Source organism: Stenotrophomonas sp. YJH_SMC_17 (genome assembly GCF_059371655.1).
Map to the genome: position 1 here is coordinate 441929 of NZ_JCAFUU010000001.1, position 228586 is coordinate 670514.

General features: G+C 67.0%; 197 protein-coding genes, 3 tRNA genes and 1 pseudogene (2 of these 201 cut by a window edge). 105 read left to right on the forward strand and 96 right to left on the reverse strand.

The features are described from left to right. The 9 genes from AC5P8Z_RS02150 to grxD form a co-directional block, all read right to left on the reverse strand. A protein-coding gene (locus AC5P8Z_RS02150) for a pilus assembly protein (RefSeq protein WP_495227953.1) crosses the window boundary here: on the reverse strand, window positions 1–2954 show its 5' portion. The gene continues 817 nt to the left of window position 1, outside the view; 2954 of the gene's 3771 nt are visible here — the first part of the coding sequence; its start codon is at window positions 2952–2954; its stop codon lies beyond the left edge, outside the window. A gap of 13 nt (window positions 2955–2967) precedes the next feature. After that, on the reverse strand, window positions 2968–3489 hold the full coding sequence (locus AC5P8Z_RS02155; protein WP_286071528.1) for a pilus assembly PilX family protein: 522 nt from the start codon (window positions 3487–3489) through the stop codon (window positions 2968–2970). Window positions 3490–3494: 5 nt separating this feature from the next. Further along, window positions 3495–4652 (reverse strand): PilW family protein, encoded by a 1158-nt coding sequence (locus AC5P8Z_RS02160; RefSeq protein ID WP_286071527.1) that lies wholly within the window; start codon window positions 4650–4652, stop codon window positions 3495–3497. 8 nt (window positions 4653–4660) lie between these two features. Beyond that, a complete protein-coding gene (pilV, locus tag AC5P8Z_RS02165; protein ID WP_286071526.1) occupies window positions 4661–5158 on the reverse strand; it encodes a type IV pilus modification protein PilV in 498 nt (165 codons plus the stop codon). Next, a complete protein-coding gene (locus AC5P8Z_RS02170; protein ID WP_286071525.1) occupies window positions 5155–5670 on the reverse strand; it encodes a GspH/FimT family pseudopilin in 516 nt (171 codons plus the stop codon). The genes pilV and AC5P8Z_RS02170 overlap by 4 nt, the downstream gene beginning before the upstream one ends. 172 nt (window positions 5671–5842) lie before the next feature. Then, a complete protein-coding gene (gene ppnN, locus AC5P8Z_RS02175) occupies window positions 5843–7231 on the reverse strand; it encodes a nucleotide 5'-monophosphate nucleosidase PpnN (RefSeq protein WP_495227955.1) in 1389 nt (462 codons plus the stop codon). Between the two features lie 252 nt (window positions 7232–7483). Beyond that, on the reverse strand, window positions 7484–10705 hold the full coding sequence (locus AC5P8Z_RS02180; protein ID WP_295565708.1) for a TonB-dependent receptor: 3222 nt from the start codon (window positions 10703–10705) through the stop codon (window positions 7484–7486). A gap of 232 nt (window positions 10706–10937) precedes the next feature. Beyond that, window positions 10938–11714, reverse strand: a complete 777-nt coding sequence (locus AC5P8Z_RS02185; protein ID WP_286071522.1) for an SDR family NAD(P)-dependent oxidoreductase — start codon at window positions 11712–11714, stop codon at window positions 10938–10940. Beyond that, window positions 11711–12031 (reverse strand): Grx4 family monothiol glutaredoxin, encoded by a 321-nt coding sequence (gene grxD, locus AC5P8Z_RS02190; protein WP_005408852.1) that lies wholly within the window; start codon window positions 12029–12031, stop codon window positions 11711–11713. The genes AC5P8Z_RS02185 and grxD overlap by 4 nt, the downstream gene beginning before the upstream one ends. Before the next feature lie 121 nt (window positions 12032–12152). On the opposite strand from grxD, the gene AC5P8Z_RS02195 reads away from it, so the two are divergent. Then, on the forward strand, window positions 12153–12731 hold the full coding sequence (locus tag AC5P8Z_RS02195; RefSeq protein ID WP_495227957.1) for a superoxide dismutase: 579 nt from the start codon (window positions 12153–12155) through the stop codon (window positions 12729–12731). A gap of 75 nt (window positions 12732–12806) precedes the next feature. Here the strand turns inward: AC5P8Z_RS02195 and AC5P8Z_RS02200 are convergent, their stop codons facing one another. The 3 genes from AC5P8Z_RS02200 to purE all read right to left on the reverse strand — a co-directional run bounded on the left by AC5P8Z_RS02200 (window position 12807) and on the right by purE (window position 14921). Then, window positions 12807–13148 carry a carboxymuconolactone decarboxylase family protein gene (locus AC5P8Z_RS02200; protein WP_008268125.1) on the reverse strand — a complete coding sequence of 114 codons (342 nt, stop codon included), beginning with the start codon at window positions 13146–13148 and terminating at the stop codon, window positions 12807–12809. Between the two features lie 124 nt (window positions 13149–13272). Beyond that, on the reverse strand, window positions 13273–14421 hold the full coding sequence (locus AC5P8Z_RS02205) for a 5-(carboxyamino)imidazole ribonucleotide synthase (RefSeq protein WP_286071520.1): 1149 nt from the start codon (window positions 14419–14421) through the stop codon (window positions 13273–13275). Then, complete coding sequence (purE, locus tag AC5P8Z_RS02210; protein WP_005412808.1) at window positions 14418–14921, reverse strand: 5-(carboxyamino)imidazole ribonucleotide mutase; 504 nt, start codon at window positions 14919–14921, stop codon at window positions 14418–14420. The genes AC5P8Z_RS02205 and purE overlap by 4 nt, the downstream gene beginning before the upstream one ends. A 58-nt stretch (window positions 14922–14979) precedes the next feature. Between purE and AC5P8Z_RS02215 the strand changes: the two genes are divergently transcribed. The 4 genes from AC5P8Z_RS02215 (at window position 14980) to AC5P8Z_RS02230 (ending at window position 17697) form a co-directional block, all read left to right on the forward strand. Further along, window positions 14980–15249 (forward strand): Trm112 family protein, encoded by a 270-nt coding sequence (locus AC5P8Z_RS02215; protein WP_005408847.1) that lies wholly within the window; start codon window positions 14980–14982, stop codon window positions 15247–15249. Next, on the forward strand, window positions 15246–16097 hold the full coding sequence (gene nadC, locus AC5P8Z_RS02220) for a carboxylating nicotinate-nucleotide diphosphorylase (protein WP_286071519.1): 852 nt from the start codon (window positions 15246–15248) through the stop codon (window positions 16095–16097). Before AC5P8Z_RS02215 ends, nadC begins: the two co-directional genes overlap by 4 nt. A 180-nt stretch (window positions 16098–16277) precedes the next feature. Continuing rightward, complete coding sequence (locus tag AC5P8Z_RS02225) at window positions 16278–17279, forward strand: DUF2272 domain-containing protein (RefSeq protein ID WP_495227958.1); 1002 nt, start codon at window positions 16278–16280, stop codon at window positions 17277–17279. Between the two features lie 67 nt (window positions 17280–17346). Next, entirely contained in the window at window positions 17347–17697 is a 351-nt protein-coding gene (locus tag AC5P8Z_RS02230) for a DUF3301 domain-containing protein (protein ID WP_295565704.1), read from the forward strand. A 102-nt stretch (window positions 17698–17799) separates the two neighbouring features. On the opposite strand, the gene AC5P8Z_RS02235 is transcribed toward AC5P8Z_RS02230, so the two are convergent. From AC5P8Z_RS02235 to AC5P8Z_RS02265, 7 genes are all read right to left on the reverse strand, one after another. Further along, a complete protein-coding gene (locus AC5P8Z_RS02235; protein WP_014646584.1) occupies window positions 17800–18252 on the reverse strand; it encodes a ClpXP protease specificity-enhancing factor in 453 nt (150 codons plus the stop codon). 84 nt (window positions 18253–18336) lie between these two features. Further along, on the reverse strand, window positions 18337–18972 hold the full coding sequence (locus AC5P8Z_RS02240) for a glutathione S-transferase N-terminal domain-containing protein (RefSeq protein WP_005408842.1): 636 nt from the start codon (window positions 18970–18972) through the stop codon (window positions 18337–18339). A 134-nt stretch (window positions 18973–19106) separates the two neighbouring features. Next, window positions 19107–19856, reverse strand: a complete 750-nt coding sequence (locus AC5P8Z_RS02245) for a cytochrome c1 (RefSeq protein WP_495227959.1) — start codon at window positions 19854–19856, stop codon at window positions 19107–19109. After that, on the reverse strand, window positions 19849–21108 hold the full coding sequence (locus tag AC5P8Z_RS02250; RefSeq protein WP_180865500.1) for a cytochrome b: 1260 nt from the start codon (window positions 21106–21108) through the stop codon (window positions 19849–19851). The genes AC5P8Z_RS02245 and AC5P8Z_RS02250 overlap by 8 nt, the downstream gene beginning before the upstream one ends. Continuing rightward, window positions 21108–21728, reverse strand: a complete 621-nt coding sequence (gene petA, locus AC5P8Z_RS02255; protein ID WP_004151998.1) for a ubiquinol-cytochrome c reductase iron-sulfur subunit — start codon at window positions 21726–21728, stop codon at window positions 21108–21110. The genes AC5P8Z_RS02250 and petA overlap by 1 nt, the downstream gene beginning before the upstream one ends. Before the next feature lie 191 nt (window positions 21729–21919). After that, window positions 21920–22840, reverse strand: coding sequence for a lytic transglycosylase domain-containing protein (locus AC5P8Z_RS02260; protein WP_295565702.1), 921 nt, complete (start codon window positions 22838–22840; stop codon window positions 21920–21922). Window positions 22841–22886: 46 nt separating this feature from the next. Beyond that, window positions 22887–23855, reverse strand: coding sequence for a helix-turn-helix transcriptional regulator (locus tag AC5P8Z_RS02265; RefSeq protein WP_495227961.1), 969 nt, complete (start codon window positions 23853–23855; stop codon window positions 22887–22889). Between the two features lie 80 nt (window positions 23856–23935). Here AC5P8Z_RS02265 and AC5P8Z_RS02270 point away from each other — a divergent pair, with 80 nt between their 5' ends. Both AC5P8Z_RS02270 and miaB read left to right on the forward strand, forming a co-directional pair. After that, window positions 23936–24556: a glutathione S-transferase family protein gene (locus AC5P8Z_RS02270; protein ID WP_495227963.1), complete on the forward strand. Its 621-nt coding sequence runs from the start codon at window positions 23936–23938 to the stop codon at window positions 24554–24556. 197 nt (window positions 24557–24753) lie between these two features. After that, window positions 24754–26169 carry a tRNA (N6-isopentenyl adenosine(37)-C2)-methylthiotransferase MiaB gene (miaB, locus tag AC5P8Z_RS02275; RefSeq protein ID WP_286071511.1) on the forward strand — a complete coding sequence of 472 codons (1416 nt, stop codon included), beginning with the start codon at window positions 24754–24756 and terminating at the stop codon, window positions 26167–26169. 88 nt (window positions 26170–26257) lie between these two features. Here miaB and AC5P8Z_RS02280 read toward each other — a convergent pair whose 3' ends face one another. The 3 genes from AC5P8Z_RS02280 to AC5P8Z_RS02290 are packed head-to-tail and all read right to left on the reverse strand — an operon-like array spanning window position 26258 to window position 29267. Further along, entirely contained in the window at window positions 26258–27370 is a 1113-nt protein-coding gene (locus AC5P8Z_RS02280) for an ABC transporter permease (protein WP_295565699.1), read from the reverse strand. Further along, entirely contained in the window at window positions 27367–28290 is a 924-nt protein-coding gene (locus AC5P8Z_RS02285; RefSeq protein WP_495227965.1) for an ABC transporter ATP-binding protein, read from the reverse strand. Before AC5P8Z_RS02285 ends, AC5P8Z_RS02280 begins: the two co-directional genes overlap by 4 nt. A gap of 20 nt (window positions 28291–28310) precedes the next feature. Beyond that, window positions 28311–29267 (reverse strand): HlyD family secretion protein, encoded by a 957-nt coding sequence (locus AC5P8Z_RS02290; protein ID WP_495227966.1) that lies wholly within the window; start codon window positions 29265–29267, stop codon window positions 28311–28313. Between the two features lie 441 nt (window positions 29268–29708). Between AC5P8Z_RS02290 and AC5P8Z_RS02295 the strand changes: the two genes are divergently transcribed. From AC5P8Z_RS02295 to AC5P8Z_RS02330, 8 genes are all read left to right on the forward strand, one after another. Next, window positions 29709–30695: a PhoH family protein gene (locus AC5P8Z_RS02295; protein ID WP_295565697.1), complete on the forward strand. Its 987-nt coding sequence runs from the start codon at window positions 29709–29711 to the stop codon at window positions 30693–30695. After that, a complete protein-coding gene (gene ybeY, locus AC5P8Z_RS02300; protein ID WP_295565696.1) occupies window positions 30692–31177 on the forward strand; it encodes an rRNA maturation RNase YbeY in 486 nt (161 codons plus the stop codon). Before AC5P8Z_RS02295 ends, ybeY begins: the two co-directional genes overlap by 4 nt. A 48-nt stretch (window positions 31178–31225) precedes the next feature. Then, window positions 31226–31834, forward strand: a complete 609-nt coding sequence (locus tag AC5P8Z_RS02305) for a hypothetical protein (protein ID WP_495227968.1) — start codon at window positions 31226–31228, stop codon at window positions 31832–31834. Window positions 31835–31873: 39 nt separating this feature from the next. After that, window positions 31874–32524 carry a hypothetical protein gene (locus AC5P8Z_RS02310; protein ID WP_286071504.1) on the forward strand — a complete coding sequence of 217 codons (651 nt, stop codon included), beginning with the start codon at window positions 31874–31876 and terminating at the stop codon, window positions 32522–32524. 27 nt (window positions 32525–32551) lie between these two features. Beyond that, window positions 32552–33109 (forward strand): hypothetical protein, encoded by a 558-nt coding sequence (locus AC5P8Z_RS02315; RefSeq protein WP_286071503.1) that lies wholly within the window; start codon window positions 32552–32554, stop codon window positions 33107–33109. 64 nt (window positions 33110–33173) lie between these two features. Continuing rightward, window positions 33174–34055 carry a CorC family transporter gene (locus AC5P8Z_RS02320; RefSeq protein WP_005408827.1) on the forward strand — a complete coding sequence of 294 codons (882 nt, stop codon included), beginning with the start codon at window positions 33174–33176 and terminating at the stop codon, window positions 34053–34055. After that, entirely contained in the window at window positions 34052–35302 is a 1251-nt protein-coding gene (locus AC5P8Z_RS02325; RefSeq protein WP_495227970.1) for a lipoprotein N-acyltransferase Lnb domain-containing protein, read from the forward strand. Before AC5P8Z_RS02320 ends, AC5P8Z_RS02325 begins: the two co-directional genes overlap by 4 nt. A 6-nt stretch (window positions 35303–35308) precedes the next feature. Then, complete coding sequence (locus AC5P8Z_RS02330) at window positions 35309–36331, forward strand: magnesium and cobalt transport protein CorA (protein WP_286071501.1); 1023 nt, start codon at window positions 35309–35311, stop codon at window positions 36329–36331. Between the two features lie 173 nt (window positions 36332–36504). Here the strand turns inward: AC5P8Z_RS02330 and AC5P8Z_RS02335 are convergent, their stop codons facing one another. From AC5P8Z_RS02335 to AC5P8Z_RS02380, 10 genes are all read right to left on the reverse strand, one after another. Next, window positions 36505–37869, reverse strand: a complete 1365-nt coding sequence (locus tag AC5P8Z_RS02335; protein ID WP_295565690.1) for an NAD-dependent succinate-semialdehyde dehydrogenase — start codon at window positions 37867–37869, stop codon at window positions 36505–36507. Window positions 37870–37935: 66 nt separating this feature from the next. Then, entirely contained in the window at window positions 37936–38778 is an 843-nt protein-coding gene (locus AC5P8Z_RS02340) for an ABC transporter permease subunit (protein WP_295565689.1), read from the reverse strand. Further along, on the reverse strand, window positions 38775–39707 hold the full coding sequence (locus AC5P8Z_RS02345; protein WP_010486161.1) for an ABC transporter permease subunit: 933 nt from the start codon (window positions 39705–39707) through the stop codon (window positions 38775–38777). The genes AC5P8Z_RS02340 and AC5P8Z_RS02345 overlap by 4 nt, the downstream gene beginning before the upstream one ends. Next, a complete protein-coding gene (locus AC5P8Z_RS02350) occupies window positions 39704–40840 on the reverse strand; it encodes an ABC transporter ATP-binding protein (RefSeq protein WP_053505166.1) in 1137 nt (378 codons plus the stop codon). The genes AC5P8Z_RS02345 and AC5P8Z_RS02350 overlap by 4 nt, the downstream gene beginning before the upstream one ends. A 169-nt stretch (window positions 40841–41009) precedes the next feature. Then, entirely contained in the window at window positions 41010–42542 is a 1533-nt protein-coding gene (locus AC5P8Z_RS02355; RefSeq protein ID WP_495228310.1) for an efflux transporter outer membrane subunit, read from the reverse strand. 8 nt (window positions 42543–42550) lie between these two features. Further along, window positions 42551–44107, reverse strand: a complete 1557-nt coding sequence (locus AC5P8Z_RS02360) for a DHA2 family efflux MFS transporter permease subunit (protein ID WP_286071498.1) — start codon at window positions 44105–44107, stop codon at window positions 42551–42553. Further along, on the reverse strand, window positions 44104–45270 hold the full coding sequence (locus tag AC5P8Z_RS02365) for an HlyD family secretion protein (protein ID WP_495227972.1): 1167 nt from the start codon (window positions 45268–45270) through the stop codon (window positions 44104–44106). Before AC5P8Z_RS02365 ends, AC5P8Z_RS02360 begins: the two co-directional genes overlap by 4 nt. Before the next feature lie 149 nt (window positions 45271–45419). Beyond that, complete coding sequence (locus AC5P8Z_RS02370) at window positions 45420–46529, reverse strand: polyamine ABC transporter substrate-binding protein (RefSeq protein ID WP_286071496.1); 1110 nt, start codon at window positions 46527–46529, stop codon at window positions 45420–45422. A 91-nt stretch (window positions 46530–46620) separates the two neighbouring features. Next, complete coding sequence (locus tag AC5P8Z_RS02375; RefSeq protein WP_286071495.1) at window positions 46621–48018, reverse strand: glutamine synthetase family protein; 1398 nt, start codon at window positions 48016–48018, stop codon at window positions 46621–46623. Next, window positions 48015–48776, reverse strand: coding sequence for a gamma-glutamyl-gamma-aminobutyrate hydrolase family protein (locus AC5P8Z_RS02380; RefSeq protein WP_495227973.1), 762 nt, complete (start codon window positions 48774–48776; stop codon window positions 48015–48017). The genes AC5P8Z_RS02375 and AC5P8Z_RS02380 overlap by 4 nt, the downstream gene beginning before the upstream one ends. 160 nt (window positions 48777–48936) lie before the next feature. Between AC5P8Z_RS02380 and AC5P8Z_RS02385 the strand changes: the two genes are divergently transcribed. Next, window positions 48937–50214 carry an NAD(P)/FAD-dependent oxidoreductase gene (locus AC5P8Z_RS02385; RefSeq protein ID WP_495227975.1) on the forward strand — a complete coding sequence of 426 codons (1278 nt, stop codon included), beginning with the start codon at window positions 48937–48939 and terminating at the stop codon, window positions 50212–50214. A gap of 213 nt (window positions 50215–50427) precedes the next feature. Then, window positions 50428–52038 carry an MASE1 domain-containing protein gene (locus AC5P8Z_RS02390; RefSeq protein ID WP_258306689.1) on the forward strand — a complete coding sequence of 537 codons (1611 nt, stop codon included), beginning with the start codon at window positions 50428–50430 and terminating at the stop codon, window positions 52036–52038. A gap of 111 nt (window positions 52039–52149) precedes the next feature. Here the strand turns inward: AC5P8Z_RS02390 and AC5P8Z_RS02395 are convergent, their stop codons facing one another. After that, window positions 52150–52536: a hypothetical protein gene (locus tag AC5P8Z_RS02395; RefSeq protein ID WP_224329155.1), complete on the reverse strand. Its 387-nt coding sequence runs from the start codon at window positions 52534–52536 to the stop codon at window positions 52150–52152. A 202-nt stretch (window positions 52537–52738) separates the two neighbouring features. Here AC5P8Z_RS02395 and AC5P8Z_RS02400 point away from each other — a divergent pair, with 202 nt between their 5' ends. After that, window positions 52739–54082: a diguanylate cyclase gene (locus AC5P8Z_RS02400; RefSeq protein ID WP_286071492.1), complete on the forward strand. Its 1344-nt coding sequence runs from the start codon at window positions 52739–52741 to the stop codon at window positions 54080–54082. An 85-nt stretch (window positions 54083–54167) separates the two neighbouring features. Then, a complete protein-coding gene (locus AC5P8Z_RS02405; RefSeq protein WP_004151683.1) occupies window positions 54168–54629 on the forward strand; it encodes a bacteriohemerythrin in 462 nt (153 codons plus the stop codon). On the opposite strand, the gene AC5P8Z_RS02410 is transcribed toward AC5P8Z_RS02405, so the two are convergent. Then, window positions 54610–55902 (reverse strand): MFS transporter, encoded by a 1293-nt coding sequence (locus AC5P8Z_RS02410; RefSeq protein WP_286072002.1) that lies wholly within the window; start codon window positions 55900–55902, stop codon window positions 54610–54612. The two genes, AC5P8Z_RS02405 and AC5P8Z_RS02410, sit on opposite strands and share 20 nt — an antisense overlap. A 156-nt stretch (window positions 55903–56058) precedes the next feature. Here AC5P8Z_RS02410 and AC5P8Z_RS02415 point away from each other — a divergent pair, with 156 nt between their 5' ends. Then, window positions 56059–56700 (forward strand): hypothetical protein, encoded by a 642-nt coding sequence (locus AC5P8Z_RS02415; RefSeq protein ID WP_495227977.1) that lies wholly within the window; start codon window positions 56059–56061, stop codon window positions 56698–56700. A 115-nt stretch (window positions 56701–56815) separates the two neighbouring features. On the opposite strand, the gene AC5P8Z_RS02420 is transcribed toward AC5P8Z_RS02415, so the two are convergent. Further along, window positions 56816–58312: an aldehyde dehydrogenase gene (locus AC5P8Z_RS02420; protein WP_495227979.1), complete on the reverse strand. Its 1497-nt coding sequence runs from the start codon at window positions 58310–58312 to the stop codon at window positions 56816–56818. A 103-nt stretch (window positions 58313–58415) separates the two neighbouring features. On the opposite strand from AC5P8Z_RS02420, the gene aptA reads away from it, so the two are divergent. From aptA to AC5P8Z_RS02460, 8 genes are all read left to right on the forward strand, one after another. Then, window positions 58416–59768, forward strand: coding sequence for an omega-aminotransferase AptA (gene aptA / locus AC5P8Z_RS02425; RefSeq protein WP_495227980.1), 1353 nt, complete (start codon window positions 58416–58418; stop codon window positions 59766–59768). 63 nt (window positions 59769–59831) lie between these two features. After that, the gene (locus AC5P8Z_RS02430) at window positions 59832–60710 is read left to right on the forward strand and encodes a ParB N-terminal domain-containing protein (RefSeq protein ID WP_286071487.1); all 879 of its coding nucleotides are present in this window, start codon (window positions 59832–59834) and stop codon (window positions 60708–60710) included. A gap of 123 nt (window positions 60711–60833) precedes the next feature. Further along, window positions 60834–62120, forward strand: coding sequence for a DUF445 domain-containing protein (locus tag AC5P8Z_RS02435; RefSeq protein ID WP_495227981.1), 1287 nt, complete (start codon window positions 60834–60836; stop codon window positions 62118–62120). Window positions 62121–62405: 285 nt separating this feature from the next. After that, on the forward strand, window positions 62406–64604 hold the full coding sequence (locus AC5P8Z_RS02440; protein ID WP_495227982.1) for a TonB-dependent siderophore receptor: 2199 nt from the start codon (window positions 62406–62408) through the stop codon (window positions 64602–64604). Between the two features lie 106 nt (window positions 64605–64710). Next, window positions 64711–65025: a DUF3649 domain-containing protein gene (locus AC5P8Z_RS02445; protein ID WP_495227983.1), complete on the forward strand. Its 315-nt coding sequence runs from the start codon at window positions 64711–64713 to the stop codon at window positions 65023–65025. Next, window positions 65022–66659 (forward strand): PepSY-associated TM helix domain-containing protein, encoded by a 1638-nt coding sequence (locus AC5P8Z_RS02450; RefSeq protein ID WP_495227984.1) that lies wholly within the window; start codon window positions 65022–65024, stop codon window positions 66657–66659. Before AC5P8Z_RS02445 ends, AC5P8Z_RS02450 begins: the two co-directional genes overlap by 4 nt. Continuing rightward, on the forward strand, window positions 66656–66985 hold the full coding sequence (locus AC5P8Z_RS02455) for a DUF3325 domain-containing protein (RefSeq protein WP_286071481.1): 330 nt from the start codon (window positions 66656–66658) through the stop codon (window positions 66983–66985). The genes AC5P8Z_RS02450 and AC5P8Z_RS02455 overlap by 4 nt, the downstream gene beginning before the upstream one ends. A gap of 29 nt (window positions 66986–67014) precedes the next feature. Beyond that, window positions 67015–67488, forward strand: coding sequence for a hypothetical protein (locus tag AC5P8Z_RS02460; protein ID WP_286071480.1), 474 nt, complete (start codon window positions 67015–67017; stop codon window positions 67486–67488). A 120-nt stretch (window positions 67489–67608) separates the two neighbouring features. Here AC5P8Z_RS02460 and rlmKL read toward each other — a convergent pair whose 3' ends face one another. Both rlmKL and AC5P8Z_RS02470 read right to left on the reverse strand, forming a co-directional pair. Beyond that, window positions 67609–69747: a bifunctional 23S rRNA (guanine(2069)-N(7))-methyltransferase RlmK/23S rRNA (guanine(2445)-N(2))-methyltransferase RlmL gene (gene rlmKL / locus AC5P8Z_RS02465; protein ID WP_286071478.1), complete on the reverse strand. Its 2139-nt coding sequence runs from the start codon at window positions 69745–69747 to the stop codon at window positions 67609–67611. A gap of 145 nt (window positions 69748–69892) precedes the next feature. Then, entirely contained in the window at window positions 69893–70420 is a 528-nt protein-coding gene (locus AC5P8Z_RS02470) for an alpha/beta hydrolase (protein ID WP_295565672.1), read from the reverse strand. A gap of 72 nt (window positions 70421–70492) precedes the next feature. Between AC5P8Z_RS02470 and AC5P8Z_RS02475 the strand changes: the two genes are divergently transcribed. Next, window positions 70493–71059, forward strand: coding sequence for an N-acetylmuramoyl-L-alanine amidase (locus tag AC5P8Z_RS02475; protein ID WP_495227987.1), 567 nt, complete (start codon window positions 70493–70495; stop codon window positions 71057–71059). 383 nt (window positions 71060–71442) lie between these two features. Here the strand turns inward: AC5P8Z_RS02475 and AC5P8Z_RS02480 are convergent, their stop codons facing one another. From AC5P8Z_RS02480 to AC5P8Z_RS02490, 3 genes are all read right to left on the reverse strand, one after another. Next, a complete protein-coding gene (locus AC5P8Z_RS02480; protein ID WP_495227988.1) occupies window positions 71443–72345 on the reverse strand; it encodes a sulfurtransferase in 903 nt (300 codons plus the stop codon). Then, on the reverse strand, window positions 72342–73145 hold the full coding sequence (locus AC5P8Z_RS02485; protein WP_286071474.1) for a CoA pyrophosphatase: 804 nt from the start codon (window positions 73143–73145) through the stop codon (window positions 72342–72344). Before AC5P8Z_RS02485 ends, AC5P8Z_RS02480 begins: the two co-directional genes overlap by 4 nt. Before the next feature lie 217 nt (window positions 73146–73362). Next, on the reverse strand, window positions 73363–74064 hold the full coding sequence (locus AC5P8Z_RS02490) for an FKBP-type peptidyl-prolyl cis-trans isomerase (protein ID WP_005408797.1): 702 nt from the start codon (window positions 74062–74064) through the stop codon (window positions 73363–73365). Between the two features lie 166 nt (window positions 74065–74230). Between AC5P8Z_RS02490 and AC5P8Z_RS02495 the strand changes: the two genes are divergently transcribed. From AC5P8Z_RS02495 to nth, 3 genes are read left to right on the forward strand one after another with little or no spacing between them, the layout of a single operon-like run. Continuing rightward, the gene (locus AC5P8Z_RS02495; protein WP_495227990.1) at window positions 74231–75013 is read left to right on the forward strand and encodes an enoyl-CoA hydratase/isomerase family protein; all 783 of its coding nucleotides are present in this window, start codon (window positions 74231–74233) and stop codon (window positions 75011–75013) included. A 4-nt stretch (window positions 75014–75017) separates the two neighbouring features. Continuing rightward, window positions 75018–75371 carry a hypothetical protein gene (locus AC5P8Z_RS02500; RefSeq protein WP_286071472.1) on the forward strand — a complete coding sequence of 118 codons (354 nt, stop codon included), beginning with the start codon at window positions 75018–75020 and terminating at the stop codon, window positions 75369–75371. Further along, window positions 75371–76063: an endonuclease III gene (nth, locus tag AC5P8Z_RS02505; protein ID WP_286071471.1), complete on the forward strand. Its 693-nt coding sequence runs from the start codon at window positions 75371–75373 to the stop codon at window positions 76061–76063. The genes AC5P8Z_RS02500 and nth overlap by 1 nt, the downstream gene beginning before the upstream one ends. A gap of 81 nt (window positions 76064–76144) precedes the next feature. Here the strand turns inward: nth and AC5P8Z_RS02510 are convergent, their stop codons facing one another. Further along, entirely contained in the window at window positions 76145–77377 is a 1233-nt protein-coding gene (locus AC5P8Z_RS02510) for a porin (protein ID WP_014036551.1), read from the reverse strand. A 506-nt stretch (window positions 77378–77883) separates the two neighbouring features. Between AC5P8Z_RS02510 and pstS (AC5P8Z_RS02515) the strand changes: the two genes are divergently transcribed. From pstS (AC5P8Z_RS02515) to rnt, 11 genes are all read left to right on the forward strand, one after another. Next, window positions 77884–78900 (forward strand): phosphate ABC transporter substrate-binding protein PstS, encoded by a 1017-nt coding sequence (pstS, locus tag AC5P8Z_RS02515; protein WP_014036550.1) that lies wholly within the window; start codon window positions 77884–77886, stop codon window positions 78898–78900. A gap of 451 nt (window positions 78901–79351) precedes the next feature. Continuing rightward, complete coding sequence (pstS, locus tag AC5P8Z_RS02520) at window positions 79352–80440, forward strand: phosphate ABC transporter substrate-binding protein PstS (RefSeq protein WP_286071469.1); 1089 nt, start codon at window positions 79352–79354, stop codon at window positions 80438–80440. An 82-nt stretch (window positions 80441–80522) separates the two neighbouring features. Continuing rightward, the gene (gene pstC / locus AC5P8Z_RS02525; protein WP_111112559.1) at window positions 80523–81491 is read left to right on the forward strand and encodes a phosphate ABC transporter permease subunit PstC; all 969 of its coding nucleotides are present in this window, start codon (window positions 80523–80525) and stop codon (window positions 81489–81491) included. Continuing rightward, window positions 81491–82354, forward strand: coding sequence for a phosphate ABC transporter permease PstA (pstA, locus tag AC5P8Z_RS02530; protein ID WP_286071468.1), 864 nt, complete (start codon window positions 81491–81493; stop codon window positions 82352–82354). Before pstC ends, pstA begins: the two co-directional genes overlap by 1 nt. 19 nt (window positions 82355–82373) lie before the next feature. Beyond that, complete coding sequence (gene pstB / locus AC5P8Z_RS02535) at window positions 82374–83204, forward strand: phosphate ABC transporter ATP-binding protein PstB (protein ID WP_005408788.1); 831 nt, start codon at window positions 82374–82376, stop codon at window positions 83202–83204. Window positions 83205–83269: 65 nt separating this feature from the next. Further along, window positions 83270–83977: a phosphate signaling complex protein PhoU gene (gene phoU, locus AC5P8Z_RS02540; protein WP_049444209.1), complete on the forward strand. Its 708-nt coding sequence runs from the start codon at window positions 83270–83272 to the stop codon at window positions 83975–83977. A 257-nt stretch (window positions 83978–84234) separates the two neighbouring features. Continuing rightward, on the forward strand, window positions 84235–84591 hold the full coding sequence (locus AC5P8Z_RS02545; protein WP_286071466.1) for an HvfA family oxazolone/thioamide-modified RiPP metallophore: 357 nt from the start codon (window positions 84235–84237) through the stop codon (window positions 84589–84591). Continuing rightward, complete coding sequence (locus AC5P8Z_RS02550; protein ID WP_495227991.1) at window positions 84578–85453, forward strand: HvfB family MNIO-type RiPP peptide maturase; 876 nt, start codon at window positions 84578–84580, stop codon at window positions 85451–85453. Before AC5P8Z_RS02545 ends, AC5P8Z_RS02550 begins: the two co-directional genes overlap by 14 nt. Further along, window positions 85446–86201 (forward strand): HvfC family RiPP maturation protein, encoded by a 756-nt coding sequence (locus tag AC5P8Z_RS02555; RefSeq protein ID WP_495227992.1) that lies wholly within the window; start codon window positions 85446–85448, stop codon window positions 86199–86201. Before AC5P8Z_RS02550 ends, AC5P8Z_RS02555 begins: the two co-directional genes overlap by 8 nt. A 28-nt stretch (window positions 86202–86229) precedes the next feature. Then, complete coding sequence (locus tag AC5P8Z_RS02560; protein ID WP_286071463.1) at window positions 86230–86751, forward strand: HvfX family Cu-binding RiPP maturation protein; 522 nt, start codon at window positions 86230–86232, stop codon at window positions 86749–86751. Between the two features lie 90 nt (window positions 86752–86841). Continuing rightward, a complete protein-coding gene (rnt, locus tag AC5P8Z_RS02565; RefSeq protein WP_495227994.1) occupies window positions 86842–87492 on the forward strand; it encodes a ribonuclease T in 651 nt (216 codons plus the stop codon). Window positions 87493–87835: 343 nt separating this feature from the next. Here the strand turns inward: rnt and AC5P8Z_RS02570 are convergent, their stop codons facing one another. From AC5P8Z_RS02570 to AC5P8Z_RS02580, 3 genes are all read right to left on the reverse strand, one after another. Further along, window positions 87836–90862, reverse strand: a complete 3027-nt coding sequence (locus AC5P8Z_RS02570) for a two-component regulator propeller domain-containing protein (protein ID WP_495227995.1) — start codon at window positions 90860–90862, stop codon at window positions 87836–87838. A 177-nt stretch (window positions 90863–91039) separates the two neighbouring features. Next, window positions 91040–92449 (reverse strand): ATP-binding protein, encoded by a 1410-nt coding sequence (locus AC5P8Z_RS02575; protein ID WP_286071461.1) that lies wholly within the window; start codon window positions 92447–92449, stop codon window positions 91040–91042. 6 nt (window positions 92450–92455) lie between these two features. Next, window positions 92456–93184 (reverse strand): response regulator, encoded by a 729-nt coding sequence (locus AC5P8Z_RS02580; protein ID WP_005408779.1) that lies wholly within the window; start codon window positions 93182–93184, stop codon window positions 92456–92458. Window positions 93185–93388: 204 nt separating this feature from the next. On the opposite strand from AC5P8Z_RS02580, the gene AC5P8Z_RS02585 reads away from it, so the two are divergent. From AC5P8Z_RS02585 to AC5P8Z_RS02595, 3 genes are read left to right on the forward strand one after another with little or no spacing between them, the layout of a single operon-like run. Continuing rightward, window positions 93389–94633, forward strand: coding sequence for an efflux RND transporter periplasmic adaptor subunit (locus AC5P8Z_RS02585; protein ID WP_286071460.1), 1245 nt, complete (start codon window positions 93389–93391; stop codon window positions 94631–94633). Then, window positions 94630–96588, forward strand: coding sequence for a MacB family efflux pump subunit (locus AC5P8Z_RS02590; protein ID WP_286071459.1), 1959 nt, complete (start codon window positions 94630–94632; stop codon window positions 96586–96588). Before AC5P8Z_RS02585 ends, AC5P8Z_RS02590 begins: the two co-directional genes overlap by 4 nt. Beyond that, window positions 96585–98024, forward strand: a complete 1440-nt coding sequence (locus tag AC5P8Z_RS02595) for a TolC family protein (RefSeq protein WP_295565663.1) — start codon at window positions 96585–96587, stop codon at window positions 98022–98024. The genes AC5P8Z_RS02590 and AC5P8Z_RS02595 overlap by 4 nt, the downstream gene beginning before the upstream one ends. A 66-nt stretch (window positions 98025–98090) precedes the next feature. Here the strand turns inward: AC5P8Z_RS02595 and rlmB are convergent, their stop codons facing one another. The 3 genes and pseudogenes from rlmB to rnr form a co-directional block, all read right to left on the reverse strand. Next, the gene (rlmB, locus tag AC5P8Z_RS02600; protein WP_005408775.1) at window positions 98091–98834 is read right to left on the reverse strand and encodes a 23S rRNA (guanosine(2251)-2'-O)-methyltransferase RlmB; all 744 of its coding nucleotides are present in this window, start codon (window positions 98832–98834) and stop codon (window positions 98091–98093) included. 155 nt (window positions 98835–98989) lie between these two features. Next, window positions 98990–99472: a GFA family protein gene (locus tag AC5P8Z_RS02605; RefSeq protein WP_495227996.1), complete on the reverse strand. Its 483-nt coding sequence runs from the start codon at window positions 99470–99472 to the stop codon at window positions 98990–98992. Window positions 99473–99604: 132 nt separating this feature from the next. After that, window positions 99605–101833, reverse strand: a pseudogene (gene rnr / locus AC5P8Z_RS02610) (ribonuclease R); the annotation flags it as partial. 359 nt (window positions 101834–102192) lie between these two features. Between rnr and AC5P8Z_RS02615 the strand changes: the two are divergent. Beyond that, window positions 102193–102277: transfer RNA gene (locus tag AC5P8Z_RS02615), tRNA-Leu, on the forward strand. A gap of 131 nt (window positions 102278–102408) precedes the next feature. On the opposite strand, the gene AC5P8Z_RS02620 is transcribed toward AC5P8Z_RS02615, so the two are convergent. From AC5P8Z_RS02620 to AC5P8Z_RS02630, 3 genes are read right to left on the reverse strand one after another with little or no spacing between them, the layout of a single operon-like run. Then, window positions 102409–103515: an SPFH domain-containing protein gene (locus AC5P8Z_RS02620; RefSeq protein WP_495227997.1), complete on the reverse strand. Its 1107-nt coding sequence runs from the start codon at window positions 103513–103515 to the stop codon at window positions 102409–102411. Between the two features lie 4 nt (window positions 103516–103519). Continuing rightward, the gene (locus tag AC5P8Z_RS02625; protein ID WP_414495046.1) at window positions 103520–104359 is read right to left on the reverse strand and encodes a CFI-box-CTERM domain-containing protein; all 840 of its coding nucleotides are present in this window, start codon (window positions 104357–104359) and stop codon (window positions 103520–103522) included. Next, the gene (locus AC5P8Z_RS02630; RefSeq protein WP_414495047.1) at window positions 104360–104638 is read right to left on the reverse strand and encodes a zinc ribbon domain-containing protein; all 279 of its coding nucleotides are present in this window, start codon (window positions 104636–104638) and stop codon (window positions 104360–104362) included. Between the two features lie 230 nt (window positions 104639–104868). On the opposite strand from AC5P8Z_RS02630, the gene AC5P8Z_RS02635 reads away from it, so the two are divergent. Continuing rightward, a tRNA-Leu gene (locus AC5P8Z_RS02635) sits at window positions 104869–104953 on the forward strand. Window positions 104954–105009: 56 nt separating this feature from the next. Here the strand turns inward: AC5P8Z_RS02635 and AC5P8Z_RS02640 are convergent. After that, window positions 105010–105756, reverse strand: a complete 747-nt coding sequence (locus tag AC5P8Z_RS02640) for a sulfite exporter TauE/SafE family protein (RefSeq protein ID WP_495227999.1) — start codon at window positions 105754–105756, stop codon at window positions 105010–105012. A 99-nt stretch (window positions 105757–105855) separates the two neighbouring features. Between AC5P8Z_RS02640 and AC5P8Z_RS02645 the strand changes: the two genes are divergently transcribed. From AC5P8Z_RS02645 to AC5P8Z_RS02655, 3 genes are all read left to right on the forward strand, one after another. Next, complete coding sequence (locus AC5P8Z_RS02645) at window positions 105856–106755, forward strand: LysR family transcriptional regulator (RefSeq protein ID WP_495228000.1); 900 nt, start codon at window positions 105856–105858, stop codon at window positions 106753–106755. A 50-nt stretch (window positions 106756–106805) separates the two neighbouring features. Then, window positions 106806–106890 (forward strand) — tRNA-Leu (locus tag AC5P8Z_RS02650). Between the two features lie 323 nt (window positions 106891–107213). Continuing rightward, the gene (locus tag AC5P8Z_RS02655; protein ID WP_495228001.1) at window positions 107214–107492 is read left to right on the forward strand and encodes a hypothetical protein; all 279 of its coding nucleotides are present in this window, start codon (window positions 107214–107216) and stop codon (window positions 107490–107492) included. Window positions 107493–107601: 109 nt separating this feature from the next. Here AC5P8Z_RS02655 and emrB read toward each other — a convergent pair whose 3' ends face one another. From emrB to emrR, 4 genes are read right to left on the reverse strand one after another with little or no spacing between them, the layout of a single operon-like run. Then, window positions 107602–109188, reverse strand: coding sequence for a multidrug efflux MFS transporter permease subunit EmrB (emrB, locus tag AC5P8Z_RS02660; protein WP_295565656.1), 1587 nt, complete (start codon window positions 109186–109188; stop codon window positions 107602–107604). Window positions 109189–109195: 7 nt separating this feature from the next. Continuing rightward, window positions 109196–110377 carry a multidrug efflux MFS transporter periplasmic adaptor subunit EmrA gene (emrA, locus tag AC5P8Z_RS02665; protein WP_286071448.1) on the reverse strand — a complete coding sequence of 394 codons (1182 nt, stop codon included), beginning with the start codon at window positions 110375–110377 and terminating at the stop codon, window positions 109196–109198. Between the two features lie 11 nt (window positions 110378–110388). Then, window positions 110389–111882 carry a multidrug efflux transporter outer membrane subunit EmrC gene (gene emrC, locus AC5P8Z_RS02670; RefSeq protein ID WP_495228003.1) on the reverse strand — a complete coding sequence of 498 codons (1494 nt, stop codon included), beginning with the start codon at window positions 111880–111882 and terminating at the stop codon, window positions 110389–110391. Further along, window positions 111879–112322 carry a multidrug efflux system transcriptional regulator EmrR gene (gene emrR, locus AC5P8Z_RS02675; RefSeq protein ID WP_049429561.1) on the reverse strand — a complete coding sequence of 148 codons (444 nt, stop codon included), beginning with the start codon at window positions 112320–112322 and terminating at the stop codon, window positions 111879–111881. The genes emrC and emrR overlap by 4 nt, the downstream gene beginning before the upstream one ends. A gap of 172 nt (window positions 112323–112494) precedes the next feature. Here emrR and AC5P8Z_RS02680 point away from each other — a divergent pair, with 172 nt between their 5' ends. After that, window positions 112495–113376: a helix-turn-helix domain-containing protein gene (locus AC5P8Z_RS02680; protein WP_049399506.1), complete on the forward strand. Its 882-nt coding sequence runs from the start codon at window positions 112495–112497 to the stop codon at window positions 113374–113376. A gap of 60 nt (window positions 113377–113436) precedes the next feature. After that, on the forward strand, window positions 113437–115680 hold the full coding sequence (gene parC / locus AC5P8Z_RS02685) for a DNA topoisomerase IV subunit A (RefSeq protein WP_286071446.1): 2244 nt from the start codon (window positions 113437–113439) through the stop codon (window positions 115678–115680). 331 nt (window positions 115681–116011) lie between these two features. Here the strand turns inward: parC and bfr are convergent, their stop codons facing one another. Further along, window positions 116012–116500, reverse strand: coding sequence for a bacterioferritin (bfr, locus tag AC5P8Z_RS02690; RefSeq protein WP_005415872.1), 489 nt, complete (start codon window positions 116498–116500; stop codon window positions 116012–116014). Between the two features lie 126 nt (window positions 116501–116626). On the opposite strand from bfr, the gene AC5P8Z_RS02695 reads away from it, so the two are divergent. Both AC5P8Z_RS02695 and AC5P8Z_RS02700 read left to right on the forward strand, forming a co-directional pair. Beyond that, on the forward strand, window positions 116627–118966 hold the full coding sequence (locus tag AC5P8Z_RS02695; RefSeq protein ID WP_495228006.1) for a penicillin acylase family protein: 2340 nt from the start codon (window positions 116627–116629) through the stop codon (window positions 118964–118966). A gap of 99 nt (window positions 118967–119065) precedes the next feature. After that, a complete protein-coding gene (locus AC5P8Z_RS02700; RefSeq protein WP_495228008.1) occupies window positions 119066–120157 on the forward strand; it encodes a hypothetical protein in 1092 nt (363 codons plus the stop codon). A gap of 54 nt (window positions 120158–120211) precedes the next feature. On the opposite strand, the gene asnB is transcribed toward AC5P8Z_RS02700, so the two are convergent. Next, window positions 120212–121903 (reverse strand): asparagine synthase B, encoded by a 1692-nt coding sequence (asnB, locus tag AC5P8Z_RS02705; protein WP_286071443.1) that lies wholly within the window; start codon window positions 121901–121903, stop codon window positions 120212–120214. A 335-nt stretch (window positions 121904–122238) separates the two neighbouring features. Here asnB and AC5P8Z_RS02710 point away from each other — a divergent pair, with 335 nt between their 5' ends. Next, window positions 122239–123117 (forward strand): tetratricopeptide repeat protein, encoded by an 879-nt coding sequence (locus tag AC5P8Z_RS02710; protein ID WP_495228009.1) that lies wholly within the window; start codon window positions 122239–122241, stop codon window positions 123115–123117. Window positions 123118–123251: 134 nt separating this feature from the next. Here the strand turns inward: AC5P8Z_RS02710 and dapE are convergent, their stop codons facing one another. Genes dapE through map form a run of 6 tightly spaced genes read right to left on the reverse strand, consistent with a single transcriptional unit; the run spans window position 123252 to window position 130181 of the window. Next, window positions 123252–124379 carry a succinyl-diaminopimelate desuccinylase gene (dapE, locus tag AC5P8Z_RS02715; protein WP_286071441.1) on the reverse strand — a complete coding sequence of 376 codons (1128 nt, stop codon included), beginning with the start codon at window positions 124377–124379 and terminating at the stop codon, window positions 123252–123254. Beyond that, complete coding sequence (locus AC5P8Z_RS02720; protein ID WP_286071440.1) at window positions 124376–124747, reverse strand: arsenate reductase; 372 nt, start codon at window positions 124745–124747, stop codon at window positions 124376–124378. Before AC5P8Z_RS02720 ends, dapE begins: the two co-directional genes overlap by 4 nt. Before the next feature lie 31 nt (window positions 124748–124778). Next, a complete protein-coding gene (locus AC5P8Z_RS02725; RefSeq protein ID WP_286071439.1) occupies window positions 124779–125645 on the reverse strand; it encodes a hypothetical protein in 867 nt (288 codons plus the stop codon). 2 nt (window positions 125646–125647) lie between these two features. Next, window positions 125648–126709, reverse strand: a complete 1062-nt coding sequence (dapD, locus tag AC5P8Z_RS02730) for a 2,3,4,5-tetrahydropyridine-2,6-dicarboxylate N-succinyltransferase (protein ID WP_295565652.1) — start codon at window positions 126707–126709, stop codon at window positions 125648–125650. Next, window positions 126709–129318, reverse strand: a complete 2610-nt coding sequence (locus AC5P8Z_RS02735; protein WP_495228312.1) for a [protein-PII] uridylyltransferase — start codon at window positions 129316–129318, stop codon at window positions 126709–126711. Before AC5P8Z_RS02735 ends, dapD begins: the two co-directional genes overlap by 1 nt. A 20-nt stretch (window positions 129319–129338) precedes the next feature. Beyond that, window positions 129339–130181, reverse strand: a complete 843-nt coding sequence (map, locus tag AC5P8Z_RS02740) for a type I methionyl aminopeptidase (RefSeq protein WP_005408754.1) — start codon at window positions 130179–130181, stop codon at window positions 129339–129341. A 174-nt stretch (window positions 130182–130355) separates the two neighbouring features. Here map and AC5P8Z_RS02745 point away from each other — a divergent pair, with 174 nt between their 5' ends. The 23 genes from AC5P8Z_RS02745 to AC5P8Z_RS02855 all read left to right on the forward strand — a co-directional run bounded on the left by AC5P8Z_RS02745 (window position 130356) and on the right by AC5P8Z_RS02855 (window position 158622). After that, window positions 130356–130886: a Csu type fimbrial protein gene (locus tag AC5P8Z_RS02745; RefSeq protein ID WP_286071436.1), complete on the forward strand. Its 531-nt coding sequence runs from the start codon at window positions 130356–130358 to the stop codon at window positions 130884–130886. Then, entirely contained in the window at window positions 130886–131635 is a 750-nt protein-coding gene (locus AC5P8Z_RS02750; RefSeq protein WP_495228012.1) for a fimbrial biogenesis chaperone, read from the forward strand. Before AC5P8Z_RS02745 ends, AC5P8Z_RS02750 begins: the two co-directional genes overlap by 1 nt. A gap of 7 nt (window positions 131636–131642) precedes the next feature. Beyond that, entirely contained in the window at window positions 131643–134021 is a 2379-nt protein-coding gene (locus AC5P8Z_RS02755; RefSeq protein WP_495228014.1) for a fimbria/pilus outer membrane usher protein, read from the forward strand. Next, window positions 134018–135055: a Csu type fimbrial protein gene (locus tag AC5P8Z_RS02760; RefSeq protein WP_495228015.1), complete on the forward strand. Its 1038-nt coding sequence runs from the start codon at window positions 134018–134020 to the stop codon at window positions 135053–135055. Before AC5P8Z_RS02755 ends, AC5P8Z_RS02760 begins: the two co-directional genes overlap by 4 nt. A gap of 418 nt (window positions 135056–135473) precedes the next feature. After that, window positions 135474–136172 carry a fimbrial biogenesis chaperone gene (locus tag AC5P8Z_RS02765; RefSeq protein ID WP_286071432.1) on the forward strand — a complete coding sequence of 233 codons (699 nt, stop codon included), beginning with the start codon at window positions 135474–135476 and terminating at the stop codon, window positions 136170–136172. Window positions 136173–136390: 218 nt separating this feature from the next. Beyond that, window positions 136391–137197 (forward strand): 30S ribosomal protein S2, encoded by an 807-nt coding sequence (gene rpsB, locus AC5P8Z_RS02770; protein ID WP_005408748.1) that lies wholly within the window; start codon window positions 136391–136393, stop codon window positions 137195–137197. A gap of 126 nt (window positions 137198–137323) precedes the next feature. Next, window positions 137324–138199, forward strand: a complete 876-nt coding sequence (gene tsf / locus AC5P8Z_RS02775) for a translation elongation factor Ts (RefSeq protein ID WP_099551341.1) — start codon at window positions 137324–137326, stop codon at window positions 138197–138199. A 275-nt stretch (window positions 138200–138474) separates the two neighbouring features. Then, window positions 138475–140013, forward strand: coding sequence for a sensor domain-containing diguanylate cyclase (locus AC5P8Z_RS02780; protein WP_286071431.1), 1539 nt, complete (start codon window positions 138475–138477; stop codon window positions 140011–140013). A 121-nt stretch (window positions 140014–140134) separates the two neighbouring features. Beyond that, the gene (gene pyrH, locus AC5P8Z_RS02785; RefSeq protein WP_495228016.1) at window positions 140135–140863 is read left to right on the forward strand and encodes a UMP kinase; all 729 of its coding nucleotides are present in this window, start codon (window positions 140135–140137) and stop codon (window positions 140861–140863) included. A gap of 96 nt (window positions 140864–140959) precedes the next feature. Further along, on the forward strand, window positions 140960–141514 hold the full coding sequence (gene frr, locus AC5P8Z_RS02790) for a ribosome recycling factor (RefSeq protein ID WP_057497699.1): 555 nt from the start codon (window positions 140960–140962) through the stop codon (window positions 141512–141514). A 5-nt stretch (window positions 141515–141519) separates the two neighbouring features. After that, the gene (uppS, locus tag AC5P8Z_RS02795; protein WP_286071430.1) at window positions 141520–142287 is read left to right on the forward strand and encodes a polyprenyl diphosphate synthase; all 768 of its coding nucleotides are present in this window, start codon (window positions 141520–141522) and stop codon (window positions 142285–142287) included. After that, window positions 142284–143120 (forward strand): phosphatidate cytidylyltransferase, encoded by an 837-nt coding sequence (locus tag AC5P8Z_RS02800; protein WP_295565649.1) that lies wholly within the window; start codon window positions 142284–142286, stop codon window positions 143118–143120. The genes uppS and AC5P8Z_RS02800 overlap by 4 nt, the downstream gene beginning before the upstream one ends. 2 nt (window positions 143121–143122) lie before the next feature. Next, on the forward strand, window positions 143123–144313 hold the full coding sequence (locus tag AC5P8Z_RS02805; protein WP_286071428.1) for a 1-deoxy-D-xylulose-5-phosphate reductoisomerase: 1191 nt from the start codon (window positions 143123–143125) through the stop codon (window positions 144311–144313). Between the two features lie 56 nt (window positions 144314–144369). Then, the gene (gene rseP / locus AC5P8Z_RS02810; RefSeq protein ID WP_295565648.1) at window positions 144370–145728 is read left to right on the forward strand and encodes an RIP metalloprotease RseP; all 1359 of its coding nucleotides are present in this window, start codon (window positions 144370–144372) and stop codon (window positions 145726–145728) included. 74 nt (window positions 145729–145802) lie between these two features. After that, complete coding sequence (gene bamA / locus AC5P8Z_RS02815; RefSeq protein ID WP_286071426.1) at window positions 145803–148166, forward strand: outer membrane protein assembly factor BamA; 2364 nt, start codon at window positions 145803–145805, stop codon at window positions 148164–148166. 421 nt (window positions 148167–148587) lie between these two features. Further along, window positions 148588–149610: a UDP-3-O-(3-hydroxymyristoyl)glucosamine N-acyltransferase gene (lpxD, locus tag AC5P8Z_RS02820; protein WP_495228019.1), complete on the forward strand. Its 1023-nt coding sequence runs from the start codon at window positions 148588–148590 to the stop codon at window positions 149608–149610. After that, window positions 149607–150065 carry a 3-hydroxyacyl-ACP dehydratase FabZ gene (fabZ, locus tag AC5P8Z_RS02825; RefSeq protein WP_032128326.1) on the forward strand — a complete coding sequence of 153 codons (459 nt, stop codon included), beginning with the start codon at window positions 149607–149609 and terminating at the stop codon, window positions 150063–150065. The genes lpxD and fabZ overlap by 4 nt, the downstream gene beginning before the upstream one ends. 15 nt (window positions 150066–150080) lie before the next feature. Next, a complete protein-coding gene (lpxA, locus tag AC5P8Z_RS02830) occupies window positions 150081–150872 on the forward strand; it encodes an acyl-ACP--UDP-N-acetylglucosamine O-acyltransferase (RefSeq protein WP_495228020.1) in 792 nt (263 codons plus the stop codon). A 53-nt stretch (window positions 150873–150925) separates the two neighbouring features. Further along, window positions 150926–152128: a lipid-A-disaccharide synthase gene (gene lpxB, locus AC5P8Z_RS02835; RefSeq protein ID WP_495228314.1), complete on the forward strand. Its 1203-nt coding sequence runs from the start codon at window positions 150926–150928 to the stop codon at window positions 152126–152128. Then, entirely contained in the window at window positions 152125–152787 is a 663-nt protein-coding gene (gene rnhB / locus AC5P8Z_RS02840; RefSeq protein ID WP_286071423.1) for a ribonuclease HII, read from the forward strand. The genes lpxB and rnhB overlap by 4 nt, the downstream gene beginning before the upstream one ends. 238 nt (window positions 152788–153025) lie before the next feature. Next, window positions 153026–156616 (forward strand): DNA polymerase III subunit alpha, encoded by a 3591-nt coding sequence (dnaE, locus tag AC5P8Z_RS02845; protein ID WP_286071422.1) that lies wholly within the window; start codon window positions 153026–153028, stop codon window positions 156614–156616. Between the two features lie 63 nt (window positions 156617–156679). Further along, a complete protein-coding gene (locus tag AC5P8Z_RS02850; protein ID WP_286071421.1) occupies window positions 156680–157549 on the forward strand; it encodes a hypothetical protein in 870 nt (289 codons plus the stop codon). Window positions 157550–157662: 113 nt separating this feature from the next. Beyond that, complete coding sequence (locus AC5P8Z_RS02855; protein WP_495228021.1) at window positions 157663–158622, forward strand: acetyl-CoA carboxylase carboxyltransferase subunit alpha; 960 nt, start codon at window positions 157663–157665, stop codon at window positions 158620–158622. 313 nt (window positions 158623–158935) lie between these two features. Here AC5P8Z_RS02855 and AC5P8Z_RS02860 read toward each other — a convergent pair whose 3' ends face one another. Then, a complete protein-coding gene (locus AC5P8Z_RS02860; protein WP_286072000.1) occupies window positions 158936–159391 on the reverse strand; it encodes a CopD family protein in 456 nt (151 codons plus the stop codon). 148 nt (window positions 159392–159539) lie between these two features. Here AC5P8Z_RS02860 and AC5P8Z_RS02865 point away from each other — a divergent pair, with 148 nt between their 5' ends. After that, a complete protein-coding gene (locus AC5P8Z_RS02865; protein WP_495228022.1) occupies window positions 159540–160130 on the forward strand; it encodes a class I SAM-dependent DNA methyltransferase in 591 nt (196 codons plus the stop codon). Between the two features lie 93 nt (window positions 160131–160223). Next, on the forward strand, window positions 160224–161531 hold the full coding sequence (locus AC5P8Z_RS02870) for a polyhydroxyalkanoate depolymerase (RefSeq protein ID WP_286071418.1): 1308 nt from the start codon (window positions 160224–160226) through the stop codon (window positions 161529–161531). Window positions 161532–161611: 80 nt separating this feature from the next. On the opposite strand, the gene AC5P8Z_RS02875 is transcribed toward AC5P8Z_RS02870, so the two are convergent. Together AC5P8Z_RS02875 and AC5P8Z_RS02880 are read right to left on the reverse strand one after the other, a co-directional pair. Beyond that, window positions 161612–162601 carry a sensor domain-containing protein gene (locus tag AC5P8Z_RS02875; protein WP_286071417.1) on the reverse strand — a complete coding sequence of 330 codons (990 nt, stop codon included), beginning with the start codon at window positions 162599–162601 and terminating at the stop codon, window positions 161612–161614. Further along, window positions 162598–162963, reverse strand: coding sequence for a PadR family transcriptional regulator (locus tag AC5P8Z_RS02880; RefSeq protein ID WP_021203665.1), 366 nt, complete (start codon window positions 162961–162963; stop codon window positions 162598–162600). Before AC5P8Z_RS02880 ends, AC5P8Z_RS02875 begins: the two co-directional genes overlap by 4 nt. 136 nt (window positions 162964–163099) lie before the next feature. Between AC5P8Z_RS02880 and AC5P8Z_RS02885 the strand changes: the two genes are divergently transcribed. Next, window positions 163100–164002: a peptidylprolyl isomerase gene (locus AC5P8Z_RS02885; RefSeq protein ID WP_495228023.1), complete on the forward strand. Its 903-nt coding sequence runs from the start codon at window positions 163100–163102 to the stop codon at window positions 164000–164002. Between the two features lie 584 nt (window positions 164003–164586). On the opposite strand, the gene AC5P8Z_RS02890 is transcribed toward AC5P8Z_RS02885, so the two are convergent. Then, window positions 164587–165459, reverse strand: coding sequence for a DMT family transporter (locus AC5P8Z_RS02890; RefSeq protein ID WP_495228024.1), 873 nt, complete (start codon window positions 165457–165459; stop codon window positions 164587–164589). A gap of 115 nt (window positions 165460–165574) precedes the next feature. Here AC5P8Z_RS02890 and AC5P8Z_RS02895 point away from each other — a divergent pair, with 115 nt between their 5' ends. After that, window positions 165575–166519, forward strand: a complete 945-nt coding sequence (locus AC5P8Z_RS02895; protein ID WP_295565640.1) for a LysR substrate-binding domain-containing protein — start codon at window positions 165575–165577, stop codon at window positions 166517–166519. A 68-nt stretch (window positions 166520–166587) separates the two neighbouring features. Beyond that, window positions 166588–166881 (forward strand): hypothetical protein, encoded by a 294-nt coding sequence (locus tag AC5P8Z_RS02900; protein WP_005408721.1) that lies wholly within the window; start codon window positions 166588–166590, stop codon window positions 166879–166881. Window positions 166882–166960: 79 nt separating this feature from the next. On the opposite strand, the gene AC5P8Z_RS02905 is transcribed toward AC5P8Z_RS02900, so the two are convergent. Further along, complete coding sequence (locus tag AC5P8Z_RS02905; RefSeq protein ID WP_495228026.1) at window positions 166961–167725, reverse strand: DUF4349 domain-containing protein; 765 nt, start codon at window positions 167723–167725, stop codon at window positions 166961–166963. Between the two features lie 32 nt (window positions 167726–167757). Beyond that, the gene (locus AC5P8Z_RS02910; protein ID WP_286071412.1) at window positions 167758–168114 is read right to left on the reverse strand and encodes a GFA family protein; all 357 of its coding nucleotides are present in this window, start codon (window positions 168112–168114) and stop codon (window positions 167758–167760) included. A gap of 112 nt (window positions 168115–168226) precedes the next feature. On the opposite strand from AC5P8Z_RS02910, the gene AC5P8Z_RS02915 reads away from it, so the two are divergent. Both AC5P8Z_RS02915 and AC5P8Z_RS02920 read left to right on the forward strand, forming a co-directional pair. Then, window positions 168227–170035 (forward strand): DUF885 domain-containing protein, encoded by a 1809-nt coding sequence (locus tag AC5P8Z_RS02915; RefSeq protein ID WP_495228028.1) that lies wholly within the window; start codon window positions 168227–168229, stop codon window positions 170033–170035. Window positions 170036–170178: 143 nt separating this feature from the next. After that, window positions 170179–171177 carry a polysaccharide lyase gene (locus AC5P8Z_RS02920; protein WP_495228029.1) on the forward strand — a complete coding sequence of 333 codons (999 nt, stop codon included), beginning with the start codon at window positions 170179–170181 and terminating at the stop codon, window positions 171175–171177. A gap of 9 nt (window positions 171178–171186) precedes the next feature. Here AC5P8Z_RS02920 and agp read toward each other — a convergent pair whose 3' ends face one another. The 3 genes from agp to AC5P8Z_RS02935 form a co-directional block, all read right to left on the reverse strand. After that, window positions 171187–172401, reverse strand: a complete 1215-nt coding sequence (gene agp / locus AC5P8Z_RS02925; RefSeq protein ID WP_495228030.1) for a bifunctional glucose-1-phosphatase/inositol phosphatase — start codon at window positions 172399–172401, stop codon at window positions 171187–171189. A gap of 119 nt (window positions 172402–172520) precedes the next feature. After that, the gene (gene smrA, locus AC5P8Z_RS02930) at window positions 172521–174353 is read right to left on the reverse strand and encodes a multidrug efflux ABC transporter SmrA (protein ID WP_295565636.1); all 1833 of its coding nucleotides are present in this window, start codon (window positions 174351–174353) and stop codon (window positions 172521–172523) included. Between the two features lie 156 nt (window positions 174354–174509). Next, window positions 174510–176069, reverse strand: a complete 1560-nt coding sequence (locus tag AC5P8Z_RS02935) for a serine hydrolase (protein WP_286071407.1) — start codon at window positions 176067–176069, stop codon at window positions 174510–174512. Between the two features lie 110 nt (window positions 176070–176179). Between AC5P8Z_RS02935 and AC5P8Z_RS02940 the strand changes: the two genes are divergently transcribed. Genes AC5P8Z_RS02940 through AC5P8Z_RS02950 form a run of 3 tightly spaced genes read left to right on the forward strand, consistent with a single transcriptional unit; the run spans window position 176180 to window position 178420 of the window. After that, window positions 176180–176623, forward strand: coding sequence for a VOC family protein (locus AC5P8Z_RS02940; RefSeq protein WP_495228032.1), 444 nt, complete (start codon window positions 176180–176182; stop codon window positions 176621–176623). Continuing rightward, window positions 176620–177438, forward strand: a complete 819-nt coding sequence (locus AC5P8Z_RS02945; protein WP_495228034.1) for a DUF72 domain-containing protein — start codon at window positions 176620–176622, stop codon at window positions 177436–177438. Before AC5P8Z_RS02940 ends, AC5P8Z_RS02945 begins: the two co-directional genes overlap by 4 nt. A 34-nt stretch (window positions 177439–177472) precedes the next feature. Beyond that, entirely contained in the window at window positions 177473–178420 is a 948-nt protein-coding gene (locus AC5P8Z_RS02950) for a DMT family transporter (protein ID WP_495228035.1), read from the forward strand. A 45-nt stretch (window positions 178421–178465) separates the two neighbouring features. On the opposite strand, the gene AC5P8Z_RS02955 is transcribed toward AC5P8Z_RS02950, so the two are convergent. From AC5P8Z_RS02955 to AC5P8Z_RS02980, 6 genes are all read right to left on the reverse strand, one after another. Then, window positions 178466–179626 (reverse strand): AAA family ATPase, encoded by a 1161-nt coding sequence (locus AC5P8Z_RS02955; RefSeq protein WP_495228036.1) that lies wholly within the window; start codon window positions 179624–179626, stop codon window positions 178466–178468. Between the two features lie 120 nt (window positions 179627–179746). Then, the gene (locus tag AC5P8Z_RS02960) at window positions 179747–180811 is read right to left on the reverse strand and encodes a sensor domain-containing diguanylate cyclase (RefSeq protein WP_495228038.1); all 1065 of its coding nucleotides are present in this window, start codon (window positions 180809–180811) and stop codon (window positions 179747–179749) included. Window positions 180812–180926: 115 nt separating this feature from the next. Next, the gene (locus AC5P8Z_RS02965; protein WP_295565635.1) at window positions 180927–181649 is read right to left on the reverse strand and encodes a pseudouridine synthase; all 723 of its coding nucleotides are present in this window, start codon (window positions 181647–181649) and stop codon (window positions 180927–180929) included. A gap of 34 nt (window positions 181650–181683) precedes the next feature. Then, window positions 181684–183348: a sensor domain-containing diguanylate cyclase gene (locus AC5P8Z_RS02970; RefSeq protein ID WP_495228039.1), complete on the reverse strand. Its 1665-nt coding sequence runs from the start codon at window positions 183346–183348 to the stop codon at window positions 181684–181686. 110 nt (window positions 183349–183458) lie between these two features. Continuing rightward, window positions 183459–185882 (reverse strand): putative bifunctional diguanylate cyclase/phosphodiesterase, encoded by a 2424-nt coding sequence (locus tag AC5P8Z_RS02975; RefSeq protein ID WP_286071400.1) that lies wholly within the window; start codon window positions 185880–185882, stop codon window positions 183459–183461. A gap of 230 nt (window positions 185883–186112) precedes the next feature. Further along, a complete protein-coding gene (locus tag AC5P8Z_RS02980) occupies window positions 186113–188059 on the reverse strand; it encodes a DEAD/DEAH box helicase (protein ID WP_286071399.1) in 1947 nt (648 codons plus the stop codon). 267 nt (window positions 188060–188326) lie between these two features. Between AC5P8Z_RS02980 and AC5P8Z_RS02985 the strand changes: the two genes are divergently transcribed. Next, entirely contained in the window at window positions 188327–188548 is a 222-nt protein-coding gene (locus AC5P8Z_RS02985; RefSeq protein WP_495228041.1) for an RNA-binding S4 domain-containing protein, read from the forward strand. 13 nt (window positions 188549–188561) lie between these two features. On the opposite strand, the gene ubiM is transcribed toward AC5P8Z_RS02985, so the two are convergent. The 4 genes from ubiM to AC5P8Z_RS03005 all read right to left on the reverse strand — a co-directional run bounded on the left by ubiM (window position 188562) and on the right by AC5P8Z_RS03005 (window position 191989). Beyond that, window positions 188562–189740 (reverse strand): 5-demethoxyubiquinol-8 5-hydroxylase UbiM, encoded by a 1179-nt coding sequence (ubiM, locus tag AC5P8Z_RS02990; protein WP_495228042.1) that lies wholly within the window; start codon window positions 189738–189740, stop codon window positions 188562–188564. A gap of 80 nt (window positions 189741–189820) precedes the next feature. Next, window positions 189821–190210, reverse strand: coding sequence for an MAPEG family protein (locus AC5P8Z_RS02995; protein ID WP_295565633.1), 390 nt, complete (start codon window positions 190208–190210; stop codon window positions 189821–189823). 11 nt (window positions 190211–190221) lie between these two features. Further along, window positions 190222–190767 (reverse strand): DUF4019 domain-containing protein, encoded by a 546-nt coding sequence (locus tag AC5P8Z_RS03000; RefSeq protein ID WP_295565632.1) that lies wholly within the window; start codon window positions 190765–190767, stop codon window positions 190222–190224. A 58-nt stretch (window positions 190768–190825) separates the two neighbouring features. Then, a complete protein-coding gene (locus AC5P8Z_RS03005; RefSeq protein WP_286071394.1) occupies window positions 190826–191989 on the reverse strand; it encodes a COG3904 family protein in 1164 nt (387 codons plus the stop codon). Between the two features lie 560 nt (window positions 191990–192549). Here AC5P8Z_RS03005 and AC5P8Z_RS03010 point away from each other — a divergent pair. The 3 genes from AC5P8Z_RS03010 to AC5P8Z_RS03020 all read left to right on the forward strand — a co-directional run bounded on the left by AC5P8Z_RS03010 (window position 192550) and on the right by AC5P8Z_RS03020 (window position 196040). Next, window positions 192550–194028: a DNA-3-methyladenine glycosylase 2 gene (locus AC5P8Z_RS03010; RefSeq protein WP_286071393.1), complete on the forward strand. Its 1479-nt coding sequence runs from the start codon at window positions 192550–192552 to the stop codon at window positions 194026–194028. Next, window positions 194025–194516 carry a methylated-DNA--[protein]-cysteine S-methyltransferase gene (locus tag AC5P8Z_RS03015; protein WP_495228044.1) on the forward strand — a complete coding sequence of 164 codons (492 nt, stop codon included), beginning with the start codon at window positions 194025–194027 and terminating at the stop codon, window positions 194514–194516. Before AC5P8Z_RS03010 ends, AC5P8Z_RS03015 begins: the two co-directional genes overlap by 4 nt. Window positions 194517–194789: 273 nt before the next feature. Next, complete coding sequence (locus tag AC5P8Z_RS03020) at window positions 194790–196040, forward strand: alkaline phosphatase family protein (protein ID WP_495228045.1); 1251 nt, start codon at window positions 194790–194792, stop codon at window positions 196038–196040. Between the two features lie 109 nt (window positions 196041–196149). Here AC5P8Z_RS03020 and AC5P8Z_RS03025 read toward each other — a convergent pair whose 3' ends face one another. Both AC5P8Z_RS03025 and AC5P8Z_RS03030 read right to left on the reverse strand, forming a co-directional pair. Next, complete coding sequence (locus AC5P8Z_RS03025) at window positions 196150–196329, reverse strand: 30S ribosomal protein THX (protein WP_004150462.1); 180 nt, start codon at window positions 196327–196329, stop codon at window positions 196150–196152. A gap of 110 nt (window positions 196330–196439) precedes the next feature. Beyond that, window positions 196440–196853, reverse strand: a complete 414-nt coding sequence (locus AC5P8Z_RS03030) for a MerC domain-containing protein (RefSeq protein ID WP_495228046.1) — start codon at window positions 196851–196853, stop codon at window positions 196440–196442. Window positions 196854–196988: 135 nt separating this feature from the next. Between AC5P8Z_RS03030 and AC5P8Z_RS03035 the strand changes: the two genes are divergently transcribed. The 4 genes from AC5P8Z_RS03035 (at window position 196989) to AC5P8Z_RS03050 (ending at window position 202823) form a co-directional block, all read left to right on the forward strand. After that, a complete protein-coding gene (locus AC5P8Z_RS03035) occupies window positions 196989–199190 on the forward strand; it encodes a TonB-dependent receptor (protein ID WP_495228047.1) in 2202 nt (733 codons plus the stop codon). 231 nt (window positions 199191–199421) lie between these two features. Continuing rightward, complete coding sequence (locus AC5P8Z_RS03040) at window positions 199422–199988, forward strand: TetR/AcrR family transcriptional regulator (protein WP_286071389.1); 567 nt, start codon at window positions 199422–199424, stop codon at window positions 199986–199988. Beyond that, the gene (locus AC5P8Z_RS03045) at window positions 199988–201661 is read left to right on the forward strand and encodes an MFS transporter (protein ID WP_495228048.1); all 1674 of its coding nucleotides are present in this window, start codon (window positions 199988–199990) and stop codon (window positions 201659–201661) included. The genes AC5P8Z_RS03040 and AC5P8Z_RS03045 overlap by 1 nt, the downstream gene beginning before the upstream one ends. Window positions 201662–201671: 10 nt before the next feature. Then, complete coding sequence (locus AC5P8Z_RS03050) at window positions 201672–202823, forward strand: HlyD family secretion protein (protein WP_286071387.1); 1152 nt, start codon at window positions 201672–201674, stop codon at window positions 202821–202823. Window positions 202824–202994: 171 nt separating this feature from the next. On the opposite strand, the gene AC5P8Z_RS03055 is transcribed toward AC5P8Z_RS03050, so the two are convergent. The 7 genes from AC5P8Z_RS03055 to creB all read right to left on the reverse strand — a co-directional run bounded on the left by AC5P8Z_RS03055 (window position 202995) and on the right by creB (window position 210752). Further along, window positions 202995–203486 (reverse strand): Fur family transcriptional regulator, encoded by a 492-nt coding sequence (locus AC5P8Z_RS03055; protein WP_004150412.1) that lies wholly within the window; start codon window positions 203484–203486, stop codon window positions 202995–202997. A gap of 34 nt (window positions 203487–203520) precedes the next feature. After that, a complete protein-coding gene (gltX, locus tag AC5P8Z_RS03060; protein WP_286071386.1) occupies window positions 203521–204924 on the reverse strand; it encodes a glutamate--tRNA ligase in 1404 nt (467 codons plus the stop codon). Window positions 204925–205017: 93 nt separating this feature from the next. Then, complete coding sequence (locus AC5P8Z_RS03065) at window positions 205018–206616, reverse strand: M28 family metallopeptidase (protein ID WP_286071384.1); 1599 nt, start codon at window positions 206614–206616, stop codon at window positions 205018–205020. 124 nt (window positions 206617–206740) lie between these two features. Beyond that, a complete protein-coding gene (locus tag AC5P8Z_RS03070; RefSeq protein ID WP_049482784.1) occupies window positions 206741–207151 on the reverse strand; it encodes a hypothetical protein in 411 nt (136 codons plus the stop codon). 10 nt (window positions 207152–207161) lie between these two features. Next, window positions 207162–208481 (reverse strand): cell envelope integrity protein CreD, encoded by a 1320-nt coding sequence (gene creD / locus AC5P8Z_RS03075; protein WP_286071383.1) that lies wholly within the window; start codon window positions 208479–208481, stop codon window positions 207162–207164. 81 nt (window positions 208482–208562) lie between these two features. Next, window positions 208563–210023, reverse strand: a complete 1461-nt coding sequence (gene creC / locus AC5P8Z_RS03080; RefSeq protein WP_295565625.1) for a two-component system sensor histidine kinase CreC — start codon at window positions 210021–210023, stop codon at window positions 208563–208565. Window positions 210024–210026: 3 nt separating this feature from the next. Next, window positions 210027–210752, reverse strand: a complete 726-nt coding sequence (gene creB, locus AC5P8Z_RS03085) for a two-component system response regulator CreB (protein ID WP_286071381.1) — start codon at window positions 210750–210752, stop codon at window positions 210027–210029. A gap of 35 nt (window positions 210753–210787) precedes the next feature. Here creB and AC5P8Z_RS03090 point away from each other — a divergent pair, with 35 nt between their 5' ends. From AC5P8Z_RS03090 to AC5P8Z_RS03105, 4 genes are all read left to right on the forward strand, one after another. Next, window positions 210788–211645 (forward strand): 23S rRNA (adenine(2030)-N(6))-methyltransferase RlmJ, encoded by an 858-nt coding sequence (locus AC5P8Z_RS03090; RefSeq protein ID WP_109814381.1) that lies wholly within the window; start codon window positions 210788–210790, stop codon window positions 211643–211645. Window positions 211646–211740: 95 nt separating this feature from the next. Continuing rightward, window positions 211741–212286, forward strand: a complete 546-nt coding sequence (locus tag AC5P8Z_RS03095; RefSeq protein WP_004150340.1) for a GNAT family N-acetyltransferase — start codon at window positions 211741–211743, stop codon at window positions 212284–212286. Window positions 212287–212412: 126 nt separating this feature from the next. Continuing rightward, complete coding sequence (mfd, locus tag AC5P8Z_RS03100; protein ID WP_286071380.1) at window positions 212413–215877, forward strand: transcription-repair coupling factor; 3465 nt, start codon at window positions 212413–212415, stop codon at window positions 215875–215877. 43 nt (window positions 215878–215920) lie between these two features. Continuing rightward, complete coding sequence (locus AC5P8Z_RS03105) at window positions 215921–216538, forward strand: HD-GYP domain-containing protein (RefSeq protein ID WP_295565622.1); 618 nt, start codon at window positions 215921–215923, stop codon at window positions 216536–216538. 349 nt (window positions 216539–216887) lie between these two features. Here AC5P8Z_RS03105 and AC5P8Z_RS03110 read toward each other — a convergent pair whose 3' ends face one another. Continuing rightward, window positions 216888–218981 carry a M13 family metallopeptidase gene (locus AC5P8Z_RS03110; protein WP_286071378.1) on the reverse strand — a complete coding sequence of 698 codons (2094 nt, stop codon included), beginning with the start codon at window positions 218979–218981 and terminating at the stop codon, window positions 216888–216890. 145 nt (window positions 218982–219126) lie between these two features. Next, on the reverse strand, window positions 219127–219876 hold the full coding sequence (gene gpmA, locus AC5P8Z_RS03115; RefSeq protein ID WP_005408679.1) for a 2,3-diphosphoglycerate-dependent phosphoglycerate mutase: 750 nt from the start codon (window positions 219874–219876) through the stop codon (window positions 219127–219129). Between the two features lie 94 nt (window positions 219877–219970). On the opposite strand from gpmA, the gene nfi reads away from it, so the two are divergent. Next, window positions 219971–220645 (forward strand): deoxyribonuclease V, encoded by a 675-nt coding sequence (gene nfi / locus AC5P8Z_RS03120; protein ID WP_495228049.1) that lies wholly within the window; start codon window positions 219971–219973, stop codon window positions 220643–220645. Window positions 220646–220881: 236 nt separating this feature from the next. On the opposite strand, the gene AC5P8Z_RS03125 is transcribed toward nfi, so the two are convergent. Both AC5P8Z_RS03125 and AC5P8Z_RS03130 read right to left on the reverse strand, forming a co-directional pair. Continuing rightward, window positions 220882–221862 (reverse strand): cation diffusion facilitator family transporter, encoded by a 981-nt coding sequence (locus AC5P8Z_RS03125; RefSeq protein ID WP_495228051.1) that lies wholly within the window; start codon window positions 221860–221862, stop codon window positions 220882–220884. A gap of 140 nt (window positions 221863–222002) precedes the next feature. Further along, complete coding sequence (locus tag AC5P8Z_RS03130; RefSeq protein ID WP_495228052.1) at window positions 222003–224252, reverse strand: TonB-dependent siderophore receptor; 2250 nt, start codon at window positions 224250–224252, stop codon at window positions 222003–222005. Between the two features lie 287 nt (window positions 224253–224539). Between AC5P8Z_RS03130 and AC5P8Z_RS03135 the strand changes: the two genes are divergently transcribed. Continuing rightward, window positions 224540–225955, forward strand: a complete 1416-nt coding sequence (locus tag AC5P8Z_RS03135; RefSeq protein WP_495228053.1) for a GGDEF domain-containing protein — start codon at window positions 224540–224542, stop codon at window positions 225953–225955. Between the two features lie 143 nt (window positions 225956–226098). On the opposite strand, the gene AC5P8Z_RS03140 is transcribed toward AC5P8Z_RS03135, so the two are convergent. Further along, window positions 226099–227316, reverse strand: a complete 1218-nt coding sequence (locus AC5P8Z_RS03140) for an MFS transporter (RefSeq protein ID WP_295565618.1) — start codon at window positions 227314–227316, stop codon at window positions 226099–226101. Window positions 227317–227395: 79 nt separating this feature from the next. On the opposite strand from AC5P8Z_RS03140, the gene AC5P8Z_RS03145 reads away from it, so the two are divergent. After that, window positions 227396–227845 carry a winged helix-turn-helix transcriptional regulator gene (locus AC5P8Z_RS03145; protein ID WP_295565617.1) on the forward strand — a complete coding sequence of 150 codons (450 nt, stop codon included), beginning with the start codon at window positions 227396–227398 and terminating at the stop codon, window positions 227843–227845. Between the two features lie 73 nt (window positions 227846–227918). Beyond that, window positions 227919–228586: the 5' portion of a metallophosphoesterase gene (locus tag AC5P8Z_RS03150; protein ID WP_495228056.1), read on the forward strand. Its footprint extends 460 nt past the window's final position; 668 of the gene's 1128 nt are visible here — the first part of the coding sequence; the start codon lies at window positions 227919–227921; the stop codon falls past the right edge of the window.

Consider the following 228586-nt stretch of genomic DNA (forward strand, 5'->3'; position numbering starts at 1 on the left):
GCCAGGCCATCACGCCCCCTGACATCCTGCTTGTCGCCCTGCCAACGGTCCACCACCACCACGTTGCCAAGGCCGTTGTCGCCACTGATTGCACTTGCCGAGCTACCCTCGGCGGCCTGGATCGTACGCACTCGGCCACTTGCCATGTCCACCACAAACAGGACCGCCTTGCGATTGAGGCTGTTGTAGCCATTGCCGAAGATGGCCTTCCACGCGATACCGTTGCCCTCCCTCACCGGCACGATTACCGGCTTGCCAAGGACAAAGCCAATGTTGTTTCGCACGTCTTCGGACAGCGACGGATTGATGTCGTTGATTTCCCACAGCACTTGGGCGGTTCCGAAGCTATCCGGTGTACTGACATCCAGCGCGAACACCGAGCGACCGCCTGCACCGGCAGTACCCACCAGACCGGTCTGCCAGGTACTGCCATTCAACATGTCCGAAACAGTGATCGGTCCGTCCACGTAGTAACGATGCCGGAACGTCTGATCCTTGCTGTCTGACTTGTAGGGGAACAACAGGTTGGCCATGTGACCGAGCGCGGTTGCCGGGATGTAGGCGAAGCTCTCGCGACCACCCGAACTGTCCATCTCGCCGGATGCGCCCATTCCGCCGTCGAAGGCGTGGAGCATGCCGTCGTTGGCACCGACGTAGACCATGTAGCGACGCCCCTTCGCCTTGGTTTCAAGATACTTGGCGTAGCTGACCGCGTAGTCACCACCGAGCTGGCGGTAGCCATAGTCGTCCACGGGCGAACTCACCACGGGAGCGGATGTGACAATGTCGCCCAGCGGTGTCGTGCGGTCACGGTACTTGCCACCGTTACGCTTTTCGGTCAACACGTCGGCCTTGAGGTAGCGAATGGCGGAACTCAGATCGGCGTCAATTGCCTTCAGCTTTGCATCTGAACACACCAGCATCGTGGCGTACTTGCCATCGGGCTTGTTGCACAGGTCGGCCAGACTGATATTGGCCTCACCGAAGTCGACGACCGCGCCTGCCTTGTTGGCAACGATGCGGCGACCCGTCGAGGACAGCTTCGCAGACGCCTCCCAGGCCTCACTGAACACCGCCACCTGGTCGCTGTTGACCTTCACCGTCGAGGCCTTCAGCGTGCTCGACCAGTCCGTCGCGCCATTGCGGATGTCATAGCTGGGCGTCACCGACAAGGAACCCGCACCGATACGCGCACCGGTCATGCCAAGCGTTCCCGATGGCGACTTGCCACTGGTGATCGACTCCAGTACGCGACGCATGGCGACCGTTACATCATTGGGCGTCTGTGCATTGATGAACTCGCCGCGGCTATTCAACGCAGCGTGCCAGATCTCGTCGACAACCGTGCCATCGTCAACCTTCGACGGATCCGGATTGCTGTTCCAGTTCGGCGGATTGTTAAACGGATCGGCCGTTGCAGCGGCATTGACGCCATAGATGCGCCCCTGCGCGCCGAGCGTGACGCCGTAGAAGTTCATGTGCAGATCGGTCTGGCAATCGAGTCGCTTCCATTCCGCGGTACTCTTGTCCAGCGTCGCGCACTTCTCATCCACCGGCACCTGCCCCTTGGCGAAGCCCGTGTCCGAACGCAGCGGTGTTTTGCTGCCCGCATAGTAGGCAGCCGTGACGTCGGCCATCGTGTTGCTATAGGCGTCCGCGAAGGGAATGGTTGGAAGATGGGTCGAGTTGACCCCGTCAGCATTGTTGAACGAGCCATTGGGCGTATTGCCCGAATTGGTGTAACCATCGGTAAACAACATGCCACCATTGCGCTGGCAAGCGCGGATCACCGGTGCGCCGTCGTCGGTGCGACGGAACTGTTCGGCCAGATACTCCACGGCACGACGGTTGGGCGTGCCGCTGATCGGATTCAACGCATAGATCTGCGTATACAGATCGGCACGATTGGTGACCAGGTCGTGCATTTTCACGTTCTTCAGGTCGTTGATCGTGAAGTAGCCCACGCGCATGTTGTCGACGCCATACAGAGCCTCCACCGACGCACCAACGATGGCCAGCGTGCGGTTGCGGTGGTACTGGAACCAGTTGGCGAAGTTCTGGATCGCCAAGCCATAGGCGCCGACAATGCTGTAGTTCTCGCTCTTGATCTGGTAGCGGCGGAGATTACAGTTGGGCCCGCAGGCACCGGTGATCACCGGACGACTAGTGTCATCACTCTTGTAACCATAGGGCGCAGGCGCATTCTCTGGCAGATAGAACGTTGCAGGGTAGTACTCCACACCGTACTTGACCGAGGACGTAATGTTGCGCGCCGCCGTCTGCCAGCTGCCATTGCGGTAATAACGGTTGTCGGTGTCCTTCAGATCCGGGATCCGCATGCCGTTGACGAACTGGAACCCTTCACCTGAGCGCGAGCGGACGCTCGTCACGTCATACGAAATCTTGTTCCCAGGGAAGCCAGAGCGAGGATCAACAAATGCAGCGGTCGGCTTGGCGTCGTCCCAGCGTGTTCCGTCCGCCTTGATCCAGGGACGGTAGGTAACCGCTGGATTGAAGTAGCTCGCGTTGTAGACGTGTGAGCGGGCAAACCCGAAGATGTCCAACGGCGGAATCGCCTGGCCCGCACTGTAGTTGGAATTGAAGTCACTATGCGGATAAAGGTAGAGGTAGCAATCCGCGTATGCATTATTGTTCCTGTCATAGCAGTTCGACCCGATGTCGCTGAATCGCCCGGCTGCGCTGAAGAAGCTCCCAGTCGAGCTGTTCCAGATCATGCGACCATCGCCGCCCGGGAACATGCGCTCGAACATCATCGAATTGGAGTCATCCACCGCCATGATGAAGGCCGGTGGCGTCTGCACCTGCACATTCATCGGTTCCTGCGCAAGAACACCCTGCGCCTGTGCGGCCATGAGCGTATGCACAAGGTAGCCGCCGGCGGCAAGAACGGCGAACCCAACGCCCGCCAGAATTCTACGATTTCGCGTGTTCATGGGCTCCCCACCCTCACAGCTTGAATACGGTATCGATCGCCGAGCGCGAGGTCGCGTCTGAGGTCGTATCGCTGGCGTAAGTCGTTATCTGGTAGACCGGCGTAGCGGTTTCCAGCGGTTTGCCCATGTCCAATGCACCCTCCCCCTGGATGCACCCCTGGATCTGCCGGACCTTTATCGCCGGCTTGCTACCCAACGTGGTTTTGGCGACCCAATCGGACGGATCGAAGCCGTCGTCGCAGCGCTGATCGATGTCTGCGGAACTCAACACCGGGCTGTCGCCCGCAGACTGCCGGTTGGCGATTCTTTCCACCGCATTCTCGGCACCTCGGGCCGCCCCCTCGGCATTCTGGAAAGCAAGGCTGCCGGCACGGTAGCCCGAGGCCATGCGCTCCTGCATGCCAGCGACCTGCATGCCGATCACCCCGAGCAGGGCCAGCAATATCAGCAGGATCAGCGCGACATAGAGTACGGCACCGCGCTGGCGGGCAGGGCGGGAAAAGGAACTGCGCAGGGATCGAGTGGATGCACGCATGGTCGTCAGTTCCCGAACAGGCGGTTGCGGAGCGCAACGGAGACTTCATAGACGCCGCGATGGCGCTGGTCATAGGGAGCGCCCGGAGCAATGGTCACCCCAAGCACCCCCAGATATGTATCGGCAGTACCCGGCGCTTCGGCCGAAGCACGTTGCGGGCTCCTGGCCAGCAGACCCACCTGCACCATGCCAACGCGACGCCACGCTGCCGTTGCCGTTGCATCCCTCGCTGTACTGACACTGCTGGCCACAAACTGATCGACAATGCGCCCGGTCGGCGGCGTCGCCAGAGCGATGTCCGTCGTTGCGTCCAGACCATACAGCAACTGCATGTTCTCGATGCCCTCGACCAGTTCCTCACCTGCCGCATAGCCACCGGCGCCATTCGCGCGCGCCCTGTAAAGTGCCGGTTCGTTGTTGACGTTGGCTGCGATGTAGTACACCAGACCATCGGCCCGGTAAAGCATGGTCATCGCGTTGTTCACCGAATAGCTGGTCAGGTCAACCTTGTCGACCTTCACGGTGGTCTCGGTCGAGGAGCCGGTGAACACGTCGGCACGTGTGCAATCAGCCAATGCGAACACGGTTGGGGTCCCTGCAGCATTGGCCTTCAGGCGCGCCATGCCCTCCTTGGATACGCTCAACGTGGTCGTCGCTCCATCCACGCTGGCCCCGGTCACGACAGCGCCCTCGGCGCTGAGCAGACGCAGCACCAGGATGTCGCTGCCGGGCAGCGGCTTTGGTGTCAGGTCGGCGATGCTCTTGGGTACGGAGCCTGCCCCGCTCCACGCTCTCCCGAGAGTCAAGGTATCGGTCGGCGCCGTCCCTGCCGCCTCATAGCCCTGGATCGGCACCGAGAAGTCCAGCGGATCACCGCTACCCGAGGCGATACCCAGGTTGTAGCGCACATCACCGGTATTCTTGATCAGATGCGCCTGATCGTTCACGCAACCAAAATGCCCCGCCATGCGTAGATCACGCTGCAGGAAGTCCAAGGCAAATCGCGCGTTCTCCTGGGTCCTGGCGGCACCTTCGGAAAGTCGCGAAGCAGCGCGCGATGCAATGAAGATCTGGGTGATGCCCAGCATCAGCACCAAACCGATGACCATGGCGATCATCAGTTCAATCAGCGACAGACCGCGGGCGCGCAAGGACGGACTCATGGAAGCGTTCACAGGAAGGTGGTCAGGCCAAAGGTGGTGAGGCTGTCGGGATTCTCAGGATCCCACCGCTGGTCTCCCCATGTGATCGCGACACTGACCTGACCGGTGCTCTGTGTGAAAGTCACCTGCGCACTGGCCTTCTCGCCAAGGGTCTTGACGACTTCACACTGCCAACGGGCAACATTGGTTTTCGGCGTCACCGCTGCTCCGGTCGGCCAGGCACAGGCGCCGCGGGCTGTGACCGACCCGGCCGCGAACGAAGCGCCCGAATAGGCACCGCCAGCCAAGGTATCGGTGCGCTGCGCACGCATCATTTCAATCAGATCGTTGGCCAGGTTGGTGGCCTGCGTACGGTAATTCGCGCTCTGTACGAAGCGGACATTGGTGGTCTGGAGCAACGCAAAGCCCAGCAGGCCGAACGCCAGGATCAGTACCGCGACCATCACTTCGATCAGACTGAAACCGCCCTGCGAAGAACGCGGGCGGGCAAGATTGCGACGGCTCATGTGCAGGTCCCCTTGGTCACCCGGACCTGGCCGGACTGGTTGACGATCAGCGTACTTTTGCCTTCGCCGGTCTTGCAGGCATCCGGTGACAGCACCAGCGACTGGTCTGCAGCGGCCTTGCGGCGGCCGCGACCGTCGAACGCAATGACCGCTCCCGTCGGCCCCACCACGCTCAGCTGCGGGTTGCCCTGTGAAAACCGAAGCACGGGGTCGCTGCCCCCCAACTGGCCATCACCATCAAGATCCGACCATGCCAGCACTCCCTTGGACCAGCTGCCATCGCAAGCGGTGCCGTCAGCGCTTCCACAAACGCCGCCACCACGGTTGTTCCGGATACCTTCGCTTCGCGCCAGATTGGTCAGAGCCATCAGCTCATTGCTGGTGGTCGCTACGCGGTTCGAACGCATCATGCTGCGGAAGCTGGGATAAGCGATCGACGCCAGGATCACGAAGACGGTCAACGTGACCATCAACTCGATCAATGTAAAGCCTCTTTCCCGGCGCAAAGACATTGGACGCTCCCCAGCGTGTTGACGGCCACGATGGGCCATCGTCCTGCCACCGGCAAGCGGCGGCAGGATGAACGGTCAATCCGGGGCGATGGGCGTCAAAGGGTTGACAGCCCCTGCCCTGTCGGCCGCCCGTGGCGGGGTCGGAGCCCGATCGGATCCGACCCCGGGCCAGTCAGGCCAGCACCTGGTAGCAGGGCTGGTATTCGCCGGAGATCTTCATCCGGCGCTGCTCGACGAAGGCGCGCAGCAGCGCGTCCAGGGCCTGCATCATGTCCGGGTCGCCATGGATCTGGAACGGCCCGAACTCCTCGATGCGGCGCATGCCCTCTTCCTTCACGTTGCCGGCCACGATGCCCGAGAACGCCCGGCGCAGGTCGGCCGCCAGCGCATGCGGTGCACGCCCGTGGTGCAGGTCCAGCGCGGCCATCGCCTCATGGGTCGGTACGAACGGCTGCTGGTACTCCCACGGAATCTCGATCGACCAGTTGAAGAAGAACGAGTCCTTCTGCGCCAGGCGGTGCTCGCGCACACGCTTGATGCCGTTAGCCATCTTCTTCGCCACCGCCACCGGGTCGCCGATGATGATCTCGTAGCGCTCGGCGGCGGCATCACCCAGGGTCAGGCGGATGAAGCGGTCGATCTGCTCGAAATACGGCGCGGCCACGGTCGGGCCGGTCAGGATCAGCGGGAATGGCAGGTCCTTGTTCTCTTCGCGCAGCAGGATACCGAGCAGGTACAGGATCTCCTCGGCGGTGCCGACGCCACCGGCGAACACGATGATGCCGTGGCCGATGCGGACGAAGGCCTCCAGGCGCTTCTCGATGTCCGGCATGATCACCAGGTGGTTGACGATCGGGTTCGGCGACTCGGCGGCGATGATGCCCGGCTCGGTCAGGCCGATGTAGCGCGTCACGGTACGGCGCTGCTTGGCATGGGCGATGGTGGCCCCCTTCATCGGGCCCTTCATCGCGCCCGGGCCGCAGCCGGTGCAGATGTCCAGGCCGCGCAGGCCCAGTTCATAGCCCACCTGCTTGGTGTACAGGTATTCGTCGCGCGAGATCGAGTGGCCGCCCCAGCACACCACCAGGTTCGGATCGCCCGGGTTGAGGATGCGCGCGTTGCGCAGCAGGCCGAACACCGCGTTGGTGATGCCTTCGGACGATTCCAGTTCGGCCGCGTAGGCCGGGCCCATCTCGATGGCCATGTAGGCCAGGTCACGCACCACCGCGAACAGCAGTTCGGCGACACCGCGGATGATCTCGCCATCGACGAAGGCCATCGCCGGTGCGTTGACCAGGTCGATGCGCACGCCGCGATCCTGCTGCGCCACCTGGATGTCGAAATCGGGATACAGATCGCGCGCGGCGCGCGGATCGTCAGAGGCGCTGCCGCTGGTCAGCACGGCCAGCGCGCAGCGGCGCAGCAGTTCGTGCATGCCGCCGGCAGACGCATCGCGCAGGCGGGCCACTTCGGCCCGCGACAGCACATCCAGCCCACCGCGCGGGTAGATACGCGCATCCTGCACCGGGAGTGCGCGGGCTGATTTTTCGTTCGTGGTCATGTCCAATTTTTCGCTTCCTTCAAGGTTTCCGACTGTACTGCCGCCCCCTTAAAAAGCAAAACGGCCGGGAAGCCCGACCGTTGGATGTGTGCTTCCCGCGTTCGCCTTTCCGGGACCGCATCGGCGGCGTTGGCACCGCGCACATTTCTGGATGCTACGCCGATGCCCGATGGCCCGCAAGGACTTTCGGCTGAACGGAAAACGGCCGGGTTTCCCCGGCCGTTTTCACTTACTGCTTCAGGCTCTGACGGATCAGAACTTGTACTTCAGCGTCAGCTGCATCGACCAACGCGACACGGCGGTGTTGCCCTTGTCGTTGTTGTTTTCCTGCACCTGCGCGTTGTCGGTCGAACCGGTGAACGAGTACACGTACTTGCCGGTGGCCGGATCGATACCGGCGTAGTTGGCCACGCGACGGGTCGAGTAGAAGCCGTAGTCGTCGATCAGGCCCCACTTCTTGTTCAGCAGGTTGCCGACATTCATGATGTCCAGGGCGACTTCACCCTTGTGACCCTTCATGAAGCCCGGGAATTCCTGGCTGACGCGGACGTCGAAGCTGTTGACCCACGAAGCGCGGTGCGAGTTCGCCGGGACCACGCTGCCACGGTAGGCATCCAGTTCCGGGTTCTGCGCCAGCCAGTCGAAGAACGCCTTCTCCATCGCGGCGCCGCCGGTGAACTTCACGTCGCCCGGGCCCTTCGGCACGTAGAACAGGTCGTTGGTGGTGGCACCGTCGCCGTTGGCATCGTTGTAGAAGATGTAGCTGTACGGACGGCCCGAACGACCTTCGTAGAACAGGCCGACGCGGGTGGCGTTGTCACCGAAGAAGTTGTGCTTCCACTCCAGGGTGCCGGTGATGCGGTCCTTCATCGCGTAGCGCGAGTTGTAGGCCACGTTCTCGTTGGCATTGAAGATCAGCGTGTTGTTCCAGTTCGAGGTGTTCTGCGAGCTGGACAGCGGGCTGACTTCGGTCGACTTGGTGTAGGTGTAACCCAGCGACCAGCCCCAGTTCTCGGTCAGCGGCTTGGCCAGCGAGAAGGTAGCCTGGGTACCGCGGCCCTTGTCGGTGTTGCGCAGGACCAGCACGTCGCCGATGTCGGACGGACGGTTGGCACGATCAACCGCGCCCTTCGTACCGGTCGACATACCGTAGTCGACACCCTTGTCGATACGGGTATTGGCCTGGTTCTGGCCCGCCGCGTTCCAGTAGATCGCACGGCCGTCCTGACCGGTGGCGGTCGGAGCCGAGACGTCCAGACGGTCGAAGTAGATGCCGTCCTTGACCTTGGTGAACAGCACTTCGGCCGACGCCACGATGCCGTACCACGGCAGCTCATGGTCGAACGCCAGGTTGGCCTTCCACACCGACGGCAGGCGGGTGCCCGGCGCGATGATGTCGACGTTCTGACGGGCCGAAGCCGGGCCACCGGCCGGGATGTACGGGTTCTTGCCATCCGGGGTGAAGGCACCGGCCGGGATGCTGCGCTCGTCGTACTCGATGTAGTTCAGGCCGGTGTTCTGGTAGGCACCTGCCAGCCACACGTTCGGGGCAGCGCCGCCGAACAGGCCGACGCCACCGCGCAGCTGGGTCGGGCGATCGGTGTCGAAGGTGTAGTTGAAGCCGACACGCGGCTGCACCAGGTTCTTGTCGACCAGCTTGGTGTTGTTGAAGCCGTACAGCTGCTCGATGCGCGGGTTGTACAGACGCTGCGTGCTGAAGTCAGGCATGTCGATGCGCACGCCGAACATCAGGTTCAGGTTGTAGTTGATCGCCCAGGTGTCCTGGATGAACACACCGGTGTTCTTCAGGGTGAAGTCCGCCGGGATGTCGCTGCGGCTGCCATTGGCGCGCGGTGCGCGCAGCTGGTAGCGCGAGGCCTTGCCCGCCAGGAAGTCGTTGACGCTGTTGAACTCGTACACGCCGTTGAGGTTGCGGCCGTAGAAGTTCATCAGGTCGTTCTTCGAGTAATCGAAGCCGAACTTGACGGTGTGGTCACCGATGTACCAGGTACCGGCACCGAAGGCGCTCAGTTCCTTCGACTCGACGATGTTGACGTGGGTGTTCTGCTCGGTACCGACGTACAGCGAGTCATTGCCCGACTTGATGCGGATCTGCGGCATGTCGACCAGCGGGACGCGGTTGGCCGAGTAATCCTTGTGCGAGACCTTGAACTCGGTCGAGAAGTTCTCGGACCAGTCACTGAACAGTTCACCCATCCAGGTTTCGTATTCGGTCGGCTGCTGGTACCAGAAGTTGCTCAGCGAGATGGCGCTGCTGCTGACCTGCGGGAAGCGAACGACGTTCTGCTCCATCTTGTTGTAGCGCAGGGCCGCACGGTGGTTCTCGTTGATGTTCCAGTCCAGCTTGACCGCGTACTCTTCGATCTCGGTCTTGCTGTTCGGCGCCGACAGGCTGCCCGGGTCGTAGCCCAGCTTGCCCAGGAAGTTCTGGACGTCGGTGATCTGCTGCTGGGTGATGGTGCCACGGCCGATCGGCGTGTCGCTCAGGGAAACGCCGGCAGCCGCGCGCTCGTACTTTTCATAGTTGGTGAAGAAGAACAGCTTGTCCTTGACGATCGGGCCGCCAAAGGTCATGCCGTAGGTCTTCTCGTCCTTGAAGCCGTTGAAGTCCTGCTTGTCGCCTTCCAGGCGCGAACGGACCATGTCCTTGTCGCGGTAGGAACCATAGACGGTGCCATGGAATTCATTGGTGCCCGACTTGGTCACGGCGTTGATCACCGCGCCGGTACCACCGGAGATGGTGGTGTCGTAGTTGGCCAGGTCGATGTTGATTTCCTGGATGGCGTCCATCGACACCGGCTGACGCTCGGTCGGCAGGTTGTTGGAGCCCAGGCCGAACGGATCGGAGGCGCTGATGCCGTCGATGCGGATGGCGTTGTAACGGGTGTTCTGGCCACCGGCCGAGATCGCGCCGTCCGCCTTGCTGACCTGCGAGATGCGCGGGTCCAGACGGATGTAATCCTGGATGTTGCGGCTGGCCGACGGCAGCGCATCCATCGTTTCGCGGGTCACGTTGGTGCCGGTGCCCATCTTGTTGGCACTGAACAGGTCCAGGCCGCCAGCGGTGGCGACGACGTTCACGGCGTCCAGGTTGGTGGCAGCCAGGTCGCCGCCCAGGTTGGCGTTGACGGTGTTGACCTGGTTCAGGTTCAGGTAGACACCTTCTTCGGTCTTGGTGCCTTCACCCGGCTTGGTGACGGTGATGGTGTAAGGACCACCCACGCGCAGGCCGCGCGCGTTGTAGCGACCGGCCGCATCAGTGGTGGCACGCGAAACGGTGCCCGACTCGGTGTGCGTGATGGTGACTTCAGCGCCGGCGACAGGCTGGCCTGCAGCGGAGGTCACCTGACCGCCGACACCGGCGGAGGTGCTGCTCTGGGCGAAGGCGGGAGCGGCAGCAAGTGCAGCCACGAGACCAAGGGTGAGCTTGGACATCCGGAGTGGGTGGGTCATTTTTCGGTAGCCTCGATGCGAGTTGGCGATGGCGGAAAAAAAGCGCATCCAATCAGCCCTGCGGGTGGCTGGTCGGAGAGTTATCTGGGGTTCCCTACCGCGTGGCTGAAGGCAGCCATAACGGTTAACACTAGATTAACACGCTACGCCATCAATGTGACGGTTGTGCGACAAACGGCACCGGATCGCAACGCAATCGTGACGAGACCTTCACTCCGCTTTTCCCCAGCATTCACTCGCCGGGGAGCGCCTCACTGACATCGAGGATACGGCCCCGCCACGCGCCGCCGGCGCTGGACAGCAGGGCTACGGCCGCAGCGGCGGCCGCCTCCGGCCCTTGCGCGGCCGGGTCCTGGTCAACTGAATAGGCCCGCGCGCGGAGTGCCGTGCGCAGGGGGCCGGGGTACAGGCCACTGACCCGCACCGGGCTGCGGCCGAGTTCGTCATGCAGACTACTGATCAGGCCTCGCAGGCCATGCTGGGCCGCACCATAACCGCCCCAGTAGGCCTGCCCGACCCGCTCGGGGGCATCGACGGCAAACACCAGGGCGGCATCCTCGCGCTGCCGCAGCAGCGGCAGGCAGGCCTGGGCCAGCCATGCCGGGGCGGTGAGGGTGACATGCACGGCACGGGCGAAACTGGCCGGGTCGGCCAGTTCGAACGGGGTCAGGCCAGGAAAATGCGCGGCACAGACCAGCAGGCCGTCCAGTCGCCCCAGCTCGCGCTGAAGGGCCTGGGCCAGCTCGGCATAGTCGTCAGGACTGGCCCCTTCCAGGTCCAGCGGGTACAGCAGCGGCTCCGGCCCCACCGCCTGGACCTGGGCATAGACGCGATCCAGGCGGCGCGGCTTGCGCCCCAGCAGGACCACCGTGGCGCCGGCCGCTGCTGCGGCAACGGCCGCCGCGCTGCCCAGCCCACCGCCGGCGCCGGCAACCAGCACCACGCGATCCTGCAACGGAAGGCCATCGAGCGCCCCGTCGGTCGGTGACGTCGATGGCCAGGCACTCATCCCTGGGTCGCCTCTTCGACGATGCGCTTGAGCTCGCCGGCCTCGAACAGTTCAAGCACGATGTCGCAGCCGCCGATCAACTCGCCGTTGATGAACAACTGCGGGAATGTCGGCAGATTGGAGAAGCGCGGCAGGTTGGCGCGGATCTCGGGTTCTTCCAGCACGTTGACGGTGCGCAGGGTGACAGCGCCGGCCGCCATCAACGCCTGTACGGCGCGGCTAGAAAAGCCGCACATCGGGTATTGCGGGGTGCCCTTCATGAACAGCACGAGCGGGTAACGATCGACCTCGGCCTGGATTTGCTGCATTACCGCCACAACCTCACTCCTTGCTTCGCCGGACAAACCGACCGCGGTGGTCGGCTAGACTGCCCACGGTAGCCGCCATTGTAAGCCGATGGAACCGGCTGCCGCCGCCCCTCTGGCCACGAACCTGTCCATGCCCGTCGAATTCCCTGCCCTGCCCTACCTTTCCGGCTCCCTGCAGCCACACCTGTCCGCACAGACCCTGGAACTGCACCACGGCCGACATCATCGTGCCTATGTGGATGCGGTCAATGCCGGCATCCTTGGCACCGAGTGGGAGGAAGCGTCGCTGGAGGAGATCGTCCGCCAGACCCAGGGAAAGCTGTTCGATGCGGCCGCCCAGGCGTGGAACCACGGCTTCTACTGGCAGTGCCTGCGCCCGCGTGGTGGCGGCGAACCGCAGGGCCGTCTGAGCGAGCTGGTGAAGCGCCAGTTCGGTGATGCGCAGCGCCTGCGCGAGGAATTCAACCGCACCGCGCTGGGCCTATTCGGCTCCGGCTGGGTGTGGCTGGTACAGCATCCGGGTGGGCAGCTGGGCATCCAGGCCACCCGCAATGCCGGCACGCCGCTGACCGGTGAAAGCACGCCATTGCTGTGCTGCGATGTCTGGGAGCATGCCTACTACACCGACTACCAGAATGACCGCGCGCGTTATCTGGATGCGTTCTGGCAGCTGGTCAACTGGGAATTTGCCGAAAGCCAGCTGCGCTGACCCCCTGTAGAGCCGAGCCCATGCTCGGCTGGCCGGACAGCAGCCGAGCATGGGCTCGGCTCTACAGATGAAGCTTCACGCGCTCTCGTGCGCAGCCACGGCATCCATCACCCGCGCCGAGTACACCAGCGCCGCACCGGCATTGAGCGACACCGCCACGCCCAGTGCTTCGGCGATTTCCTCGCGGCTGGCGCCATGCTTCAGCGCTGCGTCGACGTGCACGGTGATGCAGCCGTCGCAGCGGGTGGTCACCGCTACCGCCAGCGCGATCAGCTCGCGCGTCTTCGCATCGAGGTGGTTGGTCTGGGCACCGGCATTGGACAGGGTGGCATAACCCTTGACCGTGTCCGGCGAGAGCTTGCCGATCTCGCCGATGCGGCCCTTCAGTTCCTTGCGGTAGGCATTCCAGTCGAGCATGGTCGTGACTCCTGTGAAAGGAGCTCCACGCTACCATCGGGAATGTCGCGCCGATGCCTGCACCCACGCGCCACACCGTTGCAGCCACACAGGGTCGTGCCGGCCGCTGGCCGGCACCCCTTGTTCAGCGGTTGCGCAGCGCGTGCACCGCCGGCGCCACCTGGGCCTGACGGTCCAGCTCCAGCCCGACCTGGTCCAGCGCATCGGCCAGCGCTGCAGCATCATCGTCGCGCAACGTGGCGTGGCCGACCTTGCGGCCTTCGCGCGGCTCCTTGCCGTAGTCGTGCCAATGGCCGCTGGCCTGGGCCAGCACCGGCGACGGGTCCGGCATTGCACCCAGCCAGTTCAGCATGCAGGCATGGCCGAGCATGCGGGTGCTGCCCAGCGGCAGGCCCAGCACGGCACGCAGGTGGTTCTCGAACTGCGAGGTCTCGCTGCCTTCGATGGTCCAGTGGCCGGAGTTGTGCACGCGCGGCGCCATCTCGTTGGCCAGCAGTTCGCCGTCACGGCAGAACAGCTCCAGCGCGAATACGCCCACATACTCCAGGTGCTCGGCAACGCGGCGGGCATAGCCGATCGCGGCCTGCTGCTCGGCATCGGACAGCACGGCCGGGGCCACGCTGGCCGACAGCACGCCGTCGACATGCCAATTGCCGGTGACCGGCCAGGCCTGGAAGCTGCCATCGCGGCCACGCACGGCGACGACGCTGACCTCGCGCTGGAAGGCGACAAAACCTTCCAGGATCAGGCCGGTACGTTCGACCTGCGCACCCAGCGCATCCCACGCGGCATCGATGTCGGCCTCGCTGCGCAACCGGAACTGGCCCTTGCCGTCATAACCGAGGCGGCGGGTCTTGAGGATGCACGGCAGGCCGAACTCGGCCGCCTTCGCAGCCAGCTCATCGCGGCTGCGGATGTCGGCGAACGCCGGCAGCGGGATACCCAACTGCTGGAACAGGGTTTTTTCGCTCAACCGGTCCTGAGCCACCGCCAGCGCCGCTGGCGGCGGGTAGACCGGCACGCGATCGGCCAGGAACTGCGCGCTGTCGGCCGGCACGTTCTCGAAATCGAAGGTGACCACATCGACCTTGGCAGCGAAGTCCGCCAGCGCCTGGCGATCATCGAAGGCGCCGACGGTGAGCGGCGCCAGCGGGCCGCTGCAGGCGTCGGTCGCCGGGTCATACAAGGCGAAGCGCAGCCCCAGCGGCGCACCGGCCAGGACCATCATGCGGGCGAGCTGGCCGCCGCCCAGGATGCCGACGGTCATGCTCATTGGCGCGGATCGTCGTGGGCCATCACGTCTTCGGTCTGGCGTGCACGGAAGGCGTCGAGCGCCTGCCCGATCGCCGGCTGGTCGCTGGCCAGCATCGCGGCGGCGAACAGCGCCGCGTTGGATGCGCCGGCATTGCCGATGGCGAAAGTAGCGACCGGGATGCCGGCCGGCATCTGCACGATCGACAGCAGCGAGTCCATGCCGTTGAGGGCCTTGGACTGCACTGGCACGCCCAGCACCGGAACCGCGGTCTTGGCGGCGATCATGCCCGGCAGGTGGGCGGCACCGCCGGCACCGGCGATGATCGCGCGCAGGCCACGCGGGCCCGCCTGCTCGGCGTAACTGAACAACACATCCGGCGTCCGATGCGCGGACACCACCTTCACTTCGAACGGAACACCCAGGGCTTCAAGCTTCTGGGCGGCGTGCTGCATGGTTTCCCAGTCGGAACGGGAACCCATGACGATGCCGACAAGCGGCGCGATCGGGTTGGGGGTCATTGGCCGTCACCTGCCTTAAAGACGTATTCTAGCCGTCTTCCACGCAAGACGAAGAACCATGGATCGCAAGCTGCTCGACCTGCTGGTGTCGCCGGACACCCGCCAGCCCCTGTCCCTGCTGGATGGCAAGGGCCTGGAAGCCCTCAACAAGGCCATTTCCGCCGGCGCGGTGAACAAGGCCGATGGCAACCCGCTGGCGCAGCCGCTGCGCGAAGCGCTGGTCACCCGCGACCGCAAACAGGTGTTCCGCGTTGACGACGGCATCCCGGTGCTGCTGGCCGAGGAAGCCATCCCGACCGCCCAGATCGCCGACTTCCCGGCCGCATGAGCGCGCTGCCGACGCCGGATGCGGCCGTTGTCGCCGCCGATGTCGCGCGTGCGCTGGCCGAGGACCTGGGCAGCGGCGACGTCACCGCCGCCCTGCTGCCCGACCAGGCCGACAGCGCTTACCTGCTGTGCAAGCAGGACGGAGTGATCGCCGGTCGCCCCTGGTTCGACGCCACCCACCGCGCGCTCGACCCGGAGGTCCGCATCGAATGGCGTGTCTCCGAAGGTGACGCGGTCACTGCCGGCACCGTGCTGGCGCTGCTGCACGGGCGCAGCCGCAGCCTGGTCAGTGCCGAGCGCACCTCGCTGAACTTCCTGCAGACGCTGTCCGGCACCGCCACCACCACGGCCCGCTACGTGGCCGCCGTGGCCGGTACCGGCACGCGCATCCTCGACACCCGCAAGACCGTGCCCGGCCTGCGCCTGGCGCAGAAGTACGCGGTGCGATGCGGCGGCGGCGAGAACCACCGCTTCGGCCTGTACGACACGGTGATGCTGAAGGAAAACCACATCCGTGCCGCCGGTTCGCTGGCCGCGGCGGTGGCTGCGGCGCGCCGGCAATGGCCGGCATTGCCGCTGGTGGTCGAGGTCGAGGATCTGGCGCAACTGCGGCAGGCACTGGAAGCTGGCTGCGAACGCATCCTGCTGGATGACTTCAGCCCGGATCTGCGCCGCGAGGCGGTGCGCATCACGGCCGGCCGCATCCCGCTGGAAGTCTCCGGCAGCGTCGGACTGGGTGGCCTGCGTTCGATCGCCGAAGACGGCGTGGACTGCATTTCCATCGGCGGCCTGACCAAGCACGTGCAGGCCATCGACCTGTCGCTGAAGCTGGGCCCGCCGCCGGGTTGAGGCCTGCAGGACTTGTAGAGCCGAGCCTACGCTCGGCTGCTTGTCGATTTGCGGCGCGCCCTGCACGCGCTTCGCGCGATGAGCCGAGCATGGGCTCGGCTCTACACGACCCGGGACGCCTTCACGGCTCGGCGACGGCCGCCTCTGCGACGCTGCGGCCATCCCCCACAGGAGCCGCGCATGCGCCGGATGCTCTTGCCTGCCTGCCTGCTGCTGGCCGCGGCGCCGCTGTCCGCGGCGGCCGCCGAAGCCTGCGATGTGCCGCCGCGCTTCGGCCTCAGCCCCTTGGCCGTGGCCATCCGCAACACCGCCTGCAACGAGCACCGGCTGTGGTTCCGGCCCTTCATCGATCGTGATGGCCGCGCCGCCAGCCTCAGCGTCACCGAGGCCGAAAGCGATCACCTGGCCGACAACGGCCTGATCGCCTGGCGGCGCGTGGCCGGCTACTGGCGCGACAGCGGCACGCTCAATGCGATGGGCAGCATCGCCGGTGCCAGCAGCTGCCTGGCCCCGTTGGGCACGCGCTACACCGACAGCGACTGCCGGGCGTTCCTGATCGACAACCCGTGGTCGGCCGCCTTCATTTCCTGGGTGATGGTGCGCGCCGGTGTTCCGGGCTTCAACACCTCGCCCCGCCACATCGACTACATCCGCGCGGCGTACCAGGGCGGCCCATCGGGCGCACCCTATCGGCTGGTCGACCCGGCCACCGCCAAGCCCGCGCCGGGCGACCTGCTGTGCTTCCTGCGTGACCGCAGCACCACGCTCAGCTACAGCGGGCTGGTGCAGGCGCTGGGCAATGGCTCGGTGGGCCATTGGAAATCGCATTGCGAAGTGGTGGTGGCGGCCAACCTCGGCGGCGACCAGACCCTGTACCTGGTGGGCGGCAACGTAATGAACACGGTGGCGATGCGGTTGCTGCAGCTGGATCGTACCGGGCTGATCAAGCTGCCTCCGGCGCGCGAACGCAACAGCACCGGCATCGACCCCAGCTGCACCCCCGGGCGCGAGGAAGAATGCAGTTTCAACCGCCAGGACTGGGCTGCGCTGCTGCAGCTGACCGCCACGTCACCGCTGGTGATGCCCTCGCCCACTGCCGCGCCGATGCAGCCTACCTCGCCGACGCAACCGACCCAGGTCCCGGCACCGCAGGTGTCGGGCGAACCACAATCGACACGGTGATGCCGGCGCTTGATCCAGCGCGCGTTCGCCGCCATCTTTGCAGGATCGATCCCTGACGGCTGATGCCATGCCCACCCTGCTGCTGTTGCTGATTGCCGGCGGAATCATCTATTTCTTCTGGAACGCTGCGCGTTCGGCCGCCGAACGTGCGGTCGAGCTGGGCCGCAATGCCTGCCGCGCAGCCGATGTGCAATGGCTGGACCAGGCCGTTCACGCCACCGGCCTGCGCCTGTCGCGCGGCGAGGACGGACGGCTCGGCTTCGAACGCACCTTCAAGTTCGAGTATTCCTACGATGGCCTCGATCGCCACGTGGGCCGCATGGTGCTGCGCGGTGACCAGTTGATTTCGTTTACCGGCCCCGGCGCAGCGCGGATCAGCCAGATCCGGCCGGATGTGGACGATGCCGAGGATGTGTAAGGACTGAAGGTGTGCCGACCAACGTCGGCACCCACACAATCCCTGCCCCACCGGTGAATCCTGAAAAGAAAAACGCCGCCCATCGGGGCGGCGTTGGAAACATTACTTGACCACGCGCAGATTCGGGCGGCCCTTCGGTGGCGGACTGGCCGGCGGCGTATCGTCCGGCGGCGTACCGTCCTCGTGCAGCAGCTCGTCACTGGTCGGCGCGGTCTCGCTGCCCGGAATGTCATCCGGCAGCGCCATGCCCTGCCCGGTCTCGCGGGCGTAGACGGCCAGCACGGCGCTGATCGGTACCTGCACCGGGTAGCTGGTGCCGGAGAAGCGCGCCGAGAAGCTCACCATCTCGTTGTCGATCATCAGCCGCACGACGGCACGTTCGGCGATGTTGAGCACGACCCGGCCATCCTTGACCGCCGAAGGCGGGACCTGCACGCCGGGAACGCCGGCGTCGACCAGGATATGCGGGGTCAGCTGGTTGTCGTTGATCCATTCCACCAGCGCCCGCAGCAGGTACGGGCGGTGGCTGGTCATGTGGAAGAAGTCTTCGGTCATGCGTGAAGTGTACGCGCCCGGCGCCCTGCCGGGGCGGATCGCCTGCACGCCGGTCGGCGTACAGACGGGTAACGCATGGCCGGATCAGACCGGCAGATCGCGCAGCTTCTTTTCCTGGTCGGTCAGGCTGCGGACGAAACCGGGGTGGCGGAAAATACGGTTGCCGTAGTCTTCGATCGCCTTGCCATCCTTCGGCAGCGGCACATCCAGCGACTGCAGGCGCCAGATGATCGGCGCCATCGCGCAGTCGGCCAGGCTCATTTCCGGGTTGAGGAAGAACTTGCTGGCCTTGAACAGCGGCAGCGAGGCGGTCAGCAGCTCCTTCAGGCGCTTGCGCCCGGCCTCGGCCTGGGTCTTGTTGCCCAGCTGGATGGCCTGCACCTGCGGCACCCAGTCGTGCTCGATGCGCAGCATCGCCAAGCGGATGCGTGCGCGGGAGAGCGGATCAACCGGCATCAGTGGCGGATGCGGATAACGCTCATCCAGGTACTCGCTGACCACCGAGGCGGCGTACAGCACCAGCTCGCGCTCGACCAGGGTCGGCACCGAATGGTATGGATTGAGGTCGATCAGGTCTTCAGGCGGGTTCTGCGGATCGACCGGAACGAAGTCGAACGTGACCCCCTTGGCCGCCAGCACCAGGCGTACACGGTGGCACAGCACATCGTCGTTCGAAGAAAACAGCGTCAGTGTATTGCGCATGCGTACGCTCGCCGCCATCAAAGGCTCTCCCACGACAGGAGACCGCCTGCCGCATCGGCGCCGCCGGCACCGTGCCAGCGATCGACTCCTCCCCGAGTGTGCAACCGACCATCACAAAAGCCAATAGGCCCGTGCGATGGCCGGCGGCAGAATCAGTGAACGTCCTTCCAGTATTCCTTCTTCAGCAGGTACAGCAGGAACGTCAGCAGGGCCAGGAACAGGATCACCCACACGCCCAGCTGCTGGCGCTTGAGCGCGGCCGGTTCACCGGCGTATTCGAGGAAGTTGGTGATGTCCCGCACGGCCTGATCGTACTGGCCGGCATCGACCGACCCGGGCGTTTCGATTTTCAGGCCGGTCACCGGCGGGTCCATGCCGGGCGCCTCCGCCTTGCCGTGCACCGCATGCTGCAGGCCCTGCATCTCCCACAGCGGGTTGGGCATGGACGCGTTGGCGAACAGCGCGTTGTTCCAGCCCAGCGGGCGGCTGCTGTCAAGATAGAACGACTTGAGATAAGTGTAGACCCAGTCACTGCCCCGCACACGCGAGATCAGGCTGAGATCGGGTGGCATCTTGCCGAACCACTTCTCCGCGTTCTCCTTCGGCATCGCCACCGGGATCGGGTCGCCGATCGCCGAGCCGGTGAAGTTGAGGTTGTTCATCACCTCTTCTTCGGTCAGGCCCAGGTCCTGCGCCATCCGCGAGTAGCGCAGGTACTTCAGCGCGTGGCAGCCGGAGCAGTAGTTCATGTACAGCTGCGCGCCGCGCTGCAGCGAGGCACGGTCACCCAGGTCGTTGCCGGCCTGCAGCAGCGTGGCGCCACCTTCGGCGGCGGAGGCCAGGAAACTGCCCAGCATCAGGGCGGCCGTCAGGGCCAGCCGGACCATCCAGCGATCAGTCATGGGTGGTCACCCTCTCCGGTACCGGCTTGGTCTTGTCCAACCGTGTCCATAGCGGCATGGTGATGAAGAACGCGAAGTACAGGAAGGTCAGCACCCGCCCGATGTAGGTCTCGTGCACGTCGGTGCCCGGACCGGAGCCGATTACGCCCAGCCACACGAAGCACACCGCCAGCACGCCCAGCATCACCTTCGAGATCCAGCCGCGGTAGCGCACCGACTTCACCTTCGCCTTGTCCAGCCATGGCACCAGGAACAGGATCGCGATGGCCGAGAACATCACCAGCACGCCACCCAGCTTGTTCGGCACCACCCGCAACATCGCGTAGTACGGCGTGTAGTACCAGACCGGCTTGATGTGTTCCGGGGTCACCAGGCGGTTGGCCTCGGTGAAGTTGTCGTGCTCCAGGAACAGGCCGCCGAAACCGGGGGCGAAGAAGATGATGAAGGCAGCGATGATCAGCAGGAAGCCGGCGCCGACGCCATCCTTGAGCGTGTAGTACGGGTGGAACGGAATGCCGTCGGCCGGTGCGTTCGGCGACCAGCGGTTGCCCTTCGGCCCCTTCTTGATCTCCACGCCATCGGGGTTGTTCGAACCCACTTCGTGCAGCGCGCCCAGGTGCAGTACCACCAGCAGCAACAGCACCAGCGGCAATGCGATGACATGCAGTGCGAAGAAGCGGTTGAGCGTGGCATCACTGGGCAGGTAGTCGCCCATGATCCATTCGGTCAGGCCATTGCCGATCACCGGTATCGCGCCGAACAGCGAGATGATCACCTTGGCGCCCCAGAACGACATCTGGCCCCACGGCAGCACGTAACCCATGAAGGCTTCGGCCATCAGCACCAGGTAGATCAGCATGCCCAGGATCCACACCAGCTCGCGCGGCTTCTGGTAACTGCCGTACAGCAGGCCGCGGAACATGTGCAGGTAGACCACGATGAAGAACAGCGAGGCCCCGGTGGAGTGCATGTAGCGGATCAGCCAGCCCCACTCCACGTCCCGCATGATGTATTCGATGGAACCGAACGCCTCGGCGGCGTTGGTCTTGTAGTGCATCGTCAGGAAGATGCCGGTGACGATCTGGTTGACCAGCACCAGCAGCGCCAGCGAACCGAAGTAGTACCAGATGTTGAAGTTCTTCGGCGCGTAGTACTCGCTGACGTGCTTGCGGTAGACCGGCATCAGGCCGGGCGCGCGGGCGTTGACCCAGTCGGCCACGCCGCTGGCGGTACGGCTGAGGATATTGGCCATCAGGCAGCCCCCTGCGGATCGACACCGATGATGATGGTGTTGTCGTCCTGGTAATGGTGCGCGGGCACCTTCAGGTTGATCGGCGCCGGCACGTCCTTGAAGACGCGGCCGGACATGTCGAAGCGCGACTTGTGGCAGGGGCAGAAGTAGCCGCCCTTCCACTGCGGGTCGTAGGGTTCAGGCCGGATCTCGGCGACCATTTCCGGCGAGCAGCCCAGGTGCGTGCACAGGCCGACCAGCACGGAGATGTCCGGCTTGATCGAGCGCAGTTCGGGGTTCTGCTTGAGCACGTAGTCCGGCTGCTGGTCCTTCTCGCCGGACTCGGGGTCCTTGAGACGGCCATCCAGCCCGTGCAACGCGTCGAGGATCGCCTTGGACCGTTTGACGATCCAGATCGGCTGGCCACGCCATTCCACGATCAGGCGTTGGCCTTCCTGCAGGGCGCTGATGTCGGCCACCACCGGTGCGCCGGCAAGCTTGGCGCGGGCACTGGGGTTCCAGGATTTGATGAAAGGAACTGCGGTGAATCCGACGCCGACGGCGCCCACCACGGCTGTGGTGGCAGAAAGAAAACGCCGACGTCCGGTGTTGACTGGATCGTGTACCCCATCGTTGGCCATCCGGCACTCCGATATTGATTAGGTAGCTTTAAGGCTGCCAGCGGATCCGGTGGGGGCCAGAGCCGCATTGAATCATGGGCGAGTGTAGCGGAACCGTCGCGCGCCACACAACGCATTGCAACAACATTGAATTACGGGGTTGCCGGCCAGCGGCCGGCACTACCAAATGCGTGCCGGCCAACGGTCGGCACCTACTGCTTGGTCAAAGCGGTGCGGTAACGCTCGGCCAGCTGGCCGACCCGGCGCACGTAGTACTGCGTCTCGCTGTAGGGCGGCACACCGCCGTGGCGGTCAACCGCGCCCTCGCCGGCGTTGTAGCCCGCCGCGGCCAGGGTCAGGTCGCCATTGAAGCGCTTCAGCAACCACGCAAGATACTGCACGCCACCGCGGATGTTCTGCCCGGCGTCATAGGAATCGCTTACCCCGAACCGCGCGGCGGTCGGCGGCATCAGCTGCATCAGGCCCTGTGCGCCGGCGCGGCTGAGCGCGGTCGGGTTGTAGGCCGACTCGGCATGGATGATGGCGCGCACCACCGCCTCTTCCACGCCGAACTCGCGCGCAGCCGAAGTGATCTCGGCCTGGAAGGCCGAGGTGTTCAGGCGCACCGTGCCGAAGTCCACGCGCGGATTCACGCCGCACGCATAGCAGCGCTCCATGAAGCTGTAGCGGATGGTCCGCACCGGGCCGAGGTTGGCCACCTGGGTCGGGCGCGCGCTGGTGTAATGCCGCACGCCATCCTTCATGAAGGAATAGACCTGGCCATTGACCATGCGCCCGGCACGCGAGGGCGTCGGTGCCGCGGCGGGTGCTGACCCCGCCGGCGCCGGTGCCACCTGGGGAGGCGCAGCGGTACTGGCCGCCACGGCGACCGGATTGCGTTCGATGCTGGCCACAGTGGTCGGCGCGGGCTTCGGTGCGGACACCACCGGACGCGGCGCCGGACGGGTATCACGGGCATAGCTGATGGTGCTGCAGCGCGCGCCGGCCACCCGCTTGCTCACATAACTGGTGACGCCGTCGGCGCCCTGGCACTTGTACAGGGTTCCAGCGCTGGCCGGCGCAGCGGTCAGCGCAGCGATGATGATCGCCGTTGTCCCCAGTATCCCCTTCATGGCGGCGAGTGTCCCAGCTTCGCCGGGGCTTGCCAAGCGATGAGGCTCAGCCTGTGACCGGCGGCACAGCCAGCAGCTGGCCGAGGCCGGCCAGGCGCTGTGCCAGTTCGTCGCGCAGGCCCGGCGGGGTGGTCCAAAGCGCCACCGGTATGCGGTCCAGGCTGAGGATCTGCGCCAGCATCATGCCGCGGCTCTCGGCCCCCATGCGCAGCAGGCAGTGGTCGGGGCCATCCGCTTCCAGTACCCCACACCACGGCGGGATGCGGCCTTCCAGCTCGGAATGGCTGCCGGCCAGGCGGAGGATGGCCTGCAGCGCGAACGGCGCCTGGCTGACCGCCTGCCGCACCATCACGTCCGGGGGCGCCGGCGTACGCCGATGCAGGCCCGGTCCGGTGCATTCGCGCACAGCGCCCATGCGGTCCACGCGCAGGGTGCGCCAGTCCTGGCGTCCCAGGTCCCAGGCCAGCAGGTACCAGCGCCGGCCATAGTTGACCAGGTGCTGGGCCTCGACCTCGCGCTGGGTGACCGCATCCTGCGCGCTGCGGTACTCGAAGGCCAGCCGCGACGCCTGCCGGCAGTACTGCGCCAGCCGCCCCAGCAGGCGCGCGTCGGTAGCGGGCAGATCCGACAGGGTGGCGGTGGCGGCATGCACTTCGCCGGCCTGTTGGCGACGGCGGGTCGGCACCAGCGGGTCCAGCTTGGACAGCAGGCCACGTGCGGTGTCATCGATACCGGCGACGGTGGCCGAGGCCGCGCGCAGGGCGATGGCCAGAGTGGTCGCTTCTTCTTCGTCCAGCAGCATCGGCAGGACCGGCGCCCCAGCCCCAAGCTGGTAGCCGCCCCCTACCCCGGCCGAGGCCTGGATGGGGTAACCCAGCTCGCGCAGGCGCTCGATGTCGCGGCGGATGCTGCGCCTGTCCACGCTCATCCGCTCGGCCAGCTCAGCGCCGGACCACTGGCGGCGGGCCTGCAGCAGGGCGATCAGGCGCAGCAGTCGATGGGCGGTGTGGCGCATGAAGGATCGAGGACAGAAGTCGTCCGCAATAGTGCCCCAGGATGACCTCCAGTTCACCACCCACCGCAAGGAGCAATGCCATGACCTCACGCCAGATCATCCTGTACCACGCCGCCCGTTCCCGCTCGAGCGGCGCAGTGGCGCTGCTGGAAGCGCTGGGTGCCGACTACCACATGCAGGTGCTGGACCTGAAGGGCGGCGCCAACCTGGCCCCGGCCTACCTGGCCATCAACCCCATGGGCAAGGTGCCGGCCATCGTCCACAACGGCGCACTGGTGACCGAACAGGTGGCGATCTACCTGTACCTTGCCGACCTTTACCCGGAAGCCGGGCTGGCCCCGCCGATCGGCGACACCCTGCGCGGCCCCTACCTGCGCTGGATGGCCTTCTACGGCGCGTGTTTCGAGCCGGCGATGATCGACAAGGCGATGCACCGCGAGCCGCCGCCGCGCCTGATGTCGCCCTACAACGACGCCGAGACCGTGCTGCAGGTGATCGAGGCCCAGCTGGCGCAGGGCCCCTACCTGCTCGGCGAGACCATGAGCGCCGCCGACGTTCTATGGGGCAATGCGCTGGCCTGGACCACCGCCTTTGGCCTCGTGCAGCCGGCGCCGGCAACGGCCGACTACATCGCCCGGATGAGCGCGATGACCGCCTTCGACCGGTCGCGGCAGATCGATGCGGAGCTGGCGGCAGCGTAAGGGCGCCGGCCGGGCTTCCTTTGTAGCGCCGAGCCTAGGCTCGGCTGGTTTCAGCAGAGCCAGGCCATGTCTGGCTGTCCCATGGGAAGCGGGAAGAGCAGCCGAGCGTGGGCTCGGCTCTACAGGAGCGCGCGGCGGCCGCGCCGGGATGCGGGTAGAATTGCCCGCTTTCCCGCCACCCGAATGGATTAAGCGCCATGACCGGGACGCCAGACGTCTTTCCGCCCGCACCAGGCGGTACCCCGCTCGTTGCCCTGCCCGCTGGTCCGCGCAAGCCCGACCAGGTCAAGGGCAAGCTGTACATCAAGACCCACGGTTGCCAGATGAACGAGTACGACTCGGCCAAGATGGCCGACGTGCTCGCCGCCAGCGATGGCCTGGAACTGACCGACAGCCCGGACGACGCTGACGTCATCCTGGTCAACACCTGCTCCATCCGCGAGAAGGCGCAGGAGAAGGTGTTCAGCCAGCTGGGCGTGTGGAAGGGCCTGAAGAACAAGGGCCGCGAGGTCATCATCGGCGTCGGCGGCTGCGTCGCCTCGCAGGAAGGCGAAGCGATCATCAAGCGCGCGCCGTTCGTCGACCTGGTGTTCGGACCGCAGACCCTGCACCGCCTGCCGGAACTGATCCGCGCGCGGCGCGAACAGAAGCGCCCGCAGGTGGACATCAGCTTCCCCGAAATCGAGAAGTTCGACCGCCTGCCGGAGCCACGTGCCGATGGCGCCTCGGCGTTCGTGTCGATCATGGAAGGCTGCTCCAAGTACTGCTCGTTCTGCGTGGTGCCTTATACCCGCGGCACCGAAGTCAGCCGCCCGTTCGAGGACGTGGTGGTGGAAGTGGCGCAGCTGGCCGCGCAGGGCGTGCGCGAGATCAACCTGCTGGGCCAGAACGTCAACGCCTATCGCGGCCCGTATGGCGACGGTGAATTCGCCGACCTCGGCCTGCTGATCCGCACCATCGCCGAGATCGACGGCGTGGGCCGCATCCGCTTTACCACCTCGCACCCGCTGGAGTTCAGCGATTCGCTGATCGACGCGTTCCGCGACGTGCCAAAGCTGGCCAACTTCCTGCACCTGCCGGTACAGGCGGGCAGTGATCGCGTGCTGTCGGCGATGAAGCGCGGCTACACCGCGCTGGAGTTCAAGTCGAAGATCCGCAAGCTGCGCGCGGTGCGCCCGGACATCTCGATCAGCTCGGACTTCATCGTCGGCTTCCCCGGCGAGACCGATGCCGATTTCGAGAAGACCATGAAGCTGATCGAGGACATCGGCTTCGACCACAGCTTCTCCTTCATCTACTCGCGCCGCCCGGGCACGCCGGCGGCCGACCTGGAAGACACGATCAGCGATGCGGAAAAGCACGCGCGGCTGTCGCGCCTGCAGGAACGCATCAATGCGCACGCGGCCAGCATCTCCGAAAAGATGGTTGGCACGGTGCAGACCGTGCTGGTGGAAGGTCCGTCGCGCAAGAACCCGAACGAGTTGACCGGCAAGACCGAGAACATGCGCTCGGTGAACTTCCCGGCGCCGGCGCGGCTGATCGGCCAGTTCGTGGATGTGGTGATCACCGAAGCGCTGACCAATTCGCTGCGCGCGCGGGTGGTGGCGGAGTAAATCTCCGGGTCGGATCCCCGCAGGGGCTCCGACCCGCCGGCCCGATCAATGGGATCAGAACCCCTCTGCGGGGACCCGACCCCTGCCTTCAATCCAATCGCTTGCGGAAACGCAGGATCGCCAGCGTCATCATCACCACGATGAAGGCCAGCAGTGCCAGCGCATCCGGCCACAGCTCCCACAGCGAGGCGCCGCGCAGCATGATGCCGCGCACCAGGCGCAGGAAGTGGGTCAGCGGCAGCACTTCGGCCAGCCACTGCACCGGCCGCGGCATGCCGGCGAACGGGAACATGAAGCCCGACAGCAGGATCGACGGCAGGAACAGGAACAGGGTCATCTGCATCGCCTGGAACTGCGAACGCGCGCGCGTGGAGATCAGCAGGCCCAGCGCCAGGTTGGCCAGCACCAGCAGCACCGCGGCCAGGTAGATGTCGAGCAGGCTGCCGCGAATCGGCACCTGGAACAGCCAGGTGCCCAGCACCAGCACCAGCGTGGTCTGCAGCATACCGATCGCTGCATAGGGCAGCACCTTGCCGACCATCAGTTCGCTGCGCGATACCGGCGTGGCGATCAGCAGTTCCATGTTGCCGCGCTCGCGTTCGCGCACCACCGCCACCGCCGTGAACATCACCAGGGTCATGGTCAGGATCACCCCGATCAGGCCGGGCACGATGTTCACCGCCGAGCGCCGCTGCGGGTTGTAGAAACTGGTCACGCTTACCTGGCCACTGGCAATGCTCCCTTCGCGCAACGGCCGCGTATTGCTGGCCGGGCGCGTATCCAGTGGCACCTGCGCCAACTGGATCGCCGCGCTCTGCACCACGGTATCGCTGCCATCGACCAGCACCTGTACCGCTTCACGTCCATCGAAGCGGCGACGCTCGAAATCGGCCGGCACCACGATACCGACGCTGATCTCGCCGCGGCGCAGCGCCTGCATCAGCTGGTCCGGCGTGTAGACCTCGCTGCGTGGCGTGATCACGCCGGTGGCGACCATGTCCTGCACCAGCGCGCGCGAGGCCGCGCTGTTGGCCTGGTCGGCGACACCGGCATTGAGGTGGCGCAGGTTGAGGTTGATCGCATACCCGAACAGCAGCAGCTGCATCACCGGAATGCCAACGATCATCGCCAGCGTGATGCGGTCGCGGCGCAGCTGCCGCAGTTCCTTGAGCATGATCGCCCACAGCCGGCGCAGGTTCATGCCGCCGGCTCCCGGCCACGGCCGCGGGTAGCGGCAACAAACACGTCTTCCAGGTTCGGCGCCACCGCCTCGATATGCGCCTGCGGATCAGCATCGGCCAATGCGCGCTGCAACGTCGCGGTATCGGCCGCGCCTTCATTGCACAGCACGCGCAGCTGCGTGCCGATCTGCGCCACGCTCAGCACGCCGGGCAGTTCGGCCAGCGCGCGGCTGGCCTGGCGCGGCTGCGAGGAGGTGACCTGCAGCGTGCGCCCTTGCAGCCGTGCACACAGTTCGGCCGGCGTGCCATCGGCCACCAGCGCGCCGCGATCAAGGATGGCAAGGCGGTGGCAGCGCTCGGCCTCGTCCATGTAGTGGGTCGAGACCAGCACGGTGGTGCCCGCATCGGCCAGTTCGAACAGGGCCTCCCAGAAATCGCGGCGCGATTCCGGATCGACTGCGCTGGTCGGTTCGTCCAGGAACAGCAGCTCCGGGGCGTGCACGACGGCACCGGCCAACGCCAGGCGTTGCTTCTGCCCACCGCTGAGCGTGCCCGCCAGCTGCGGCTGCCGATCCTGCAGCCGGTACTGCTGCAGCAGTGCATCGACGCGCTGCCGCGCCTGTGAGCGCGGCAGGTCCTGGATGGCGGCGAGGAATTCGAGGTTCTCGCGTACCGACAGGTCTTCGTACAACGAGAAGCGCTGGGTCATGTAGCCGATGCGCCGGCGCAGCGCTTCGGCCTGTTCGGGCACGGCCAGGCCGAGCACCTCGATCTGCCCCGCGCTCGGCTCCAGCAGGCCGCACAGCATGCGGATGGTGGTCGACTTGCCCGAGCCGTTCGGCCCCAGGAACCCGTAAACCTGTCCACGTGGCACGGTCAGGTCGACATTGTCGACGGCCAGCAGATCGCCGAAGCGGCGGGTCAGGCCCTGCGCATGCACCGCAATGTCGTTGCCGATGTTCAGAAGCTCACCTGCACCGGCATCCCCGCCGGGAGTTTCTGCATGTCGGCGGTCGTATCCACTTCGATCTCGGCGAGGTAGCTCAGCCGCGCAACGTCGTCACCGGTCAATGCGTAGTAAGGGGTGAACGACGGCTCGCTGCGGATCGAGCGCACATGGCCCTTCAACGCGGCCCCGCCGTCCTCCAGCTGCACCTGCGCGGCCTGGCCAACCTTCACCTTCAAGCGCAGGGGTTGGGGCAGGTAGACGCGCGCATAGGGACGCTCGCCGACCAGCATCACCGCCAGCGGCGCCCCGATCGGCGCCTGGTCACCCTGCCGGTAGGGCAAGGCATCAACCACGCCATCGCGGGGCGCGCGCAGCTGCAGCTTCTGCAGGTTGACGCCCTGCACCACCTGCTGCGCCTGCGCAGCGTCCGCTGCGGCCTGCCCCTGCGCGATGTCCTGCGCTCGGCTGCCGTTCACCAGCTCCAGCCAGGCCTGCTCAGCGGCACGCACGCTGGCTTCGGCATTGCCTGCGGCCGCGCGTGCGCGGTCCAGCTCGGCGGCGGCGATCAGGCGCTGGCGTGCCAGCGGTTGAACCCGGCGGTAGTACGCGCTGGCTTCGGCGGCCTGCGCACGCAAGGCGGCCAGCTGCGCCTGGGCCTGCGCGATCTGCTCCTGCCTCGGGCCGATCTTCAGTTCTTCCAGCTGTGCCTGCGCGCGCACCGTGTCGGCCTGCGCTGCGGCAAACTGCGCGTCGCCACGGGCCGGGTCGAGCTGCATCAGCACGGTACCGGCCTTGACCTGTTGGCCCTCTCGCACATCCACCGTAGCGATCACCTCGGCCGCCGGTGCTGGCACCGTAATGCGGTCCCACTCCAGCGTCCCCAAGGCGGTTGGCGTTGCCTGGCCACATCCCGCCAGCAGGCCGATGCCCGCCAGTCCAATTCCACGCACCCCGTTGCCGATGCCCATGCCATCCCCTCCTGCGACGGCGCGACGGTGCCATGCGCCCCGTGCACCCACAATGATTGCAATCCGCCATGGCGTTTTTTTCACCGCCTGCCGCGGAGCCTTTTGCTGCAAGGCTCCGCGCCACCTATCCACAGCTTGATTGAGCATCATTCCACAGCCGGTGTGGAGAACCGACAGGACATGGCCGTGTTGGGTGCCCGGCAGCGGAAGATGCGCTGCCGCCACGCGGGCCGACCGGCCGTGACGGTTTTTTCACCACCACCTCATGGGCCTTGTGGCACAAGCACTGCGAAGGCCTATCCACAGGTTTTCGCGCACCCCGTCCACACCGGGTGTGGAAAACCGCGTATCGGCCCGCTGCTGGCCGCGCGCCCCGTGCGCGCGCTACCCTTGTCTTCCCTGAATACACTGCGGTGGAAGGCGTCCGCCCCACCCGAAGCAATGAAAAGCATCGAGCATCGAGACTTCACCCTGTCGCCGGAAGACAACGAACGGCTGGCCAACCTGTGTGGCCCGTTCGATGGCCACCTGCGCCAGATCGAACTGAAACTCGGCGTGGAAATCGCCAACCGTGGTTTCGTGTTCCGCATCAGCGGGCCGAACGAAGCCATCATCGAGGCGCAGAAACTGGTCGAGGCACTGTACGCCGAGACCACCGAGACCACCTTCGACAGCCACGCCATCCACCTGCGCCTGGCGCAGGCCAATGTCGAGCAGATCGCCGAGCGCTCCTACGAAGCACAGGAAGTGGCGATCAAGGTCAAGCGCGGCACGGTGCGTGGGCGTGGTGCCAACCAGGCCCGCTACCTGCACCAGATCGCCACCCACGACATCAACTTCGGCATCGGTCCGGCCGGCACCGGCAAGACCTTCCTGGCCGTGGCCAGCGCGGTCGAAGCACTGAACGAATCGCGGGTGCAGCGCCTGATCCTGGTTCGCCCGGCGGTGGAAGCCGGCGAGAAGCTGGGCTTCCTGCCCGGCGACCTGAGCCAGAAGGTCGACCCCTACCTGCGGCCGCTGTACGACGCCCTGTACGAGATGATGGGCGTGGAGAAAGTGGTCAAGCTGCTGGAAAAGAACGTCATCGAGATCGCGCCGCTGGCGTACATGCGCGGGCGCACCCTCAACGATGCATTCGTGATCCTGGACGAAGCGCAGAACACCACCATCGAACAGATGAAGATGTTCCTGACCCGCCTGGGCTACGGCTCCACCGCGGTGGTCACCGGCGACCTGACCCAGACCGACCTGCCCAAGCACGTGAAGTCGGGCCTGCGCGATGCCATCGACGTGCTGCGCGAGGTCGAGGGCGTCAGCTTCACCTTCTTTGAATCCCGTGACGTGGTCCGCCACCCGCTGGTGGCGCGCATCGTCAGCGCCTACGACCGCCGCGACCTGCATCAGATCCAACCTGGAGCGACTCCATGACCCGTGGTCCCGTGCGACTGGACGTCGCCGTCAGCTATGCCCTGCCCCGTACCGGGCTGCCGGCGGCAGTGAGTTTCCGCAAGTGGGTGGCTGCCGCGCTGAAGGGCCGCATCCGCGAGGCCGACCTCGCCATCCGCGTGGTCGATGCCAAGGAAGGGCAGTCACTGAACCGGCATTACCGCGGCAAGGACTACGCGACCAACGTGCTCAGCTTCCCGGCCGATGTGCCAGAAGGCCTGCCCAAGGGCGTCAAGTTCCCGCTGCTGGGTGACCTGGTGATCTGTGCACCGGTGGTGGCACGGGAGGCCGACGAGCAGGGCAAGGCGCTCAACGCCCACTACGCGCACCTGACCGTGCACGGCGTGCTGCACCTGCTCGGCTGGGACCATGAAGATGACAAGGAAGCCGAGGCGATGGAGCAGCTGGAACGTGAGATCCTGGCCGAGCTCGGCATCGGCGACCCCTACGCCGGCGAGCGCTGACACCGGGCTCTGTTCCGAGCCCACGCACTCACGGAAGAGGAGCGCGGCATGTCCCTGCCCACACTTGTGCTTGCCGCGCTACTGCAGTCCGGGGCTGGCCTGATGCCCGATCCTGGCCGTCCCTCACCGTTCCCCACCAGTGACAGCGAGGCCGACATCGCCGCAAAGATCGCCGAACTACGGGCGTTCTTTGGCAGCAACGAGCGCGACACCCGCAATATCGTCGCCACCGCCCAGCAACGGGCGCTGATCGACCGCCTGGAAGCCCGGCACGCGGCCCGCTTGGCCGGCCTCTGGGTGGACAATGCGACGGGCTGGAACGTCGTCGTGCGATTGACAGGTGCCGCACCCGAGGCCGATGAGACACATCCAGGGGCAGATGGCCCGCAACACGTGCACTACATCACCGGTGCCACGATGACGGAAGCGGAGATGAAGCGCCGCCTGCACGCACAGCGGGACTGGCTCCTCGCCCAGTTGCCCGACCTGTTCGGCTATAGCCTGGACGTCAAGGCCGGAGAGCTGGAGGTTGAACTGCGGGATACCCCAACAAACCGCGGGACGGCGGCGACCGTGCGCGACCACCTGCAGGCACTGCTGGGCTACCCGGTGAGGCTGCGCTGGCATCCGGCGACATCGCAACGGCGATCCCCCTGACCAACGTGGAGTGCGGGCGCCGGTCCGCGCGCTGCGCTATTGTTCAACACCGGCCAGGACTCGGAAGGAAAAAGGATGAACCCAGGGTACGGCTTCATGACGACCATGATAGCTGCCGGCCTTTTCGCCATTCTGCTGGTGCTGGGCGGCCATGCCGTGCGCCGTGTCAGTGCACGCGACCCCAGCGGGCAGCACTGGCTGCTGCGCACGCTGGCACTGCTGTCACCGGCGTGCGTCATTGCCAGCCTGGCGGTCGGCGTGATCGGGCCTCAGCTGCTGCCACAGCGGCACGGAATAAGCACCACGATGGGCCTGGTGACGAGCGCGCTGCTGCTGATGCTGATTGGCGCGCTCACCGCGCCGGTGGCCTGGCGCGTGGCGGTCCAGCAGCGCCTGCGGCGCTCGGCGGCGACCTTGCCGTTCTTCCATGCGTCAACCGCCTCACTCTGGCTGTTGTACGCGCTCTGCGCGATGTACATGCCACTGGCAAAGGCCGCCGAACCGGCACTGATGCCCTGGTTCGAACAATCGGGCGTGCTGCAGTTGGCGGCTCGCGGATTGGTCACGGTTCTCCACGCCTCGATGCAGGCGGTGCTGCTCACCCTGCCGGTGATGGGGCTACGCGCCCTGCTGACCCGCGGCCGCCGCCGCAGCAGCAAGGCTGAGAACCCGCCCCCGTCACCGTTATGATGTCCGGCCCGCCTGCGGAACCTGCCCGTGTCCCTGCGTTGCTGCCTGTCCCTGCTGTGTGCCCTTGCAGTTCCATCCGCCTTCGCGTCCCGCCTGGACCTGCCGGCGCTGATCGAATGCCGCCAGGGCGTGGCCGACCAGGCCGCGCTGGCGCCGCTGCTGGCCGACCCGCTGAAGGCCGTGGCGCAGGGCCTGCAGCCGCTGCCGCAGGGCAACCAGTTCATGAGCGAGTACCGCCTGGCACAGCCGATCAGCGTGTTTGGCGCGACCACCGAGCGGGTGGCAGTGGCCGGCGCCAGCATCATGGCGGTACTTGACCAGGCCGATCCACGGCCACTGGCCAAGCGGCTGGCGCTGGAGACCGGCTACGACCAGGACGGCAAGTTCATGGCCGGCCGCGAGGTGGTCAGCCGCGACGTGACCGACGCGAAGACCGGCGAGGCCCAGATCGAGTCGATCATCCTCAGCGTCTCCACCGTGGCTTCCCATCCCGGCAAGACCCTGGCCGGCTGTACCTACAGCCTGGACCTGCCCGAGGAGCAGGCAACCCCGGTTGCCCCGGCCCCGCCCACCGGCAGTCACTGACAGGCCGCCACATCCTGCTAGACTTGGGCCAACGCCCGGCCTGCCGGGTGCCTTTTTTCCAGAGATGTCAGAAGACGACAGTAGTAGCTCCCCTGCGGAGCACAGCGAAAAGAAGCGCGGCTGGCTTGAACGCCTGACCTCCGCCTTCTCCGGCGAACCCCATACCCGCGACGAGCTGGTCGCTGTCCTGCACACCGCGCAGGAAGAGGGTCTGATCGCCGCCGATACCCTGAAGATGATGGAAGGCGCCATTTCGGTGGCCGAGCTGACCGTGGGCGACGTGATGATCTCGCGCTCGCAGATGGTCTCGCTGCCGGTCGAAGCGCCCTTCCTCGAACTGATGAAGCAGGTGGTCGAATCCGGCCATTCGCGCTTCCCCGTGCACGGCGAGAACAAGGACGACATCCTTGGCATCCTGCTGGCCAAGGACCTGCTGCGCGGCGTGGTGGCCGACAACGGCCCGGCCAACGTGCGCGAGTTGCTGCGCCCGGCGGTGCTGATCCCGGAGGCGAAGAAGCTCAACGTGCTGCTGAAGGAATTCCGCCTGTCGCGCAACCACATGGCCATCGTGGTGGACGAGTACGGCGGTGTCGCCGGCCTGGTTACCATCGAGGACGTGCTGGAACAGATCGTCGGCGAGATCGATGACGAGCATGACGAGGCCGAGGATCCGTCGGCGCAGATCGCGATCCAGTCCGACGGCCAGTACGTGGTCGACGCGCTGACGCCGATCGGCGACTTCAACGAACGCTTTGGTGCCACCTTCTCCGACGAGGACTACGACACCATCGGTGGCCTGGTCACCGAGGCTGTGGGCCACCTGCCGGAAGTCGGTGACGAACTGGCGCTGGACCGCTTCATGTTCCGCGTGGCCCGCGCCGATGCGCGCCGGGTGCAGGCCTTCCACGTGACCGTGCTGCCGCCGGACGCGCAGGACGACGCTTGAAGCGCGGTGGCCTGATCCTGACGCTGTGGCTGGCACTGTGCGTGCTGGCCATGCCCCTCCCGCTGGCCGCGTTCGCGCAGCCCGTGGCGGCCACACCTGCTGCCCCCGGCACCAGCGCCGAGGCCCCTGCCCCGCGCATCGGCGTGGTGACCATGCAGCCGGGCACGGTGTTCTTCGAACGCTTCGGCCATGACGCCATCGTCGTGGTCGATCCGCTCAGCGGCGAAGCGACCTCGTACAACTTCGGCTACTTCGATCCGTCCGAAGACGATTTCATCAGCCGCTTCGCACGCGGCGACATGATGTACTACCTGGTGGCGCTGCCGCTGCAGCAGGACCTGTCGTACTACGACGAGACCGGCCGCGGTGCCAGCGTGCAGTGGCTGGACCTGCGTCCGGACCAGGCCCGCGCACTGGCCGCCGACCTGGCCGAACGGGCCAAGCCGGAAAACGCGCGCTACCACTACGACTACTACACCGCCAATTGCGCCACGATGGTGCGCGACACCGTGGACAAGGCACTGGGTGGCGGCCTGCAGTCACAGCTGGCCGGCCGTTCGCGCGGCAACACCTACCGCAGCGAATCGGTGCGACTGGCCTCGCCGGCGCCGTGGATGTGGCTGGGCTTCGACGTCGGCCTGGGGCCATTCGCCGACCAGCCGCTGTCACGCTGGCAGGAAGCGTTCGTGCCGATGCGCCTGGCCGACGCGCTGCGCCAGGCACGCAACAGCGACGGTCGGCCCCTGGTGCAGTCCGAACAGGAACTGCTGCCGCACCGCATCGCCCCGGAGCCGAAGGAGTTCGCGCGTCGCTGGTGGCCGTGGCTGCTGTGCGGCCTGGTGGTCGCCGCCGGCGTGCTGGCGCTGCGCCACCGTCCGCGCCTGCTGGCCGGGCTGGCGCTGCCGTTCTGGTTGCTGTGTGCCCTGTTCGGCGGCGTGCTGGTGTTCCTGTGGGGCTTCAGCATCCACTACGCAGCGTGGGCCAACCGTAACCTGCTGCTGCTTTCGCCGCTGGCCGTGCTGCTGCTGCCGGGTGCGATCGCCCTGCTGCGCCGGCGCGTGCCGGGGCGCATGTTCAGGGTGGTGCTGTGGCTGCTGGCGGTGCAGGCCGTGGCCGCGCTCGTACTGCACTGGCTGAGCCTGCAGGCGCAGTACAACGCGCAGTGGATCGTGCTGCTGCTGCCGGTACACGTCGCCCTGGCGTGGGTGCTGGGGCGTCGTCCTCACTTGTCCGAAACACGGCCCTGACGCACGATGGCGGGCATGTCATTGCCCGCCTCCGCTTCCGCCCCGGCTTCGGCCAACCCTACCTGCGTCATCAACTGCGTCCACTACGATGACAAGGGCAAACGCCACGACATCAGCCTGGACGCCATCAGCGATGTCATTGCCAGCGGCAACGGCTTCGTGTGGGTCGGCCTGTACGACCCCAACGAAGACGTGCTGCTGAAACTGCAGGAAGAATTCTGCCTGCACGACCTGGCCATCGAGGATGCGCGCAATGCGCACCAGCGGCCCAAGGTCGAGACCTACGGCAATTCGCTGTTCGTGGTGGTGACCACCGCGCAGATGGTCGACGAGCGCATCCAGTACGGCGAAACCCACGCCTTCCTCGGCCCGCGCTTCCTGGTGACGGTGCGCCACGGCGCCTCGCTGTCCTACGCCCCGGTACGCGCGCGGGTCGAGCGCGAGCCCCAGCTGCTGAAGATGGGCCCGTCGTACTGCCTGTATGCGGTGACCGACTTCGTGGTCGACAACTACCTGCCCATCGTGCACCGCTTCCGCGACACCCTGGACCTGCTGGAAAAGGACATCTTCGCCGACACCTACAAGCGCAGCACCGTGGTGCGGCTGTACGAGCTCAAGCGCGAACTGAACAAGATGCGCATGGCAGTCGCGCCGCTGCAGGATGTGCTGGCCCAGATCCGGCGCTATCAGGGCGAGCTGATTCCCGACGAAGTGAAGCTGTACGTGCGCGACGTGCATGACCATGCGGTGCGCATCAGCGACGTGATCGACACCCTGCGCGAGATGCTGGGCACTGCGCTGAGCGTAAACCTGTCGCTGGTGACACTGGCACAGGGCGAGACGGTAAAGCGGCTGGGTGCCTGGGCCGCGCTGCTGGCCGCGCCGACGCTGATCACCAGCTGGTATGGCATGAACTTCAGCCACATGCCGGAGCTGAGCCAACCGTGGTCGTACCCGCTGATGATCGTTGGCGTGGGCGGCGTGTGCGTGGGCCTGTACCGGTTGTTCAAGCGTTCGGGCTGGCTGTAGCGCGTACGCAACCCTCTTCTTGTAGAGCCGAGCCCATGCTCGGCTGGCTGTTTGGCGCATTCCGTAGAGTCGAGCTTTTTCGACTGATGCCGGCGAGAGCAGCCGAGCATGGGCTCGTCTCTACAAGAGCGACGAGCAGTCGGGCATGGCTCGACTCTACAGAAGGAGGGGAATCAGGCCACGTAGACGGTCTTGATGTTCATGAACTCATGGATGCCGTGGTCGGCAAGCTCGCGGCCGAAGCCAGACTGCTTGCTGCCACCAAATGGCAGCCGCGCGTCGCTCTTGACGATGGCGTTGACGAATGCGGCACCGCATTCCATGCGCTGCGCAAAGGATTCGCCGCGCACCGGGTCGCGCGTCCACACGCTGCCGCCCAGGCCGAAGCGGGTGTCGTTGGCCACGCGCAGCGCGTCGGCTTCGTCCTTGACCCGGATCACCGCCGCCACCGGCCCGAACAGTTCCTCATCGTAGGCCGGCATGCCAGGGCCCACCTGGTCGAGCACGGTGGCCGGATAGCCGGCATGCGTGCCGGCAATCGGCTCGCCACCGATCAGCACGCGCGCGCCCTTGGCGACGCTGGCCTGCACCTGCTTGTGCAGTTCGTCGCGCAGGTCGGCACGCGCCATCGGCGCCAGCGTGGTGCCGCGCTCGTCAGGATCGCCATACTGGCGCTCGCCCGCCGCTTCCACGAAGCGACGGGTGAATTCATCGGCCACCGCCTCGACCACGATGAAGCGCTTGGCCGCGATGCAGGTCTGCCCGCTGTTGTCGAAGCGTGACTTCACTGCCGCGGCCACGGTCTTGTCGAGGTCGGCATCGTCGAGCACCACGAAGGCATCGCTGCCGCCCAGTTCCATCACCGACTTTTTCAGCTGGCTGCCGGCATTGGAAGCGATCGAGCGCCCTGCCCGCTCGCTGCCGGTCAGCGTCACCGCCTTCACCCGTGCGTCGCGCAGCACCGCGGCGGCCTGGTCATTGTCAATGTGCAGCACGTCGAACACGCCGTCCGGCAGGCCACCATCACGGCACACCGCCAGGATCAGGTCGGCGCACTGCGGCACATTGCTGGCGTGCTTGAGCAGGGCGACATTGCCGGCCATGAACGCCGGTGCCAGGAAACGGAACACCTGCCAGACCGGGAAATTCCAAGGCATCACCGCGAACACACAGCCGATCGGCTCGTAGCGCACATAGCTGCGCTGGGCTTCGGTGTCGATCAACTGCGGCTTGAGGTAGTCGGCAGCATGGTCGGCGTAGTACTCGCAGGCGGCGGCGCACTTGTCCACTTCGGCCAGCGCCTCGGCCTTGAGCTTGCCCATCTCATGGGTCATCGCCTGCTGCAGGTCGTCGCGCCGTGCGCGCAGCTGCGCGGCGATCTGGCGCAGGATGGCGCCGCGGTCCTGCAGAGAGCGATCGGCCCAGCCTGGAAACGCATCGGCGGCGGCCTGCAGGCGCTGCTCGATGTCGGCAGCGCCCATCAGTTCATGGCGGTAGGTCACCTGGCCGGTGGCCGGGTCGACGATCTCGACAGTCATGGGGGATCTCCTTCTGGAAGACCCCCATTGTGCGCCGCCGGCCGTGAGCCGGATGTGGCTGCGGCGTCAGCCGTTGTCCTGCCGCGCCAGCTGCAGATCGCGCTGGCGTCGCTTCTCGGCGCGGGCATTGATGTACCAGCCGATCACCGCGGCGATCGAGACTGCCGACACCAGCAGCGTGGCCAACGCGTTGATCTTGGGGCTGATCCCCATGCGCACCGACGCGAACACCTTCATCGGCAGCGTGGTCGAGCCCGGCGTGGCGACGAAGCTGGCCACCACCACGTCATCCAGCGACAGGGTGAAGGCCAGCAGCCAGCCCGCCACCAGCGCCGGCGCGATGATCGGCAGGGTGATGCGGCCGAACACGGTCAGCCGGCTGGCCCCCAGATCCATCGCCGCTTCTTCCAGCGACAGGTCCATTTCCTGCAGGCGCGAAGACACCACCACGGTGACAAAGCAGAGGGTGAACGTGACGTGCGCGATCCAGATGGTGGTCAGGCCGCGTGCGGGGAAACCGGGAATAGCCCCCATCGAGGCCAGCAGCGCCATCAGCGAGAAGCCGAGGATCACATCCGGCATCACCAGCGGTGCGGTGACCAGCGCACCGAACAGCGGCTTGCCGCGGAAGCGTTTGAAGCGGGTCATCACCATCGCCGCCAGCGTGCCGAGCACGGTGGCGGTACAGGCGGTCCAGAACGCCACCACCAGGCTGGTCCACATCGCCTCCATCAACGCGCGGTCGGCGAACAGGTCGCTGTAGGCGCGGGTGGAGAACCCGGCCCAGACCATCGCCAGCCGCGAGCTGTTGAACGAGTAGAACATCAACAGCAGGATCGGCAGGTACAGGAAGGCGAAGCCGAGCAGCAGCACGCCCAGACCCAGGCCCTTGGCGGTACGCGGGCTCATGCCTGCTTCCCTTCCAGCAGGCGCTGCTGGGAACGGTTGAACAGCAGGATCGGCACCAGCAGCAACAGGATCATTGCCACCGCCATCGCCGAGGCGCCCGGCCAGTTGCGGTTGTTGAAGAACTCGTTCCACAGCTGGCGTCCGACCATCAGCGTCTCCGAGCCGCCCAGCATTTCCGGGATCACGAATTCACCGATCGCCGGAATCATCACCAGCATGCAGCCAGCGATGATGCCCGCCTTCGACAACGGCAGGGTGATGCGCAGGAACGCCTGCCACGGCTTGGCACCCAGGTCGTAGGCCGCTTCCAGCAGCCGGTGGTCATGCTTGACCAGGTTGGCGTACAGCGGCAGCACCATGAACGGCAGGTAGCAGTAGACGATGCCGATGTAGGCGGCGGTCGGCGTATCGATCAGCTGCAGCTTGGGCAGGCCGAGGCTGGTCATCAGCGACTGCAGGCCGGTGAACTGCAGGAACTGGTCGAGCAGGCCGTTGCGGTCCAGGATCGCCTTCCACGCATACACGCGGATCAGGAACGAGGTCCACGACGGCAGCACCACCAGCATCATCGCCACGTTGCGCGCGGCCGGTGACAGGCGGGCGATGGCGTAGGCCATCGGGTAGCCGATCAGCAGGGTCAGGAAGGTGGAGATCGCCGCGATCCTGATCGAGCTCAGGAACGCCTGCGCATAGATCGAATCGCGGAACAGCGCCAGGTAGTTTTCCAGGTTCAGCTTCAGCGAGAAGCCGCCATCCACGTACTGCAGCAGCCAGGTGTACGGCGGCGAGCCGACCCGGCTGAGCGAGAAGCTGATCATCAGCACGATCAGGAACGGCACTGCGAAGAACAGCAGCAGCCACAGGTACGGAATGCCGATCACCGTGGCACGCAGCCCCGGCAGCCAGCGCTTCAGGCCGGCCGTGCTCATGAGGTCAGCACCACGCCGTCGTTGTCGCGCCAGTGCACCCACACGCTGTCGCCCCAGGTCAGGCCATCACTGGCCCAGCGCTGCGAGTTGGCGAAATTGGCCAGCACCTTGGCACCGCTGGGCAGGCGCACGTGGTAGACCGAGTGGCTGCCGAAATAGGCGATGTCCTCGATCACGCCCTGGGCCTTGTTGGTGTGCCCTTCCGGCTCGTCCTTGCCGATCATCACCTTCTCCGGGCGCAGCGCGAACGCCACTGGCTGCCCTTCGTAGCAGGTGATGCCATGGGCGATGTAGATCGGCGCCGGGAACAGCGGCGAGCGGACGGTGACGTACTCGGGCAGGTCCTCGTCGATCACCCCGTCGAACAGGTTGACCGAACCGATGAACTCGGCGACGAAGCGGTTGGCCGGCTGCTCGTAGACCTCGTCGGGCTTGCCGACCTGCTGGATCCAGCCGGCATCCATCACCGCGATGCGGGTGGCCATGGTCATCGCTTCTTCCTGGTCGTGGGTAACCATCACGCAGGTCACGCCCGACGATTCGATGATGCTGACCAGCTCCAGCTGCATCTGCGAGCGCAGCTTCTTGTCCAGCGCGCCCATCGGCTCGTCCAGCAGCAGCAGCTTCGGCCCCTTGGCCAGCGACCGCGCCAGCGCCACGCGCTGCTGCTGGCCGCCGGAGAGCTGATGCGGCTTGCGCTTGCCCAGGTGGCCCATCTGCACCAGGTCCAGCATCTCGCCGACGCGCTTGCTGATCGCGTCCTTGCCGAGGCCATCCTGCTTCAGGCCGAAGGCGATGTTCTGCTCGACCGTCATGTGCGGGAACAGGGCGTAGGACTGGAACATCATGTTGACCGGCCGCTGGTACGGCGGCAGCGCGTCCAGGCGCTGGCCATCGAGGGTGATGCTGCCCTTGGTGGGCGTCTCGAAGCCGCCGAGGCAGCGCAGCAGGGTCGATTTGCCGCTGCCGGAGCCACCGAGCAGGGCAAAGATCTCGCCCTTGCGCACGTCCAGGTTGACGTCGTCGACGGCGACGAAACCGTCGAATTCCTTGCGCAAATCACGAATGGAGAGATAGCCGGGCGCACCGGTCGTGTCGACGACGGCGGCTACCGGCTGGGCTTCAACGGGCATGGGGGCTCCGGGAGCGGGCGGTGGACAGCGGCGGCCATTCTACCGGCCGGGGGGCGATGACGGTATGACAGGCTGTGGCGGGCGGCTGGCCGCTGCGCTCGCCGGGCATGGCCCGGCGCTACGGCGTGGCATCGTTCTGGTAGCGCCGGGCCATGCCCGGCGGAACATATCAACGCGCGGCCACCGGCGGGGCGTCCTGCCAGCCAAGACCCAGGCTCTTCTGCAGCGCCACGTAGCGCACCAGCAGCTGCAGGCGGGCCTGGGCGGCGGCATCCTGGGCCTGCAGGCGCTGGCGCTGCACGTCCAGCAGGTCGATCTGCGAGGTGGCCCCGGCCTGCCGGCGCTGCTGCATCAGGGCCAGCGAGCGGTCTGCCGAGGCCTCGGCGCGGACGCTGGCCTGCAGCTGCTGGCGAGCCGCTCCGAAGCGCGCCAGCGCGGTGTTGGCATCCTGCAGCGCCGCCAGCACCGTGCCCTCGTAAGCCGCCAGCCGGGCCTCATTGCCGGCTCGCGCCTGGGCCACGCGTGCCTTGTTCACGCCGAAGTCGAACAACGACCAGCGCAGGAACGGGGCCACGATGGTAGCGGCCGAGTCCCGCCCCAGGTCGGACACCGATGTGGCGCCCGCCCCGAGGCTGCCCAGCAGGGTCACCTGCGGAAAGTAGGCCGAGATCGCCTGGCCGATCTGCGCCGAGGAGGCCGCCAGCTCGCGCTCCGCCTTGCGCACGTCCGGCCGGCGCTGGATCAACGCGCTCGCGTCATCCACCGGCACGCTGGCCGGCAACACCGGCAACGGCTGGTCCGCCGCCAACCGCGCATCCAGCGCCCCCGGCTCGCGGCCAACCATCAGGGCCAGCACGTCGCGGGCCTCATCGGCCTGTGCCTGCAGCGGCGGCAGCGCAGCCTGCTGCTGTTGCAGCTGGGCCTGCGCGCGCTCGACCTGCAGGTCGGAATCGGCGCCGCGCTGGCGGCGCTGACGGGTCAGCTGCAGGCTTTCATCGGCGGCGCGAAGGTTGTTTTCGGCCAGCGCGATACGCTCGCGGCTGCTGCGGTAGCCCAGGTAGGCCTGGGTCAGCTCCGCGGCCAGCTGCACCTGCGCATCGGCCAGGGCGGCTGCGTTGGCCTCGGCTTCGGCGGCTGCCTGCTCGGCGGCGCGACGCCGCCGACCGAACAGGTCCAGTTCCCAGCTGGCGTCGAAGCCGGCCACGTAGAGTTCGGTGTCCAGATCGATGTCGGCGAACTGCTGGCGCAGCTGCGCCGCCTCCTGCGGTCGGCCGTTGGCCTCGGCCACGCCGGCGATGTTCTCGCCCAGGCCACGCACGCTGTTCTCGATCGAATCCGGCGCCTTGATGTTGGCGTAGCCTGCCGCAGCGCCCACGCTGGGCAGCTGCTCGGCGCGGCGCTGGCGCTGCACCGCGCGCGAGGCCAACAGCTTGGCCTGGGCGGCGCGCAGGTTGGGGCTGTTGCGCAGCGCCTCGTCCACCAGCTGGTCCAGCAGTGGATCGTTGAGCGCGCGCCACCACTGGCTGGGCGGGGTCGCGGGCTGCACGCCGGCCTGCGCCGCGCGCGGCAACCGCGCCTGCGCGGTCGCGCCGGTGGCCACGTCCGGTTTCACGTAATCCGGCCCCAACATACAACCGGCCAACAGCAGCGGCAGCGCGGCCGGGCACAGCCGGCGCAGGCGAAGGGACACGGGCAGGGTCATCGAAGTCATCAGTGCATCGCCAATGGAACGCCCTTGGGCAGGGGCTTGAGCAGGAACACCAGCGGCAGGGTCGCCACCACGATCAGGCCGAAGATCCAGAACAGGTCGTTGTAGGCCATCACCATCGCCTGCATCTGCACCGTCTGCGCCAGCACCGCCATTGCCTGCGTCGCGTCACCCAGCTGCTGGCCGTAGGCATGCAGCGCGTCCTGGGCAATGGTCGAGTTGGCGGTGACACTGCTGCCGATCGCATCGATGTGCAGGGTGGCGCGGCGTTCCTGGAAGGTGGAGATGATGGCCAGCCCGATCGAGCCGCCGAGGTTGCGCGCAGCGTTGAACAGGCCCGAAGCATCGCTGGCGTACTCGCGCGGTACCGAAGTGATGGCGGCCTGGTTCAGCGCCATCATCGCCAGCGCCAGCCCGCAGCCCTGCAGCAGCTGGCCGATGACGAAGTGCGGGCCGATGCTGTCCGGGGTCAGCCCCAGGTTGACGAAGCAGGCCGCAGCGAAGCACAACATGCCACCGAACACCATGATGCGCACGTCGACCGTTTCCAGCATCTTCGGCATCAACGGCATCAGCAGGATGGTCGGCAGGCCGGCCAGCAGCAGCACATAGCCGGCCTGCTCGGTGTTGTAGCCGGCGATGACCGCCAGGAACTGCGGAATCATGTACATGACCCCGAACAGGATCATGCCCACCGCCATGACCATCACGAACACTGCGCCGAAACTACGCTGGAACAGAATGTTGAGGCGGATGACCGGCGCCTTGCTGGTGAACTGCGAGAGCGCCAGCAGCGCGAAGCCGAGCACCGAGACGATGCTGAGTACCACGATCATGGTGGATTCGAACCAGCGCTCGCGCTGGCCGTCCTCCAGCACCACGGTCAGCGCGGAAAGGCCCGCGGTCATGCCGACAATGCCCAGCCAGTCCGCACGCAGCAGCCCGCCCCAATCAGACGTTTCATGCGGCAGGCCAAGCAGCAGCAGGGCCACCAGCCCGGCGCAGATCGGCACGTTGATGAAGAACGCGTAGTGCCAGCTGACGTTCTCGGTCAACCAGCCCCCCAGCAAGGGACCGATCACCGGGCCCAGGATCACGGTCATGCCGAACAACGCCGTACCCAGGGGCTGCTGCGTCGGCGGCAGCCGCGTGCCGACGATGGTCAGCGCGGTCGGGATCAGCGCACCACCGGCAAAACCCTGCCCGACCCGTCCAGCGATCATCATCGGGAGCGAGTCGGCCAGCCCGCACATCACCGAGAACGCGGTGAACAGCGTGGCGCAGATCAGCAGGAAGGTGCGCAGGCCCAGCGTGCGCACGAACCAGCCGGTCAGCGGAATCATTACGATTTCCGAGACAAGGAAGGCGGTGGATATCCAGGTGCCCTCGGTGCCACTGGCGCCAACCTCGCCCTGGATGGTGGGCAGGGCCGCATTGACGATGGAGATGTCCAGCGTGGCCATGAACGAGCCGATGGTGCCGGCCGCCACGGCCAGCCAGGCACTCGCATCAGCCTTGCCTTCGGTGGTGGGCGCAGCGGAAGCGGCGGGGGTGCTCATCGCGCCGGCGCACCCGTGGCTTCGGCCTCGTCATGCCTGCGCTCGCGTGCATCCTTGGCGCTGCGGGTATCGACGGTCACCTCCACCGACATACCCGGCACCAGCACCTTGCGTGCTTCTTCACCGGCGTCCACCCGGATGCGGACCGGCACGCGCTGCACCACCTTGGTGAAGTTGCCCGTGGCGTTCTGCGGCGGCAGCAGCGCGAACTGCGAGCCGGTACCCGGCGAAATGCTCTCCACCGTGCCGCGCAGCGTCGTGCCAGGCAACGCATCGACCTTGATCTCGGCCGGCTGCCCGGCGCGCATCAGGCCCACCTGGGTTTCCTTGAAGTTGGCACTGAGGTACAGCGATTCGACCGGCACGATGGTCATGGTTCGGGTGCCGGCAGCAACGAACTGGCCAACCTGCACGGTCTTGTTGCCGACACGGCCATCGATGCGCGCGCGTAGCTCGGTGTCCTCGAACGCCACCCGCGCCTGCGCGGCGTCGGCCTGCGCCTGCTTCAGCCCGGCCTGGGCCTGCTCAAGCTGGGCCTGGCTGGCCTCGATCTGGCTCTGTGCGCCCTGGATCTGCGCTCTGGCCGCATCGTACTGGGCCTGGGCGCGCTCGACGTCGTGGCGCAGGCTTTCAACATGTTCATGGGTGTCGGCACCACTGGCCGCCAGCGGGATGAATCGCGCCAGCTCGGCCTTGCCGAAGCGCAGCGAGGCGGTGGCAGCGGTGAGCTGGGTACGTGCCTGCAGCAGGCTGGACTGCTGGCCCTGCACCCCAGCCGCAGCGGCGGCGATGTCGGCTTCACGCACGGCGATCACCGCCTCGGCCTGGTCCAGCGTCGCACGGTAGGTACGCGGGTCGATACGCAGCAGCGGTTCGCCGGCCTTGACCCACTGGTTGTCCTCCACCAGCACTTCGGTCACGTAGCCATTGATGCGCGGAGCCACCGCTACCGCGTCGGCCTGCAGGTAGGCGTTGTTGGTGTCCTGCAGGTAGCGGCCGACCAGCAGGTGGTAGATCAGCCAGGCAACCAGGGCGATGACCACGACGGCGCCGATGATGGCCAGGGTCCAGCGGACCTTGGGATTCTTCAGCGGCGAAGGCTTGTCCTCAGTGGAGGGCGTTTCATCAGGGGCGGCGTCTGCGCGCTGGGGCTGTTCGGTCATTGTCTCGAGGCGTCGGTCGGTGCCATACGGGACGGTAGGGGAAGTCGCGCGGACATGAGGTGAAAAAAAAACGGAGGCCGCTGGCCTCCGTTTCCTGCGTGCCGATGTCTGCCGGCCGCGGCCGGGCATGACCCGGCGCGGCCGTCACATCACCTGCCGGTCTTCACCTCGGTCCACAGCCGGGTGTAGAGCTTGTCGGTCTCCGGCGTGTTGATCGAGTAGGTGAACATCTTCTCGGCCACATCGGCCGGCGGGTAGATGGTCGGGTCGGTACGGATCGCCTCGTCCACCAGCGGGGTGGCGGTCGGGATCGGGTTGGCGTAGTGGATGAAGTTGGTGTTGGCCGCGGCGACCTTCGGTTCCAGCAGGTAGTTGATGAACGTGTAGGCCGCTTCCGGGTGCTTGGCATCCTTCGGGATCGCCAGCATGTCGAACCACTGCGGGGCGCCTTCCTTCGGGATCGAATAGGCCACGTGCACGCCGTTGCTGGCTTCCTCGGCGCGGTCGCGCGCCTGGATGATGTCACCCGACCAGCCCACCACCAGGCAGGTGCCGCCGTTGGCCAGCGAACCCACGTACTGCGAGGAGTGGAAGTTCTGCACGTACGGGCGGATCGACTTCAGCAGGTCGGCCGCCTTCTGCAGCTCGGCCGGGTCGCCGCTGTGCGGGTCCAGGCCCAGATAATGCAGCGCGATCGGGATCATGTCCGCCGGCGTGTCCAGGATGGTCACGCCGCAGTCCTTCATCTTGCTGATGTTCTCCGGCTTGAACACCAGGTCCCAGCTGTTGGCGATGTCGGTGCTGCCGCCGAAACGCTGCTTCAGCATCTCCACGTTGTAGCCGATGCCGGTGGTGCCGATCATGTACGGCACGCCGTACTGGTTGCCCGGGTCCTGGGTGGCGATGCGCTTCATCACCGCCGGATCGAGGTTGGCCAGGTTCGGGATCTTGCTCTTGTCCAGCGGCAGGAACACGCCGGCCTGGATCTGGCGCCCGAAGAAGTTCAGGGTCGGCACCACCACGTCGTAGCCGCTGTTGCCGGCCAGCAGCTTGGTCTCGACCATCTCGTCGCTGTCGAACACATCGTAGGTCACCTTGATGCCGCTCTCCTTCTCGAAGGTCGGGATGGTGTCCTCGGCGATGTAATCGCTGTAGTTGTAGACGTTCAGGACCTGGCTGTCCTGCGCGCCGCCTTTGCCACCGCCACAGGCGGCAAGCATGGCGGAGGCCAGGCCGAGCGTGAGGATACGCAGCTTCATCGGGTGCTCCAGAATGCGGGAAGGGGGGCCGGCGGGGCCGGCAACGGGTGCCAGCCTACCCCCCGGCGGCGGATTTTTCTATTCCAGATGCTCAGACGTTCAGCAGCAGGAACTCGCGCTCCCACGAGCTGATGACACGGAAAAAGGTCTCGTATTCCTTGCGTTTGACCGAGATGTAGGCCCGGCAGAAGCGCTCGCCCAGCAGGGCCTGCAGCTCGCTGCACTGCTCCAGCCCGTCCAGCGCCTCGCCCAGCGAGCGCGGCAGGTTGTAGCCCAGTTCCTTGGCGCTGCCGGTCACCGGCGCGTCCGGTGCCAGCCGCTCACGGATGCCGAGCAGGCCGCAGGCCAGGGTCGCGGCCATCGCCAGGTAGGGGTTGGCGTCGGAGCCGGCGAAACGGCTCTCAACGCGCATGTTCTCGGGTGTGTCCAGCGGCACGCGCAGGCCGCAGGTGCGGTTGTCGAAGCCCCAGTGCACATTGCTCGGCGAGACCTCGCCGAACACCAGCCGGCGGTAGGAATTCACGTTCGGCGCGAAGAACGCCATCGCCTGCGGCGCGTACTTCTGCAGGCCGCCCAGGTAATGGCCGAACACCGGGCTGAACTCGCCTTCGACTTCGGTATCACCGGCAAACACGTTGGTGCCGTCGCTCACCCGCACCAGGCTCTGGTGGATGTGCATGGCACTGCCCGGCTCGTTCTCCATCGGCTTGGCCAGGAAGGTGGCATACACCCCGTGGCGCATTGCCGCCTCGCGCATGGTGCGCTTGAACAGGAAGACCTGGTCGGCCAGGTCCATCGCATCGGCATGGGTGAAATTGACTTCCAGCTGCGCCGCGCCGGATTCGTGGATCAGCGTGTCCACGTCCAGCTTCATCGCATCGGCGTAGTCGTACATCAGGTCGAGGATCGGGTCGAACTCGTTGACCGCATCGATCGAGTACGACTGCCGCGCCGTTTCCGGGCGCCCCGAGCGACCAGCCGGCGGCAGCAGCGGGAAGTCCGGGTCGGTGTTCTTCTGCACCAGGAAGAATTCCAGCTCCGGCGCCACCACCGGGCGCAGGCCCAGTTCGGCATATCCGGCCAGCACACGGCGCAGCACGTTGCGTGGCGCCAGCTCGTGCGGCTCGCCATGCTTGGTGTAGCAGTCGTGGATCACCTGCGCGGTCGCATCGGCCGCCCACGGCACCATGCGCACCGTATCCGGGTCCGGGCGCAGCATCATGTCCGAGTCCGACGGCGAGGTCAGCTCGTAGTAGTCGTCAGGGAATTCACCGGTGACGGTGGTGGCGAAGATGCCTTCGGGCAGGCGCGTACCGTAATCGTGCGAGAACTTGTCGGCCGGAATGATCTTGCCGCGCGCGTTGCCGGTGATGTCCGGCACCAGGCATTCGACCTCGGTGATGCGCCGCTCCTTCAACCAGCGCAGCAAGCTGCTTTCCTGCGGTGCGGGGGGCGTGGCCGTCTTGCGCGGACGCGTTCGGGAACTCATCGGGAATCCAGTCGGTTCTGTTGGTGCTCTCGGCAAGCTTGGCCGAACGCACGGAAAATAGCGTGATAGAACGGCGCCTGCATGACACGCCACTCCGGGTGCCACTGTACGCCGAGCACGAAACGATGATGCGCGCTGCGGGCCGCTTCGACCAGTCCGTCATCGGCCCGGGCCTCGACCTGCAGACCGTAGGCCAGTCGCGCAATACCCTGCCCGTGCACCGAATTGACCTGCGCGCGGTCACCGCCCTGCCACTGCGCCAACCAGCCATCGACGGCCAGGGTGACCGCGTGGGCCGGCCCATACTGCATCTCTACCGGCGCATGCGGGTCTTCCCGGTGGTCGGTCAGACCCGGCACCGCATGTACCTGCGGATGCAGCGTACCGCCCAGCGCGACATTCAATTCCTGGAAACCACGGCAGATCGCCAGCACCGGCAGATCCAGCGCCAATGCCTCATGCAGCAGCGCAAACGCGTTGGCGTCACGGGCCGGGTCATGCGGGTTGCCCCGCCAGCTGCGGCCACCTTCGTAGTGCTGCGGCTCGATGTTGCTGACGGCACCGGTCAGCAGCAGGCCATCGAGGCCGTGCAGCCAATCGGCGGGCGGCAGCGGTGGCTGCAGGCTGGGCAGTATCACCGGGGTGACGTCGGCCGCCTCAGCCAGCGCGCGCACGTACTTTTCGCCGGCCACCGCAAAACGGTGATGACCGAGCACAGTGCTGTCGGTGGGCAGCCCCACCCAGGGCAGGCGACGCATGGAAAACTCCTTGGCGTGCCGACACGTTACCCGCCTGTCCGCAACGGCGGCAAGTCGCGGCCGTCACGCCACGGCCGACACGCATCGGCGAAACTAGGCGCGTGAACGCTGATCGTCCTGCCCCGCCCTGCCCCGTTGCCCTGCGCCCGCGAGGCCCGCAGTGAGTGCCGCCTTTCCGCCCAGCTGGTATGCCGCCAGCCTGCCCGAGCCGCCTGCCCTGCCCGCGCTGCGGGGCGACGTGCAGGCCGACGTGGCCGTGCTCGGCGCCGGCTATACCGGCCTGACCGCCGCACTTGAACTGGCTACGCGTGGCCAGCGCGTGGTGGTACTGGAGGCGCAGCGGATCGGTTGGGGCGCGTCCGGCCGCAATGGTGGCCAGGCGCTGGTCGGCTATGGCTGCGAGGTGGACGAACTGGAGCGTCAGCTCGGTCGTGATGATGCGCGCCACCTGTTCGACTGGTCACGCGACGCGGTGCAGGCGATGCGCGCACGCATCGATCGCCACGGCATTGACTGTCATTGGGTGGAAGGCCACGCCAGCGTCGCCATCCGCGAACGCCATGAGCGCGACCTTCAGGCCAACTGCGAGCATCTGCAACGCCACTACCACTACCCCATGCAGTGGTGGGACCATGATGCCCTGCGCGCACAGCTGGACAGCCCACGCTACCGCGCCGCGATGTTCGATCCGCTCAGCGCGCATCTGCAGCCCCTGGCCTATGCCCGCGGACTGGCCGATGCGGCGCGTGCGGCCGGCGCGGTGATCCATGAGAACTCCGCAGTGACCCGCGTGCAGCGCGGACCGCAGCCCACCCTGCATACCGCGCAGGGAAGCGTGCGCGCTGCGCATCTGGTGGTGGCCGGCAACGCCTGGTTGCAGGGCCTGCTGCCCGAGCTGGAACGGCGGATCATGCCGGTCGGCACCTATATCGGCGCCAGCGCTCCGCTGGGTGCCGAGCGCGCCCGTGCCCTGATCGGCAACAACATGGCCGTGGCCGACACCGCCTGGGCACTGGATTACTTCCGTCTCAGCCACGACCATCGCCTGCTGTTTGGTGGCCGTGCCAGCTATTCAGCACTGCCCCCACCCGGCCTGCGCGGGGTGATGCAGCGGCGCATGCACCAGGTGTTCCCGCAGCTGGCCGACGTGCCACTGGAGCAGGTCTGGGGCGGTTATGTGGACATTACCCGCAACCGCGCCCCGCATTGGGGCCGGCTGGACGGCAACCTGTACTTCGCGCAGGGGTTCTCCGGCCACGGGGTGGCCGCCGCCGGGCTGGCCGGCGAGGTGATCGCCGCCGCCATTGCAGGCCAGAGTGAGCGCCTGGACGTGTTCCAGCGCCTGCGGCATGCCCCCTTCCCTGGCGGCCGGCTGCTGCGCACGCCGCTGCTGGTGGCGGCGATGTCGTGGTACAAGCTGCGGGATGCGTTGTGGTGAAACAGTGAGCTGACACGGAGGGATTCCGAAGAACTGGCAATTCCCGGACCTCCACAGCAAGTGAAGAGCACTCATCCAGAAGGGCGTGACGGAATTCTCATTTGATCGACAGATCGCATCGGCAATTGCATTATCTATTTCATGCCGATACCGTCCCTCAGAACCGGGTCCCGCGGCGAATGGATGCTGACAGGGAACGTACTAGAGGGAGATGTGCGATTGAACTGGTGGAATGAAGGCCTGCAGTTGAAGTTGCGTATCCGCCCGGCGGGGCTGGTCCTTGCGCTGTTGTACGCCATCGCATGCTGGGCGTCTCGCCAGTTGTCGCTCGACCAGTTCTACCTGCCCGCCGGCGTCCGCGTGGCTGCGGTGCTGTTGTTCCCGCCTCGATGGTGGCCGTACCTGCTGCTGGGCGAATACGCCTACTTTGCGCAGATGCGTGTGCCAATGATCGAGAAGTATGGACTGGCCTGGATAGTGCTTGGTTCGGCACTGCTGATGCCTGCAGTGATGCTGATCGTGCATCTGCACCGGAAAATGATGGTGACCACGAAGAATGCATGGCTGATTTCAGTCGCGGCGGCTTCGGCACTGGTGGTCACGGCGCTCAATCTGATGTTGGCACACCTTCTGTGGCCGACACCACCGGAGATGCCGGTACTTGCGAGCATCGCGCGCCTGGTCGTTGGCGACTTCATCGGCATACTGACCCTTGCACCGCTTGCGTTGCTGTGGACACGCCGGACCGGCAACGCCCGTTGGACATCAGGTTTCGCCCCGCCTGCACTCGCTGCCCTGACGCTGATGGCCATAATTGGCCTGTATGCCGCACAGCTGCCCTTGGACGAAGCCAACGCCAAGACATCGATGCAGCTGCTGATGGCGCTGCCGGTCGTCGTGCTCACCTGTCTGTATGGCTGGCGAGGTGCGGCGATCGGAGTACCGTCGCTCAACTTGATCATTGGCCTGACCACCCCAAGCCCCTACACGGGTGCGTTCGATCCAGCTGCGTTCGCGACCCAGCAGATCATGGCGGTCACCGGCGCTGCACTGCTGGTGCTAGGGTCGCGCATCACCCACTACTACCACCGTTCGCGATTGGGCGAAGTGGGTGAAAGAGATGCGCTCAAGCACGCGCGCAATTCACTGGTGGCAAGCGAGCTTGATCTCCGTGAGCGCGCGCGACACCTGAGGAAGCTGGGGGACGGCATCGACACCTCGCTCAGCGAGGTGGTGAATTGGCTCAATGCGCATGGCCATCCCACGATAGCGAACAGTCTCCTGCATATGGCTTCGGTCCATTCGCGACAGTTCCGCGAACAAACCAGCATGGTCTATCCCGCAGCACTGGAACATCTTGGGCTCTACGTCGCCCTCCAGGCCGGCGGCGTACGCGAAACCTGGGACCTGAGCCATCGCGTGATGCGCCCTCGATTGCTCGGCGATCCCTGTCAGCTCAGTGTCGGCCTGCAGCTGGCCGCCTATCGCGCCCTCACCGATGCCGTTTCGCTGTTGATCAACAGTGAATCCGGTCAGATCAGCATCCGCGTGCGTTGCGGCAGGAGAGGAGGACGCCGCGGCATCCTGATGACGGTCGCACTGCTGGATTCATACCGCAGCCTGTCACCGTCAACCGTCACCGCCACGGTCGAGCGCTTGGCTGGCCGCACGATTGCCTATGGCGGAACAGTGCAGTGCCATCGGAATCGGATACGGATGGCGATGGTGGAGACGGGTGACTCCGCCGCCATCGGCATTGCATCGTTCAACGCTATGGATCACGTGACCACCTCCGGGCAGGGAAACTCGCAGACCCAGATCTGATGGCCGGTGTCCGCCAAAGGGCCGGCCCTACAATAATCGCCCTCTGCCGCGTTCATCGCGGCAAGCGCAGCGGCGCAGGATATCCCGACACCGCTGCGCAACTCTACGTCTTTACGGTGTCTCAACCGACCAGATGACCTCGCCGCCACTACGATAACGCACCAGCGAAAAATCGCTGCCGCTGTAGATCTGCGAGCGGCTGGCGCCTGCCGGTATCTGGATCTTCTGCTGGGGCAGCGAAACCTTGGTCGCATTGTTGCCTGCCGGCAGCACCCAGTAGGTCCCCCCTGCGTTGCCGATAATCAGCTGCACGTTTCCGAGGAGGTCGTTCACCTGCAAATAGGTAATGCCATCACGCTGGAATCCATACAGCTGCCAGCTGGGGTCCTGGCTGAGATTGACCGCAGCCGGACTGGCCTGCCCCAACCCAGCCGTAGCCAATGGCTTTCCATGAAAATCCGAGGGACCGCCCGCGATTGCCGGGGCAGCGGCAAGCATCAGAAATCCAGTAGCCGCACCAAAACATGAAAATCGCACAGTGACCTCCAGGTCGAAGTTGAAATCGAGAACCTCCAGCTGATACTAACCGCTTCCCATCTGAGCAATGGGCCAAACGACGAACACGGACGTTTTCGTCCTAAAGTTACACCCGAAACCGCCGCTATCCGTGCCGAGCCCCTCCCTCGTGAGCCACCGCATCATGCCCATGCTGCCGCAGGCCGCCGTCGATGGCGACCTGGCCGATCCGCTGCCGCAGCGGATCCTGCTGGTCGAAAACTCCCGTGCCTTCACCGGCATGCTGCGTGAGGCGATCGAGCAGCGCCTGGAACTGCCGGTGGTGATTGCCTCCACCCTGGCCGAGGCCGACCGCCTGCTGAGCCAAGGCGGCGGCTGGTTCCTGGTACTGACCGGGCTGGTGCTGGCCGATGGCGACCGCGATGCGGTGGTCGAGTTCTTCCTCAAGCGCGACCTGCCGACCGTGGTGGTCAGCGGCGTGTATGACGAAGACCTGCGCAAGCGCGTGCTCCAGCAGCAGATCATCGATTACGTGCTGAAGAACACCCCCGGCAGCATCGATTACCTGGTGTGGCTGGTGCAGCGGCTGGAACGCAACCGCCGCATCGCCGCGCTGGTGGTGGACGACTCGCCGTCCGCGCGCGGCTATGCCGCCGCCCTGCTGCGCATGTACGGCCATGAGGTGCACGAAGCGGCCGATGGCAACGAAGGCCTGGCCGCGATCGAGGCGCACCCGGCGATCCGCCTGGCAGTGGTCGACCAGGAAATGCCTGGCATGCAGGGCGTGGAATTCACCCGTCGCCTGCGCACCCTGCGCTCGCGCGACAAGGTGGCGGTAATCGGCATCTCCGGGAATACCGATGCCTCGCTCATCCCGCGCTTCCTGAAGAACGGCGCCAATGACTTCCTGCGAAAACCCTTTTCGCGCGAAGAATTCTTCTGCCGTGTCTCGCAGAACGTGGACCAGCTGGAACTGATCGGCACCCTGCAGGATCTGGCCACCCGCGATTTCCTCACCGGCCTGCCCAACCGGCGCTTCTTCCTGGAGCAGAGCCAGCGCCAGCTGCCGCAACTGCAGCTGCACGGCCAGTGCGTGGCGGTGGCGATGATCGACATCGATCACTTCAAGCACATCAACGACACCTACGGCCACGAGGCCGGCGACGATGCGCTGCGCGCGGTGGCCGGTGCGGTGGCCGCCCATGCGCGCGGCCAGGACCTGATCGCGCGCTTCGGCGGCGAGGAATTCTGCCTGCTGGTGCCGGACATGGAGCAGGACGAGGCACTGCTGTACTTCGAGGGGCTGCGCCAGCGCATCGCTGCGCTGGAAGTGGACATCGGCACCGCCACCCTGCGCATGACGGTCAGCATCGGCCTGTGCTGCCTGCGCCCGCAGCGCGATGCGCTGCACCGGCTGATCTCCGAGGCCGATCGCCAGCTGTACCTGGCCAAGGCCGGCGGCCGCAACCGGGTCAGCTGCACCACGGTGGCCAGCCCGCTGCGCCCACGCGAGCCCGCGCTGTCCTGACCCGCACGCTTTGATCCAGATCAACGCCGCCCGCGCAGGGCGGCTCTACAGTCGGCCCCGACATACGCATGAAGGGGAGCCGGGGATGGCACTACTGGTCTGGCAGGACGATCTGAACATCGGCATCGATGTGATCGACCAACAACACCGCCGCATCATCGAGATGCTCAACCACCTGCACGTGGCCCAGGCCAGCATGCAGCGTGCAGCGGTGGGCGAAGTGATCGACGAAGTGGTGGACTACACCATGTCGCACTTCGCGTTCGAGGAAGAGCTGATGGAAGAAGCGGGCTATCCGTTCTGTGCCGCGCACAAGCGCGTGCATGAGGTCTTCATCAAGCGCGTCTCGGAATACCGCATGCGCTTCCAGGCCGGCGAGGACATCAGCGACGAGCTGCGCACCATGCTCTCGCGCTGGCTGTTCAATCACATCCGCGGTGACGACCAGGCGTACGCCGAGCAGGTCAAGGCGCACCTGAACCAGTTCGCCCGCGAGCACCAGGGCGGCGGTTGGCTCGGCCGCACGCTCAAGCGCTTCTTTGGCTGAACCGCAGCGCGCGGCGGTGCAGTGCCACCAGCGCGCACAGCGTCGCCACCGCCGTCAGGCACAGGTAGTAGCCGACCGCGACGAGGCCGAAGCGCTCGGCCAGCCAGGTGGCCAGGTACGGGGCCGGCGCTGCACCGAGGATGCCGGCCAGGTTGAAGGACAGCGACGCACCGGTGTAGCGCACCTCCACCGGGTAGATCTCGGCCAGGAAGGTACCGCAGGGGCCGTAGGTCAGGCCCATCAGGAACAGCCCCAGGCACAGGAAGGCGGTGACCAGCCACGGGCTGTGCGGCTGGAACAGCGGTGCGAAAAGCACGCCGAAACCGACGATCAGTACGCTGGCGACGATCATCGTGCGCCGCGTGCCCCAACGGTCGCCATAGCGCGCCGACAGCGGAATACCCAGTGCGAAGAACAGCATGCCGGCCATCTGCATCAGCAGGAACTGCTCGCGGCTGTAGCCCAGTACCGCAGTGCCATGACCCAGGCTGAACACCGTCATCAGGTAGAACAGCACGAAGGTGGCGAACGCCCCGAGCGTGCCCAGCAGCATCGGCACCGGGTAATCGCGCAGCACCGTCCACATCGGCAACCGCACCGGTGCTTTGCGCTCCAGCGCCTGCTTGAAATCGGGGGTCTCGTGGATGTTCAGGCGCACCCACAGGCCAAGGCCGACCAGCAGCGCGCTGGCCACGAACGGAATGCGCCAGCCCCACTGCAGGAAGTCACCCTGGCTCAGGCAACGGCCCAGCACCAGGAAGATGCCGGCCGACAACAGGAAGCCCAGTGGCGCGCCCAGCTGCGGGAACATGCCGTACCAGGCGCGCTTGCCCGGCGGCGCGTTCTCGGTGGCCAGCAGCACCGCCCCACCCCATTCACCGCCCAGCCCCAGGCCCTGGCCGAAACGGCACAGCGCCAACAGCGCCGGCGCCCACAGCCCGATCTGCGCATGGGTGGGCAGCAGGCCGATCAGCACCGTGGACAGGCCCATGGTCAACAGCGCGGCCACCAGGGTGGCCTTGCGGCCGATGCGGTCGCCGAAATGACCGAATACCGCCGAGCCGACCGGGCGCGCGATGAACGCCACCGCGAACGTTGCCAGTGACTGCAGCAGCGCCGCCTGCTCGCTGCTGTCCGGGAAGAACAGGTGCGGGAACACCAGCACGGCAGCGGTGGCGTAGATGTAGAAATCGAAGAATTCGATGGTGGTGCCGATCAGGCTGGCCAGCAGGACACGGCGGGGAGAATTCGCAGGTGGCGCGGCAGCGGTGATCGTCGACATCGGCAATACAGGTTGCGGTGGATCGACCGATTCTGCCACGGGCCGGTGGCCACACGCAGCGATGGTTTCAGCCGACACCGATGCCAACGAAAATTTTCTGGACACCCGCTAGGCTGCGCCACCGGTCCCTGCATGGATGCCTTGCCGATGGCTGCAGTTGCGTTGTCGTGGTCCGATTCCCCGAAGCTGCCGCCGATGACGGCGTGGCTGGTGGTACTACTGGTGCACGGCCTGATGGCGGTGTGGTTGTGGGGCACGGCCCGGATCGTGCTGCGCGGTGACGATGGCGCACGGATCTCGCTGCGCTGGCTGCCACCGGAGCTGCCGGCGCCGGCGCCCTTACCTCCGGCGTTGTCGTCCACACCGGTGACGCCCCCGGCTGCGGCAGTGAAGCCCCGCCCGGCCCCGGTTGCGTCGGCAGAAGCCGCCGTGCCTGCGACGGAGGCGCCGACGGCTTCGGCACCGCTGATCCTGGGGCTGCCTGCGGGCAGTATCGACGGTGTCGATGGCATCAGCGCCGCAGGTGTTGCCCCGCGCCTGATCGGTCGCCGCGAGGTACATCCCGCGTTCGCACCGCGTCGCAACTACTTCCGCATCCGCCGGCAGATGACCCCGGAGCAGATCGTGCACGGTGTGGCGCAGCTGCTGGGGCTGTGGCCGCCGGGGTACATCGTCGACCCGTGCGAACTGGGGAAGCAGGACATGGACTATTTCCAGAATGCCGTTGAGAAGGACGACCGGGACCTGCTGCGCGCGGCGGTGCTGCAGGTGAGCGCGCGTTGCCGGTAGCTCGATGGCTGTCTGCCTTCTGTAGAGCCGAGCCATGCTCGGCTGCTCTTTGCGAAAAGCAGCCGAGCATGGCTCGGCTCTACAAGGAGCGAATGGCCGTCCGGCAAGCGCGTTGTTACAACTGGATCCAGGTGGCCTTGAGCTCGCTGTACTTGTCAAACGCGTGCAGCGATTTGTCGCGCCCGTTGCCGGACTGCTTGTAGCCACCGAACGGGGCGGTCATGTCACCACCATCCCAGCCATTCACCCACACGCTGCCAGCGCGCAGTCGCCGCGCAACACGGTGGGCCCGGGCCAGGTCGCGCGTCCATAGACCTGCCGCCAGCCCATAGCGGCTGTCATTGGCCACGCGAACCGCCTCGGCTTCATCCTCGAAACCAAGCACCGCCAGCACCGGCCCGAATACTTCCTCGCGCGCCAATGCCTGGTCCGGATGCACTTGGTCGAACACCGTGGGCTGCACATAGCAACCGCCCGCCGCCACCTCGGCCCGATGGCCACCCAGCAGCAGACGAGCGCCCTCGCCTTCGGCACGCGCGATATCGGCCAGCACCTTGTCCACGTGCGCGGCGTCGACCAGCGCACCCATTGGTGCATCGGCGTCCAGTGGATGCCGGGGCTGCATGTGCTGGCCGTAGGCAATCACCTGGTGCACGAAGTCCTCACGGATCGAGCGCTGTACCAGCAGCCGTGAACCGGCGGTGCACACTTCGCCTTGGTTGAAGAAGATGCCCTGCGCCACGCTCTTGGCTGCTGCGTCCAGGTCCGGTGCGTCGGCGAACACCACGTGCGGGCTCTTGCCGCCGCATTCCAGCCAGACCCGCTTGAGGTTGGACCGCCCCGCATACTCCAGCAGCTTTGCGCCGGTGGCGGTGGAACCGGTGAAGGCCAGCACGTCCACGTCCATGTGCAGTGCCAAGGGCTCGCCCACGCGCACGCCATGGCCGGGCAGCACGTTCAGCACCCCCTCCGGCAGGCCCGCCTCGGCGGCCAGCGCCGCCAGCCGCAATGCACTCAGGGGCGAACGCTCGGACGGCTTGAGCACCACCGAATTGCCCATCGCCAGTGCCGGGGCGATCTTCCAGCAGGCCATCAGCAGCGGGAAATTCCACGGCACGATCGCCGCCACCACGCCTGCGGCCTCGCGCGTGACCAGGCCCAGCTCATGCGGTCCGGTAGGTGCGATTTCGCCATACAGCTTGTCCACTGCCTCGGCAGTCCAGGTCAGGCAGCGCACCACGCCGGGCAGGTCGATACGGCGTGCATCGCGCACCGGCTTGCCCATGTCCAGGGTTTCCAGCAGGGCAAGCTCGTCGGCGTGTTTTTCCACCAGCCCTGCCAGGGCCAACAACACGCGCTTGCGATGGGCCGGGCTCGCCTGCGACCAGTGGCCCGCATCGAAGGCACGCCGCGCCGCCAGCACTGCGCGCTCCACGTCCTGTGCGTCGCAGTCGGCAACCGTCGCCAGCACGCGGCCATCAATCGGACTGATGCAGTCGAAGCGCGCACCGTGGGCAGCATCGACGTAGCGGCCATCGATGAATGCCTGGGTCGGCATCGACAGCTGCTGGGACAGCGCCTGCCAGTGGCTGCGGTCGGGAAAGTCGGCCATGTGCGGCTCCTCGGAACAGTTTCCCCGGTTATACCGGCGTGGCCGCGACTCCGCCGTGACGCGGCTGCGCTACATTCCCCCTATCGGACCCGATGGAGCTGGCATGAAGCGTCCCGCGAGCGACCTGCACGATCTGGCGACCCGGCGCCCCGAGTCACTTGAGGCGTACTGGATGCCATTCACCGCCAACCGCCAGTACAAGGCAGCGCCGCGTGTGCTGGTGCGTGCCGAGGGCATGCACTACGAAGATGTCGACGGCCGCCAGATCCTCGATGGCACGGCCGGCCTCTGGTGCTGCAACGCCGGCCACGCGCGGCCGCGTATCGTCGAGGCCATCGTCGAGCAGGCGCGCACGCTCGACTACTCGCCAGCCTTTCAGATGGGCTCGCCGCCGGCATTCGCGCTGGCGCAGCGGCTGGCCGCACTGGCGCCTGCCCCGCTGAACCATGTGTTCTTCACCAGCTCCGGTTCCGAGGCGGTGGATACCGCGATGAAGATCGTGCTGGCCTACCACCGCCAGCGCGGCGAGGGCCAGCGCACGCGCTTCATCAGCCGCGAGAAGGCCTACCACGGCGTGGGTTTCGGTGGCATGGCGCTGGGCGGGCTGCCCAACAACCGCCGGGCGTTCGGCCTGCAGCTGGGCGGCGTGGACTACCTGCGCCACACCCTGGACCTGCAGCGCAACGCGTTCAGCAAAGGCCTGCCGCGCCAGGGCGCTGAACTGGCCGACGACCTGGAGCGGCTGATCGCGCTGCACGATGCCTCGACCATCGCGGCGGTGTTCGTCGAGCCCATCGCCGGGTCCGCCGGGGTGATCCTGCCGGCGCCGGGCTATCTGCAGCGCCTACGCGAACTCTGCGACCACCACGGCATCCTGCTGGTGTTCGACGAGGTCATCACCGGCTTCGGCCGGGTCGGCATGTCGTTCGCCGCCCAGCGCTTCGGGGTCACTCCGGACCTGCTGACCTTCGCCAAGGCGGTCAGCAATGGCGCGGTACCGCTGGGCGGCGTGCTGGCCAGCGACGCCGTGCATGCCACGCTGATGCAGGCACCGCCGCAGGCCATCGAACTGTTCCACGGCTATACCTATTCCGGCCACCCGCTGGCCTGTGCGGCCGCACTGGCCACGCTGGAGGTCTACGCCGAGGAACGCCTGTTCGAACGGGCCATCGAACTGGGCGAGTACTGGCAGGAACGGCTGCATGCGCTGCAGGGCCTGCCCAACGTGATCGACATCCGCAACTTCGGGCTGGTCGGCGCGGTCGAGCTGGCGCCGCGCCGCGATACTCCCGGCAGCCGTGGCTATGAGGTGTTCCGGCGCTGCTTCCAGGACGGCCGGCTGCTGGTGCGCTGTACCGGTGACATCATCGCGCTGTCGCCGCCGCTGATCGTGGACAAGGCGCAGATCGACCAGATCACCGGCACGCTGGGCGAGATGATCCGGGCCACCGCCTGAGCCCTGGCCGGCGCTGGCGAGCGGGTACAATGGGCGGTTCCGCTCCCGCTCGCTGCCGTGCCCATGGATATCGTCGTCAAAGAAGAACTCAAGGCCTACATCGACCCGCTGACCGCGGACGAACATGACGCGCTGGAACGCAGCATCCTGGCCGAAGGTTGCCGCGATGCACTGGTGCTGTGGGGTAACGTGCTGGTCGATGGTCACAACCGCTTCGGCATCTGCCAGAAGCACGGCCTGCCGTTCAACACCGTGCAGAACACCCGCTTCCAGAGCATGGAAGACGTACACCTGTGGATGATCGAACAGCACCTGGGCCGCCGCAGCGTGTCCGACTTCCAGCGCGGCGTGCTGGCGCTGCGCAAGCGCGACATCCTGGCCGCCCGCAAGCAGGTCGAGCAGGCGCAGCTGCAGCGCGAGAGCGACGGCACCGCCGAAGCCGTCGAGGACGCCGGTGAGGACAGCCCGCCGTGGGAACCGGCACCGAAGATCAGCCGCGCCGAGCTGGCCCGCGAAGCCAAGCTGAGCACCAGCCAGGTCGGCATGATCGAGCGCATCCACGCCCAGGCTGCGGCCGAGGTGGTGGAAGCGGTGAAGGCCGGCATGATCTCGATCAGCGCCGCTGCGGCCGTGGCCGACCTGCCGGAAGAAGAGCAGCGCGCCGCCGCCGCCGGTGGCAAGGACGAGCTGAAGCAGGCTGCCAAGCGCGTGCGCGAGTCCAAGCGCAAGCCGCGCGCGCCGAAGCCGGAGCCGGCCGAGATGGACTTCGCGGAAGCGGACGAGGACGAGATCGCCAGCCGCGATGCCGAAGTGCTGTCGGCGCTGGAACAGCTGGGTGAGGATGCACCGGCCCTGCGCCGTCGCGTGGTTGCCCTGACCCGCGAGAACGACACCCTGCGCGCGCAGCTGGCCGCGCTGCGTAAACAGCTCGAAGCACTGTAACGGTCGCGTCACGCCGCTGTAGAGCCGAGCCCGTGCTCGGCTGCCCTGCGCGCGTCAAACAGCTGCCGAGCATGGGCTCGGCTCTACAGGCAGGCGTCACCAGGCTGCGGTTAGACTCGTGCAATGACGCCTGCCAACGATCCGCGCCGCGCCCAGCTGCGGCGCCTGAAAGCCCTCGCGCTGGGCCTGCTGCTGTTGATGCTGGCCGGTTTCGCGGTCAGCCACTGGCAGGGCGAGCGCGGCGTATGGGCCTGGGTCTCCGCCTTCTGCGAAGCCGCGGCCGTGGGCGCGCTGGCCGACTGGTTCGCCGTGGTCGCGCTGTTCCGGCGGCCCATGGGCCTGCCGATTCCGCACACCGCCATCATCCCGCGCAGCAAGGAACGCATCGGCGACAGCCTGGCGCTGTTCGTGCGCGACCAGTTCCTGGAGCCGGGTGTGCTGCTGGCCAAGCTGCAGGTATTCGATCCGGCCAGCCGCCTGGGCAGCTGGCTGGCCGACCCGGCACGCTCGCGCATGCTGGCCGACATGGCCCGCGGCTGGGCGCTGCAGGCACTGGACTTCTTCGACGAAACTGCCGTGCGCCGGCAGCTGCACGGCTTCGTGGTGCAGCAGCTGCGGCAGTGGAATGCCGCCGCCACCGCCGGCGATCTGCTGGCGTTGCTGACCGCCGATGGCCGCCACCAGCGCGTGCTGGACGAGGGCCTGCAACGGCTGGGGCGCTGGCTGGAACAGCCGGAAGTGAAGGAGCGCGCCTCGCAGCTGATCGTGCGCTACATCCAGCGCGAATGGCCGACGCTGTCGAGCACGGTGAACTGGGTCAAGCCGATCGACGAGATCGGCGACAGCCTGGCCGAACGCCTGGCCCGCGCGGTGCTGGAAGAGCTGCAGCAGGTACTGGCCGAGCCGCAGCATCCACTGCGCCAGGACTACGAGACCTGGCTGCAGAGCTACGTGCAGCGCCTGCGCGAGGATCCGGCGCTGGCCGGGCGCATCGAGCAGCTCAAGCAGGAAATGATCGATCATCCGGCCCTTCAGGAGTACGTGCAGGGGCTGTGGGCGCGCATCCATGCCAGCCTGCGCGCAGACCTGCAACGCGAGGACTCGGCGCTGGTCGGCCACCTGCAGCGCAGCCTGGGCTCGCTCGGTGCCAGCCTGCAGGCCGACCCCGCCCTGCGCGAGGCACTGAACCAGCACCTGATGGAAGGTGCGCAGCGCCTGACCGGGCGCCTGCGCGAGGGCGTGACCACGCATATCGCGCAGACCGTGAAGGGCTGGGACGAGCGCCACCTGGTCGAGCAGCTGGAACTGAGCGTGGGCCGTGACCTGCAGTTCATCCGCTTCAACGGCACCCTGGTCGGCGGCCTGATCGGCCTGCTGCTGCACGCGGCAACCGTCCTTTTCCGCTTCTGAATCCCCGTGTGGATCAGCGTCTGCACGGGAGCGGGCGCCGTCACGCTTGATTAACGAAATGCGAATGCCTATCATTTGCCAATCGGTTGTACGCTTAGCCAAGCGGGGCATGGAAGCTCGCACCCACCCGCCCCTTCGCCCGTGTACATCCCCCCGACTACCGGGTCGCCCGCTCTGCGCGGGTGGCGCACCGTCGATGGGACTCGCTGGGCGACGTGCGCGGAAAGCGCGGCTGCTGCGTCTGCGCATTCCATCGCCTGTTTCGTCCTGAATGGAATCGCACCGATGGCAATGCCGCTGAACCTCCCTCGTCCCACTCTGCTGGCCCTGGCCGTGACCGCACTGATGATCGCTCCGCTGGCACACGCCGACGGCACCGCCGAATCTTCCGCGCGCACGCTGGATACCGTGAAGGTGACCGCCGACGGCGAGATTCCCAACAGCTACACGGTGAAGAACGCGCGCAGTGCGACCAGGCTGGACCTGTCGCTGCGCGAGACGCCGCAGTCGGTGACGGTGATCACCCGCCAGCGCCTGGACGACATGAGCCTGTTCTCGCTGTCGGACGTGATGGGCCAGGTGACCGGCGTCAGCGTGTCGGTCACCGACAGCGAGCGCATCAACTATGTCTCGCGCGGCTACACCATCGACAATTTCCAGATCGACGGCATGCTCAATACGTTCGGTGGCTCGGTCAAGACCAACACCGACAACGTAATCTACGAGCGCATCGAAGTGGTCCGCGGCGCCACCGGCCTGACCACCGGCGCCGGCGATCCGTCCGGCACCATCAGCATGATCCGCAAGCGCCCAACCGACTCGTTCCAGATGGGCGCCAACCTCACGGTGGGACGCTGGGACAACCGCCGCCTGGAAGCGGATCTCGGTGGTCCGGTTGCCTGGGACGGACGCATCCGTGCGCGCGTGGTCGCGGCCAAGCAGCAGAGCGATTCATTCCGTGATGTCTATTCGCTCGACAAGGATGTGTTCTACGGCATCGTGCAGGCCGACCTGAGCGACAGCACGCTGTTCGAGGTGGGCTACGAATACCAGTCGCCCCGTACCAGCGGCGTGACCTGGGGCGTGGTGCCGTACTGGGGCGCCGATGGCGCGCCAGCCAACCTGCCTCGCTCGACCAACCTGTCGGCCTCGTGGAGCGCCTGGCCGATCATGGAGAAGACCCGCTTCGCGCGGCTGGAGCAGCAGCTCGGCAACGGCTGGTCGGTGAAGGGTAACCTCAGCCACGCGTTGCGCGATACCGATGGCAGCGTCTGGTACGGCGCTGCCGGCAATCCGCGTGCCGATGGAACCGGCGTCACGGCCTACATCGCGCACTTCAACGAACACAGCACGATGGATGTGTTCGACGTCAACGTCGGTGGCCCGTTCCAGCTGCTAGGTCGCGAGCATGAACTGGTGTTCGGCCTGGGCCAGTCGGTGCGCAAGGGCGAGTCGGAAGACACGGACTCCGACTACGACGATGCCTATGCCGTGGTGCCGGACTGGCGGCACTGGACCGGCAATGTGCCGGTGCTGCCGGTGACACGCCTGGGCAGGCTGTCTTCGCAGAATGAACTGCGCCAGCGCGCAGCCTACGTTGCCGCGCGCCTGCGCCTGGCCGATCCGCTGCTGGCGGTGGTCGGCGCGCGCTACGGCAGCTGGGAAACCCGCAGCTGGGCCTATGGCTACGATGCCAATGGCAACCGCAACCGCATCACCCGCACCGGCTACCGGCCGGACGACATGCTCACCCCGTATGCCGGCCTGGTCTACGACTTCAATTCGATCTTCAGCGGCTATGTCAGCTACACCGACATCTTCAAGCCGCAGAACTATCGCGACCGCAATGGCAACTACCTGGAGCCCGTGGTCGGCAACATGTACGAAGCAGGTGTCAAGGCCGAATTCTTCGGCGGCCTGCTCAATGCCTCGGCCGCCGTATTCGAGGGCAAGCAGGACAACGTCGCCGAGATCGATGATTCGGTGCCGGTGAACTCGCTGCCCGACGGCAGCCAAGCCTACCGCTCCACCGGCAAGGGCAACAAGGTCAAGGGCTGGGAGATCGAAACCCAAGGCAGCATCGGCGAGCAGTGGAACATCTCGGCCGGTTTCGCCCACACCGTCATCCGCAACAAGGACGGCGTGCTGCAGCGGACTACCGCCCCGCAGGACACCTTCCGGCTCAACGCCAGCTGGCGCCCCGGCGGTATCGACGGCCGCTTCTGGCTGGGTGGTGGCGTGACCTGGCAGAGCCGCATCTGGAACAACAGCACCAAGCCCGATCGCAGCAAGGCCAGGATCACCCAGGACGCGTTCTACCTCGTCAACCTCGCTGGCGGCTACCGCTTCAACGAGAACTTCAGCGCCCAGCTGAACATCAACAACCTGCTGGACAAGAAGTATTTCAACAACGTCGGTTTCTACAACGGCGTGTACTGGGGCGAACCACGCAATGTCACCGTGACGCTTCGCTGGAAGCTCTGACCCTGATGGATGGCGCCGGTTCTGCGACCGGCGCCCGGCCACGGATGGCCAACCCCGGTGCGCTTCGGCGCGCCGGCCTTCTTCCTTTGAACCCTGCAGGAATGCCGTGGACCGCTCGCCCGCAACCGCCAGCCCCCGCACCTTCTTCTCCAACCCGCGCTGGGGCGTGCTGTCACGTTCGTTGGCCGCGATCTTCGGCGGCTATGCGCTGGCCTCTGTGACCAGCGTGTTCTGCGCGGTGGCGTTGCCGGGCGCGCGCGGCCAGACCGTGCTGACCGGCATGCTGCTGGCGATCCTGGTCGCCGCCTGCGCCGCACTGTGGGCATTCGCCACCCGCAGCGCGCTGCGCGCCTGGGTCGGCATCCTCGCCCCCGCCCTGCTGATGGCCGGCGTCGCGCACCTGATGGGAGCCTGGGCATGAAGAACGGATTCCGCCAGTCGATGGCCTGGCTGCACACCTGGACCGGCCTGCTGGTCGGCTGGTTGCTGCTGCTGATCTTCATGGCCGGCACCGCCAGCTACTACCGCGAGGAAATCAGCCGCTGGATGCGCCCGGAGCTGCCGGCCAACAACGTCAGCATCGAAGTGGCCGCGCAGCGCGCGGTGGACTACCTGCAGGCCAACGCCGGGCAGGCCGAGAACTGGTTCGTCACGCTGCCGCAGCCGCGCAACCCGGCCATGCAGATGTTCTGGCGGCTGCCGCCGGAACTGGCCGACCCCAGTCGTGGCCGCCGCGGTGGCTTCGGCGATGCCACGCTGGACCCCAACACCGGCCAGGCGTTGAAGGCGCGCGAGACCCGTGGCGGCGACTTCTTCTACCGCCTGCACTTCGACCTGCACTACATTCCGGTGCTGTGGGCGCGCTACCTGGTCGGCTTCTGCGCGATGTTCATGCTGGTGGCGATCATCACCGGCGTCATCACCCACAAGAAGATCTTCAAGGACTTCTTCACCTTCCGCAAGGACAAAGGCCTGCGTTCCTGGCTGGATTTCCACAACGTCAGCGCAGTGATGGCCCTGCCGTACCACGCGATGATCACCTACACCGGCATTGTGACGTTGATGATCATGTACCTGCCGTGGGGCGTGAAGGTGGCCTACCCGCAGGACGAGGACAAGTTCTTCTTCGAGGCCTTCGGCGGCATGCCGGAAGTGACCGCGCCGGCCGAAGGCCGCGCTGCGCCGCTGCCGATCGCACAGCTGCTGGACAGCGCACGCGCGCATTGGCACGGCGTGGAAGTGGCTGGTTTCACCGTGTCCAACCCGGGCGCAGCCAATGCGGTGATCGACATCCGCCAGCGCGATGGCAAGCGCCTGTCCACCGACACCCCGGCCGTGCGCTACGACATGATCAGCGGCGCGTTGCTGGAAGAAACACCGCCATCCGGTGGTGCCACCGCCACCCGTGGCGTGCTGTACGGCCTGCACCTGGCGCGCTTCGCCGACTGGGGCCTGCGCGCACTGTTCTTCCTGTCCGGTCTGGTGGGCTGCCTGATGGTGGCCAGCGGCGTGGTGCTGTGGGCGGTGAAGGAACGACCGAAGCATGCCAAGAGCGGGCGCACCGGCTTCGGCCTGCGCCTGGTCGATGCGCTGAACATCGGCACCGTGGCTGGCCTGCCGATCGCCTTCGCGGCGTACTTCTGGGGCAACCGCCTGCTGCCGCTGGACATCGCCGAGCGTTCCAGCGCCGAGGCCAACGTGTTCTTCTACGCCTGGGGTGCGGCGTTGCTGGCCGCCTTCATCTGGCCCAAGCGGATGATGTGGGCGTGGCAGCTGTACCTGGGCGCGGCCGCGTTCGCGCTGATCCCGGCGGTCAACGCACTGACCACCCATGCCCACCTCGGCATCACCCTGCGCAACGGAGACTGGGTGCTGGCCGGCGTCGACCTGTCGATGCTTGCATTCGGCGCGATGCTGGCGCTGTGTGGCTGGCGCATGCAGCGCTGGACGCCGCCGCTGAGTGCGGCCGAGAAGAAGAAGCGTGCGGCGGCTGAGGCTGCACCGAAGGCATTAGTAAACGCTGCGGAAGCGGCCGAAGCGGAGGCCAGCGCATGATGTTGCTGGCACTGACGCTGTCGTTCTCCGCGTTCACCGCGCTGTCGCTGGCGATGGAGAAACACCAGCACGACCTGCATGGCAAGGCCGCTGCCACACCGGCGCAACGCACGCGGTGGCGGGTGCTGGGCTGGGTGCTGCTGACGGTCGCGTTCGCACTGTGCGTGGTGGACCACGGCTGGGCAATGGGCCCGGTGCTGTGGCTGGGGGCGATGACCCTGGGTGGCATGGCGCTGTCGTTCGGGTTGTACCCGTATCGACCAACGTGGATTGCGCCGCTGGCGATCGCGCTGCCGGTGGTCGGGCTGGTGGTGGGGTTGCTGTAGCCGCAGGACGGGGTCTGCGTCATCCACGCATGGCGTGGATCTACAATGGCTGCATGGATAGCATGATGCAACGGACGGCTGGAATCGGCTTCTTTTCCCGGTTGGGTGAAACACTGCCCGCAACGGCCGGCGTCGTCGCCGTTCGGTCGCTGGCCGAAGCACTGCGGACCATCGATACCGGTGGTTTCGAATGGATGCCCACAACACTGGGCGATTCGGATCCGTTTCACGGCGCCCTGCCCCGCACCCCCGAACTGGCCGTCGCCCGACGCGAACTCAACCGGAGTTTGATGCGCGCGCTTTCGGCACTGGATCTGCCGGCACTGCGCTGCGGTGCGCATGACCTGCACCTAGTGGCGCGCGATGGAGCGATGTTCGCCTTCCGGCAACGCCTCCTGGAAACGCACCTCGGCCTGCCGGCGCACTGGGAACCCGTGCTTGCGCTGTACGAACGGGGGCATTGGCCGCTGGCCCACGCGCCGGGGCGCTTGCTGGTTCTGTAGAGCCGTCCATGCAGGGCATGGATCTACCCGGCCCACGCTCGCCGGGCATGGCCCGGCGCTACCGTTCTGCGCGCACGTGGGTAGTGCCGGCCGCTGGCCGGCATCCCCTTTCGGCTGGAATTACCCCAACCGCTTCAGTTCCCACGCGCGGTGGATGCGCGCGTTGCGCTCGAAGTCCGGGCCGATGGTGCGCGCGGTGATCTCGCGGCACTGGGCAAACTCGGCGATGGCGTTCTCTTCCAGCTTGAAGCGGCGGAAGTTGTTGGAGAAGTACAGCACGCCGCCGGGCGCCAGCCGCGCCACCGCTGCGCGCAGCAGCTTCAGCTGCTCGCGCTGCACGTCGAAGTCGTCGGCACGGGCGGAGTTGGAGAAGGTCGGCGGATCGCAGAAGATCACGTCGTACTGCCCACGGTCGCCTTCCAGCCAGGCCATCGCATCGGCCTGCACCAGCAGGTGCTGGTTGCCGCCCTGCCCGTTCAACGCCAGGTTGTCGTAGCACCACTGCAGGTAGGTCGCCGACAGGTCGACGCTGGTGGTGCTGGCGGCACCGGCCACGGCGGCCTGCACGCTGGCCACGCCGGTGTAGCAGAACAGGTTGAGGAAGCGCTTGCCACGCACCTGCTCGGCCATCATCCGGCGCAGCGGGCGGTGGTCCAGGAACAGGCCGGTATCGAGGTAATCGAACAGGTTCACCTGCAGCAGCGCGTTGTTCTCGCGCACCACGATGAACTCGTCACGCTGCTCGAAACGGCCGTACTTGCTGCCGCCCTTGCCGCGCTCGCGCGACTTCATCGAGACCTGCTCCGGCGGCACGCCGAACACTTCACGCGCGGCCGCCAGCAGTTCGTTGCGGCGGCGGCGCACGTCGTTCTCCGGAATCGCCGCCGGTGCGGCGTATTCCTGCACATGCAGGAAGGTGCGGCGCTTGCCACCGTCTTCCTCGTAGACGTCGATGGCCGCCGCGTACTCCGGCAGGTCGGCATCGTAGGCGCGGAAGCAGGTGATGTCCTCGCGGGCGCGCCAGCTCTTGAACTTCTTCAGGTTCTTGCGCAGGCGGTTGGCCACCATCTGCGCACCTTCGCTCAGCTCGCGCGGCTGTGCCGGGTCGCGGCCCGGTACGGCAATCGGGTCGCAGACGATCAGCGCGCATTCCAGCGCACCGTTGAACATCTGGTACTTCTTGCCCGCGCGCAGGCCGGTGGCGAAGGCCAGTTCGTCGTTGCCGCACAGCAGGCTGGCACGCCACTGCGGCACGGCCTTCTGCAGGGCATTGCCCAGTGCGCGGTACAGCGCCGGATCGGCGGCCAGGCGCTCGTCGTACGGCGGGTTGCAGACCACCGCGCCGATCTCCTGTTCGGGCGCAGCCAGGTCAGCCACGTCGGCACGGGTGAAGCGGATCGCGTGGGCGACGCCCGCCACTTCCGCATTCTCGCGTGCCGCCTGGATCGCGGTCGGGTCGATGTCGCTGCCGTGGATGACCGGCTTCAGCGCAGCCAGGCCAGCAGCTTCGCGGTCACGCGCTTCACTCTGGATCGCCTTCCAGGCGGCCTTGTCGAAGCCCAGCCAGCGGCTTGGCGGCAGGCTGCCATGGCGCATCAGGCCGGGAGCCACGTCGGCGGCCATCAGCGCGCCTTCGATCAGCAGCGTGCCGCTGCCGCACATCGGGTCCAGCAGGCCCCCCCCGGCGGCGTGCAGGCGCGGCCACTGCGCGCGCAGCAGCAGCGCGGCGGCCAGGTTCTCCTTCAGCGGTGCCTCATGGGCGGCGCCACGCCAGCCACGGCGATGCAGCGGGCCACCGCCGAGGTCGATCGACAGCGAGGCACGGCCCTTGCGCAGCGACAGGTTGACGCGCACGTCCGGCAGGTCGGTGTTGACCGACGGGCGCTCCAGGCCTTCATCGCGCATGCGGTCGACGATGGCGTCCTTGATCCGCTGCGCGGCGAAACGCGCATGGGTGATCTTGTCGCCGGACACGTGCGCGTCCACCGCCAGGGTCATTTCCGGCTTGATGTGCTCGTGCCACGGCAGCGCACGCACGCCGTCGTACAGCGCCTGTTCGTCCGGGCACTCGAATTCGTCGATCGGCCACAGCACACGGCTGGCCAGGCGCGACCACATCACGATCCGCAGCGCCTGCTCCAGTTCGCCCTCGGCGTTGACGCCGGCAATGGTGGCAGTGGCCTTGCCAAGGCCCAGGGCCGACAGTTCGTCGGCAAGCAGGTATTCCAGGCCCTTGGCGCAGGAGACGAAGAATTTCACGGGATCGGTTCGCAGGTGGTCGGGCGCGGCACAGGGGCCGGGCCGGTCGGAAAGGAGGGCCGTAGGGACGGCCAGCAGGCCCGCGCCGGGGGCGCCGGGGCTGCCATTGTAGTCAATGCGGGCGGGCGCGCCGTGCGCCCGGGCTTCACAGTTGCCGCAGCAGGCGCTCGAAGGCCTGCGCGGCGGCCTCCACATGGTGTTCCAGGCGGTGGCCGTCATCGACCAGCAGCAGCTGCGCGGCGCGCGCCTGCGCCCAGGCGATCACCCCGGCGGCCGGGACCACGTCGTCATGCCAGGCCTGCACCACCGTGGTCGGCACGGCGGCGGCATCCAGCGCCGGCATCGGGCCCATGGTGGTCGGCGGCACCATCAGGAACAGGCCTGCCACCGGCACCTGCAACGAAGCGATGGCGGAGATGTAGGCGCCCAGGCTGGAACCGGCCAGCACCACCGGGCCCTGCCGGGCGGCAAGGGCGGCGCGCTCGACCAGGCGGCGCAGGCGGGTCGGCACGTCGCCTACCCGGCTGACCTCGCTCATCGCGTCCAGGTCGGTGTAGTCGGGGCGCTCGTGGGTCCAGCCCAGGCGCTCGGCAACCTCGGCCAGCGCGGTGACCTTGGTCGCTTCCGGGCCACTCTCGAAGCCGTGGGACAGGATGCAGTGGCCGCGGCTCACGCGCCGGCTCCGTGCGCGCGGTTCGACAAGGAAAGGGAAGGCAGGTTCATGACGCAATGCTAGCATCGCCGGATGCCCAACCCGCTCCTGCCCGGCCTGCAGCTGCAGCCCCTGCCCTACCAAGACCGTCTGCCACTGCGCGACCCGGCCACGCTGGAGATGGTGGTGATCCACTGCACCGAGCTGCCCGACCTGGCCATGGCGCGCGAGTACGGCGAGCGTGTGCTGTACGACAGTGGTGCCGGCAACAGCGGGCATTTCTACATCGACCGCGATGGCCGCGTGGTGCAGTATGTGGCGCCCGAGCGCGTGGCGCATCACGTGCGCGGCATGAACGCGCATACGCTGGGGATCGAGCTGGTCAATACCGGGCGCTATCCGGCCTGGTTCGACAGTCGCCACCAGGCGATGGACGAGGCGTACACCGAGGCGCAGCTGCAGGCACTTGAGCAGCTGCTGCTGGCGCTGGTGGCGCGCTATCCGTCGCTGCGGCGTATTGCCGGGCATGACCAGCTGGACCTGGAACAGGTGCCGGCCAGTGATGATCCGGCGCTGACGGTGGCACGCAAGCGTGACCCGGGGCCGTTGTTCCCGTGGGCGCGGGTGCTGGCGAAGGTGCCATTGCAGCCGGTTGGGTGAGGGTTTGCAGGGCTGCGCCCTGCACCCGCAGAAGCAACGTCAACGTCAAGAGCTCGCATTCCGAGGGATGGCGGGGTGGGTCCGGTTGCGGGGGACGCCGTAAAACCGTCCCTGGAGGCTTGGCCGCGGCATCCATGCCGCGGACACCCCCGCAACCGGACCCACCCCGCCTTCGACAGATTTCTGCCGCTGTTGGTGGGTGCCGACCGTTGGTCGGCACGGAGTCGGATCGATCGGAGGGTGCCTTTGTAGAGTCGAGCCGCGCCCCATGACCTGCGGGCGCCGATGATTTGAACGCATCGCCATGCGCGTGGAGCCGGCCGCTCGGCTCTGGAGAGGCTCCGCGCTCGACTGCTCTTTGCGTGGATACCGAGACGATAGGGTCAGGCGCCGGTGGCGACCGGGCGGCTGCTGTCGCTCACCCACCCGCTCCAGGAATCGGCATAGATGCGTGCGCCGCTCAGGCCTGCGCTTTCCATCGCCAGCAGCAGGTGGCAGGCAGTCACGCCGGAGCCACACATCAGCACCACCTGCTCTGGATCGCGGTTGCCGATCACGCCCTGCAGTTCGGCGCGCAGCTCCTGTGCGTCGCGCAGTCGGCCATCGAGCACGTTCAACGCGAACGGCCGATTGACCGCGCCCGGCACGTGGCCGGCAACCGGGTCGACGGGCTCCACTTCGCCGCGGAAACGTTCGCCCGCGCGTGCGTCGACCAACCAGCCCGGTGCATGTTTCAGGCGCGCGGTGATTTCATCGGCGTTGGCGATCTGGGTGGTGTCGAAGCGGCCCGGGTAGGCCGGCAGCGCGGTCACTTCAGCCTGGCCGCTTTCCAACGTATGGCCGGCGGCCTGCCAGGCGGCAATGCCGCCGTCGAGCACGGCAACCTTGCTGTGACCAATCAGGCGCAGCAGCCACCACAGGCGCGAGGCGGCCATGCTGCCGTCGCTGCCGTCGTACACCACCACCTGGGTATCAGGACCGATGCCCCACTGCCCCAGCGTTGCGGCAAAGGCGTCGCTGTCCGGCAGTGGGTGGCGACCATGGCCGACGCGCGACAGATCGGACAGGTCACGATTCAGATCGGCATACACCGCACCCGGGATATGACCTGCCAGATACTGGCTGCTTCCCGCCTGCGGGTCGGCCAGCGAGGAGCGCGCATCCACAACGCGCACCGCGGTGCTGGCGGTGGCGCGCGCGTCCACCACCCGGATGCCCTCGCCCAACGCGGCGGCCAGGGTGGCGACATCGACCAGGGTGGTCCATGGCGGATCGATCAGGTTCATTGCACTTGCTCCAGGCGGCGACGCAGGTTGTAGAGAATGGCCGCGGTCGCTCCCCAGATGCGCTGGCCGGGCCAGCCGTATTCGAGGACGTGGCGGATGCGGCCGCGATGGTTGATTTCGACCTGGCGCAGGTTGTCGGCGGCCATGAGGTAGTCCAGCGGCACCTCGAACACCTCGGCCACTTCGCTGGGCTGCGGTACCGGCACGAAGTCCGGATCAACCACCGCCACCACCGGGGTGACCCGGTAGCCGGTGATCGTCACGAAGGGATCGAGATACCCCAGCGCCTGCACCTGGCCAGGCGCCAGTGCGATTTCTTCCTGGCTCTCGCGCAGGGCAGCCGCCAGCGCGTCGCGGTCATCGGGTTCCGTGCGGCCACCAGGGAAGCCAACCTGGCCACCATGGGTGCGCAGCGTCTCGGTGCGACGGGTGAGGATCACCTGCGCGCCATTGGCGCGTGGCACGATGCCGGCCAGCACCGCCGCTTCCACCGGTGGTCCCGGTGGTAGCAGGTCGATCAGCTCACTGCGGTTCCAGCCATCGCCGGCCGGTGGAACGGCCAACGGATGCAGCGCGCGCATCAGGCGCTCGTGGTCGGCCAGCGAGCCGCGCAGTGACTGCTGAAGCTGCGCGCGCAGCGGTTGCACGCGATGCAGGATGCCACTGCGTTCGTCGTTGCTCATCGACGACCACCGTGCGATTTCATCGATATGCCGCCCGCAGCCGGTGCACTGCCGGTGCGGATCCAGCGTGCACACTCCGATGCAGGGACTTGCGACAACACGCGCCGTTTCTTCCATTGTTTGCACCCAGCAACAGTAGCGCGATTGGGCGTGATTTGCGCGGGTGGCCGAGACGGACGGTAGAGTCGACTGTCAGTCGACTCGCGCGCGAAGCGCGGGCGTTTCCCCGATGTGCCCCAAAAGCAGTCGACTGACAGTCGACTCCAACGTCAGGGACTGCGCAAACAAAAACGCGCCGGTGGGATCACCGGCGCGTTTCGTCTACGGCTTCGATTTACTTGACGCTGACCAGCTTGATCTCGAACTGCACAGCCACGTTCGGCGGGAACGGGGTGCGCGGGTCGGCACCGTAGGCCTGGTCCGGCGGCAGGGTGACTTCCCACTTCGAGCCTGCCGGCATCTGCAGCAGGGTCTCGCGCATGGCCTTCATTTCGACTTCGCTGACCTTGATCGACGGGATCTGCTGGGCCGGGCGGGCTTCGGTCGGGCGCTGGCCGTACGGGAACGGACCGGCCACTTCCAGCTGCACGGTGCTGGCCTGGGTCGGCTTGGCACCCTTGCCGGCTTCGATCACGCGGTACTGGACGCCGCTCGGCAGCGACTGCACGCCGGCCTTGGCCTTGTTCGCCGCGATGAACTGATCGCTCTTGGTCTTGTTTTCGGCAGCAGCCTTTTCGTACTCGGCCTTGGCAGCCTGGGCACGGCCCTGCTCGCGCTTCTGGAACGCTTCAACGGCCGGCTTCAGCTGCTCGGCGGTGATCGCCGGCTGCTTCTTGGCGTAGGCGTCCTGCAGGCCCTTCACCACCGAGTTGATGTCCAGCTGCTCACCACGACCGGTCAGCTCCGCCAGGTTGTTGCCGTAGTCGTAACCGAAGTAGTAGCTCAGCTTGCCCTTTTCGGACGAAACGTCCTGGGCGAAGGCATTGCCCGTCAGGGCCAGGGCCGCGACGGCGACCGCGATAGAACGCAACTTCATCAAACAGTTCTCCAGGGGTGGTAACTCAGGGACGTTCTGCGCCGCCCTGAGGCGACGGGTTAGGATAACGGGCGCAACGTGTAACCGCTACTCACGATGCAGGCTATGACCCGTCTGCGTTTGCAGAGTTCAATATCACTTTTTTTTAACGTTCCAGGAGTCTCCCGTGGCCGATGCCCTGATCGCTGTCGCCGACGACGGCGCCATCCGCACCGTGACCGTCCAGCGCCCGGACAAGCTCAACGCCCTCAATGCCGCGACCCTGCAGGCCTTGGCCGAGGCCTTCAGCGCCGCCGCCGCAGACCCTGAGGTGCGCGTGGTAGTGCTGACCGGTGCCGGTCCGAAGGCCTTCGTGGCCGGCGCCGACATCGCGGAGATGAACACACTCAGCGCGGTTCAGGGACGTGATTTCTCGCTGCTGGGCCAGGCCCTGATGCGCCAGATCGAACGCATGCCCAAGCCGGTCATCGCCCGCGTGAACGGTTTTGCCTTGGGCGGCGGGCTGGAGCTGGCCATGGCCTGCCACCTGCGCATCGCCGCCGATACCGCCAAGGTCGGCCAACCGGAGATCAACCTCGGCCTGATTCCCGGCTTTGGTGGCAGCCAGCGCCTGCTGCGCCTGTGCGGCCGCGCCGCCACCCTGGAGCTGTGCCTGCTGGGCGCACCGATCAACGCGGCGCGTGCCCTGGAACTGGGCATCGTCAACGAGGTGGTGCCGGCCGACGCGCTGGACAATCGCGTGAATGACATCGCCCGCCAGCTGGCACGATCGGCGCCGCTGGCCCTGCGCGGCCTGCTCGATGCGGTGCACGTGGGCGGCGAATGCAGCCTGGAGGCCGGGCTGGAATACGAAAGCGCGCAGTTCGGCCTGCTGTTCGCCACCGAGGACATGCGCGAGGGCACCAGCGCCTTCCTGCAGCGCCGCCCGCCGGCCTTCCAGAACCGCTGACGCCATGGCATCCCGACCCAACCCCGCGCAGCTGTTCGCCCGGGTCCAGGCAGACGATCTTGACGGCGCCCTGCAGGCCGGCCTGATGGACTATGCCGTCCGCGCCGGCGACGCGCAGCTGCTGCCCGGCCACCCGGAACTTCCGCAGCGGTTGCAGCAGGCCCAGCAGCAGCTTCAGACCGCCTGGGCGGCCCGCGAACGCTACCGCGCCCGTGCGGTGCGGCTGGCCCGCCGGGAAGCCGAACGCGACGCACGGCGCACGCCGGCCCCGGCGCCGGACGTGAAACCTGCCCTGCCCGCCGCGGCGGCCGCCATCCTCGCCCGGGCCAAGGCCCGCGCCAGCGGCAAGGAGCAGTAATGGCCACCACGAAGAAGACTGCGCGCGCCCCGGCGCGGCGTGGCGGCACGATGCCGCGCGCCGACGTGGTGGAGATGTTCACCCGCCTGCGCGAACTCAATCCGCACCCGAAGACCGAACTGGAATACAGCTCGCCGTTCGAGCTGCTGGTGGCGGTGGCGTTGTCGGCGCAGGCCACCGATGTCGGCGTCAACAAGGCCACGCGCCGCCTGTTCCCGGTGGCCAATACGCCGGCGAAGATCCTCGCGCTTGGCGAGGATGGGCTGAAGCAGTACATCGCCACCATCGGCCTGTTCAACGCCAAGGCCAAGAACGTGATCGCCACCTGCGCGGTCCTGCTGGAAAAACATGGCGGTGAAGTGCCACGCGATCGCGACGCACTGGAAGCGTTGCCGGGCGTCGGCCGCAAGACCGCCAACGTGGTGCTCAACACCGCGTTTGGTGAGCCGGTGATGGCGGTCGACACGCATATCTTCCGCGTCTCCAACCGTACCGGGCTGGCCCCCGGAAAGAACGTGCGCGAAGTGGAAGACAAGCTGGTGAAGGTGATTCCCGCCGAGTTCCTGCTCGACGCGCATCACTGGCTGATCCTGCACGGGCGTTATGTGTGCAAGGCGCGCAAGCCGGATTGCCCGGGCTGCGTCATCGCCGATCTGTGCCGGTTCAAGGAAAAGACCACGGCCGAGACGTGACGCAGTCTCTGTTGTGAACAGACGAAGACGGCGGGCACAAGGCCCGCCGTCTGTATCTCAGGACAAGCGTGCTTCAGGAGATCAGAACGACAGGTCGCCCCAGACGCCGAATTCCTTGGTCTTGTCGTTCTTCTTGTCGCCGGCGTTGGCCAGGTGGGTGTACTTGTACACGGTCGACAGCTTGAGGTTCTTCATGACCGGGAATTCGACGCCGACGTTCCAGTACTTGTCGCTCAGGGTCGGGTCCAGGGTCTTGCTGACGTCGGTGTCATCGTAACGACCGAACACGTTGATGCCTCCGTCGGTCACGCGCACGCTGCCCCACACCGACCAGCCGCTGGTCTTGTCGGTGGCAACGGTCAGCACGTTGTTGAGGTTCTTGGCCTGGAAGTACTCGCCACCGACGCGGAAGTTGCTGTCGGCGTAGGCCACCATCGCGTTGGCGCGGGTATAGGTGTTCTCGGCGCTCTGGATGTCGGTTTCCTTGCCCAGCTTGCCGCTGTAGCCGCCGACGGCCACCACGAAGTTCTCGTTCGGGGTGTAGGCGACGCGGCCTTCCACGTCCATGCCCTTGCTGCGGGTCGGGTTCTTGTAGCCGGCGCCGGACACGACCGACACGGCGTAGTTGAAGTTGTTGCCCAGGTTGCCGAAGCCATGCAGGCCCCAGTCGGACGAGTTGCCGTACTTCAGGCGATCGGTCAGGGTGTTCTCGACATAGCGCATGCCGTAGAACTTCTCGACGTATGGGATCCACGGCATGTCGGCGGCACCGACGCGCAGGTTGAAGGCCGGGTCGAAGCTGCCCTGCACGTAGGCCTTCTTGACGAACAGTTCGGTGTTGCCGATGGCCGAGCTGTACTGGAAGTCGGTGGTCAGGTTCGCCGACCAGATGTCGTTGAACTTGTGGTCGACGGTCAGGTAGAAGCGCTTCACGTCCAGACCGGTGCCGCTGGCAGCGGTGTCCTTGCCGTTGCTGGTCTTGTCGATGTTGGTCAGGTCGAAGAACATGCGACCGCCGATCTTGTTGTCATTGACCAGCTTGGCCAGCTTGTCGACGCTGGTCTGGGTCTTCTGTGCACCTTCCAGCGCCTGCGCCTGGGTGATGTTCACTTCGGACTGCGCGTCGGACTGCGCCTGCAGTGCCTGCGAATCGTTCTGCAACTGCTGGACCTGGGCCTGCAGCGCGGCGATCTGTGCCTGCAGCTGCTGCAGCTGTGCCTGGGATACGCCCGAGCTGGCGGGGGCTGCGAAGGCGTCGGCGGAAACCAGACCGAGGCTTGCAACGACCGCGGCGGCGAGCAAATGGGAACGCATTTTGGATCTCTCCAGAGGGTTGGAATGGCTTGGGCAGAACGCCACGCCGGCAGGCCGGTCAAGCGTTTTGCGAACGTTCCGTTAAAACCATGACAGTCGAATGACAAACTGCGCACCAGACACAGGTTTCTTCGTGCGGTCATGCGGACGACGCATTTGCGCCGGCAGCTGTGTCAAGGCCTTGCGGCACATGGCGTGATGTATCCGCTTCAAGGTGCAGCGCGGCGCTGTGCGGCCACGTGCCGGCGATGACATCGCTGCCGGATGCGCATTACCCGTATGCACGCGCATCGGCGCTGAGGCTTCGACCACGACATAGCGAGGGTGGCGGTGCGCTTGCCTGCGCACGTGGAGCGCGCGCGAAACCTTCACGGGCTCCGCCGCAACGGCTGCGGGCAACGCTGTAACGGTTGCGTCATACAACGGTCCCTGCGCTGTCATCGAACCGTTATGGAATGTGCGCCGGGCGGGTAACCCCGCATCCCAATCAACCCAGGAGCCACCCCGTGATCCACGCCTTCAAGTCGCGCGTTGCCGTTGCCGTCTTCGCAGCGTCGTCCGTGTTCGCCGCCAACGCCGCTGAAATCACCGGCGCGGGCGCCTCGTTCATCTACCCGGTGATGTCGAAGTGGTCGGCCGACTACAACGCCGCCACCAGCAACAAGGTCAACTACCAGTCGATCGGCTCCGGCGGTGGTATCGCCCAGATCAAGGCCAAGACTGTTGATTTCGGCTCCTCCGACGCCCCGCTGAAGCCGGAAGAACTGGCCGCTTCGGGCCTGGCCCAGTTCCCGTCGGTGATCGGCGGCGTGGTGCCGGTGGTCAACGTGGCCGGCATCGCCCCGGGCGCGCTGAAGCTGGACGGCACTGTGCTGGCCAACATCTTCCTGGGCAAGATCAAGACCTGGAACGACCCGGCCATCGCCGCGCTGAACCCGGGCGTGACCCTGCCGAGCGCCAAGATCACCGTCGTGCACCGTTCGGACGGTTCGGGCACCACCTTCAACTTCGTCAACTACCTGTCCAAGGTCAGCCCGGAGTGGAAGAGCTCGGTCGGTGAAGGCACCTCCGTCCAGTGGCCGGCCGGCATCGGCGGCAAGGGCAACGAAGGCGTTGCCGCTTACGTGAAGCAGATCAAGGGCGGCATCGGCTACGTCGAACTGTCCTACGCGCTGCAGAACAAGCTGTCGTACACCGCGATGAAGAATGCCGCCGGCAAGTTCGTGCAGCCGAGCGACGCTTCGTTCGCCGCGGCCGCCGCCAGCGCCGACTGGGCCAGCGCCAAGGACTTCTACCTGGTGATGACCAACGCCCCGGGCGCCGAGTCCTGGCCGATCACCGCCACCAACTTCATCCTGGTGCACAAGAAGCCGAAGAACGCCGCCAACGGCAAGGCCACCCAGGAGTTCTTCCGCTGGGTCTACAAGAGCGGCGACGCCCAGGCCCGCCAGCTGGACTACGTGCCGCTGCCGGACAGCCTGGTCCGCCAGATCGAGACCTACTGGTCGCAGAACCTGAAGTAAGCGTTCCCCCGCAGGAACGGGGTCGGCGGGTCCTCTCTCCCCCGCCGATCCCACCCGGGCGCGAGATCCTCGAGATCTCGCGCTCTTTTTTTTGAGGCTGGTCGTGAAGAGCGTTTTGCGCCTTCGCAGTTCCATGGGGAGTCGGTGGGGTCATGGAAGGCAGGAGCAAAGGCAGGAGCGCTTGTAGAGCCGAGCCCACGCTCTGCTGCTTTTGGCTTGGCCTCGCGCGCGCTGCCGGGCGTTGGCTCGGTTCCAGCTTGCACCTGTCGTCACATCGGTGCGCAGATCCGGCGTCTCCGGGGCCCTGCCAGGGCCCGGCCAACCCCGTGAAACCCTTGTCAGAACGTGATCCAGGACACCTCTGTCATGGTCGTAATACGGCTGTAACAAAAACATCATTTCATAGCCGCATCCGCCGACCACGTCGGCTCTTCCCCGCTATGGAGTGACCATGAAACTGCACTCGGCCGGCCTTGCCGCCCTTTCCCTGGCCATCGCCCTGGGCCTGTCGGCCTGCGGTGGCGACAAGCAGGCCGCGCAGCAGCCGGCTGCCGACGGTGCCGCCGCTCCGGCCGCCGCCGGTGCCAAGGTGACCGCCGAAGTGTCCGGCGCCGGCGCGTCCTTCATCTTCCCACTGGTCTCCAAGTGGTCGGCTGACTACAACACCAGCACCGGCGCCAAGATCAACTACCAGTCGATCGGCTCCGGCGGCGGCATCGCCCAGATCAAGGCCGGCACCGTCGATTTCGGTTCGTCCGACAAGCCGCTGAGCAGCGAAGAGCTGGCCCAGGCCGGCCTGGCGCAGTTCCCGTCCGCCATCGGCGGCGTGGTGCCGGTGGTCAACATCGAAGGCCTGGACGCCGGCAAGCTGCGCCTCAGCGGCGCCCTGCTGGCCGACATCTTCCTGGGCAAGGTCAAGACCTGGAACGACCCGGCCATCGTCGCCGCCAACCCGGGCGTGAAGCTGCCGGACGGCAAGATCACCCTGGTCCACCGTTCGGACGGTTCGGGCACCACCTTCAACTTCTCCAACTACCTGTCCAAGGTCAGCCCGGAGTGGAAGAGCAAGGTCGGCGAAGGCACTTCGGTGCAGTGGCCGGACGGCGTCGGTGGCAAGGGCAATGAAGGCGTCGCTTCGTACGTGAAGCAGATCAAGGGTTCGATCGGCTACGTCGAACTGGCTTACGCGCTGCAGAACGGCATGCCGTATACCGCCATGCAGAATGCAGCCGGCAACTGGGTCGAGCCCAGTGCGGAAACCTTCGCCGCTGCAGCCGCCAGCGCCGACTGGGCCAGCGCCAAGGATTTCAACCTGGTCATCACCAACGCCCCGGGCGAGCAGGCGTGGCCGATCACCGCCACCAACTTCATGCTGATGCAGAAGCAGCCAAAGGACGCCAAGCGCAACCAGGACACCCTGGCCTTCTTCAAGTGGGCCTTCGAGAACGGCCAGGCCCAGGCCAACGAGCTGCACTACGTGCCGCTGCCGGCCGAACTGGTCAAGCAGATCGAGGCCTACTGGGCGACCGACCTGAAGTGATGGACACGACGGTGCCCGCCCCGCGCGGGCACCGCTTCTTCCACGCCGTGCCGCCCCGCCCCTTCCTGGCCCTGCCGTCCCCATGAATGCCATCGCCCAGCCTGTAGCCGCCCCGTCCACGCGTGATGCGCGTGATGCCCGCAACGACAAACTGTTCCGATGGGTGCTGGTCGGCACCGTCATCTTCGTCCTGATCGCCCTGGCCTGCGCCGCGCTGTCGATGCTGTGGGGCGGCCGCCATGCCCTGCAGATGCAGGGCCTGAGCTTCTTCTTCTCCGCCGACTGGAATCCGGTCGAAAACAAGTTCGGTGCCCTCGCCCCGATCTACGGCACCCTGGTTACCGCGCTGATCGCGATGGTCATCGCCGTGCCGGTCAGCTTCGGCATCGCCTTCTTCCTCACCGAAGTCGCGCCGCGCTGGCTGCGCGGCCCGGTCGGTACCGCCATCGAACTGCTGGCCGGCATCCCCTCGATCATCTACGGCATGTGGGGCCTGTTCGTGCTGGTGCCGGTGATGACCGAGTACGTCACCCCGTTCCTCAACGAAACCCTGGGCGAATGGCCGGTCATCGGCCCGATGTTCCAGGGCCCGCCGCTGGGCATCGGCATGCTCACCGCCGGTTTCGTGCTGGCCATCATGGTCATTCCGTTCATCTCCTCGGTGATGCGCGAAGTGTTCCTGACCGTGCCGACCCGCCTGAAGGAATCGGCCTATGCGCTGGGTTCCACCAAGTGGGAAGTGAGCTGGGACATCGTGCTGCCCTACACCCGCTCGGCGGTGATCGGCGGAATCTTCCTCGGCCTCGGCCGCGCCTTGGGCGAGACGATGGCGGTGGCCTTCGTGATCGGCAACAGCGTGCGCCTGTCGCCGTCGCTGCTGGAACCGGGCACCACCATCGCCGCGCTGATCGCCAACGATTTCGGCGAAGCCACTGAAACCTACCGCTCGGCCCTGCTGCTGCTCGGCTTCGTCCTGTTCATCGTCACCTTCGTGGTGCTGGCCATCGCCCGCCTGATGCTGATGCGCCTGTCCCGCAAGGAGGGCAACTGATGTCCACTACCGCTGATTCGCTGTACCTGCGCCGTCGCATCGGCAACGTCGTTGCGATCACCGCCTCCTGTGCCACTGCCCTGTTCGGCCTGTTCTTCCTGGGCTGGATCCTGTTCACCCTGGCCTCGAAGGGCCTGGCCGGCATCAACGGGGATCTGTTCACCAAGATGACGCCGCCGCCGATGCAGGAAGGCGGCCTGGCCAACGCCTTCTTCGGCAGCGCTGTGATGTGCGCGCTGGCGATCGGCATCGGCACTCCGCTGGGCGTGCTGGCCGGCACCTGGCTGGCCGAGTACGGCAACGCCCGCAAGGCCGGCACCGTGGTCCGCTTCGTCAACGACATCCTGCTGTCGGCGCCGTCCATCGTGCTGGGCCTGTTCGTCTACACCCTGTACGTGATGCAGACCGGCGGCAACTTCTCGGCGTTCGCCGGTGCGCTGTCGCTGGCCTTCATCGTGCTGCCAGTGGTGGTGCGCACCACCGACGAGATGCTGCGCCTGGTGCCCTCGCAGATGCGCGAAGCGGCCCTGTCGCTGGGCATCCCGCAGTGGAAGGTGATCGTGCAGGTGCTGTACCGCAGTGCCTCGGCCGGCATCATCACCGGCATCCTGCTGGCGCTGGCCCGCATCTCCGGCGAGACCGCCCCGCTGCTGTTCACCGCTTTCGGCAACCAGTACTGGAACAACAACATCTTCCAGCCGATGGCCTCGGTGCCGGTGGTGATGAACCAGTTCGCCGGCAGCCCGTATGAATCCTGGCAGGTGCTGGCCTGGGCCGGTGCCCTGGTGCTGACTGTCTTCGTGTTGCTGGTCAGCCTTGCCGCCCGCGGCATCCTGCTGCGCAACCGTATCTCCCATGACTGACCTTTCCGTGGATAACGCCATGAATGACCTTTCCAACGCCGTGCCGATGCAGCGCATCGCCGTGCCGTCCTCGCACGAGAGCCTGCACACGCCGTCGCCGGTGAAGCTGGCTGCGCGTGGACTGGACTTCTACTACGACAAGTTCCACGCCCTGAAGGGCATCAACCTGGAGATCCCGGAAAAGCGCGTGACCGCGCTGATCGGTCCCTCCGGCTGCGGCAAGTCGACCCTGCTGCGCATCTTCAACCGCATCTACGCGCTGTACCCGAAGCTGGAAGCGCGCGGTGAAGTGCTGCTGGACGGCGAGAACATCCTGTCGCCGAAGTACCCGATGAACCGCCTGCGCAGCAAGGTCGGCATGGTGTTCCAGAAGCCGGTGCCGTTCCCGATGACCATCTTCGAGAACGTGGCCTACGGCATCCGCCACCACGAGAAGCTGAGCAAGGCCGACATGGCCGACCGCGTCGAGCAGGCGCTGCGCCAGGGCGCGCTGTGGGATGAAGTGAAGGACAAGCTGGGGCAGAGCGCACTGGGCCTGTCCGGTGGCCAGCAGCAGCGCCTGTGCATCGCCCGCGCCGTGGCCCTGCGCCCGTCGGTGCTGCTGCTGGACGAGCCGACCTCGGCGCTGGACCCGATCTCGACCAGCCGCATCGAGCAGCTGGTGGAAGAGCTCAAGCACGAGTACACCATCGTCATCGTCACCCACAACATGCAGCAGGCCGCGCGCGTGTCCGACTACACCGCCTTCATGTACCTGGGCGACCTGATCGAGCACGACCGCACCGAAGTGATCTTCTCGCAGCCGTCGCAGCGGCAGACCGAGGACTACATCACCGGTCGCTTCGGCTGATCGACGCGGTTCCTTCGCCCTATGTCCCAGCCAGGCATGGCCTGGCTCTACCCGGATTGCACACCATGAATCTTCCCAACGACCACATCGTCAAGAGCTACGACGAAGAGCAGCAGCGCCTGGTGGCCGAAATCGTGCGCATGGGCGAGATGGCCGTCGCCCAGCTCGAAGCGGCGATGGACGTGATCGAGAAGCGCGACGAGAACGCTGCCCATCGCATCATCGCCAACGATGAAGCCATCGACGCGCTGGAACAGCAGATCAGCCACGACGTGATGCGTCTGGCGCTGCGTGGGCCGATGGCGCGTGACCTGCGCGAGATCCTTGCCGGCCTGCGCATCCCCGCCGACATCGAGCGCATCGGCGACTACGCCGCCAACGTGGCCAAGCGTTCGATCGCACTGGGCAAGGTGCCGCCGCTGCCGCAGATCCAGGGCCTGCGTGCGCTCGGCCGCCTGGCCGCACAGCAGGTGCGCCGCGCCATCGCCGCCTACCGCGACAACGACGCCGATGCCGCGCTGGAACTGCGCGAGGACGACGCCCGCCTGGACGCGCAGTACACCGCGCTGTTCCGCGAGCTGCTGACCTACATGATGGAAGACCCGCGCAACATCACCCCGTGCACCCACCTGCTGTTCATGGCCAAGAACCTGGAGCGCGTGGGCGACCACGCCACCAACATCGCCGAGAACGTGTGGTTCCTGGTGCACGGCGAGCAGCCGCTGCCGCCGCGTGAGAAGCGCGACGAGACCTCCAGCACCGGGCAGATCTGACGCTGCACCGCAACAACGGAGTCGGGTCCAAGGTGGCCGCCGTCCTGGTGACAGCGGCCTTCTTTTTTGCGGTATTCCCCCGCATTGTGGGCGCAGGGCTTGCCCGGTGCGGACCTTCCGGATGCTTCTGTAACAAACCTCACGAAAATTTGAGTTCTTGGCGAGGATTCGTTGAGTAGGATCGCTGCACCATCGTTTCCACCGGCACCCCTGCCGGCCACCCGGGCACCCGCCCACACCACCCAGGAGCACGACCGATGAGCAGTTCCAACAAGACCCTGTCCCTGCTGACTGCTACCGCCCTGGCCGCCGGCCTGGGCATGACCGCCAGTGCTTCGGCCCTGAGCATGAGCGACCTCGCCCAGGGCTATCTGGTGGCCGGACAGGCAGCCAAGGCGAGCACCGACGCCAAGGCCGCCGATACCAGGATGGCTGCGGACGCCACCAAGCACGCCGAAGGGAAGTGTGGCGCCGATGGCAAGACCGCCGAAGGCAAGTGCGGTGCCGACAAGGGCAAGGCGGCCGGCGCAGCGGCCGGTGCCAAGGCCAAGACCGGCGACAAGAAGGCCGCCGAAGGCAAGTGCGGCGAAGGCAAGTGCGGTGCCAAGCACTGACGTCCACGCCAGCGTCGTCAACCTGCGGTCGCCGCTTCGCGCGGCGGCCGCCGGATTGGGGCTGCGCAGGGCGCTGCTGCAGGATCTGCGTGATGCACCGGCAGGCGATTTCGATTTCCTCGAATGCGCACCGGAGAACTGGATCCATGTCGGCGGACCCACCGGTGACGCACTGGCCGAGCTGGCACAGCGCCATCCGCTGAACTGCCACGGCCTGTCCCTGTCGCTGGGCGGGAGTGCGCCGCTGGATACCCGCCTGCTGGAGCAGGTCGGCCAGTTCCTGGAAAGGCATCGCGTACCGCTGTACAGCGAACACCTGAGCTACTGCAGCGACGACGGTCACCTGTACGACCTGCTGCCGATTCCGTTCACCGATGAAGCAGTGCGCCACACCGCCGCACGCATCCGTCAGGTGCAGGAGCTGCTGGGCCGCCGCGTCGCGGTGGAGAACGTGTCCTACTACCTGGCGCCGGTGCCGGCGATGGACGAGCTGGCCTTCACCAACGCCGTGCTTGCCGAAGCCGACTGCGACCTGCTGCTGGACGTCAACAACGTCTACGTCAATGCCTGCAACCATGGTTACGACGCGGACGCGTTCATCGCCGGCCTGCCCGCGGAGCGCATCGTCTGCCTGCACGTGGCCGGGCACCTGGATGAAGCGCCGGACCTGAAGATCGATACCCATGGCAGCGCGGTGATCGACCCGGTCTGGGACCTGCTGGCGCGTACCTACGCGCGCATCGGTCCACGCCCCACCCTGCTCGAACGCGATTTCAATTTCCCGCCCTACGCCGAACTGCGCGGCGAACTGCAGACCATCCGTCGCCTGCAGGCCGTGCACGCGGAAGCTGCATATGGCTGATGCCCCCGCCACGCTGCGTGCGCAGCAGCACGCGTTCACCGCTCACCTGCGCGATCCGCAGGGCGTACCACCACCGGCCGGTCTGGAGCCACGCCGGGTGGCGGTGTACCAACGGCTGCTGTTCGACAACCTGCTCGGCCTGTTGAGCAACGGCTTCCCGGTCTGCGTGCGCCTGCTCGGCGAACCGGCCTGGAGCACACTGGTCCGCCGCTACTTCGCCACGCACCGCTGCCAGACACCGTTGTTCACCGAACTGGCTGTTGAATTCGTGCAGTGGCTGCAGACCCAGCCGCAGCTGCCACACCCGGCGCTGGCCGAGCTGGCCCACTACGAGTGGGTGGAAACCGCGCTGTACCAGCTGGACGCCGAACCTCTGCCGGCGCCGGGGGACATCGACCCGTTGCGGGCGCCGCTGCAACGTTCGCCATTGGCCTGGCCACTGCTCTACCAATGGCCCGTGCACCGCCTCGGCGCCGAGGACGCCCCCGACACGATGCCACCCGAGCCAACCGGCCTGCTGGTGCGCCGCGAGGCCGACGGCGAGGTGCGATTTGCCGCGCTCAGCCCGCTGGCGGTGTACCTGCTGTCCCGCATCGGCGAACAGCCTGGCCTGGATGGACGCACCCATCTGCAGCAGTTGGCCGCCGCGCATGGTCTGGCCGAGGACACGCTGGCCGAACCCGGTGCCGCGTTGCTGCAGCAGTTCCTGCGGGCCGGCGTGATCGGCCCTTCGACCACACCTGCCTGACACTCCCGTCCCCCCCGGAGATGCACCGATGAAGCTTCCGACCCTGGCCACCGCGCATGGCCAGCTGGACCGTCTCGCCCCGTGGTTGGCCCCGCTCGGCCTGCGCCTGCTGCTGGCCTGGGAATACTTCGAATCCGGCCGCGAGAAGCTGCACGGCCAGAACTGGTTCGCCGACCTGCAGGACGCCTTCCCGTTCCCCTTCAACCAGATACCGGCGGCACTGAACTGGCAGCTGGCGACCTGGTTCGAACTGGTTGGCGCGGCCTGCCTGCTGTTGGGCCTCTGCACGCGTTTCGCCGCCACCAGCCTGCTGGTGCTGACCGTGGTGGCCACCTATGCGGTGCATTGGCCGATGGAGTGGAACTCGCTGGGCGACCTTGCCATGGGCTACGCGATCAGCGACAAGGGCTTCGGCAACTTCAAGCTGCCCGTGCTGTTCATGGCGATGCTGCTGCCGCTGATCTTCACCGGCGCCGGCAAGCTGAGTCTGGACGCGTGGTTAGCGCGGTACTCTCGCTCGGCCACACCTGCGCGGCCAGCGGTTCGGTAGATGCCGCCCCTGGTCGACACGCTCCTGCGCAGGGAACCCGTGCACCACAGGCTGGCCGGGCGCTCAGGGTCGCTCTGCTAGAATTCACGCATGAATGACCCGACTCCCGCATCTGCCGCCGCTCCCGATTCCGCAGTTCCCCAGGTGCAGCGCGCGATGTCACAACGCTTCCGCGGCTTCCTGCCGGTGGTGGTGGACGTGGAAACCGGCGGCTTCGACAGCCAGCGCAATGCACTGCTGGAGATCGCTGCGGTGCCGATCGAGATGGACGAGAACGGCCTGCTCTACCCCGGCCAGACCGCCAGTGCACACGTGGTACCGGCCGAAGGCCTGGAGATCGACCCGAAATCGCTGGAAGTGACCGGCATCATCCTCGACCACCCGTTCCGGCTGGCCAAGGAAGAGAAGGCCGCGCTGGACCACATCTTCACCCCGGTACGCGCGGCGATGAAGAAGTACGGCTGCCAGCGCGCGATCCTGGTCGGCCACAACGCCCATTTCGACCTCGGCTTCGTCAACGCCGCGGTGGCCCGGACCGGCCACAAGCGCAATCCGTTCCATCCGTTCAGCGTGTTCGACACGGTGACCCTGGCCGGTATCGCCTATGGACAGACCGTGCTGGCGCGCGCCGCCACCGCCGCCGGACTGGGCTGGGATGCCAACGAAGCGCACAGCGCGGTGTATGACACCGAACAGACCGCGCGATTGTTCTGCACCATCGCCAACGCCTGGCCGCGGTGAAGCGGCCAACGGCGGAGCCCCTCGTGGCGTGAAGCGAATCATCGGTTGGGCCGGGCAAGGTGGGTTCGCAGGGGACGCCGTGAACCCTTCCCTGGGGGCTTAGCCGCGCCATCCATGGCGCGGATTGATCTGGCCCCCTGCGAACCCACCCTGCCCGGCCTTCGACAGGTTGCGGGGCGCCACGGGAAGATCAGAAAAGCGGGAGCAACAGCGGGTCCCTTTGCTCGATGGGTGCTGTCGCCGACCTCGGTGGTGAGTCGGTGCTGTGGTAGCTGCCGACCGTTGGTCGGCACCGCCGGGTGGTATGGCAACAGCCGTAGATCCACGCCATGCGTGGATGAATTCAACCGATGCTCGTGCGATCCCGGCCGTCGCTCTTGGCGCGGTACAGCGCGCGGTCTGCACGCTGGTACAGCAACGCCGGGGTACGGTCATCCGCATCCAGTTCCACCAGGCCGGCACTGAAGGTCACACGCAGGCCCGGCACCTCCGCCCAGTCGGGGTGATCATGGAACAGGCCACGCAGGCGCGCGCACAGCTGGGCGGCTTCTTCCAGACGGGTGTCGTTGAGCAGCAGCGCGAACTCCTCGCCGCCGGTACGCGCGGGCAGGTCCGAGTCGCGGCAGGCCGCGGCGATCAGCCGCGCCACCTGCACCAGCACGGCGTCGCCGATGCTGTGGCTGTGACGGTCGTTGACGGCCTTGAAGTGGTCGATGTCCAGAACCACCAGGCACAGCGGGTGGCCGCTGCGCTGTGAACGGGCGAAGTCACGCGCCAGCGTTTCGTCGAATCCACGGCGATTGGCCAGCCCGGTCAGCGCATCCTCGCGCGCCTGCCGTTCAAAGGCCTCGGCCTGCCGTGCAAGGCGCTCGGCCAGCTCGGTCTTTTCCTGGTTCAGCGCCTGCAGGTGCACGGTCTTGGCCTGCAGATCGAAGGTTGCCTCGTCCACGCGCCGTGCCAGGCGCAGGTTGCTGGCCTTCAGCTGCTGCAGCAGCAGGCGGTACAGCACCACCAGTCCGGCCAGCAGCAACAGCCCGCCCAGCACCTGCACGCTGCGGCGCTGCCACCAGAACGGCTCCACCGTGAAGCTCCACACGGCTTCCTGCTGGCCCCAGGCCCCGCCTGGATGCGCCGCCGATACGTGCAGGGTGTAGTCACCCGGCGGCAGGCCGACGAACTCGACACTGCGCTGCGGGCCACGCTCGACCCAGCCGGTGTCCAGGCCGTCCAGCCGCGTGCGATAGCGGATCCGGTCCGACATCAGGTAACTCAGGCCCACATAGCTCACCGCCAGACGTCGCCCGCCGGGAATGTAGTTGCGCTCCGGGCCCTCCCAATGCACGGGTGCGCCATCCACCTGCACGCTCTCGATCGCTGCAGGCGGTGACGGACGCTCGCGGAAACGCTGCAGCCGCTGCGGGTCGACCGTGCTCAGGCCACCGGCGGTGACCACCCAGAACGTGCCGTCCTGCCGCAGGATCGCCGATGGCCCGGAGCTGCCGTTGGCCTGTGCGTTGGCCATGCCGTCGATCTCGTTGTAGCGCTCCACCGTCACCCGCGGCGCACGGCCATCGGCCACGGCATTGAGGGTGGCCATGTCGGTGCGCAGCACGCCGCGGTTGCTGCTGATCCACACATTGCCCAGACGGTCCGGCACCAGCTGGAACACCGCATCCACCGGCATTCCCTGTTCCAGGCCGACGCGCGCCAGCCTTCCGTCGCGCCAACGGTACAGGCCCCGGTCGCTGCTGACCCACATCGCATCGCCCAGCTGATGGAAGCCGAAAACACTGCGGCCCCCGCCCATCGGTGCCAGGTCGATCGACTGCACGTGGTCGCCACGCAGCACGCGGATGCCCTCGATGGTGCCGATCCACAGGTTGCCCTGGTGGTCATGCTCGAGTGCGGTGATGAGGCCACCGGGCATGCCCGGCACATTCGACACCTGCACCCGGTCGCCGTCGATGCTCACCACGCCCTTCTGCGTACCGGCCCAGACGCGACCCTGCGGGTCGACGCTGATCGCGCGGATGTTGCCGCCCGGCATGCCATCGGCGACCGCGTAGTTGTGGCGGAGGCTGCCATCGCGGCCCAGCCGGTAAACGCCATCACCGAAGGTGCCGACCCACAGGTCACCGTCCGGCCCCTGCGCCAGACTCAGCACCGAGGGCGCCTTGCCACCGCGGTTGTGCAGCGGAACAGCGCGGAAGCGCCCATCGGGCGTCTGCAGATCGAGGCCACTGGCACTGCCGACCCACAACTGGCGGTCGCGGTCCTCCAGCACCGTGCGTATATAATCGCCGCTGAGGCCATCGCGCTCGGTGTAGCTGCTGAACAGCGTCTCGCGAAGGCGGTACAGGCCGCCGTTGGCCCCCACCCAGATGCTGCCTTCAGCATCCTCGCGCAGGCTGACCACACGCCCGCCCGGCAGGTTCAGGCCGGCGGGCAACCGCTCCAGTCCATGCGCCGAGATCCGCAGCAGGCCCTGGTTCTCGGTGCCCAGCCACAGGTCGCCGTGCCGGTCCTGCAGCATCGAGGTCATGTGCAGCTGTCCCGGCAGCCGGTGCACCAGCACCAGCTGATCGTCCTCCACGCGGTACAGGCGCTCGCCAGCAACGATCCACAGCGCGCCATCCGGTGCCCGGTACGGCCATGACAGCCCAGTGCCGGCACCCAGGCCCCACGCCGCAGGGGCACGCTTGAGCACGCCATCGTTGTCGCGCAGCACCAGCCCATCAAGCGTGCCAACCCACACCCGGTCCTGCGCATCGACCACCAGCCTGGTGAAGCTCATCGCCATCGGCAGGTCGGCGGCCGGTGCCTGGTAGACGATGCCCTTGTCCGGCGTCAGATAGCCGATGCCCTTGCCTTCGTACAGCAGCCACAGGCGCCCCTGGCTGTCCACCTGCATGGACTGGATCAGCACCTGCGGCGTGTTGGCCTGATGCTCCCAGACCCGCCACTGGCCGTCGTTGCCGCGATGGCTGACATTGCCGCGCGAATCACTGATCCACAGGCCACCCTGCCGATCCACCAGCAGTGCGCCGATGCCGTTGTCGCGCAGGCCCGGTCGGGTGCTGCGGTCGAACACGGTGAAATCCAGGCCGTTGTAGCGCACCAGGCCTTCCCAGGTAGCAAACCACAGGTGCCCCTCGGGGGTCTGCGCGATATCGCGCAGCGAGTTGTGCGGCAGGCCATTGCGCGAGGTCCATACGTCGATGGCGTAGTCGCGCAGCGGCGGCGCGCCCTCCTGCGCGCCCGCCGGCAGCGCCAGGAGCAGCAACAGCCACAGCAGGCCGCGCTGCAGCACCTGCCGGGCTTTCGAAACGGGGCGCTCCACCCAGCACCCGTTGTCCCCTGGCCTGCCCATCAGCCCGGCGGCAGTGGCCGGCGGTGGCTGCAGGGCATGGCAGCGGACGGGAACAGCCGGGCGACGCGGAACAGCGTGCCGGCAGGAACGGGCTGACTCATCGGGGAGAAACTGGGGAGGTGGGCAGATGATAGGCCAAACCCCCGCCCCGGCGTCACCGCGGCGGAACCGGCGTAGTCAGCCGCCCCGGCCCGGCGCCCCCACCAGCGCACTGGCCGGCCACTGCACCACCGCCTCCAGGCCGCCCTCGGACCGGTTGCGCAGCCACAGGCGCGCGCCATCCTTCTCGGCCAGTGCACGGGCGATGGTCAGGCCCAGACCGGCGCCGCCGGTTTCCCGCGAACGCGAGGTTTCCACCCGTACGAACGGGTCGAACACGGCTTCCAGCTGATCCTCCGCCAGGCCCGGGCCATCGTCGGACACCATCGCGGTGATCGTGCCGCCGCTGCGCTCCACCCGCACGCGCACGCGGTGGGCATACATCATGGCGTTGTCCACCAGGTTGGAGAACAGCCGGTGCATGGCCAGCGGGCGCAGCATCAGCACCGCACCGGTTCCGCCCTCGAAGACCACGTCGGCGCCCCCCTCAGCGGCGTCTTCCACGATGCTTTCCAGCAGCGAATCCAGATCCAGCGCGGCACGCTGTTCGGCGCTCTCGGCACTGCGGGCCAGCTCAAGGCCTTCGCGCACCAGCGCCTGCATCGCGGCGAGGTCGCCGATCAGGCGTTCGCGCAGCACCTCGTCGCTGACGTTCTCCAGGCGCAGGCGCAGGCGGGTCAGCGGGGTCTGCAGGTCATGGGTAATCGCCGCCAGCATCTGCGTGCGTTCGGCCAGATGCCGCTGCAGGCGGTGCTGCATGGCGTTGAAGGCCTCGGCGGCGCGCTGCACCTCGCGCGGCCCGCGCAACGGCAGGGGATCACGCTGCAGGTCGTCGCCCAGGTCTTCAGCGGCCGCCGCCAGTTCCTGCAGCGGCGCACTGGCCATGCGCGCAACGATGTAGGCCAGCACCGCGATCGCCAGCACCAGCAGGGTCAGGAACCACGGGTCCACGGCCAGGATGCCGTTATGCGCCACGGCCGGGGAATCCAGCGCAAGTTTCAGCAGCGTCCCGTCGTTGAGGGTCACGTCCACCGCACGGCACTTGGGCGGGATGAAGGCGGGGTCGCGTTCGCGCGGCGGCCGGCGGTGGCCTGGCGGTGGCGGTGGCAACAGGTCCTGCAGCTTGGGAATGCACGAGCGGAACGAGGCAAAGTGCACATGCGCCCGCGACACCGGGCCCGGGCGGTCTTCCAGCACCTCCATCAGCGCGGTGTCGGCACGCCCCAGCCGCGCACCGGGCTGCAGTGCGCGCACGCTGGGCCCACCGATCTCGAGCAGGCGCTCGCGCAGTTCGGGGTTGTCATCGAGCAGGTTGACGTAGCCCTGCAGGCGGTCGGCAATGCGGTTCAGGTTCTGCCGCTCGAACTCCTGCTGGCGCTTGGAGGTGGCCAGCATGGTCGCACCGATCGCGGCCACGCTCATGCCCAGCAACAGGATCACGAACAACCGCCCGACCATCGAGGACAGGAAATGGCGCAGGCGCGTCATTGCGGCTTATTCCAGGTTCACCGACGAGGCCAGCACGTAGCCTTCGTTGCGCACGGTCTTGATCAGGCCGTCCGGCCCCCCATCGTCGCCCAGCTTGTTGCGCAGGCGGCTGACCTGCAGGTCGATCGCGCGGTCCTGTGCCTCGTAGTTGCGGCCACTGCTGAGCGCCACCAGCTGCTCGCGCGAGAGCACCTTGTTGGCATGCGCGATGAATACCCGCAGCAGGCGGAACTCGGCGCCGGACAGCACCACCACGCGGTCGTCCGGGTCCACCAGATGGCGATGCTCCAGATCGAACACCCAGCGCGAGAAGCGCGCGCGGCGCACCGCCAGCGGCTCCAGGTTGGCCGGCAGCGCCTCGGTCCGGCGCAGCACGTTGCGGATGCGCGCCAGCAGCTCACGCGGTTCGAAGGGCTTGGCCAGGTAGTCGTCGGCGCCCATCTCCAGGCCCAGCACGCGGTCGATCGGCTCGGCACGTGCGGTCAGCATGATCACCGGCGTGTTCGAGCGCGCGCGCAGGTCGCGGCACAGGGTCAGGCCATCCTCGCGCGGCAGGTTGAGGTCGAGCACGATCAGGTCCACATGCTCGCGGTCCAGCAGCTGGCGCATGGCGGTGCCATCGGCAGCCGTGCTCACCTGGTAGCCGGCACGGCCGAGCTGTTCGGCCAGCAGGGTGCGGATGTCGTTGTCGTCGTCGACGATCAGCAGTCGATGCATCGTGTTTTCAGTCTCCATGGCGCGATCATCCCGTGTCGGCAGCTGAACCGCATCCGGGGCAATGCGTACCAGTGTATCCAGCCGGGGGCGGGATACCTGTGGTTACGCGTATTCACCGACAGTGTTACATAGAGACATACCCCGAGGATTGAGCCCTTCATCGCCCCGTCTTCACAATGCCCACCAACGCCGCCACCGCGGCCCCGAGAGTGAAGCCACGACGTGACGTTCCGCCTGCTGCCTGCGACCCGCCGGGGTCGCCTGATACTGATCGCCCTGCTTGCCCTGATCGTTGCGGTGGCCGCCTGGTGGCTGCTGCGCAAGCCCGCCGCCCCGGCCGTGGCGACCACCCCGGTCAGCCGCGGCGACATCGAACAGACCGTGGATGCCACCGGCGTGATCGACGCCTACAAGCTGGTCAGCGTGGGTGCGCAGGCCTCGGGCCAGATCAAGTCGCTGAAGGTGCAGCTGGGCGACACGGTGAAGGAAGGCGACCTGATCGCCGAGATCGACGCCACCACCCAGCAGAACCAGGTGCTCAACGCACAGGCCTCGCTGGACCAGGTCACCGCCCAGCGCGCCGTGCAGCAGGCCACCCTGCGCCAGGCCGAACTGGAATTCGCGCGCCAGCAGCAGATGCTGGCCGCCGAAGCCACCTCGCGCCAGGAATATGATGCCGCCGAGGCCCAGCTGAAGACCGCCCGCGCCCAGCTGCAGTCCTACGAGGCACAGATCAAGGGCCGCGAAACCGAGCTGGGCACGGCGCGCGCCAACCTGGCCTACACCCGCATCACCGCGCCGATGGATGGCACCGTGGTGGCCGTGGTGGCCGAGGAAGGCCGCACCGTGAACGCCAACCAGACCGCGCCCACCATCGTAATGCTGGCGCGGCTGGACGTGGTCACCGTCAATGCCGAGATCTCCGAGGCCGACGTGGTCAAGATCAAGGCCGGCATGCCGGTGTACTTCACCACGCTGGGCGACCCGGACCGCAAATACCACGCCACCCTGCGCCAGATCAATCCGGCGCCGGCCTCGATCGCCAGCGAGACCTCCTCCAGTTCCAGCAGCTCGTCCAGCTCCAGTTCCAGCAGCGCGGTCTACTACAACGCGTTGTTCGACGTGGAAAACCCGGACGGCACGCTGCGCATCGACATGACCGCCCAGGTCTCGGTGCTGCTGAAGCAGGCCAAGAACGTGCTGATGGTGCCGGCGGTGGCGCTGGGGCCGAAGCGCCGTGGCGATGAGCGCATGGTGCGGGTGCTGGACGACAAGGGCCAGCCGCAGCCGCGCAAGGTCACCGTCGGCATCAACAACGGCGCCTCGGCCGAAATCCTGTCCGGGCTGAAGGAAGGCGAGCGCGTGGTGGTCGGCGAAGCCGGTGCCGCCGGTGCCAGCGCCGGCGGCGGCAACCGTGGCGGCATGCAGATGCGGGTCGGCGGCCCGGGCATGGGTCCGCGCCGATGAGCACGACGGCGCCGCTGCTGCGCCTGCGCGACCTGCGACGTGAATTCCCGGCCGGCGATGATGTCATCGCCGTACTGCGCGACGTCAACGTGGACATCCACGCCGGTGAGATGGTGGCCATCGTTGGCCAGTCCGGCTCGGGCAAGTCGACGCTGATGAACATCCTCGGCTGCCTTGATCGTCCTACCCGTGGCAGCTACCAGGTGGCCGGCCGCGAAACCGGCAGGATGGAGCCGGATGAACTGGCCGAACTGCGCCGTGAACATTTCGGCTTCATCTTCCAGCGCTACCACCTGCTGGGTGACCTGGACGCACGTGGCAACGTGGAAGTACCTGCGGTGTATGCCGGCAGCCCCGGCCCGGTGCGCAACGCGCGCGCCGAGCAGCTGCTGCAGCGGCTGGGCCTGGGCGATCGCATGCACCACAAGCCGGGCCAGTTGTCCGGCGGCCAGCAGCAGCGCGTCTCGATCGCGCGTGCGCTGATGAACGGCGGCGAGGTGATCCTGGCCGACGAGCCCACCGGTGCGCTCGACACGAAATCCGGCGAGGAAGTGATGGCCATCCTCGGCGAGCTGCATGCCGAAGGCCACACCATCATCATCGTCACCCACGACATGAGCGTGGCCCAGCACGCGCAGCGCATCATCGAGATCCGCGATGGCGAGATCATCGCCGACCGCGCCAACCCGGAGGCACCGACCTACCGTGCGCAGCGCGAAGCCAGCACAGGCGTTGCCCACGGCAACAGCTGGCGGGCGGCCCGGGATCGTTTCACCGAAGCCTTCCGCATGGCCCTGCTGGCCATGAACGCGCATCGGCTGCGCACCTTCCTGACCATGCTCGGCATCATCATCGGCATTGCCTCGGTGGTCTCGGTGGTGGCGCTGGGCAACGGCTCGCAGCAGCAGATCCTGCAGAACATCAGTGCGCTGGGCACCAACACCATCGACGTCTATCCCGGCCGCGGCTTCGGCGACATGCGCTCGGCCCGCGTGCAGACCCTCAAGGCCAGCGATGCCGATGCCCTGGCCAAGCAGAGCTACGTGGACAGCGCCACCCCCAGCGTGTCGACCTCGGTCACCGCACGCTACCGCAACCAGTCGTCCACCGCGCAGGTCAGCGGCGTCGGCGAACAGTTCTTCCGGGTCAAGGGCGTGACCCTGCTCAGCGGCAGCTTCTTCGATGCCGATGCGGTAAAGGGCCTGGGCCAGGTGGCGGTGATCGACGAGAACACCCAGACCCAGTTCTTCCCCGATGTCGATCCGGTCGGCCAGGTGATCCTGCTCGGCAACGTGCCGGCGCGCGTGGTCGGCGTGGCCAAGCGCCAGAGCTTCGGCTTCGGTGGCAGCACCAGCCTCAGCGTATGGGTGCCCTACACTACGGTGATGTCGCGCATGCTGGGCCAGGGCCACGTGTCCAGCATCACCGTGCGCGTGGACGACAACACGCCGATGGATGCCGCGCAGGAAGCGATCACCCGCCTGCTGACGATGCGCCACGGCACCGAGGATTTCTTCCTCAGCAACAGCGCCGAGATCCGACAGACCATCGAACAGACCACGCGCACGATGACGCTGCTGATCGGCGCCATCGCCGCCATCGCGCTGCTGGTCGGCGGCATCGGCGTGATGAACATCATGCTGGTGTCGGTGACCGAGCGTACCCGCGAGATCGGGGTACGCATGGCCGTCGGTGCGCGGCAGAGTGACATCCGCCAGCAGTTCCTGATCGAAGCGGTGCTGGTGTGCCTGCTCGGTGGTCTGCTCGGCATCGGCCTGGCGCTGCTGCTGGGCTCGATGATCGGCCGCTTCGCCAGTGACTTCCAGGTGCTGTTCTCCACCGCCTCGATTGTTGCCGCGTTCGCCTGCTCCACCCTGATCGGCGTGGCGTTCGGCTTCCTGCCCGCGCGCAATGCCGCGCAGCTCGACCCGGTCGAGGCCCTGGCCCGCGAATGAAGATGATGACCCGACTGCCCTTCCCTGCTCCCTCGCGCCTGCTGCTGGCCGGCGCCGTGCTGCTCGCGCTGTCCGGCTGTGCCTCGGTCGGCCGCTATCCAGTGCAGGACCCCGACGTAGCGGCCACCTACGGGCGCGGCGACGCCACGCTCAATGCACCGGCCGACGACCCACGCAGCAGCCTGGATACCCCCGGTCGCGACATCCGCCAGGACAGCTGGTGGACCGGTTTCGGTGATGAACGACTGGACCGCCTGGTGGCGCAGGCACTGGCCGCCAACAGTGACCTCGCTGCCGCCGGCCTGGCCGTGCAGCGCTCGCGCCTTCAGGCCGGCCTGGCCAGCAACGCGCTGTGGCCGCAGCCTTCTTCGTCCGGCGTAAGCGGCAGTGCCAGCCGTGCCACCGACCAGGCCGACGATTGGCGCCGCAGTTACTCCACCGGCGTCTCGCTGGGCTGGGAGGTGGATCTGTGGGGGCGCCTGCGCACCCAGCGTGACATCGCCCGCTGGGAAGCCGAGGCCAGCGAGGAGGACCGGCAGAACACCGCCCTGCTGGTGATCAGCGACACCATCACCCAGTACTGGACGCTGGCTTACCTCAACCAGTCCATCGCCACCGGCCAGGCCAACCTGGAGCGCCTGGAGCGCACCCGCGAACTGGTGCAGGCGCGCTTCGACGCGGGTGCGGTATCGCGCCTGGAAGTGCGCCAGGCGCTGCAGAACCTGCAGTCGCAACGGTCAGCACAGAGCGCGCTGGAACAGCAGCGGGTGGAAACGCGCAATGCGCTGACCGTGCTGCTGGACGGCACGCCGTGGCCACAGCAGGACGAGCCGCAGGACCTGCTGGGCGCACGCAGCCCTGACATTGCGGAGGGCCTGCCGACCGACCTGCTCGGCCGCCGTCCCGACCTGCGCGCGGCCGAACTGCGCCTGCGCAACAGCCTGAAGACCATCAAGGTGACCGCTACCCAGTACTACCCGGCGCTGAGCCTGACCGGCAGCCTCGGCTCCAGTGCGACTTCGCTGGGTGATGTGCTGCGCAACCCGGTGGCCACGCTGGGCGCGGGCCTGTCGCTGCCGTTCCTCAACCTGCAGCGCGCGCAGCTGGATACCGATATCGCCGGCACGGCCTATCAGATCGCCGCCACCAGCTTCCGCAAGACGCTGTACACCGCGCTGTCGGAGGTGGACAACGCGCTGTCGGCACGCGAGCAGCTGGCGCGCCAGGTGGCCGCTTCGCAGGCCTCGTACGACGAAGCGGTGGAAGTGGAGCGCGCGCAGGAAGTGCGCTACCGCGTGGGCGCCACCGATCTGCGTACCTGGCTCGAAGCGCAGCAGACCCGGCGCGACGCCGAGCTGTCGCTGGCACGCGTGCGGCAGAGCCAGCTGAACAACGACGTGACCCTGTTCAAGGCGTTGGGCGGCAGCGCGGGGTAGCGCGCCAAACAACGGGGTCAGATCCCTTTTCCTCTGGAAAAGGGATCTGACCCCGATCGGTGCCGATCAACCGCGCTGGCGCACGGCTTCGAACAGGCTGACACCGGCAGCGACGGAGACGTTCAGGCTCTCGATCTCGCCCGGCATCGGAATCTTGACCAGACCATCGCAGTTTTCACGGGTCAGGCGACGCAGGCCGTCGGCTTCGCCGCCCAGCACCAGCGCGATGTTGCCCTTCAGATCCAGCTGGTACAGCGAAGCCGTGGCTTCACCGGCCAGTCCGTAGATCCACACACCCTGCTTCTGCAGGTCCTTCAGGCAGCGCGACAGGTTGGTCACCGCCACCACCGGGATCAGATCGGCGGCACCGGCCGAGGTCTTGCGCACGGTGGCATTGACCGTGGCCGACTTGTCCTTGGGGATGATCACTGCAGTCGCACCGGCGGCAGCGGCCGAACGCAGGCAGGCACCGAGGTTGTGCGGATCCTGCACCTCGTCCAGCACCAGCAGCAGGGCCTTGCCCTCAGCGGCGGTGACCAGGCCTTCCAGCTCGTTCTCGCTGTAGGTACGGGCGGCGGCGTAACGGGCGGCCACGCCCTGGTGCCGCACCGAACCGCCCACGCCATCCAGCGCCTGGCTGTTCACCTTGCGCACGTCGATGCCCTTGCGGCGGGCGTTCTCCTCGATCTCGGTCAGGCGCGGGTTCTTCGCCCCGGCCTCGACCAGCACTTCGCGGACGTTCTCGGCGTCGTTCTCGATGGAGGAGGCGACGGCGTTGACGCCGACGATCCACTGGCTGTTCTTGCTCATGCGGGCGGGGACCGGAAAGGGGGTGGCTATGGTAGAGCATCGGCGGGCCGGGCGCTGCGGCGGGCCCGCCTGTAGAGCCGAGCCTGCACCCGGCGGCCTTGGGTTCAGGCTGCGGCGACCCGCCAGCCGAGCGTGGGCTCGGCTCTACAGGTGCGTTACCGGCTGCGCGGCGGCCAGTGCGGGGTGTCGTGGTCGGGGTGCTGGTGGGACACGATCGTGGCCAGGAAGTCCAGGGCCGCGGCATCGTCCTCGGTACGACGGGCCGGCAGATCGGCCAGCGTATCGACGAACGGCAGCTTGCGCTCGATCCCGTACTGGATCGTCGGCGGCAAGCGCTCGGGTTCGTCAAAGGCGCCAGCCGCCACTGCCACGCCGTCCGGTGCCTCGTAGGTCAGCGGTGTGCCGCAGTCGGCACAGAAGCCGCGCCGCACCACGTTGGACGACTGGAAACAGCGCGGCTGGCCGCGGGTCCAGCTGAACTGCACGCCGCGCACCGACACCAGTGGCGCGTAGTAGGCACCAAAGGCCTTCTGGCACATCCGGCAATGGCAGATCGAGCTGTCGGTCAGCTCACCGCGCACCTGGAAGCGGATGGCGCCGCACTGGCAGCCGCCGCGGTACTCGGGTTGGCCCTGCATTGCTGCTTTCCTCCGGAAGATCGTGTCGACCAAGCTCGACACCTATCTGATGAGCGGTGCCGATACGGTGGGTGCCAACCCTGGTTGGCACCCACCGTGGATTTTCAGCCGAGCATGGCTCGGCTCTACCAATCAATACTTCTTCTTCGTCCGCTTGGCCGGCTTGCCACGTTCAGGCAGCGGCGGCAGGCCATCGCCTTCGTCCTCGCCCTTGTGCTCGACCAGGCGGAAGTCGATCTTGCGCTCTTCCATGCTGGCCTTCAGCACCAGGATCCGCACGCGGTCGCCCAGCCGGTAGCTGCTGCCACGGCGTTCGCCGGTCAGGGTCTTGCGGGTGGCATCGAACTTGTAATAGTCCTGCGGCAACTGGGTCACGTGCACCAGGCCCTGTACCTTCGACTCATCCAGTTCCACGAACAGGCCGAAGCTGGTCACGCCACTGATCACGCCGTCGAACTGGCCGCCCACGTGCTTTTCCATCCACGCGGCGCGGTAGCGCTCGTCGACCTCGCGCTCGGCCTCGTCGGCACGGCGCTCGCGTTCGGAACACTGCAGCGCCAGCGCCGCCATTTCACGTGCGTTGTAGGTGAACTTGTCCAGCGGCTTGCCGGACAGTGCGTGCTTGATCGCACGGTGCACCAGCAGGTCGGGATAGCGACGGATCGGCGAGGTGAAGTGCGCGTACGCCTCCAGCGCCAGGCCGAAGTGGCCGTGATTCTCCGGGCTGTAGATGGCCAGGCTCTGGCTGCGCAGCAGCACCGATTCCAGCAGCGTGGCATCGGGACGGTCGCGGATCTTCTTCAGCAGCTTGGTGTAGTCACCCGGGCGCACCTTCGACCACGGCGGCAGGCTCAGCTTGAACTCCTTGAGGAATTCCAGCAGGTCGGCGTACTTGGTTTCCGGCGGCTTCTCGTGGATGCGATACGGGGCCGGCACGTGGCGCGACAGCAGGTATTTCGCCGCCTCGACGTTGGCCGCGATCATGCACTCCTCGATCAGCTTGTGCGCATCGTTGCGCACCAGCATGCCGGCCTGGGTGACTTCACCGCGGTTGTCCAGCACGAAGCGCACTTCGCTGCTTTCGAACTCGATGGCACCCCGCTTGGCACGTGCCTTGGACAGCACCTTGTACAGCTGGTGCAGGCGCTGCACCTGCGGCAGCAGGTCACCCATCCAGGCCTTGGTATCGGCATCGTCCTCGCCCACCGCCTTCCACACCTGGGTGTAGGTCAGGCGCGCGTGCGAGTTCATCACCGCTTCGTAGAAGCGGGAATGCGTGACCAGGCCGTCGCGGTCGATCTGCATGTCGCAGACGAAGCACATGCGGTCGACCTTGGGCATCAGCGAGCAGATGCCGTTGGACAGCGTCTCCGGCAGCATCGGCACCACGAAACCCGGGAAGTACACCGACGTGGCGCGCTTCTGCGCTTCCTCGTCCAGCGGCGTGCCCGGGCGAACGTAGTTGGAGACATCGGCAATCGCCACCACCAGGCGGAAGCCATCGGCATTCGGTTCGCAGTACACCGCGTCGTCGAAGTCCTTGGCATCCTCACCATCGATGGTCACCAGCGGCGTGCTGCGCAGATCCACGCGGTCGCCGATCATCGCCGGCTCGACCACCATCGGCACCGAGGCGGCTTCGTCCAGCACCTCCTGCGGGAACTCGAACGGCAGCTCGTGGCCGTGGATGGCGGTTTCCACCACCAGCGATGCGGTCAGCTTGTCGCCGAGCACGGCGATGATGCGGCCGATCGGCGGGCGGCGGCTGTCCGGCGCCTGGGTCAGTTCGCAGACCACCAGCTGGCCATCACGCGCACCCCCGGTCTGGTCCGGCGGTACCTGCACGTTGCGCTGCACGCGCTTGTCGTCAGGCACCACGTAGTTGATCCCCATCTCGACGCTGAAGCGGCCGATCAGGCGGGTCATGCCGCGTTCGAGCACGCGCGCAATGCTGCCTTCCCGACGGCCACGGTGGTCGATGCCGGTCACGCGGGCCAGCACCTTGTCACCGTGCATGACCTTGCGCATTTCATACGGGGGCAGGAACAGGTCGTCGCCCCCCTCGACCGGGCGCAGGAAGCCGAACCCTTCCGGGTTGGCGATCACCACGCCGGTGACCAGGTTCAGGGTCTGGATCGGGGCGAAGCCGCCACGGCGGTTCTGCACCAGCTGGCCATCACGGACCATGGCGCCGAGCCGGCGCGACAGCGCTTCGGCACGATCCGGTGCGGTCAGGCCCAGGCGTGCGCCCAGCTCCTCGGCCGTCTGCGGCCCTTCGCAGCGCTCCAGCAGGGCCAGGATGGCCTCGCGGCTTGCGATGGGCTGTTCGTATTTCTCCGCTTCGCGCGCGGCGTAGGGATCTTCGATCACCTTGCCGGTCGGCGGCAGCTTGCGGCCCGGGGCCGGGCCTGGCGCGTCGGTATTGCGGACCTTGCGGCCACGCGGTGGTGCGCCGTCTTCATTCAATTCGGGGAACCAGCCCGGCAACGGCTTGCCCGGCTTGGTGGTGCGGGCCGTGCCCGCCTTGGCGCCCTTCTTCGGGGCTTGGCCGCGGGAGGTGCTCCCGCCCTTGCTTGGTTTTTTGGTAGTCATCGCCCTACATGGTAGCCGTTGACGGCGTGCAGAACGGGTCAGTGGCCGTCTTGAAGGCCTTGCGTGAAAAATATTCTGGAAGTCGTTGACAGCCTGCGGATTCATCTTCACAATTGCGCCTCTGGAACGCCCAGGTGGCGGAATTGGTAGACGCACTAGTTTCAGGTACTAGCGGGTAAAACCGTGGAGGTTCGAGTCCTCTCCTGGGCACCACGTTTCAAGGCTTCGGCCGCACAGAACCCCGCCTTGGCGGGGTTTTTGCGTTGCGCCTCCCCCACGCCAACAATGGCGACATGGAAGCGGGACGCCGCCTTCGGCGTCCCGTCGGATAACCGGCACAAGGGCTAGGGCAGCGGCGGCGGGCCACCCGGAATCGGCGGCATGCCCCCTTCCGCAAGCTGCGGGATCTCCCGCACCGCCTTCCAGGCGGGCAATCCCTCATGCCAGACCAGTGTCTCCACGGTGATGCGACGCTCACGCAGAAGGCGCCACACCTGTTCAAGGGCGTGAGGCCCCGAGGCATTGCCGTCCACGGCCAGAAAGTACTGTGTGGCGACGGGAAGCGAGGGAGGCTGTACCGGCAGCCGCGGGGTCAGCACATCCAGCTGAGTTGCCATGCCCTGCCCCAACCCCAGGCCTGCACCGAGCCCCAGCCCGGCCTGCACCGCCGGATTGCCTTCGTTGGCCGCTGCGGTTTTCAACACGTCGATCGACCGGTCGTACTGGTAGATATCGCGCCCCAGCATGTTCAGCTCAGCCGTCTTTTCCTTCAGTTCCTTCAGCCGGCGGAAGCTCGGATCGTCTTCCGGTACGTTGACCGAGTGGAAGTAGAAATTGACGAGGCTGACACCGAATTGACCCATCTCTTCATCGATGGCCGCACTGCATTGCGCAGCAATCTCCTCGAGGTGCAGCGCCGCTTCGACGACGGAGATGCGCAGCGTCGTCAGCGCGCGCGCCAGGTGCACGTTGACCGCCTGCAGCACCACCCCGGTGAAGTACTCGACCACCTGACCGGCCGAAAAGCCGGTCCCCGCCCCCACCAGCGACTCCAGGAACCGCCGCGCGTCGGTGATCCGGAAACCGTACTGGCCATAGGCGCGCACCGGCACGACCACGCCGTATCGGGGATCCTCCAGCTGGATCGGGCGGCGGGTCCCCCACAGGTTGTCCAGCTTCGAGACGAGATTGACGAACCAGACTTCGGCCTGGAACGGACTGTCCATTCCGAACGGCACGCTGGTGAGCGTGGTCAGGAAAGGCAGGTTGTGCGTATCGAGCGTAATCGTTCCTTCGCGCACCTCCTCGCGGATGGTGCCGCGGTAGACGAAGAACGCGACCTGGCCGGGCTTCACCACCAGCTGCGAACCCCACCTCAGGCGGGTGGAGGGAAACTTCCAGACGAAGTCCTGCGCAGTGTTCTCGAACGCAACGACATCAATGAGCGCCATGCAGTCAGGCCTCGATCGTGCTGGCAGACAGGCGACGTCGCGCCCACGCAGCCAGCGGTGCAACCAGCAGCACCCGCGTAGCGCCACGGGCCAGCACACTGCCCTCGATCAGGCGAGCCACCGGCGGCGAGCAGCGATAGTAGAGCCTGACAAAGCGGCGGCCCGCCGCTGTCCTGCGCAGCACGCGGTCCCGATACCGCCGCAGCACCCGCACGCTGCCATCCTCGTATGAGCCCATGGCCGCCGTGGCAATGAAACACCCCGTCTTCGCCGGCGGCGGCAGGCCACCGGCCACCGCTTCGGCCCAGGCACTGGCATCGTAGACGTTGTTGTAGAACTGCCTGCAGTACTTCTGGAATCCCTGGCACCAGTCCAGCGGCGGATCCGAATGGACGGTCGCGCCCTGGATGCGCACTTTCAGGACCTGAGCAGCACAGATCGTCTTCAGAAGCGCTTCGGAGATGATGTAACGCCCATTCTCGAAGCAGAACATCTGGCCACCGATGTGCTCGACCTGGGTGTCCTGCTCGGTGAACTCGACCCGCTGATTGACCTGATCGCAGTTGAAGAAGATCACACCATCGCGCGCATGGAACCAATCATCGGCACGGATCACCACGCAATCGAGCACAAGGACATCGAGCTCAGCCGTCTTGACACGCCGCAGTGTAAACCGGGCATTGAACGCGCTCAGATTTTCCGAGCTGATGGCGACCTCGTCCAGGTAATCGCGGATGTAGAGGTCCCCCTCTCCCCACATGAACTGCTGGACATGCGTGATTTCAGTCTTTTCGGTGAACTCGTCGAAGGTTTTCTCGACGAAGGAATCTGCTGCATCCGACACTTATACTCCCCCTGTTTGCTGCAAAAGTGCACCGAGCCTCCGCTCGACGTTTTCAATCTTCCGGGCAATGCTTGGATGACCGGTTTCAACCTGCTGCTCGACAAGAAACGCGAGCTCGCGACGCAAGGAGGCCTCCAGGGCACGCGGATCCGCTTCGCCGGCGATCCCGGCATCCATCGCGGGCCGGACCGCCGCTGCCTCTTCCGGCAGGCTTCCACAGTAGGCACACACCCGCATTGCAGTCCGCAGGGGCGCACCGCACGACCGACACTCCACCATTCACTCCTTGCTGCTGCATGCCAGGATCTCGTTTCCAACCCGACCACGGCAGGCACCCTCCCTGCGCCGCATCGGTCAGCGCTGCATCATCGGGCCAAAACGTGCGGCAATCCAGACGGCAAACGGGTGGGACGCATGGGCCCTGGCTGGCCTTGTGAGCCCCCTCGCAGGCATACCGGGCGCAGGTGTTGACACCTCCGTAACAACACCCCATAATCTCGCTCCTCGACGCCCAGGTGGCGGAATTGGTAGACGCACTAGTTTCAGGTACTAGCGGGTAAAACCGTGGAGGTTCGAGTCCTCTCCTGGGCACCACGTCGAGAATGAGAAAAACCCGCGAAAGCGGGTTTTTTCATGCCCGGAATCCGGCATCAGAACAGCGGCCGCAACACCAGTTCCAGCCCAAGCAGCAGCAGGAACCCGAGGAAACAGGCGCGGAACACCCGTGCGCTGATGCGCTGCCGGATCACTTGGCCCAGCCACATGCCCAGCAGCGCCGGCACCACCGCCAGCGCACTCAGGCCCAGCTGCTGGATGCCGAATGCACCGTGCATCACCAGTCCGGTGGTCAGCGAAATCGTTGACACGGTGAACGCCAGCCCCAGCGCCTGCACCAGTTCCTCGCGCTGCAGCCCCAGCGACTGCAGGTACGGCACCGCCGGCATCACGAACACACCCGTCGCACCAGTGACCACGCCCGACAGCGCACCGACCAGCGGCCCCAGCCAACGCTCGCGCCGTTGCGGTACACGGAATACAGGCGCCAGCAGCGCATAGGCTGCATAGACCACCAGGGCCACGCCCAGGGCAACGCGGGACCCGGTGCGGTCGACCCGCACCAGCAGCGCTGCCGAAGCCAGGGTCACCACCACCACTGCCAGCATCATCGGCCACAGCCGCCGCACGATGCCGCCCAGCGACGGACCGGACACCAATTGCCACGCGTTGGTGACGAAGCTGGGAATGAACAGCATCGACGCCGCTGCCACCGGCGACAGCGTGCCACCGAGCAGGCCCATCGCCACCGTGGGCAAGCCCATGCCGGTCACGCCCTTGACCACGCCGGCCAGCACGAACACCGCCACCAGCAGCACGTAGAAATACGTTGTCTCACTCATGCCTTCATTGGATCGGGCAGACCATCGGCGCACAATGCGGTCTTCCCGCCCCTGCCTTCGGCTGATCCGAAGGCGCCGGCGTTGCGATGAGGGCACCCCATGCGGATGGATATCGCCGACCTGCGTCTGTTCCTGGCCATCGCCGAGGCCGGCAGCATCACCGCCGGCGCAGCACAGGCCAACCTGGCCCTGGGTTCGGCCAGCGAACGCCTGCGCATGATCGAAGCCGACGCAGGCACCGCGTTGTTGAACCGGCATCCGCGCGGCGTCAGCCTGACCGAAGCCGGCGCCGCCCTTGCCCACCATGCACGCCTGATCCTGCAGCAACAGGCACAGCTGCGCGGTGAGCTGCAGGCGTTCGCACACGGCGCACGCGGCACCCTGCATCTGTATGCCAATACCGCAGCACTGACCAACTACCTGCCCTCGCGGCTCGCGCCGTGGCTGGCCGAACGCCCGCGCCTGCACGTGGAACTGCTGGAACGCACCAGCCCGGACGTCGTGCGAGCGATCAATGCCGGCCAGGCCGAGGCCGGCATCATCAGCGACGCGGTCGATGCCACCGGCCTGCAGCAGCATGTGGTCGCGGAAGACCCGTTGGTGATGCTGCTGCCCGCAGACCACCGCTTCGCATCGCGGCGCAGCGTGTCCTTCACCGAGGTTGCCAGCGAGACCTTCGTCGCCCTTGCCGACGGCAATGCACTGCAGACCTACATCGAAGGCCAGGCGCGCGACATCGGTCGCCGACTGGACGTGCGCATCCGCATGAAGACCTTCGAAGGCGTGTGCATCATGGTCGGACACGGCATCGGCGTCGGCATCGTGCCGCGTACCCTCGCCCGCCAGCATCGGCGCAGCACGCGTACCGTCGCCGTGCCGCTTGCCGATGCGTGGGCACAACGCCGTTTGTGCGCGTGCTTCGCCCAGTGGGCGCAGCTGTCACCGGCGATGCGCAGCCTGCTGCTGCACCTGGGCGTGGAGCCGCAGAGAAAAGTGTGAAATGTTGTTGACACCCCCGCTGTCGTTCCTCATAATTCATCTCCTGAGTCGCCCAGGTGGCGGAATTGGTAGACGCACTAGTTTCAGGTACTAGCGGGTAAAACCGTGGAGGTTCGAGTCCTCTCCTGGGCACCACGACTCAAAGTGATCAAACCCGCGAAAGCGGGTTTTTTCGTTTCCGGGGTTTGGCGAGCGTGGCATCGCATCTACCGCTCGAACTGTCGCATCTCGCCCCCCCCCAGGCGTCACCCGCTGGTGCATACCTCCTCCCGGCGCGCCGTCACCAAACCCTGAACGGCCTCCTTTTGGGTCGCATTTCACGTTACCCGCTCAGTTCGTACTTTTCCTAGTCGGAGATCTACCCGATTCCATTTCGGTGGAAGGCAGATTTACAGGAGCCGGTTGCAGGTCTATCGCCACGACCTGACCAGCGTCCCTTTCCCCAAAAGGATGTCCCCATGCAGCGCACCATCATCTGCCCTCACTGCCACACCGGCTCGAATCACGGCGTACGCGTATGCGTGGGATGCCAGGCCGAGGTCCACTACGGCGCATCGAAGGAGGCCGTAATGCTCGTCTTCGTCGCCGCCATCATCTGCGGCACCCTGGTCGGCAGCCGATTGCAGGCCACTGCCGGCTGGCTCACGTGTGGCGCCGTACTTGTGGCGGGAATGTGGGCCATTTCCCTATTGTTCCGTGATCGGGTGGTGTTCAAGCGCGTCTATCGCACGCGCTGAACCTGCCGCTGCACTCCCCCAACGCCAGGGCCCGTGGGACCCGCGCTGCACAAACAAGGACCCCGCCTTGAGGCGGGGTCAAAATACAGCACGTGTTTCCAGGGAGTTTTCAGTGTCCGCCGCCGGCGGCCGCACCTGCGCCTGCGCCGAACGGCGGTTTGGCCAGCCACAGGAACGTGATGATCGCCAGGAAGATCCAGCCCAGCAGGAAGAAGATGTCGTTGAAGCCCATCTGCGAGGCCTGGTGGTTGATCATGTTGTTCAGCACCGCGGCACCGTTCTGCAGGTTGCCCTGCCCCATCGCGGCCACCTGGTCCTGCATGCCCGGCTGATAGGCCGAGATGTGCTCGGTCAGATCCGCATGGTGCACCTGGGTACGACGCGCCCACAGCCACGTGGTCAGCGATGCCGCGAAGCTGCCGCCCAGCGTACGCAGGAAGGTGGCCAGGCCGGAACCCGCCGCGATCTCGCGCCCATCCAGGTCCGACAGCAGGATCTGCAGCACGGGCATGAAGAACAGCGCCACGCCGATGCCCATGATCAGCTGCACGCCGGCCACGTGCATGTAGTCCACCTGCAGGTTGAAGTTCGAGCGCAGGAAGCTGGTCATCGACAGCACGATGAAGGCGATCGTGGCCAGCATGCGCATGTCGAATCGCGATGCATACTTGCCGACGAAGGGGGTCATGATCACTGGCAGGATACCGATCGGCGCCGTCGCCAGGCCCGCCCAGATCGCGGTGTAGCCCATGTCACGCTGCAGCCACTGCGGGATCAGCAGCGCCACGCTGAAGAACGCCGCATAGGCCACCACCATCGCCAGCGTGCCTGCGCGGAAGTTTCGATGCCGGAACAGCTTGAGGTCGACGATCGGATCCTTGTCGGTCAGCTCCCAGATCAGGAAGACCGTCAGCGTCACCACTGCCACGCAGGCCAGCACCACGATCTTCATCGACGAGAACCAGTCCTCGTCGTTGCCCAGGTCGAGCACCAGCTGCAGCGCGCCGACACCGATCACCAGGGTGACCAGGCCGACATAGTCCATCTTCGGCTTCTCGATCTGCTCCGGGCGCCCCTTCAGCTGGTTGCCCACCACCAGCGCGGCGAAGATGCCCAGTGGCACGTTGATCAGGAAGATCCATTCCCAGCTGTAGTTGTCGGTGATCCAGCCACCGAGGATCGGGCCGCAGATCGGCGCCACCACGGTGATCATCGCCAGCAGCGCCAGCGCCTGCCCGCGTTTCTCGCGGGGATAGATCGACACCAGCAACGACTGCGTGATCGGGTACATCGGGCCGGCCACGAAGCCCTGCAGTGCACGCGACAGCACCAGCATGCCCATGCTCTGGGCCAGGCCGCACAGCAGCGAGGTGATGACGAAGGCCAGCGTGGCCCATACGAACAGCTTGCGTTCGCCGAAGCGGCGGCTGAGCCAGCCGGTCAGCGGCAGCGCGATGGCCGTGCTGACCGCGAACGAGGTGATGACCCACGTCGCCTGCTGCGAACTGGCGCCGAGATTACCGGCGATGGTCGGCAGCGAGACGTTGGCGATGGTGGTGTCGAGCACCTGCATGAACGACGCCATCGCCAGGCCCACGGTGCACAGGGCGACGCTGGGCGGCAGGAATCCGGAGGCCGCTCCCGGCGCCGCCGGTGCGCCCGGAGCGCCGGGCGCGGCTGGAGCTTGTGCGGACATGGCGACCTCAGCCCGCCTTCGCCTGCTGCTGCGGCAGGTTGCCCTGGATGATCGTGTGGATCACCTCGTCGGCATCATGCAGCTGCTTGGCATACACGTCGGTGTCGAACACGGTGCCCTTGGCGGCAGCGGTCGGCAGCACTTCACCCTTCTGGTCACGCAGGCTCACTTCGGCCTTCATCGACAGGCCGATGCGTAGCGGGTGTTCGGCCAGCTGCTTGGCATCGATGGCGATGCGCACCGGCACGCGCTGCACGATCTTGATCCAGTTGCCGCTGGCGTTCTGCGCCGGCAGCAGCGAGAACGCCGAACCGGTGCCCAGGCCCAGGCTCTGGATGCGGCCCTTGTACTTCACGTCACCGGCATACAGGTCCGACTTCAGCTCCACTTCCTGGCCCAGGCGCATGTGGCGCAGCTGGGTTTCCTTGAAGTTGGCCTCGACCCACATCTGCTCGGTCGGCACCACCGCCATCAGGGCGTTGCCCGGCTGCACGCGCTGGCCCACCTGCACCGAACGACGGGCGACATAACCGGTGACCGGCGCGACGATGCCGGCGCGGGCGTTGTTGAGGAAGGCCTGGCGCAGCTGCGCGGCCGCCGCCTGCACGTCCGGCTGGGTGGCGATCACGGTGTCGTCGACCAGCGCGCGGTTGCGCTCGACGGTCTCGCGCGAACCGGCCACGGCCGCTTCGGCGGCGGCCAGCTCATCGCGGGCGTGGGCCAGTTCTTCGTTGGAGATGGCGCCGGTGGCGGCCAGGCCCTTGCGGCGGGCGAAGTCGTCGCGCACGCGCTTCAGGGTCACCTGGCGCGCGTTCAAGTCGGCCTGTGCAGCTTCCACGCTGCGGTACAGACCGCGGGTCTGGCGCACCGTCTTGGCCAGGTTGGCTTCGGCCTGCTGCAGTGCCACCGACGTGTCGGAAGGGTCCAGCTGCACCAGCAGCTGGCCGCGCTCCACGCGCATGCCGTCATCGGCGTTGATGGCGACCACGGTACCGGCCACCAGCGGGGTGATCTGCACCTGGTTGCCCTGCACGTAGGCATCGTCGGTTTCTTCGAACCAACGGCCGAACATGAAGTACCACAGCGCCAGTGCGGCAAGCAGCAGCACGACGATCACGAACAGGCCGCGCAGCAGGTTGCCGCGGCGGTTGGAGGCGGCCGGGGCCGCGGTGTCTTGGGTCTGGCTCATGGCAGGGGTCTTCAGGAATGCGAGGAATCGGAATGGGAGGCGATCGGTGCGCGGTCGGCGTCAGCGGGCTGGAAACCACCACCCAGCGCCTTGCTCAGGCGCACCGAGGACTGCACCTGCTGCGACTGCAGGCCGGCCAGCTGCTGCTGCGACTGCAACAGCGTGGACTGCGCAGTCAGCACGTCCAGGTAGCTGCCGATGCCGGCGCGGTAGCGCTGCTGGGCCAGGTCGAAGGCCGAGCGTGCGGTGTCCACGGCCTGCTGCTGCGAATGCGCCTGCTGCGCCAGCGAGCGCACCGCGTTGACCTGGTCGGCCACGTCGCGCAGCGCGTCCAGCACGGCCTGGTTGTAGTTGGCCACCGCCAGGTCGTACTTCGCATCGGTGTTGGCCAGGTTGGCACGCAGCTTGCCGCCTTCGAAGATCGGCAGGCTCAGCGCGGGGCCGATGTAGGCGAAGGTGGAGCTGCTCTTCAGCAGGTCGCCCACGTTCGGGGCGACCACGCCGGCGAGCGCGGTCAGGTTGAAGCTCGGGTAGAACTTGGTCCTGGCCACCTTGATCTGCTTGTCGGCCGCTTCCACGCGCCAGCGCGCGGCGACGATGTCGGGGCGACGGCCCAGCAGTTCGCTGGGCAGCACGCCCGGCAGCTGCAATGCCACCGGGTTCAGCGGCTGCGGGCGCTGGATCGACAGGCCACGGTCCGGGCCCTTGCCGACCAGTGCCGCCAGCGCGGTGCGGGCGGCGTCGATGCGCTGCTGCGCGGCCTGCACCTGCTGCTGTGCGGCCGGCACGCGGGCTTCGGCCTGGCGCACCTGCAGGTCGCTGTCGATACCGGCGCTGCGGCGCTGGCGGGTCAGCTCCAGCGACTTCTGCGAACGGGTCAGCTCTTCCTCGGCCACGTCATTGAGCTGCCACGCATAGGCCAGCTCGGCATAGGCCTGGGTGATGCCGGTGGACAGGTTCAGGCGGGCGGCCTGGGCTTCGACGGTGGCGGCGTGGGCACCGTCCACGGCGGCTTCCCAGGCGGCGCGCTTGCCGCCCCACAGGTCCACGCCATAGCTGAAGTCGAAGGCGACCTGACTGCTGCCGCCGTAGCGGCCACCCAATTCGCTGCCGACCATCGACTCGGGCAGGCGCAGGCCGGTGTAGCCGCCGGACACCGACAGGCTGGGCAGCTCGTCGGCGCGCGCGGTACCGACCTGGGCCTGGGCCTGGCGCAGACGCGCGTCGGCGGCGTCCAGGCTCGGATGACCGGCCAGGCCCTCGGCAACCAGCGCGTCCAGCTGCGCATCGCCCAGCGCCTTCCACCAGTCCTGCGCCGGGAAGCCGGTGGCGCTCAGGTCGGTGTCGGCCAGGGTGCGTTCGCTGTGCAGGCTGTCCACGTCAAGCACGTGGCCCTGCGGGGTGAGGCCGCGGCTGCTGGCGCAGGCGGCCAAAGCCAGGGCCAGCGCTGACACCAGCAGCGCGCGCCCGGACCGGCGGAGAGTGGGATGCGGGATCGGGTTCATGGGGTCGTCAGTGAATCGCGGATTCGGGTAAGGAGGGACAGCAGCAGCGTGCGCTCGTCGGTGGAAAGATCGCGCAAGGCGTAATCCATCACCGCGTCGCCGCGCAGCTTCAGCCGCGCCCACAACGCGCGGCCTTCATCGGTCAGCACGATCTGCAACGCGCGGCGGTCCTGCGCATGCGGTTCGCGGCGGACGCAGCCCAGCGCCTCCAGCTTGTCCAGCAGGCGGGTGACCGCGCTGGGCACCTGGTCGATGGCCTGGGCCAGCTCGTTGGCGGTGCACGGGGCCATGTGCGAAAGCACCTTCAGCCCGATGTAGTGGGTGAAGCCGATGCCCAGATCTTCTTCGGCCATGGACGCGTCGAGTTGCCGGACCAGGCCGTCGCGCACCTGGCGCAGCAGCAGGCCGAAGCTGGGGGGGGTGGTTGCAGGACAGATCATGGGGGAGCATTCTCTTCCAAAAAAAATATTTCTCAATGGAAATATTCGATCTGGCATCGAATGCTGTGTTGCAGCAGTGGGCTGGATCAGTGAAGGCGCACACCTTAATGGCCCGCTCAGCTGGCCCGGTAGTACAATTAAGCCAATGGATGACACATTTCAGCCAGCGGACATGATGAACAAGGCAGAAATCCCCCCTCCCAAACGCTTGCTCAGGGACGACGCACTGGACTGGTTCGAGCGCAACGATGGCCCGCCGGTGGTCGCTTTCCGCTTCGACAGCCCGCTGGGGCTGGTCCGGGAAGTGGACTGGCACCACCACCAGCGCGCGCAGCTGATCTGTGTCGAACGCGGCCTGCTGACCACCCGCACCTCGCACGGGACGTGGTCTCTGGCGCCGGGCTCGGCCGGCTGGATGCCGCCACTGGAGCCGCATACCGTCACCCTCGACGGCCCGCTGCGTGGCTGGGGCATGGCGCTGGCCGCGCCGGCCTGCGCCACCCTGCCGGCCGATCCCTGCGTGCTGGGCCTGTCCAAGCTGGCGCAGGCGCTGGCTGACCGCATCTGCGAATGGCCGCTGGGCTACGACACCACGCCCGAACGCCAGCACATCATCGAGGTGCTGCTGGACGAGATCCGTACCGCGCCACGCCAGCGCATGCACCTGCCGATGCCGCACGATCGGCGCCTGCTGAAGATCGCCTCGCAGCTGCTGGCCGACCCGTCCGACGAACGCAGCCTGGCCGAATGGGCGCACTGGGCAGGCCTGTCGCCGCGCAGCCTGACCCGCCACTTCCGCGACGAGACCACGCTCAGCTTCGCCCAGTGGCGGCAACAGGCCCGGCTCTCCGAAGCCCTGCGCCAGCTGACCGACGGCCGCAGCGTGGCCGACATCGCCCACGCACTGGGCTTCAGCAGCGCCAGCGCCTTCGTCACCGTGTTCCGCCGCCACTTCGGGCTGCCGCCCGGGCGCTACCTGGCGCGGGCCGGGCATGGCCTGGAAACCGGGCTGGACCCTGCGCGCGGCTTGGCATCCCCCGCCGCATCCGGATAATCACAGGATTGCGAGCGGCGACCGCCGTCGCCGCCTCCCGACAACAGGTAACAACGCCGCATGACCGAACTTGCCCGCCCCGTGTTCCACGGATTCGAACAACTGCCGCTGCGCGAGTACGCCGAACGCGCCTACCTCGACTACTCGATGTACGTGGTCCTGGACCGCGCCCTGCCGTTCATCGGCGACGGCCTGAAGCCAGTGCAGCGCCGCATCATCTATTCGATGAGCGAGCTGGGCCTGAATGCCGCGTCCAAGCCGAAGAAGTCCGCGCGCACCGTCGGTGACGTCATCGGTAAGTACCACCCGCACGGCGACAGCGCGTGCTACGAAGCGCTGGTGCTGATGGCCCAGCCGTTCTCGTACCGCTACCCGCTGATCGAGGGCCAGGGCAACTTCGGCTCCAGCGACGACCCGAAGTCGTTCGCGGCGATGCGTTATACCGAATCCAAGCTGACGCCAATCGCCGAAGTGCTGCTGGGCGAGCTGGGCCAGGGCACCACCGACTGGGCGCCGAACTTCGACGGCACCCTGCAGGAACCGACCTGGATGCCGGCGCGGCTGCCGCATCTGCTGCTGAACGGCACCACCGGCATCGCCGTCGGCATGGCCACCGACGTACCGCCGCACAATCTCAACGAGATCGTCAGCGCGCTGCTGCACCTGCTGGACAACCCCGATGCGACCGTGCGCGACCTGTGCGAGCACGTGCAGGGCCCGGACTACCCGTCCAGCGCCGAGATCATCACCGCCGCCAACGATCTGCGGAACATGTACGAGACCGGCAACGGCAGCGTGCGTGCACGTGCGACCTTCACCAAGGAAGCCAACAACATCGTGGTGACGGCGCTGCCGTTCCAGGTGTCGCCGTCGAAGGTGATCGAGCAGATCGCCGCCCAGATGCGCGCCAAGAAGCTGCCGTGGCTGGAAGACATCCGCGATGAATCCGACCACGCCAACCCAGTGCGCGTGGTGCTGGTGCCGCGTTCCAACCGCGTCGACGCCGAGCAGCTGATGGGCCACCTGTTCGCCACCACGGACCTGGAGCGCAGCTACCGCGTCAACCTCAACGTGATCGGGCTGGACGGCCGTCCGCAGGTGAAGAACCTGAAGATGCTGCTCAGCGAATGGCTGACCTTCCGCAGCAACACCGTCACCCGCCGCCTGCAGCACCGCCTGCAGAAGGTCGAGCGCCGCCTGCATCTGCTGGAAGGCCTGCTGGTCGCCTTCCTCAACCTGGACGAGGTGATCCACATCATCCGTACCGAGGACGAACCGAAGGCGGCGCTGATCGCGCGCTTCGGCCTGTCCGAGGAACAGGCCGAGTACATCCTGGAAACCAAGCTGAAGCAGCTGGCCCGCCTGGAGGAGATGAAGATCCGCGGCGAGCAGGACGAGCTGGCCAAGGAGCGCGAGAAGATCCTCGGCATCCTCGACAGCAAGGCCAAGCTGAAGAAGCTGATCCGCGACGAACTGACCGCCGACGCCAAGAAGTTCGGCGACGCCCGTCGCTCGCCGCTGGTGCAGCGCCAGGCGGCGCAGGCCATCGACGAGACCGAGCTGGTGCCGAGCGAGCCGATGACCGTGGTGCTGTCGGAGAAGGGCTGGATCCGTGCCGCCAAGGGACACGACGTCGATGCATCGGCCCTGTCCTACCGCGAAGGCGACGGACTGCAGGGCGCGGTGCGCGCGCGCAGCACCCAGCAGGTCGCGTTCCTCGACAGCGAGGGCCGCGCCTACTCGACGCCGGTGCACACCCTGCCCTCCGCGCGTGGCAATGGCGAACCGCTGACCGGCCGCTTCTCGCCGGCGCCGGGCACCAGCTTCGTGACCCTGGCCAGCGCCGAGCCGGACACCCGCTTCGTGCTGGCCTCCAGCCATGGTTACGGCTTCGTCACCCGCTTCGAGAACCTGATCGGCCGCAACAAGGCCGGCAAGGCGATGCTGAACCTGTCGGCCGGTTCGTCGGTGCTGACCCCGTCGGCAGTGGCCAACGTCGCCACCGACCGCATCGTGGCGGTGACCAGTTCGGGCAACCTGCTGGCGATCGCCGCCAACGACCTGCCGGAACTGGACAAGGGCAAGGGCAACAAGATCATCGAGATCCCGAAGGCCAAGCTCGCCACCGAACGCGTGGTCGCCATCGTCGCGATCAGCCCGGGGCAGACCCTGCAGGTACGCAGCGGTCAGCGCACGATGGGCCTGAAGTTCAACGAGCTCGACGCCTACCTCGGCGCCCGCGCCACCCGCGGCCACCTGCTGCCGCGCGGCTGGCAGAAGGTGGAAGGGTTGTCGGTGGAATGATGGGTAACGGGGTCGGATCCCTTTCCACGGGGAAGGGCTCTGACCCATCCGACATGGCGAGGGGTCAGATCCGTTTTCGTTGAAAAAGGATCTGACCCCGGACAAGAAAAAGCCGGGGATTCCCCGGCTTTTTCGTTTGTCGGCTGGCGGGCTGTGGAGCGGCTGGCTGGCGAAGGCTGGCGCGCGATGCTCCGGTGCTGGCGGGCGACAGAACTTTTGTAGAGTCGAGCCATGCTCGACTCGGGTCCAACAGCAGCCGAGCATGGCTCGGCTCTACATGAAACGAGGCAGCCGACCAGCGGTCGGCTCTACCGAAAAGAGCGGTGCCGGCTCAGTGCGCCGGGGCGCCGCTGCCGTCGATCTTGCTCAGCTGGTACAGCTCCAGGCCGATGCGCTTGATCAGGCCCAGCTGCTGTTCCAGCCACCAGGCGTGGTCTTCCTCGGTGTCCTTCAGCTGCGCCAGCAGGATGTCGCGGCTCACGTAGTCGCCCTTCTCCTCGCACAGCTTCATGCCGGCGGCCAGATTGTTCCGAACGGCGTATTCAGTATCGAGGTCCTTCTGCAGCATCTCTTCCACGGTCTTGCCGGGCTCGGTGGCATGCGGGCGCATGTCCGGGTCGCCGCCCAGGAACAGGATCCGGCGCAGCAGCGCATCGGCGTGCTGGGTCTCCTCTTCCATCTCGTGGTTCAGGCGTTCGTACAGCGCGAACAGGCCCTGGTCCTCGTAACGGCGGGAATGGATGAAGTACTGGTCGCGGGCAGCAAGCTCGCCGCGCAGCAGTTCCTTTAGGCAGGCGATGACGTCCGGGTTGCCTTTCATGGGGGGGGGCTCCTGTGAATCAATGTGACATAGGGTGCCGCATTTCAAATTACGGTGATCTAATCGGAATCAGTCGCAGTTGCGCCTGCGGCTACAATCGACCCACGAGTTCGGAAAGGACGTGCGATGCGACGTACATGGCGTTGGGTGCTGGGCGTGTTGATCGCCATCGTGCTGGTCACCGTCCTGGTGCTGTGGCTGCTGCTGCGCGGCAGCCTGGCCGACCTGGACGGCGAGCATCCGCTGCCGGGGCTGGCCAGGCCGGTCACGATCGAGCGCGATGCGCTGGGGGTGGTCACCATCACCGCCGGCAGCCAGGCCGACGCGATGCGTGCGTTGGGCCACGTGCACGCGCAGGAGCGTTATTTCGAGATGGACCTGATGCGCCGCAGCGCTGCAGGCGAGCTGTCGGCGCTGTTCGGCCCGAAGGCCATCGACGCCGACAAGCGCATGCGCGTACACCGGCTGCGCGCACGTACCGAGGCGAACCTGCAGACCGCACTGGGTGACAACGGCGAGGCCGTGCGTGCCTACGTGGACGGGGTCAACGAAGGCCTGGCCGATCTGTCCGTGCGGCCGTGGGCGTACCTGTTGCTGCGGCAATCGCCGCAGCCCTGGCAGGCCAGCGACAGCGTGTTGGCCGGGCTGGCCATGTATGCCGACCTGCAGGATCCGGGCAACCAGACCGAGCTTGCACTGAGCCGCATCCGCGCGGTGGTGCCGCCGGCGCTGTACGCGCTGATCGCCCACGACGGCACTGAATGGGATGCACCGCTGTTCGGCGAACCGACGGGCAACGCCACCCTGCCCGATGCCAGCCAGCTTGACCTGCGCACATTGAAGGGGAAACCCGGCACCGCGCAGGAAGAGGCGGACGCCGTCGGCAGCAACAACTTCGCGGTGGCCGGGGCACTTACCGCCGATGGCCGCGCGATCGTCGCCGACGACATGCACCTGGGCCTGCGCGCACCAGGCCTGTGGTTCCGCGTGCGCCTGCGCTACCCCGACCCGCAGGCTGCCGGCGGCCAGGTCGATGTCACCGGTTTCTCGCTGCCCGGCCTACCGGCGGTGATCGTGGGCAGCAACGGGCACGTGGCCTGGGGCTTCACCAACAGCTACATCGACACGGCGGACTACCGGACTGAACCGGCCAACGCCGCGGAGACCGTACATGAAGAACGCATCACCGTAGCCGGCCAGGCCGACGTGGTGTTCCCGGTGCGCGAAACCGCCTGGGGGCCGATCCTGCACACCCATGCCGATGGCAGCGGCGATGCGCTGCGCTGGGTCGCCCACCTGCCCGGAGCCGTGCGGCTGGACTTCGGTGACCTGGCCCGCGCCGGCGATCTGGACGCTGCCCTGCACTTCGCCGACCGCGCCGGCATCCCCGCGCAGAACCTGGTGGTCGGCGACCGCAGCGGACGCATCGCCTGGCGCCTGATCGGTGCCCGCCCGGACCGCGGCCCCGGCTGTGCACCGGCCGGCTTCACGGCCGCCAGCAACCAGGACTGCGCACCGTGGCCGATCCGCAGCGATGCCGCCCCGGCATTGATCGACCCACCCAACCATCGCCTGTGGACCGCCAACGGCCGCGTCCTCGACAGCGAGGCACTGGCCACTGTCGGCAACGGTGGTTATGACCTCGGCGCACGCGCGCGCCAGATCCGCGATCTGTTGGCGACCCAGGAGCGCTTCGACGAGCACGACCTGCTGGCGATCCAGCTCGATGACCGCGCTGTGTTCCTGCAGCGCTGGTGGGCGCTGCTGCACGACGTCATCGAAGGCAGTGACGACCCGGCGCTGAAGCGGCTGAAGGCGGTCAGCCATCAATGGGGCGGGCGCGCCTCAGCCAGTTCGGTGAGCTACCGAGTGGTGCGCGGGTTCCGCACCCACGTGATGGAGACGCTGTCCGAGGCCCTGCTGGCCCCGGCCAATGCGCAGCTGGGTGAGGACTATCTCGAACCGCGCCTGGCGCAGCTGGAAGGCGTGGTCTGGCCGATGCTGCAGCAGCGCCCGGCCCACCTGCTGCCACCGGCATTCAACAGCTGGGATGCCTTGCTGATCGACGCAGCACGGCGTACGGAAGCCGAACTCTCCAGGCAGGGTCCGCTGGCCAAGCGCAGCTGGGGCGAGCGCAACACTGCGGCGATCTGCCATCCCATCGCCCGTGCGTTGCCGGGCATCGCCCAGCGCTGGCTGTGCATGCCGGCCGACCGCCTGCCCGGCGACCGCGACATGCCACGCGTGCAGACGCCGAACTTCGGTGCCTCTGAACGCATGGTGGTTTCACCGGGCCACGAGGCCGACGGCATCGTGCACATGCCCGGCGGCCAGAGCGGTCATCCCCTCTCGCCGTACTGGGGCGCCGGCCACGAGGACTGGGTGCATGGGCGCCCGACGCCGTTCCTGCCGGGCAAGGCACAACATGTGATGACGCTGGTGCCTGCACCACAGGCGCCAGACTGAGGGAACCAGGCAGCCTGCCGGAAGTTCGCAATTGTTCCTAGAGACACGCTGAAGATTACGTCCTAGAGTTCAGGACTTCTCGATCATCCGAGCAGATCCATGTTGCAGACATCTCTGGAAGCTGCTGTACGCGACAGCATTCAAAGCCAATGTGCAAAGCTGCTGCAGCTTCGGCAGCTGTACAGGTCCGCGTGCACTTCTGTCTACGACACACGGGCACGCGAACAGCAGCCCAAGTCAAAGCTGATCGCCCCTGCAGTCAATGATCGGACCGAGCCAGAGGCCGCTGTCCATCGCCAAGCGGCCTTGGCAGACGCGATCCTCGGCGCAATGTCGTCGCTCATCGACTACTACGCGATGCTCTGTGCCATCCGCATCGGCGTTCCGGAAAGCAGGATAACCAGCGTGCATCATGACTGGATCCAACACCCCAGGCTCCAGTTGAATGGGAAAAATGCAGGCAAGGCCGATTTGCTACCTGCTTTGGAGGAGTTTTCGGCTGCGTACAAGCAAAGGTGGAAGGAAGACCAGCAGGATCGTCCCGATTTTTGGCTGGAACTCTATTCGGCATCCATCGAAGATCGACTGAAGACACTTGGCGTAGCGCTTGACCCTGAGCGCGAGGAGGGCCTGCCTGGGAGCCCGCTCAAGCAGCTGCGCACCTATTTCTATTACGTCCAGCCACTCATCAGCAACGCGATCAATGGAGAAGGACTGCGATTCAAGCTGTATTCGGAAATCAACAACGTCATCAAACACAACGTCAACCGCCCGCCGAGGTCAACATCGGAGACGTTTGATGCGGAGACGCGCTGGTACACGTACATCGAAATTCCACAGAGCAGCCGTCCCTTCCTCAGGGAGGGCGTGCTTCATAGGTTGCTTTCCATGGACTTCGATCAGCTCGGAGTCTGGCTTTCCGAACGCGAGCACTCGCGCCCACGTGCGTGTCCGATAGCACGGCAGCTTGGCATCGACGACAGAATCAGTCTTGACGCCGAGAACGGCATTACCAGCCCCGATCAGGCAACGCTGTATTTCTTCATTGACACCGTGCTCGTCGGAAAGCGTCGTGATGGCATTCTGATCGAGGCAGGCAAGACGCTCAGCAGTACTGCGGCGATGTTGTGCGACACCGTGTTGAACGGCTCAGCGATGGAATGCCAGCCGGCGCATTGCTGCGCCAGCTGACCCAGAATCCCACACCGTGCTGCAATGGTGTGGGGTACTTGATGACGCCGCCTGTCAGGCCAACGCCTGCTCATGCACGCCGGCAATCGCACGGCCGGACGGATCGGCCGCAGCGGCGAAACTGGCATCCCACGCGATCGCCGCGGGCGACGAGCAGGCGATCGACTTTCCGCCCGGCACCGTCTCGGCGGCCGCGCGGCTCGGGAAGAACTGCTCGAACAGGTGGCGATAGTAGTACGCCTCCTTGGTCTGCGGCGGGTTGTGCGGGAAGCGCTTGTCGGCGGCCGCCAGCACGCGGTCGCTCACCTGTGCTTCGGCATGCGCCTTCAGCCCGTCGATCCAACCGTAGCCGACGCCATCGCTGAACTGCTCCTTCTGCCGCCACAGGATGCTGTCGGGCAGATAGCCATCGAACGCCTCGCGCAGCACCGCCTTCTCGATGCGACGGCCACCGAACCCGGCACCGACCATCTTGTGCGCAGCATCGAAGCGCATCGCCACGTCGAGGAATTCACGATCGAGGAACGGCACGCGCGGCTCCACGCCCCAGGCCATCATCGACTTGTTGGCACGCAGGCAATCGTAGTTGTGCAGGGCGTCGAGCTTGCGCACCAGCTCGTCGTGGAATTCGCGCGCGTCCGGCGCCTTGTGGAAGTACAGGTAGCCGCCGAAGATCTCGTCGCTGCCCTCGCCGGACAGCACCATTTTCACGCCCATCGCCTTGATCCGCCGCGCCAGCAGGAACATCGGCGTCGACGCGCGGATGGTGGTGACGTCGTAGGTTTCGATGTGGCGGATCACTTCCGGCAGCGCATCCAGGCCTTCCTCGAAGGTGTACTCGAAGCCGTGATGGACGGTGCCCAGTGCCTCGGCGGCGACCGCAGCGGCGGCCAGGTCGGGCGAGCCCTTCAGCCCGATCGCGAACGAGTGCAGGCGCGGCCACCAGGCTTCGGTCTGGCCCCCGTCTTCGATACGGCCACGCGCATAGCGTGCAGCCACCGCAGCCACCAGCGATGAATCGAGGCCACCGGACAGCAGCACGCCGTACGGCACGTCGCTCATCAGCTGGCGCTCCACCGCGTGCTCGAAAGCTTGGCGCAGTTCGGCCAGGTCGGCTTGGCGGCCCTGCACGTCGGCGTAGTCGCGCCACGGCTGCTGGTAGTAGCGCACCAGCTCGCCGCTGGCACTGTCGAAATAGTGGCCCGGCGGGAACTGCGCGACATCGGCACAGGTATCCGCCAGCGCCTTCATCTCCGACGCCACGCGCAGGCGTCCCTGCGCATCATGGCCCCAGTACAGCGGGACCACGCCCACGGGATCGCGCGCCACCAGCACGCGGCCACTGGCACGGTCCCACAGCGCGAACGCGAAGATGCCGTTGAGCTGCTCCAGCCACTGCGCCGGCGATCCCCCCTGGCGATACAGCGCGTTGATCACTTCGCAGTCCGAGCCGGTCTGGAAGTCGTAGGCGGTGGTCAGCGCGGCCTTCAACGCCTGGTGGTTGTAGATCTCGCCGTTCACCGCCAGCGCCAGCTGGCCATCGGCCGACAGCAGCGGTTGCGAACCGCCGGCCGGATCGACGATGGCCAGCCGCTCGTGGACCAGCAAGGCGCCTTCGTCGAGGTACACGCCGCTCCAATCAGGGCCACGGTGGCGCTGGCGCTGCGACAGTTCCAGCGCGTGACGGCGCAGGGCGGGAAGATCGTCACCGGCCTGCAGGCCGAAGATTCCGAAGATCGAACACATGGTGGAGCTCCTGTTGGGGGATTTCACTGAGGAAGGGGTGTTCGACCGGCCATCCAGGCCCGGGCGGGGCTGCGCCCGGGCACAAAAAAACCCGCATCGGCTGATGCGGGTTTTCTGGTGTCCGGGCGTGTGTTGCTGTCTATCTACCCAGGGCGCAGTCCCGCATCGGCCGCGCGCGATTATTCGCACGCAGATTATTGCGGTTGTTGTTGACGGCGGTGGCCAGGCGGATCGACATGGCATCGACCCTACCCCGGTTTCCGGTGCGGCGCAACAGTTGCGTCGGCAACCACAGGTGGAGCGCATAATGGCCAGCCCTGAAATGTGTAACTGGAATGCAACACCGCACTGGATGCACCGCCACACCGGCCGCCCTGCTCTGCCTCGGCATCGCCGCCTGCCAGACCCTGCCTCCACCCTCCACGCTGCCGCAGTCCGAGCAGCAGGCTCTGGAACAGCGCGGCAGCGATGGCAGCTTCAAGGGGGCCTTTGATACCGCAGAAACCTTCGAGCGCTTCAACGATCCACGCGCGGTCACGTACTACGAGCGCGCCGCTGCGGTCACGCCCTGGACCTTCCACAACACCAAGGCGGAAGAGGCGCTGGGTCGGATCTGGACCTCCGGCACGCTGCGGCACGCCGACAGCCCCCATATCGACCCTGCACCGGTGCTGCGTGCTTCGTGGCGACGCGGCGAGCGCGCCTACCTGGCCGCGGCAAACCACGGCAATCCCTACGCCTTCCATGAACTGGCCACTGCCTATCGCCAGCACGGCGACGCACAGCAGGCACTGCGCTGGGACCTGCGCGCGATGATCTACCAGCGCTATCCCAGCCGTTCCTCGCGACTGCCGGATGCGCTAGCCGCCCAGGGCGATGCCGTGCATCCGCTGGTTGCGCATATCCAGCGCCGAGCAGCGCGTGGCGATGCCGAGGCCCAGGTGGACCTGGGCGCGTTGCTGGAACGCGGCGTGGGCCTGCCGCGCGATCCGGCGCATGCGCTGCAGCTGTACCAGTGCGCCGGTGAAAAGGGCAATGTGTTCGGCCAGTACTTCGCCGGGCTGCTGCTGGGCCGCAGTGCGCCGGGCGTGGAGAAGGACACCGAGGCGGCGGCACGCTGGTTCGCCCGAGCCGAGGCGCAACGCTTCTACATGGCGGCGCCGAGCTATTGGCAGAAGGCGGTCGAGCCGCCGTTCTTCCTTTTCTCGGAATAGGGCCGGGCTGCCGTTCTGTAGAGCCGAGCCATGCTCGGCTGCTTCTGCCGGTAGACATCAGCCGAGCATGGCTCGGCTCTACAGGAGGGCGTGCCGACCAACGGTCGGCACCCACCATTCTCACCCCACCGTCCTCACACCAGCAGCCGTTCCACCAGCCGCTGGTACAGCCCGGGCAGTGCTTCCAGTTCATCCACGCGCACGTTCTCGTCCACCTGGTGGATGCTGGCGTTGACCGGGCCTACTTCGATGCACTGCGCGCCCAACGGTGCGATGAAGCGCGCATCGGAGGTACCGCCGCCGGTGCTCTCTTCCGGCGCACGGCCGACGTGCTCGGCCAGCACTGCCCGCGCGGCGGCGCGCAGGGTGCCTTCCGGCGTGTAGAACGGTTCGCCGCTGCGATGCCACTTCAGCGTGTGCTGCAGGCCGTGGCTGTCCAGTAGTGCAGTGATCTCCGCTTCCAGCTTCGGCGCGTCCCAGTGCGGGTTGTAGCGGATGTTGAAATCCACTTCCAGCTCGCCCGGGATCACGTTGTTGGCACCGGTGCCGGCATGGATGTTGGAGATCTGCAGGCTGGTCGGCGGGAAGCTCTCGTAGCCGTCGTCCCAGCGTCGCGCACTCAGTTCGGCCAGTGCCGGCGCCGCCTGGTGGATCGGGTTGCGCGCCTTTTCCGGGTACGCCACATGACCCTGTACGCCCTGCACGCGCAGCTTGGCGGACAGGCTCCCGCGGCGGCCCACGCGCAGCAGGTCGCCCAGCGTCGCGGTCGACGACGGCTCACCGGTGATGCACCAGTCGATGCGCTGTCCGCGTGCGGCGAACAGGCGTGCAACGTGGCGCACGCCATCGATGGCGTCGCCTTCCTCGTCGCTGGTCAGCAGCACCGCCAGCGTGCCGGCGTGATCGGGATGGGCGGCAACGAACTGCTCTGCGGCAACCACGAACGCGGCCACGCTGCCCTTCATGTCGGCAGTGCCGCGGCCATACAGCACGCCGTCTCGGATCGTCGGCGTGAACGGATCGCTGGTCCAGGCCTCGCGCGGGCCGGTGGGCACCACATCGGTGTGGCCCAGCAGCACCAGCACCGGCGCCCCGCTGCCGTGGGTCGCCCACAGGTTGTCGACCTCGCCCAGGCGCAGGTGATCGCAGTGGAACCCGGCCTGCTTCAGGCGTGCGGCCAGCAGCGCCTGGCAGCCGGCATCATCGGGCGTCACCGAGGGCCGTGCGATCAGCTCGCAGGTCAGGTCGAGAACGGCACTCATGCGCCGCCCACGCCGAAGCGTGCCTTGAAGCCGTTGTCACTGAAGCCCTGGCTGACCGTGCCATCGGCGGTGACCACCAGCGGGCGCTTGATCAGCTGCGGGTACTCGCGCAGCAGCAGCTTCCATTCGGCATCGGACTCGGCCGCCTTGCGGCTGTCCGGCAGCTGCCGCCAGGTGGTGGAGGACTTGTTGACCATCGCCGCCAGCCCGCCCAGCTGCGCGGCCCATTCCAGCAGCGTTTCCGGGCTGGGCGTGTTGTCGCGGTAGTCGACGAAGCTGTACGGCACGCCGAAGCGGTCCAGCCACTTGGTCGCCTTCTTGCAGGTATCGCAGTTCTTCAAACCGTAGACAGTGGTGCTCATGGCCATCTGTGATGCTGGAAAACAGGCGGCCAGAATCTCACAACAGACGCTCGGACACGACCCGGAACGGCACCCTCGGCAAGCGGAAGGCCAGGCCCGATTCAAGCGCCACGCCCATCGCCTGCAGGCGCGGGCAGTGCAGTTCGCCCGACAGGCGCAGCGGCTGCAAGGTGTCGACGGCCACCGGCAGGGCAATGCGGGTACTGGCCCAGCGGTGGTCGCAGGTGCGGGCGATGGCCTCGTCCTGGCAGGTCAGGAAGCGCAGCAGGGCAGCCTGGTCACCGAAGGCAGCCGACCACCCGGCCGCGCTCCCCCCTGCGGCAGCCTGCCAGTGCAGATGCAACGCCGGCGCACTGCCCTGCCCGCTCTCGATCAATGTGTGGCCCGCGCCATCAGCGTCAAGGACATGCTCGAAGCGGGCGGACAGATGGGGCTGCATGGCATCACTGAAGGCACGCGCGCCGGCCACGAAGGCCAGCTGATCCATCACGTTGCGATCGAACAGCACCCTCGGCGTGCCTTGCGGATCATCATCACGGCGCAGGTACCAGCGCCAGTTGCTCTGCTGCGGCGACGGCATCAGCGCGCGCAGCGGCCCGGCCAGCGCGGGCCCGAAATGGCCGTGGCGATAGCTGAGGATGGTGTAAGGCGTGCGCCCGGCATGCACCACGTAGTGATGGCCCGGCGGTGGTGGCGGTGCGTGACGTACATCGACCCACCAGCTCGCATAGACCACGTCGCGTACATCGCTGACCAGCGCCGGCATCGGCCAGCGCTGCGACAGCGCGCGACGCAGCCGGCTCCAGCGGGATGCATGCAGCAGGCGCGGCAGCATCCGCCCGAATGCGTTGTCGGACGGATGCCGGTAGATCGCGGACTGCGCCAGGTCCTCCGGCGCTGTCACTTTCAGTCGGCCAGGCCGCGCAGCAGGTCGTTGACGCTGGTCTTGCTGCGGGTCTTGGCATCGACCTGCTTGACGATCACCGCGCAATACAGCGAGTGGGTACCGTCCTTGCTCGGCAGCGAGCCGGACACCACCACGCTGTACGGCGGGATGTAGCCGTAGCTGATCTCGCCGGTGGCGCGGTTGTAGATGCGGGTGCTCTGGCTGAGGAACACGCCCATGCCGATCACGCTGTGGTGGCCGACCACCACGCCTTCCACCACTTCCGAACGCGCGCCGATGAAGCAGTGGTCTTCAATGATGGTCGGGCTGGCCTGCAGCGGTTCCAGCACGCCGCCAATGCCGGCGCCGCCGGACAGGTGGCAGTGCTGGCCGATCTGCGCGCAGGAACCGACGGTGGCCCAGGTATCGACCATGGTGCCTTCGCCGACATAGGCGCCGATATTGGTGAAGCTCGGCATCAGCACCACGTCCTTGCCGAAGTACGTACCGCGGCGGGCAATCGCGCCCGGCACCACGCGCACGCCACCACGGCGGAACTTCGCTTCGTCATAACCGGCAAAACGCGATTCGACCTTGTCCCAGAACGGCGCCGGGCGCGCATCGACCACCGCCATGTCATTGACGCGGAAGTACAGCAGCACCGCCTTCTTCAGCCACTCGTTGACCTTCCAGCCACCGTGGCCGTCCGGTTCGGCAACGCGGAATTCGCCGCTTTCCAGGCCATCGATCACACGGTTGACCAGCGGTTTGGTCGAGCCTTCCAGTTCGTGCAGGGTCAGCGTGGCGCGGCGCTCGAAAGCACTTTCGATGCCGAACTTAAGTTCTTCCACGCCCGGCGCGGCCGGCTTGCGCAGCGACTTGCGGGCGATGGTTTCGGCGCGTGCGGCGTCTGCACTCTTGGCCGGGGCCTTCTTCGGCGCCGCCCCCTTCTTCGCCGGGGCCTTCACCGCTGCGGCTTTCTTCGGCGCAGCCGCCTTCTTCGCGGCCGGCACGGCGGCAGTTTTCCTGGCCGCTGCGCTCTTGGCGGTGGCAGCAGTCTTCTTCACGGGCTTGGTGGCCATCAGGCGGGGTCTCCGGCGTTTCGATCAGGGTCCAGGCAGGCCAGCATCGCGTCATGCAGCTGCTGCCGGGCAGGTTCAGTCAGGGGGAGGTCGTGTTCGTCACTGATCACGAAGGTGTCTTCGGCGCGTTCGCCGAACGTGGCAATGCGCGCATCATGCACGCGCAGGCCCTGGTTGCGCAGCACGAACGCCACGTCGGCCAGCAGGCCGGGGCGGTCGGGTGCGACCAGGGCAAATCGGGTTGCGCCCGGTTCATCGCGGAACTCGATGCGGGGGGCGAAACGGAAATGGCGCAGCTGGCGTGGCACCACCCGACGCGACGGGCGCAGGCGCGCCAGGTCACCGCTGAGTGCCTCGCGCAGCGCGGCCTCCAGGTTGGCGCTGCTGCCATCGGCGAAGCTGTCGGCCGGGTTCACTTCGAAGGTATCGAAAATGGTGTCGGCCGGACCATCCAGCACGCGCGCGCGATGAATGCCGTAGCCCTTGCGGTCCAGGGTCATCACGATGGCGGCGAACAGGCCGTCGCGGTCCGGCGAATGCACGAACACCTCCAGTGCCGGATCGTCGACACTGATGCGGCGCACCTTCACCAGCGCCTGGCCCTGCTTCACCGGCACCAGCGCAGCGGCCTGCCAGGCCAGCTGTTCCGGGCGCAGGCGGATGAAGCCTTCATCGGGCATCACGGCGAACTGGCGGTCGATGGTGGCATCGTCGTACCCCTGCTCGCGCACCAGCGCACGCACGCTGTCACGCGCCTCGGCCACGCGCTCGGCGGCCGGCACCGGGTGCTCAAGGCCTTCACGCAGCGCGCGCCGGGTCGCGAAATACAGGTCGGCCAGCAGGCGGTCCTTCCACGCGTTCCACAGCTTCGGGCTGGTGCCGGCGATGTCGGCGCAGGTCAGCAGGTACAGGTAGTCCAGGCGGTCGCGACTGCCGACCAGGGTGGCGAAGCGATGGATCACCACCGGGTCCGCAATGTCCTGCTTCTGCGCGGTCACCGACATGCGCAGGTGCTGTTCGACCAGCCACGCCACCAGTTCGGTGTCGGACGTACTCAGCGCATGCGCCTGGCAGAACGCGCGCGCGTCCACCGCGCCCAGTTCGGAATGGTCACCTCCGCGGCCCTTGGCAATGTCATGGAACAGGCCCGCCAGCAGCAGCAGCTCGGGCTTGCGCAGGCGCGGCCACACTTCATGCGCGATCGAGAAGCGCTCATCGGCACGGCTGCTGGCGAACAGGCCGATATTGCGCAGGACCATCAGCGTGTGCTGGTCGACGGTATAGACATGGAACAGGTCGAACTGCATGCGCCCGCTGACCTGGGCGAATGCCGGAATCCACTGACCGAGCACGCCCAGCCGCGCCATGCGCGAAAGCGTATCGACCGGGCGCTGACCACGCAGCAAGGCCAGGAACTGCTCGCGCGCGTCGGCGTCGGCCTGTTCGTAGGCCGGCAGCAGCGGCAGCGATTCGGCCAGCGCGCGCGCGGTCAGCGAATGCAGCCCGCGTACCTGCGGATTGTTGGCCCAGCTGGAGAACAGCGCGAACACCTGGCCGATATCACCGCGCGGCCAGTCGGCATCATTGGCCGCCAGATAGCCGCGTCGCAGGGAAAAACCCACGGTCAGCGGTTCCGGCTGCGCCTCGCCATCGAACTGTTCCTCGAAGCGCTGCAGCAGGCGGTCACTGATCCGACGCACCACCAGCGCGGCGCGGTAGAAGCCCTGCATCATTTTCTCGACACCGAGATTCTCGGCATCGTCTTCGAAGCCCAGGCGCGCGGCCAGGGTCTTCTGGTAATCGAAGCGCAACCGTTCTTCGGGGCGTCGCGCCACCAGGTGCAGGCCGAAGCGCAGCCGCGCCAGCACTGCACGTTCGCGCTTCAACGCGGCGGCTTCGTCGGCACCGAGATGGCCCAGCCCGACCAGCGCTTCCAGGTCGCGTACACCGAACGCGCGCAGCGCCATCCAGCCCAGCGTATTGAGATCGCGCAGGCCACCGGGGCCATCCTTCAGATCCGGTTCCAGGTTGTCGGCGGTGTCGCCGAAACGCTGGTGGCGGTTGCGCAGCTCTTCCAGCTTGGCAAGGAAAAAGGTGCGTGCCGGCCACAGCTCACGGTCGTCGATGGCCTCGCGCAGCGCACGGCGGGCAGCGTCATCGGACAGGATCGGGCGCGCTTCGATCAGCGCGGTCAGCACGGTCTGGTCGGCGGCGGCCTCGCGGCACTGCGCAGCACTGCGCACCGCATGGCTGACCGCAAGCCCGCAGTCCCACAGCAGCGCGAAGAGGCGCGCCAATGCCGCTTCGTGCGCCAACTGTGCCGGCGGGTCGCCGAACACCAGCAGGTCGATGTCCGAGCGCGGGAACAGTTCACCGCGCCCATAGCCGCCCACCGCAAACAGCGACAGGCCGCTGTCGGCCGGCAGGCAGCGCTGCCAGGCCAGGCGGATCAGATGGTCGGCGGCACGCGCGCGCAGCGCCAGCAGGCGCTCGATGTTGTCGCCCTGGTCGAAGCGACGGTACAGGCGCGCGTCGGCCTGCTGCAGCGCCTGGCGCGCGGCAGCAGCCCAGTCCGGGTCGTTGAGCGACGCGGCCGGCGTGTCCAGCAGCGAACTCGCCGGCAACATCCTCAGGAGACCTGCGACTCGCCCGGCGACAGCGTCAGCACGTCGACGCCGGTCTCGGTGACCGCGATCATGTGCTCCCACTGCGCCGACAGCTTGCGGTCCTTGGTCACCACGGTCCAGCCATCCGGCAGCACCTTGTTGTACCGGGTGCCCTCGTTGATCATCGGCTCGATGGTGAAGGTCATGCCCGGCTGCAGCACCAGGCCCTGGCCCGGGCGGCCGTAATGCACCACCTGCGGCTCGTCGTGGTAGACCTTGCCGATGCCGTGGCCGCAGTACTCGCGCACCACGCTGAAACGCTCGCCTTCGGCGTAGCTCTGGATGGCATGGCCGATGTCGCCCAGGGTGGCGCCCGGACGCACCGCACGGATGCCGCGCCACATGGCTTCGTACGTGGTTTCCACCAGGCGGCGGGCCATCACCGACGGCGTGCCGACGAAGTACATGCGGCTGGTGTCGCCGTGCCAGCCGTCCTTGATGACGGTGACGTCGATATTGATGATGTCGCCATCCTTGAGCACCTTCCCTTCGCTGGGGATGCCGTGGCAGATGACGTTGTTGACCGAAGTACACACGGTCTTGGGGAAGCCGCGGTAGCCGACGTTGGCCGGAATCGCGCCCTGCACGTTCACGATGTGGTCGTGGCAGATGCGGTCCAGCTCCTCGGTGGTGACACCGGGCTTGACGTGGGGGGTGACGATGTCGAGCACTTCGCTGGCCAGGCGGCCGGCGATGCGCATCATCTCGATTTCCTGCGGGGTTTTCAGATTCACGCTCATGGCGCCCATTATCGCCGATCCGGCTGCAATCTGAACGAACGCCACCCAACTGGCGATCCGGGGCATGCACGGTTCCGGCAAGGAACGCCAAAGCGTGACGACCTCCCCCCTTTCGCCTGCCTATTTATCACGGATTACAGACACTTAGCCGCACAAGCTGGCGCCGACCGTCGTCAAAAGCGGCCCCGAACGTGCCGCCTTCGCGTTGTTCAACAGACCTTCGGGTCAGGGAGGTTGTCCATGCGATCCACGCTCCGCTCACCGCTCGCCTGGTCCTTGGCCGGGCTGTTGCTGGCCGGCCCCGCGCTGGCCGCCGACACCACCACCTTCAACGTCACTCTGGTGGTCACCAAGGCCTGCACGATCACCGCAGCGGCCGCCACCAACGTCGACTTCGGCACGGCGGCCTCGACCACCGCGACCCCCACCCTGGGCCAGGGCACGGTGACCGCCCAGTGCTCGGCGCTGACCCCGTACACCATTTCACTGAACGCGGGCGCCAACGCCAGCACCGCCAACGACGTCACCACCCGCCGCATGAAGAACACCAATGCCGCGGTGACCGCCAACAACTACGTCGGCTACCAGCTCTACCAGGACGCCGCACACACCCTGGTCTGGGGGGCCACCTCAGGCACCAACACCCAGGCTGGTATCGGCACAGGCCTGGCCGTGCCCTACATCGTCTACGGCCAGATCCTGAACCTGAGCACCAACAACCCGGCCACCGGTAACTACCTGGATACGGTCACCGCCACGATCACGTATTGATGGAGCACGCCCGCATGGCCGGACCCCGCCCGTGGCGCGCCACCGGCGTGGCGCTGCTCGCCCTCTGCCTGCTGGCCGCCGCCGCTGCCGGTGCCACCAGCCTCCAGGTCGCCCCCACCAGCCTCCAGCTGGAGGCCCGCCAGCGCGCCGGCGAACTGTGGCTGACCAACAGTGGTACGTCGCCGGTCCGCCTGCAGGTGCGGGTGTTCCGCTGGGTGCAGCAGGAGGGCCAGGAGCAGCTGCTGCCCACCGATGAACTGCTGGCCACCCCGCCGATGCAGGAACTGGCCGCCGGCCAGCAACAACTGGTACGCGTGATGCGACCGAACCATGAACCGCCTGCCACACAGCAGTACTACCGGCTGATCGTCGACGAAGTGCCGGATCTGGCGACCCGTGCCAACGGCATGCAGTTCGTGCTGCGCTATTCGATTCCGGTGTTCGTGCAACCCTTGGGCGGCAAGCTGGCGCCGCGCCTGCACGCCAGCCTGGTCCGGCTGGAGGATGGCCGCAACGGCGTGGAGGTGGCCAACACCGGCAACAGCTACGCGCAGATTGCCGATCTCGCCCTGGGCAGCGCCCAGCGTCCACGCATCGTGCACCCCGGCCTGCTGGGATATGTACTGCCCGGGCAGGTGATGCGCTGGCCGATCAAGCGCACGGCCATCGACCGCGACAACGACCAGATCACGGCCAAGCTCAATGGCGAGTCGGAACAGACGCCGCTGTCGCCACCACCGGCTCGCTGAGGCGTTGATGGGCGCGCTGTGGGCTGCCCTGGCTCCTGCGGCGACCGAGGCCGCCGAGGTGTCCGGCATGGCCGCTGCCGGGGCTGCAGATGTCTCCGGGGTGTCGGCCGATGCGATCCTGCCCCCCCCCACGCCCCTGACCGCCAGCCAGACGCTGTACCTGGACGTCTCGCTCAACAGCACGCCGCGCGGCCTGCTGCCGTTCACCGAAAACCGTGGCCGGCTGCAGGCCAGTCCGGACGTGCTGCGCCAGCTCGGCTTCAGCGCCCGCGGCGAAGCGCTGGTGTATCTGGACCAGATCAGCGGGGCCGTTGTGCGCTACGACGCGCATATGCAGACCCTGGCGCTGGACGTGCCGCTGGACCAGCTGACTCTGCCGACCACCGTGCTGAGCCAACCGCCGACCCGCGCGCCGGCTGGCAGCGCCTCGTCCGGCCTGCTGCTCAACTACGATGTGTATGGCAGCCGGGTGGACACGCTCGGCAACCTCAACTTCAGCTCGGAACTGCGCCTGTTCGGGATCGGCAACGGCACCGTCGAAAACACCGCGATCAGCCGCCGCTACCAGCAACCGGGTGACCGCCGCTGGCGTGGCGAGAGCGTGCGCCTGGACACCCGCTGGAGCCTGGATTTCCCCGACCGGGCGATGACCCTGGACGTGGGCGATTTCTACAGCGGTTTCGTCGACTGGACCCGGCCCGTGCGAATGGGTGGCCTGCAGATCGGCCGCAACTACGGCCTGCAGCCTTACCGCGTATTGACCCCTACGCCCAGCTTCCTCGGCCAGGCGGTGGTGCCGTCCACCGTTGAGCTGTACGTCGATGGCCTGCGCCAGTACAGCGGCCAGGTGCCGGTCGGCCCGTTCCAGCTGGCGGCACAACCCGGCATCAGCGGCACCGGCAGTGCACAGGTGGTGGTGACCGATGCGTTCGGGCGCATGCAGACGCTGGATTTCAGTTTCTATGGCACCCAGCAGCTGCTGGCCAAGGGCCTGTCGGACTGGTCGGTCGGCATTGGCCGCCTGCGTGAGGATTTCGGCCAGCGCTCGTTCGCCTACGACGATCGCACCGTGGCCAGTGGCAGCTGGCGCGGCGGCGTCAGCGACACCTTTACCGGTGAAGCGCATGCCGAAGGCGGTGGGGGCCTGGCCCAGGCCGGCATCGGCGGCTGGTGGCTGCTCGGTGGTGCGGGCGTGTTCAATGCCGCCTATGCACACAGCGACCATCACGGCCTGCAGGGCGGGCAATGGGCACTGGGCTACAGCTGGAACAACCGCCGACTCAACTTCAACCTGCGCAGCGTGCGCAGCCATGGCGATTACCGCGACCTGGGCGCACTGCAGGGCAACCTGCCTCCGAGCATCAGCGAACAGGCCACGGTCGGCGCCGATCTGCTGCGGCTGGGCACGCTCAGTGCCAGCTACCTGCGCCTGCGCTATCCCGATGGCGAGGACAACCGCTACGCCAGCCTGTTCTGGTCGCGCACCTGGAGCCAGCGCTGGTCGGCCTATCTGTCGGTGAACCAGAACCTGGACAAGAGCGATGATCGCAGCATCTACCTGTCGGTCACCGCCAGCCTGGGAAACAACCGCCAGGCCAGCCTGTCCAGCCAACGCAATGGCGACAGCCAGAGCTGGGTGGCTGATGTGACCCAGCCGGTGCCCGGCGACGGCAGCGCCGGTGGTGTCGGTTGGCGCGCGCAGGTCCGCCATGGCGAGGATGGCAATGGCGGCCTGGCCGAAGTCGGCGTCCTCAGTGACGTCGGTCGCTACTCCTTCGGCGCCTCGCGCCAGGGCGGCCTGAACTATGCCTACGCCAGTGCCAGTGGCAGCCTGGTGTGGATGGGCGGGCATGCCTTCGCCACCCGCGAGGTCTCCGACGCATTCGCGGTGATCAGCACCAATGGCGTCGGCGGCGTGCCGGTACGGCTGGAGAACCGGCTGATCGGCGTGACCGACGACCGCGGCCTGCTCCTGGTCAGCCCGCTGCTGTCCTGGCAGCGCAACCGGGTCTCGATCGACACCCTGGACCTGCCCGAGGACATGCGCGCCGACCGCATCGAAGACTGGGTGACCCCACGCCAGCGCGCCGGCACGCGGGTGACCTTCGAACTGCGCTCGCGGCCCTCGCTGAGCTTGACCCTGCAGGGCATGGACGGGCAACCGCTGGAGGTCGGCAGCGAGGTGCAGCTGCCGGACGGTCGCCAGGTGCTGGTGGGCTATGACGGCCTGCTGTACCTGGAAGACGTCGCCGCCGGCAGCGTCCTGTACATCACCACCAGCCGCGGCCAGTGCCGGGTGAAAGTGCCGGACCTGCCCAAGGTGGTGGCCGCCGGTGCACGACCGAAACCGGCAACACTGCAGTGTATTCCGGAGGTGGCGCCATGAAGGTGCTGCTGCTTGGGTTGCTGTTGATCGCCTGCCTGCTGGCGGCGGCGGCACCAGCACGTGCCGTCGCGGTGTGCACCGCCGTTGCCGACCCGACGCTGCCGTTTGGCAACGTCAACAGCAATGCCCCCGGTGCAAGCACCGGCACGCTCAACATCACGGTGAGCTGCACCACGGCCGCGCTGAGCGTGCTGGCCACTACCGGCGTTCGGGTCTGCGTGGGCATCGGCGCCGGCAGCGGCGGCGGCAGCAGCTCCACCTGGCGGACGATGAAGACCAGCACCAGCGACAGCATGAACTTCCAGCTTTACAACACCTCCAACTTCAGCCAAGTGACGGGGTTGAGCCCGCGCGGCTTGCCGCCGGCGCAGGAGTTGACCTTGACCTACAACGTGCCCCTGACCGGCGGCAGCGGCACGCAGGCCACCCAGCTGTTCGCGCAGATTCCGGCCAACCAGGTGCTGGCCTCCGGCGCTTACAGCAGCACCTTCAGTGGCGCGAACGTGGTGCTGACCTGGGCCTGGAACGAAGTACTGCTCGGCACCGCTACCGTGCCGGCCACCTGCGACGGCGGCGGCACCGGCACCAACAGCGCCAGTGCCGCCTTCAGCTTCACTGCTACCGCCAACGTATTGCCGCAGTGCGGCAGCTATGTCACCACCCCCATGACCTTCGGCAACGTCACCGGCGGCATCCCCACCAACATCGACCAGACCGCGACGTTGACCCTGACCTGCCTGAAGAACACCGCCTACCAGGTCAGCCTCAACAACGGCCAGAACAACCCCACCGCCACCAGCACGCGGCGCATGGCCACCACCATCGGCGGCAGCACCTATTACCTCACCTACGAGCTGTACCGCGATTCCACGCGTACCCAGCGCTGGGGCAACACGCTGACCGTGGATACCGCCAGCGGTACCGGCACCGGCAGCGCGCAGCAGCTGACGATCTACGGACGCGTGCCGCCGGTTACCGGCCAACCGCCGGCCGGTACCTACAACGACGTGGTGCAGGTGACGATCACTTACTGACCTGCGTGCCGACCAACGGCCGGCACGCACCACGGCGGGGGCGGTAGATCCACGCCATGCGTGGTCGCGCGCTTCACGCCTGCGCCGGGACCAGTCGACTGACAGTCGACGCTACAGTTCCTGCCGTTCCAGCCGATACCGCGCAGCGAGTCCTGACGCAGGGTGGTTGGCTGGTGGTTCGCGCACTTCTTATCGGGGCGATGCTGGTCGCCAGCACGCCCGCATGGGCTGAACCCAGTCCCACACCGCTGCAGATCCGGCTGACCGTAGTGGAAGCATGCAGCGATGCCCCCGGCAGCACCCACTGCCCCGCCCCCCACCAGCGCAGCGACGCACCGCAACTGCCTCCACAGGTCCGCGAACTCGCGCCTCCCGCCGACGACGAAGACCCGACGTCCACAGTGACCGTCATCTACTGATGCGGTCACTTCCAACCCTGCTGGCGATGCTGCTGGCGTTCCCTGCCGCAGCACTGGACCTGTTGCCGACCACACTGCAACTGCCCGCCGAAGGTGGCCAGGGCGAATTGTGGCTCTACAACCCCGGTCCCGGCCGCTGGCAGGGTCGGGTGCAGATCCTGGCGTGGGAACAGCGGATCGACGCCGAAGTGCTGCGCCCCACCGACCAGGTCCTCGCCAGCCCCACCCAGCTCGACATCCCGCCCGGTATCCGCCAGCGGATCTGGCTGCTACCCGGCCGGCCCGGACCCGTCTCCGGCGAACAGGCCTATCGGATCGTGCTGGAGCCCCGCCAGGCTGGCCTGCCACGCTACTCGCTGCCGCTGTTCCGCGGCCAGGCCGCGCCGCAGGCACAGCCGCGCGTACAGGCTCGGATCGACGCCGACGCGTCGCAGCCCTACCTGCGATTGAGCAATGCCGGGCCGCTGCACGCCCGCCTGCACGACCTGGTGTTCGTTGCCGGCGATGGCCAGCGCACCCTGCTGCTCCCGGGCCTGGCCGGTTATCTGCTGGCCGGCCGCGAGCGCCGCTGGGTGCTGCCGGCCCCGCCGGACAGCTACCATGGCGGGCGTTTCCACGCCCATCTGCAGGATGGCCGCGAGGTCGACCTGACCACGCCGGACCCCGCCATTGCAGCCAGTGCGCCGAGCCGGCTATAATCGACCGGATTCCTGCGCAAGCGTGCGCGGGAACCCGTCCACACCGGACGTCACCGGTGAATCCACACCTGCTGCCCCCATCCGTGCCGGGGTGCTCCGCAAGGAGTTCGGCCACGGAGGCAACAGGGAAGCCCAACCCCGGAACCGATCGCGCTTCCAAGCGCCCGCACACCCAATCCCGCGGGCGGAATCGCTGGTTCCATATCAGGAGTATTGCAATGCCCCAGGTCACCATGCGTCAGATGCTGGAAGCCGGCGTCCACTTCGGCCACCAGACCCGCTACTGGAACCCCAAGATGGCTCCGTACATCTTCGGCGCCCGCGGCAAGATCCACATCATCAACCTGGAAAAGACCGTCCCGCTGTTCAACGACGCGATGAACTTCATCTCGTCGGTGGCCCAGAAGCGCGGCACCGTCCTGTTCCTGGGCACCAAGCGCAGCGCCCGCGAAACCATCAAGGAAGAAGCCGAGCGTTGCGGCATGCCGTTCATGAACCAGCGTTGGCTGGGCGGCACCCTGACCAACTTCCGTACCGTCAAGCAGTCGGTTGCCCGCCTGAAGGAACTGGAAGCCGGTGAAACCGACGGCACCTTCGAGAAGCTGGTCAAGCACGAAGTGCTGGGCCTGCGTCGCGAGCGCGACAAGCTGGAAGCCTCGCTGGGCGGCATCAAGGACATGAACCGCCTGCCGGACGCCATCTTCGTGATCGACATCGGCCACGAAGACATCGCGATCAAGGAAGCCAAGAAGCTGGGCATCCCGGTCATCGCCGTGGTCGACACCAACTACAACCCGGAACTGGTTGATTACGCAATCCCGGGCAACGACGACGCCATCCGCGCTGTGCAGCTGTACGCCCGCGCCGCTGCCGACGCCGTGCTGGAAGGCAAGGCTGCTGCTCCGCACGCCGCTTCGGTGCGCGAAGAAGAGTTCGCTGAAGCCGCTGCCGAAGGCGAAGAGAAGCCGGCCCGCCGCGCTCCGGCCAAGAAGGCTGCCAAGAAGGGCGACGACGCCCAGGCCTGATCCAGGCCCCGGGGTGGACGCCCGGCGTCCACCCTCCCTGCACGCAGCCCTTGGCGCGTGCCAGGACTGTGTCACACGGGCCGGCCACCATGCCGGCCCTACCCCTTTCTTTCGTGAGGTAATCCCGTGGAAATCACTGCTTCCCTGGTCAAGGAACTGCGCGAGCGCACCGGCGCCGGCATGATGGAATGCAAGAAGGCGCTCACCGAAGCCAACGGCGACATCGACGCTGCTGCCGAAGCCATGCGCAAGTCCGGCGCCGCCAAGGCCGACAAGAAGGCTGACCGCGTGGCCGCCGAAGGCCGTCTGGGCCTGGCCCAGGACGGCGGCAAGGCCGTGCTGGTCGAAGTCAACTCGGAAACCGACTTCGTCGCCAACGACGACAACTTCAAGTCCTTCGTCAACGCCGTCGCCGCTGCCGCCCTGGCCTCGGGCGCCAGCGACGTCGAAGCCGTGAAGGCTGCCAAGCTGGCCGATGGCCGCACCGTTGAAGAAGCCCGCGCCACCGCCGTGCAGACCCTGGGTGAGAACATCCAGATCCGTCGCATGGTGAAGGTTGACGGCAACAACACCATCGGCGCTTACGTCCACACCAACGGCAAGGTTGGCGTGCTGGTCGACCTGGTCGGCGGCGACGTCGAGCTGGCCCGCGGCCTGGCGATGCACGTGGCTGCTCTGAAGCCGCCGCACAACAAGGCTGCGGACGTCCCGGCCGAGTTCGTCGAGAAGGAAAAGGAAATCGAGCTGGCCAAGATGTCCGAAAAGGACAAGGCCAAGCCGGCCGAGATCCTGGAAAAGATCATCAGCGGCAAGATCAACAAGATCGTCAGCGACGTGACCCTGTACGGCCAGACCTACGTACTGGGCGACACCACCGTCGAGCAGGTGGTCAAGGCCGCTGGCGCCGACGTGGCTGGCTTCCAGCTGCTGATCGTCGGCGAAGGCATCGAGAAGGTGGTGGAAGACTACGCCGCCGAAGTTGCCAAGGCGATGCAGGTCTGATTACAGCCTTCCGGCTGTGAAACGACAAGAAGGAGCCGCGGGAAACCGCGGCTCTTTTTTTGTGCCCGGTGGAATGGGAGGTCCGTGCTCCAGCTTTAGGCGCCCCCGCCTTCTGTGGGTGCGCACCGCTGGTGCGCACACCTGCACCTTTGCGTTGCGCGCGAATCAAGCCGATACTCGGCACAGGGAATCAACAGTCATTTAGCAGGAACGAAAATCGCGGACTGTGATGCATTCCTAGGTATTCTTGACCCAATGGAATTGAACGACCCGACATGCCTCCCGAGCTGACAGCTGCCCTGGCGCTCTGCCGCAACCTGCCTTCGCCACCCGGTATTGCCCTGCGCATCATCGAACTGGCACAGGACCCGGAAGCGGACATCGCCACCGCCGCCGACATCATCGCCATCGACATGGCGCTGAGTGCTCGCATGCTGCGCATCGCCAATTCGCCGCTGTACGCCAGCCGTCGCCGGATCGAAAACCTCGGCCAGGCACTGACCATGCTGGGCCTGAATGCCACCATCAGCCTGGCCCTTGGCTTCACCGTCACCGACGGCCTGACCGGCAACAGCGGCGCTGGCCATGACCTGCGCCAACGCGCCTGGAAGCGCAGCATTCTCAGCGCCCTGGCCGCCAGCCAGCTGGGCCAGGCCCGCGGCCTGCGCCGGCTGGAAGAACTGATGCTGGCCGGCCTGCTGCAGGATCTGGGCGTGCTGTGCCTGGCCCAGGCCGAATCGGAGCGCTACCTGCCGCTGTTGCGCGAAGCGCGCGACAACATCGACCTGGTCGCGCGCGAGCGCGACGAACTGGGCTGCAGCCACGCCGAGGTGGGCGCATGGGTGGCCGAGCAGTGGGGCCTGCCGCGCTACCTGGTGGAAAGCATCAGCCACAGCGAGGATGACGACGCTGCCGAATCGCCCTTCCAGGCTTGCGTGCAGCTGTCCGGCGCAGTGGCCGACATCTGGCTGGACGACGACGCCGATGCTGCCCGCGAGCGCGCCCTGCAGCAGGTGCATGACCGACTGGAGCTCGACAGCGCCCGTTTCGACCAGGTCCTGGCCCGCATCAGCGAGGCGCTGCCGGATATCGCCAGCCTGTTCGAGGCCGGCCTGAACTCGCCGTTGCGCGTGCGCGAGCTGATCGACCACGCGCAGGAGCTGGCGACCCTGCGCAACCTGCGCGAGCTGCAGGATGCCGACCAGGCGCGTCGCCGCGCCGACGAATTCGAAGCCCGGGCCAAGCGCCTGGCCGACCAGGCCCATCGTGATGCCCTCACCGGCGTACTCAACCGCCGCCAGCTGGAGGCCGTGCTGGAACAGGAATTCCTGCGCGCCGGCCGCCAGGGCTGGCCGCTGTCGGTGGCGTTCATCGACCTGGACGATTTCAAGAAGATCAATGACGCCCACGGCCACCTGACCGGCGACGAGGTGCTGCGCGCCTTCGCCGGCAAGCTGCAGGGCCAGCTGCGAAACAGCGACACAGTGGCCCGCTTCGGCGGCGAGGAGTTCGTCGCGCTGCTGCCCAACACCAGCGAAACGGTGGCGCTGGACGTGATCCGCCGGGTACTGGCCAACATCGTCGCCACGCCGATGGCCGAACTGGAAGGCGGCCCGCTGTTCGTCACCTTCTCCGCCGGCGTGGCCACCCAGGGCGGCTACGAACGCTTCGCCGACGTGCAGGACCTGCTGCGCGCCGCAGACGACGTGCTGTACCGCTCCAAGAACCTGGGCCGCAACCGGGTGATCGCGCGCTCCCCGGGCGCCCTCGGCCACGACGAGCTGTCAGCGACCGCCGGCGCCGAGCTGGGCTGAACGGGAAGCCCCGGCTGACCGGGGCGCACGCCAGGATTTTGCGCCGCAGTGCACAAAACACTATGGCCCGACGCCGCATGCGCGTAGAATCGCCCGCGATTTCCACGCACCCGAGGTCCCCATGTCCAAGCCCGCCTATCGCCGCATCCTTCTGAAACTGTCCGGGGAGGCGCTGATGGGAGATGAGGACTACGGCATCGACCCGAAGATCATCAACCGCCTGGCCCGCGAGGTCATCGAAGCCCAGCAGGCAGGCGCCGAAGTGGCGCTGGTGATCGGCGGCGGCAACATCTTCCGCGGCGCCGGCCTGGCCGCTGGCGGCATGGACCGGGTCACCGGCGACCAGATGGGCATGCTGGCCACCGTCATCAATGCCCTGGCCATGCAGGACGCCCTGGAAAAGCTGGGCGCCAAGGCCCGGGTGATGAGCGCGATCAAGATCAACGACGTGTGCGAGGACTACATCCGCCGCCGCGCCATCCGCCACCTGGAAAAGGGCCGCCTGGTGATCTTCGCCGCCGGCGTCGGCAGCCCGTTCTTCACCACCGACTCCGGCGCCGCTCTGCGCGCGATCGAGATCGGCGCCGACCTGCTGCTGAAGGCGACCAAGGTGGATGGCGTGTACGACAAGGACCCGAACAAGCACAGCGACGCGGTCCGTTTCGACAGCCTGAGCTACGACGAAGTGATCCGCCGCGGCCTGGAGGTGATGGATACCGCCGCCTTCGCACTGGCCCGCGACAGCGACCTGCCGATGCGCGTGTTCGACATGGGCCAGCCGGGCGAGCTGCTGAAGATCCTCAGCGGCGAGAACATCGGCACCCTCGTCCAGGGCCGCGATCCGGCCTGAGCCTGAGCGCAAGGCGACAACCGGGCCGATTCAGGCCCGGCAGCGTCCCGTATTCGCCTATAATCGCCCGATTCCAGATACATCCAGGACCGGGCGATGCTCAACGACATCAAGAACAACGCGCAGACGCGCATGGCCAAGAGCATCGACGCTCTGAAGCACACCCTCACCTCCATCCGGACCGGGCGTGCCACGCCGGCCCTGCTGGACCGCGTGACGGTCAATGCCTATGGCAACGCCAGCACCCCGCTGAACCAGGTTGCGTCGATCTCCAACGCCGATGCGCACTCGCTGCTGGTCACGCCGTTCGACAAGGGCATGATCAAGGAGATCGAAAAGGGTCTCTACAACGCCGAGTTCACCCCGAACACGCTGGGTACCGCGATCCGCATCAACATGCCGCCGCCGACCGAAGAGCGCCGCAAGGAACTGGTCAAGCAGGTGCAGAAGGAAGGCGAAGGCGCCAAGATCGCGATCCGCAACATCCGTCAGGACGCGAACAAGGAAATCGCCAAGCTGGTCAAGGACAAGGCGATCAGCGAAGACGAGAAGAAGCGCGGCGAAGACGACATCCAGAAGCTGACCGACGCCAACATCAAGGACGTCGACAAGGTCGTTGCCGACAAGGAAAAAGAACTGCTGTCGGTCTGAAGTCGATGCCTTCAGTCCCGCCTCCGTTGCCGGCCGCCCTGCCCCGCCACGTTGCCATCATCATGGATGGCAACGGTCGCTGGGCACAGCAGCGCCGTCGCCCGCGCGTGATCGGCCATCGTGCCGGCGCGCGCGCGGTCAACCGTACCATCGAGCGCTGCCTTGAACTGGGCATTCCGGCGCTGACCCTGTTCGCGTTTTCCAGCGAGAACTGGGGCCGGCCGCAGGAAGAAGTCGATGCCCTGATGAAGCTGTTCCTCGGCGCGCTCGACCGCGAAGTGGACGAACTTCATCGGCGCGGCGTGCGCGTGCGCTTCATCGGCGAACGCGAGCGCTTCGGTGCCGGCCTGGTCAGCCGCATGCAGCTGGCCGAACAACGCACCGCCGACAATTCCGCACTGACCCTGTCGATTGCCGCCAGTTACGGTGGCCGCCAGGATATCGCCCGCGCCGCACGTGCCCTGGCCGCGGAAGTCGCCGCCGGCCGCCTGCTGCCCGAACAGATCGACGAATCGCTGCTGGGCAGCCAGGTCGCCCTGGCCGACCTGCCGCCGCCGGACCTGTTCATCCGTACCGGTGGCGACACCCGTATCAGCAACTTCCTGCTGTGGCAGCTGGCCTACACCGAGCTGTGGTTCACCGAGGCCCTGTGGCCGGACTTCGACGCCGACCTGCTGCAGCAGGCGCTTGACGCCTATGGCAGCCGCGAACGTCGTTTCGGCCTGACCAGCGCCCAGATCGCCGCACTGGCCACCGAGACCTCCAGCCCATGACCAAGACCCGAGTCCTCGCCGCGCTGATCATGGCGCCGGTCGCCATCGCTGCGATCCTGCTGCTGCCGACGCAATGGCTGGCCGCCGCCGCCGCCGCCGTGCTGCTGATCGGCCTGTGGGAATGGCTGAAGCTGTCCGGCATCGAAGACACCCTCGCGCGCACCGTGCTGCTGGTGCTGAACCTGCTGCTGATGGTGCTGCTGGTGTGGGCCGATGGCAGCACGCTGGTGCTGTTCCAGATCACCACGTTGGCCGGTGTCGCCTGGTGGCTGGCCGCACTTGTCTGGCTGCGCTTCTTCAACTTCGGCGCGCAGCCGACGGCGCCCTCGCGCATCGTGAAGATGCTGGCCGGCACCCTGGCCATCGTTCCGGCCTGGGCAGCGCTGGTGCTGATCCACGCCGGCGGTGACCCGCCGGGCAAGCAGGGCCACCTGTGGCTGCTGGCCGCGCTGGCACTGGTGTGGGCAGCCGATTCGGGCGCCTACTTCGCCGGCCGTCGCTTCGGCAGGCACAAGCTGGCGCCGCGCATCAGCCCCAACAAGACCTGGGAAGGCCTGTTCGGTGGCCTGCTGGCCGGTGTCGCCGTGGCCGTCGGCCTGGGCTGGCTGGCGGGCATCGACGTCGCGCAGCTGCCGGGCCTGCTGATCACCTCGGTGGTGGCGGTGTTCGCCTCGGTGCTGGGTGATCTGTTCGAAAGCCTGATCAAGCGTCACGCCGGTGCCAAGGACTCGGGCAACCTGATTCCGGGCCATGGTGGCGTGCTCGACCGTGTCGACGGCGTCCTCGCCGCCGTGCCGGTGTTCGCGCTGGGCAAGGAAATCTTCGGGTTCTGACCATGAATGCTGTCGCAGACCTGCGCCGGGTCGCCGTATTCGGCGCCACCGGCTCAATCGGTGCCTCCACGCTGGACGTGATCGCCCGCCACCCGCAGCGCTACCAGGCCACGGTGCTGGCCGCCGGCCGCCAGGTGCAGGCGCTGCTGGCGCTATGCCGCCTGCACACGCCCGCGCACGCGGTGATCGCCGATGAATCGCTGTATGCCGAGCTGCGCGATGGCCTGCGCGACGCCGGGCTTGCCACGCAGGCCCATGCCGGTCATGCCGCGCTGGACCAGCTGGCCGCCAGCGATGCCTGCGACACCGTGGTCGCGGCCATCGTCGGCGCCGCAGGGCTGTCCTCGACCCTGGCCGCCGCCGCCGCAGGCAAGCGGATCCTCCTGGCCAACAAGGAATCGCTGGTGCTGGCCGGCGAGCTGCTGACCCGTACCGCCGAACGCGCAGGCGCCGAAATCATCCCGATCGACAGCGAGCACAGCGCGATCTTCCAGTGCCTGCGCTCGCGCGACGCAAGCATCGACGGCGCCGGCGTGCGCCGGATCCTGTTGACCGCCTCCGGTGGCCCCTTCCGTGGCCGCAGCCGTGCCGAGCTGGCCCAGGTTACCCCGGCCCAGGCCGTAGCCCACCCGAAGTGGTCCATGGGCCCGAAGATCTCGGTCGATTCGGCGACGTTGATGAACAAGGGCCTGGAAGTGATCGAGGCCCACCACCTGTTCGGCATCCCCGGTGAGCGCATCGAGGTACTGGTGCACCCGCAGAGCCTGGTGCATTCGCTGGTCGAGTTCGTCGACGGCTCGACCCTGGCGCAGATGGGCCTGCCGGACATGCGCACCACCCTGGCGGTCGGACTGGGCTGGCCGCAACGGATCGAATCGGGCGTGGCCGGGCTGGACCTGCTGGCGCAGGGCCGGCTGGATTTCGAAGCCCCCGACACCGACGCTTTCCCCTGCCTGGCCTTGGCCTGGCAGGCCATGCAGGCCGGCGGTACTGCCCCGGCGGTGCTGAACGCCGCCAACGAAGAGGCGGTTTCAGCGTTTCTTCAGGGCCGGATCGGTTTCCTGACCATCCCGGAGCTCGTAGCTAACGCTCTTTCAACACTGCCGACGCAAGCAGCCGATACACTGGAGGTCCTGTTGTCCGCCGACCAGCGGGCACGCCAGCTGACCCTGAACGCCATCGACGCCGCCTGAACGACCGCCTCGCACACGCATGACGACGCCGCCCCTGCCCGCCAATGTGAGCCTGCATGACTGACTTCATCGGATCGGTCTGGTGGATGATCGTCAGCCTCGGGCTGCTGGTCACGTTCCACGAGTTCGGGCATTACTGGGTCGGGCGCCTGTGCGGGGTCAAGATTCTGCGCTTCTCGGTCGGCTTCGGCCGCCCCCTGTGGTCGCGCCGCGACAGGCACGGCACCGAGTTCGCCATCGCCGCGATTCCACTGGGCGGCTACGTGAAGTTCCTCGACGAGCGCGAGGTTGAAGTCCACCCGCACGAGCGCGGCCAGGCCTTCAACCACAAGACCGTCTGGCAGCGCATCGCCATCGTGGCCGCCGGGCCGATCGCCAACCTGCTGCTGTGCATCCTGCTGCTGTGGGCGATGTTCGTGATCGGCAAGCAGGACTATTCGCCGACCATCGGCCGGGTCGATGGCATCGCCGCCCGCGCCGGCCTGGTCAGTGGCGACCGCGTGCTGCGCGTGGATGACCGCCAGGTGGTCACGCTGGGTGAGGCAAGCATGGCGCTGACCGCGGCCGCGATGGATCGCCGCGACGTGAAGCTGGAAGTGCTCGACCCCGCAGACCAGGTGCGCGTGCGCACCCTGCCGCTGTCGCAGCTGCCCAGCGGTTTCGATGAACGACGGGTGCCGATCCTGGCGGGCCTGTACTGGCAGTCGTGGCTGCAACCAGCGCTGGTCGACTCGTTGACCGCCGATTCAGTGGTGGCCGGGCAGCTGCAGCCAGGCGACCTGATCGTAGCGATCGACGGCCAGCGCATCGACAGCGTCGACCAGGTGATCGGCGAGATCCAGGCCCTGGGCCGTGCCGGCGGCCCCGGCATGATCGAGGTACTGCGTGGCGGTGAACGCCTCGCACTGGAAGTCACCCCGCGGCAGGGCAAGGATGGCAGGGGCAACCCGGTCTGGCAGATCGGCGTCGGCTTCCCCACCACCTACAGCCCTGCCTACGACACCCTGCTGCGCTACGGGCCGCTGGACGCGGTGACCGTCGCCGTGCGCGAAACCGGCCGCCTGGCCGCCGATTCGCTGGGCATGATGGGCCGCATCGTCACCGGCAAAGCCTCGCTGCAGAACGTTTCCGGGCCGGTCACCATCGCCCGCGTGGCCAATGTTTCGGCCAAACGCGGCCTCGACTGGTTCCTGCAGTTCCTGGCCCTGCTGTCGCTCAGCCTGTGCATCATCAACCTGTTGCCGATCCCGATCTTGGACGGCGGCCACCTGCTGTATTACCTTATCGAGTTGGTCAAGGGCAGCCCGCTGAGCGAGCGTGCCATCGCCGCCGGCCAATACATCGGCCTGGCGCTGCTGGCCGGGCTGATGGGGTTGGCGTTCTACAACGACATCCTCGGCCTGGTCCCGCGATGAACTTTTCCACGTTGTTGCCGTCTACAGCGTCGGCATCCCGCACCAATGAAATCGACCTTCCTACCGGACGTGACATGACGCGACTCCCCAATCGCCGCCTGCTGGCCCTCGCCCTCGCCGCCGTCACCGGCGCTCCCGCCCTGGCCCAGGCAGCCGAGCCCTTCACTGTCAGCGACATCCGCGTCGACGGCCTGCAGCGCATCAGCTCGGGCACGGTGTTCACCTACCTGCCGGTGGAACGTGGCGAGACCATCACCGACAACAAGGTCGGCGAGACCATCCGCGCCCTGTACAAGACCGGCTTCTTCGAAGACGTACAGCTGGACCGCCAGGGCAGCATCCTGGTGGTGACGGTCAAGGAACGCCCGGCGATCAACAAGCTGACCGTGACCGGCAACAAGGACATCAAGTCCGAGCAGCTGCTCAAGGGCCTGTCCGACATCGGCCTGACCGAGGGTGGCACCTTCGACCGCCTGAGCCTGGACCGCGTGACCCAGGAACTGCGCCGCCAGTACAACGACCGCGGCAAGTACACCGTCGAGATCACCCCGACCGTGAGCCCGCTGGACCGCAACCGCGTGGACATCGCGATCGCGATCAAGGAAGGCAAGGCAGCCAAGATCCGCCACGTCAACCTGGTCGGCACCGAGAAGTTCGAGAGCAAGGACATCCTGGAGACCTGGGAATCCAAGGAGCACAACTGGGCGTCGTGGTACCGCCGTGACGACCAGTACTCCAAGGAAAAGCTGTCCGGCGACCTGGAAAAGCTCAACTCCTGGTACCTGGACCGCGGCTACGTCGACTTCAGCATCGATTCCACCCAGGTTTCGATCAGCCCCGACAAGCGCGACATGTTCCTCACCGCCGGCGTGACCGAAGGTGCGCAGTACAAGATCTCCGAGATCAAGGTCAGCGGTGACACCATCCTCCCGCAGGAGGACGTCGAGCGCATGGTGATCCAGAAGCCGGGCGACACGTTCTCGCGTGCGCTGCTGGAATTCAGCTCGGACACCATCACCAACTCGCTGTCCAACATCGGCTACGCGTTCGCCAAGGTGAACCCGATCCCGACCACCAACCGCCCCGACCAGACCGTGGCGATCAACATGCAGGTCGTTCCGGGCCCGCGCGTGTCGGTGCGCCGCATCCTGTTCCGCGGCAATACCCGCACCTCCGACGAAGTGATGCGTCGCGAAATGCGCCAGTTCGAGAACAGCTGGTACTCGCAGGCCGCGATCGACCGTTCCAAGATCCGCCTGCAGCGCCTGGGCTACTTCGAGTCGGTGGACGTCGAAACCCCGGCCGTCAGCGGCAGCAACGACCAGGTCGACGTCGTCTACAACGTCAAGGAAACCACCTCCGGCAGCTTCGTGTTCGGCCTGGGCTACTCGCAGTCCTACGGCATGACCACGTCGGTGCAGCTGTCGCAGAACAACTTCCTCGGCGGCGGCAACCGCGTGTCGGTGGAAGCCTCGCGCAGCAGCTACCTGCAGCGCTATGGCTTCAGCTACACCAACCCGTACTTCACCGATGACGGCGTGTCGCTGGGCTACAACCTGTCCTGGCGCGAGCTGGACTACTCCGACTTCAACACCGCGCAGTACAACAGCACCAATGGTTCGGCGCAGGTGGTGTTCGGCGTGCCGATCACCGAGACCGACACCGTCTCGCTGATGTTCGGCATCGACAGCAACCAGATCACCACCTACCAGGGCTCCACCCCGCAGTCGATCATCGACTACATCAACGTGCTGGGCAGCAAGACCTTCCACGCATGGCGCACGGAGCTGGGCTGGGCACGCGACTCGCGCAACGACTATTTCATGCCGACCCGCGGTACCTACCAGCGTGTTGGCCTGGAGACCACCCTGCCGGGCTCGACCATCGAGTACTACAAGCTGAATTACCAGATCAGCAAGTACTGGCCGATCATGCCGTCGCTGGTCATCAATACCCGCGCCGAAATCGGCTACGGCGACAGCTACGGCAAGGACAAGACCGCGATGGTGCCGGACAAGGACGGCAACCTGCGCTCTGTCACTGCATCGGGCCTGCCGTTCTACGAGAACTTCTATGCAGGTGGTACCAACTCGGTGCGCGGCTTCGAGGACAACACCCTCGGCCCGCGCGAAGTCACCGCCGGTTATCCGGAAGGCCAGCCGCTGGGTGGTTCGCTGAAGACCGTCGGTTCGGTCGAAGCCTACTTCCCGCGCCTGTTCGACAGCCCGTCGGCACGTGTGTCGGCCTTCGTCGACTTCGGTAACGTCTATACCGGCGTGGACAACTTCAAGGCCAACGAGCTGCGTGTCTCCACCGGTGTGGCCTTGCTGTGGCGCGCCCCGGTCGGCCCGATCTCGATCAGCTACGCGTTCCCGCTGAAGAAGGAAGACGGCGACAAGATCGAACGCCTGCAATTCACCTTCGGTGGGCAGTTCTGACGAACCGCCCTGCGGCTCATCAGAACTGCGCGCGCATCCCTCCTATCCCCCGCGCCGTTGGCGCGCCCCCCTTAACAGAAGGGGGGGCTCTCCACCAGACGGGATGCCAAGCGCCGGGCTCTGCCCGGCGTTTTCGTTTGGCCCGGATGCCGGAAACGCCCGCTCTGCTTTTGATCTTTTCTGTTTTTCCGTGGCTGGCACTCGCGCCACGCCGTCGGAGGTCGGACGGGGCGGGGCTGCGGGGGTGTGAGCCGCATGGATGCGGCGACCAAGGCTACATGGACGTACTTGCGCCGCCCCCCGCAGCCCCGCCCCGTCCGACCCAGCCCATGACACTGGCTCTGCCGGCCGCAAGTGGCCCTGCCGTTGGCTGCATGCCCCCCCGCATGACCGAAATGGCGTCTCACGTTAAACTCCCGCCGTGAATACTCCCACCTACACCGCCCAGCAACTCGCCGAGCAGTTCGGCCTGCAGGTCCATGGCGACCCCGCCACCGCCATCCATGGCGTGGCCACCCTCGCCCATGCCGGTCCTGGCCAGCTGACCTTCCTCGCCAACCCGCGCTACCGCGCCCAGCTGGCCGACAGCCAGGCCTCGCTGGTGGTCCTGCGTGCCGACGACGCCGAAGCCGCCCCCGGCGCCGCGCTCGTTGCCAAGGACCCGTACACCACGTTCGCCAAGATCGCCGCGCTGTTCGACATCGCACCGACGCGCCCGCCGGGCATCCACCCCAGCGCCGTCATCGATCCCAGCGCCCGGGTCGCGGCCAGCGCCCATATCGGTCCCTTCGTCTCCATCGGCGCGCGCAGCGTGGTCGGCGAGAACTGCATCATCGGCGCCGGCAGCGTGATCGGCGAGGACTGCAAACTGGACAACGGCTGCGAGCTGATCGCCCGGGTCACCCTGGTTACCCGGGTCACGCTCGGCAAGCGCGTGCGCGTCCACCCCGGTGCCGTACTCGGTGCCGATGGCTTCGGCCTGGCAATGGACGCCGGCAAGTGGATCAAGGTGCCGCAGCTCGGCGGCGTGCGCATCGGCGACGACTGCGAGATCGGCGCCAACACCTGCGTCGACCGTGGTGCCCTGGAAGACACCGTGCTGGACGAAGACGTGCGCCTGGACAACCTGGTGCAGATCGCGCACAACGTGCAGATCGGCGCGCACTCGGCCATCGCCGGCTGCACCGGCATCGCCGGCAGCGCCAAAATCGGCCGCTACTGCCTGCTCGGCGGCCATGTCGGCGTGGTCGGCCACCTCGAGATCTGCGACAAGGTCGTGATCACCGGCAAGTCCGTGGTCCGCAATTCCATCCATGAGCCGGGCGAGTACTCGTCCGGCACCCCGTTGACCGACAACCGCACGTGGCGCAAGAACGCCGCGCGCTTCAAGCAGCTGGACGCATTGGCACGCCGCGTCCTGGCTGCTGGCAAGGAGAAAGAATGAACGACACGCTGCAGCTTCCGATCGACGTCTGCCAGATCCAGGAACTGCTTCCGCACCGTTACCCGTTCCTGCTGGTGGACCGGGTGCTTGAACTCGACATCGATGCCAAGCGCATCCTGGCGCAGAAGAACGTCAGCATCAATGAGCCGTTCTTCCAGGGCCACTTCCCGGGCCGTCCGATCATGCCCGGCGTGCTGATCATCGAAGCGCTGGCGCAGGCCGGTGGCGTGATGACCCAGCTGACGCTCGGCCGCGACTCGCAGTCCAAGCTGTTCTACATGGTCAAGGTGGAAAACGCCCGCTTCAACAAGCAGGTCGTCCCCGGCGACGTGCTGATGCTGGATGTGCAGATGAAGCGCCTGATCCGCAACATGGGCTGGTACTACGGCGAAGCCAAGGTCAACGGTGAAGTCGTTGCCTCGGCCGAAGTCATGTGTGCCGGCGCCAAGGGCTGATCCACGGAGACAGCAATGACTGACAACGCACCACGGATCCACCCGACCGCCGTCATCGACCCGGCCGCGCGTCTGGCCGACGACGTCCAGGTGGGCGCGTTCACCCTGATTGGTGCCGATGTGGAAATCGGTGCCGGCACAGTGGTCGGCCCGCACTGCAGCATCCACGGCCCGACGAAGATCGGCCGCGACAACCGCTTCCTGGGTCACGCCGCGATCGGTGGCGACCCGCAGGACAAGAAGTTTGCCGGCGAGCGTACCGAACTGGTGATCGGCGACCGCAACGTGTTCCGCGAGTTCGTCACCCTGAACCGCGGCACCGGCGGCGGCGGCGGCATCACCACCATCGGCAACGACAACTGGATGCTGGCCTACACGCACGTGGCGCATGACTGCCATGTCGGCAACTTCTGCGTGTTCTCCAACAACACCACGCTGGCCGGCCACGTGACCGTGGGCGACTACGTGATCATCAGCGGCTTCGCCGGCGCCCACCAGTTCTGCCGCATCGGCGCGCATGCCTTCCTCGGCATGGGCGCGCTGACCAATGGCGACGTACCGCCGTTCACCATGGTCGGCACCGATTCGCTGGGCCGCCCGCGCGGCATCAACAGCGAAGGCCTGAAGCGCCGCGGCTTCGATGCCGAGCGCATCTCCGCCATCAAGCGTGCCTACCGCACCCTGTATGTGGCGGGCCTGCCGCTGGCAGAAGCCAAGGTGCAGCTGACCGAACAGGCGCGTGACAGTGATGACGTGAAGGCGATGCTGGACTTCATCGAGCACGCCGAGAGGCCCTTGCTGCGATGAGCAGCGCGACCGGCCAGGCGCCGGCCGGCGCCGCCGTGATTCCGCTGGCCTCGATGGCCGGCAGCGTCCCCGCGCAGCGGGTGCTCAGCGAGCGCCCGTTGCGGATCGCCCTTGTTGCGGGTGAAGCCTCTGGCGATCTGCTCGGTGCGGGCCTGGTACGCGAACTGAAAGCACGCTTCCCGAATGCCGAATTTGCCGGCATAGGCGGCGATGCCATGCGCAGCGCCGGCTGCCAGACCTGGCACGATGCCAGCGAACTGGCGGTGATGGGCCTGACCGAGGTGCTGCGCCATCTTCCGCGCCTGCTGAAACTGCGCTCGGCCTTCCGCCAGCGTGCGTTGGACTGGCAGCCGGACGTGTTCATCGGCATCGACGCGCCCGACTTCAACCTGGGCATCGAGCGCTGGCTGAAGCAGCGCGGCGTGCGCACCGTGCATTACGTCAGCCCCTCGGTCTGGGCCTGGCGCGAGAAGCGCGCGGAGAAGATCGGCAGCAGCGCCGACCTGGTGCTGTGCCTGTTCCCGATGGAACCGCCGATCTATGCCAAGCACGGCATCGACGCGCGCTTCGTCGGCCACCCGATGGCCGATGACATTCCGCTGCAGGGCAACCGCGAGGAAGCCCGCGCCGCGCTCGGCCTGCCGACCTCGGCCAAGGTGCTGGCGGTGCTGCCGGGCAGTCGCCTGGGCGAGATCTCGCGCCTGGGAGAACCGTTCTTCGAAGCCGCCTGGCAGGTCTCCGAACGCATCCCGGGCCTTCATGTGGTGGTGCCTGCGGCCAACCCGGCCTGCAAGCGCCTGATCGAAGAGCAGCTGTCACGCTCGGCGTTGCCGGTGGCGTTCTCGCACGTGCTCGACGGCGAGGCACGCAACGCGATGATCGCCGCCGATGTGGTGGTACTGGCCTCCGGTACCGCGACCCTTGAGGCGATGCTGGTGAAGCGGCCGATGGTGGTCGGCTACCGCGTCAACGAGCTGACCTACCGCCTGGTCAAGGCGCTGGGCCTGATCAAGGTGGACCGCTTCGCCCTGCCCAACATCCTGGCCGGCCAGGACCTGGCGCCGGAGCTGATGCAGCACGACTGCACACCGGACAAGCTGGCCGCGGCCGTCCAGCAATGGTTCGACCACCCACAGCGGGTGACCGACCTGCAGGACACCTACGCGCGCCTGCACGAGCGCCTGCGCCGCAACGCCTCCGCACGCGCCGCCGACGCCGTGGGCGAGCTGCTGATGCGCGGCCAGGCACAGGCATGAGCCGGCGCCATGCCGCAGCGGCCAGCCTGGCGTTGTTCGACGGCGCCGCGGTGGTCGAGCCGGAGCGCCTGGTCGCCGGCGTCGACGAGGCCGGCCGCGGTCCGCTCGCCGGACCGGTGGCGGTGGCAGCAGTGGTGTTCGATCCATCCCGGCCGCGCATCAACGGCCTGGACGATTCCAAGCAGCTCACCGCGGCCCGCCGCGAGCAGCTGCATGACCGCATCGTCGAACGCGCTCTGGCCTGGCACGTCGTGCTGGTGGACGCCGACACCATCGACCGCCTGAACATCTACCAGGCCACCCTGCAGGGCATGCGCGATGTTGTTGCAGCGGTGGCCCATGTGGCCGGCTTCGCGCGCATCGACGGCAACGTGGTGCCCAAGGGCCTGGTGGTGCCGGCGCAGGCGCTGGTCGGCGGCGACGGCATCGACCGCGCGATCATGGCCGCTTCGATCCTGGCCAAGGTCTCGCGCGATCGCTATATGCAGGACGTGCACGCCCGCCACCCGCAGTATGGGTTCGAGCAGCACAAGGGCTATGGCACCCCGGCTCACCTGGCCGCGCTGCGCGAGCACGGCCCATGCCCGGAGCATCGCCGCAGCTTCGCCCCGGTGCGTGAGTGCCTGGAAGTGCCGCCGGTTGTGGCGGCCATCGCCTGAGCCTGCTGGAGGTGTAGAGCCGAGCCCATGCTCGGCTGTCCGCAGCAGCCGGGCATGGGCCCGACTCTACAGAAAGCAGCCTCCAGCACGCCTGAACCCGGCCGTCTTCCCGGGCATGTCAAGAGCTTGTCGCCTCCCCCTGCCCTCGCTACCCTGACCGGGCACTCCAGCGCTTCCCGACCCCGGCGACGATTTCCCCGTCAGCACCCGGGGCCCGCGCGCTCCAACCTGGTCCGGCATGTCCAACTCCCGCTTCGTACATCTCCACGTCCACACCGAGTTCTCGCTGGCGGACTCCACCATCCGTGTGCCGGCCAAGCCGGACCAGGCGGACCCGAAGAAGGCCAAGCAGGCCAACCTGCTGTCGCGCTCGGTGGAACTCGGCCTGCCCGCATTGGCGGTGACCGACCTCAACAACCTGTTCGCCCTGGTCAAGTTCTACAAGGCGGCCGAAGGCGTGGGCATCAAGCCGATCGCCGGCGCCGACGTGCTGATCGCCGAGGAAGGCCAGGACCCGTGGCGGATGACCCTGCTGTGCCGCGACCGCGAGGGCTACCTGAGCCTGTCGCGGCTGCTGACCCGCGCCTGGATGGAAGGCCATCGCCCGGAAGGCGGTGTGGCCATCCATCCGGACTGGCTGAAGGCCGGCAACGCCAACCTGTTCGCGCTGGCCGGCCGGCAGAGCCTGGCCGGGCGCCTGGCGCTGGACGGCAAGCATGAGCTGGCCGAGCAGCAGCTGGCCGACTGGCAACGCGTGTTCGGCGACGGCCTGCACCTGGAACTGACCCGTACCGGCCGCGAGGGCGAGGAAACCTTCAACCAGTTCGCGCTGATGGCGGCCGGCCAGCGTGGCCTGCCGGTGGTGGCCAGCAATGATGTGCGCTTCCTGTCGCCCACCGATTTCAGCGCGCACGAAGCGCGCGTGTGCATTTCCACCGGCCGCGTGCTGGACGATCCCAAGCGCCCGCGCGAGTACAGCGACCAGCAGTACCTGAAGTCGGCCGAGGAGATGTGCGCGCTGTTCGCCGACATCCCCGATGCGATCGACAACACGCTGGCGCTGGCCGAGCGCTGCAACATCGAGATGCGGCTGGGCACCTACTTCCTGCCCAACTACCCGGTGCCCGACGACGAGACCCTGGACACCTGGATCCAGAAGATGTCGCGCGACGGCCTGGAAGAGCGCCTGGAGAAGAATCCGCTGGCGCCGGGCAAGACCCGCGAAGAGTATTTCGAGCGCCTGGAGTTCGAGCTCAACACCATCATCAAGATGGGCTTCCCGGGCTACTTCCTGATCGTGGCCGACTTCATCCAGTGGGGCAAGAACCAGGGCATCCCGATCGGCCCGGGCCGTGGTTCCGGTGCCGGTTCGCTGGTGGCGTGGGCGCTGAAGATCACCGATCTGGACCCGTTGCCGTACAACCTGCTGTTCGAGCGCTTCCTGAACCCGGAACGCGTGTCGATGCCCGACTTCGACATCGACTTCTGCATGGACCGCCGCGACGAGGTGATCGACTACGTCGCACGCAAGTACGGGCGCGAGCGCGTCAGCCAGATCATCACCTACGGCACCATGGCCGCCAAGGCGGTGGTGCGCGACTCCGGTCGCGTGCTCGGCTTCCCGTACGGCCTGGTCGATGGTGTTTCCAAACTGATCCCGAACATCCTGGGCATCCACCTGAAGGATGCACTGGGCAAGGGCAAGGAAGGCCCCAGCTCGGAAATGGCCTCGCCGGAACTGATCCAGCGCTACGAGACCGAGGACGATGTCCGCGACCTGATCGACCTGGCGCTGCAGCTGGAAGACCTGACCCGCAACGCCGGCAAGCATGCCGGTGGCGTGGTGATCGGGCCCGAGCCGCTGAGCGAGTTCTGCCCGCTGTACGCCGAGCACGACGAGAACGGGCTGGGCAAGAACCCGGTCACCCAGTTCGACAAGAACGACGTGGAAGAAGTGGGCCTGGTGAAGTTCGACTTCCTCGGCCTGCGTACGCTGACCATCATCGACTGGGCGGTGAAGGCGATCAACAAGCGCCATGAGCGCGCCGGCATTCCGCCGGTGGACATCGCCGCGATCCCGCTGGACGACACGCCCACCTACAAGGACATCTTCGCCAACGGCAATACCGGCGCGGTGTTCCAGTTCGAATCTTCGGGCATGCGCCGCCTGCTGAAGGATGCGCGCCCCGACCGCTTCGAGGACCTGATCGCGCTGGTGTCGCTGTACCGCCCCGGCCCGATGGACCTGATTCCTTCCTTCAACGCGCGCAAGCACGGCCAGGAAGAAATCATCTATCCCGATCCGCGCACCGAAGCGATCCTGAAGGACACCTACGGCATCATGGTGTACCAGGAGCAGGTGATGCAGATGGCGCAGATCGTCGGCGGCTACTCGCTGGGCGGCGCCGACCTGCTGCGCCGTGCGATGGGCAAGAAGGTGCCGGCCGAAATGGCCAAGCACCGCGAGATCTTCCGCGAAGGCGCGGCCAAGGACGGCGTCGACGAAGCCAAGGCCGATGCGATCTTCGACCTGATGGAGAAGTTCGCCGGCTACGGCTTCAACAAGTCGCACGCCGCCGCCTATGCGCTGGTCAGCTACCAGACCGCGTGGCTGAAGCGCCATTACCCGGCCGAGTTCATGGCGGCCACGCTGTCGTCCGACCTGGACAACACCGACAAGGTGGTCGGCTTCCTCGACGAGGTGCGCAACCTTGGCCTGACCGTGCTGCCGCCCAAGGTGAACCAGTCGGCCTTCATGTTCGAAGCGGTCACCCCGGACACCATCCAGTACGGCCTCGGTGCGATCAAGGGCGTCGGCCAGGGTGCCTGCGAGGCGGTGGTCGAGGAGCGGCTGAAGGGCGGCCCGTTCAAGGACCTGCTCGACTTCTGCACCCGCGTCGGCTCGGCCAAGCTCAACCGGCGCACGCTGGAAGCGATGATCAACTGTGGTGCGCTGGACGAGCTCGGCCGCAACCGTGCCTCGCTGATGCTGCAGCTGCCGGAAGTGATCAAGGCCACCGACCAGATGGCCCGCGAACGCGCTTCGGGACAGAACTCGCTGTTCGGTGGCCCGGACCCGAGCGCGACCACGATCCAGCTGGACCTGCCCGAAGCCGAGGAGTGGCCACTGTTGCAGCGCCTGAACGGCGAGCGCGACACGCTGGGCTTCTATCTCAGCGGCCACCCGTTCGATCCCTGGCGCGACGACGTGCGCGACCTGGTCGGCAACGACCTGGGCGCGGTGGAGAAGATCTGGAGCGCCAACAGCGGTGGCGGTGGCGGCGGCGAAAAGCGCTGGCGCCCGGAAGTGCAGACCGTGCTGGCCGGCCAGGTGGTCGGTGTGCGCCGCAAGGGCGAGAGCCAGATCTTCATCCAGCTGGAAGATGGGCGCGGCCGCGTCGAGTGCAGCGCGTTCTCCGACGCGATGGCCGAGTTCGGGCACCTCATGACCAAGGACCGCATCCTGGTGGTCAAGGGCGGCCTGCGCGAGGACGAGTTCAACGGCGGCTACGCACTGCGCATCCGCCAGTGCTGGGACTTCGACGAAGTCTGCGCCAACTACGCCACCCGGCTGTCGCTGCGCTTGGACCTGCGCCAGCAGCGCCCGGTATGGGAGCGCGTCAATGCCCTGCTCGACCGCCATCGCCCCGGGCGCACCCCCCTGCGCCTGGACCTGCTGCTGAAGGGCCCGCAGGGCGGCGTGGCCGGCATGCTCGATGTCTCCGGGCAGAGCGCGGTGCGCATCGACTCCAAACTGATGGAGGCGCTGCGCGCCGACCCGGCCGTGCGCACGCTGAAAGTCCGCTACAGCCCACCGTGGGCCAGCTGAGGCTGGCTCGCGCGTTTTCCTGAACCCCTGTTTCCCCGTTCCAAGTATCAAGGACGATTGCCGATGAAGACCCTGCTGTTCCCGTTTGCCGCCGCTCTGGCCCTGGCCGCCTGCTCGCCGTCGAAGATCGAGTTCCAGATCGACAACCCGACCGACACGCCGCTGGCGCTGAGCATCGATGGCAAGGACCTGCCGGTGGCCGCACAGGGTTCGCGCCCGATCTCGCTCGCCGTCGGTGAGCACCGCCTGCACACCGACAAACTGGGCGACGTGCGCTTCATCGTCTACGTCGATGGCCGCGGCGGACTGATCAACCCGACCCTGAGCGAGTACGTGGTCGCCCGCGAGATCTACGTCACCGACGAGACCAAGCTGAAGAACTTCGGCACCGGCAAGGCCGGCATCGAGCTGGGCGGCGTCGACTTCGAAGGTCCGTTCGAGAAGCACCACGAACTGTTCATCGACAAGACCTGGACCTACGGCGTGCGCGAGCCCTTCCCGAAGGAAAAGGTGGTGGCCCACGTCGACGCCAGCGGCGGCCAGATCGTGGCCAAGGTGTTCACCGCGCCGGACTTCATCGCCTACGTCGAAGAAGGCATGGGCGAACCCGGCGCGTTCAAGCGCGAGCAGCCGGCCGGCTACGTGGCCCCGGCCTACCGCCTGGAACCCGCCCCGGCCAGCCTGCCGGCGCTGGTACCGGCCTTCGAGGCCCATGCGGCGCCGCTGCGCGAAGTCTATGCGCGCTGGCTGAAGGCCACCACCGCCGATGAACAGAAGGCCCTGCGCAAGCAGGACTTCGCCGCGCAGATGGCCTTCACCTCGGCCACCGCCCCCCTGGGCAGCGGGCTGGGCCGTGAGGCCAACGAGGCCTACAACGACTTCGTCTCCCAGCGCAGCCAGCTGATGGGCCGCAGCGCCCTGGTGGTGCCCTGAGCTGACTGGCGCCCTTTGCCCGGCTGCGCTACCGTCGCCTTCCAGACGAGGGCGTACGGGTGGTTTGCACGCATTCGGCTAGAATTCCCCTCTTCTTTACACGACGGCTTCCGATGAATCCGAACTACCTCGACTTCGAGCAACCCATCGCCGACCTGGAAGCCAAGATCCAGGAGCTGCGCAACGCCAGTGCCGGGCCGGCGGTCAATGTCGAGGCGGAAGTGCACGCGCTGCAGGACAAGCTGCGCATGCGCACCGCGCAGATCTTCCGCAACCTGACCTCGTGGCAGGTGCTGCAGCTGGCCCGCCACCCGTCGCGTCCGTATACCGCCGACTACATCCGCGTCATGTTCGATGAGTTCCAGGAGCTGGCCGGTGACCGCGCCTTCGCCGACGACAAGGCCATCATGGGCGGCCTGGCCCGCATCAATGGCCGTTCCGTGATGGTGATCGGCCACCAGAAGGGCCGCGACACCAAGGAAAAGATCAAGCGCAACTTCGGCATGCCCAAGCCGGAGGGCTACCGCAAGGCCCTGCGCCTGATGAAGATGGCCGAGCGTTTCGGCCTGCCGGTGCTGACCCTGATCGACACCGCCGGCGCCTGGCCGGGTATCGATGCCGAATCGCGCGGCCAGTCCGAAGCGATCGCGCGCAACCTGATCGAGATGGCCGAACTGAAGGTGCCGATCATCTGCACCGTGATCGGTGAAGGCGGCTCCGGCGGCGCGCTGGCGCTGGGCGTGGGCGACCGCACCGTGATGCTGGAATATGCGGTGTACTCGACCATCACCCCGGAAGGCTGCGCCTCGATCCTGTGGAAGGACGCCGGCAAGGCCAAGGATGCTGCCGAGCAGCTGGGCCTGACCGCTCCGCGCCTGAAGAGCCTGGGCCTGGTCGACAAGGTCGTGCGCGAGCCGACCGGTGGCGCCCACCGCAACCCGACGCAGATGGCCAAGCGCCTGAAGGCCGTGCTGCTGAACGAGCTGGATGCGCTTGAGAAGCTCTCCACCGAACAGCTGCTGGAACAGCGCTACACCCGCCTGCGCAGCTACGGCACGTACGAAGCCGCCTGATTCATCGGCTTGTTACTTTCTTGCTCGTGCAAGAAAGTAACCAAAGAACACGCCGCCGAACGCGAGCCGGTGCCACGCACCGGTTCCCTGCACTTCTCGGTGAATCAGGGGACGGCGCCGAACTCGCTGCGCTCAGACATCGGCGCCTCTTCGCCCCTGTTTCACCTGCGATGCTCGGCTCGCTCATGGCGGACCTGAACATCAAAAGCCACAGCTGCACCCAGTAGATCCACGCCATGCGTGGATGCTTCTGCTTTGGCGAAGAATCAAGCGAACCCGTAGAGCCAAGCATAGCTCTACGGATAACGGACTGTCAGAACGGCTTGGCCAGCACCAGCCAGACGATCGGGATGAACGCCAGCAGCGGGATCTCGTTGATCCAGCGCAGCGCGCGCGACGACGGCAACCCCCTGCCCTTGGCCACGCCCTTCAGCAGGCGCCCGATCCAGATGAAGTACGCCAGCAGCAGCACCACCAGCCCCAGCTTGGCATGCAGCCAGCCGGCGCCGCCCGGCGCGACCATGGTCGGGAAATCCGGGATGACCCTGTAGCCCAGCCACAGCACCAGGCCCAGCAGGAAGGCCAGGCCGAACATCGAATGACCGAAGCGGTACAGGCGCAGGCCCATCAGCTGCAGGCGCTCGGTCACTGCCGGTTGCCCCGCCGTCTCGGCCAGGTTCACCAGGATGCGCGGCAGGTAGAACACCGTAGCCATCCACGCCACCACGAACACGATGTGGAAGGTCTTCACCCAGTAGTAGCTCTGCATGCGCTTGCTCCGGCGGCTGGCGTAGATGGGCGGCCATTCTCGCATGCCATGGCCGATCCTCTCCGCGCGACGCCGCCGCGACGGATCGACGCATGGCGCGCCGCGACGCCGTACGATAGGCGCCGTTTCCCGACCGCACGACGCCTGCATGGACAAGACCTACGACGCCGCTTACTTCCAACGCTGGTACCGCCGTGCCGACATCGGCGGCAGCGCCCGCCTGGCGCGCAAGGTCGCCTTGGCCGTAGCCAGTGCCGAGTACTACCTGGAGCGGCCGATCCGCAGCGTGCTGGACATCGGCTGCGGCGAAGGCGCCTGGCGTGCGCCGTTGCTGAAGCTGCGTCCGAAGGTCGAATACCTGGGCTTCGACAGCAGCGAGTACGCTGTGCGCCGCTACGGTCGAACCCGCAACCTGCACCTGGCCGCCTTCGGTGATTTCGCCTGGCTGCGGCCCTGCGCCCCGGTCGACCTGCTGGTGTGCTCGGACGTGATGCATTACGTGCCCAACCGCGAGCTGCACGCCGGCCTGGCCGGCGTGGCCGAGCTGACCGGTGGCGTGGCCTTCCTGGAGACCTTCGCCGCCGAGGATGAATTCGACGGCGACCACGAGGGCTTCCAGGCCCGTCCGGCGCGCTGGTACCGGCGCGAGCTGGGCCGCCACGGCCTGCAGCCGGTCGGCTCGCACCTGTGGCTGGGCCCGGAACTGGCCGGCGAAGCGGCGGCGCTGGAACGGATGTGAATCCGGATTCATTTTTTTTGCCCCGCTTAACCTGCGGGACACCTGGATGGGATATGCTGCGCGGCAACATATGACCATACATATTCGGTCGGCATGCTCTATCAACTGCACGAACTGACCCGCAACCTGCTCGCCCCCTGGGTGCACCAGGCCCAGGCCAACGCCCGCTTCTTCACCAACCAGGGCCACTGGTGGTCGCAGATGCCCGGCGCTGATCGCCTGGCGGCCGTCAATGAACTGTTCCATCGCATCGGCAAGGATTACGAGAAGCCCGAATGGGGCATCAACGAAATCGAGGTCGACGGCGAGCGCGTGCCGATCGTGGTGCATGAGGAAGTGAGCAAGCCTTTCTGCAAGCTGCTGCGCTTCAAGCGCCACAGCAATGAAGCCGACCAGCTGCACACGATGCTCAACCAGCCGTTCGTGCTGGTGGTGGCGCCGTTGTCCGGCCACCACGCCACGCTGCTGCGCGATACCGTGCGCACGCTGCTGCGCGACCACCGCGTGTACGTGACCGACTGGGTCGACGCGCGCATGGTGCCGGCCAGCGAGGGCGAATTCGGCCTGGACGACTATATTGCCTACATCCAGGAATTCATCCGCCACCTCGGCGTTGAGCGCCTGCATGTGGTGAGCGTGTGCCAGCCGACCGTACCGGTGCTGGCCGCAGTTTCTCTGATGGCCAGCCGTGGCGAACCGACGCCGCGCACGCTGGTGATGATGGGTGGCCCGATCGACGCGCGCTGCAGCCCCACCGCAGTGAACAACCTGGCCACGCAGAACCCGCTGTCGTGGTTCGAGAACAACGTCATCCACACGGTGCCGGCCAGTTACCCCGGCGCCGGTCGCCGCGTCTACCCGGGCTTCCTGCAGCACGCCGGCTTCCTGTCGATGAACCCCAGCCGCCACTTCAGCTCGCACTGGGATTTCTACACCGACCTGGTCAAGGGCGACCTGGAAGACGCCGATGCGCACCGTCGCTTCTACGACGAGTACAACGCGGTGCTGGACATGCCGGCCAAGTACTACCTGGACACCATCCGCGTGGTGTTCCAGGACTTCCTGCTGCCGCGTGGCGAGTGGGTGGTCAATGGCGAGAAGGTCGATCCGTCGGCGATCCGTGACACCGCCCTGCTGAGCATCGAAGGCGAGCTGGACGACATCGCCGGCCTCGGCCAGACCGAAGCTGCGCAGGCGCTGTGCACCGGCATCAGCGCTGACCGTCGCGAGCATTTCATCGTCGAAGGTGCCGGCCATTACGGCATCTTCAGCGGCCGCCGCTGGCGCGAGGTGGTGTACCCGAAGGTGCGCGACTTCTTCGCCGCCCATGCCGAAGCACCGGCGGCGAAGGCGACGAAGAAGAAGAGCAACGTCACCCCGTTGCGGCGCAAGGCGGGGTAGTCCCCCGCTCTGCCCAGAAGCCCGGGGTCGGATCCGCGATCAGAGCCCTGTTCTGCGAACAGGGATCCGACCCCTGCCGCTTACAGCCGCACCAGCAGGTTCTTGGCGATCAACCCATGCAGCTTGCCGATGCCGCGCGCCAGGTGCATCGTCAACAGCAACAGCAGTACGCCCACCGCAGCGACCGCGATCGCCACCAGCGGCGATGCCGCCATCGGCAGTACATTCACGCCATCGACGTACACGCCCGGAATCTCGCCACTGAAGATCGCCGCCACCGGCGCCCAGATCAGTCCCAGCGACAGCGACAGCAACGTCACCGCGATGGTGAAGTAGATGACGCCCAGCGGCAGCATCAACACGAAGTACAGCAGCGTCAGCCAGGTGCGGCCGTCGGTGAACATGTCGCCGATGCGCTGCAGCCAGGTGCGGCTGCGGTCGGTGTAACGCGGACGGCGCGGCATGCGCTCGCCCAGCAGCGCTTCCACCAGCCGCCCTTCCAGCAGCGCCAGCCCGCGCACCGAGCCGAAGAACAGCACGGTCAGCGGAATACCGATGATCAGGATCAGCAGGCCCAGCGACAATGACAGGCCGGTTACCACCCAGGTGAAGAAGAAGATGCCGGTGGCCAGCGACAGCAGCATGTAGAACAGCGCACCGTAGGTGTGCGGATCGGTCACCACGCCGAAGAAGCGCGCCAGCAACGAACGCTGCACCGGCGCCGGCGGCGGTGAGGCCGGCTCGACGCCACTGGCTTCCGCCGCCGCACGCAGCACCGGCGCGGTATCCGCACGCGGCGTACGCAGCGCGCGGTTCACCGTCACTTCGGTCTCGCGGTAGATCTCGGCCACTTCGTCCGGCGCACCGTAGCTGCCGGCCACATCAGCGATCACCCCGGCTTCGCTGCGGCCGGGCTGCGCGGCCAGCTCCGAGCGCAGGTACTCCTCGGCGTCGTACAGCGCGTCCTGCACCATCGCCGGGTCGGCGCCTTCCAGCGCCGCGCGCAGCTGCGCCAGGTACTGCGGGATGGTGGTGGGCAGGGCGCGGCCTGCCAGGCTCGGGTCGTTCATTGTGGTACCCCCTCCAACACGGAATCGACGGAATCGCGGGTGGCCTGCCAGGCCTGGCGCCACTGCGCCAGCACTTCGCGGCCACGCTCATTGATGCGGTAGTAGCGGCGCGGCGGACCGCTGCTGGACGGCTCCACGTGGCTTTCCAGCAGGCCGGCGCCCTCCAGGTTGCGCAGCACCGGGTACAGCGCGCTCTGCTTGCCGCTCAGCACGCCCTCGCCCACCCGCTCCAGCTCCTTGGCAATGAGGTAGCCGTACAGCGGCTCCCCGGCCCGGGCCAGCACCGCCAGCAGGGCCAGCGACACCGTTCCGGCGCTCAGCTCCTTCTGGAACTTCTTCAGGTGGACATCGTCTTCGACCATGACCTGCCCTCCACTACGTTGAAGTCCACAGTAGTGCGAAGTTCGGTATAGCGAATGTGTCGTTAGTCATCGTGCCGGTTGGCGAGACCAGGCCGCTCGCGCAGAATCGAAGCCTCGTTCATGTTCCGGGGATCCCATGCCGCACCGTCGTCGCCTTGCCCTCACCGCCCTCGCACTGGCCTGCCTGCTGCCTTCGCTGGCCAGCGCCGCCACCCCGTACCGCAGCCCGCAGCAGATCCTCGACGCCTCGGCCGCCAGCGACTGGCGCACCCCGGACCCGGCCAACCTGCTCTACATGGACCTGCCCGCCGGGCGGGTGATCATCGAGCTGGCGCCGCAGTTCGCCCCGCGGCACGTGGCCAACATCCAGACCTTCGCGCATGAGCACTTCTGGGACGGCACCAGCATCTACCGCTCGCAGGACAACTTCGTGGTGCAATTCGGTGATGCCGACGCCGATGACGCGGCCAAGGCCAAGCCGTTCGGCAGTGCGGCGCGCAAGCTGCCGGCCGAGTTCGAACGTGCCAGCGCCGGCCTGAAGGTGAGCGTGCTGCCGGATCGCGACGGCTGGGCGGCACAGACCGGTTTCGTCGACGGCTTCCCGGTCGGCCAGGACCCGCAGGCCGGCAAGGCCTGGCTGACGCACTGCTACGGCATGCTCGGCGCCGGCCGCAGCAACGAGGAGGACAGCAGCATCGGTGCCGAACTGTACGTAGTGACCGGCCAGTCGCCGCGCCAGCTGGACCGCAACATCACCCTGGTCGGTCGCGTGCTGAAGGGCATGGAGCTGCTCAGCGCGATCCCGCGCGGCCCGGCACCGATGGGCTTCTACACCGACCCGACGCTGCGCACGCCGATCGTGTCGATCCGCCGCGCCAGCGATGTGCCGGTGGCCGAGCGCACACCGATCCAGGTGCTGCGCACCGATTCGAAGACGTTCGCCGAGACGGTGGAGGCGCGACGCAACCGCGTGGATGATTTCTACAAGCGCCCGGCGGGGCATATCGATCTCTGCAATATTCCGGTGCCGGTGCGGTAGGAGCCTGGCTTCCTGCGCGTGGCACGTGCTGAAGGTGCTTCTGTGTTCATGGGCGTCGCTTTTCTTTGTACGCAAAGAAAAGTAACCAAAAGAAACGTTCCGCCGGCCGCGAGCCGATGCGCGCTGCGCATCGGTGCCCTGCGCTCCTCGGCCCGTCGAGGGACGGCGCGGGAACTCGCTGCGCTCAAACACCCGCGCCTCTTCGCCCTCGCCGGACCTGCGGTGCTCGGCTCGCTCAAGGCGGACCCAGATCAAAGGCCACAGCTGCACGACGATATTGGGTAGCGCCGGGCCAGGCCCGGCGAGCGAAGCGACCGCTTCTGCCCTTGATCTTGAATCCGCCTTGAGCAAGCCGAGCATCGCAGGGGAATCAGGGGCGAAGAGGTGCCGATGTCTGAGCGCAGCGAGTTCGGCACCGTCCCCTGATTCACCGAGAAGCGCAGGGGACCGACGTGCGAAGCGCGGCGGCTCGCGACCTGGCGGCGCGTTTCTTTTGGTTACTTTTCTTTTCGCGCGAAAAGAAAAGTGACGCCCATGAACACAGAAGCACCTTCAGCACGCGCCACGCGCAAAACGCCAACGCCTCAGCCCTTCTGACTCACCGCCACGCTACCCAGAATCAACGCACCGGCAATCAGCATCTGCACCGTCACCGCCTCGCCCAGGAACATCCACGCAAACGCGGCGCCGAACAGCGGAATCAGGTAGGTCACCGTCGAGGCGCGTGACGGGCCGATGCGGCCGATCAGGCGATAGAACATCAGGAACGCCAAGCCGGTGCAGGCCACGCCCAGCGCGATCGCCGCGCCCCAAGCCTTGAGCGGAATCGCCGCCTGCGGCCAGTGGCTCACCGCCATCGGCAGCATCCACAGCGAGGCACACGACAGCGTGGCTGCCGCCGCCGCCGCTGACGGCAGACCGGTCATGTGGCGCTTCACCAGGTTCACGCCCAGCCCGTACAGCAACGACGCCGCAGCGCCGGCGATCACCGCGGTACCGATGCTCAGGCCGGAAACCTTGGCGGTGGCCAGCACCACCACGCCGGCGAAACCAACCAGCAAGGCGCCGGCGCGGCGCATGCCTATCTTCTCGCCGAAGAACAGGAAGGCGATCAGCGCGGCGAACAGCACGGTCATCGCATTGCAGATCGCGCCGATCGCCGCCGGCGCCTGCTCCGCCGCATAGGCAAACAGCACGAACGGCAGCGCCGAATTGATCAGCCCGATCGGCGCCAGCCACAGCCAACGCCGCGGCGGGAACTGCGCGCGGGTGCGCCACAGGAACGGCAGCAGGACCAGCGCGCCCAGCACCAACCGGACCTCCACCAGCGCGAACGGGCCGAACGAGGGCACCGCCACCCGCATGAACAGGAACGAGCAGCCCCAGATGGCGCCCAGCAGGGTCAATTCCAGCGGCGTGCGCCAGTCGCGCTCGGCCGCCTGTGGGACCGCATTCATGCTTTGCCTCCGTCCATCGTCTCTTCCTCGCCAGGGCGGACAGGATCGGGCGCAGACGCCTGCCGCACAAGCGCGTAGTATCGCTGCCAGCCACAAATATGGTTTGAGGCTCGACATGCAGCTACGCCCTTCCCTGCTCCCCGCACTGGCCGTGTTCGCGGTCGCCGCGCGCCACCAGAACTTCGCCCAGGCCGCGCAGGAACTGCACCTGACCGCCAGCGCGGTCAGCCACCATGTGCGGCGCCTGGAAGAGGTACTGGAGACCCGGCTGTTCCTGCGCCATGCCCGTGGCGTGCGCCTGACCGCCGAGGGCCGGCAGTTGGCCGACGCCGCCAGCGCCGCCTTCACCGATGTCGCGGCGGTCGCCCATCACCTGCAGCCGGATGCCGACAGCGTCCCGCTGCGGATCACCACGCTGCGTTCGCTTTCCTACTGCTGGCTGCTGCCGCGACTGCCCCGCTTCACCCAGGCCCATCCGCACATCCGCATCGAGCTGCACACCGGCAGCGGCCTGGATCGCTATGACGACAACGGGCCGGAGGTCGGCATCCGCTACGGCCTGGGCCAGTGGCCGGGCCTGCGTGCACAGCACCTGATGGACGACTACCTGTTCCCGGTGGCCTCGCCGGCATTGCCCGGGGTCGAAACACTGGTCGATCCGGCGCGCATCGCCGGGTTGCCGCTGCTGACCGATCTGTCACCACAGGGCTGGCGCGACTGGTTCCGCCACGCCGGCGTGCGCCCACCGTCGCCGCTGCCACCGATGCACACCTTTGCCGACAGCACCGATGCGATGCGCGCGGCGGTGTACGGCATGGGCGCGGTGCTGGCGCGCACCCACATCGCCCAGCCCTACCTGCAGCGCTACGAAGTGGTGCGATTGCCCGGCCCCGCGCTGAAGGCGCGCTACGCCTATCACGTGGTGCATGCCGAAGGACAACCGCCAAGCCCCGCAGCACGCCTGTTCATCGACTGGCTGCTGGAGCAGGCGCAGGACGAGCGCACGCCCATCCCCGCGCTGCCGGACAGCCTGCTGGGACGCCCGGCCACGCGCGGCTGACTGCGCCCTCACCCGCTCTTTGCTTCACGCTGGCTAGGCTGCAGGCAACCCCACAACGTACCTACGCCATGGCCATGCTACGACTGCGCATCACCGGAACCGAAGACGACGCCCGCGCCATCAGCGATCTGCTGCTCGGCCTGGAGGGCATCGAGCATGTCGAGGAAACCGACGACCTGATGCCGCACATGGACGACGACGATTCCAGTTCGGCCGGACTGTCCGATGACATCGGCCCCGGCATCCACGAACTGGAAGTGGAAGTCGGCAACGAAAGCACCGCGCAGAAAGTGCGCGATGCGGTGCAGGAACTCGCACTGGAACTGGATGTGTTCGTCGAGTACGAGACCGACGAGGGGTGAGGCTTCGCCGGCCGTGGCCCGGCGCTACCTTCCACCTGCCCGGTAACACCGGTCCACGACCGGCGGGCGCATCGTTCGATCACGCCTTGCGACGGCGACGACGCCACCACGCCCGCACCCCCCATCCTGCGATCAACGCCAGTACCGCGACCGGCAGCAATGCGGCCGCCGCGCGGATCAGGAACGCGATGCTGGTGCTGAGGATGCTGCCCGATTGGCTCAGTGCCTCACCGATCTCACTGCGACTGCGCTGCCCGGAGGTGGTGCCGAAGTGCAGGGTCACCAGCTGGGTATCGATGCGCCGGCGCTGCTGCGCCGAATCCTTGTTGGCCTGCTCGACACCGGCTTCGATCTCAGAAAGGCGCGTGGTGATCGCCATCAGGTCTTCAATTTTCAGGTCCTTACGGTCCTGGTAGGACAGCAGCCGCGCGTGTTCCTTCTCCAGCCGCGCCTTGGTCAATGCGGTGTCGGCCACCTGCTGTGCGAGGTCTTCGGCGCGCGTGCTGCGCGATTGCAGCTTGCCGCCTTCACCCGCCATGGTGATCAACGGCTCGGTGCCCTTCGGTGCAATGCGGACCTTGACCTCGCCGCTGGGCTGCTCGCCACTGCGCTGATCAACCTGCAGCACCGCACAATCGCCGAACTTCGCGCTTTGGCAGGCCTGCGCCACCTGCTGGATGCGTGGTGCGATCTGCGCAGCGTCCAGCTGTATCTGCACGTCATGCTCGTAGGCCAGGAACGCACCTTCCGGCGAAGCGACCGCGGCTTCGGCACCGCCTCCGGCATCGGCCGCGACGTCGCCATGCTGTCCGCACGCTGCCAGCGCCAGCAGCAGCACCGGCATCGCGGCCCTGCGCGTCCACGCGCACACCGGCCTCACAGTGCGGCTCCGTCGTAGGAGGTCACCGAAAGACCGGCCAGATCCACCTGCGGTACGCAGCGCACGTTCACCGCCACCATCGGCGTGCCGGTGCGCGGGTCCACCGCTTCGCTGTAGGGGGCAATGCCGCACTCACGGCAATGGTGATGGTCGATGTGGGCCTTGTTGAAATGGTAGGTGGCCACATCCGCCGGATCGGTGATCAGCTGGAACGCCTCGCGCGGGGCAAACCACAGCAGGCTGCCTCGGCGCCGGCACATCGAGCAGTTGCAGTCGATGACATCGCTGATAGGCGCCTGCGCCTGTACGGTGAATGCGATCCTGCCGCAATGGCAGCTTCCCTGGTAGTCCATGTCCTGCGCTCCGTTGGAGGGTCCGTGTCTGCACCCATGGTAATCCTATGGCACGGGGACAAAGCAGCCCCGGGGCCCTATGCTCGGGGTTTGACCCCGTACAGGAACGCCGATGCGCCCGCATCTTCTTGCCCTCGCCCTGGTCGCCGCCCTCGCCGGTTGCCAGCCGGCCGACGCCCCGACCAACGCCTCCACCCCGGCCTCCAGCCAGCAGCCCGGTGACGCGGCGGTCGATGACGCCTTCGCCGATCTGTCCAAGCGCGCCCTGGATACCTGGATGCAGCTGTCGCCGGTCAGCGCCACCCAGATCGGCGACCACCGCTACGACAGCGAACTGGACGACCTGAGCGCCGCCGGCCAGCAGAAGACCGTGGCCGCCTACAAGGCGCTGCTGGGCGAGCTGGACAAGATCGAGGTGGCCAAGCTGGGCCGCGAGAACCAGGTGGACGCGGCAATCCTGCGCAACCAGCTGCAGTCGGAAATCTGGAACGCCGAAGTGCTGCAGTCCGGCAAGTGGGACCCGCAGCTGTACAACGGCATCGCCGGCAGCGCGATCTACGGCCTGATGGCGCGCGAATTCGCACCGCTGCCGGAGCGCCTGAAGTCGGCCACCGCGCGCATGGAAAAGCTGCCGGCGATCTTCGCCCAGGCCCGTGAGAACCTGGACCCGGCACGCGTGCCGAAGATCCATGCCGAGACGGTGGCCAAGCAGAACAAGGGCATCCTCAGCATCGTCGATACCTTCATCACCCCGCACATCGGCGAACTGCCGCAGGCCGACCAGCAGCGCCTGCAGGCCGCCATCGACGGCCTGAAGAAGGCGGTGGACGAGCAGCAGACCTGGCTGGACAAGACCCTGGTGCCGAACGCCAAGGGCGACTTCCGCATCGGCGCGGAAAAGTACGACCAGAAGTTGAAGTTCGCGCTGAGCTCCTCGCTGTCGCGCCAGGAGATCGGTGAGCGTGCACGTGCCGAGCTCAAGCGCGTGCGCGAGGACATGTACGGCATCGCGCAGACCGTGCTGAAGGACAAGCCGGGCGCGCCGGAGATGCCGGCCCAGCCGACCGACGAGCAGCAGCAGAAGGCGATCGAGGCCGCACTGGAACTGGCCTACGCCGACAAGCCGGCACGCGACAAGGTAGTCGACGATGCCAAGGCCGCGCTGGAGCAGTCCACCGCCTTCGTCCGCGAGCACGACCTGGTGACCCTGCCCGACGCACCGGTGGACATCATCCTGATGCCGGAATTCCAGCGTGGCGTGGCTGTGGCCTACTGCGATTCGCCGGGCCCGCTGGACAAGAACCTGAAGACCTTCTACGCCGTGTCGCCAATTCCGGACGACTGGAACGAGAAGCAGGTCGACTCGTTCCTGCGTGAATACAACTCGCGCATGATCCACCTGCTCAGCATCCACGAAGGCACCCCGGGCCACTACCTGGAAGGCTGGCATTCGGCCAAGTTCCCCTCCACCCTGCGTGCGGTGCTGCGTTCGGGCCTGTTTGCCGAAGGCTGGGCGGTCTACACCGAGCGCATGATGCAGGAGCAGGGTTACCTCAACAACGACCCACTGTTCCACCTGGTGCAGCTGAAGTTCTACCTGCGCACGATCTCCAACGCGATCCTCGACCAGGGCGTGCACGTGGACAACTGGGATCGCGAAAAGGCGATGCACCTGATGACCCACGACGCGTTCCAGCAGGAAAGCGAAGCAGCCGGCAAGTGGGTGCGCGCACAGCTGACGTCGGCGCAGCTGCCGACCTACTTCGTCGGTGCGCAGGAACACTTCGACACCCGCAAGGCGGTACAGGAGAAGCTGGGCGACAAGTTCAACCTGAAGGCCTACCACGACCAGGTACTGTCCTACGGCGCACCTCCGGTGCGCTTCGCACGCCAGCTGATGCTGGACCAACCGATCGAATGATTGGTTGGGTGTGAGATGGAAACGGAACGGCCCGGGGAGACCCGGGCCGTTTCTACATGCGGTGGTGGGAGGTGCGACTGCATCACGCACTCGCAACATGCCCGGGCGCATCGTTCGCCGGGTTCCCCCTTCAACCGGCTTCCATGTCTCTCCCCCTGTTCCGTCTTGCATTGCTACCCGCGCTGCTGGCCAGTGCCTGTTCCTTTGCTGCCTGCCCTCCGCCACCCGCTGGCCAGCCGGACATCCGTGCCCTGGGCTACTACACCGACAAGGCCGGGTCGGTGATCGACCCGACACTGCGCCAGCAGAACCACGATGCCACCGCGCCACTGGACCGCTATGCCGCCGACGTGGCACGCATGAGCGACGACTACCTGCGGGACGGTGATCGTGCCGCTGCGCAGTGCACGTTGGCTTGGCTCAGCGCCTGGGCGAAGGACGGCGCGATGCTCGGGCAGATGATCCGGGTCAACAACGACCAGTCGTTCTACATGCGGCAATGGATGCTCGATGCAGTGGCCATGGCCTACCTGAAGGTGCATGACCAGGCCGACCCGCAGCAGCGCGCGCGCATCGATCCGTGGCTGCAGCAGCTGGCGCGCGCCAATCTGAGCTACTGGGACACCCCGAAGCGGCGGCGCAACAACCACTACTACTGGGGCGGCCTGGGCGTGCTGGCCACCGGCCTGGCCACCGATGACCAGACCCTGTGGCAGGCCGGCCACGCGGCCTTCCAGAAGGGCATCGATGACATCCAGGACGATGGCAGCCTGCCGCTGGAAATGGCGCGCGGGCAACGCGCCCTGCACTACCACGATTACGCATTGGCGCCGCTGGTGATGATGGCTGAGCTGGCGCGGCTGCGCGGACAGGACTGGTATGCCAGCCGGGATCACGCCATCGACCGCCTGGCACGCCGGGTGATCGAAGGCAGCAACGACCCCGCGTGGTTCAACGAACGCACCGGTGTCACACAGCTGCCACTGAAGGCCAGCGGCTGGGTCGAGTTCTATCGGCTGCGCTCGCCCGATGGCGGCCTGTTCGAAGCTGCACACGCACACGGGCCGTTCCACTCGCCACGGCTGGGCGGCGACCTGACCCTGATGGCCACGCACGGCATCGTGCGAACGCCCCTGCGCTAGCGGCGCACCTCAGCGGGCCGCCGGGTGCAGCAGGCGCTGGAATTGCGCGACGGTGCAGCCCCGCGCGGCGCAGCCCGGCAGCCGCAACGCGACGCGGCCCGGCGGCTGCGCCTCGGTGAGCGGCTGTGCGTTACGCAGCTGTGCGGTGGTCGGGTAGACATAGGCGAGGCGAATCCGTTCCACGCCGCTGTGGCGGTCACGCCAGCGCTCGAACTGCAGCAGGCCGCCGATCGGCGTCTTCTCGTACTGCCCCGGCAGGCTGTAGTCGCTGATTCCCAACGCCGCCAGCAACGAACCGATATTGGAATCGTGACCGACCAGCAGGCTCACCTTCGGCGACGCCTGATCGTTCAACAGCACATCCACGCGTGCCAGCAGCGGTCCGGCCACATCCCGCGCGACCTCGGGCGTTCCGAACAGGATGTCCTGGTAGCGGTTGCGGATCTGCGCCAGCGCCTTCCATTGCGCCTCGTTGTTCAAGCGGCCCCAGCCTTCGCGCGGAATGCCACTTCCCTGGTAGTGCTCCATCAGCAGCGCATCGACCAGTCCGCTGGCCAGCGCCAGTGAACCCGAAGCGCGAGGCTCGTTGCCCGGTTCCGCACTGAACGTGGTGTCGGACAGAACCAGATGGCAGTCGCTGCGGCCGGTACACGCCGCCGACTGCGGGTATCGGGTGATCTGCTCCAGCACGGACGTTGCTGGCGCCAGATCCGATGCGGCCAGCGCTTGCTGCATTGCCAACAGCGCGCGCTTGCGGAAGGCCGTGTCTCCGTTATGGATCACCGGATTGAACAAGGGATCCATCGTGCCCAGCGCCATGCGCTGCTCGATCGCAACATGGCAACCCGGGAAGGCACCGGCAACGAAGAACTCTGCGGTGGCCTGGGTACGCTGCAGGCTGTTGGCGTGCGCGTGGAAGTCGCCCGGCTGCGGGCAGCCTGTTGCCGGTAGCAGCTGCGCCTGCCGCAGCCACTGGCCCATGTAGCGGCCCACGTAGAGCTCCAGCACACCGCCCTTGGTGGTCAGCTCGCCTGCACCCACGTCCCAGCGCGGCCACGTCTCGGGCGTCGCATTGGCGAGCGCGCCCGATGCCACCACCGGCGCGCGCAGGTTGTGGCGGCTGAGCAGGACGACCTGCTGCAGCAGTTCATCTGCGGCCGTCGCGGTTGCAGTGCTCATGCCCAGCGCGAGCACCAGCAGCAGAGAACGTAGGGGGCAGATCATTCAGGTCTCCAGAAGCACGCAGGGGTCAGAGCCCTTTCCTTAGGAAAGGGATCCGACCCCAAGGGATACAGGACCGGGGTCGGATCCCTCTCGCAGCGAGGGCGCTGACCCCACAGCGATCATTGGTCGGCCGCGACAAAACCACCGGTCTGCCGCGCCCACAAGCGCGCGTACAGGCCACCAGCCGCAATCAGTTCCGCATGGGTGCCGGTCTCGACGATGCGGCCCTGGTCCATCACCACCAGCCGGTCCATGCGCGCGATGGTCGACAGCCGGTGCGCGATCGCGATCACCGTCTTGCCACCCATCAGTTCGTCCAGGCTGTCCTGGATGGCCGCTTCCACTTCCGAATCCAGCGCCGAGGTCGCTTCGTCCAGCACCAGGATTGGTGCGTCCTTCAGCAGTACGCGGGCAATGGCGATGCGCTGGCGCTGGCCACCGGACAGCTTCACGCCACGCTCGCCGACATGCGCGTCGTAGCCGCGCCGGCCCTGCCCGTCCACCAGTGTGTCGATGAAGCTGGCCGCACGCGCCTTGGCCACGGCCGCGTGCAGTTGCTCGTCGCTGGCATCCGGGCGGCCGTACAGCAGGTTGTCGCGGATCGAGCGATGCAGCAGCGAGGTGTCCTGGGTGACTACGCCGATCTGCTGGCGCAGGCTTTCCTGCGTAACGTAGGCAATGTCCTGGTCGTCGATCAGGATGCGGCCGCTTTCCAGGTCGTACAGGCGCAGCAGCACGTTCACCAGGGTCGACTTGCCCGCACCGGAAGGACCGACCAGGCCGATCTTCTCGCCCGGCTTGACCAGCAGATCCAGGCCGGCGATCACGCCGCCCTTCTTGCCGTAGTGGAAATGGATGTCCTGGAAGTGCACGCTGCCACGGGTCACCCGCAGCGGCACCGCATCGTCGCGGTCCTGCACGGTCAGCGGCTGGGCGATGGTCGTGATGCCATCCTGCACCGTGCCGATGTCCTCGAAGATGCCGTTGATGGTCCACATGATCCAGCCGGACATGTTGTGGATGCGGATCACCAGGCCGGTGGCCAGGGTGATCGCGCCCACAGTGATGTGCCCGCCATTCCACAGCCACAGCGCCAGCCCGCAGGTACCGGCGATCAGGAAGCCGTTGACGATGGCGATGGTCAGGTCCATGCCGGTGGTGATGCGGGTCTGCGCGCGGTGCTTGACCGCCAGTTCCTGGATCGACTCGGCCACGTAGGCCTGCTCGCGGCCACCGTGGGCGAACAGCTTCAACGTCGGGATGTTGGTGTAGCCATCGACGATGCGGCCCATGGCCTTGGAACGTGCCTCCGAGGCGATCCATGCCCGCTGCTTCGCGCGCGGCACGAAGTAGGCCAGGATCACCGCGTAGGCCAGCAGCCACAGGATCAGCGGCACCATCAGGCGCCAGTCGGCCTGCGCGAACAGGTACAGCGCGGTGCCGGTGTAAACCACGATGTACCAGAGCGAATCGACCATCTGCACCGCGGACTCGCGCAGCGAGGTACCGGTCTGCATCACCCGGTTGGCCACGCTGCCAGCGAAGTCGTTCTGGAAGAAGCTCAGGCTCTGCCGCACCACGTAGTTGTGCATCAGCCAGCGCGAGCGGTTGCTCAGGCCGGGCACGATGGCCTGGTTGACCAGCAGGTTATGCAGGCCGACCAGGATCGGCCGCGCGATGACCGTGATGAACAGCATCCAGCCCAGTTCATTGGCGTGGCGCTTGAAGAAGTCGGCGCCCGGCTGCTCGGCGACCATGTCGACGATGCGGCCCAGGTAATCGAACATTGCCACTTCCACCAGCGCCAGCAGCAGCCCGGCGATGAGCGTGGCCAGCAGCACCGGCCATACCGGGCGCAGGTAGTGCAGGTAGAACGGCAGCACCCTGCGTGGTGGCATGCGCCCGTCCACGGGCGGGAACACCGGAATCAGGGATTCAAACCAACGGAACATTGCATTCCCTCGCCAACATTAGCCGGCGGAGTATCCCACGCCGCATGTGTACGCCGGCCGACGATGCCGCGGCGCCGGTAATGCCGGCCGCTGGCCGGCAATCCCATGATCGCCGCAAACATCGCGAGGATGCCGGCCAGCGGCCGGCACTACCCCTTACGTTGCCGGAGTGAACAGCAGGTCCTGGAAATCGAAACTGAAATCAGTCAGGTCGGAGATCGGCTGCATGCGCACCTCGCGCACCTTGCCGTCCGGGTCCAGGCTGAAGTTCACGAACGCATCGGCGTTGAGCGAACGATCATCCCAGCGCACGATGAAGGTGTCGTGCTGCCAGTGCTCCAGGCGCCCACTCAGCTGCGCGGTCTTCGCAAAGCGCAGGCGCAGGCCTTTGCCCTCGCTGCTGACCTGCATGTCGCCATACCAGCGGTCGCGGAACGTGCCGGTGTAACCGGCCAGCGCCAGCGACGGCGTGCTGCGCTTGTCACGCGCGGCCTGGTGCTTGGCCCAGGCTTCATCGGCCTTGTCCTGGCCCTTGGCCACGGCCTTGGCATAGGCATCCACCCAGTCGTGCTTCTCGCCGCCCAGGTAGGCATCGAGTACGCTCAGGGTGATCGCGTTGAACGCCGCGCCCACTTCCTGGTTGGTCAGCACCACCACGCCCAGCTTCTCGCCCGGCACCAGGGTCAGCCTCGAGACCATGCCCGGCCAGCCACCGGTGTGCCAGACCAGCTTCTGCCCACGGTAATCGCTCAGGCTCCAGCCTTCGCCATAGCCGGCGAAATTGGCTCGCGCCGGTGCCAGCTCCGGCACGCTTGGCGCCGGGATCGACTGCGGCGTGATCATCCGCCACATCTGCTGCTGGCTCTTTTCACTGAACAGCGGCGTGCCATCGGCCAGTTTGCCTTCGGCCAGCTGCACCTTCATCCAGCGCGCCATGTCATGCGCGCTGGAATAGATGCCACCGGCGCCGGCGTTGTTCGACCAGGTCAGCGGCGCAACGGTGCGCAGGTCCTTGAAATCGTACTTGGCGTGGCCGACCGCGGCCTTGTCGCCGGGCTTCAGGTGATCGGCGTTGTAGCGCGTGCCGGCCATGCCCACCTTGTCGAAGATGCGGGTCTGCAGGAACTGTTGGTAGCTCATGCCAGAGACATGCTCGATCACCTGCTGGGCGACCGCGTACAGGATGTTGTCGTACGCATAGCTTTCACGGAAACCGCCCTTCAGCGGCACTCTGCCCAACCGCTCCACCACTTCGGCATTGCTGTAGGAGGTGGTCGGCCAGAACAGCAGGTCGCCGGCGCCCAGGCTCAGCCCGCTGCGGTGCGAGAGCAGGTCACGGATCGTCATCTGCCCGGTCACGAAGGGGTCGGACATGCGGAACGACGGCAGGTGGTCGATCACCTTGTCGTCCATCTTCAGCTTGCCGTCCTCGGCCAGCAGGTTCAGCGAGGTGGCGGTGAAGGCCTTGGTGTTGGACGCGATGGCGAACAGGGTGTCGGCCTGCACCGGGTCCGGCCGGCCCTGTTCACGCACGCCCCAGCCACGCTCCAGCACCACCTGGCCGTCCTTGACCACGGCCACGGCGATGCCGGGCACGTCGAACTGTGCGCGCACGCGCTCGACGGTCGCATCCAGGTCCTGCAGCTGCGCCGGCGTTGCCGCGCTCGCCATGGTCGTGCATGCCAGCAGCACGGCTCCTCCAATCCAGGTTTTCATCCAGCACGATCTCCGAACGGGGGTAGCGGCCGTGTGCAGGCCGTCACCGGGGTTTCGCGGGATGGTAACGGTCGGCGGCGCAGCCTGCCCTGTGCCATAGGAGGGGTGTCATGGGCGGGAACGGCCAACCCAGCAATGGATCCACCATCATTCCGTGCCTGCTCTACCGCGATGCGCTGGCGGCCATCGACTGGCTGCAGCGCGCGTTCGGCTTCCATGCCCAGGCCGTGTACGCCGACGGCGATACGGTGTTCCATGCGCAGCTGACCTTCGGCAACGGCATGATCATGCTCGGCTCGGCCAACAAGGAAAGCGCCTGGAGCCAGCACGCCGCGATGCCGGACGAGGTCGGCGGGCGCCAGACCCAGAGCGCTTGCGTGATCGCGACCGACGCCGACGCGCACTACGCCCGGGCCAGGGCCGCAGGCGCCCGCATCGTCATCGACATCGCCGACCAGCACTATGGTGGCCGTGGTTACGCCTGCGCCGACCCGGAAGGTTACCTGTGGTGGTTCGGCAGCTACGACCCGTGGCGCGCGGACCACGGCCAGTGACCGCCGCAGCAATCCGCTGCGGCATCGGCGGCTGGGTGTTTCCCGAGTGGCGCGGCGGCGCTTTCTATCCCATGGGCCTGCCGCAGCGTGAAGAACTGGCCCATGCCAGCCGTGCCCTGCGCTGCATCGAGATCAACGGCACCTTCTACCGCACGCCGACCGCAGCGCAGTGTGCGCAGTGGGCCGCGCAGACGCCGGACGGCTTCCGGTTTTCGATGAAGGCGCCCCGCTATCTGGTGCAGCGCCGTGACCTGTCCAGCGCCGTGGAGGCTGCGGCCCCCTTCCTGCAGGCTGCCCTCGCGCTCGGCGATCGGCTGGGCCCGCTGCTGTGGCAGTTCGATCCACGCCATCCGGCCGATGCGCCCATGCTGGCGGCGCTGATGGCGCAGCTGCCAAAGCAGCTGGAGGGTGTGCCGCTGCAACACGCTCTGGAAGTCCGCAACGCCGAGGCGCATGGGCCGGCACTGGTGGCCGCTGCACGCGCGCATGGCGTGGCGCTGGTGATCGAAGACAGCGACGAGGCCCCCCTGCACGGCGATGTCAGCGCCCGCTTCGTCTACGCAAGGATCAAGCGCAGCCAGGCCCGCTTGAGGGAGGGCCTGCCGGCGCCCGTGCAGCAACGCTGGGCGGAACGGGCCCGGCGCTGGTCGCGCGGCGAGCCGGTGGATGACCTGCCGTGCCTGGCCGGGCCGCCTCCGGAACTCCCACGCGAGGTCTACCTGCTGTGTATCGGCGCGGGCAAGGTCCGCAACCCAGCGGCGGCGATGGCGCTGCAGCGGCTCAGCGACGACGCCGGTAATTCCACACGCGGGTAGCGCTGCGACGTTCGCCTTGCCTCACAATAGGCGGATGAGCACACCCGACACCCGCAAAGCGCTGTGGCAGATCCACTTCTGTGTCCTGCTGTGGGGCGTCACCGCCATCCTCGGCAAGCTGATCACCCTGCCCGCGCTGCCGCTGGTGTGGTGGCGCATGCTGCTGGTGACGGCGATGCTGGCGCTGCTGCCACGGGTGTGGCGCGGGCTGCGCACCCTGCCCCTGCGGCTGGTGGCCGGCTATGCCGGCATCGGCGCGCTGGTCGCTCTGCACTGGCTGACGTTCTACGGCGCGGTGAAGCTGGCCAATGCCTCGGTGGCCGCCACCTGCATCGCACTGGCGCCGGTGTTCACGTCGATCATCGAGCCGTGGGTGGCCAAGCGGCCGTTCCAGCTGCGTGAACTGGCCTTCGGGCTGGTGGTGCTGCCGGGTGTTGCGCTGGTGGTCGGCGGCGTGCCCGATGGCATGCGCCTGGGTGTGTTGATCGGCGCGATCTCGGCGCTGCTGGTGGCAGTGTTCGGCTCGCTCAACAAGCGCATGGTCAGCCACGCCGATCCGCTCACGGTCACCGCACTGGAGCTGGGGGCCGGCACCCTCACCCTGACCCTGCTGGCACCGCTGATGCCCTACCTGCTGCCAGCGCTGGCAAGCCCGCTGTGGGTGGTTCCCGACCTGCACGACGGCATCCTGCTGCTGGTACTGGCCGGGTTCTGCACGCTGCTGCCGTTCGCCCTGGCCCTGGTCGCGCTGCGCCACCTGAGCGCCTACACCGTGCAGCTGGTGACCAACCTGGAACCGGTCTATGCGGTGGTGCTGGCGGTGGTGCTGCTGCGCGAGCAGCACGAGGTCACCCCGTGGTTCTACCTGGGCGTGGCGATCATCGTCGGTGCAGTGTTCCTGCATCCGCTGCTGAACCGCCGCAAGCCGGTGCAGCATCCGGAGATCCTTGGCACGGCCGAGGCGCGCAACATCGCCGATTGAGTGCCTGCACGCATGGCGTGGATCTACCGGGCATGCATTGCCGCTTCAGCGTTGCGGCCAATGCCACGCCGGGGCGTCCAGCAGCCCCTGCCCGCTCAACAACGTGCGGCCCTGCTGCTTGTGCAGATGCAGCGAGTGGCAGCCCGGTGCCTGCTCCAATGCGGCGATCAGGCGGCTGGCGTGTGACACCACCCAGACCTGGCTGCGTGCACTGGCGGCGATGATCAGCCGCGCCAGCGCCGGCAGCAGGTCCGGATGCAGGCTGGTCTCCGGCTCGTTGAGCACCAGCAGCGGCGGCGGGCGCGGGCTGTGCAGCGCGGCAGCCAGCAGCAGGAAACGCAGGGTGCCATCGGACAGCTCGGTCATCGACAAGGGCCGCAGCAGCCCGGGCTGGTGGAAGCGCAGCGCCAATCGGCCCTCCCGTTCCTCGAAGCCTACCGAGGCGCCCGGGAACGCATCGTCCACGCTGCGCGCCAATGCAACTGGATCCCCGATCTCGAGGATGGTCACCCAGGCCGCGGCCAGATCGCGGCCGTCGTGATGCAGCACCGGCGTGCGCGTGGCCATCGCCGGCTGCCGCGCCGGCGCGTCGGCATCGCTGCGGAAATGATCATAGAAGCGCCAGCGACGAATGTACTCACGCAGGGCGATGGTCTCCGGCATGCGCTGCGGATCACCGACCTGGGTGAACAGGCTGTCGAACAGTGACAACCGATCATCGACCCGATCCCAGCCGCCCGCGTGGCGCTGCCGCACCGTCGCGCCACGGCGATCGACCAGCAGGCTGGCACTGCGCAGGAACGGTCCGGCCCAGATCGCCTCGGCCTTGATCTGCGGATCCAGAGCAAACGCCGAGCGGCTGGGCGGCGGATAGCCCAGGTCGATCGCATAACCGAATGCGTCGGTGGCAAAGCCGAGCTTGAGGCCCACCGCTTCCTGGCGTGGGCCCCCCTGCAGGGGCATGTCGCCCGCAGTGACGCGGCGGTCGATCTTTTCCGGGCCCGCCCACAACGCCGACCCAAGCCCACCTTCGCGGGCGAGCAGCGCCGCCACCCCGCCCTGTGCGGTTTCCGCCAACAGGCGCAGCGCGCGGTACAGGCTGGACTTGCCACTGCCGTTGTCGCCGGTGACCACATTCAACGGCTGCAGCGGCAGCACCAGCCCATGCAGCGAGCGGTAGTGGGAAATGGCCAGGGTCTGCAGCATGGTCGTGTCCGGGGAGCAGGAACGCCATAGTCGCCGGGCGCAATCGCACAGGCCGCGACACGGCGCTATCCAATCGGGAACAACCTCCGCGCATGGCGTGGATCTACCGGGCGGGGCGCTTCAGTCCGCCCGTTCCACCCGGTTGCGTCCATTGCCCTTGGCCTGGTACAGCGCCTTGTCGGCACGTGCCAGGGTCTCGTCCACGCTCTCGCCAGTGCGGTGCTGGGCGACACCGACGCTGATCGTCACCGGGAACCCCAGCGGAAGGTCGGCCACCGCCATGCGCAGGAACTCGCATTGCAGTTCAGCGGTGCGCAGGTCGGTACCCGGCATCACCGCCACGAATTCCTCGCCGCCATAGCGCGCGGCCATGCCGCGACCGGCGAAATGCGAGCGCAGCAGCGCCCCCAGTTCGGCCAGCACCCGGTCGCCGGTAGCGTGCCCCTGGAAATCGTTGATGTGCTTGAAATGATCGATGTCCAGCAGTGCCACGCAGGCCACGCTGGGCGGATCCCCGGCCACCGCCTCTTCCAGCGCGGCCGCCATCGCGCGGCGGTTGGGCAGGCCGGTCAATGCATCGGTGCGGCTCTGTGCGGCCAGATCCGCATTCTGTGCCAGCAGCACGTCATGGTAGTCAGACAGCAGGCGCTCGTAGTCGTCGCGTTCCAGCATGTGCGTCTGGATGTCGAGGGCGAAGCGGCGAAGCTCCATCACCAGCATCACCTGACGTGACAGCGCGGCCAGCGCTTCGGCCTTGTCGCTGGCCAGGTGCTGCGGATGCGCGTCGAACACGCACAGCGTGCCCAGTGGCAGGCCATCGGAGCTGATCAGCGGCGCCCCGGCGTAGAAGCGGATGTGCGGGTCACCGGTCACCACCGGATTGTCGTGGAAGCGGATGTCCTGCAGCGCATCCTCGACCACCATGATTTCCTGCGGCTGCAGGATGGCGTGGCCGCACATCGATTCGCTGCGCAGGTTCTCCGCCGCATCGATGCCCTGGATCGACTTGAACCATTGCCGTTCGACGTCGATCAGGGTCACCGCCGCCATCGACGTGCCACAGACCGCCTTGGCGATGACCACCAGGTCGTCAAAGGATTTTTCGCGCTCCGAATCCAGGATGCGGTAGCGGTACAGCGCCTCAAGCCGGAGGGCTTCGTTGGCAGGCTTGTCGGGCTTGATCATGCAGCGTCACGTTCCGGCAGGTCGCCGCGAAGTCTAGCGGATGTGGAGCCGAGCCCGTTGCCGGCTGCACCCGGCAAATGACAGCCGGGCATCGGCTCGGCCCCACGGGCGTCGTTTACCAGTCCAGCTGCTTCGGCAGCAGGCCCTGCAGCTCCTGCTCGGTCAGGTTGCGCCACTGGCCCGGCTTCAACGCGCCGATCTTGATGTTGTCGATGCGCACGCGGCGCAGCTGGGTCACGCGATAGCCGAACTCAGCGGCCATCAGGCGGATCTGCCGGTTCAGGCCCTGCTGCAGGGTGATGCGGAAACCGAACTTGGCGATCCGCGAGGTCTTGCACGGCAGGGTCATCTGGTCGTGGATGCGCACGCCGCGGGCCATGCCGCGCAGGAACTCATCGGTGACCGGCTTGTTCACCGCCACCAGGTACTCCTTCTGGTGGCCGTTCTCGGCGCGCAGGATCTGGTTGACGATGTCGCCGTTGCTGGTCATCAGGATCAGGCCTTCGGACTCCTTGTCCAGGCGACCAACCGGGAAAATGCGCTGTTCGTGGCCGACGAAGTCGACGATGTTGCCCTTGACCGATGTCTCGGTGGTGCAGGTGACGCCAACCGGCTTGTTCAGCGCGATGTAGACGTGGCGGCGGGTGCCGGGCTTGCGGGCGACGCGGGCGCGCAGCGGCTGGCCGTCGACCAGCACCTGGTCTTCTGCGCCCACCACCGCACCGGTGCCGGCCGGGTGGCCGTTGACGGTGACGCGGCGGGCGGCGATCAGGCGATCAGCCTCGCGGCGGGAGCAGAAGCCGGTGTCGGCGATGTGTTTGTTGAGTCGGGTGGTCATCGCCCTATTATCCGGCATCGCTGCCCGCTGCGCCTCATGCCGGGCCGGGTGGATCGAGCTCTTCACCGTCGAACACCCGGTTGCGGCCTGCGCGCTTGGCCACGTACATGGCATGGTCGGCCCGCCGCAGCAGTGCCGCCAGGTCATCCTCGCCCGGCCGCCACTGTGCCAGGCCGATGCTGGCAGTGACCTCCAGCCCCGCCACCTGCAGCGCCAGGCCAGCCTCGGTGATGCGCTGGCGAAGGCGGTCCAGCCGCGCCGATGCCGCCTCACGCGGCATGCCCGGCATCAGCAGCAGGAACTCTTCGCCGCCCATCCGCACCACTTCGTCCTGGCTGCGCACCGCCGTGCGCAGGGCGCGCGCGACGGCCACCAGCACCTGGTCGCCGACCGCGTGGCCATGGCGGTCGTTGATGTCCTTGAACAGGTCGATGTCGAGGAAGCCGATCACCAGCGGCCCTCCCTCGCGGTTGACACGCTCCAGATGCCGCGCCAGCTGCTGCAGGCCGGCGCGACGGTTGGGCAGGCCGGTCAGGCCATCGGTCTCGGCCAGCTGGCGCAACTCGTCACGCTGCTGGCGCAGGCGGCCCAGCCGCTGGTTCAGGGCGTAGGCCGCCATCATCAACAACCAGGTCACCGCCAGCTGCAGCGCCTCCACCCGATACTCCAACAGCCACTCCGCACCGCAGGCATCGGCGATGATCAGTACCAGCATGGGTGCCAGCGCAGCCAGACCCGCCTGCGCCCAACGGTCACCGCGCCAGCGTGCCCACAGGCCGACCAGCAACGCCAGGCCACACCCGGACAGATAGGACACCTGCAGGCCCTGTGCGACCCAGGCCAGATGCTCCCAGCGCAGCCACGGGACCAGCGCGGCCAGCACGATCAGGGTCCACAGCACCAGCAGCTGGGCCACGCGCGATCGAGGCAGCACGCGGTCGCCTCCGTTCAGCCGCCACAGCGCTGGCAGCACCAGCGCCTGCGAGGCTGCGGTCAACGACAGCAGCCACCTCGCCCCATGCTCCTCCACCGGCAGCCAGGGTTCCGGGTAACCGCTGAGACCGCCGAGGATGGCCTGCCACAGCACCAGCACGGTGGTGCCTGCGATGTAGACCAGGAAGCTGCGGTCGCGCGTGGTCAGGAACGCCATCAGCGCCGACAGCGCCAGCGCGATGGCCACCGCGATGCAGGCGGCGCGCACCAGCAGCCGGGCCGTGTCGTTCTGCTGTACCGGGCTGGGCGCGCCCAGCCGCAGGGTCGGCACCCAGCGCGCTTTCAGCGGCGTCTGCCAGGACACCCGGAACGGCTCGTGACTGCCCGCCGGCGGCACGGCCACCAGGCCGATGCCCGCGCGGAAGCGCGAATCGCGGGTGCGGGCGTCGTGCATGTCGCCGCAGATCTCGCGGTCGCCGTGCTGGACGCGCACTTCACCGGCAAAGACGTTGAACACATCCAGTGCCTGCGGTTCACCCGACCAGCCGTTCGGCGGCGCGGGCACCTCGGCCTGTTGGCGGGCGCCGGACAGCATCTGCGGCGTGCACGCACGGTGCGGGGTCGGCGCGTCGGTCGCGCTGCCGACCAGAAGATAATCGCGGCCCGACACGGCCTCTGCAGCCTCAAGCGGCCACGGCAACGCCAACCACACCATCAGGACGGCCAGCACCGCTCCCGTTCCGAACCGCCTCTGCCTGCCGCCCACGCCACGTCCTGTTCCTGCTTACGTCCGCGCCCACTGCGCGTCGCCCCTTGGCGCGCATTATCGCAGCCGGGCACGCCGCACATGTGTAGACCAAAGTCGGCGCCGGCCGTTCAGCCAACGCCGGCGGGTCCCTTTACCGCCACCAGCCTGGACGGCCTCAGATCGGTCAGGGTCATCCGTTCCAGCGGCTGCGGGCGCTCGATCGCATAACCCTGCAGGCCCTGCACGCCGAGCCGGGTGAGCGCACCGGCGACCTCCGGGGTCTCCACCCATTCGGCGACCACCTCCATCTGCAGCTCGCGCCCCAGCTCGCTGATCGCACGCACGGTGGCGTGGCTGACCGGATCGGTGTCCATGTCGCGGACGAAGGCGCCGTCGATCTTCAGGATGTCGGCCGGCAACTGGCGCAGATAGCCAAACGAAGAGAGGCCGGACCCGAAATCGTCCAGCGCCATGCGGCAACCGCGTGCCTTGACTGCGTCGATGAAAGCGCGTGCCTGGCTGAGGTTGCTGATCGCGGCGGTTTCGGTGATCTCGAAGCACAGCTTGGATGCCAGCGCGCGGTTGCGTTCCAGCAGGTCACAGACGAAGGCGAGGAAGCCCGGCTCGGCGATCGACTGGGCCGATACATTGACGTTGCACAGGCCCAGCTGGCGCACGTGCGCCGGGCAGACCTGGAGATGGCGGAACAGCAGGCCGAGCACGTGGCGATCCAACGCCACCGCCATGCCGTAGCGTTCCACCGCCGGCATGAACTGGCCGGGCAGATGCAGGCTGCCATCGATGCCGCGCATGCGCACCAGCACCTCGTAATGCAGGTAGTTGGGGTCACCCACGCGGGCGATGCGCTGCGCGTACAGCAGCATGCGGTTCTCGGCCATTGCCAGGCTGACACCCTGCAGGCGCTCGGCCTCCTGGCGCCGCTCCTCCAGCGCCATGCGGTTCTCGTTGAAGCAGTGCACGCGGTTGCGCCCGGCCTGTTTGGCGGCATAGCAGGCACTGTCGGCGGCACTCATCAGCCAGTTCACGTCCGGGGCATCGGTGCTGACTTCGACCACGCCGATGCTGCAGCTCAGCTGCGGGCTGCCCTCGCTGATCGGGAACGTGGCCTGCCCCAGGTTGCGGATCACACGCTGCAGCACGCGCTTGGCTTCGTCCTGGCCGGCATGTGCGAGGAACACCGCGAACTCGTCGGCGCCGAGCCGTCCGACCCAGTCTCCGTCACGCACCGCTGCAACCAGGTATTCGGCGAAGCTGCGCAGCATCTGGTCACCGGCAGCATGCCCGAAGCTGTCGTTGACCAGCTTGAAATGGTCCAGGTTGATGTAGCTCAACGCATGCGTGCCACCCTCGCTTCGCACCTGCAGCAGCGCACGTTCCAGCAGGCGTTCGATTTCGCGGCGGTTGATCAGGCCGGTCAACGGATCGTGGCTCGCGTGGTGCTCGATCTCGCGTGCCAGCGCATGGGTCTGGCTCACGTCTTCGATGATCGCGAATACCGACAGGCCACCGCCCGTGGTGCGCACGCCGGTCCCGCTCCAGCGCCCCCACACCAGGCTGCCGTCGCGGCGGCAGAATCGCAGTTCGCTCGGCCGCAGCTGACGGTCCCAGTCGATGCGGCCAACGCCGTCGATGACCAGCTCACCCTCCATCAACAGATCGCCCAGTGACATCTGCAGCAGCACTTCACGCCGGTAATCGAGGATGTCGGCCATCGCCTGGTTGGCTTCGATCACCTTGCCTTCGGTGTCGAGCTTGAGCATGCCCACGTTGGCCTGGTAGAAGGCCGCACGGAAGCGGCTCTCGTGTTCAGTCAGGTCCTTGCCTACGCGGCGGGCAAGGGCCACCGCCATCAGGCTGATCGCCAGCACCGACAGTCCTCCCACCACCAGCGTCGCGATACGGACCATGGTGGCCATGCGCAGCAGTGCCTGCGAAAACGCCTGGGCCTGCAGCTGCAGGCGACGATCGAGATCACGCAGCTGCTGGAGGTAGCGGTCACGTGTAACGACGGGCAACACACCCTGGCCATGCCGCAGCTGCAACTCGTCAACGAGGCGCTGCACGGCCATCAGGTCGCCGTCGGTCTGCCGCCACAGTGCGGTCGCTTCATGGAACGCACCGATGTCGCGTGCATACCGGAACGAGAACACCAGCCGCGGAATGTCAGCGCGCGCGTTGCCGCCCTGCAGGAAACCCTGCCTGGCTTTCACTTCGTCCGGCTCGGCCTGTTCCAGGGCCAGTCGCGCCTGCAGATCGCCCAACGGCACCTGCAGGGCCTGGCGTGCGTCGTCCAGATCCTGCGCATCACCGCGCGCCAGGTAGCGGCTGAGCGCGGCGGTCGCATCCTGCTGGCCGCGCGACCAGTAGCCCTGGCCGGCGATCCAGGCGGTGGAAGCAGCCTGCAGTTCCTGGATCAAGGCAGACAGTGCGACCAGTCCGATCGCCATGCCCGTCAACAACGCAAATCGCAGTCCCAGGCCACGGGTCATCGGCACCCGCCGGCTCTCTTGGTCCGTGCCACTCCTACCCATCCCGGATCCCCCCGAATGTGCTGCGGTGACAACCTCCTTTGGAACCGGGTCAGCCTAGGACCGGCAATGTGTTGGCCATGCGAAAAAAGGGACGGAGGGGACCATGTCGTGAACGGCTGGCCGGGGGGGGCTTATGCCGAAAACGACTTGATCCCCTCCGTCCCTTTTTGCCGGCCCGGAACGGACAACGCCAACCCGAAGGCTGGCGTTGTCAGGGCTACCGGTGCGGCTTAGTAGCTGCGCGGGCCGCGCGGCTTGAAGCCGTCACGGCGCGGCGGGCGGCTGTCGCGGTCACCGCCGCGGTCACCACCGTGGCCACCCGGACCACCCGGACCGCCACGACGCGGGCCACCCGGGCCGCCCGGACCGCGCTTGTCGAAGCGCGGCTTGAACGGACGCGGGGCCGGGTTGGTGTCTTCACCCGGGGCCAGCGCACGCATCTGCAGCTGCTGGCCGGACACCCACACCTTCTGCAGGTGCGACAGCACGTCCGGCGGCATCTGTGCCGGCAGGTCCAGCAGCGAGAAGTCGTCGTGGATGTCGATGCGGCCGATGAAACGGCTTTCCAGGCCAGCTTCGTTGGCGATGGCACCGACGATGTTGGCCGGCTTCACGCCATGCTGGTGGCCCACCGAAATGCGGTAGGTCTCCATGCCCTGCTCGGGTGCACCACGCGGCGGAACCTCGCGGCGCGGACGCTGCTCGGAACCACCTTCGGCATCGTCACGACGCGGGCCACGCTCGAAACGCGGACCACGCTCGTTGCGGTCGAAGCGATCACCGCGCTCCGGGCGGTCGCCACGATCGAAACGCTCGCGCGGCGCGCGCTCTTCACGTGGGGCACGCACCGGCGGCTGCAGCAGGAACGGGGTATCGCCCTGCAGCATCTTCGCCAGCGCGGCGGCCACTTCGATGGCCGGCACGTTCTGCTCGTTCTCGAAGCGCTCCAGCAGCTGGCGGTAGAAGTCCAGACCACCGGCATCGAGGGTTTCGGTGATGCGCGAGGTGAACTTGTTGATGCGGGTGTCGTTGACCGCCTCCACGCTCGGCAGCTGCATTTCTTCGATCGGCTGGCGGGTGGCGCGCTCGATCTGGCGCAGCATGCCCTTCTCGCGCGGGGTGGCGAACAGGATCGCCTCACCGCTGCGGCCGGCACGGCCGGTACGGCCGATGCGGTGCACGTAGCTTTCGGTGTCGTACGGGATGTCGTAGTTCAGCACGTGGCTGATGCGCTCCACGTCCAGGCCGCGGGCGGCCACGTCGGTGGCGACCAGGATGTCCAGCTTGCCTTCCTTCAGCATGGCGATGGTGCGCTCACGCTGGGCCTGCTGCATGTCACCGTTGATGGCGGCAGCGGCCAGGCCACGGGCCTGCAGCTTGCTGGCCAGCTCTTCGGTGCCGGCCTTGGTGCGCGCGAAGATGATCATCGCATCGAACGGCTCCACTTCCAGGATGCGGGTCAGCGCGTCCAGCTTGTGCATGCCGCTCACCCACCAGTAGCGCTGGCGGATGTTGGCCGAGGTGGTGGTCTTGGCCGCGATGGTCACTTCCACCGGGTCCTGCAGGTAGGTCTGCGCGATGCGGCGGATCTGCGGCGGCATGGTGGCCGAGAACAGGGCCACCTGGCGCTGCTCCGGCAGCTTCTTCAGCACGGCTTCGACGTCGTCGATGAAGCCCATGCGCAGCATTTCATCGGCCTCGTCCAGCACCAGGGTCTTCAGCTCGGACAGGTCCAGGGTGCTGCGGTCCAGATGGTCGATCACGCGGCCGGGGGTACCGACCACGATGTGCACGCCACGACGCAGGGCCGACAGCTGCTGGCCGTACGGCTGGCCGCCGTACACCGGCAGCACGCGGAAGCCCGGGATCTTCGACGAATACGACTGGAACGCCTCGGCAACCTGGATGGCCAGTTCGCGCGTCGGCGCCAGGATCAGGGCCTGTGGCTTGATCTGCTGCAGGTCGATGTTGGACAGTACCGGCAGTGCGAACGCAGCGGTCTTGCCGGTACCGGTCTGGGCCTGGCCCAGCACGTCGCGGCCTTCCAGCATCGCCGGGATGGTGGCGGCCTGGATCGGCGACGGGGTTTCGTAGCCGATGGCGGTGACCGCCTGCATCACGGGCTCGGACAGGCCGAGCTGCGCGAACTGCAGCGGCGCTTGGGAATCTTGGGACATGGGGAACTCCGAAGGCACTGCCGTCTTCCTGGCAGTGCGATAAAAAAGGGGATGGTCCGCGCTTTGGGCGCCCTTCTTATCGCGTGCCCTGGCGCTGCTCGGTCGGAGGAGATTTCACTCGCTCAGAGCGGAATCATACCGCATTGATCCTGAACAAGGCGTACAGCTTGTCGTGCGCGTGCTGTCATGCCCCGTGCTGGCGCACAATACGCGCCCTCTTCCCCGGCCCGGCCGCTGGCCCGCGCCCCTTCCCAGGAAATCCGTTCCATGCAGATTCTCGAATTCGACCTCGACGGTGACTACGTCGAACTCAAGCAGCTGCTGAAGCTGGCCGACCTGGTCACCAGCGGCGGCGAGGCCAAGATGGTCATCAGTGACGGCAAGGTGCGGGTCGATGGCGAAGTCGAACTGCGCAAGGCCTGCAAGATCCGCGCAGGCCAGGTGGTGGAATTCGCCGACAGCCAGATCCGGGTGCTGGCCGCCGGCTGATGCCTGAATCCGTTCAGGCCACGCGCTGGGTCAGGTGCGAGGCGATCAACTGCCTGAACGGTGCCACGCTCTGTGCCAGGCGCAGGCCAGCCGCCCGCAGCAGGCGCGCCGGACGGCGATCGTCGGTGTACAGGCTGGCGATCGCGTTGGTGGCCTCATACAGGGGCCGCGACGCCAACCGGTGACCGCGCTGGTAGCTGGCCAGCATGCCCGCGGCCGCAATATCGGCACCGCGTCGCTGCTGCGCGACGATGCCCTGCGCCAGTCGCTGCGCGCTGGCCAAGCCCAGGTTGAAGCCGTGCGCGGTGACCGGGTGCATGCCCACAGCAGCATCCCCGATCAGCGCCGAACGCTCGCCGACGAAACGGTGCGCGTATACCCCCACCAGCGGGTACGCCTGCGCCGTGGCCACCGGCTGCATCCGGCCGAGGCGGTGCTCGAAGCAGGCACTGACCGCCTCACCAAAGGCCACCTCGTCCATTGCCAGCAGCTCCTCGATCTGCCGCGGCGGCAGCGTGATCACCGCCGAAGCCTGGCCCTCGTTGAGCGGCAAGAGCGCCATGGTGCGGCCGTAGCCGAACCACTCCCACGCGGTGTGGTGATGATCGCGCTCGACCTGCATGCGGCAGACCAGCATCGACTTGCCGAAGTCGCGCATCTGCGCCCCGATGCCGAGCATGCGCCGCGTGGCGGAGAAGCGGCTGTCGGCGGCCACCAGCAGGCGCGCATGCAGTTGGCTGCCGTCATCGAGCTTGACCACGTGGCCCTGCGCATCGGCCTGCACGCCCAGCACCTTGCGTCCGTCGAACAGTTCCAGGCCGTCCTGGCCCTGCACCGCATCCCACGCGGCGCGGCGGATCAGATGGTTGGGTACCAGCCAGCCCAGCGGCTGGCCATCAACCTGGCTGCTGGCGAAGGTCAGCGCGAACGGCGAGCCACCATTCAGCACCCTGGCATCGCGCAGTTCGGCAACTTCGGCGTGCGGCAGGCGTTGCCACAGGCCCAGCTGCTCCAGGCTCTGCCGCGAGGCATGCGTCAGCGCAATTTCGCGCCCGTCGAAGGCGGCCTCGACCAGGGCCTGGCGCGGCTGGACGTCAACCAGCCCGACCTGCAGGCCGCTGCCAGCCAGCGCGCGCGCGAAGCACAGGCCCGCGGGCCCTGCGCCGACCACCACCACGTCCATCCTGCGCATGCGCGCCTCCTGCCGTTGATTCAGTCCGCGCCAGCATAGCGCCACGCAGCTGAGCGGCCTTGATCTGGATCAGCGCCGGGTTACAGCAGTGCGAACACCAGCGCCAGGACCGACAGCAGCGACACCAGCCACACCAGGCTGCGCACGTAGGGCACGCCTGCGGCGTACAGCGGCAGATAGATCACGCGCGCCCAGAAGTAGGCCTGCGCCGCCAGTGCCGTGGTGTCGTTGCCGCGACCGGCCACGACCACTGCGATGGCGGCGGCGGCGAAGAACGGGAACGTCTCCAGGAAATTGGCCTGCGCCCGCTGCAGGCGACCGGCCAGTGGGCTGAGCGGCTTTGCATCGCCATCCCGTGCCGAGGCATTCCACTTCATCCCGCGCTCGCGGGTGACCACGGTAGAGGTGGCGAAGATGTAGACGAAGCCCAGCAGCACCGACCAGGCCAGCATTGTCAGTTCAGTTGCCATGGTTCATCTCCTCAGGGTGCCGACGCGCGCAGGCTGTAGCCGGCCAGGCGCCACACCTGGTCCTCGTCGAAACGGAACGAGACCAGCTCGCGCACCGGCTGCGCGCTGTTGGCGAACCGGGTCGGGAAGCTGACGTTGATGTACAGCCCTTCCGGCACGGCGGCACCGGCGCTGTACTTGACCCGGGTGATGGTCGGCTGGCCACGCCCGGCCAGCGCTCCCAGGCGCGCGCGTTCGTTGGTCAATTGGCTGACGAAGGCGGCCTTCGGCACCGCACGGCGCGCGACGGCAGAGGCGCCATCCCACAATTCGCCAGCGCGGTTGGCATCGACCAGCTGCGCGGCCTTCATCGCCGCCGCACCCATTTCCGCATCCTGTTTCTGTACTTGCGCCTGCTGCGCGGCGGTCAACGCCGGAGCGCCGGCGGTGGCCGGTTTCGCAGCCGCTGGCGATGCCGGTGCAGGCCGCGCAGGTGCCGGTGCAGACGTGCTCGGCGCAGGGGCCTGCGCCAACGCGGTGAAGGGCATCAGGGACAGCAGCAGGAGCACGCGCTTCATGGACACCGCCGGTTCTCGGGAAAGAACCGCAGTCTACGCCAGCGTGGTGACCGCGCCGTCAGCGCGCGCGGGCACTGCCCTCCACCACGGCGGCATCGGCCTGCGCGGCGGGCTTGGCGACGTCTGCGGGCGCCTGCTCGGCCACCGGCGGCGGCTCCGACGGTGCCGGTGGCAGGGTCGCCACGTCGATCTCCGACAGCGGGCTTTCTTCCGGGCACACCGCATCCGGGAAACCGAAGCGCTGCTTCAACGCCTGGCCGCAGCTGTTGATCGACTCCATGTCGGCGCCTTCGCGCTTGCACTGCTGGTCGAACGCGATCAGGAACGCGTCCTTGCGCTGCACGAAATCGTCGCCGCAGGCACGCATCTGCTTGATCCGCTCCAGATCGTCCTGCACCGCATTGGTGCCATCCAGGCCGTACTGGCGCAGTTCGTCCGGGGTCAGCAGGCGCAGGCTGCGGTTGGGCACGGTCATCATCAGGTCGGCCACGCCCACCGCCACGCCGTTGCGCTGCAGGTAGTCCTTCACGTTGTCGTAGACCTCGTGCAGCTCGCGGTTGAGTTCCGCGCGCGAGGTGGCCTTGGAACTGATGCGCATCATGCGATGGATGCCGACCTTGCCCGACAGCAGGCGATTGTCACCGGCGGCCAGCACGAATACGCAGGCGCTGTGGCAGATCGAGCCTTCGCGCACCCAGATGGTCCAGCCGGATTCACCGATGCTGTCACCGGCGACGATCGCCGATTCCACCTGGCCGCCGCTGGAATCCAGATCGAGGATGCGCTTGTGGATCTTCTGCTGGTCGGCGACCACCGCCAACCGCCACATCATCTCGGCGAAGCCCGGATTGATCTTGCCGGCGTAACGCACGCGCATCAGGCCGCGCTCGGCGCACGGCGCCAGTGCCTGGGTGATCTGCTCGCGCTGCAGGCCTTCCAGCTCGACACCGTCGCCGGCCTCGCCCGCATATTCCGTGCTGCAGCTGACCCAGGCACGGCCATTCTCCAACTGCGCCTGCGGCCACGGCCGATCCGCCTGGCTGCGCGGCGGTGCCGGCGGTGGCGGCGCATCGGCCGCATTGATCGACACCATGTTCTCGCCATCGCTGGCCGGCGCCCGCGCCGCCTTGTCGGCGGCGGTCACGTTGCCCGGATTCTCCAGCTGACTGCAGCCCGCCAGGGCCAGGCACAACAGGGGCAACCAGCGCAGTTTGGCGGACATCGGGCAACCGGATTTCAAGGGAACAAGGGCCACAGTCTACCCGTCCAGCGCGCGCATTCAGCGCGTGGCACTGAACCTCTTCTGACCCTTGGGAAAGCGTGTCGACCAAGGTCGAGACCTACCAGAGCGGGATGCCCTTCCGGCAGGTCGCAGGAACCTGTCGAAGGCGGAGTGGGCCCGGGGGCAGGGGGGGCGTGAGCGCCATGGGCCCGAGGCATGCCTCGGGCGGGTTGGGCAGGACGCCCAACCCCGGTCTTGCCGTGTGCGCAGGACAGCGCACACGAGCAAGCGGCGACCGAGCTTACAAGGGTGAGGGCGCATTGTTTGCGAAGCACTGCTTCGCAAGCGCCCAACGCCCAGCCGCCAGCGGCTGGGCCGGGCCCCGGAGGGGGACTTGCAGCGTCTCCTGCCACCGGACCTACCCCGCCCTCTCGCAGGAAGCCTGCTGTTGCTGTTGCTGTGGCCTCTGCGGGTGCAGGGCGCAGCCCTGCCCAACCCCCTTCAGCATCCATGTCCGAATGTGGCGAGTATCGCCGCCCCCGCAGGCCTAGACTGGCGCCATGGACACCGCACTCGCCCTCGACACCGCCGCCTGCGACCGCGCCCGCCTGGCCCGCGACGCGCGCTTCGACGGCGTGTTCTTCACCGCCGTGCGCAGCACCGGCATCTACTGCCGCCCGGTGTGCCCGGCACCACCGCCGAAGCCGCGCAACATCACCTACTACCCGACCGCAGCCGCGGCCGCCGCTGCCGGTTACCGCCCCTGCCTGCGCTGCCGGCCGGAACTGGCGCCACAGGCCCAGCAGGCCCTCGCCGGGCAGACCGTACAGCGCGCCCTGGCCATCATCCACGGCGGCTTCCTGCAGGAGCAGCCGGTCGCGGACCTGGCGCAGAAGATCGGACTCAGCGCGCGCCAGTTGCAGCGCCTGTTCGTCGAACATCTCGGCGCCACACCCGGGCAGATCCATGCCACCCACCGCCTGCTGCTGGCCAAGCAGCTGCTGACTGAAACCACGCTGCCGGTGACCGACGTTGCGCTGGCCGCCGGCTACAACAGCCTGCGCCGCTTCAACACCGCCTTCCTGCAGGGCTGCGGCATGGCGCCGACCGCGCTGCGCCGCCAGCACCAGCCGTTGGCTGCCGATGACGGCGGCCTGGTACTGCGCCTGGTGTATCGCCCGCCGCTGGACTTCCCGCGCATGCTGGCCTTCCTGCGCAAACGCAGCCTGCCCGGCATTGAACTGATCGGCGAAGACAGCTACCAGCGGGTGCTGGGCACACCCGAGCGCCCCACCCTGCTGCGGGTGACCGCCGACACCAAGCGCCCGGAACTGCGTCTGCAGCTGGGTGCGGTGGATCCGCGCCTGATCCCCGACATCGTGCGCCGCGTGCGTCGCGTATTCGATCTGGATGCCGACCTGCAGCAGGTACATGCCGCGCTGGGCGAAGAACCGCTGCTGGCGCGAGGCATCGCCGAACGCCCCGGGCTGCGCGTTCCCGGTGGCTGGGATGGCTTCGAGGTCGGCGTACGCGCCGTGCTCGGCCAGCAGGTCAGCGTCGCCGCGGCCACGACCTTTGCGCGGCGCCTGGTGGATGCGTACGGGGCGCATCTGCCTGGCATGCCGTGCGAGTTTGATCGCCAGTTCCCGGCGCCGGAGGTGCTGGCCGAAGCGCCGCTGGAATCGATCGGCCTGCCGCGTACCCGCGCCGCCACCGTGCGTGCGCTGGCTGCTGCCTGCGCCAGCGGCCAGCTCGACTTCGGGCCCGGCCAGGCGCTGGAGGAGTTCGTGGCCCGCTGCGTGGCACTGCCCGGCATCGGCCCGTGGACCGCGCAGTACATCGCCTTGCGCGGACTTGGCCAGCCCGATGCTTTCCCCGCCGGCGACCTGGTGCTGCAGCAGGTCCTCGGCCACGCCCAGGGCCAGCGCCTGAGCGAGCGTGCGGCCGAAGCGCGCTCGCAACCGTGGCGCCCGTGGCGCGCCTACGCCGTGCTGCACCTGTGGCACCTGTCCGGCACCTTCGTTGGAGAACCGACATGACCCTGTTGTACGACCGTTTCGACAGCCCGATCGGCGTGCTGACCATCGCCGGTGACGAGCGTGGCCTGTCGCATGTGCTGTTCCCGGAAAACCGCCATCCGGCACGCGGCCGCGACGACTGGCATTACGCGCCGGATGCTTTGCCGGAAGCGCGCGACCAGCTTCTGCAGTTCCTGCACGGCGAGCGCCACCAGTTCGACCTGCAGCTTGCGCCACGTGGCACCCCGTTCCAGCTGCGCGTGTGGCAGGCGCTGGCGCTGATCCCGTTCGGCCAGACCTGGAGCTACCTGCAACTGGCGCAGCACCTGGGCCAACCCAGCGCGACCCGCGCGGTGGGTGCAGCCAACGGCCGCAATCCACTGCCGATCATCCTGCCCTGCCATCGCGTGATCGGCAGCAACGGCGCGCTGACCGGTTTCGGCGGCGGGCTGGAAACCAAGGCTGCACTGCTGCGGCTGGAACAGCGCCAGGCGCCGCTGTTCGCCTGAGAGTTGCTGGCCGGGCTGCGCCCGGCACCCGCAGAGGCAACCGCAACGGCTGAAGCAACAGCAGCATTCCGAGGCATGGCGAGGTGGGTCCGGTCGACACGGTAGATCCACGCCATGCGTGGATGGAAGCGTCTGTAATCTGTCTGGAGAAGAGCCCCTTGTTGTTGAGGGGGGCGCGCCGACAGGCGCGGGGATAAGGAGAAATGCGTGGACAGGGCACGCGATAGCGGGCCCTGTCTCGGCTTGGTCATTGCACCGGCTTATCATGCGTGGATGACTTCCGTACGCCTGACCTGCGCGCTGGCGCTGCTGCTGCCATTGGCCGCCTGCACCACCGCGCCCGCCCCTTCCGCCTCTGTTCCCACCCCTGTTGCAGCGGCTGCGCCGCCCAAGCTGCTGCTGATCTCCATCGATGGCCTGCGTGCCGACGCGCTGGACCGCGGCCTGACCCCGAACCTGCAGCGACTGATCGACGGCGGCGTGCGTGCACGCTGGATGACCCCGTCCTATCCGTCACTGACTTTCCCCAACCATTACACCCTGGTCACCGGCCTGCGCCCGGACCACCACGGCATCGTCAACAACAGCATGGACGATGCGACGCTGGGCCGTTTCGAACTGAGCAACCGCGACGCGGTCACCACCAGTGGCTGGTGGGGCGGCGAGCCGATCTGGGTCGGCGCCGAGAACGTTGGCGTGCGCACCGCCACCACCTCGTGGCCGGGCAGCGAGTCGGAAATCCGCGGCGTGCGCCCGAGCCAGTGGCGCGTCTATGACGGCCAGGAGCCGCTGGAGCAGCGCGCCGGCATCGTGCTCGACTGGCTGGCACAGACCGACGCCGATGCGCCACGTCTGACCACGCTGTACATGGAACACGTGGACAAGGCCGGCCATCACTACGGCCCGGATTCGAAGCAGTACACCGACGCCATCGTGCGTGCCGACCAGATCATCGGGCAGGTGCTCGATGGGCTGCAGCAGCGCGGCCTGGCATCGACCACCAATGTGATCGTGGTATCCGACCACGGCATGGCCAGCGTGGCCGATGGCCATGTGATCGCCACCGAATCGATGGTGGCCCCAGCCATCGCGCGCAATGTCAGCCAGGGCCAGTCGGTCGGGTTCGCCCCGCTGCCTGGCCGCGAAGCGGATGCCGAGCGCGCGCTGCTTGGCCGCCATGCGCATTACGAATGCTGGAAGAAGGAAAACCTGCCGCCGCGCTGGCATTACGGCACGCATCCGCGGGTTCCGGCCATCGTCTGCGCCATGGATGAAGGCTGGGATGCGCTGCACCGCGAAAAGATCGCTATGCGCGCCAAGCAGGATCGCGGCTCGCACGGTTACGACAACGCGTTGCCCTCCATGCGTGCGGTGTTCGTGGCCGGTGGCCCGTCGTTCCGCCAGGGTGTAGTGATCGATGGCTTCGACAACGTGGATGTCTACCCGCTGTTGGCCCACCTGCTGCAGGTGCCTGCCGCGCCGAATGATGGCAATCCGGAAACGCTGAAGCAGACCCTGCGTTGATCGAATGTCTCCGCCGGGCATGGCCCGGCGAACGCGGCGGCCCGGACGACACGCATAAAAAAACGCGGCGCCAGGCGCCGCGTTTTCTTTGGACTCATCACCGGCCTGATCAGGCCTTGGCGACGGCCTTCTTCGCCACAGCCTTCTTCGCCGGAGCCTTGGCCACGGTCTTCTTGGCAACCGGGGCGGCGGCGCCTACGGCGACCTTGCTCGCGGTGTGCGAACGGGCGTTGCCGTAGCTGGCGTTGTAGCGCTTGCCCTTGGCGGTCTTGCGGTCACCCTTACCCATGTCTTCAACTCCTCAAGTGTGAAATCTGGTTACCCCGTACTGACACGGGTTCGGCGGGGCCGCCTTGCTGGGCGCCCCCGCGCACGATCGGAAAGCGTATCACGGAGCGCCTAGTGCGCGCAGCTGGCGTCGTGGACGTGGCCGTGGTTGAGGCGCAGGTTGACCAGATGGGCGACGCCCACCAGCAGGCCGCCAATGGTCATCACCACCGCATGCGGCACCGCGTTGTGGTGCAGCGGGTCGTACAGCACCCCAGCCCACAGCGCCACCAGGCCCGGAATGAGAAAACCAAGTGCACGCAGGGCGCCGTGGCGACGGTAGCCCCAGACCAGGCTGAACAGGCCAAGCAGGGTCACGAACACCACCAGGGCCCGCTCCACGCCGTCGCTCAGCCAGAACGACAGGCCCAGCGAAGGGGCTGCGGCCAGCAGTACGGGAATCACCGCGCAGTGCACCGCGCACATCATCGAACCAGTGGCACCGAAACGGTCGAGCAGGTGGCGCAGGCGTGAGGACAGGGACATGACTTCCAGCAGGGTCGGCGAATCGTTATGGAATAATATAACATCCGTTCCCGACCCGCACGGTTTCCCTCCCCCTGTCTCGCCGACGGGATTCGTGCGCCCCGTGATTGATACATTGTAACAAAGGACCTGCCCATGCCTGCCCCAATCCCGCGGTTCAAGCCGCATTCCCTGGCCCTGGCCCTCGCCGCCCTGCTGCCCTCCGTGGCCTTTGCCGCCGGCGATGACGACTCCCATCGTGACCGCCACCTGACCGAGCTGTCGTCGGTGCGGGTCACCGCCTCGCCGTTGCAGGGCAACGCGGAGTCGCTGGCACGACCGGTGGAAGTGCTGGCCGGCGAACGCCTGGACGAGCAGAAGGCCGGCACCCTCGGCGACACCGTGGCCAAGCTGCCGGGCGTGCAGAGCACCTACTTCGGTCCCGGCGTCGGCCGCCCGATCATCCGCGGGCAGGAAGGTCCGCGCGTGCAGGTGCTGTCCAACGGCGTCGGCAACATGGATGCCTCCACCGTCAGCGCCGACCACGCCACCAGCATCGAGCCGTTCCTGGCCGACCAGATCGAAGTGCTGAAGGGCCCGGCAACCCTGCTGTTCGGCAGCGGCGCGATCGGCGGCGCGGTCAACGTGGTCGATGGCCGCATCGCCAGCGAGCTGCCGGACCGTCCGCTCAGCGGCCGCGCCGAGATCCGCGGCAATACCGTCAACAAGGAACGCAGCGGCATGTTCCGCCTCGACGGCGTCAACGGCGACTGGGTGATCCACGTCGATGGCTTGGTGCGCAATGGCGATGACTACAGGATTCCCGGCTATGCCGTGATCGATGCGCTGGAAGACCACCACGACCACGATCATGACCACGGCGATGCGGACGCGGACGAACCGCGTCGTGGACGCCTGGACAACAGCTCCATCCGCACCCGCGCCGGTGGCCTGGGCGCCACCTGGCTGGGCGAAGGCGGTTACTTCGGCCTCGCCGCCAGCACCTACCGCACCAACTACGGCATTCCCAACGGCGCGCACGTGCATGCCGATGGTGACGGCCACGACCATGATCACGACCACGATCATGGCGACGGGGAGGAAGGTGACGAACATGACGTTCGCATCGACATGGTGCAGAACCGCTTCGACCTGAAGGCGGGCATCTACAACCCGGTGTCGTTCCTGAAGAACATCAACCTGCGTGCCGGCTTCACCGATTACGAGCACACCGAACTGGAAGCCGGCGTGCCGTCCACCCGCTTCACCAACCAGGGCATCGAAGGGCGCCTGGAAGCAGTGCAGAACGAGATCGCCGGCTGGAATGGCGCGTTCGGCCTGCAGTTCGGCAACAGCCGCTTCGGCGCCAAGGGCGAAGAGGCATTCGTGCCCAACACCGGCACCGACACCCTGGGCGTGTTCGTGCTGCAGGAAAAGCAGTTCGGCCCGTTCAAGCTGGAACTGGGCGGCCGTCATGACCAGGTCAAGCTGGACCCGAGCGGCGACTACCGCCGCCGTACGTTCGACGCCACCAACCTGTCCGCTGCCGGCATCTGGAAGCTCAACGATGCCGTCGACCTGCGCTTCGGCGTGGACAGCTCCGAGCGTGCGCCGACCAATGAAGAGCTGTACGCCGCCGGTGCGCACATCGCTACCCGCTCACTGGAGATCGGCGACGCCAATCTGAAGACCGAGCGTGGCCAGCGCGTCGAGCTGGGCATCCACACCCACAGCGAGCGCCTGGACTTCTCTGCGTCGATCTACCAGACGAAGTTCAAGGACTTCATCTACCTGGCCGACACCGGCATCACCGAAGGCCTGCCGGTGCGAACGTGGACCCAGCAGGACGCGGTGTTCAAGGGCGCCGAAGCCGAAGCGCTGGTACACCTGTTCGAAGGCAACGCCGGTGACTGGGATCTGCGCCTGTTCGGTGACTACGTGAAAGCCAAGCTGGATGGCAGCGGCAGCCGCAATCTCGACATCGCCGTGCCGCACGGCGACCACAACCACAACTACACGGTGGAACTGGCCAACACCGGCTACCTGCCGCGCATCGCCCCGGCCCGCGTCGGCGCCGACCTGCGCTGGTCGAAGGACGGTTGGCGCGCCTCGCTGGGCGCCGTGCGCTACAGCCGCCAGAAGGATGTGGCGCAGAACGAGGAGCCGAGCAACGGCTACACCCTGGTCGACGCGCACCTGGCCTACCGCTGGGACCGCAACGCGACCAACAGCTACGAAGTGTTCCTGGATGGCAGCAACCTGACCAACCGCGAAGTGCGCCCGCACACCTCGCTGCTGCGCGACTATGCGCCGCTGCCGGGCCGTGGCGTCGCATTCGGCATCCGCGCGTACTTCTGATCGCGTACGGCGGGGGTCGGATTCCTTTCCGCAGGAAAGATCCGCGCCCGGAGCATCGGCATCCACCCATCGCGTGGATCTACTGCATCTCCCACGGGGGCCTTCGGGCCCCCGTTTCGTTGGGGCCGGCACCATCACGCATCCGTCACAAAGATGTGCGTACGACAACAACCGGACAATCCCGTCACTCACTGTCTCACCATCCGGACACTAATGTCCGAAAATGAAGCCATGACCGCCCAACGTGCCGATGCCGCTGCCCGCCGTGCCCTCATCCTCGACGCCGCCGATCATGTATTTGGCCAACACGGCGTCACTGCCCCGCTGGACCTGGTGGTTGAACGCGCCCAGGTGGGCCGCGCCACCCTTTACCGCAACTTCCCCGACCGCACCGCGCTGATCCAGGCGCTGCTGCAGCGCACGGTCGACCGCATCCGGCGCCAGGTCGAACAGCTCGGCGATCGCGACGATGCGCTGTTCGAGGTGTTCGAGGGCATGGCCCAGCGCATCATCGATTCGCCGGCACTGGCCGATTACTGGCGCGCGGTGGATTCGGACGTGCCGGCCATGCGCACCGCACGCGAAACCGTGCGCGACCTGCTGGAAGGTCCGATCGCACGCGCCAAGGCCGCCGGGCTGTGCCGCGCCGATCTGGAGAAGACGGATATTTCACTGATCTCGGGCATGCTGGGTGCGGCCCTGCGCGGCAAGACCCGCGACGAGCGCGCCCAGTTGGCCGGGCGTGCCCTGCAGCTGCTGCGTGGGGGTCTTCAGGGAGCAACCAGCGAGGCCCGTTGATGGTCCAGCCGTACCTGAAGCCGGTTCCGGATTGGGAGGAGCATGAGAAGCCGACCATGCCCGGCTCGGCGTCGATGCCCTGGCACCCGCCGTACCGGCGTGCAGCCTATGCGATGGTATCGTTGCTGGTAGCGATCACCGGCGGCCTCGGCAATGCGCTGGTCACCGCCAACCTGCCGTTCCTCCAAGGCCAGCTGGCACTGACCCCGACCCAGGGCAGCTGGCTGGTAGCGGCCTATGCGATGGCGAATGTCACCGCCAACCTGTTGGCCTTCAAGTTCCGCCAGCAGTACGGCATCCGCCTGTTCGCCGAAATCGGGCTGGGCCTGTATGCGGCGCTGGCGGTGCTTCACCTGTTCGTCGGCAGCTTCGAGACCACGATGCTGACCCGCGCCGCCAGCGGCTTCGCCGGCGCGGCCTGTTCGACACTGGGCACGCTGTACATGCTGCAGGCGCTGCCGCGTCGCTTCACCGGCAACCTGCTGGTGGTCGGTGTCGGCCTTTCGCAGCTGGCGGTGCCGATCGCCTGGATCGTGTCCCCGGGACTGGTTGATACCGGCCAGTGGCACCAGCTTTATTCGTTCGAGGCCGGCCTGGCGTTGTGCGCATTCGCCGCCGTCGTGGTGCTGAAGCTGCCGCCCGGCATCCAGGTGAAGGCCTTCGAGCCGCTGGATTTCCTTACCTTCGCGTTGCTCGCGCCGGCCGTCGCCCTGCTGGTGATCGTGCTGGCGCAGGGCTACACGCGCTGGTGGCTCAACACCCCGTGGCTGGGCTGGGCGCTGATCGCCTCGATCGTGCTGTCCACCACCGCCTTGATCATCGAGCACTACCGGCGCAATCCACTGCTGCAGATCCGCTGGCTGTCGACGCTGCCGGTGCTGCATTTCATCGTCGGCGCCTTCCTGATCCGCTTCCTGACCACCGAGCAGTCCTACGGTGTGGTCAACCTGATGCGCACGCTGGGCATGGGGCCGGACCAGATGCGCCCGCTGTTCGTGGTGATCCTGGCCGGGGTGATCACCGGCATCGCCGGCACCGCGCTGACCTTCGGCCCGAAGCGGCTGATTCCGCAATTGCTGATGGCGATCCTGCTGCTGGGTGCAGCGGCGTTCTTCGACCAGCACCGCACCAGCCAGGACCGCCCGCAGGACTTCTTCGTCAGCCAGTTCCTGGCGTCGGTCGGTGCCGGCATGTTCATGGGGCCGCTGATCATGCTCGGCATCTCCGCCGCGCTGAAACAGGGCGTGGACCACATGATCACCTTCCTGGTGACACTGTCGATCACCCAGACCCTCGGCGGGCTGGCCGGCTCTGCGGTGCTGGGCACCTTCCAGCTGCATCGCGAACAGCTGTATTCCAGCGCGCTGACCAGCCAGCTCGATCCGGCCGATCCGGTGGTGGCGCAGCGGCTGCGCGTCCAACAGCAACTGTATGCCGCACAGATCACCGACCCGGTGCTGCGCAGCGCACAAGGCACCGCGCAGCTGGCGCAGACCACGCGCCGCGAAGCCAACGTACGCGGCTTCAACGACGTGTTCACCCTGAGCGGCTGGCTGGCGATCGGCTTCCTCTGCTGGTTGCTGCTGTTGTCGCTGCGCACCGCCGTGCTCAAGCAATGGCGCAAGCGCCATCCCACCTCCCCTGCCGTGGCCGCGCCGGCCGCGCCCCGCTGAGTCCAACCCCATGCCTCCCGTTCCGCCCCGCACCGACGACGACAACGTCACCCCACCGCCACCGACGGACGCCGCTCCCGCGCCCACGCCTGTCGAACCCGCCGTGGCGCCGAAGTACCTCAAGCCCAGCGCGCGCAGCGTGGTGGTGATGGTGGTGGTGGCACTGCTGGGCATCGCGCTGATCCTGCGCGCATGGCATCTGTGGCCGTTCACCAGCACGGTGATGGTGACCGACAACGCGTATGTACGCGGGCAGATCACGGTGATGGCGCCGCAGGTGAACGGCTATGTGACCGAGGTGCTGGTGAAGGACTTCCAGCACGTGAAGGCAGGCGAGCCGCTGCTGCGCATCGATGACCGCATCTACGCACAGCGTGTCGCGCAGGCGCAGGCAACACTGGACAGCGCGCGTGCGGCGCTGGCCAACTCCGACCAGTCGCAGGCCCAGAACCGCGCACAGATCGCCTCCGCGCATGCCACGTTGTCGGCTGGCCAGGCCGAACTGCAGCGTTCGCGCAATGAATTGAAACGCTACGAGGAACTGGCTGCGCAGCAGCTGGTGTCAGTCAACGATCGCGACAAGTTCCGCACCGCCCAGGCCTCGGCGCAGGCCAGCGTGCAGCAGTCGCAGGCGCAGATCCGCATTGCCGAGGAAACCCTGGTCTCGACCCAGGTGGCGCGCAAGAGCCTGGAGGCGCAGGTGGAAAGCGCACAGGCGCAGCTGGAACTGGCGCGCATCGATCTGGCCAATACCGTGATCCACGCGCCGCGCGACGGCCAGATCAGTGAAGCCAGCGTGCGCGTGGGCCAGTACGTCGCGGCCGGTTCGCAGCTGCTGTTCCTGGTGCCTGACACGCTGTGGGTGGTGGCCAACTACAAGGAAGGCCAGACCTGGGGAATGGCCATCGGCCAGCCGGCCACGTTCTCGGTGGACGCGTTCCAGGGCCAGGTGCTGCGTGGCCGCGTGCAGGAGATCGCCCCGGCCACCGGGTCGGAATTCAGCGTGCTGCGCCCTGACAATGCCAGCGGCAACTTCACCAAGGTGGTGCAGCGGCTGCCGGTGCGGATTTCGATCAACGAAGGCCAGAAGCTGGCGGCAGAGTTGCGGCCCGGCATGTCGGTGATCGTGCGGGTGGATACCGCAAGCAAACCGATGGACTAGCCTGCGACCAGGCGGATCCGGTTGGGTGGACTCGGTTGGGTAGAGTCGACTGTTAGTCGACTGCTCTTCCGTGAACCCCCATGAACACCCCGCGCTGCGCGCGATAGTCGACTAACAGTCGACTCTACCGAGTCGGCTCTACTCAGTCGACTCCCGCCTGCCCCCTCGCGCTCAGCCCGCGCAGCGCGCGCAGAGCCCGTGCACTTCCAGGGTCTGTGCCTGCGGCTGGAAGCCCAGCTCCTTGGCACGCTTTTCCAGCTGGGTGACGATCTCGCGGTCTTCCAGTTCCACTGCACTGTGGCAGCTGTTGCAGATCAGGAACGGTACCGAATGCGCGGCGCTGCTGGGGTGATGGCAGGCCACGAAGGCGTTCACCGACTCCAGCTTGTGCACGAAGCCATTGGCCATCAGGAAGTCCAGCGCGCGGTACACGGTGGGCGGGGCATCAGCGCCAACGCCCTTGCCGTTGCGTACCCACTCCAGCAGCTCGTAGGCCTTGACCGGCTTGCCGGCCTCGGCGATCAGCTTCAATACATTGGCGCGGATCGGAGTCAGGCGCAGTCCGCGTTCGCGCGAGACGCGCTCGACCACCGCCACGAAATCCGATGCGTCATGGACGTGGTGGTGCGGGGCCGTACAGGCAGTGGCGGTCTTGGCGGGCATGCGTGTTCTCCGGTTCGGGCCTGGCAAGGATGCCTCAGGTCGTTGCTACCTTGGTGATGGCCACATCGATGCGTTTCAAGGCCTGCTCGCGGCCGGCCAGGTACACGGTATGGGAAATGTCAGGGCTGACCTGGGTGCCGGTGATGGCCACGCGCAGGGGCTGGGCGACCTTGCCCATGCCGATCTCCAGCGCGGCGGCGGCATCGTGCAGGGCCACGCCGACCGACTCAGCGGTCCATTCCGGCAGGGCCGCCAGCAGTTCGCGGGCCTTGCCCAGCGCCACCTCGGCACCGGCCTTGAGGTGCTTGGCCACGGCGGCCTCGTCGTACTCGGTCAGCGGCTGGTACCAGACCACGGCCTTCTCGGCCATTTCCTTCAGGGTCTGCACGCGCTCGCGCAGGGCGATCACCACGTCCTCCGGCGCCGGGCCGGCGGCCACGTCCAGGCCCAGCTTTTCCAGCTGGTAGACCAGGTGCGGCACGATGCTGGCAGGCTCTTCGGTCTTCAGGAAGTGCTGGTTGACCCAGCCCAGTTTGGCCATGTCCAGGCGCGAAGCCTTGGAATTGCAGTGGGTCACGTCGAACAGCTCGATCAGTTCCTGGCGGCTGAACAGCTCCTGGTCACCGTGCGACCAGCCCAGCCGGGCCAGGTAGCTCAGCAGCGCATCGGGCAGGTAACCGGCGTCCTTGTACTGCATCACGTCGGCCGCGCCGGTGCGCTTGGACAGCTTGGCGCCCTGCTCGTCCAGGATCATCGGCATGTGGCCGAACTTCGGCACCGGGGCGCCGATGCCTTCGTACAGGTTGATCTGGCGCGGGGTGTTGTTGATGTGGTCGTCGCCGCGGATGACCTCGGTGATGCCCATGTCCCAGTCGTCCACCACCACCGCGAAGTTGTAGGTGGGGTAGCCGTCCGGGCGGAAGATGACCATGTCATCCAGCTCGCTGTTGGCGATCTCGATGCGGCCCTTGATCAGGTCGTCGAACACCACCGTGCCTTCCAGCGGGTTCTTGAAGCGGATGACGCGGTTCGGGTCGTCCTTGCGCGGCAGGCCCAGGTCACGCGCGGCGCCGTTGTAGCGCGGCTTTTCCTGCTTGGCCATGGCGGCCTCGCGCATCGCGTCCAGCTCTTCGCGGGTCTCGTAGGCGTAGTACGCCTTGCCGTCGGCCACCAGCTGCTCGGCCACTTCCAGGTAACGGGCCACGCGGTCGGTCTGATAGATCGGGCCGACGTCGTAGTCCAGGCCCAGCCAGTCCATCGCCTCCAGGATCGCGTCGATCGCGCCCTGGGTGCTGCGTTCACGGTCGGTGTCCTCGATGCGCAGCACGAATTCGCCGCCGCGGTGGCGGGCCTCCAGCCAGCAGTACAGCGCGGTGCGGGCACCGCCGATGTGCAGGTAACCGGTGGGGCTGGGGGCGAAGCGGGTGCGGCAGATCATGGAGGGCTCGGGGAACGGGAATCCCCCGATTTTACCACCAGCCCCGGAAAGGCAAGGAGGGGCGGACGCATCCCGCCCCTCCCGCCAGGTTTTTCAGGGCTGCGGTTCAGCCTTGCGCGGGAACGACTGCTCGCGCATCGCCGCGTTGTAGGCGAACGAGGCGACGATGGCCGCGGCCTGCTTCAGGTCTTCCGGTTCGGCGTGGTCCCAGGTATCCAGGTGGCTGTGGTGGACGTTGGTGAAGTAGTCCAGCCGGTCCTGGATGAACTGGAAGCCCGGCAGGCCGATGCGGTCGAAGCTGATGTGGTCGGTGCTGCCCGTGTTACGGGTAGCCACGGTGGTGGCGCCCACGTCATGGAACGGTGCCAGCCAGGCTTCGAAGATCGGCATCGCGGCCAGGTTTTCCTGCGCGTAGATGCCCCGGAAGCGGCCCGAGCCGTTGTCCATGTTGAAGTAGACCTGGAACTTGCTGTAATCGCGGGTCTTCTGCAATGCACCGGTCGGCTCGCGCAGCGAGGCCGGCAGCGCCTTCTGCGCCGGGTCGGTCGGTTCCGGGAACTGGCCGAAGTGCTTGGCCACATAGGCCTGCGAGCCGATCAGGCCCTGCTCCTCGCCGCTCCACAGCGCCACGCGGATGGTGCGCCTGGGCTTGGCGCCGGTGGCCTTGAGGATGCGCATCGCCTCCATCATCACCGCCACGCCGGCGGCATTGTCGGCCGCACCGGTACCGCTGTGCCACGAATCCAGGTGCGCGCCGATCATCACCACTTCGTCGGGCCTGCTGCTGCCGCGGATCTCGGCCAGCGTGTTGTAGCCAGGCTGGTTGGCCTCGTCGGTGAAACGCGCGGCCACGTCCACGCGCAGGCGCACGGTCTGCTTGGCGTCCAGCGCGCGTACCAGCGGATTGAAGTGTTCGCTGATCATCGCCAGCTCGGGGATGCCCACTGACTCGCCGGCCTTTCGCGAGCCACCACCGGCAACCCGGATGATGCCGTTGTCCCAGCTGCTGATGCTGATCGAGGCCAGCGCGCCCTCTTCGACGAAGAACGCGTTGACCTTGGCCGCAAGCGCCTGCCGCTCCTGGTACTCCTTGACCCGCTTGGCGCGCTCGGCGGTGGCGTCCTTGTCCTTGGGCAGGGTGAATTCCTGCAGGCCTTCCAGCGAGGTGGCGTCGTGGCGGTGCGAATCCGCCTCGGTGCCGCGCTTGTACTCGCGCGCCTCGCCCAGCAGCAGGATCTTGCCGCGCAGCTTGCCACGGTACTTCTCGAGGTCTTCGGGCTTCTTGATCTGGACCTGGACCAGCTCGCCTTCAACCGGGCCCTGGGTGCCCGGCGTCCAGGCCTTGGGCAGTGCATGCAGCGGCTGCACGCGATCACCCAGCATCTCCACGCTGGCCGAGGTGAACTCCCAGCCGCGCCCGAAATCGTCGAAGGCTTCGTCGTGGACGTTGTCCAGCTTCCATTCGTTGAACTTGCCGCGGGTCCACGCATTGGCGCGGCCCATCGCCGGCGAATTGGTCAGGCGCGGCCCGATGCGTTCGGTGAGATAGCTGAAGGTGTCCATCACCTGCGAACGGTGGAAGGCCTCCTGGCGGATGCGGCTGACCATGTCCAGGTCCACCGGTTCGCGCTGCTGCGCCATTGCATTGCCACCCATCGCCAGCGCTACGGCCAGCACGCCCCACTTCGGCACTTCGCACCCCTGCCCTTCGGCTCGATCATCAACCCGTCGAGTCTAGCCAGCAGGGGCGCGCCGATACCGTCCCATCGGTCATGGACAGCAGTAGATCCACGCCCTGCGTGGATGAACAACCCGATCACCCACTCCACCCCAACCACAACTGCGCCCGCTCCGGCAGCAACAACAACCAATGCCGCCGATCGATGCTGCTGCAGCCATACACCGACGCGTGTGCCGGCCAGTCATCCGGCAGGCCGCCGATGCCGATCTCGGCCAGCGCCTCCGCCCCGGCCTTCCATGGCCGGTAGCGCGGCACCCGGCCGGCCACCGCGCCGCGTCCCTGCCGCGCGTCCTGCAGCCAGCGCAGTCCCTGCCCCTGCAATCCCTCGCAGGTCACCGCAGCCAGCTGGAAGCGGACCAGGCCGGGGGCGATCCGTGCCCCCGGCAGGGCCGCCAGCACGCCATGTGCCTGCAGCAGTGCGTCCACTTCCAGCAGGGCCGGAATGCCCTGCCGTGCCCGTTGCCGCAATCCCTGGCGCCAGCCCATGACGTACTCCTTACTTCAGTTCCGCGCCAAGCGCGTACCAGTCGACCCGGCGAGTCACCCACATCGCCAGCGCCAGGATCACGAACAGCAGCAGCGAGCCCATCAGCAGCGCGTTGTTCTCCGACACCAGCAGGCCATACAGCGCGCCGTACAGCACGGTCAGCAGCGCAGCGAAGCCGAGGCCGCGCTTCCAGTGGCCCAGCACGTTGGCCAGGTACACTGCCTGCAGGCCGATGCAGGCCACCGCCGATACCAGGTAGGCCTTCCAGAACGCGATGTGTTCGGACAGGCTGATCAGCAACAGGAAGAAGATCGCCAGCGCCAGGCCCACCATCAGGTACTGCAGCGGATGGATGCGCAGCGACTTGATCAGTTCGAACAGGATGAAGCCGACGAAGGTGAGCAGCACGAACAGCACGCCGTACTTCGAGGCGCGATCGGCCTGGGTATAAGCGTCGACCGGATCGACCAGTGATACCGTCACTGCCTGCGAATCGACCGAACCGTCATTGCGCAGCTGTCGCTGTGCGTCGGAGGCCAGCGAGGACACGGCCCAGCGGGCATCGAAACCCTGTGCATCAACGCGTCGCTCATTGGGCAGGAACGCCCCGCTGAACGACGGGTGCGGCCAGCTCGAACGCAGCGCGATACGCGTGTCATCGCCCACCGGCACCACCGACAACATGCGGCTGCCGTCCAGGCGCAGTTCCAGCTCCACGGTGCTGGCGGCCAGCGTGCCGCCGTGGTCTTCGGCGAAACCGGCCACCGGTGCATGCAGGCCGCGGCCGACTTCGCTGGCAGCGCCCACGCCGGGCAGCAGCCGCAGCTGCTTGCCGTCCACGCGCAGATTCGGCGTACCGACCAGGCCACGCACATCGGAAATCCCCACGGCTACATACGGCTGGCCGTAGCTGCGGCCGGCCTTCACCGGATAGTCGTCTTCGGCGAACGTCGCCTTCATCTGGCCGTTCCAGCTGTACACCGGCACCTTGAACAGCCCGACCTCACGCTGGCTCGGCAGCATCTCACCGCCCACCTCCAGCGACGCCGGCATCTGCAACCAGTGCCCCTCGGTGACCTGCACCTCGGTCTTCTTGATGCCCTGCGGATCGACCAGTTCAACCTGCTTGCGCTCCACCCACGGCACCACCCGCACCGGCCCGACCAGCTGCTGCGCACCGGCGCGGCTGTCGGCCACCCGCGAGAAGGCCTCATCGCGGTACGCACTGCGTTCGTTGATGACCCCGCGGATCATCGTCAGCGGGATCAGCAGCAGCAGGATCAGCCCGCCGACAATGGCGAACCGCAGCAGCATCTTCAGGGATTTCATGGTCCATCCTCGTTGGAGAGGGCTGCAGGATGGACCGCTGCAGTGAGCAGGGTGTGTGGCGAATTTGAAGCGAGTGTGAAGTCAGCGGCGGGGGCGCTGGCCTGGTGCACCCAGCGGCAACCACAGGCTGGCGACGGTACCGCCGCCGTCGCGCGCATCGACGCTGGCGCGACCATCATGCAGGCGCGCAACCTCCTGCACGAACGGCAGGCCCAGGCCGGAACTGCGCCGTCCGCTGCCGGGGCGGGCCAGCGAATAGAAGCGTTCAAACACCCGTTCGCGTGCATAGTCGGGAATGCCGGCACCGCGGTCGGCGACCTGCAGGTGCACGCCCTGACCATCCACCTCGGCCTGCAACGCGATCTCCGCGCCGGCCGCAGAGAACGCAATCGCGTTGTCGATCAGGTTGTGCAGCGCCTGCCGCAGCAGGTAACCGTCGCCCTGCACCTGCAGGTCGGGCACGCTGCCGATGCGGACCTGCACGCCCGCCGCCTGCGCGCGCACCTGCGCGGCAGCGGCCGCGTCGGCCAGCAGCACTGGCAATGCAATCGGGTCGCGGGTCTGCAGCCAACCGTGCTGCTCCACTTCAGCCAGCGCCAGCAGTTTGTCGATGGTCTCGGTCAGCCGCTCCTGCTGGTCGACGATGCTGCGCGCGAAATGCATCCGATCGGCCTCGGGCAGCGGCTCCTGCAGCAGTTCGGCGGCACCGCGGATCGCCGCCAATGGACTCTTCATCTCGTGCGTCAGCGACTGCACGTACTGCTCGACATAGGCTTTGCCTTCCAGCTTGCGGCGCATGGTTTCCAGCGCCTGGCCCAGTTCACCGATCTCGTCGCGTCGCCGCCGTGGCGGCGGCACCGGCTCACCGGCGGTGACCGCGCGCGCATAGCGGCTGAGCTGGCCCAGGCCGGTGGTCAGCCACATCGTCACCAGCACACCGACCAGCGCCGACAAGCCGATCAGCCAGGCACCACGTTCGATGATGGCGCGCTGGCTGGCGGCGATGAACGGATCGATGCTGCGGTTGGGCTGGGCCAGGCTGAGCACGCCGATGAGCGTGCGTCCATCGGCCGGGTCGTACACCGGCGCCGCTACGTGCATCACCGTATCGCCGTCCACCCCCGGTGTTTCCGGACTGGAGCGGGCGCCGTACTCACCGCGCAGCGTGCGGTACACATCATTCCAGCGCGAATTGTCGCGCCCCAGGTCCCGGCCCAGCGAGTCGTAGATGACGATGCCCTGGGCATCGGTGATGGTCACCCGGTAATCCAGGGAGCGCTTCGGGAAGCGCCAGACCATCGCCTTCAGGTCGCGCTGGCGTGCCTTGGCCAGGTTGCGGGTGAAGCTGCCGCTGCGGATGGTGCCGTCCTTGACGTCGGCGGCCGCCATCTCGGCCAGCACGTTCGCCGCATCGACCAGGGTCGACTCCATTGCCTGGCGCACGCCCGGCTTCACCTCGTTGACGAACACGCGCATCACGAAGAAGGCGGCGATGCCGGTGATCAGGAAGAAGCCCAGGAACAGCTTCAATACCAGGCGCATCGGCTAGGTCTCCAGCGCGTAGCCAAGGCCACGGTGGGTGCGGATCGGGTCATCGCTGGCACCGGCCGCGCGCAGCTTGGCGCGCAGCGTCTTTACATGCGTATCAACGGTGCGGTCGGCGCTGTCGGCGCTGCTGTCCCAGCCACGGTCCATCAGCTGGGCACGGCTGAGGATGGCGCCCGGGCGCTGCAGCAGCGCTTCCAGCAGCGCGTACTCGTAGCGGGTGAGATCCAGCGTCTGGCCGCGGAAGCGGATGCGCCGCCCCTCACGGTCGATGGCGAACGCACCGTGTTCCTGCCAGCCGGTGTCAGCGCCGGGTACTGTCACCACCGGTGACGCACGGCGCAGGCGCGCACGCACCCGCGCCACCAGTTCGCGCGGCGAGAACGGCTTGGTCATGTAGTCGTCGGCGCCCAGCTCCAGGCCGAGCACGCGATCCACTTCGTCGTTGCGGGCGGTCAGGAAAATCACCGGCAGCTGCGCCGCCGGCCCGGGCTGCGCGCGCAGTCGCCTGCAGACCTCGAAGCCGCCCAGGTCGGGCAGGCCCACGTCCAGCACCACCACGTCGATATCGCCGGCCTGCAGCCGTTGCAGGGCCTCGCCGCCCAGCAGGCAGTGGCTGGCGGCATAGCCCTCGCTGCGCAGCGCATAGAGCACGGTTTCGGCGATGGCGGCTTCGTCCTCGACCACCAGGACATGGGCAACAGGAGCTGTCATGGCGCGCAGCATAGCCGCTGCGGCCGCCGCCCCGTACACTGCCGCCCATGAACTATCGCCACGCCTTCCATGCCGGCAACCACGCCGACGTGCTCAAACACATCGTGCAGCTGGCCCTGATCGACAGCTTCAAGCGCAAGGACAGCCCGTTCTTCGTGCTCGACACCCACGGCGGTGCCGGCCGCTACCTGCTGGCCAGCGAAGAGAGTCGCAAGACCCTGGAGGCCGAATCCGGGATCATGCGGCTGATGGCCCAACCCAAGCTGCCGGAGGTGGTCGAGCGCTATCTGAAGGCGGTACAGGCCGACAACCCGGTGGGCGCGCTGACCAATTATCCGGGCTCGCCGCTGCTGAGCGCGCAGGCCATGCGCCCCCAGGACCGCATGGCGGTCTGCGAGCTGCAGGAAGCCGAAACGGCCACGCTGAAGGCCCTGTTCGCCCATGACAGCCGCGTCGACGTTCGGGCGGGCGATGGCTATGCCCTGCTGCGTTCGCTGCTGCCGCCGAAGTTCAACGGCAGCAAGATCGGCCGCGGCCTGGTGCTGATCGACCCGCCCTACGAAGCCCAGGATGCCGAGTACCAGGCGGTGCTGGCCGCCCTGGCCGAGACCCTGGCACGCTGGCCGCAGGCCACCTGTGCGGTCTGGTTCCCGATCAAGCAGCGCCGCACCATCCTGCATTTCCTGCGCAAGGCCACTGCCCTGCCGGTGAAATCGGCGATGACGATCGAGTTCCTGGTGCGCCCGGACGACTCGCCGCTGCGCCTCAACGGCAGTGGCATGCTGCTGCTCAACCCGCCCTGGCAGTTCGACCGGGTGGTCGGCCCGGCCCTGCCGGCGCTGCGCCAGCACCTGGGCGAGCCCGGTGCCAGCACCCGCCTGGATTGGCTCAAAGCCCCCGAATAACGGCCTTCACGAGGCTGTACCGCCGTGAGCCTTCCGTTCACGGAATGCAGCCCCGGTGATGCCACAATCGATGGACCACCAAGGAATCACCCGGTATGGCCACTCGCAACCGCATGCCGCCCTGGCATGAGATCTTCAAGGCTCCCAGCGGCCACGAGCTGCTGATCCGCCCCATCCGCCCGGAAGATGGCGCACCGCTGCAAGCGGCGTTCAGCCTGTTCGGGCCGGAAGAAATCCGTGATCGTTTCCTGCAGGCGGTGACCGAGCTGTCGCCGGAAACCACCCAGCGCCTGACCCACCCCAATCCCAAGACCGAGATCACTCTGGTCGCTGCCGAATCCCTGCCGGCTGGCGAAGCGGTGGTCGGCGCGGTCGCCCGGGCCTCGATCATCCCCGGTACCCGTGAAGCCGAGTACGCGATCCTGATCAGCCGCTTCCTCATTGGCCAAGGCCTGGGCCGGCAGCTGATGCGCAAGCTGGTGAAGTGGGGCCGCGGCAAGTACCTGGACCGCCTGTACGGCGACGTTGCCGCCGAGAACGAGCCGATGAAGCAGCTGGCCGCCTCGCTGGGCTTCAAGCCGGTGCCGCACCCGACCGGTGCCGAAGGCCTGGTGCGGATGGTGCTGGAGCTGGACAACTGACGGTAGCGCCGGCCCCTGGCCGGCCACGTTGATTCAACCGCTGCGCTCGCCGGGCATGGCCCCGCGCCACCCCGCTCACGTCACGATCATGGGCCCGGCGGGGGCTTCTGCTAAAATCCAGGGTCCATGTCGCGTACCTCATACCCCGCCCCGCCGCTGCCGCGTGCCGGCCAGCTCCGCGCCTGGTGGCGCGCCCCCGCCTCGCCGACCGCCCTGGCCTGGTACCTGGCCCAGGCCGCGCGTGCGCACGACGCTCCGCTGCTGGTGATCGCGCGTGACAACCACGGCGCCAACCAGCTCGAAGCCGACCTGCACACCCTGCTCGGCGGCGACCCGGCCCTGCCGGTGGTCGCCTTCCCGGACTGGGAAACCCTGCCCTACGACCGCTTCAGCCCGCATCCGGACATCATCTCGCAGCGTTTGTCCGCCCTGCACCGCCTGCCCACGCTGAAGCGCGGTCTGGTGATCGTGCCGGTGCAGACCCTGCTGCAGCAGCTGGCCCCGCGCAGCTACGTGATCGGTGGCAGCTTCGACCTGAAGGTCGGCCAGCGCCTGGATCTGGAAGCGGAGAAGCGCCGCCTGGAAAGCGCCGGTTACCGCAACGTGCCGCAGGTGATGGACCCCGGTGATTTCGCCGTGCGCGGCGGCCTGCTCGATGTGTTCCCGATGGGCGCCGACGAGCCACTGCGGGTGGAACTGCTGGACGAGGACATCGATTCGATCCGTGCGTTCGACCCGGAAAGCCAGCGTTCGCTGGACAAGGTCGAGGCGGTGCACATGCTGCCCGGCCGCGAAGTGCCGATGGACGAGGCCAGCATCGCCCGCGTGCTGGCCACGCTGCGCGAGCGCTTCGATGTCGATACCCGGCGCAGCGCGCTGTACCAGGACCTGAAGTCCGGGCTGGCCCCGGCCGGCGTCGAGTACTACCTGCCGCTGTTCTTCGAACGCACCGCAACCCTGTTCGACTACCTGCCCGACGGCAGCCTGCCGGTGGTCTGCGCCGGCGCCGGCGAAGCCGCCGAGGCGTTCTGGGCACAGACCGGCGAGCGCTACGAACAGCGCCGCCACGACGTCGAACGGCCGCTGCTGCCGCCGTCGGCGCTGTACCTGTCGCCGGAGCTGCTGCGCGAGCGCCTGAACGACGCCCCACGCATCGAGGTGTGGGCTGCTGACCACGCACGCATCGCCGACGCCCACCCGCTGGGCGACCAGCCGTTGCCGCCGTTGCCGGTGGCCGCGCGCGACGCACCGGCCGGCGATGCACTGAAATCCTTCCTCGGCCACTACCCGGGCCGCGTGCTGATCGCCGCCGATTCGCCCGGCCGCCGCGAAGCCCTGCTGGAAGTGCTGCAGGCCGCCGAGCTGAAACCGCCGGTGGTGGCCGACCTGCCCGCGTTCCTCGCCGACGATGCGCGCTTTGCGATCGCGGTGGCGCCGCTGGAGGATGGCTTCGCGCTGGACGATCCGCGCATTGCGGTGCTGACCGAACGCCAGCTGTTCCCGGAGCGCGCCGGCAGCACCCGTCGCACCCGCCGTGCCGGCCGTGAGCCGGAAGCGATCATCCGCGACCTCGGCGAACTGACCGAGGGCGCACCGATCGTGCATGAGGACCATGGCGTCGGCCGCTACCGGGGCCTGATCGCGATGGACGTCGGCGGCATGCCCGGCGAATTCCTCGAAATCGAATATGCCAAGGGTGACCGGCTGTACGTGCCTGTCGCCCAGCTGCACCTGATCAGCCGCTACTCGGGCGCCTCGGCGGAAACCGCGCCGCTGCATTCGCTGGGTGGCGAGCAGTGGAGCAAGGCCAAGCGCAAGGCCGCCGAGAAGGTACGCGACGTCGCTGCCGAGCTGCTGGAGATCCAGGCCCGTCGCCAGGCGCGTGCCGGCCTGGCGCTGCAGGTGGACCGCGCGATGTACGAACCGTTCGCTGCCGGATTCCCGTTCGAGGAAACGCCCGACCAGCTGGCCGCGATCGACGCCACCCTGCGCGACCTGGCCAGCAGCCAGCCGATGGACCGCGTGGTCTGCGGCGACGTCGGCTTCGGCAAGACCGAAGTGGCCGTGCGCGCCGCCTTTGCTGCGGCCAGTGCCGGCAAACAGGTGGCCGTGCTGGTGCCGACCACGTTGCTGGCCGAACAGCATTACCGCAACTTCCGCGACCGCTTCGCCGATTACCCGCTGAAGGTCGAGGTGCTGTCGCGCTTCAAGACCACCAAGGAAATCAAGGCCGAACTGGAGAAGGTTGCCGCCGGCACCATCGACGTCATCGTCGGTACCCACCGCCTGCTGCAGCCGGACGTGAAGTTCAAGGACCTGGGCATGGTCATCGTCGACGAGGAACAGCGTTTCGGCGTGCGCCAGAAGGAAGCACTGAAGGCGCTGCGCGCCAACGTGCACCTGCTGACGCTGACTGCCACGCCGATCCCGCGCACGCTCAACATGGCCATGGCCGGCCTGCGCGACCTGTCGATCATTGCCACGCCGCCGCCGAACCGGCTGGCGGTGCAGACCTTCATCACCCAGTGGGACAACGCACTGCTGCGCGAAGCCTTCCAGCGCGAGCTGGCGCGCGGTGGCCAGCTGTACTTCCTGCACAACGACGTGGAGAGCATCGGCCGTATGCAGCGCGATCTGTTCGAGCTGGTGCCGGAAGCACGCATCGGCATCGCCCACGGGCAGATGCCGGAGCGCGAGCTGGAAAAGGTGATGCTGGACTTCCAGAAGCAGCGCTTCAACGTGCTGCTGTCGACCACGATCATCGAGTCGGGCATCGACATCCCCAACGCCAACACCATCATCATCAACCGCGCTGACCGCTTCGGCCTGGCCCAGCTGCACCAGCTGCGTGGCCGCGTGGGCCGTTCGCACCACCGTGCCTACGCGTACCTGATCACCCCTGACCGCCGCGCGATCACCCCCGACGCCGAGAAGCGCCTGGAAGCAATCGCCTCGATGGACGAACTGGGCGCTGGCTTCACCCTCGCCACCCACGATCTGGAGATCCGCGGTGCCGGTGAACTGCTCGGCGAGGACCAGAGCGGGCAGATGGCCGAGGTCGGCTTCAGCCTGTATACCGAGCTGCTGGAACGCGCGGTGCGCAGCATCAAGCAGGGCAAGCTGCCCGACCTGGATGCCGGCGAGGAGGTGCGCGGTGCCGAGGTGGAACTGCATGTGCCGGCACTGATCCCGGAAGACTACCTGCCGGACGTGCACACCCGCCTGACCCTGTACAAGCGCATTTCCAGCGCGCGCGACAGCGATGCGCTGCGCGAGCTGCAGGTGGAGATGATCGACCGCTTCGGCCTCCTGCCGGATGCCGCCAAGCACCTGTTCGCCATCGCCGAGCTGAAGCTAAAGGCCAACACGCTGGGCATCCGCAAGCTGGACCTGGGCGAGAACGGTGGCCGCATCGTGTTCGAGTCCAAGCCGAACATCGACCCGATGGCGGTGATCCAGCTGATCCAGAAGCAACCCAATCTCTACGCCATGGAAGGGCCCGACAAGCTGCGCATCAAGCATCCGCTGCCGTTGCCGGAAGACCGCTTCAACGCGGCCCGCGCCCTTCTGACCACCCTCGCCCCGGGTTGATCGCCCCCGAATACCCCGCACCGGCCCCACCCGGTGCGGGCCGATGACCATGTTTCCTGACGCCGTACCCGCCCCCGACCTGCTGCACGCGCAGGCCTGCCTGATCGATGCCCTTTCGATGTCGCTGCAGATGCGCGATGCCTACACCCGCCACCACTGTGACCGCGTCGGCCTGCTCGCGCAGCGTCTGGCCGCCTATTGCGATCTCGACGACGATGCCTGTTCGCAGATCGGCCTGGCCGCGCGTTTCCACGACATCGGCAAGATCGGCATTCCCGACGAGGTGCTGCTGACGCCGCGCCGGCACACCGATGAAGAGCGCACGATCATGCGAGAGCATCCGGTGCGCGGTGAGCACATCTTCCTCGCCACCGGTCGCAGCGATGCCGTACCGGTCGCGCAGCTGATCCGCGCCCATCATGAAGCGTACGATGGCAGTGGCTATCCCGATGGGCTGCGTGGTGACGCGATTCCGTTGGGTTCGCGCATCGTGACCGTCGTCGATGCCTATGACGCGATGACCAGCGTACGTCCCTACCGCGCCGCAATGGAACACGATACTGCGATGCGCATCATCGAAGATCAGTCGGGTGGACTGATCGACCCATACGTGCTGCAGCGCTTTCATAGCATGCTGGCGCGGGAACCGGCACTGGCGTGAGTTTTTCCTGGACGTGAGGTGACGCGTCGGCTGATGTGCCGACCGACTTGCTGGCGGACACGGCGGCTGAGGCGCCGACCGACTTGCCGGTAGAGTCGACTGTTAGTCGACTGCTCTTCCGTCATCTCTCAAAATCCCGCGCTACGCGCGATAGTCGACTAACAGTCGACTCTACCGACCGGGTGTCATCTGCCCGGATGGACGACTGCGCTTCCGTCATCTCTCAAAATCCCGCGCTACGCGCGATAGTCGACCAACGGTCGACTCTACCGACCTGGCGCCATCGTGCCGGCAAGCAGAAGACCCGGCGTTCGCCGGGCCTTCTGCATCACGCATCACGTGCGATCGATTACCAGATCACCACGCGCTTGTCGTCGGCACGCACCATCGCGTCGCCGGCCTTGCACTGGAATGCAGCGGCGTAGGACGGCATGTTCGACGGCGCGCCGTTGGCACGGAAGTTGGCCGGGGCGTGCGGGTCGGTGTTCAGGCGCACGCGCAGCTCACCATCGGTGAAATTGCGGCGCCACACGGTGGCCCAGTTCATGAAGAAGCGCTGGTCCTGGGTATGGCCATCGACTTCGACATTCGCCTTCGGGTCTTCCTTCAGCGCCATCTGCAGCGCATCGTAGGCCACAGTCAGCCCGCCCAGGTCACCGATGTTCTCGCCCAGGGTTAGCTTGCCCTTCACGAACACGCCCGGCACCGACTCGTAGCCGTCGAACTGTGCGACCAGCTGGTCGGTACGCTCGGTGAAGGCCTTGCGGTCGGCGTCGGTCCACCAGTTGTCGAAGTTGCCGTTGGCGGCGAACTGGCTGCCCGAGTCGTCGTAGCCGTGCATCATCTCGTGGCCGATCACCGCGCCGATGCCGCCGTAGTTCAGCGCCGGGTCGGCCTTGGCGTCGAAGAACGGTGCCTGCAGGATCGCCGCAGGGAACACGATCTCGTTCTTGGTGGCGTTGTAGTACGCGTTGACGGTCTGCGGGGTCATGCCCCACTCGGTCTTGTCCACCGGCTTGCCGATCTTGTCCAGCATGTAGCGGTAGTTGAACGCACGCGCCGCCTGCATGTTGCCCAGGTAGCTGTCACCGTTGGTCTGCAGGCCCGCCCAGTCACGCCACTTGTCCGGGTAACCGATCTTCGGGGTGAAGCTGGCCCACTTTTCCAGTGCCTTCTTCTTGGTTTCTTCGCCCATCCACGGCAGCTGCTCCAGACGCACCTTCAGCGCCTGCGACAGGTTTTCCACCAGGTGCTGCATGGCCACCTTGGATTCGGCCGGGAACACGGCGTCGACGTACAGCTGGCCCAGGGCTTCACCCATGCCGCCGTTGACCGACTCCAGCACGCGCTTCCAGCGCGGCTGCATTTCCTTCTGGCCACGCAGGGTGGTGCCGTAGAAATCGAAGTTGGCCTTCTCGAACTGGCTGCTCAGGTACGGCGAGGCATCGTCGATGGTGTGGAAGCGCAGGTACGCCTGCCAAGTGCTGGCCGGCACATCGGCGAGCATCTTGTCCATTTCACCGAAGAAGCCCGGCTGCGCCAGCGAGAACTTCTGCGCGGCCGGCACCTTCAGGGTGTCGAACAGCGCAGTCCAGCTGAAGTTCGGGGTCAGCTTGTCGGCGTCTGCGGCGCTGAGCGGGTTGTAGCGCTTGGCCGGGTCACGCATTTCGATGCGCGACATCGAGGCCTTGGCCAGGCGGGTTTCAAAGGCCATCACAGCCTTGGCCTGCTCGGCGGCCTGTGCAGCGTCCACGCCGGACAGGGTCAGCACCTGGGCGATGTAGGCCACGTAGGCATCGCGGATCTTGGCCTGCGCGTCGTCGAAGTAGTAGCCCTTCTCCGGCAGGCCCAGGCCGCCCTGGCCGACGTAGGCGATGACGTTGGCCGAATCCTTGTAATCAGCATTGGCGAACAGCGAGAACAGCACGCCCTTGCCCTCGGCCTGGCTGTCGCGCAGGTACTGGGTGATGGCGGCGGTATCGTTCAGCGCGGTGATCTTGTCCAGCTGCGGCTGCAGCGGCGCCAGGCCGGCGGCTTCGATCTTGGCTTCGTCGTTGCCGGTCTTCCAGATGTCACCGATCTTGGCTTCCACCGAGCCGGTCTTGGCCTGGCTGGCCGCGGCCTGCTGCACCAGCGCGTGCTGCACTTCCAGCGAGCGCTCGCGCAGGATTTCGAAGCTGCCCCAGGTGGTCTGATCGCCCGGCACCGGGTTGGCCTTCAGCCACTTGCTGTTGACGAAGCCATTGAGGTCGGTACAGGCCGAAATGGCGGGATCGAGGTCGGCGCTGTTGAGCGAAATCAGCGGGGTCTTGATCTGCGACAGGTCGAAGGCCGGCTTGGCGTCGGCACTGGCCGCCGGGGCGGTTTCGTTCTTGCCACAGGCCGCCAGTGAGGCAGCGATGGCGATGGTCAGGCCCAGCGGGACCAGGTTGCGGACGTTCATGAGGCTCTCCAGCAGGTAATTTCACAGGGTAGCCGGGGGAGCGACGCTGGGGACCGGCCAAAGGTCACAGGGACCTGCCCTGTAGCGTCTAGCCATGCTCAACTCTACAAAAAGCGAAGGCCGGCATGCGCCGGCCTTCTGCTTCTTACTTCGCCTTGCCCTGGTTGGCCACGGCTTCGGCGGCCTTGCGCGCCGCTTCCGGGTCGCCCAGGTAGCGGAACGACTGCACCGTCAGGTCGTCGTTCAGTTCGAACAGCAGCGGGATGCCGGTCGGGATGTTCAGCTCGAGGATTTCCTCGCGCGAGACATTGTTGAGGTACTTGTACAGCGCGCGCAGCGAGTTGCCGTGGGCGGTGACCAGCACGGTCTTGCCGTCCTTCAACTGCGGCGCGATCGCGTCGTGCCAGTACGGCAGCACGCGATCCAGAGTGGTGGCCAGCGATTCGGTACCCGGCAGCGCGTTGCGGTCCAGGCCGGCGTAGCGGCGGTCATGGATCGGGTGGCCCGGATCTTCCAGCTCCATCGGCGGCGGCGGGATGTCGTACGAACGGCGCCACACCTTGACCTGCTCCTCGCCGTGCTTGGCGGCGGTCTCGGCCTTGTCCAGGCCCTGCAGGCCGCCGTAGTGGCGCTCATTGAGGCGCCAGGACTTGTTCACCGGCAGCCAGTCCTGCTCCAGCTCGGCCAGCGCACCCTGCAGGGTGTGGATGGCGCGCTTCAGTACGGAGGTATGGGCGACGTCGAACTGCAGGCCTTCCTCGCGCATCAGGCGACCGGCGGCGGCCGCTTCCCGGCGCCCCTGCTCGGTCAGGTCGACATCGACCCAGCCGGTGAAGCGGTTGTCCAGGTTCCACTGGCTCTGGCCATGGCGCAACAGTACGAGTTTACGGGTCACTGCAGGGTCTCCAACGCGAGGAAAGGCAGGCCGCCATTGTAGCCCCGGCTGCCGCTCACCGGGCCGTGGCGCCGCGCATGCGATGCTGCAGCCAATGAATACGGTGATCGACCCCGGGCGCTGGGAAGGCAGCGTCGCCGCTGCCCGCGCGCAGCAGACCCAGCTTGCCAGCCGCGTGGAGCGCCAGGACCGCCTGCCCAAAGACGTGCGCTGGCTGGCCGGCCTGGATGTGGGCTTCGAGGACAACGGTGCCACCACCCGCGCCGCAGCGGTCATGCTGGATGCGAAGACATTGCAGCCCCTGGCGCAGGAAATAGCGCGCATTCCCACGGTGATGCCGTACATCCCCGGCCTGCTCAGCTTCCGCGAGCTGCCAGCGTTGTTGGCCGCGCTGGCACTGCTGCCACGCACACCGGATCTGGTGTTCGTCGACGGCCACGGCATCAGCCATCCGCGCCGGCTGGGCGTGGCCGCGCATCTGGGTGTTGTCACCAACCTGCCGAGCATCGGTGTAGCCAAGTCGAAGCTGGTGGGCCAGTTCATCGAGCCGGGCGCCGAAGTGGGCGCGCATACGCCACTGCTGGACGGCGATGAGCAGCTGGGCTGGGTGCTGCGCAGCAAGGTGCGCTGCAAGCCGCTGTTCGTGGCCGGTGGCCATCGGGTCAGTGCCGATTCCGCGCTGGATTGGGTTCAGCGCACGCTGCGTGGCTATCGGCTGCCGGAGCCGACCCGGCTGGCGGATCGGCTGGCTTCACGTCGGGACGAATGACCGCTGCCGGCCTGGACGGATGCAGCCTGAGGGGTCGCGTCGGGACGATTGGGTAGCGTCGACTGTCAGTTGACTCACGCGCGCAGCACGGGCTTTGTCCCGACTTCGCGGAAGAGCAGTCGACTAACAGTCGACTCTACCCAGGCGGATTCGCCCGTCCGGTTTCGTCCAAGCGGTTTCACCCGATCGGTTTCGCCCGTCAGCCTTCGCTCGAACCACGGGCCCGCACTTCCCATTCAACGATGCACGTGACCGCGATGGCCCTGCGCATCCTCGCCGTGGTCGTGACCCTCATGGCCTTCGTGCTCACCGCCCTTGATCGGCGCCGGCTCACCGCAGGCTTCGCCGCAGTGGTCGGCCTCGATCTGCAACGTCACATGCTCGATGCCGAAATCATCATGCAGGCGACCACCCAGTTCACGGCGCAGCGCATCGGCGTCGGTGCCGTCGCGCATCACGATGTGCGCGGTCAGCGCAGGCGTGCTGGACGCCAGCGCCCATACATGGAGGTCATGCACATCGAGTACCGCGTCGTGCCCCGACAGGCTGTCGCGTACCTTGGCCACGTCCATGCCCTTGGGCACGCCTTCCAGCAGCACGTTGATCGCCTCGCGCATCAGCACCCAGGTGCGCGGCAGCACCCACAGGCCGATCAGTACCGCCAGGATCGGGTCGATCGGCTTCCAGCCGGTGAAGTGGATCAGCACCGCACCGGCGATCACCGCCACCGAACCGAGCATGTCGGCCCACACTTCCAGGTAGGCGCCCTTCACGTTGAGGCTCTCGCCGCTGCCGGCCTGCAGCAGGCGCATCGAGATCAGGTTGATGACCAGGCCGGCCGAGGCGATCACCAGCATGCCGGTGGAGGCGATCTCCTGCGGCTTGCTGAAGCGCCCGACGGCTTCCCACAGGATGTAGCCGGCAACCACGAACAGCATCGCGCCGTTGAACATCGCGCCCAGCGCTTCCAGGCGTGCATAGCCGTAGGTGCGGCGCGCATCCGGCGGGCGCCGGCTCAGCCGCACCGCGATCAGCGCGATCATCAGCGCCAGTGCATCGGTGGCCATGTGGGCCGCGTCGGACAGCAGCGCCAGGCTGTTGGTCCAGAACGCGCCCACCACCTCGACAACGAGGAAGGTGCAGGTCAGGCCGAGCGCCCACCACAAGGGTTTCTCATGGCGGATCTCGGATGGCAGGTGATCGTGGTCGTGGCCCATGGCAACAGCTCCTTTGCGATGGAGGCAGGCTACGCTGGCGGCCGTGGGGAAACTATCACGGTATTTATAACATTGCAGAATCCACGACCCACCGATGACGCGGGGCATGGCGACCGAAGAGGAACGACGCCGGCCTGGGGTCAGAACCCGAATCGCAGGCTGGCCCAGTACGCGCGTCCCGGCTCGTTATAGGTCGCCGCACCAGCATCGCTGCTGTTGGCCTCGCGGAACAGGCGCTTGTCGGCCAGGTTGTTCACACCGAAACCGAAGCTGACCGTATCGGTCACCTTGTAGCGCGCGCTCACGCCCCAGATGTTGTAGGCGCCGCGATCCTGCAGCGCCACCGACGGATCGCACGTGCCGGTGCAGCGCGGGTCGTTGTTGATGTTGGTGGTGGCCGGTTCCTGCTTGCCGTAGAACGTACCGGTCAGCAGCAGCGACAGCTTGTCGGTGGCCTGCCAGTCCAGCATGGTGTTGACGGTGTACTTCGGGATCACCGACAGCGGCTGGCGCGTGGTCTTGTTCTCGTTCTCGACCATGTAGGTGAAGTTGTTGCTCCACTTCAGGCGGCTGCCCTGCTCACCCAGCAGCGGGATCACCAGGTTGCCTTCCAGCCCCTGCACGATCGCCTTGGGTGCGTTCTCCCAGCGGAAGATGCGGCCGCGGCCATCGGCGGTCAGGCCGATCTGGTCGTAGCCGGCCTGGATCTTGTCCTTGTAGTCGTTGTGGAAGTAGGTCAACGACGCCTGCCAGCCGCTCTGCGGCGACCACTCGATGCCCAGTTCCTTGTTCAGGCTGGTTTCCGCCTTCAGGTCCGCGTTGCCGCGCATGTAGCAGCCGGCGCCCAGGCTCGGCAGTGCATTCGGGCAACCGTTGCCGCGGGTGTAGTACAGATAGTCCGGATTCGACTGGTACAGGTTCGGTGCCTTGAACGCACGCGCGATACCGCCCTTCACCACCCAGTCGCTGTTGATGCGGAACTGAACATTGAGGCTGGGGCTGGTGTTGTTGCCGAACTGGCTGTGGTGGTCGAAGCGCAGGCCCGGAGTGACGATCCAGCGCTCACCCAGGTAGATGTTGTCTTCCACGAATACGGCGGTGGTCTGCGCATCGGCCTTGCCGCGGGCACGGTCGGCCGACAGCCCCGGGAAGCCGCCGCCGCTGCTGCTGGACTGGCTCATCGAGTAAGGATCGGTCAGGCGGCTGTCGAGGTATTCAAAGCCCAGCGTCCAGATGTTCTCGGCCCCGCCCAGCGTGGTCGGGAAGCTGACTTCACCGTCCAGCTGGTAATTGCGCAGGCGCGAGGTCGACCAGTCGGTGCCGTTGAAGCTGCCCTCCGGGCCACCGGCCAGGCCTTCGTTGATGCGCGAGTTGTTCACCGCTTCCACCGCAGCCGTCACCCGCGAGGTCACGTCGCCCCAACGGCCACGATGGGTGATCGCGCCGCTGTTGCGGTACATGCGGTTGGTCTCTGCTTCGCCTTCAGCCAGTGCCGCGAGGTCAACGCCGGTCGAGGTACCGGTGGTGCTGACCGCACGGTCGCCGGCATAGATGTTGCCCTGGCGGCTGGTGCCGGCTTCGAACTCGACCACCTGGTTGGCGGTCACGTCCCAGCGCAGCAGCGCGTTGACGTCGCGGTTCTTGACGCCCTCGCGGCCGGCCGGCGGTACCGCGTTCGGGTTGGTGGCGTACCGTCGGTTGAGGTCCAGCGAATCGGCGTCGGTCTTGTTGAGGTTGCCGTACAGGCGGAACGACAGGGTGTCGGTCATCGGGCCACTCAACTGCAGGCCGACGCGCTCGCTGCCGCCTTCGGCACTGTGCTCGGGCACAAGACCGTACAGATCGACTGCACCGGTCAGGTCGCCGGTCGGGCGCTTGGTAATGATGTTGACCACGCCGCCCGAGGCACCGGAGCCGTAGCGCGCTGCCGCCGGGCCGCGCAGCACTTCGATGCGCTCGATCATCTCCGCCGGCACCCAGTTGGTGTCGCCGCGCGTGTTGCGCTCGCCGCTGCGGCCCATGCGCACGGCGTCACGTGCGCCGATGCGTTTGCCGTCGACCAGGATCAGGGTGTTTTCCGGCCCCATGCCGCGCAGATCGATCTGGCGGTTGTTGCCGTACTGGCCCGAGGCGCTGTTGCCGGTGAGGTTGACGCCCGGCATGGTGCGCAGGAGTTCGGCGATGTCGTTGGCCGGTGGGCGCTTGGCGATGTCCTCGGCAGTGATGGTCGATGTACCCAGTGCCTGGCGGGCGATCTGCGAGGCGGTGACATGCACCGTGTCGATATCGGTGGCGTCGGTTTCAGCCCGGGCGGTCAGGGCGCTGCCCGCCAGCAGGGCGGCAACGGCGAGCGCCAGCGGGCGCGGCGAAAGGACAACGGCAGGAGACATGATCTGGACCTTCTGGCAGGGCAACGGGGCCTCTGGCAAAGGGCTTGAGGCAACGACGAGGGGGAGGCGGACCGTCGCTGCAGGGCGCCTGCGGCCCGATCCGTGCGTGCATTCTCCCATCAATGCGAGTGATTCTCAAATGCGTTCACTCATTGCCGCAGCGGCGCACGTGTGCTTCGCGCACCGTGCAACCCTGCACCGCGCGTAAACTGCCCGGCTACCCCGCCATCAACCGCACGCCATCGCGGCCGATACCCGTGGTTTGCCGTACGCAGTCAGAGATCGACGTGGAAACACCCCAACTGGATGAAGCCAGCCAGCCGCTGGCCGAGGCGTGGCAGCACTGCCTGCAGCAGGCCGGCCCTGCCGCCACCGCCCAGCTGCGCGCGGCCGCCGCGGACGCACCACCGGCGCTGGCCCAGCGCTTCTATGAAGTCCTGCTGCAGGATGGCCGCGCACGCCCCTTCCTGTCCCACGAGCAGGTCAAGCAACGCCTGCAACCGGCCATGCAGCGCTGGCTGGTGCAGCTGCTGACCACCGACGCCGCCGACATCGCCGCCACCGTCGCCTCACAGCGGGTGATCGGCGACGTGCATGCGCGGGTTGGCATCCCGGTCGATCTGGTGACCCGTGGCGCGCGCGTGCTCAAACACGAGCTGTTCGTCCGCCTGCGCGACGATGCACCGGACAGCGCCACTGCCTTCGCCGCCATCGACTGCCTCAGTGCGATCATGGACATCGCCATGGAAGGCATGACCCTGGCCTACACGCACGCGCGCGAACGCTCCAGCCGTGCCGATGCGGCGTACCGGCTGTTCTCGCTGGTGCAGAACGTCAGCACCGAACGCGAGCGCCAGCGCGCGTTGCTGCTGGACTGGGAAAACGCCCTGCTCTACGCGCTGGCCGGTCATGTGCAGGGCAGCGACAGCGCCAGCCTGGCCACCTCCGAGTTCGGCCTGTGGTTCACCCACAAGGGAATCCCCAGCTTCGGCGAAAGCAGCGAAACCCAGCAGGTAGGCCGGCTGATGGCGCGCATCGACGGCTGCCTGCAGCGCGCCGCGCTCGATGACCCTGCGCAGCGCCTGGCGACATTGCCGTCGATCCGCGAGGATCTCGCCAGCATTCGCACCCTGATGACGCTGCTGTTCGAACGCATCGGCGAGCTCGATGCCGGCAGCGACGCACTGACCAACCTGCTCAACCGACGCTTCCTGCCCACCGTGCTGCGCCGGGAAATCGAGCTGGCCACGCGCAATCGCACGCCCTTCTCGCTGCTGCTGCTCGATCTGGACCATTTCAAGGCGATCAACGACGGCCACGGCCACGATGCCGGCGACCGAGCGTTGCAGCACGTGGCTGGCCTGCTGGGGCAGCTGACACGCGGCAGCGACTATCTGTTCCGCTATGGCGGCGAAGAATTCGTGGTGGTGCTGGTCGCGGCCAGTGAATCCCAGGCGGAAGTGATTGCCGAAAGCCTGCGCCGGCAGATCGCGCAGTCGCCGGTGGCGCTGGCCAACGGGCAGGTATTGGCCTTGACTGCCAGCATCGGTGTGGCCGGTCACGATGGTCATCCGGATTACGAGCGGTTGATGGCGCGTGCCGATGCCGCGATGTACGAGGCCAAGCGCAGCGGCCGCAACCGCGTGGTGGTGGCCAGCGACGCGTTGCAGGACGCTCCGGGGCGGCGGGCATTGCAGCGGTGAACCGACAAAAATGCAAATTCCCGATGGTGGTGGATTCGACGGTTGGTCGACTACCGCGCAGCGCGGGGTTTTTTGCGGGCTGGCGGAAAAACAGTCGACTAACAGTCGACTCTACCAACAGTCGACTCTACCGACAGCCGACGCTACCGACAGTCGACTCTGCCGCTTCGCACCGCGGCCGATGCAGTGAACGCCGCCACTCGCCACACGGCCCACCACAGCAGCGCCAGCAAGGCGATGCCAGCGCCCAGCATGCAGACCGCCGGCCAGCCATGGCGCGCCTGCATCCAGGGCCCGCCCGCCGCGCCTGCACCGCTGCCCACGGCATAGAACAGCATGTACAGCGCCACCAGGCGACCATGCTGTTCGCCCGGCGCGCGCAGCAGCAGGGCCTGGTTCGCTACATGCAGCGCCTGCCCACCAAGATCCAGCACCACCACGCCCAGCAGCAATAGCGCCAGCGACTGCGGCAGGCCCAGCAGCGGCCACCACGCGGCAAACATCAGCAGCAGCGCGCCGAGACTGACGCGATGTGCAAATCCACGGTCCATCCAATGCCCGACCCGCGCCGCAAGCAGTGCACCCACCACGCCCGCCAGGCCCAGTGCACCGATTGCCGCGGTCGACCAGTGCAATGGCGGTGACGACAAAGGCAGCGGTGCCGCCGCCCAGAACACATTGAGGCCGGCAAACAACAGCAGTGCCAGCGGTCCACGCTCGCGCAGCGTGCGATCAGTACGCAACATGCCCCACATGGAGCCCAGCAGATCGCGCCAGCGCGGCGGAAGCGCTGGCACCGGCAGCGCGGGCAGGCGCCGCCACAGCAGCAGCGCCAGCACCGCTGTCACGCTGGCAGACAGCAGATAGACGGCGCGCCAGCCCAGCGCGGAGGCCACCCCACCCGATACAACGCGTGCCAGCAGCAGGCCGATGAACACCCCGCCCTGCACGGCGCCGACCACGCGCCCGCGCTGCTCGACCGGCGCCAACGTCGCGGTGTACGCAATCAGGCCCTGGGTGAGTGCAGTGCCAAGCAAGCCGGCCAGCAGCATGCCCGACAGCAGCCAGCCGGCAGTGCGCGCAGCCGCCAGCCACAGCACCGCCGCCACCAGCGCCAGCAGCTGCAACCGCAGCAGGCGGCGACGATCACCGCGGTCGGCCAATGGCAGCAATCCCAGCAAGGCCAGCACGCTGCCGGCCTGGGTCGCCGCCACCACCGCGCCCGCCGCAGCCCGATCCAGTGCGAAGGCCTGCGCCAGCTGATCCAGCAGCGGCTGTGCGTAATAGACGTTGGCAACGCTGGCACCGGCGGCAACCGCGAGCAGCACCTGCAGGGAACGGGGAACGGGGGTGGCGCCCATGAATGTGGTTTCATTTTGCAACTTGGTGCAGGTTAGTTATATTGGTTTTAAACTGCAACCACCTTCAGCGGAACCTGCCATGCACGCCAACAGCCCCTGCCCTGTCGCCCGCAGCGCCGACCTGCTCGGTGACCGTTGGGCGCTGCTGGTGATCCGCGACGCGTTCGACGGCATCACCCGCTTCAGCGACTTCCAGCGCAGCCTTGGTGCTGCACGCAACATCCTCAGCGACCGCCTGCGCAGGCTGGCCGATGCCGGCATCCTGCAGCTGCAACCGGCCTCCGACGGTTCGGCCTACCAGGAATACGTGCTCACCGCCGCCGGACTGGAACTGTTTCCGCTGCTGGTCGCGCTGCGCCAGTGGGGCGAGCGCCATTGCTTCGAGGCCGGTGAGCCCCATTCACAACTGATCGAATCGGGTACGCGGCGGCCCGTGCCCTACATGCAGCCGCACGGCCGAAACGGCGAGCCGCTGCAGGCCACCCACACCCACGTGCGCAAGCTCAAGGATGCTGGCGGCGGGGCCTGACCCGCCCATTCGCGCACACCCGTGAACGCCAGCGCCGGGTAGCATCGGATCTTTCCGCTGCCGGATGCCGCCGATGTCGCGCTGTCACCCTTCCCTGCTGACCGCCCTGCTGCTGCCACTGTTGGCCTGCGCGGCCGGAACCACACAGGCCCGCGAGGTCGCTGCACCGGCTGACCACGTACAGGCCGATGGCCCCTATGTGTTCCGCAACGGCGAGCAGTTGCAGGCGAAGTGGATCTGTGCGGACAAGGTCGAGTCGCGCACCCTGCCCATCAGCACGGCGGGGACCGATATCGAAGCACGCTGCGGCTATGAGCACACTGTGCACGTGGCCGCACCCAATGCCGCCGCGGTCGCCGTACTGCCGGCGGTCCCTCGCATCGTCGCGCTGTCCGACATCCACGGCCAGTACGGGCTGCTGGTGCGCCTGCTGCGCGCCAACAAGGTGATCGACGCACAGGACCGCTGGGCGCTGGGCACCGACACCCTGGTCATCGCCGGCGATGTGTTCGACCGCGGCCCACAGGTGACCGAAGCGTTCTGGCTGCTGTACGGCCTGCAGCAGCAGGCGGCGGCCGTCGGTGGCGCGGTGCACTTCGTGCTCGGCAACCACGAAACCATGGTGCTGTACGACGACCTGCGCTATGTCAACCCGAAGTACCTGCGCAGCGCCCAGCTGCTCGGCCGCAGCTACCCGCAGCTGTACGGTCCCGATTCGGTGATCGGCCAGTGGCTGCGTAC

Bases quoted from the DNA above. Each gene is read 5' to 3' on its own strand.
- map (WP_005408754.1), bottom strand. From the start codon at position 130,181: ATGCCCCGGATCGCCAGTTGGGTGGCGTTCGTTCAGATTGCAGCCGGA.
- frr (WP_057497699.1), top strand. From the start codon at position 140,960: ATGCTCAACGACATCAAGAACAACGCGCAGACGCGCATGGCCAAGAGC.
- AC5P8Z_RS02580 (WP_005408779.1), bottom strand. From the start codon at position 93,184: ATGGAGACTGAAAACACGATGCATCGACTGCTGATCGTCGACGACGAC.
- AC5P8Z_RS03125 (WP_495228051.1), bottom strand. From the start codon at position 221,862: ATGGGCCACGACCACGATCACCTGCCATCCGAGATCCGCCATGAGAAA.
- AC5P8Z_RS02185 (WP_286071522.1), bottom strand. From the start codon at position 11,714: ATGAGTGCCTGGCCATCGACGTCACCGACCGACGGGGCGCTCGATGGC.
- bfr (WP_005415872.1), bottom strand. From the start codon at position 116,500: ATGAAAGGCAACCCGGACGTCATCGCCTGCCTAAAGGAACTGCTGCGC.
- miaB (WP_286071511.1), top strand. From the start codon at position 24,754: ATGACCGGGACGCCAGACGTCTTTCCGCCCGCACCAGGCGGTACCCCG.
- AC5P8Z_RS02870 (WP_286071418.1), top strand. From the start codon at position 160,224: ATGCTCTATCAACTGCACGAACTGACCCGCAACCTGCTCGCCCCCTGG.
- AC5P8Z_RS02940 (WP_495228032.1), top strand. From the start codon at position 176,180: ATGGGCGGGAACGGCCAACCCAGCAATGGATCCACCATCATTCCGTGC.
- AC5P8Z_RS03050 (WP_286071387.1), top strand. From the start codon at position 201,672: ATGCCTCCCGTTCCGCCCCGCACCGACGACGACAACGTCACCCCACCG.
- AC5P8Z_RS02335 (WP_295565690.1), bottom strand. From the start codon at position 37,869: ATGACTGTCGAGATCGTCGACCCGGCCACCGGCCAGGTGACCTACCGC.
- uppS (WP_286071430.1), top strand. From the start codon at position 141,520: ATGCCTTCAGTCCCGCCTCCGTTGCCGGCCGCCCTGCCCCGCCACGTT.
- pstB (WP_005408788.1), top strand. From the start codon at position 82,374: ATGAATGACCTTTCCAACGCCGTGCCGATGCAGCGCATCGCCGTGCCG.
- parC (WP_286071446.1), top strand. From the start codon at position 113,437: ATGACCGAACTTGCCCGCCCCGTGTTCCACGGATTCGAACAACTGCCG.
- AC5P8Z_RS02205 (WP_286071520.1), bottom strand. From the start codon at position 14,421: ATGAGCATGACCGTCGGCATCCTGGGCGGCGGCCAGCTCGCCCGCATG.
- AC5P8Z_RS02955 (WP_495228036.1), bottom strand. From the start codon at position 179,626: ATGCTGCAGACCCTGGCCATTTCCCACTACCGCTCGCTGCATGGGCTG.
- AC5P8Z_RS02430 (WP_286071487.1), top strand. From the start codon at position 59,832: ATGGATATCGTCGTCAAAGAAGAACTCAAGGCCTACATCGACCCGCTG.
- AC5P8Z_RS03045 (WP_495228048.1), top strand. From the start codon at position 199,988: ATGGTCCAGCCGTACCTGAAGCCGGTTCCGGATTGGGAGGAGCATGAG.
- AC5P8Z_RS02780 (WP_286071431.1), top strand. From the start codon at position 138,475: ATGCCTCCCGAGCTGACAGCTGCCCTGGCGCTCTGCCGCAACCTGCCT.
- AC5P8Z_RS02895 (WP_295565640.1), top strand. From the start codon at position 165,575: ATGCAGCTACGCCCTTCCCTGCTCCCCGCACTGGCCGTGTTCGCGGTC.
- purE (WP_005412808.1), bottom strand. From the start codon at position 14,921: ATGACCCCCAACCCGATCGCGCCGCTTGTCGGCATCGTCATGGGTTCC.
- dapE (WP_286071441.1), bottom strand. From the start codon at position 124,379: ATGAGTGCCGTTCTCGACCTGACCTGCGAGCTGATCGCACGGCCCTCG.
- AC5P8Z_RS02605 (WP_495227996.1), bottom strand. From the start codon at position 99,472: ATGCAGGGCCAACCCGAGTACCGCGGCGGCTGCCAGTGCGGCGCCATC.
- AC5P8Z_RS02435 (WP_495227981.1), top strand. From the start codon at position 60,834: ATGACGCCTGCCAACGATCCGCGCCGCGCCCAGCTGCGGCGCCTGAAA.
- AC5P8Z_RS02155 (WP_286071528.1), bottom strand. From the start codon at position 3,489: ATGCGTGCATCCACTCGATCCCTGCGCAGTTCCTTTTCCCGCCCTGCC.
- AC5P8Z_RS02620 (WP_495227997.1), bottom strand. From the start codon at position 103,515: ATGGCGCTCATTGATGTCGTTGCGTTCGAGAACACTGCGCAGGACTTC.
- AC5P8Z_RS03105 (WP_295565622.1), top strand. From the start codon at position 215,921: ATGACCATGTTTCCTGACGCCGTACCCGCCCCCGACCTGCTGCACGCG.
- lpxB (WP_495228314.1), top strand. From the start codon at position 150,926: ATGGCCGGCAGCGTCCCCGCGCAGCGGGTGCTCAGCGAGCGCCCGTTG.
- AC5P8Z_RS02485 (WP_286071474.1), bottom strand. From the start codon at position 73,145: ATGGAAGAAACGGCGCGTGTTGTCGCAAGTCCCTGCATCGGAGTGTGC.
- AC5P8Z_RS02320 (WP_005408827.1), top strand. From the start codon at position 33,174: ATGTCAGAAGACGACAGTAGTAGCTCCCCTGCGGAGCACAGCGAAAAG.
- AC5P8Z_RS02170 (WP_286071525.1), bottom strand. From the start codon at position 5,670: ATGTCTTTGCGCCGGGAAAGAGGCTTTACATTGATCGAGTTGATGGTC.
- emrB (WP_295565656.1), bottom strand. From the start codon at position 109,188: ATGTCCGCACAAGCTCCAGCCGCGCCCGGCGCTCCGGGCGCACCGGCG.
- nfi (WP_495228049.1), top strand. From the start codon at position 219,971: ATGAATACGGTGATCGACCCCGGGCGCTGGGAAGGCAGCGTCGCCGCT.
- AC5P8Z_RS02510 (WP_014036551.1), bottom strand. From the start codon at position 77,377: ATGCGTTCCCATTTGCTCGCCGCCGCGGTCGTTGCAAGCCTCGGTCTG.
- AC5P8Z_RS02340 (WP_295565689.1), bottom strand. From the start codon at position 38,778: ATGAGCCCGCGTACCGCCAAGGGCCTGGGTCTGGGCGTGCTGCTGCTC.
- AC5P8Z_RS02985 (WP_495228041.1), top strand. From the start codon at position 188,327: ATGCAGATTCTCGAATTCGACCTCGACGGTGACTACGTCGAACTCAAG.
- AC5P8Z_RS02575 (WP_286071461.1), bottom strand. From the start codon at position 92,449: ATGACGCGCCTGCGCCATTTCCTGTCCTCGATGGTCGGGCGGTTGTTC.
- AC5P8Z_RS03095 (WP_004150340.1), top strand. From the start codon at position 211,741: ATGGCCACTCGCAACCGCATGCCGCCCTGGCATGAGATCTTCAAGGCT.
- AC5P8Z_RS02200 (WP_008268125.1), bottom strand. From the start codon at position 13,148: ATGCTCGACTGGAATGCCTACCGCAAGGAACTGAAGGGCCGCATCGGC.
- AC5P8Z_RS02995 (WP_295565633.1), bottom strand. From the start codon at position 190,210: ATGGCAACTGAACTGACAATGCTGGCCTGGTCGGTGCTGCTGGGCTTC.
- AC5P8Z_RS02975 (WP_286071400.1), bottom strand. From the start codon at position 185,882: ATGGGTAGGAGTGGCACGGACCAAGAGAGCCGGCGGGTGCCGATGACC.
- AC5P8Z_RS02545 (WP_286071466.1), top strand. From the start codon at position 84,235: ATGAGCAGTTCCAACAAGACCCTGTCCCTGCTGACTGCTACCGCCCTG.
- AC5P8Z_RS02215 (WP_005408847.1), top strand. From the start codon at position 14,980: ATGGATCGCAAGCTGCTCGACCTGCTGGTGTCGCCGGACACCCGCCAG.
- AC5P8Z_RS02305 (WP_495227968.1), top strand. From the start codon at position 31,226: ATGTCCCTGCCCACACTTGTGCTTGCCGCGCTACTGCAGTCCGGGGCT.
- fabZ (WP_032128326.1), top strand. From the start codon at position 149,607: ATGAACGACACGCTGCAGCTTCCGATCGACGTCTGCCAGATCCAGGAA.
- lpxA (WP_495228020.1), top strand. From the start codon at position 150,081: ATGACTGACAACGCACCACGGATCCACCCGACCGCCGTCATCGACCCG.
- AC5P8Z_RS02400 (WP_286071492.1), top strand. From the start codon at position 52,739: ATGCCCATGCTGCCGCAGGCCGCCGTCGATGGCGACCTGGCCGATCCG.
- pilV (WP_286071526.1), bottom strand. From the start codon at position 5,158: ATGAGCCGTCGCAATCTTGCCCGCCCGCGTTCTTCGCAGGGCGGTTTC.
- AC5P8Z_RS03070 (WP_049482784.1), bottom strand. From the start codon at position 207,151: ATGGGCTGGCGCCAGGGATTGCGGCAACGGGCACGGCAGGGCATTCCG.
- AC5P8Z_RS02755 (WP_495228014.1), top strand. From the start codon at position 131,643: ATGGGCGCGCTGTGGGCTGCCCTGGCTCCTGCGGCGACCGAGGCCGCC.
- AC5P8Z_RS02630 (WP_414495047.1), bottom strand. From the start codon at position 104,638: ATGGTGGAGTGTCGGTCGTGCGGTGCGCCCCTGCGGACTGCAATGCGG.
- AC5P8Z_RS02270 (WP_495227963.1), top strand. From the start codon at position 23,936: ATGACCTCACGCCAGATCATCCTGTACCACGCCGCCCGTTCCCGCTCG.
- AC5P8Z_RS02950 (WP_495228035.1), top strand. From the start codon at position 177,473: ATGAGCACACCCGACACCCGCAAAGCGCTGTGGCAGATCCACTTCTGT.
- creD (WP_286071383.1), bottom strand. From the start codon at position 208,481: ATGAAATCCCTGAAGATGCTGCTGCGGTTCGCCATTGTCGGCGGGCTG.
- AC5P8Z_RS03140 (WP_295565618.1), bottom strand. From the start codon at position 227,316: ATGGGCGCCACCCCCGTTCCCCGTTCCCTGCAGGTGCTGCTCGCGGTT.
- pyrH (WP_495228016.1), top strand. From the start codon at position 140,135: ATGTCCAAGCCCGCCTATCGCCGCATCCTTCTGAAACTGTCCGGGGAG.
- AC5P8Z_RS02345 (WP_010486161.1), bottom strand. From the start codon at position 39,707: ATGAGCACGGCCGGCCTGAAGCGCTGGCTGCCGGGGCTGCGTGCCACG.
- AC5P8Z_RS02295 (WP_295565697.1), top strand. From the start codon at position 29,709: ATGAAAAGCATCGAGCATCGAGACTTCACCCTGTCGCCGGAAGACAAC.
- AC5P8Z_RS03090 (WP_109814381.1), top strand. From the start codon at position 210,788: ATGAACTATCGCCACGCCTTCCATGCCGGCAACCACGCCGACGTGCTC.
- ppnN (WP_495227955.1), bottom strand. From the start codon at position 7,231: ATGACCACGAACGAAAAATCAGCCCGCGCACTCCCGGTGCAGGATGCG.
- AC5P8Z_RS02250 (WP_180865500.1), bottom strand. From the start codon at position 21,108: ATGGCCAATATCCTCAGCCGTACCGCCAGCGGCGTGGCCGACTGGGTC.
- AC5P8Z_RS03130 (WP_495228052.1), bottom strand. From the start codon at position 224,252: ATGTCTCCTGCCGTTGTCCTTTCGCCGCGCCCGCTGGCGCTCGCCGTT.
- ubiM (WP_495228042.1), bottom strand. From the start codon at position 189,740: ATGCGCAGGATGGACGTGGTGGTGGTCGGCGCAGGGCCCGCGGGCCTG.
- AC5P8Z_RS02960 (WP_495228038.1), bottom strand. From the start codon at position 180,811: ATGATCAAGCCCGACAAGCCTGCCAACGAAGCCCTCCGGCTTGAGGCG.
- AC5P8Z_RS02595 (WP_295565663.1), top strand. From the start codon at position 96,585: ATGAAGATGATGACCCGACTGCCCTTCCCTGCTCCCTCGCGCCTGCTG.
- AC5P8Z_RS02910 (WP_286071412.1), bottom strand. From the start codon at position 168,114: ATGGACTACCAGGGAAGCTGCCATTGCGGCAGGATCGCATTCACCGTA.
- AC5P8Z_RS02880 (WP_021203665.1), bottom strand. From the start codon at position 162,963: ATGGTCGAAGACGATGTCCACCTGAAGAAGTTCCAGAAGGAGCTGAGC.
- AC5P8Z_RS02695 (WP_495228006.1), top strand. From the start codon at position 116,627: ATGCGACGTACATGGCGTTGGGTGCTGGGCGTGTTGATCGCCATCGTG.
- creB (WP_286071381.1), bottom strand. From the start codon at position 210,752: ATGCTGCGCGCCATGACAGCTCCTGTTGCCCATGTCCTGGTGGTCGAG.
- AC5P8Z_RS03010 (WP_286071393.1), top strand. From the start codon at position 192,550: ATGGACACCGCACTCGCCCTCGACACCGCCGCCTGCGACCGCGCCCGC.
- AC5P8Z_RS02920 (WP_495228029.1), top strand. From the start codon at position 170,179: ATGTCTCTCCCCCTGTTCCGTCTTGCATTGCTACCCGCGCTGCTGGCC.
- AC5P8Z_RS02355 (WP_495228310.1), bottom strand. From the start codon at position 42,542: ATGACCCTGCCCGTGTCCCTTCGCCTGCGCCGGCTGTGCCCGGCCGCG.
- emrC (WP_495228003.1), bottom strand. From the start codon at position 111,882: ATGAACCCGATCCCGCATCCCACTCTCCGCCGGTCCGGGCGCGCGCTG.
- AC5P8Z_RS02475 (WP_495227987.1), top strand. From the start codon at position 70,493: ATGCCCAACCCGCTCCTGCCCGGCCTGCAGCTGCAGCCCCTGCCCTAC.
- AC5P8Z_RS02680 (WP_049399506.1), top strand. From the start codon at position 112,495: ATGATGAACAAGGCAGAAATCCCCCCTCCCAAACGCTTGCTCAGGGAC.
- AC5P8Z_RS02180 (WP_295565708.1), bottom strand. From the start codon at position 10,705: ATGACCCACCCACTCCGGATGTCCAAGCTCACCCTTGGTCTCGTGGCT.
- phoU (WP_049444209.1), top strand. From the start codon at position 83,270: ATGAATCTTCCCAACGACCACATCGTCAAGAGCTACGACGAAGAGCAG.
- AC5P8Z_RS02460 (WP_286071480.1), top strand. From the start codon at position 67,015: ATGGCGTGGATCTACAATGGCTGCATGGATAGCATGATGCAACGGACG.
- AC5P8Z_RS02225 (WP_495227958.1), top strand. From the start codon at position 16,278: ATGCGCCGGATGCTCTTGCCTGCCTGCCTGCTGCTGGCCGCGGCGCCG.
- AC5P8Z_RS02480 (WP_495227988.1), bottom strand. From the start codon at position 72,345: ATGAACCTGATCGATCCGCCATGGACCACCCTGGTCGATGTCGCCACC.
- AC5P8Z_RS02380 (WP_495227973.1), bottom strand. From the start codon at position 48,776: ATGCGTCGCCTGCCCTGGGTGGGGCTGCCCACCGACAGCACTGTGCTC.
- AC5P8Z_RS02450 (WP_495227984.1), top strand. From the start codon at position 65,022: ATGAAGAACGGATTCCGCCAGTCGATGGCCTGGCTGCACACCTGGACC.
- AC5P8Z_RS02800 (WP_295565649.1), top strand. From the start codon at position 142,284: ATGACCAAGACCCGAGTCCTCGCCGCGCTGATCATGGCGCCGGTCGCC.
- AC5P8Z_RS02290 (WP_495227966.1), bottom strand. From the start codon at position 29,267: ATGGGCATCGGCAACGGGGTGCGTGGAATTGGACTGGCGGGCATCGGC.
- AC5P8Z_RS02395 (WP_224329155.1), bottom strand. From the start codon at position 52,536: ATGCTTGCCGCTGCCCCGGCAATCGCGGGCGGTCCCTCGGATTTTCAT.
- AC5P8Z_RS02350 (WP_053505166.1), bottom strand. From the start codon at position 40,840: ATGCCCGTTGAAGCCCAGCCGGTAGCCGCCGTCGTCGACACGACCGGT.
- pstC (WP_111112559.1), top strand. From the start codon at position 80,523: ATGAATGCCATCGCCCAGCCTGTAGCCGCCCCGTCCACGCGTGATGCG.
- AC5P8Z_RS02850 (WP_286071421.1), top strand. From the start codon at position 156,680: ATGAAGACCCTGCTGTTCCCGTTTGCCGCCGCTCTGGCCCTGGCCGCC.
- nth (WP_286071471.1), top strand. From the start codon at position 75,371: ATGGCCACCACGAAGAAGACTGCGCGCGCCCCGGCGCGGCGTGGCGGC.
- AC5P8Z_RS02765 (WP_286071432.1), top strand. From the start codon at position 135,474: ATGCGGTCACTTCCAACCCTGCTGGCGATGCTGCTGGCGTTCCCTGCC.
- AC5P8Z_RS02805 (WP_286071428.1), top strand. From the start codon at position 143,123: ATGAATGCTGTCGCAGACCTGCGCCGGGTCGCCGTATTCGGCGCCACC.
- rpsB (WP_005408748.1), top strand. From the start codon at position 136,391: ATGCCCCAGGTCACCATGCGTCAGATGCTGGAAGCCGGCGTCCACTTC.
- AC5P8Z_RS02865 (WP_495228022.1), top strand. From the start codon at position 159,540: ATGGACAAGACCTACGACGCCGCTTACTTCCAACGCTGGTACCGCCGT.
- AC5P8Z_RS02855 (WP_495228021.1), top strand. From the start codon at position 157,663: ATGAATCCGAACTACCTCGACTTCGAGCAACCCATCGCCGACCTGGAA.
- AC5P8Z_RS02570 (WP_495227995.1), bottom strand. From the start codon at position 90,862: ATGGGCAGGCCAGGGGACAACGGGTGCTGGGTGGAGCGCCCCGTTTCG.
- AC5P8Z_RS03005 (WP_286071394.1), bottom strand. From the start codon at position 191,989: ATGTCCGCCAAACTGCGCTGGTTGCCCCTGTTGTGCCTGGCCCTGGCG.
- AC5P8Z_RS03025 (WP_004150462.1), bottom strand. From the start codon at position 196,329: ATGGGTAAGGGTGACCGCAAGACCGCCAAGGGCAAGCGCTACAACGCC.
- AC5P8Z_RS02260 (WP_295565702.1), bottom strand. From the start codon at position 22,840: ATGAAGGGGATACTGGGGACAACGGCGATCATCATCGCTGCGCTGACC.
- AC5P8Z_RS02195 (WP_495227957.1), top strand. From the start codon at position 12,153: ATGCCCGTCGAATTCCCTGCCCTGCCCTACCTTTCCGGCTCCCTGCAG.
- AC5P8Z_RS02555 (WP_495227992.1), top strand. From the start codon at position 85,446: ATGGCTGATGCCCCCGCCACGCTGCGTGCGCAGCAGCACGCGTTCACC.
- AC5P8Z_RS02885 (WP_495228023.1), top strand. From the start codon at position 163,100: ATGCCGCACCGTCGTCGCCTTGCCCTCACCGCCCTCGCACTGGCCTGC.
- ybeY (WP_295565696.1), top strand. From the start codon at position 30,692: ATGACCCGTGGTCCCGTGCGACTGGACGTCGCCGTCAGCTATGCCCTG.
- AC5P8Z_RS02370 (WP_286071496.1), bottom strand. From the start codon at position 46,529: ATGAAGCTGCGTATCCTCACGCTCGGCCTGGCCTCCGCCATGCTTGCC.
- agp (WP_495228030.1), bottom strand. From the start codon at position 172,401: ATGATCTGCCCCCTACGTTCTCTGCTGCTGGTGCTCGCGCTGGGCATG.
- bamA (WP_286071426.1), top strand. From the start codon at position 145,803: ATGACGCGACTCCCCAATCGCCGCCTGCTGGCCCTCGCCCTCGCCGCC.
- AC5P8Z_RS03055 (WP_004150412.1), bottom strand. From the start codon at position 203,486: ATGCCCGCCAAGACCGCCACTGCCTGTACGGCCCCGCACCACCACGTC.
- petA (WP_004151998.1), bottom strand. From the start codon at position 21,728: ATGGCCAACGATGGGGTACACGATCCAGTCAACACCGGACGTCGGCGT.
- AC5P8Z_RS03110 (WP_286071378.1), bottom strand. From the start codon at position 218,981: ATGAACGTCCGCAACCTGGTCCCGCTGGGCCTGACCATCGCCATCGCT.
- AC5P8Z_RS02965 (WP_295565635.1), bottom strand. From the start codon at position 181,649: ATGACCACCCGACTCAACAAACACATCGCCGACACCGGCTTCTGCTCC.
- AC5P8Z_RS02330 (WP_286071501.1), top strand. From the start codon at position 35,309: ATGGCGGGCATGTCATTGCCCGCCTCCGCTTCCGCCCCGGCTTCGGCC.
- AC5P8Z_RS02720 (WP_286071440.1), bottom strand. From the start codon at position 124,747: ATGGCCATGAGCACCACTGTCTACGGTTTGAAGAACTGCGATACCTGC.
- AC5P8Z_RS03000 (WP_295565632.1), bottom strand. From the start codon at position 190,767: ATGAAGCGCGTGCTCCTGCTGCTGTCCCTGATGCCCTTCACCGCGTTG.
- AC5P8Z_RS02860 (WP_286072000.1), bottom strand. From the start codon at position 159,391: ATGCAGAGCTACTACTGGGTGAAGACCTTCCACATCGTGTTCGTGGTG.
- AC5P8Z_RS02905 (WP_495228026.1), bottom strand. From the start codon at position 167,725: ATGCCGGTGCTGCTGCTGGCGCTGGCAGCGTGCGGACAGCATGGCGAC.
- AC5P8Z_RS02890 (WP_495228024.1), bottom strand. From the start codon at position 165,459: ATGAATGCGGTCCCACAGGCGGCCGAGCGCGACTGGCGCACGCCGCTG.
- AC5P8Z_RS03020 (WP_495228045.1), top strand. From the start codon at position 194,790: ATGACTTCCGTACGCCTGACCTGCGCGCTGGCGCTGCTGCTGCCATTG.
- AC5P8Z_RS02280 (WP_295565699.1), bottom strand. From the start codon at position 27,370: ATGAACCTGCGCCGGCTGTGGGCGATCATGCTCAAGGAACTGCGGCAG.
- smrA (WP_295565636.1), bottom strand. From the start codon at position 174,353: ATGTTCCGTTGGTTTGAATCCCTGATTCCGGTGTTCCCGCCCGTGGAC.
- AC5P8Z_RS02915 (WP_495228028.1), top strand. From the start codon at position 168,227: ATGCGCCCGCATCTTCTTGCCCTCGCCCTGGTCGCCGCCCTCGCCGGT.
- AC5P8Z_RS02980 (WP_286071399.1), bottom strand. From the start codon at position 188,059: ATGTCCCAAGATTCCCAAGCGCCGCTGCAGTTCGCGCAGCTCGGCCTG.
- AC5P8Z_RS02590 (WP_286071459.1), top strand. From the start codon at position 94,630: ATGAGCACGACGGCGCCGCTGCTGCGCCTGCGCGACCTGCGACGTGAA.
- AC5P8Z_RS02875 (WP_286071417.1), bottom strand. From the start codon at position 162,601: ATGAACGACCCGAGCCTGGCAGGCCGCGCCCTGCCCACCACCATCCCG.
- AC5P8Z_RS02245 (WP_495227959.1), bottom strand. From the start codon at position 19,856: ATGACTGATCGCTGGATGGTCCGGCTGGCCCTGACGGCCGCCCTGATG.
- AC5P8Z_RS02750 (WP_495228012.1), top strand. From the start codon at position 130,886: ATGGAGCACGCCCGCATGGCCGGACCCCGCCCGTGGCGCGCCACCGGC.
- pstS (WP_286071469.1), top strand. From the start codon at position 79,352: ATGAAACTGCACTCGGCCGGCCTTGCCGCCCTTTCCCTGGCCATCGCC.
- asnB (WP_286071443.1), bottom strand. From the start codon at position 121,903: ATGTGTTCGATCTTCGGAATCTTCGGCCTGCAGGCCGGTGACGATCTT.
- AC5P8Z_RS02160 (WP_286071527.1), bottom strand. From the start codon at position 4,652: ATGAGTCCGTCCTTGCGCGCCCGCGGTCTGTCGCTGATTGAACTGATG.
- pstA (WP_286071468.1), top strand. From the start codon at position 81,491: ATGTCCACTACCGCTGATTCGCTGTACCTGCGCCGTCGCATCGGCAAC.
- rnt (WP_495227994.1), top strand. From the start codon at position 86,842: ATGAATGACCCGACTCCCGCATCTGCCGCCGCTCCCGATTCCGCAGTT.
- AC5P8Z_RS02935 (WP_286071407.1), bottom strand. From the start codon at position 176,069: ATGAAAACCTGGATTGGAGGAGCCGTGCTGCTGGCATGCACGACCATG.
- AC5P8Z_RS02230 (WP_295565704.1), top strand. From the start codon at position 17,347: ATGCCCACCCTGCTGCTGTTGCTGATTGCCGGCGGAATCATCTATTTC.
- AC5P8Z_RS03035 (WP_495228047.1), top strand. From the start codon at position 196,989: ATGCCTGCCCCAATCCCGCGGTTCAAGCCGCATTCCCTGGCCCTGGCC.
- AC5P8Z_RS02455 (WP_286071481.1), top strand. From the start codon at position 66,656: ATGATGTTGCTGGCACTGACGCTGTCGTTCTCCGCGTTCACCGCGCTG.
- AC5P8Z_RS02655 (WP_495228001.1), top strand. From the start codon at position 107,214: ATGCAGCGCACCATCATCTGCCCTCACTGCCACACCGGCTCGAATCAC.
- AC5P8Z_RS02760 (WP_495228015.1), top strand. From the start codon at position 134,018: ATGAAGGTGCTGCTGCTTGGGTTGCTGTTGATCGCCTGCCTGCTGGCG.
- AC5P8Z_RS02710 (WP_495228009.1), top strand. From the start codon at position 122,239: ATGCAACACCGCACTGGATGCACCGCCACACCGGCCGCCCTGCTCTGC.
- AC5P8Z_RS02365 (WP_495227972.1), bottom strand. From the start codon at position 45,270: ATGACCGAACAGCCCCAGCGCGCAGACGCCGCCCCTGATGAAACGCCC.
- AC5P8Z_RS02415 (WP_495227977.1), top strand. From the start codon at position 56,059: ATGGCTGCAGTTGCGTTGTCGTGGTCCGATTCCCCGAAGCTGCCGCCG.
- AC5P8Z_RS03030 (WP_495228046.1), bottom strand. From the start codon at position 196,853: ATGTCCCTGTCCTCACGCCTGCGCCACCTGCTCGACCGTTTCGGTGCC.
- mfd (WP_286071380.1), top strand. From the start codon at position 212,413: ATGTCGCGTACCTCATACCCCGCCCCGCCGCTGCCGCGTGCCGGCCAG.
- rnhB (WP_286071423.1), top strand. From the start codon at position 152,125: ATGAGCCGGCGCCATGCCGCAGCGGCCAGCCTGGCGTTGTTCGACGGC.
- AC5P8Z_RS02420 (WP_495227979.1), bottom strand. From the start codon at position 58,312: ATGGCCGACTTTCCCGACCGCAGCCACTGGCAGGCGCTGTCCCAGCAG.
- AC5P8Z_RS02745 (WP_286071436.1), top strand. From the start codon at position 130,356: ATGCGATCCACGCTCCGCTCACCGCTCGCCTGGTCCTTGGCCGGGCTG.
- aptA (WP_495227980.1), top strand. From the start codon at position 58,416: ATGAAGCGTCCCGCGAGCGACCTGCACGATCTGGCGACCCGGCGCCCC.
- creC (WP_295565625.1), bottom strand. From the start codon at position 210,023: ATGCGCCTGGTATTGAAGCTGTTCCTGGGCTTCTTCCTGATCACCGGC.
- AC5P8Z_RS02375 (WP_286071495.1), bottom strand. From the start codon at position 48,018: ATGAGTTCCCGAACGCGTCCGCGCAAGACGGCCACGCCCCCCGCACCG.
- dnaE (WP_286071422.1), top strand. From the start codon at position 153,026: ATGTCCAACTCCCGCTTCGTACATCTCCACGTCCACACCGAGTTCTCG.
- AC5P8Z_RS03015 (WP_495228044.1), top strand. From the start codon at position 194,025: ATGACCCTGTTGTACGACCGTTTCGACAGCCCGATCGGCGTGCTGACC.
- dapD (WP_295565652.1), bottom strand. From the start codon at position 126,709: ATGGCCACCAAGCCCGTGAAGAAGACTGCTGCCACCGCCAAGAGCGCA.
- AC5P8Z_RS02490 (WP_005408797.1), bottom strand. From the start codon at position 74,064: ATGAAGTTGCGTTCTATCGCGGTCGCCGTCGCGGCCCTGGCCCTGACG.
- gltX (WP_286071386.1), bottom strand. From the start codon at position 204,924: ATGATCTGCCGCACCCGCTTCGCCCCCAGCCCCACCGGTTACCTGCAC.
- nadC (WP_286071519.1), top strand. From the start codon at position 15,246: ATGAGCGCGCTGCCGACGCCGGATGCGGCCGTTGTCGCCGCCGATGTC.
- emrR (WP_049429561.1), bottom strand. From the start codon at position 112,322: ATGATCTGTCCTGCAACCACCCCCCCCAGCTTCGGCCTGCTGCTGCGC.
- AC5P8Z_RS02500 (WP_286071472.1), top strand. From the start codon at position 75,018: ATGGCATCCCGACCCAACCCCGCGCAGCTGTTCGCCCGGGTCCAGGCA.
- AC5P8Z_RS02640 (WP_495227999.1), bottom strand. From the start codon at position 105,756: ATGAGTGAGACAACGTATTTCTACGTGCTGCTGGTGGCGGTGTTCGTG.
- AC5P8Z_RS02405 (WP_004151683.1), top strand. From the start codon at position 54,168: ATGGCACTACTGGTCTGGCAGGACGATCTGAACATCGGCATCGATGTG.
- AC5P8Z_RS02440 (WP_495227982.1), top strand. From the start codon at position 62,406: ATGGCAATGCCGCTGAACCTCCCTCGTCCCACTCTGCTGGCCCTGGCC.
- emrA (WP_286071448.1), bottom strand. From the start codon at position 110,377: ATGAGCCAGACCCAAGACACCGCGGCCCCGGCCGCCTCCAACCGCCGC.
- AC5P8Z_RS03145 (WP_295565617.1), top strand. From the start codon at position 227,396: ATGCACGCCAACAGCCCCTGCCCTGTCGCCCGCAGCGCCGACCTGCTC.
- AC5P8Z_RS02235 (WP_014646584.1), bottom strand. From the start codon at position 18,252: ATGACCGAAGACTTCTTCCACATGACCAGCCACCGCCCGTACCTGCTG.
- AC5P8Z_RS02900 (WP_005408721.1), top strand. From the start codon at position 166,588: ATGGCCATGCTACGACTGCGCATCACCGGAACCGAAGACGACGCCCGC.
- AC5P8Z_RS02240 (WP_005408842.1), bottom strand. From the start codon at position 18,972: ATGGCGGCGAGCGTACGCATGCGCAATACACTGACGCTGTTTTCTTCG.
- AC5P8Z_RS02645 (WP_495228000.1), top strand. From the start codon at position 105,856: ATGCGGATGGATATCGCCGACCTGCGTCTGTTCCTGGCCATCGCCGAG.
- AC5P8Z_RS02265 (WP_495227961.1), bottom strand. From the start codon at position 23,855: ATGCGCCACACCGCCCATCGACTGCTGCGCCTGATCGCCCTGCTGCAG.
- AC5P8Z_RS03040 (WP_286071389.1), top strand. From the start codon at position 199,422: ATGACCGCCCAACGTGCCGATGCCGCTGCCCGCCGTGCCCTCATCCTC.
- AC5P8Z_RS02560 (WP_286071463.1), top strand. From the start codon at position 86,230: ATGAAGCTTCCGACCCTGGCCACCGCGCATGGCCAGCTGGACCGTCTC.
- rseP (WP_295565648.1), top strand. From the start codon at position 144,370: ATGACTGACTTCATCGGATCGGTCTGGTGGATGATCGTCAGCCTCGGG.
- rlmB (WP_005408775.1), bottom strand. From the start codon at position 98,834: ATGAGCAAGAACAGCCAGTGGATCGTCGGCGTCAACGCCGTCGCCTCC.
- AC5P8Z_RS02700 (WP_495228008.1), top strand. From the start codon at position 119,066: ATGTTGCAGACATCTCTGGAAGCTGCTGTACGCGACAGCATTCAAAGC.
- AC5P8Z_RS02360 (WP_286071498.1), bottom strand. From the start codon at position 44,107: ATGAGCACCCCCGCCGCTTCCGCTGCGCCCACCACCGAAGGCAAGGCT.